This window comes from Micromonospora sp. MH99 (assembly GCF_021442385.1).
Classification (GTDB): Bacteria; Actinomycetota; Actinomycetes; order Mycobacteriales; family Micromonosporaceae; genus Micromonospora.
Genome location: NZ_MUZA01000006.1, coordinates 1 through 163,411, shown reverse-complemented (window position 1 = coordinate 163,411; position 163,411 = coordinate 1). Strand labels below are relative to the sequence as shown.

At 72.1% G+C, this 163,411-nt stretch carries 150 protein-coding genes, 1 tRNA gene and 3 pseudogenes; 67 read left to right on the top strand and 87 right to left on the bottom strand.

Going from position 1 to position 163,411, the window contains the following annotated elements; all coding sequences use genetic code 11:
- Both B0E54_RS05605 and B0E54_RS05600 read right to left on the bottom strand, forming a co-directional pair.
- The coding region (locus tag B0E54_RS05605; protein ID WP_234582161.1) for a hypothetical protein at window positions 1–383 on the bottom strand (383 nt) is incomplete at its 3' end.
- 225 nt (window positions 384–608) lie between these two features.
- A complete protein-coding gene (locus tag B0E54_RS05600; RefSeq protein WP_234582160.1) occupies window positions 609–1,235 on the bottom strand; it encodes a disulfide bond formation protein DsbA in 627 nt (208 codons plus the stop codon).
- Window positions 1,236–1,456: 221 nt separating this feature from the next.
- Between B0E54_RS05600 and pepN the strand changes: the two genes are divergently transcribed.
- Complete coding sequence (pepN, locus tag B0E54_RS05595) at window positions 1,457–4,006, top strand: aminopeptidase N (RefSeq protein ID WP_234582159.1); 2,550 nt, start codon at window positions 1,457–1,459, stop codon at window positions 4,004–4,006.
- A 145-nt stretch (window positions 4,007–4,151) separates the two neighbouring features.
- Here the strand turns inward: pepN and B0E54_RS05590 are convergent, their stop codons facing one another.
- From B0E54_RS05590 to B0E54_RS05525, 14 genes are all read right to left on the bottom strand, one after another.
- Window positions 4,152–4,559 carry a DUF5130 family protein gene (locus B0E54_RS05590; protein WP_234582158.1) on the bottom strand — a complete coding sequence of 136 codons (408 nt, stop codon included), beginning with the start codon at window positions 4,557–4,559 and terminating at the stop codon, window positions 4,152–4,154.
- The gene (locus B0E54_RS05585; RefSeq protein WP_112584149.1) at window positions 4,546–4,842 is read right to left on the bottom strand and encodes a hypothetical protein; all 297 of its coding nucleotides are present in this window, start codon (window positions 4,840–4,842) and stop codon (window positions 4,546–4,548) included. The genes B0E54_RS05590 and B0E54_RS05585 overlap by 14 nt, the downstream gene beginning before the upstream one ends.
- A gap of 72 nt (window positions 4,843–4,914) precedes the next feature.
- Window positions 4,915–6,378, bottom strand: coding sequence for an amidase (locus B0E54_RS05580; RefSeq protein WP_234582157.1), 1,464 nt, complete (start codon window positions 6,376–6,378; stop codon window positions 4,915–4,917).
- A 239-nt stretch (window positions 6,379–6,617) separates the two neighbouring features.
- Window positions 6,618–7,625, bottom strand: coding sequence for an amidohydrolase family protein (locus tag B0E54_RS05575; protein ID WP_234582156.1), 1,008 nt, complete (start codon window positions 7,623–7,625; stop codon window positions 6,618–6,620).
- On the bottom strand, window positions 7,625–8,149 hold the full coding sequence (locus B0E54_RS05570) for a 3-hydroxyanthranilate 3,4-dioxygenase (protein ID WP_234582155.1): 525 nt from the start codon (window positions 8,147–8,149) through the stop codon (window positions 7,625–7,627). Before B0E54_RS05570 ends, B0E54_RS05575 begins: the two co-directional genes overlap by 1 nt.
- Window positions 8,146–8,568, bottom strand: coding sequence for a RidA family protein (locus B0E54_RS05565; protein WP_234582154.1), 423 nt, complete (start codon window positions 8,566–8,568; stop codon window positions 8,146–8,148). Before B0E54_RS05565 ends, B0E54_RS05570 begins: the two co-directional genes overlap by 4 nt.
- Window positions 8,565–9,338 carry a 2-keto-4-pentenoate hydratase gene (locus B0E54_RS05560; RefSeq protein WP_234582153.1) on the bottom strand — a complete coding sequence of 258 codons (774 nt, stop codon included), beginning with the start codon at window positions 9,336–9,338 and terminating at the stop codon, window positions 8,565–8,567. The genes B0E54_RS05565 and B0E54_RS05560 overlap by 4 nt, the downstream gene beginning before the upstream one ends.
- Window positions 9,335–10,459: a 4-hydroxy-2-oxovalerate aldolase gene (dmpG, locus tag B0E54_RS05555; protein ID WP_234582152.1), complete on the bottom strand. Its 1,125-nt coding sequence runs from the start codon at window positions 10,457–10,459 to the stop codon at window positions 9,335–9,337. Before dmpG ends, B0E54_RS05560 begins: the two co-directional genes overlap by 4 nt.
- Window positions 10,456–11,388 (bottom strand): acetaldehyde dehydrogenase (acetylating), encoded by a 933-nt coding sequence (locus B0E54_RS05550; protein WP_234582151.1) that lies wholly within the window; start codon window positions 11,386–11,388, stop codon window positions 10,456–10,458. The genes dmpG and B0E54_RS05550 overlap by 4 nt, the downstream gene beginning before the upstream one ends.
- Window positions 11,385–12,182: a 2-keto-4-pentenoate hydratase gene (locus tag B0E54_RS05545; RefSeq protein ID WP_234582150.1), complete on the bottom strand. Its 798-nt coding sequence runs from the start codon at window positions 12,180–12,182 to the stop codon at window positions 11,385–11,387. The genes B0E54_RS05550 and B0E54_RS05545 overlap by 4 nt, the downstream gene beginning before the upstream one ends.
- A 20-nt stretch (window positions 12,183–12,202) precedes the next feature.
- On the bottom strand, window positions 12,203–13,684 hold the full coding sequence (locus B0E54_RS05540) for a 2-hydroxymuconic semialdehyde dehydrogenase (RefSeq protein ID WP_234582176.1): 1,482 nt from the start codon (window positions 13,682–13,684) through the stop codon (window positions 12,203–12,205).
- A gap of 23 nt (window positions 13,685–13,707) precedes the next feature.
- Window positions 13,708–15,045 carry an NAD(P)/FAD-dependent oxidoreductase gene (locus B0E54_RS05535; RefSeq protein WP_234582149.1) on the bottom strand — a complete coding sequence of 446 codons (1,338 nt, stop codon included), beginning with the start codon at window positions 15,043–15,045 and terminating at the stop codon, window positions 13,708–13,710.
- Window positions 15,042–16,322, bottom strand: coding sequence for a kynureninase (gene kynU / locus B0E54_RS05530; RefSeq protein ID WP_234582148.1), 1,281 nt, complete (start codon window positions 16,320–16,322; stop codon window positions 15,042–15,044). The genes B0E54_RS05535 and kynU overlap by 4 nt, the downstream gene beginning before the upstream one ends.
- A gap of 14 nt (window positions 16,323–16,336) precedes the next feature.
- Window positions 16,337–17,239 (bottom strand): tryptophan 2,3-dioxygenase, encoded by a 903-nt coding sequence (locus B0E54_RS05525; RefSeq protein ID WP_234582147.1) that lies wholly within the window; start codon window positions 17,237–17,239, stop codon window positions 16,337–16,339.
- Window positions 17,240–17,387: 148 nt separating this feature from the next.
- Here B0E54_RS05525 and B0E54_RS05520 point away from each other — a divergent pair, with 148 nt between their 5' ends.
- From B0E54_RS05520 to B0E54_RS05510, 3 genes are all read left to right on the top strand, one after another.
- Complete coding sequence (locus B0E54_RS05520) at window positions 17,388–17,831, top strand: Lrp/AsnC family transcriptional regulator (protein WP_234582146.1); 444 nt, start codon at window positions 17,388–17,390, stop codon at window positions 17,829–17,831.
- 306 nt (window positions 17,832–18,137) lie between these two features.
- Window positions 18,138–18,659: a hypothetical protein gene (locus tag B0E54_RS05515; RefSeq protein WP_374109245.1), complete on the top strand. Its 522-nt coding sequence runs from the start codon at window positions 18,138–18,140 to the stop codon at window positions 18,657–18,659.
- A 75-nt stretch (window positions 18,660–18,734) separates the two neighbouring features.
- The gene (locus B0E54_RS05510) at window positions 18,735–19,508 is read left to right on the top strand and encodes a class F sortase (RefSeq protein WP_234582174.1); all 774 of its coding nucleotides are present in this window, start codon (window positions 18,735–18,737) and stop codon (window positions 19,506–19,508) included.
- On the opposite strand, the gene B0E54_RS05505 is transcribed toward B0E54_RS05510, so the two are convergent.
- Window positions 19,454–20,233 carry a TioE family transcriptional regulator gene (locus tag B0E54_RS05505; protein WP_234582145.1) on the bottom strand — a complete coding sequence of 260 codons (780 nt, stop codon included), beginning with the start codon at window positions 20,231–20,233 and terminating at the stop codon, window positions 19,454–19,456. The two genes, B0E54_RS05510 and B0E54_RS05505, sit on opposite strands and share 55 nt — an antisense overlap.
- A gap of 55 nt (window positions 20,234–20,288) precedes the next feature.
- Here B0E54_RS05505 and B0E54_RS05500 point away from each other — a divergent pair, with 55 nt between their 5' ends.
- Complete coding sequence (locus B0E54_RS05500; RefSeq protein ID WP_234582144.1) at window positions 20,289–21,875, top strand: DUF6194 family protein; 1,587 nt, start codon at window positions 20,289–20,291, stop codon at window positions 21,873–21,875.
- A 185-nt stretch (window positions 21,876–22,060) separates the two neighbouring features.
- On the opposite strand, the gene B0E54_RS05495 is transcribed toward B0E54_RS05500, so the two are convergent.
- Window positions 22,061–22,597: an HNH endonuclease gene (locus tag B0E54_RS05495; RefSeq protein ID WP_074313833.1), complete on the bottom strand. Its 537-nt coding sequence runs from the start codon at window positions 22,595–22,597 to the stop codon at window positions 22,061–22,063.
- Between the two features lie 266 nt (window positions 22,598–22,863).
- Here B0E54_RS05495 and B0E54_RS05490 point away from each other — a divergent pair, with 266 nt between their 5' ends.
- The 3 genes from B0E54_RS05490 (at window position 22,864) to B0E54_RS05480 (ending at window position 26,034) form a co-directional block, all read left to right on the top strand.
- The gene (locus B0E54_RS05490) at window positions 22,864–23,922 is read left to right on the top strand and encodes a mechanosensitive ion channel family protein (protein WP_374109246.1); all 1,059 of its coding nucleotides are present in this window, start codon (window positions 22,864–22,866) and stop codon (window positions 23,920–23,922) included.
- 234 nt (window positions 23,923–24,156) lie between these two features.
- Window positions 24,157–25,536 (top strand): MFS transporter, encoded by a 1,380-nt coding sequence (locus B0E54_RS05485; RefSeq protein WP_234582142.1) that lies wholly within the window; start codon window positions 24,157–24,159, stop codon window positions 25,534–25,536.
- A 108-nt stretch (window positions 25,537–25,644) separates the two neighbouring features.
- Window positions 25,645–26,034, top strand: coding sequence for a globin (locus B0E54_RS05480; protein ID WP_234582141.1), 390 nt, complete (start codon window positions 25,645–25,647; stop codon window positions 26,032–26,034).
- Window positions 26,035–26,067: 33 nt separating this feature from the next.
- On the opposite strand, the gene B0E54_RS05475 is transcribed toward B0E54_RS05480, so the two are convergent.
- The 4 genes from B0E54_RS05475 to ettA form a co-directional block, all read right to left on the bottom strand.
- Window positions 26,068–26,652 carry a YbjN domain-containing protein gene (locus B0E54_RS05475; protein WP_234582140.1) on the bottom strand — a complete coding sequence of 195 codons (585 nt, stop codon included), beginning with the start codon at window positions 26,650–26,652 and terminating at the stop codon, window positions 26,068–26,070.
- A 132-nt stretch (window positions 26,653–26,784) separates the two neighbouring features.
- Window positions 26,785–27,516: a hypothetical protein gene (locus tag B0E54_RS05470; RefSeq protein WP_234582139.1), complete on the bottom strand. Its 732-nt coding sequence runs from the start codon at window positions 27,514–27,516 to the stop codon at window positions 26,785–26,787.
- Entirely contained in the window at window positions 27,513–27,959 is a 447-nt protein-coding gene (locus tag B0E54_RS05465) for a thioesterase family protein (RefSeq protein WP_234582138.1), read from the bottom strand. Before B0E54_RS05465 ends, B0E54_RS05470 begins: the two co-directional genes overlap by 4 nt.
- Window positions 27,959–29,635, bottom strand: a complete 1,677-nt coding sequence (gene ettA, locus B0E54_RS05460; RefSeq protein WP_234582137.1) for an energy-dependent translational throttle protein EttA — start codon at window positions 29,633–29,635, stop codon at window positions 27,959–27,961. The genes B0E54_RS05465 and ettA overlap by 1 nt, the downstream gene beginning before the upstream one ends.
- A gap of 308 nt (window positions 29,636–29,943) precedes the next feature.
- Between ettA and B0E54_RS05455 the strand changes: the two genes are divergently transcribed.
- Entirely contained in the window at window positions 29,944–31,344 is a 1,401-nt protein-coding gene (locus B0E54_RS05455) for a trehalose-6-phosphate synthase (protein WP_030488230.1), read from the top strand.
- A gap of 41 nt (window positions 31,345–31,385) precedes the next feature.
- Window positions 31,386–33,947 carry a trehalose-phosphatase gene (gene otsB, locus B0E54_RS05450; protein WP_234582173.1) on the top strand — a complete coding sequence of 854 codons (2,562 nt, stop codon included), beginning with the start codon at window positions 31,386–31,388 and terminating at the stop codon, window positions 33,945–33,947.
- A 326-nt stretch (window positions 33,948–34,273) separates the two neighbouring features.
- On the opposite strand, the gene cobA is transcribed toward otsB, so the two are convergent.
- The 3 genes from cobA to cobC are packed head-to-tail and all read right to left on the bottom strand — an operon-like array spanning window position 34,274 to window position 37,699.
- Window positions 34,274–35,506, bottom strand: a complete 1,233-nt coding sequence (gene cobA / locus B0E54_RS05445; RefSeq protein ID WP_234582136.1) for a uroporphyrinogen-III C-methyltransferase — start codon at window positions 35,504–35,506, stop codon at window positions 34,274–34,276.
- Between the two features lie 31 nt (window positions 35,507–35,537).
- Window positions 35,538–36,617 carry a nicotinate-nucleotide--dimethylbenzimidazole phosphoribosyltransferase gene (gene cobT, locus B0E54_RS05440; protein ID WP_234582135.1) on the bottom strand — a complete coding sequence of 360 codons (1,080 nt, stop codon included), beginning with the start codon at window positions 36,615–36,617 and terminating at the stop codon, window positions 35,538–35,540.
- Window positions 36,617–37,699: an Rv2231c family pyridoxal phosphate-dependent protein CobC gene (gene cobC, locus B0E54_RS05435; protein ID WP_234582134.1), complete on the bottom strand. Its 1,083-nt coding sequence runs from the start codon at window positions 37,697–37,699 to the stop codon at window positions 36,617–36,619. The genes cobT and cobC overlap by 1 nt, the downstream gene beginning before the upstream one ends.
- Window positions 37,700–37,821: 122 nt before the next feature.
- Here cobC and B0E54_RS05430 point away from each other — a divergent pair, with 122 nt between their 5' ends.
- Window positions 37,822–39,951, top strand: coding sequence for a transglycosylase domain-containing protein (locus tag B0E54_RS05430; protein ID WP_234582133.1), 2,130 nt, complete (start codon window positions 37,822–37,824; stop codon window positions 39,949–39,951).
- Between the two features lie 9 nt (window positions 39,952–39,960).
- Here B0E54_RS05430 and B0E54_RS05425 read toward each other — a convergent pair whose 3' ends face one another.
- Window positions 39,961–40,530, bottom strand: coding sequence for a GNAT family N-acetyltransferase (locus B0E54_RS05425; RefSeq protein ID WP_234582132.1), 570 nt, complete (start codon window positions 40,528–40,530; stop codon window positions 39,961–39,963).
- Window positions 40,527–41,773: pseudogene (locus B0E54_RS05420) on the bottom strand (cobyrinic acid a,c-diamide synthase). Before B0E54_RS05420 ends, B0E54_RS05425 begins: the two are co-directional and overlap by 4 nt.
- Before the next feature lie 173 nt (window positions 41,774–41,946).
- Between B0E54_RS05420 and B0E54_RS05415 the strand changes: the two are divergent.
- Window positions 41,947–42,768, top strand: a complete 822-nt coding sequence (locus B0E54_RS05415; RefSeq protein ID WP_234582131.1) for an SURF1 family protein — start codon at window positions 41,947–41,949, stop codon at window positions 42,766–42,768.
- 31 nt (window positions 42,769–42,799) lie between these two features.
- Here B0E54_RS05415 and B0E54_RS05410 read toward each other — a convergent pair whose 3' ends face one another.
- From B0E54_RS05410 to B0E54_RS05390, 5 genes are all read right to left on the bottom strand, one after another.
- The gene (locus tag B0E54_RS05410) at window positions 42,800–44,392 is read right to left on the bottom strand and encodes an ATP-dependent DNA ligase (RefSeq protein ID WP_234582172.1); all 1,593 of its coding nucleotides are present in this window, start codon (window positions 44,390–44,392) and stop codon (window positions 42,800–42,802) included.
- 87 nt (window positions 44,393–44,479) lie between these two features.
- The gene (locus B0E54_RS05405) at window positions 44,480–44,686 is read right to left on the bottom strand and encodes a hypothetical protein (protein WP_007464240.1); all 207 of its coding nucleotides are present in this window, start codon (window positions 44,684–44,686) and stop codon (window positions 44,480–44,482) included.
- Between the two features lie 71 nt (window positions 44,687–44,757).
- A complete protein-coding gene (locus B0E54_RS05400; protein WP_234582171.1) occupies window positions 44,758–46,101 on the bottom strand; it encodes a dipeptidase in 1,344 nt (447 codons plus the stop codon).
- 36 nt (window positions 46,102–46,137) lie between these two features.
- On the bottom strand, window positions 46,138–47,283 hold the full coding sequence (locus B0E54_RS05395) for a M48 family metallopeptidase (protein WP_234582130.1): 1,146 nt from the start codon (window positions 47,281–47,283) through the stop codon (window positions 46,138–46,140).
- A 66-nt stretch (window positions 47,284–47,349) separates the two neighbouring features.
- Window positions 47,350–48,012 (bottom strand): uridine kinase, encoded by a 663-nt coding sequence (locus B0E54_RS05390; protein WP_234582170.1) that lies wholly within the window; start codon window positions 48,010–48,012, stop codon window positions 47,350–47,352.
- A 414-nt stretch (window positions 48,013–48,426) separates the two neighbouring features.
- Between B0E54_RS05390 and B0E54_RS05385 the strand changes: the two genes are divergently transcribed.
- The gene (locus B0E54_RS05385; protein WP_039908933.1) at window positions 48,427–48,828 is read left to right on the top strand and encodes a rhodanese-like domain-containing protein; all 402 of its coding nucleotides are present in this window, start codon (window positions 48,427–48,429) and stop codon (window positions 48,826–48,828) included.
- Window positions 48,829–49,113: 285 nt separating this feature from the next.
- On the opposite strand, the gene B0E54_RS05380 is transcribed toward B0E54_RS05385, so the two are convergent.
- The 3 genes from B0E54_RS05380 to B0E54_RS05370 form a co-directional block, all read right to left on the bottom strand.
- On the bottom strand, window positions 49,114–50,655 hold the full coding sequence (locus tag B0E54_RS05380; RefSeq protein ID WP_234582129.1) for a cobyric acid synthase: 1,542 nt from the start codon (window positions 50,653–50,655) through the stop codon (window positions 49,114–49,116).
- Window positions 50,652–51,728 carry a cobalamin biosynthesis protein gene (locus B0E54_RS05375; protein WP_234582128.1) on the bottom strand — a complete coding sequence of 359 codons (1,077 nt, stop codon included), beginning with the start codon at window positions 51,726–51,728 and terminating at the stop codon, window positions 50,652–50,654. Before B0E54_RS05375 ends, B0E54_RS05380 begins: the two co-directional genes overlap by 4 nt.
- A gap of 207 nt (window positions 51,729–51,935) precedes the next feature.
- Complete coding sequence (locus B0E54_RS05370; RefSeq protein ID WP_234582127.1) at window positions 51,936–52,712, bottom strand: single-stranded DNA-binding protein; 777 nt, start codon at window positions 52,710–52,712, stop codon at window positions 51,936–51,938.
- A 305-nt stretch (window positions 52,713–53,017) separates the two neighbouring features.
- Between B0E54_RS05370 and B0E54_RS05365 the strand changes: the two genes are divergently transcribed.
- Both B0E54_RS05365 and B0E54_RS05360 read left to right on the top strand, forming a co-directional pair.
- Window positions 53,018–53,434, top strand: coding sequence for an HPF/RaiA family ribosome-associated protein (locus tag B0E54_RS05365; protein ID WP_234582126.1), 417 nt, complete (start codon window positions 53,018–53,020; stop codon window positions 53,432–53,434).
- A 143-nt stretch (window positions 53,435–53,577) separates the two neighbouring features.
- Complete coding sequence (locus B0E54_RS05360; protein ID WP_234582125.1) at window positions 53,578–54,639, top strand: alpha/beta hydrolase; 1,062 nt, start codon at window positions 53,578–53,580, stop codon at window positions 54,637–54,639.
- Between the two features lie 7 nt (window positions 54,640–54,646).
- Here the strand turns inward: B0E54_RS05360 and B0E54_RS05355 are convergent, their stop codons facing one another.
- Window positions 54,647–55,342, bottom strand: a complete 696-nt coding sequence (locus tag B0E54_RS05355; protein ID WP_234582124.1) for a hypothetical protein — start codon at window positions 55,340–55,342, stop codon at window positions 54,647–54,649.
- A 158-nt stretch (window positions 55,343–55,500) separates the two neighbouring features.
- Here B0E54_RS05355 and B0E54_RS05350 point away from each other — a divergent pair.
- From B0E54_RS05350 to B0E54_RS05340, 3 genes are all read left to right on the top strand, one after another.
- Window positions 55,501–55,573 (top strand) — tRNA-Arg (locus tag B0E54_RS05350).
- Between the two features lie 72 nt (window positions 55,574–55,645).
- Window positions 55,646–56,530, top strand: coding sequence for a class I SAM-dependent methyltransferase (locus B0E54_RS05345; protein WP_234582123.1), 885 nt, complete (start codon window positions 55,646–55,648; stop codon window positions 56,528–56,530).
- Window positions 56,531–56,716: 186 nt separating this feature from the next.
- Window positions 56,717–57,097, top strand: a complete 381-nt coding sequence (locus tag B0E54_RS05340; protein ID WP_234582169.1) for a glyoxalase/bleomycin resistance/extradiol dioxygenase family protein — start codon at window positions 56,717–56,719, stop codon at window positions 57,095–57,097.
- A 35-nt stretch (window positions 57,098–57,132) separates the two neighbouring features.
- Here the strand turns inward: B0E54_RS05340 and B0E54_RS05335 are convergent, their stop codons facing one another.
- Entirely contained in the window at window positions 57,133–57,393 is a 261-nt protein-coding gene (locus tag B0E54_RS05335) for a hypothetical protein (RefSeq protein WP_234582122.1), read from the bottom strand.
- A gap of 276 nt (window positions 57,394–57,669) precedes the next feature.
- Between B0E54_RS05335 and B0E54_RS05330 the strand changes: the two genes are divergently transcribed.
- The 3 genes from B0E54_RS05330 to B0E54_RS05320 all read left to right on the top strand — a co-directional run bounded on the left by B0E54_RS05330 (window position 57,670) and on the right by B0E54_RS05320 (window position 59,725).
- Complete coding sequence (locus B0E54_RS05330; RefSeq protein ID WP_234582121.1) at window positions 57,670–58,149, top strand: hypothetical protein; 480 nt, start codon at window positions 57,670–57,672, stop codon at window positions 58,147–58,149.
- A gap of 77 nt (window positions 58,150–58,226) precedes the next feature.
- Window positions 58,227–58,739 carry a DUF3592 domain-containing protein gene (locus B0E54_RS05325; RefSeq protein WP_234582120.1) on the top strand — a complete coding sequence of 171 codons (513 nt, stop codon included), beginning with the start codon at window positions 58,227–58,229 and terminating at the stop codon, window positions 58,737–58,739.
- A 92-nt stretch (window positions 58,740–58,831) separates the two neighbouring features.
- Entirely contained in the window at window positions 58,832–59,725 is an 894-nt protein-coding gene (locus tag B0E54_RS05320; protein ID WP_234582119.1) for a septum formation family protein, read from the top strand.
- A gap of 6 nt (window positions 59,726–59,731) precedes the next feature.
- Here the strand turns inward: B0E54_RS05320 and B0E54_RS05315 are convergent, their stop codons facing one another.
- Window positions 59,732–60,751 carry a hypothetical protein gene (locus B0E54_RS05315; protein ID WP_234582118.1) on the bottom strand — a complete coding sequence of 340 codons (1,020 nt, stop codon included), beginning with the start codon at window positions 60,749–60,751 and terminating at the stop codon, window positions 59,732–59,734.
- 277 nt (window positions 60,752–61,028) lie between these two features.
- Between B0E54_RS05315 and B0E54_RS05310 the strand changes: the two genes are divergently transcribed.
- The 6 genes from B0E54_RS05310 (at window position 61,029) to B0E54_RS05285 (ending at window position 65,878) form a co-directional block, all read left to right on the top strand.
- A complete protein-coding gene (locus tag B0E54_RS05310; RefSeq protein WP_234582117.1) occupies window positions 61,029–61,412 on the top strand; it encodes a hypothetical protein in 384 nt (127 codons plus the stop codon).
- Between the two features lie 98 nt (window positions 61,413–61,510).
- A complete protein-coding gene (locus B0E54_RS05305; RefSeq protein ID WP_234582116.1) occupies window positions 61,511–61,906 on the top strand; it encodes a VOC family protein in 396 nt (131 codons plus the stop codon).
- A gap of 118 nt (window positions 61,907–62,024) precedes the next feature.
- Window positions 62,025–63,203, top strand: a complete 1,179-nt coding sequence (locus B0E54_RS05300) for a sensor histidine kinase (protein ID WP_234582115.1) — start codon at window positions 62,025–62,027, stop codon at window positions 63,201–63,203.
- A 43-nt stretch (window positions 63,204–63,246) separates the two neighbouring features.
- On the top strand, window positions 63,247–64,407 hold the full coding sequence (locus tag B0E54_RS05295; RefSeq protein WP_234582168.1) for a hypothetical protein: 1,161 nt from the start codon (window positions 63,247–63,249) through the stop codon (window positions 64,405–64,407).
- On the top strand, window positions 64,380–65,093 hold the full coding sequence (locus tag B0E54_RS05290; protein WP_234582114.1) for a response regulator transcription factor: 714 nt from the start codon (window positions 64,380–64,382) through the stop codon (window positions 65,091–65,093). Before B0E54_RS05295 ends, B0E54_RS05290 begins: the two co-directional genes overlap by 28 nt.
- Before the next feature lie 71 nt (window positions 65,094–65,164).
- Window positions 65,165–65,878 carry a hypothetical protein gene (locus B0E54_RS05285; protein ID WP_234582113.1) on the top strand — a complete coding sequence of 238 codons (714 nt, stop codon included), beginning with the start codon at window positions 65,165–65,167 and terminating at the stop codon, window positions 65,876–65,878.
- A gap of 30 nt (window positions 65,879–65,908) precedes the next feature.
- On the opposite strand, the gene B0E54_RS05280 is transcribed toward B0E54_RS05285, so the two are convergent.
- From B0E54_RS05280 to B0E54_RS05265, 4 genes are all read right to left on the bottom strand, one after another.
- On the bottom strand, window positions 65,909–66,661 hold the full coding sequence (locus B0E54_RS05280) for a 1-acyl-sn-glycerol-3-phosphate acyltransferase (protein WP_234582112.1): 753 nt from the start codon (window positions 66,659–66,661) through the stop codon (window positions 65,909–65,911).
- Window positions 66,662–66,754: 93 nt separating this feature from the next.
- Complete coding sequence (locus tag B0E54_RS05275) at window positions 66,755–68,815, bottom strand: glycogen debranching N-terminal domain-containing protein (protein ID WP_234582111.1); 2,061 nt, start codon at window positions 68,813–68,815, stop codon at window positions 66,755–66,757.
- Window positions 68,815–69,186: an SCP2 sterol-binding domain-containing protein gene (locus tag B0E54_RS05270; RefSeq protein ID WP_234582110.1), complete on the bottom strand. Its 372-nt coding sequence runs from the start codon at window positions 69,184–69,186 to the stop codon at window positions 68,815–68,817. The genes B0E54_RS05275 and B0E54_RS05270 overlap by 1 nt, the downstream gene beginning before the upstream one ends.
- Before the next feature lie 340 nt (window positions 69,187–69,526).
- Entirely contained in the window at window positions 69,527–69,943 is a 417-nt protein-coding gene (locus B0E54_RS05265; RefSeq protein ID WP_234582109.1) for a CBS domain-containing protein, read from the bottom strand.
- A gap of 226 nt (window positions 69,944–70,169) precedes the next feature.
- Here B0E54_RS05265 and B0E54_RS05260 point away from each other — a divergent pair, with 226 nt between their 5' ends.
- Entirely contained in the window at window positions 70,170–70,751 is a 582-nt protein-coding gene (locus B0E54_RS05260) for a nucleotidyltransferase family protein (protein WP_234582108.1), read from the top strand.
- Between the two features lie 74 nt (window positions 70,752–70,825).
- Here B0E54_RS05260 and B0E54_RS05255 read toward each other — a convergent pair whose 3' ends face one another.
- From B0E54_RS05255 to B0E54_RS05240, 4 genes are all read right to left on the bottom strand, one after another.
- Entirely contained in the window at window positions 70,826–71,266 is a 441-nt protein-coding gene (locus B0E54_RS05255) for a PPOX class F420-dependent oxidoreductase (RefSeq protein WP_308195337.1), read from the bottom strand.
- Between the two features lie 137 nt (window positions 71,267–71,403).
- Entirely contained in the window at window positions 71,404–72,429 is a 1,026-nt protein-coding gene (locus B0E54_RS05250) for an aspartate-semialdehyde dehydrogenase (protein ID WP_234582107.1), read from the bottom strand.
- 157 nt (window positions 72,430–72,586) lie between these two features.
- Window positions 72,587–73,924 carry a pitrilysin family protein gene (locus B0E54_RS05245; RefSeq protein WP_234582106.1) on the bottom strand — a complete coding sequence of 446 codons (1,338 nt, stop codon included), beginning with the start codon at window positions 73,922–73,924 and terminating at the stop codon, window positions 72,587–72,589.
- Window positions 73,921–75,213 (bottom strand): pitrilysin family protein, encoded by a 1,293-nt coding sequence (locus B0E54_RS05240; protein ID WP_234582105.1) that lies wholly within the window; start codon window positions 75,211–75,213, stop codon window positions 73,921–73,923. The genes B0E54_RS05245 and B0E54_RS05240 overlap by 4 nt, the downstream gene beginning before the upstream one ends.
- Before the next feature lie 93 nt (window positions 75,214–75,306).
- Between B0E54_RS05240 and B0E54_RS05235 the strand changes: the two genes are divergently transcribed.
- Window positions 75,307–76,068, top strand: a complete 762-nt coding sequence (locus tag B0E54_RS05235; RefSeq protein ID WP_234582104.1) for a phosphodiesterase — start codon at window positions 75,307–75,309, stop codon at window positions 76,066–76,068.
- On the opposite strand, the gene B0E54_RS05230 is transcribed toward B0E54_RS05235, so the two are convergent.
- Complete coding sequence (locus B0E54_RS05230; RefSeq protein WP_234582103.1) at window positions 76,035–76,253, bottom strand: hypothetical protein; 219 nt, start codon at window positions 76,251–76,253, stop codon at window positions 76,035–76,037. The genes B0E54_RS05235 and B0E54_RS05230 overlap by 34 nt on opposite strands.
- Window positions 76,254–76,527: 274 nt before the next feature.
- Here B0E54_RS05230 and B0E54_RS05225 point away from each other — a divergent pair, with 274 nt between their 5' ends.
- From B0E54_RS05225 to B0E54_RS05215, 3 genes are all read left to right on the top strand, one after another.
- On the top strand, window positions 76,528–77,622 hold the full coding sequence (locus B0E54_RS05225; protein ID WP_234582102.1) for a 3-deoxy-7-phosphoheptulonate synthase: 1,095 nt from the start codon (window positions 76,528–76,530) through the stop codon (window positions 77,620–77,622).
- A 304-nt stretch (window positions 77,623–77,926) separates the two neighbouring features.
- The gene (locus B0E54_RS05220) at window positions 77,927–78,160 is read left to right on the top strand and encodes a hypothetical protein (protein WP_255786514.1); all 234 of its coding nucleotides are present in this window, start codon (window positions 77,927–77,929) and stop codon (window positions 78,158–78,160) included.
- Between the two features lie 48 nt (window positions 78,161–78,208).
- Window positions 78,209–78,403, top strand: coding sequence for a hypothetical protein (locus B0E54_RS05215; protein WP_007464327.1), 195 nt, complete (start codon window positions 78,209–78,211; stop codon window positions 78,401–78,403).
- Between the two features lie 64 nt (window positions 78,404–78,467).
- Here the strand turns inward: B0E54_RS05215 and B0E54_RS05210 are convergent, their stop codons facing one another.
- The 3 genes from B0E54_RS05210 to B0E54_RS05200 are packed head-to-tail and all read right to left on the bottom strand — an operon-like array spanning window position 78,468 to window position 79,725.
- On the bottom strand, window positions 78,468–79,010 hold the full coding sequence (locus B0E54_RS05210; RefSeq protein WP_234582100.1) for a DUF1360 domain-containing protein: 543 nt from the start codon (window positions 79,008–79,010) through the stop codon (window positions 78,468–78,470).
- Between the two features lie 50 nt (window positions 79,011–79,060).
- A complete protein-coding gene (locus tag B0E54_RS05205) occupies window positions 79,061–79,387 on the bottom strand; it encodes a hypothetical protein (RefSeq protein WP_234582099.1) in 327 nt (108 codons plus the stop codon).
- On the bottom strand, window positions 79,387–79,725 hold the full coding sequence (locus B0E54_RS05200; protein ID WP_234582098.1) for a DUF6158 family protein: 339 nt from the start codon (window positions 79,723–79,725) through the stop codon (window positions 79,387–79,389). Before B0E54_RS05200 ends, B0E54_RS05205 begins: the two co-directional genes overlap by 1 nt.
- A 130-nt stretch (window positions 79,726–79,855) precedes the next feature.
- On the opposite strand from B0E54_RS05200, the gene B0E54_RS05195 reads away from it, so the two are divergent.
- Together B0E54_RS05195 and B0E54_RS05190 are read left to right on the top strand one after the other, a co-directional pair.
- Window positions 79,856–80,278: a hypothetical protein gene (locus tag B0E54_RS05195; RefSeq protein ID WP_234582097.1), complete on the top strand. Its 423-nt coding sequence runs from the start codon at window positions 79,856–79,858 to the stop codon at window positions 80,276–80,278.
- A gap of 26 nt (window positions 80,279–80,304) precedes the next feature.
- On the top strand, window positions 80,305–80,631 hold the full coding sequence (locus tag B0E54_RS05190) for a DUF3817 domain-containing protein (protein ID WP_234582096.1): 327 nt from the start codon (window positions 80,305–80,307) through the stop codon (window positions 80,629–80,631).
- Between the two features lie 49 nt (window positions 80,632–80,680).
- Here B0E54_RS05190 and B0E54_RS05185 read toward each other — a convergent pair whose 3' ends face one another.
- Complete coding sequence (locus B0E54_RS05185; RefSeq protein WP_234582095.1) at window positions 80,681–81,163, bottom strand: DUF6232 family protein; 483 nt, start codon at window positions 81,161–81,163, stop codon at window positions 80,681–80,683.
- 538 nt (window positions 81,164–81,701) lie between these two features.
- On the opposite strand from B0E54_RS05185, the gene B0E54_RS05180 reads away from it, so the two are divergent.
- The gene (locus B0E54_RS05180) at window positions 81,702–82,679 is read left to right on the top strand and encodes an NlpC/P60 family protein (RefSeq protein ID WP_374109244.1); all 978 of its coding nucleotides are present in this window, start codon (window positions 81,702–81,704) and stop codon (window positions 82,677–82,679) included.
- Between the two features lie 72 nt (window positions 82,680–82,751).
- Here the strand turns inward: B0E54_RS05180 and B0E54_RS05175 are convergent, their stop codons facing one another.
- From B0E54_RS05175 to B0E54_RS05160, 4 genes are all read right to left on the bottom strand, one after another.
- A complete protein-coding gene (locus tag B0E54_RS05175; protein ID WP_083915936.1) occupies window positions 82,752–83,741 on the bottom strand; it encodes an RNA polymerase sigma factor RpoD/SigA in 990 nt (329 codons plus the stop codon).
- A gap of 400 nt (window positions 83,742–84,141) precedes the next feature.
- Window positions 84,142–85,098: an N-acetylmuramic acid 6-phosphate etherase gene (gene murQ, locus B0E54_RS05170; protein ID WP_374109243.1), complete on the bottom strand. Its 957-nt coding sequence runs from the start codon at window positions 85,096–85,098 to the stop codon at window positions 84,142–84,144.
- The gene (locus tag B0E54_RS05165; protein WP_234582093.1) at window positions 85,095–86,009 is read right to left on the bottom strand and encodes a MurR/RpiR family transcriptional regulator; all 915 of its coding nucleotides are present in this window, start codon (window positions 86,007–86,009) and stop codon (window positions 85,095–85,097) included. The genes murQ and B0E54_RS05165 overlap by 4 nt, the downstream gene beginning before the upstream one ends.
- A gap of 75 nt (window positions 86,010–86,084) precedes the next feature.
- Window positions 86,085–87,101, bottom strand: a complete 1,017-nt coding sequence (locus tag B0E54_RS05160) for an NAD-dependent epimerase/dehydratase family protein (protein ID WP_234582092.1) — start codon at window positions 87,099–87,101, stop codon at window positions 86,085–86,087.
- Window positions 87,102–87,194: 93 nt separating this feature from the next.
- Here B0E54_RS05160 and B0E54_RS05155 point away from each other — a divergent pair, with 93 nt between their 5' ends.
- Window positions 87,195–87,887, top strand: a complete 693-nt coding sequence (locus B0E54_RS05155; protein ID WP_234582091.1) for an SDR family NAD(P)-dependent oxidoreductase — start codon at window positions 87,195–87,197, stop codon at window positions 87,885–87,887.
- Here B0E54_RS05155 and B0E54_RS05150 read toward each other — a convergent pair.
- Window positions 87,872–88,678, bottom strand: a complete 807-nt coding sequence (locus tag B0E54_RS05150; protein ID WP_374109242.1) for a dTMP kinase — start codon at window positions 88,676–88,678, stop codon at window positions 87,872–87,874. The genes B0E54_RS05155 and B0E54_RS05150 overlap by 16 nt on opposite strands.
- A gap of 101 nt (window positions 88,679–88,779) precedes the next feature.
- Here B0E54_RS05150 and B0E54_RS05145 point away from each other — a divergent pair, with 101 nt between their 5' ends.
- The 5 genes from B0E54_RS05145 (at window position 88,780) to B0E54_RS05125 (ending at window position 91,266) form a co-directional block, all read left to right on the top strand.
- Entirely contained in the window at window positions 88,780–89,427 is a 648-nt protein-coding gene (locus B0E54_RS05145) for a nucleotidyltransferase family protein (RefSeq protein ID WP_255786510.1), read from the top strand.
- Window positions 89,424–89,699 carry a hypothetical protein gene (locus B0E54_RS05140; RefSeq protein ID WP_234582088.1) on the top strand — a complete coding sequence of 92 codons (276 nt, stop codon included), beginning with the start codon at window positions 89,424–89,426 and terminating at the stop codon, window positions 89,697–89,699. Before B0E54_RS05145 ends, B0E54_RS05140 begins: the two co-directional genes overlap by 4 nt.
- Window positions 89,700–89,709: 10 nt before the next feature.
- Window positions 89,710–90,486 (top strand): metallophosphoesterase, encoded by a 777-nt coding sequence (locus B0E54_RS05135; protein ID WP_234582087.1) that lies wholly within the window; start codon window positions 89,710–89,712, stop codon window positions 90,484–90,486.
- Window positions 90,477–90,620, top strand: a complete 144-nt coding sequence (locus B0E54_RS05130) for a GPGG-motif small membrane protein (protein WP_007464364.1) — start codon at window positions 90,477–90,479, stop codon at window positions 90,618–90,620. The genes B0E54_RS05135 and B0E54_RS05130 overlap by 10 nt, the downstream gene beginning before the upstream one ends.
- Window positions 90,621–90,771: 151 nt before the next feature.
- Window positions 90,772–91,266, top strand: coding sequence for a TspO/MBR family protein (locus B0E54_RS05125; protein ID WP_234582086.1), 495 nt, complete (start codon window positions 90,772–90,774; stop codon window positions 91,264–91,266).
- 54 nt (window positions 91,267–91,320) lie between these two features.
- Here the strand turns inward: B0E54_RS05125 and B0E54_RS05120 are convergent, their stop codons facing one another.
- Window positions 91,321–92,094: a M23 family metallopeptidase gene (locus B0E54_RS05120; protein ID WP_234582085.1), complete on the bottom strand. Its 774-nt coding sequence runs from the start codon at window positions 92,092–92,094 to the stop codon at window positions 91,321–91,323.
- 250 nt (window positions 92,095–92,344) lie between these two features.
- Here B0E54_RS05120 and B0E54_RS05115 point away from each other — a divergent pair, with 250 nt between their 5' ends.
- The 5 genes from B0E54_RS05115 to B0E54_RS05095 all read left to right on the top strand — a co-directional run bounded on the left by B0E54_RS05115 (window position 92,345) and on the right by B0E54_RS05095 (window position 98,582).
- A complete protein-coding gene (locus B0E54_RS05115; protein ID WP_234582084.1) occupies window positions 92,345–93,691 on the top strand; it encodes an ABC transporter substrate-binding protein in 1,347 nt (448 codons plus the stop codon).
- Window positions 93,692–93,761: 70 nt separating this feature from the next.
- The gene (locus B0E54_RS05110; protein ID WP_234582083.1) at window positions 93,762–94,811 is read left to right on the top strand and encodes a carbohydrate ABC transporter permease; all 1,050 of its coding nucleotides are present in this window, start codon (window positions 93,762–93,764) and stop codon (window positions 94,809–94,811) included.
- On the top strand, window positions 94,808–95,776 hold the full coding sequence (locus B0E54_RS05105) for a carbohydrate ABC transporter permease (RefSeq protein WP_234582082.1): 969 nt from the start codon (window positions 94,808–94,810) through the stop codon (window positions 95,774–95,776). The genes B0E54_RS05110 and B0E54_RS05105 overlap by 4 nt, the downstream gene beginning before the upstream one ends.
- 67 nt (window positions 95,777–95,843) lie before the next feature.
- Entirely contained in the window at window positions 95,844–96,890 is a 1,047-nt protein-coding gene (locus tag B0E54_RS05100) for a LacI family DNA-binding transcriptional regulator (RefSeq protein WP_234582081.1), read from the top strand.
- A 33-nt stretch (window positions 96,891–96,923) separates the two neighbouring features.
- A complete protein-coding gene (locus B0E54_RS05095) occupies window positions 96,924–98,582 on the top strand; it encodes a glycoside hydrolase family 13 protein (RefSeq protein WP_234582165.1) in 1,659 nt (552 codons plus the stop codon).
- A 317-nt stretch (window positions 98,583–98,899) separates the two neighbouring features.
- Here B0E54_RS05095 and B0E54_RS05090 read toward each other — a convergent pair whose 3' ends face one another.
- The 3 genes from B0E54_RS05090 to xylA form a co-directional block, all read right to left on the bottom strand.
- The gene (locus B0E54_RS05090) at window positions 98,900–100,333 is read right to left on the bottom strand and encodes an MFS transporter (protein ID WP_234582080.1); all 1,434 of its coding nucleotides are present in this window, start codon (window positions 100,331–100,333) and stop codon (window positions 98,900–98,902) included.
- Between the two features lie 84 nt (window positions 100,334–100,417).
- Complete coding sequence (gene xylB, locus B0E54_RS05085) at window positions 100,418–101,842, bottom strand: xylulokinase (RefSeq protein WP_234582079.1); 1,425 nt, start codon at window positions 101,840–101,842, stop codon at window positions 100,418–100,420.
- Window positions 101,843–101,851: 9 nt separating this feature from the next.
- Window positions 101,852–103,039, bottom strand: coding sequence for a xylose isomerase (xylA, locus tag B0E54_RS05080; protein ID WP_234582078.1), 1,188 nt, complete (start codon window positions 103,037–103,039; stop codon window positions 101,852–101,854).
- A gap of 78 nt (window positions 103,040–103,117) precedes the next feature.
- Between xylA and B0E54_RS05075 the strand changes: the two genes are divergently transcribed.
- Together B0E54_RS05075 and B0E54_RS05070 are read left to right on the top strand one after the other, a co-directional pair.
- Window positions 103,118–104,356, top strand: a complete 1,239-nt coding sequence (locus B0E54_RS05075) for an ROK family transcriptional regulator (RefSeq protein WP_234582077.1) — start codon at window positions 103,118–103,120, stop codon at window positions 104,354–104,356.
- Between the two features lie 117 nt (window positions 104,357–104,473).
- Window positions 104,474–106,147 (top strand): SpoIIE family protein phosphatase, encoded by a 1,674-nt coding sequence (locus B0E54_RS05070; RefSeq protein WP_234582076.1) that lies wholly within the window; start codon window positions 104,474–104,476, stop codon window positions 106,145–106,147.
- Between the two features lies 1 nt (window position 106,148).
- On the opposite strand, the gene B0E54_RS05065 is transcribed toward B0E54_RS05070, so the two are convergent.
- Window positions 106,149–106,790 (bottom strand): MarR family winged helix-turn-helix transcriptional regulator, encoded by a 642-nt coding sequence (locus tag B0E54_RS05065; RefSeq protein ID WP_234582075.1) that lies wholly within the window; start codon window positions 106,788–106,790, stop codon window positions 106,149–106,151.
- 96 nt (window positions 106,791–106,886) lie between these two features.
- Here B0E54_RS05065 and B0E54_RS05060 point away from each other — a divergent pair, with 96 nt between their 5' ends.
- Window positions 106,887–108,017 carry a PP2C family protein-serine/threonine phosphatase gene (locus B0E54_RS05060; protein ID WP_234582074.1) on the top strand — a complete coding sequence of 377 codons (1,131 nt, stop codon included), beginning with the start codon at window positions 106,887–106,889 and terminating at the stop codon, window positions 108,015–108,017.
- Window positions 108,018–108,027: 10 nt separating this feature from the next.
- On the opposite strand, the gene B0E54_RS05055 is transcribed toward B0E54_RS05060, so the two are convergent.
- From B0E54_RS05055 to B0E54_RS05020, 8 genes and pseudogenes are all read right to left on the bottom strand, one after another.
- Entirely contained in the window at window positions 108,028–109,512 is a 1,485-nt protein-coding gene (locus B0E54_RS05055) for a sugar transferase (protein ID WP_234582073.1), read from the bottom strand.
- A 213-nt stretch (window positions 109,513–109,725) separates the two neighbouring features.
- Window positions 109,726–111,480: a substrate-binding domain-containing protein gene (locus B0E54_RS05050; protein WP_234582072.1), complete on the bottom strand. Its 1,755-nt coding sequence runs from the start codon at window positions 111,478–111,480 to the stop codon at window positions 109,726–109,728.
- Between the two features lie 165 nt (window positions 111,481–111,645).
- Window positions 111,646–112,683 carry a lactonase family protein gene (locus B0E54_RS05045; protein ID WP_234582071.1) on the bottom strand — a complete coding sequence of 346 codons (1,038 nt, stop codon included), beginning with the start codon at window positions 112,681–112,683 and terminating at the stop codon, window positions 111,646–111,648.
- A 151-nt stretch (window positions 112,684–112,834) separates the two neighbouring features.
- Window positions 112,835–113,437 (bottom strand): ATP/GTP-binding protein, encoded by a 603-nt coding sequence (locus B0E54_RS05040; protein ID WP_234582070.1) that lies wholly within the window; start codon window positions 113,435–113,437, stop codon window positions 112,835–112,837.
- The gene (locus B0E54_RS05035; protein ID WP_234582164.1) at window positions 113,418–113,807 is read right to left on the bottom strand and encodes a DUF742 domain-containing protein; all 390 of its coding nucleotides are present in this window, start codon (window positions 113,805–113,807) and stop codon (window positions 113,418–113,420) included. Before B0E54_RS05035 ends, B0E54_RS05040 begins: the two co-directional genes overlap by 20 nt.
- The gene (locus tag B0E54_RS05030) at window positions 113,797–114,219 is read right to left on the bottom strand and encodes a roadblock/LC7 domain-containing protein (RefSeq protein WP_234582163.1); all 423 of its coding nucleotides are present in this window, start codon (window positions 114,217–114,219) and stop codon (window positions 113,797–113,799) included. Before B0E54_RS05030 ends, B0E54_RS05035 begins: the two co-directional genes overlap by 11 nt.
- A gap of 556 nt (window positions 114,220–114,775) precedes the next feature.
- A pseudogene (locus tag B0E54_RS05025) lies at window positions 114,776–116,578 on the bottom strand (nitrate- and nitrite sensing domain-containing protein); the annotation flags it as partial.
- A 243-nt stretch (window positions 116,579–116,821) separates the two neighbouring features.
- Window positions 116,822–118,312 (bottom strand): catalase, encoded by a 1,491-nt coding sequence (locus B0E54_RS05020; protein WP_234582069.1) that lies wholly within the window; start codon window positions 118,310–118,312, stop codon window positions 116,822–116,824.
- Between the two features lie 230 nt (window positions 118,313–118,542).
- Here B0E54_RS05020 and B0E54_RS05015 point away from each other — a divergent pair, with 230 nt between their 5' ends.
- From B0E54_RS05015 to B0E54_RS04995, 5 genes are all read left to right on the top strand, one after another.
- Entirely contained in the window at window positions 118,543–119,142 is a 600-nt protein-coding gene (locus B0E54_RS05015; protein WP_234582068.1) for a hypothetical protein, read from the top strand.
- 11 nt (window positions 119,143–119,153) lie between these two features.
- Window positions 119,154–120,326, top strand: coding sequence for a hypothetical protein (locus B0E54_RS32885; protein ID WP_234582067.1), 1,173 nt, complete (start codon window positions 119,154–119,156; stop codon window positions 120,324–120,326).
- Between the two features lie 221 nt (window positions 120,327–120,547).
- Window positions 120,548–122,206 carry a sodium:solute symporter family protein gene (locus B0E54_RS05005; RefSeq protein ID WP_234582066.1) on the top strand — a complete coding sequence of 553 codons (1,659 nt, stop codon included), beginning with the start codon at window positions 120,548–120,550 and terminating at the stop codon, window positions 122,204–122,206.
- 16 nt (window positions 122,207–122,222) lie between these two features.
- Window positions 122,223–122,531 (top strand): hypothetical protein, encoded by a 309-nt coding sequence (locus B0E54_RS05000; RefSeq protein WP_234582065.1) that lies wholly within the window; start codon window positions 122,223–122,225, stop codon window positions 122,529–122,531.
- 117 nt (window positions 122,532–122,648) lie between these two features.
- Window positions 122,649–123,035 carry a hypothetical protein gene (locus B0E54_RS04995; protein ID WP_234582064.1) on the top strand — a complete coding sequence of 129 codons (387 nt, stop codon included), beginning with the start codon at window positions 122,649–122,651 and terminating at the stop codon, window positions 123,033–123,035.
- Between the two features lie 122 nt (window positions 123,036–123,157).
- Here the strand turns inward: B0E54_RS04995 and B0E54_RS04990 are convergent, their stop codons facing one another.
- Window positions 123,158–124,963 carry a glycoside hydrolase family 6 protein gene (locus B0E54_RS04990; RefSeq protein ID WP_234582063.1) on the bottom strand — a complete coding sequence of 602 codons (1,806 nt, stop codon included), beginning with the start codon at window positions 124,961–124,963 and terminating at the stop codon, window positions 123,158–123,160.
- Between the two features lie 586 nt (window positions 124,964–125,549).
- Here B0E54_RS04990 and B0E54_RS04985 point away from each other — a divergent pair.
- The gene (locus B0E54_RS04985) at window positions 125,550–126,932 is read left to right on the top strand and encodes a hypothetical protein (RefSeq protein WP_234582062.1); all 1,383 of its coding nucleotides are present in this window, start codon (window positions 125,550–125,552) and stop codon (window positions 126,930–126,932) included.
- Window position 126,933: 1 nt separating this feature from the next.
- A complete protein-coding gene (locus B0E54_RS04980) occupies window positions 126,934–127,641 on the top strand; it encodes a class F sortase (RefSeq protein ID WP_234582061.1) in 708 nt (235 codons plus the stop codon).
- A 72-nt stretch (window positions 127,642–127,713) separates the two neighbouring features.
- Here the strand turns inward: B0E54_RS04980 and B0E54_RS04975 are convergent, their stop codons facing one another.
- Complete coding sequence (locus B0E54_RS04975; protein WP_234582060.1) at window positions 127,714–132,795, bottom strand: NAD-glutamate dehydrogenase; 5,082 nt, start codon at window positions 132,793–132,795, stop codon at window positions 127,714–127,716.
- 286 nt (window positions 132,796–133,081) lie between these two features.
- Here B0E54_RS04975 and B0E54_RS04970 point away from each other — a divergent pair, with 286 nt between their 5' ends.
- Complete coding sequence (locus B0E54_RS04970) at window positions 133,082–135,046, top strand: penicillin-binding transpeptidase domain-containing protein (RefSeq protein WP_234582059.1); 1,965 nt, start codon at window positions 133,082–133,084, stop codon at window positions 135,044–135,046.
- A 134-nt stretch (window positions 135,047–135,180) separates the two neighbouring features.
- Here B0E54_RS04970 and B0E54_RS04965 read toward each other — a convergent pair whose 3' ends face one another.
- From B0E54_RS04965 to B0E54_RS04945, 5 genes are all read right to left on the bottom strand, one after another.
- On the bottom strand, window positions 135,181–136,566 hold the full coding sequence (locus tag B0E54_RS04965) for an arginase family protein (protein WP_308195336.1): 1,386 nt from the start codon (window positions 136,564–136,566) through the stop codon (window positions 135,181–135,183).
- 85 nt (window positions 136,567–136,651) lie between these two features.
- Complete coding sequence (locus B0E54_RS04960; protein ID WP_234582058.1) at window positions 136,652–137,575, bottom strand: tetratricopeptide repeat protein; 924 nt, start codon at window positions 137,573–137,575, stop codon at window positions 136,652–136,654.
- A gap of 161 nt (window positions 137,576–137,736) precedes the next feature.
- The gene (locus tag B0E54_RS04955; protein ID WP_234582057.1) at window positions 137,737–139,425 is read right to left on the bottom strand and encodes a methylmalonyl-CoA mutase; all 1,689 of its coding nucleotides are present in this window, start codon (window positions 139,423–139,425) and stop codon (window positions 137,737–137,739) included.
- 198 nt (window positions 139,426–139,623) lie between these two features.
- Window positions 139,624–139,770, bottom strand: coding sequence for a hypothetical protein (locus tag B0E54_RS04950; protein ID WP_234582056.1), 147 nt, complete (start codon window positions 139,768–139,770; stop codon window positions 139,624–139,626).
- 248 nt (window positions 139,771–140,018) lie between these two features.
- Window positions 140,019–140,429, bottom strand: a complete 411-nt coding sequence (locus tag B0E54_RS04945; protein WP_234582055.1) for an Asp23/Gls24 family envelope stress response protein — start codon at window positions 140,427–140,429, stop codon at window positions 140,019–140,021.
- Between the two features lie 156 nt (window positions 140,430–140,585).
- Here B0E54_RS04945 and B0E54_RS04940 point away from each other — a divergent pair, with 156 nt between their 5' ends.
- Both B0E54_RS04940 and B0E54_RS04935 read left to right on the top strand, forming a co-directional pair.
- On the top strand, window positions 140,586–141,152 hold the full coding sequence (locus B0E54_RS04940) for a LemA family protein (RefSeq protein WP_234582054.1): 567 nt from the start codon (window positions 140,586–140,588) through the stop codon (window positions 141,150–141,152).
- A gap of 3 nt (window positions 141,153–141,155) precedes the next feature.
- Window positions 141,156–142,859: a DUF2207 domain-containing protein gene (locus B0E54_RS04935; RefSeq protein ID WP_234582053.1), complete on the top strand. Its 1,704-nt coding sequence runs from the start codon at window positions 141,156–141,158 to the stop codon at window positions 142,857–142,859.
- Window positions 142,860–142,892: 33 nt separating this feature from the next.
- Here the strand turns inward: B0E54_RS04935 and meaB are convergent, their stop codons facing one another.
- Window positions 142,893–143,897 carry a methylmalonyl Co-A mutase-associated GTPase MeaB gene (meaB, locus tag B0E54_RS04930; RefSeq protein WP_234582052.1) on the bottom strand — a complete coding sequence of 335 codons (1,005 nt, stop codon included), beginning with the start codon at window positions 143,895–143,897 and terminating at the stop codon, window positions 142,893–142,895.
- A complete protein-coding gene (locus B0E54_RS04925) occupies window positions 143,894–145,093 on the bottom strand; it encodes an acetyl-CoA C-acetyltransferase (protein ID WP_234582051.1) in 1,200 nt (399 codons plus the stop codon). Before B0E54_RS04925 ends, meaB begins: the two co-directional genes overlap by 4 nt.
- Window positions 145,094–145,155: 62 nt before the next feature.
- On the opposite strand from B0E54_RS04925, the gene mce reads away from it, so the two are divergent.
- From mce to B0E54_RS04900, 5 genes are all read left to right on the top strand, one after another.
- Complete coding sequence (mce, locus tag B0E54_RS04920) at window positions 145,156–145,629, top strand: methylmalonyl-CoA epimerase (protein ID WP_234582050.1); 474 nt, start codon at window positions 145,156–145,158, stop codon at window positions 145,627–145,629.
- Between the two features lie 481 nt (window positions 145,630–146,110).
- Complete coding sequence (ccrA, locus tag B0E54_RS04915; RefSeq protein ID WP_234582049.1) at window positions 146,111–147,466, top strand: crotonyl-CoA carboxylase/reductase; 1,356 nt, start codon at window positions 146,111–146,113, stop codon at window positions 147,464–147,466.
- Between the two features lie 285 nt (window positions 147,467–147,751).
- Entirely contained in the window at window positions 147,752–149,014 is a 1,263-nt protein-coding gene (locus B0E54_RS04910; RefSeq protein WP_234582048.1) for a cell division protein DivIVA, read from the top strand.
- 177 nt (window positions 149,015–149,191) lie between these two features.
- The gene (locus tag B0E54_RS04905; protein ID WP_234582047.1) at window positions 149,192–151,276 is read left to right on the top strand and encodes a hypothetical protein; all 2,085 of its coding nucleotides are present in this window, start codon (window positions 149,192–149,194) and stop codon (window positions 151,274–151,276) included.
- Window positions 151,277–151,654: 378 nt separating this feature from the next.
- Window positions 151,655–152,749, top strand: a complete 1,095-nt coding sequence (locus B0E54_RS04900; protein ID WP_234582162.1) for an AI-2E family transporter — start codon at window positions 151,655–151,657, stop codon at window positions 152,747–152,749.
- A 3-nt stretch (window positions 152,750–152,752) separates the two neighbouring features.
- Here the strand turns inward: B0E54_RS04900 and B0E54_RS04895 are convergent, their stop codons facing one another.
- From B0E54_RS04895 to B0E54_RS04865, 7 genes are all read right to left on the bottom strand, one after another.
- On the bottom strand, window positions 152,753–153,550 hold the full coding sequence (locus B0E54_RS04895; protein ID WP_234582046.1) for an alpha/beta hydrolase: 798 nt from the start codon (window positions 153,548–153,550) through the stop codon (window positions 152,753–152,755).
- 70 nt (window positions 153,551–153,620) lie between these two features.
- Window positions 153,621–153,950, bottom strand: a complete 330-nt coding sequence (locus B0E54_RS04890) for a hypothetical protein (protein ID WP_053658704.1) — start codon at window positions 153,948–153,950, stop codon at window positions 153,621–153,623.
- A 38-nt stretch (window positions 153,951–153,988) separates the two neighbouring features.
- Window positions 153,989–155,044, bottom strand: coding sequence for a hypothetical protein (locus tag B0E54_RS04885; RefSeq protein WP_234582045.1), 1,056 nt, complete (start codon window positions 155,042–155,044; stop codon window positions 153,989–153,991).
- Complete coding sequence (locus tag B0E54_RS04880; protein WP_234582044.1) at window positions 155,041–155,535, bottom strand: SigE family RNA polymerase sigma factor; 495 nt, start codon at window positions 155,533–155,535, stop codon at window positions 155,041–155,043. The genes B0E54_RS04885 and B0E54_RS04880 overlap by 4 nt, the downstream gene beginning before the upstream one ends.
- Window positions 155,536–155,575: 40 nt before the next feature.
- A complete protein-coding gene (locus B0E54_RS04875) occupies window positions 155,576–157,366 on the bottom strand; it encodes a 3-hydroxyacyl-CoA dehydrogenase family protein (RefSeq protein ID WP_234582043.1) in 1,791 nt (596 codons plus the stop codon).
- A 125-nt stretch (window positions 157,367–157,491) separates the two neighbouring features.
- Complete coding sequence (locus B0E54_RS04870) at window positions 157,492–158,589, bottom strand: alpha/beta fold hydrolase (protein WP_374109241.1); 1,098 nt, start codon at window positions 158,587–158,589, stop codon at window positions 157,492–157,494.
- Between the two features lie 124 nt (window positions 158,590–158,713).
- Window positions 158,714–159,130 carry an FHA domain-containing protein gene (locus B0E54_RS04865; RefSeq protein WP_234582041.1) on the bottom strand — a complete coding sequence of 139 codons (417 nt, stop codon included), beginning with the start codon at window positions 159,128–159,130 and terminating at the stop codon, window positions 158,714–158,716.
- Window positions 159,131–159,386: 256 nt separating this feature from the next.
- Between B0E54_RS04865 and B0E54_RS04860 the strand changes: the two genes are divergently transcribed.
- On the top strand, window positions 159,387–160,883 hold the full coding sequence (locus tag B0E54_RS04860; protein ID WP_234582040.1) for an aldehyde dehydrogenase family protein: 1,497 nt from the start codon (window positions 159,387–159,389) through the stop codon (window positions 160,881–160,883).
- Between the two features lie 79 nt (window positions 160,884–160,962).
- Entirely contained in the window at window positions 160,963–161,622 is a 660-nt protein-coding gene (locus B0E54_RS04855) for a class I SAM-dependent methyltransferase (RefSeq protein WP_234582039.1), read from the top strand.
- A 4-nt stretch (window positions 161,623–161,626) separates the two neighbouring features.
- Here the strand turns inward: B0E54_RS04855 and nucS are convergent, their stop codons facing one another.
- Window positions 161,627–162,286 carry an endonuclease NucS gene (gene nucS / locus B0E54_RS04850; protein WP_234582038.1) on the bottom strand — a complete coding sequence of 220 codons (660 nt, stop codon included), beginning with the start codon at window positions 162,284–162,286 and terminating at the stop codon, window positions 161,627–161,629.
- Between the two features lie 71 nt (window positions 162,287–162,357).
- Here nucS and B0E54_RS04845 point away from each other — a divergent pair, with 71 nt between their 5' ends.
- Window positions 162,358–162,975, top strand: coding sequence for a DUF4126 domain-containing protein (locus B0E54_RS04845; RefSeq protein WP_234582037.1), 618 nt, complete (start codon window positions 162,358–162,360; stop codon window positions 162,973–162,975).
- 202 nt (window positions 162,976–163,177) lie between these two features.
- Here B0E54_RS04845 and B0E54_RS04840 read toward each other — a convergent pair.
- A pseudogene (locus B0E54_RS04840) lies at window positions 163,178–163,411 on the bottom strand (hypothetical protein); the annotation flags it as partial.

The window sequence follows — 163,411 nt, the reverse complement described above, 5'->3', positions numbered from 1 at the left end:
AGCGGCGGCGTCGGCACCGGCCGCGGGGCGGTGGGCGCCGGCGGGGGCGGGGCGGGCTCGGCCGGCGCGGCCGCCACCACCACCGGTTCCACGGCCGACGGTACGACCGGCTCCAGCGCCGCCGGCGTCGACACCACAGGTGTCGCCGGTGCGGGCGTGACAGGTGCCGGCGTGACAGGTGCGGGCGTCAGCCGCGAGGTGACCGGCACCCGGGCCACGCCGACCACGATGGGCGGCGCGAGCAGGTCCACCACGTCTGCGGGAAGGTCGGGGCGGACCGTCGGCCAGCGGGAGTCGTCGACCGACCAGTAGGCCGCGCCGGGAGTCTCGATCACCCCCTGTCGGGTCAGCTGATCGTCACCGGACGCACGGTGCTTGGCCATCGGGATTGCCTCCACGAGCTGCGGGGTGCGGCCCTGCGGGTCGCTGCGGCGGACACCGAGGGAAACGACGCCGCCCGCCCAGCGGTGACGCTGTGACAGTTCCCGACCCCGCGCAGCCGCACCCCGGGTCCGGCGCGAGACACCCTCGCCCGGACCGCGTCCGGCGCGACGCGCCCCCGCCCGGACACCCGACGGAGTCCGGACGGGGGCGCGTGGCGGTAGTGGTCAGTCGAAGATCGGGGACTGCTCACGGGTGCGCTTGAGCTCGTAGAAGCCCGGGGTGCCGGCGACCAGGAGGACGCCGTCCCAGAGCCGTCCGGCGGCCTCGCCCTTGGGGCGCGGCGTGATCACCGGGCCGAAGAACGCGACCGGGCTGCCGTCCGGGCCGGGCGCGTGGACGACAGGGGTGCCGACGTCCTGCCCGACCGGGCGCATGCCGGCCTCGTGGCTGGCCCGCAGCGCCTCGTCGTACTCGGTGCTGTCGGCGGCGGCGGCCAACGCCGGGTCCAGGCCGGCCTCGGTCAGCGCGGCCACGTAGAGCTCCTGACCCCGCTCTTCCTTACCGAGGTGGATGCGGGTGCCGAGCGCCGTGTAGAGCTTGCCCAGCACGTCGTTGCCGTAGCGCTGCTCGGCGGCGATGCAGATCCGTACCGGGCCCCAGGCGGTGCTCAGCAGAGCCTTGTACTCCTCGGGCAGCTCGTCCCGGCCCTCGTTGAGCACGGACAGGCTCATGACGTGGAAGCGGATGTCCACGTCACGGACCTGCTCGACCTCCAGCAGCCAGCGGGACGTGATCCACGCCCATGGGCAAATCGGGTCGAACCACATGTCGGCGGTGACACGATCGGTCACGGTGAGGTCCCTTCGCGACGGGTGGCGCCGGCAGTCCGGCGTCTCACCTCGATCCTCACCCCACGGCGCATCGACCGGCACCCGAATGAGAGCGTGACCTCGCCCACCGCCGGGTGCCCGTACGTGGAAGACTCGGATCGGGCCGGACGTCACGAGCGGTCGGCAGACGGGCGCCGCCGGGCGTACGGCGAGACGTGGGATGGAGACGAACAGTGCCGGGAGTGCGTAACCTGACGCAGGTCGAGGCGACCGAGCGGGCCCGCCTGCTCGAGGTGACCGGGTACGACATCAGTCTGGACCTGTCGACCGCCGTGCTGGCGGCCGACGGCCGCACGTTCTCCTCGACGACCGAGGTCCGGTTCCGCTGCGGCGAACCGGGAGCGAGCACGTTCATCGAGCTGGCCGCCGAGACGGTGCGGTCCGCCACCCTGAACGGCGCCCCGGTGGACCTGTCCGACTGGTCGGCCGAGAAGGGCCTGACCCTCACCGGGCTGGCCGCCGAGAACACCCTTGTCGTCGATGCGGACTTCGCCTACTCCAACAGTGGGCAGGGTCTGCACCGCACGGTCGACCCGGTGGACGGCGAGACCTACCTCTACAGCCAGTTCGAGACTGCCGACGCGCAGCGGGTGTTCGCCTGCTTCGACCAGCCCGACCTGAAGAGCGTCTACACCTGGCACGCCACGGTGCCGGCGCACTGGCGGGTCGTGTCCAACATGCCGGTGCAGCGCGAGGAGCCGGCCGGCGAGGGGCTCAAGACCCTCCACTTCACCGAGTCGGCCCGGATGAGCACCTACATCACGGCGCTGTGCGCGGGTCCGTACCACGAGGTGCGGGACAGCCACGACGGCATCGACCTGGGCGTGTTCTCCCGGGCGTCGATGGCTCAGTACCTGGACTCCGACAACCTGTTCCTCATCACCAAGCAGGGCTTCGACTTCTTCCACGAGAAGTTCGGCGTGCGCTACCCGCTGCCCAAGTACGACCAGCTGTGGGTGCCCGACTTCAACGCCGGCGCGATGGAGAACTTCGGCTGCGTCACGCACGCCGAGTCGCACTACCTGTTCCGCTCGCAGGTCACCGACTTCGAGTACGAGCAGCGGGCCAACACGATCCTGCACGAGATGGCCCACATGTGGTTCGGTGACCTGGTCACCATGCGCTGGTGGAACGACCTGTGGCTCAACGAGTCGTTCGCCGAGTGGGCCAGCCACTGGTGCAACACCCACGCCACCCGGTTCACCGAGGCGTGGACGACGTTCCTGTCGATCCGCAAGAACTGGGGCTACCGGCAGGACCAGCTCTCCTCCACCCACCCGGTCTACACCGAGATGCCGGACATGGAGGCCGTCGAGGTCAACTTCGACGGCATCACCTACGCCAAGGGCGCGAGCGTGCTCAAGCAGCTCGTCGCGTACGTGGGTGAGGAGCCGTTCGTGGCCGGGCTGCGGGCGTACTTCGGCAAGCACGCCTGGGGCAACGCCACCTTCGACGACCTGCTCACCGAGCTGGAGGCGGCCTCGGGCCGGGAACTGCGCAAGTTCGCCGCGCAGTGGCTGGAGACCGCGCAGGTCAACACGCTGCGCCCGGAGGTGACGATCGCCGCCGACGGCACGTACGAGCAGGTGGTCGTGCGGCAGGAGGCGCCGACGGCGTACCCGACGCTGCGCACCCACCGGATCGGCGTGGGCCTGTACGACCTGACCGACGGGCAGCTGGTCCGCCGCGAACGCCACGAGGTGGACGTGACCGGCGAGCGGACCGACCTCGCCGACCTGCGTGGCGTCCGAGCCGCCGACGTGCTGCTGCTCAACGACGACGACCTGAGCTACACCAAGCTGCGTCTCGACGACCGGTCGATGGCCACTGTGGTACAGCACATCGGCGGCTTCGACTCGTCGCTGGCCCGCGCCCTCTGCTGGACGGCCGCGTGGGACATGACCCGGGACGCCGAGCTGGCGACCCGCGACTACGTGGCGCTGGTGCTGGCCGGGCTCTCCGCGGAGACCGACATCAACCTGGTGACCGCCACCCTGCGCCAGGCCACCACCGCGCTCACCCTCTACGCCGACCCGGAGTGGGCGCCCACCGGCTGGGCGGGGCTGGCTCGCTCGGCGAAGGACGCGCTGGCCTCCGCCGAGCCGGGCAGCGGTTTCCAGCTGGCCTGGGCGCGGGCGTACACCTCGGCCGCCCGGTCCGAAGAGGACCTGGCCACGCTACGGGGCTGGCTGGACGGCACCGGCGTGCCGGCCGGGCTGACCGTGGACACCGAGCTGCGCTGGACGGTGCTCGGGGCGCTGGTGGCCAACGGCGCGGCAGGTGCCGCCGAGATCGAGGCCGAGCTGGCCGGCGACCGTACCGCCAGCGGCGAGCGGGAGGCCGCGTACGCGCACGCGCTGGTGCCGACGGCGGAGAACAAGGCGGCCGTGTGGGCGCTGCTGACCGGCCCGGACGCGCTGCCGAACTGGCGGCACCGGGCGCTGTTGCAGGGCTTCGCCCACCCGGCGCAGGTGGAGCTGGTCGCCCCGTACCGGGAGAAGTACTTCGCGGCGATCGGCCAGGTGTGGGCCACGCGGGACAGCGAGCCGGCGCAGGAGTTCGCCCAGTTGGCGTACCCGACCTACCTGGTGGACGACGACACGGTGGCGGCGACCGACACGTGGCTGGCCGGTGAGGGCAACCCCGGCCCGCTGCGTCGACTGGTCGCCGAGGGCCGCGACGGTGTGGTGCGGGCCCTCAAGGCCCGCGCGAAGGACGCCCAGCAGCACTGACATCGCCGACATGGGGGTGGCCGCCCGCGCGGCCACCCCCATGTCGCTGACCTGAAGCAGGGGCAGCGCGCTGACCTGGCGCGGCGTAACGCGACGAAGCCCGACCTGCCGTGCGGCGGGTCGGGCTTCGACGTACGAGAAGGGCTCAGCCCTTGCCGGCGTGGCTGGCCAACTGGTCGAGGCCGTTGATGATGCCGCCGGCCAGGTCGCCGCCGCTGAACGCGCCGACCATGGAGAGCGCGGCCAGCTTGGCGTACGTGTCGGGGATGCGCTTGCGGGCGTGCCGCCCGGTGACGATCTCCAACTGGCGCTGGTTGGGCGACACGGCGATCAGCACCGACTTGTCGGGCTCGGCGAGCTGGCGGTGCAGCCGCTGGGCGTGCTCACGGATCGGCTCGTCCAGGCCGCCGACGAACACCGAGAAGACCAGGCCGGTGCCCCTGTCGGCCAGGCGCAGGGCCTCGTCGATGCGCAGCAGCTGGCGGGTCGAGAACGGCCCGTCCAGCACCTCGGGCGGGTTGTCCGTCCCGGCCTGCTTCTCACCAACGGTCACTTGCGCCTCCGGTTCCACCGGCCGGCGCCTCGACGCTGGCCTGCTCTAGCTTGTGGCTGGTCAGCGCGGGCGCCTGCGCCCCCGCGGTCAGCGCGGTGCCGGCCGAGTCGGCCAGCTGCTCCGGGCGGCCCAGGAACCAGACCGGAGTGAAGTCGAAGGGCCGGCCCGGCCGGTAGCGCTTGGCGCCACCGCCACCGCCGGTGGCACCACCACGGCTACCGGCGTACGACAGGCCGGCGATGACCAGCACCGCGGCCAACGGGATGCCGACGAAGACCAGCAACGTCTCGGTAACAGACAATCCCAACGCCCCCAGGCGGAAGAAGGACCTCGAACAATCGGGTCGGATGGACGATCATGATGGCGACCGGCCAACTCCGTCGCCATTCACGTTAGCGGAGTCGACGGCCCGCCAGATTGCGGGGTGCCGATCCCATCCGTCACTGGCGTGCTCCAGTTGCGCAGCGGTCGCGATGAGCCGCGCGTCGTCGCCGTACCGGCCGGTGAGGAGCACCCCGACGGGCAGGCCGTCGGCCGTGGCGCCCACCGGCAGGGACACCGAGGGATCGCCTGTCACGTTGAAGATCGCGCAGTAGGGCGAGAAGCGGCGTTGCCTGTCGAAATCGGCCGCCGGGTCGCCGTCGGCGGTGAACCAGCCGACGGGTGCCTGCGGGGCGGCCAGGGTGGGGCAGAGCAGCAGGTCACAGCCGGCGGTACGGGCGGCGCCGAGACGTACCTGCGACTGCAACTCCCCCAGGGTGGCCGCGAGCGTGCCGGCGCTGATCGCGGCGCCCCGGGCACGCATCAGCCGGGTCAACGGCAGCAGTTCCGCCTCCCGTTGCGGCGGCACCGGGGCGAGCGCCAACACGTACCAGAGGATCTCGAACAGTGGCCACACCGCGGGCGTGAGCGGCGGCGGCACCTCGACCACCTCGTGGCCGGCGCTGGTGAGCAGCGCGGCGGCCCGGTCGACGGCGGCCACGCAGTCGGGGTGCACCGGCTCGTCGGCGAGCATCGGTGTGGTGAACCGGCCGATCCGCAACCGGCCGGGCTCGGCCCGGCGGGCCGCGGCCAGGTATCCACCGGGCGGCGCGGGCGGCGGCAGGTAGGGCTCGCCCGGCACCGGCACGGCCATGACGTCGAGCAGTGCGGCGATGTCGGCGACGGTCCGCCCGAGCGGGCCGCTGGTGGGCAGCCCGAAGGCGCCCGAGCCGAGCGGCCCGCCGGAGACCAGGCCGCGGCTGGGCTTGTAGCCGATCAGGCCGCAGAGCGACGCCGGGATGCGGAGGGAGCCGCCCCCGTCGGACCCCTGGGCGATCGGCACGAGGCCGGCCGCGACCGCCGCCGCCGCGCCGCCACTGGAACCACCGGCGGTGTACGCGAGCTGCCACGGGTTGCGGGCCGGCGGCGCGACGCGGCCCTCCGAGTAGAGCGAGCAGCCCAGCTCGGAGGTGGTCGTCTTGCCGAGGCTGACGAGGCCGGCGGCCTTGATGAACCGGACCACGTCGGCGTCGACGGGCGGGACGAAGTCGGCGAACGCCGCCGAGCCGAAGGTGGTGCGCACCCCCGCGGTGAGCGTCAGGTCCTTGATGGCGGTCGGCACGCCGTGCAGCGGGCCACGCGCCTCGCTCGGGGCGGCGTCGGCGGCGCGGGCGGCCTGTCGGGCGAGGTCCTCGGTGACGGTGACGAACGCGCCCACGGTGTCGCCGAGCGCCGCCACCCGGCTCAGGTGGTGCTCGACCAGCTCGACGCTGGAGAGCTCGCCGCGGGCGATGGCGGCGGCCTGCTCCAGCGCCGTCAGGTCGTGCGGCTCGGCCATGTCCTCATCCTGCCCGCTGGGAGCGGCTGCCAGCGGACCGACACGGCGTCGGCGTCGGACTGCGGTCGACCGCACCACCCTGCCGGCGTCCTTTGCTCTGCTTCAACAGAGGAAACAGTCGATGTCCGATTATCGGACACGTGGTGTTGCCTGGATTGAAGCAGAGCAAAGGCAACGGAACAGGTCCGTCGACCCGTCGCAGCCGTCCGTCGTCCGAGAGCGCTACCAGGGGTACGCCGTCAGCGCTGCCCGTACAGGAAGCGCAGCGCGTTGGTGGATCGGAGCTTGTCGCGCTGGGCGTCGGTGAGGAAGTCGGCCCCCTCGACGACCGCACCGGCCGGTCGCTCGCCCAGCGGGTACGGGTAGTCGCTGCCGACCAGCACCCGGTCCTCCCCCATCGTGTCGACAAGCAGCCGCAGCGCGGGCGGCGCGAAGACCACCGAGTCGACGCTGAACCGGTCGACGTAGCTGCTGGGCGGGGCGACGGACGCGCCACGGACCAGGTCACCACGGCGGTGCCAGGCGTTGTCGGCGCGGCCGAGCCAGAACGGGAAGCTGCCGCCGCCGTGCGCGAAGCAGATCCGCAGCGTCTCGGGTACCCGGTCGAAGACGCCGCCCAGGATCATCGCCAGCACCGACAGGTGCGTCTCGGCGGGCATCCCGGTGAGCCAGCGGGCCATCCAGCGGTCCAGACGCGGGCCGTTCGGCATGTCCCACGGGTGGACGAAGACGGGCGCACCCACCTCGGCGCAGTGCGTGAGGAAGGTGACCACCCCGGCGTCGTCCAGGTCCCGGTCGCCGACGTGGTTGCCGATCTCCACGCCGACGTGCCCGGCGGCCAGACTGCGGTCCAACTCCGCGCAGGCCGCGTCCGGGTCCTGAAGGGGCACCTGACAGAACGGCACCAGCCGGTCGCCACCGGCAGCGGTGACCTTCAGGGTGAGGTCGTTGAAGATCCGGGCGACCTTCACCGCCTGGTCGGCCGGACGGTCGTAGCTGAAGAAGACGGGCGTCGGCGACACCACCTGCACGGCCACGCCGTCGGCGTCCATGTCGGCCAGCCGCGTCGAGGCGTCCCAGCACTCGGCGCCGACCGGACGGAACTCCGTCTCCCCCACCATGATCATGGCGGCGCGCTCGGAGTCGACCCGCAACCAGGGCCAGCCGGACCCGCCGCACGCCGCGCCGAGGTCCGGCCACCCCTTGGGTACGACGTGCGTGTGCACGTCGACGACACCTGCGGGCATCAGCCCTTGCCCGGGTGCAGGGTGCCGCAGTTGGCGCAGGTGCGCGCCTTCTCATCCGCGTAGAACGCCTGAAACACCGGTGGCAGGTCGGCCGCGATGTCGCGGACCTGCAACTCCACCTCGTGCACCTTGTTGCCGCAGCCGGGGCAGTACCACTGGAACGTCTCCAGCGTGCCCTCCTCACGCACCCGCTCGACGACCACGCCGATCGAGCCGGCCTCGGGGCGCTGCGGCGAGTGCGGGGTGTTGCGCGGCAGCATCCACATCTGACCCTCGCGCACGTGCACCGTACGCGGACCCTCCGGGGTCATCAGGTTGATGTGCATGTTGCCCTTGACCTGGTAGAAGAACTCCTCGTACGGGTCCACGTGGAAGTCGGTGCGCTGGTTGGGCCCGCCCACCACCATCACGATGAAGTCGTCGCCGCCGGGGAACATCTCCTTGTTGCCCACCGGTGGCTTCAACAGGTGCTGGTTGTCGGCGATCCAGCCCGGAAAGCTGAACGGCTCGGCGATCTCACTCACGACTGACCTCCCGAGGGAAGAAGGGCCACGGCCTGGATCTCGATGAGCAGGTGCGGGTGCGGCAGCTGGTGCACCGCCACAGTGGTGCGGGTCGGCCCGGACGCGTCGAAGAACTCCGCCCACACCTCGTTGTAACCGCCGAAGTCGTTCATGTTGACCAGATACGTGGTCACCTGGACGAGGTCGGTGAGGTCCGCGCCGACCGAGCGCAGCAGGTCGCCGATGTTCTCGATCACGGCCCGCGTCTGCACCCGGATGTCGAGGTTCGTCGTGCCGAACTCGTCGACCTCGACACCGGCGAAGCTGTTGTCCGGGCATCGCGACGACGTACCGGAGACGAAGACGAACCCACCGGCGACCTTGACGTGCGGAAATGCTCCGCGAGGGACGGCCTTGCCGGCGACGACGACCCCGCTCATGACGACGCCCGCAGGGACGCCGTGCCGAGCTTCTCGACGACCGCGCGGATGTGCGCGCCGGGACGCAGCGGCACCGCGGCGGTGGCCGCACCGGCCAGGAAGACCCAGCCGGACTGCAACCGCACCCCGTGCCGGCCGGCCAGCCGGATGCCCTCGTCGAGCGCCCGACGCGGATCGCCGAGGATCGCCGCCGTCGAACCGACCTGGGCCACCCGACCGTCGACCTCCAGCAGCACGCCCAGGTTGTCCAGCCCCGACGGCACCGGCGACCACGGACCGATCACGAACGCGGCGGCCGAGGTGTTGTCGGCGACGACGTCCGGCAGCGAGAAGCGGAAATCCGCGTACCGGGAGTCGATCAGCTCGATGGCCGGCGCGACCGCGCGGACCGCAGTGGTGAAGTCGCCGACCGGCTCGCCCGGCTCCGGCAGCCGATCCAGCAGGAACGCCACCTCCGGCTCGACCCGGGGATGGATGTACGCGGCCGGGTCGACCGTGCCGCCGTCGGGCACCCGCATCGCGTCGGTGAGCCGCCCCCAGATCACCTCGTCCACGCCGACCTGGGCCATCTTCGCCCGGCTGGTCAGCCCCATCTTCAGCCCGACCAGCCGCTCGCCGCGTTCCAGTCGGCGCTGCACCAGGGCGGCCTGCACGCCGTACGCGGTGTCCACGTCGAGACCGGTCTCGGCGGCGAGCTGACCGATCGCGGTGGCCGTGTCGGCCGCCGCGCCGAGCTTGTCGGCGATCCCGGTGATGTCCACGCCGATCATGCTGCGTCACCTTCCGTTCGCGACTGCGGGGCTCGCAAACCCGGCTCACTCCTCGCGCTCACAGCCTGCTCCTTGCCGGCCAGGTCGAGTGCCACGTCGACGATCATGTCCTCCTGGCCGCCGACCATCCGACGGCGACCCAGCTCGACCAGGATCGACCGGACGTCGACGCCGTAGCGGTCCGAGGCCCGCTCGGCGTGCCGCAGGAAGCTGGAGTAGACCCCCGCGTACCCCAGGGAGAGCGTCTCCCGGTCCACCTGGACCGGCCGGTCCTGCAACGGGCGGACGATGTCGTCGGCGGCGTCCATCAGCGCGAACACGTCGCAGCCGTGCTTCCAGCCGTGCAGCTCGGCGACCGCCACGAAGACCTCCAGCGGTGCGTTCCCGGCGCCCGCGCCCATTCCGGCGAGGGAGGCGTCCACGCGGACCGTCCGGCCGTGGGCCGCGTCGGTACCGGCCGGCGCGGACCCGGTGATCCGGCCGTGCTCGACCGCCAGCACGCTGTTGGCGACGCCGAGCGACAGGTTGTGGTGGGCGTGGATGCCGATCTGCGTCGCCGGGTCGAGGACCTGCCGGTACGCGTCGACCCGCTGCGCCACGTCCGACATCAGCAGCCGGCCGCCGGAGTCGGTGACGTAGACGCAGTGCGCCCCGTACGACTCCATGAGCTTGGCCTGCCCGGCGAGCCCGGCCGGATCGTTCATGTGCGACATCATCAGGAAGCCCGACACGTCCATGCCGTTCTCCCGCGCCCAGGAGATGTGCTGGGCGGAGATGTCGGCCTCGGTGCAGTGGGTGGCGATGCGGACGCTCGTCACCCCGAGCGCCTTCGCCGCCTTCAGGTCGGCGATCGTGCCGATGCCGGGCAGCAGCAGGGTGGTGAGCTTCGCGTTCGTCATCACCTCGGCGGCGGCGGAGATCCACTCGGCGTCGCTGGCCGCGCCGTGGCCGTAGTTGACGCTGGACCCGGCGAGCCCGTCGCCGTGCGCCACCTCGATCGCGGCCACCCCGGCGGCGTCCAGGGCGGCGGCGATGGTGCGTACCTGGTCGACCGTGTACCGGTGGGCGATGGCGTGCATGCCGTCGCGCAGCGTCACGTCCTGGATGTACAGGTCGGTCATGCCACCGCTCCCGTCGAACGCCTGGCGACCAGCCGCTCCGCGGTGCGCAGCGCGGCGGAGGTCATGATGTCCAGGTTCCCGGCGTACGCGGGCAGGTAGTGGCCCGCCCCGGAGACCTCCAGGTAGACCGACACCTGCAACGCGGTGAGCTGCCGCCCGAGCGTCGGCACGTACGCCTCGACGCGGTCGAACTGCACGTCCTGCTTGAGCCGGTAGCCGGGGACGTACTCCTGGACCGTCGCCACCATCTCGGCGACCGAGGCGGCGATGGCTGCGGTGTCGGCGTCGACGTCCGGGCAGAGGCAGTAGACGGTGTCGCGCATGAGCAGCGGCGGGTCCGCCGGGTTCAACACGATGATCGCCTTGCCCCGCTCCGCCCCGCCGACCACCTCGATGGCGCGAGCGGTGGTCTCGGTGAACTCGTCGATGTTGGCCCGGGTGCCCGGCCCGGCCGACTTCGACGCGATCGACGCGACGATCTCCCCGTACGCCACCGGGGTGATCCGGCGGACGGCGGCGACGATCGGCACTGTCGCCTGCCCGCCGCAGGTCACCATGTTGACGTTCGGCTCGTGCAGGTGCTCGTCGAGGTTGACCGGCGGCACCACGTACGGGCCGAGCGCGGCCGGGGTCAGGTCGACAAGCGTCCTGCCGTGCGCGCGCAGCACCTCGTCGTGGCGTCGGTGCGCGCCCGCCGAGGTCGCGTCGAAGACCAGTTCGACGTCGGCGAACTCGGGCATCGCGACCAGCCCGTCGACGCCGTCGGCGGTGGTGGCCACGCCGAGTCGGCGGGCCCGGGCCAGGCCGTCGGAGGCCGGGTCGATGCCGGCCATCGCCACCATCCGCAGGCTGTCACTGAGCCGGAGAACTTTGATCATCAGGTCGGTGCCGATGTTTCCGGAACCGAGCACCGCCACGCCGACGCTCACGCTGACTCCCCTCGGGTGAAGGCCGTACGCACCGAGCCGAGCCCGGAGATCCGTGCCTCGTACGCAGCCCCCGGGGTAACCGGCACCATCGGGCCGAGCGCCCCGGAGAGGACCACGTCCCCGGCGCGCAGCGGGTCACCGGCGCGGGCGAGGGTGCCGGCCAGCCAGTGCAGGGCGTGCAGCGGGTTGCCCAGGCAGGCCGCGCCCGCGCCGACCGAGACCGGCTCGCCGGCATGCTCCAGCACCATTCCGCACAGCCGCAGGTCGACGTCGGCGAGGCGGCGCGGCGTGGTGCCGAGCACGAAGAGCCCGCTGGAGGCGTTGTCGGCGACGGTGTCCACGATGGAGATGTCCCAGCCGGCGATGCGCGAGTCGACGATCTCGATCGCCGGCAGCACGTGGTCGACGGCGCGGATCAGGTCGACAGTCGTGATCTGCGGATCCGCGAGATCCTTGTCGAGCACGAACGCGATCTCCGCCTCGACCCGCGGCTGGAGCAGCCGGTCGATCGGCACCTCGACCCCGTCGCCGACCGCCATGGCGTCGGTGAGCATCCCGAAGTCCGGCTGGAACACCCCGAAGGTCTCCTGCACCGCCCGCGAGGTCAACCCGATCTTCGCGCCCACGCGGCGCTCGCCGCGACCCTGCCAGGCCCGCGTCTGGAGCTGCTGCACGCGGTACGCGGACTCGACGTCGCCCTCCGGCAGCAGCCGACCGCGCAGCGGCGGGCAGGGCTTGCCGGTGCTGCGGGCGTCGGCCAGCTCCCGGTTGGCGGCCTCGATGTCGGCTTCCATGCCCGCTCCCTCGCTACGGCTCACGACAGGTCCACGCAGACGTTGGTGAGTTCGGAGTAGAAGTTCAACGAGTGCACGCCGCCCTCGCGACCGATCCCGGAGGCCTTCACCCCACCGAACGGCGTGCGCAGGTCCCGCAGGAACCAGGTGTTGACCCAGACGATGCCCGCGTCCAGTCGGACTCCGGCCCGGTGTGCGACGCCCACGTCCCGGGTCCACACGGTCGCCGCCAGGCCGTACTCGGTGCCGTTGGCCAGGGCGTACGCCTCGTCCTCGGTGTCGAACGGCGCCACGTGCACGACCGGGCCGAAGATCTCCTCCCGGTTGGTGCGGGCGGCCGGGCCGAGGCCGGTGAGCACCGTCGGCTGCACGTACGACCCGCCGTCGCGGGCGTCACCGAAAGTGGGCGTGCCGCCGCCGGTGAGCACCTCGGCGCCCTCGGCGCGGGCCAGCTCGTACGCGCCGAGCACCTTCGCCCGGTGCTGCGGGGAGATCAGCGGCATGGTGGCGGTGGCCTCGTCGGTCGGCCAGCCGTACGCCAGCTCGCCGGCCCGCTTCGCCAGCCGGGCGGTGAACTCCTCGAAGACCGGCCGCTGCACGTAGATGCGCTCGGTGCACAGGCACACCTGGCCGCCGTTGGTGAAGCTGGAGCGCATCGAGCCGGCCACCGCCGCGTCCAGGTCGGCGTCGGCGAAGACCAGGCCGGCGTTCTTGCCGCCCAGCTCGAAGCTCACCGCCTTCACGCCGTCGGCGGCGGCCCGCATGATCGCGCCGCCGGTGGCCGACTCGCCGGTGAAGGTGATCGCGTCGACGCCGGGGTGGCGGGTGAGGAACTCGCCGGCCGAGTCCGGCCCGAAGCCGTGCACCAGGTTGAACACCCCGTCCGGTACGCCGGCGGCGGCCATCACCTCGGCGAGCAACGTCGCCGAGGCGGGCGTCTCCTCGCTGGGCTTGACCACCACGGCGTTGCCGCAGGCGAGCGCCGGGGCGACCTTCCAGGTGAGCAGCAGCAGCGGCAGGTTCCACGGCACGATGACCGCGACCACGCCGACCGGCTTGCGGACGGCGTAGTTCAGCGCCCGGCCGCCGGTCGGGGTGACAGTGGTGAACGACTCGGTGGGCGCGGTCGCGACGATCTCCGCGAACGCCCGGAAGTTCGCCGCGCCACGCGGGATGTCCAGCGTGCGGGCCTGGGCGATGGACTTGCCGGTGTCGGCGACCTCGGCGGTGACCAGATCGTCGAAGCGACGTTCCAGCTCGTCCGCGACACGGCGCAGCACCTCGGCGCGCTCGCGCTCCCCCATCCGGCCCCACGGCCCACGCAACGCCGCGCGGGCTGCCGCAACCGCGTCGTCCACGGTGGACCGCGCCGCCTCGACGACCTCGAAGACCGGCTCGCCGGTCACCGGGCTCACCTTGGTGAACGTCGACCCGCCGTCGACGAACTCGCCGCCGACGAAGTTGCGCAGCCGCGACGGCCCGGCCGGCGCGCGGCCGGTCATCAGCGTGGCGTCCCAGGTGCCGGTCATCTGCGCCTCCCTCGGCTGAGCCCCGCCGTGATCGCGCCCACCAGCAGCAGCGCGGCCCCACCCGCGACCGCGCCGAGCACCCGGTGCTGCCGGCGGACCCGGCGGCGCACCTCGGCGTACGGGGTGGTGGAGAAGGACACCAGCTCGTACTGGGAAACGTACCGGCCGGGCAGTGCCCGTTCCAGGGCGTGCTCCACCCGCCGGCGGGTCTGGAACACCGGCGAGGCGACCTTGTCGCGCATCTCCACGAAGTTGGTAAGCGCCATCTGCGCGATGGCCTCGGCGTTCTCCTGCCGGCGGCGCTGGAACAGCGGCAACGCTGCCGACCACTCGTCGGCACACTCGTCGAGGCAGCGGTCCAGCTCGACGACATCCTCGAAGGCGCAGTTGGCGCCCTGGCCGTAGAACGGCACGATGGCGTGGGCCGCGTCGCCGAGCAGGCCGACACTGCCGTTGACCTGCCAGGGGGTGCTGCGCACCGTGCCGAGCACGCCCACCGGGTTGTGCTGGTAGTCGTCGACCAGGTTCGGGGCGAGCGGGACCACATCCGGGTACTGCTCGGCGAAGTGCGCCCTGATCGCGGCCGGGTTGTCCAGGGCCGCGAAACTGCCGACGCCCTCGTTGGGCCAGAACAGCGTGCAGGTGAAGGAACGGTCCGGGTTCGGCAACGCGATCATCATCGAGGTGCCGCGCGGCCAGATGTGCAGCGCGTCCGGATCCAGGGCGAAGTCGCCGCCGAGCGGCGGAATCGTCAGCTCCTTGTAGCCGTAGTCGAGGAAGTCCACGCTCTCGCGCAGCAGCCCGTACGCCAGCAGTTGTCCGCGTACCGCGGAGCCGGCGCCGTCGGCGCCCAACACGACCGACGCCTTCGCACCGACCGTGCCCTGCGGGGTGTCGAAGCTCAGGGTGCGGTCGGCCGGGTCGAGCCCGACGAGCCGGTGGTCGAAGACGATCCGGACCCCGGGCAGCGCGGCGGCGGCGTCCAGCAGGGCGTTGTTGAGCGCTCCCCGGCTGATCGAGTTGATCGCCCGGTCACCGGCCGCGCTGTACGACTGGAACTGCTGCTCCCCCTCGACCGGGTGGATCATCCGGCCGCGCATCGGCAGCGCGTCGGTCATCACCTGCTCGGCCAGCCCGATCCGGCGCAGCGCGTCCAACCCGCGCTCGGAGAGGGCCAGGTTGATCGAGCGTCCCCGCTCGGCCGCGCCGGCACGCGGGTCCGGCCGACGCTCGTAGAGGGCCACCGGGTAGCCGCGCCGGGCCAGGAAGCAGGCGGCCAGACAGCCGGCCAGGCCGGCGCCGATGATCGCGATCTCGTCGCGCCGGGCGGTCATGGGTTCACCTGCCCCACGGTCGCGGCCAGCGCCGCGGCGGCCCGCCAGCAGTCCAGGTACGTGGAGTAGAGCGGCACCGGGGCGAAGCGGACGATGTCCGGCTCCCGGGCATCGGCGATGACGCCGTGCTCGTGCCGCAGCCGCTTGGTCAGCTCGGCGGCGTTGCCGGCGCCGACGCGTACCGACAGCTGGCAGCCCCGGCGGGCCGGATCACGCGGGGTGACCACGCGCAGCGGCCGGTCGGCGGTGACCTCGTCGAGCAGTGCCTCCAGCCAGCCGGTGAGTCGCAAACTGCGGGCGCGCAACGCCGGCATGCCTACCGTGTCGAACAGCTCCAGCGAGGTACGCACCGGACCCATCGCGAAGATCGGCGGGTTGGAGATCTGCCAGGCCTCCACCGTGGACGGTGGCCGGGACACCGGCGTCATCTCGAACCGGGTGGCCGCCGCGGTGCTCCACCACCCCTCGAAGCGCGGCAGGTCGGGATCGCCGAGGTGCCGCTCGTGCACGAAGACGCCGGCCAGCGCGCCCGGCCCCGAGTTCAGGTACTTGTAGGAGCACCAGGCGGCGAAGTCGACGTCCCAGTCGTGCAGGCGCAGGGGCACGTTGCCCGCCGCGTGGGCCAGGTCCCAGCCGACCACCGCGCCGGCCGCCCGCCCGGCGGCCGTGATCGCCGGGATGTCCAGCAGCTCGCCGGTGAGGTAGTTGACGCCACCCAGCAGCACCAGCGCCACCCGGTCACCCTCGGCGGCCAGGTAGTCGGTGACGTCCTCGGTGCGCATTGCATCCTCGCCGGGACGCGGGCGCAGCCGGACCACCGTGTCGTCCGGGTCCAGCCCGTGGAAGCGGGCCTGGCTGCGCACCGCATAGCTGTCCGAGGGGAACGCGCTGTCCTCGATGACGATGCGGGTGCGCGCGCCGGCCGGGCGGTAGAAGCTGACCATCAGCAGGTGCAGGTTGACCGTGAGCGAGTTCATCACCACGGTCTCCGCGGGGAGGGCGCCGACCAGTCGGGCGGCCGGCGCGGTCAACAGCTCGTGGTACGGCAGCCAGGCGCGCTCGGCCTCCAGGTGCCCCTCGACGCCGAGCCGCCCCCAGGCGTCCAGGTCGGCCAGGAGTTCGTCGCGGGTGGCCCGGGGTTGCAGGCCGAGCGAGTTGCCGGCGAGGTACGCCGACTCGGGGTGGTCGCCGCCGTCGGCGGGCGGCACGTGGAAGAGGTGTCGGTGGCCCGGGTCGGCCTGGTCGAGGCGGTGGGCCTCGCTCTGTGGGGTGTGCATGTCTCGCTCTCCGGTCACATCGCGGTGCGGGCCGACCACAGCTCCGGGAAGACCACCCGGGCCATGCTGCGCTGCAACCACGCCAGCCCGGCGGAGCCGCCGCTGCCGACCTTGGCGCCCATTGTCCGCTGCACCGCCTTGACGTGGTTCCACCGCCAGTCGCCGAACTCCTCGGCGACGCCGCTGAGCGCCTCGCCGAGCAGCCGCAGGTGGTTGTCCGGCCCGCCGTCGGCGTAGATCCGCACCCAGGCCGCCTCGACCGCCGGCTGCGGGTCGTGCTCGACCGCCACGTCCCGGTTCAGCAGGTCGGCGGGGATGTCGAAGCCGCGCCGGGCGAGCAGCGCGACCACGTCGTCCCAGAGGCTCGGCGCGGCCAGCGCGGCGCTGAGCGCGCCATGCACCTCGCTCTGCCGGCGGAACGGCCGGATCAGCGCGGGGTCGCGCAGCCCGAGCAGGAACTCGAGGTGCCGGTACATCGCCGACTGGAAGCCGGAGCCCTCGCCGAGCAGGTTGCGGAACCTGTTGAAGTCGGCCGGGGTCATCCAGCGCAGGCCCTGCCAGGCGGCGTTGAGCCCTTCCAGGTGCAGGGTGGCGCGGCGCAGCGGGGCCAGCGCGTCCCAGATCCGGTCGGCGCGCACCAGACGCTGGGTCTCGCGCAACTCGTGGCAGGTCAGCCCGAAGTACAACTCCATGATCTGACTGACCATGAGGAAGGACATCTCGCCGGGGTCGTCGCTCAGGGGCTGCTGCAACTGGTGCAGGGCGCTGGCCCGCACGTACGCGTCGTAGGGCACCAGCTCGGCGAACTCCAGCGTCGGCTCGCCGCCGTTGCGCGCCGCACGGGCCGCCCGCTGGCGCGGGGTCACCGGTCGTACCGTGGCGACGCGCTTCGGCGCCCGCCGGTCCGTCTGATCCACCAGTCGTCTCCCTTCCCCCGAAGCTGCCGACGTCATGATCTCGCGGTTGGATCGGGCTGCGGAATGCCGCATCAACGGCACTTGCCGGCCTGACTTGACGAACCGAAGGCAGCTGGGCGAATCCAGTTCACGAAAGTAAGGTTCGGGCGTGGACGACATGGACTGGGCGCTGCTGCGCGAGTTGCAGGCCGACGCCCGGCTCTCCTTCAGCGAGTTGTCCCGCCGGGTGCACCTGTCCCCACCAGCGGTGGCCGAGCGGGTCCGCCGGCTGGAGGAAGCCGGGGTGATCACCGGTTACCACGCCCACGTGGACCTGACCCGGGCCGGCCGTACGGTGGTCGCCCTGATCCGGATGTCCTGTTACGGCGCGCGGTGCATCCTGCACGACCCCGACGTGTCCGACTGGCCGGAGATCCTGGAGATCCACCGGATCACCGGTGACGCGTGCAGCATGCTCAAGGTGGCCGCCGGCTCGATCGGAGACTTCGAGCGGGTGATCGACCGCCTGGCCCCGTACGGCCAGCCGTCCAGCACCATGGTCCTGTCCACCCCCCTCCCCTACAACCCCATAACCCCCCAACCCCTCCCCTAAGACCCCCGCCCCGCCCCCGCCTGCGCGATCTTGCACTTCCTGTCGCCGAAGTGCGAGGAATGCCCGCTATGCCGCGACAGTAAGTGCAAGATCGCGGCAGCCCCGGCCCACCCCCGGTCGATCATGGAGTCGTGGTGGGTAGATGAGGGCGATATGCACCTTTTGCGGAGCGCCACAACTCCATGATCGACGCCGGCTGGGGCGGGGCGCGGGGGGCGGGGGTGGGGTTTGTCGGTGGGGTGGGGGGAACTCAGCGCGCGTGCCCAGGGGAGGGTTCCGGCGGTCGTCGCCGGTTGGGGGGAAATCATGCAGGGACTTCGCACGATCAACCGCGCACTCTCGTCCGCACTGACACTGGTGGGGCTCATCGGGGCGTTCGTCCTGTTGTCGGTCGCACCGGCGCGTGCCGGTGAGAACACCTTCGTCGAGGTGACGCCGAACAGCGTCCCGGCGGGCAGCCGCGTCACGATCCGCGCGAGCTGCGACAACAACAACGATCGACAGGCCAACGTGCAATCCGACGCGTTCGGGCACGTGATGCTCCGACCGGACAACGGCTTCCTCAAGGGGGAGGTCACCGTTCCGGGCAACAAGGAACCCGGCGACTACCAGGTCGACCTGCGCTGCCAGAACAACCAGACGGCCCAGACGATGCTGACCGTGCTCAACATGGCCTCGCCCAGCAAGGGACCGGCGACGGGCGGCGGCGGCACGGCGGGCGGCCGGGGCACCGGCTCGGTCCTGGTCCTCGGCGGCGTGGCCCTGGTGGCCGCCGCGGTCGCGCTCGGCATGGCGGGCGGTCGGCGTCGGACCGGAGCCGGCTCCTGAGCCGGAGCTGCCATGACCCGCAGATCCGCGCGTGCGCGGTCGGACCACCGTGCCCGCCTCCGGGCCGCGGCGGCCCTGCGCGCCACCGGACGGCTGGTGGCCCGGGCCTCGGTCCGGCTGCGCCGGGTCGCCGGGCAGGCGGTGTCCGCAAGCGTCGCCACCACTGATCCGGACGCCAGCCCGCTGCCGCCGAGCCGTCCCGTCGGGTCGCCACTGACCCGGCGTCGGCTCGGCACCGGGCCGGGACTGCCGGTCCTGGCCGTGGCCACGCTGATGGTGCTCATCGTGGCGATGCTGGGCATCGAGCAGGTGACCGGGGTCAGTCTGCTGCCGGACCGGATCAGCGCGGGCCTGCGACCGCCGCCGAAGAAGTTCCCGGTGCTGCCGGCCAGCCGCCCGACCGCTCTCTCGATCAGCAAGATCGACCTGCGGGCGCCGCTGCACGACGTGGGCATCGCCCCGGACGGCACCATCGCCGTGCCCGACGTGGGCCGCGCCCAGGAGGCCGGCTGGTACGACCAGGGCCCCACCCCCGGCCAGTACGGGCCGGCGGTGATCGTCGGACACGTGGACACCACGACCGGCCCGGCCGTCTTTCACCAGCTCCGGGAACTGCGCGCGGGAGACCAGATCGAGGTCACCCGCTCCGACGGCCGGGTCGCGGTCTTCGAGGTCGACTCGGTGGAGCGGTTCGACAAGGACCGACTGCCGGTGGACGAGGTGTACGGCGACTTCAGCCGCCCCAGTCTGCGGCTGATCACCTGCGGCGGCCGGTGGGTGGGCGGCGAGCGGGGCTACTCGGACAACCTGGTGGTGTTCGCCTCGCTGGTCAAGGCCCGTGGTGGTTGATCGCCGGCGCCGGCGTCGAGGTACTCGGCGAGCCGGGCGGCCCCGGTGAGCATGGCCCGGCCGCGCTCGGTGAGCCGTCGGCGCCACTGACCGAGCGACGCGGCGAGCGGTTCGGCGCCACCTGCGTCGCGGACCCGACGCAGCACGTCGGCGATGTGGTCGAGCCGGTATCCGCCCCGACGCAGCAGGTGGGCGAGTTGGGCGTCCCGGACGTCGTCGGGCGAGTAGACGCGGTGGCGGGTCACCCGATCGCGCTCCGGGCGCAGAATGCCTGCCGACTCCCACTTGCGCAGGGTCGCGGGTCGTACGCCGAGCCGGTGGGCGAGCACACTGATCGGCACGGCTTTCCGGCCCTGCGGCGCGGGCTCCGACGCGGTGAGGGTCGTGACCGCCGCCTCGACCGCGTCCAGGGTCTCCCGGTCGCGTTGCAGCAGCGCGTGACCGCTGTCGATCGTGCGCAACGCCGTGTCGATCTCACCCCGGTTGACGGCCCGCATGATGTCGCCGCTGGCCGCGTGGCCGTGCCCGACGATGAGCGCGAGGTAGGCGCTCAGTGCGGCGGCGTGCACCTCGGTGAACCGGCGGTACCCGGTCGCGGTGCGCTCGGCGGGTGGCAGCACGCCGTCCCGTTCGTAGTTGCGGACGGCCTGCGCCGACAGCCCGTGCCGGCGCGCGAGGTCGACCGGTCGGCGTACCCCCGGGTTTGAGGGTTTTGTGGTTGTCACCCGCACTCCCTCGCTCTGAAGTCTCCACCGCTGGTGCAACGATACGGTTGATGCAATGACCACTCTTGTTGACCTGCTTGCCGGCTCGCCGGCGCTGCTCGCGCTCGGTGAGCCGACGCACGGTGAATCCGCGTTCCTCCAGATCCGCAACGACGCCTTCCTGACGCTGGCCGAGCACGGGTACCGGTCGATCGCCCTGGAGAGCGACCGGGCCGCGGGACTGCTCGCCGACGCGTTCGTGCAGGGCGCGGCCGTGCCGCTCGACCGCGTGCTCGCCGAGGGTTTCAGCCACGGGTTCGGCGCCCCGCCGGCCAACCGTGACCTGCTGCTGCGGATGCGCGAGTGGAACGACGGACGGCCCGCCGCCGAGCGCCTGAGTTTTCACGGCTTCGACGCCCCGCTGGAGATCGAGGGCGCCCCGAGCCCCCGGCGTCACCTGGTGCGGGTGTGCGAATTCCTCGACCTGGACCGGTCGGCCGAGATCGACGACCTCGTCGGGGACGAGGCCCGCTGGAGCGACACGGCCGCGATCTGGGAGCCGGGCCGCTCGGTCGGACGCTCGTCCGACGCCCAGCGGCTGCGGGTGCTCGCCGACGACCTGCTGACCGAGTTGTACCTGCGGGCACACCTACGGCCCGAGGGCTGGCAGGCAGCCTTCGTCCACGCCACGTCGGCGGTAGCGGTGCTGCGCTACCACGCGGCGGCCGCGGCGCCACTGGTCCAGGAGGAACGCTTCGCCCGCCTGGCCGCCGTCCGGGACGCGCTGATGGCCGAGAACCTGCTCGCGATCCGGGCGGTCGAGGCACACCGTGGACCCACGCTGGTCTTCGCGCACAACACGCACCTCCAGCGCCACCCGAGCACGATGACGATCGGCGCGACAGAGGTGTCGTGGGCCGGGGCCGGCGCGATCGTCGGAGCGTTGCTGGGCGAGCGCTACGCGGTGATCGTCGGCAGCCTCGGCGCGAGCCCCGCGCTCGGCATCGACGTACCCGCCGCGACGACCTACGAGGGCCGGCTCTCACAGAAGCTCACCCTCCCCGGGTACGTGCGGGCGGCCGAGATCGAGCCGGCCGAGCGGAGGACGCACGACTACCGCTACTTTCCGCTGGACCAGGCCGCCATCGACCACGCCGACGCGGTACTGCACATCCCGACCGGCCTCGACGCGACAGTGCTCGCCGACCGGATCAGCGCGCTGCCCGACGTCGAGCAGGTGGTGGCGAGCGAGGAGGACGGCTCACCCGAGGGCGCCTGGGGCGACCGGTTCTTCCACGTCGGCCCGGACCGCCGCCAGCCGTTCGCCACCATCGTCGAGCACGACGTGCCCGGCTTCGACGAAGCCGGGCAGCTGGACCGCCCCGGCGTCTTCCGCCTCAACCTGGACCTGGGCCGGGCCGAGTTCGAGCGGATGTTCGGCTTCCCACCGAAGGCGTTCGAGGAGCACCGGGGGGCCTTCGACTTCGCCCGGCTGGACACTGTCACGCCGCATCCGGGGTACGCGCTGTACGGCTTCGCCAGCATCGTGATGCCGGGGCCGCAGATGCTGCCCGAGATCGACCGCCTACTCGCGATCGCGCACGCCCGGGCGGTGGACCGGCACGAGCGCGCGACCCGTCGAGCGACCGACCAGCGGGACTGAGCCCGACGACGCTCCCGAGCTGGCGGCCGCCGCGGCCCCGGTCGGGCCAGGCGGCCGCCGCCCAGCGCAGGTCGGATCAGGCCAGCGCAGGTCGGATCAGGCCAGCGCAGGTCGGGTCGGGCGGCCGCCTCGGGTCAGCGCAGGAGGTCAGGTCGCGCGGCCGCGTCGGGGCCGCGCAGGTGCGGTCAGGCGGCTGCCTCGGGCTCGCGCAGGTCGAGCCAGTCGGCCCAGCGCGGGTCGGGAGCGCGGTGCCCGAGGACCCGCCAGGCGGTGCCCTTCGGGGCGGCCGGCAATGCGTGCAGCCGCCAGCCCAGCTCGGCCGGGGTCTTGTCGCCCTTGGTGTGGTTGCACCGGGCGCACGCGGCGACCACGTTCTCCCAGGCGTGCCGCCCACCCCGGCTGCGCGGGAAGACGTGGTCGATGGTCTCGGCCGGCCCTCGGCAGTAGGCGCACCGCCAGCCGTCCCGGGCGAAGATCGCTCGCCGGGACAGCCCCACGTGGGTGCGGTAGGGCACCCGGACGAAGCGGGTCAGGCGCACCACCGACGGCACGGGCAGCGCGTCGCGGGCGCTGTGCAGGATGCCGTCGCCATCGGCGACGCAGACGGCCTTGGCGGAGAGGACGAGGATCGCGGCGCGACGCACCGACACGACACACAGGGGCTCGTAGGTGGCGTTGAGGACCAGCGCGCCGGAGCCCACCGTGGGTCGTATGTCAGGCATCGCGCTCACCCTCCCGGTTCAGCGGCTGCTGCGAAACGCCGCCGACCGGGGCCGGGCACGAGGGCCCGCACCGTCGACGCCCGTTCGATCACCGACGTCCGTTGCGCCAATAGTCCCTGATCGGACCCCGGATTGCACGTACTAATCCGGGGTCGGACATGAAGCTCTTTCCCGCACCTGTCACGATGGCCGGTTCGCCCCGGTCCGACCCGCCGCTCGGGCGCATCTCACCCGGCCGGTGGGTCGGCGGCGACCGGTCCGGGGCGTTGCGGTACGAAGACAGGGTGAGTGCCGCCAGCGGAACGCCCCTTGCCCTGCCCGACGCCGTGTCGGTGAACTGTCAGGGCAGCACCTCCTGCGAGTGGATCTACGGGATCACCAGGTCGGAATGGTTCGCGGAGGGCAGCTACTGGATCCTGCTCAAGCCGCTGCGGGTGCTGTTGATACTGGCGCTGGCGATGGTGGCCCGCTGGGCGCTGCACCGGACGATCGACCGACTGGTCCGCACGACCACCGACGGCGCGGTGCCGACCATGCTGCGGCCGCTGCGCGAGCGGGTGCCCACGGCAGCTGTCGACCCGGCCGAGTTCGTGCCCGAGCGCCGCCGGCAACGGGCCGAGGCGATCGGCTCGGTGCTGCGCAGCCTGACCACCGCGTTCGTCTTCGGCATCGCGCTGCTGATGATCCTGCGCGAGTTCAGCTTCGACCTCGCCCCGTTGCTGGCCAGCGCCGGGATCGCCGGCGTTGCCCTGGGCTTCGGCGCGCAGAGCCTGGTCAAGGACCTGATCGCCGGGCTCTTCATGCTCATCGAGGACCAGTACGGCGTGGGCGACAACGTCGACCTGGGCGAGGCGACAGGTGTCGTGGAGTCGGTCGGGCTGCGGGTCACCACGGTCCGGGACGGACGCGGCGTGCTCTGGTACATCCGCAACGGCGAGATCATCCGGGTGGGCAACAAGAGCCAGGGCTGGGCGCTGGTGGTCGTGGACCTGCCGATCGGCTTCAGCGGCACGGAGGAGGCCACCGCCGTGCTGCGGACGGCCGCCGCCTCGGTGGCGCTGGACCCGGAGCTGTCGCCGGAGATCGTGGAGGCCCCGGAGGTGCTGGGCGTCGAGCAGGTGACTGTGGATGGCGCCGTGATCCGTACGGTGGTGAAGACGACTGCCGACGGCCAGTTCGCGGTGAGCCGGGAGCTGCGCCGCAGGCTGGCGGAGGCGCTGGAGAACTCGGGGATCACCGCGCAGATCGCCGCCGCCCGCATCTATCCCGGTCTGTCGAGCCGGCCGTTGCCCGAGGGTGAGACCGGCCAGGGCGGCGCCACCTGACCCCGGCGAGACTGGCCGGCAATACAGGGGTCGCGAGCCGCCCGGCCCCTGGAGTATCGTCCGTTCGTTCAGTCGGGGATGCGACGAACGATCCGTTCGCCCTAGCTAGTTGTCAGACGATCGGGCAGAATCCGGAGCACGCGTTCCCGCCGGAGCGTGGTCACATCCTCGCTGATCCGTAGATCTGACGAGTGTTCCCGGCCCGGCCGCCACGAGCTGTCGTTCTGGGAGCCGATGGAGGCGACGGTGCCTGACGAGCGACCTTCCGCGGAAGGCCCGGCCACTTTTCGCGAAGTGTTCGCCCAGCGCGAGTTCCGCGTTGTCTTCACGGCCGGGGCTCTGTCCTGGGTCGGTGACTACGTCGCCAAGGCCGCCGTCACCCTGCTCGTCTATCAGCAGACCAGATCCGTCGCGCTCTCCGCCGCCGCGTTCGCGGTCAGCTACCTGCCGTGGCTGCTGGGTGGCCCGCTGCTCGCCGCCCTTGCCGAGCGGCACCCGTACCGCCGGGTGATGGTGGCGTGCGACGTGATCCGGATGGCGCTGATGCTGCTCATCGCCGTCCCCAACCTGCCGGTTCCGGCGCTGCTGGTGCTCATCTTCGCCGCCACGTTGGCCAATCCGCCGAGCCAGGCCGCGAAGTCCGCGCTGATGCCGCAGATCCTCGCCGGGGACCGGCTGGTGGTCGGGTTGTCGCTGAACGCCAGCATCGGTCAGGCGGCCCAGGTCGTCGGCTACCTGCTCGGCGCCGCCGTCGCCTCGATCAACCCGACTGTCGCGCTGCTGTTCAACGCGGCCACGTTCGGCCTCTCGGCGCTGCTGGTCCGCGTCGGCGTACGGAACCGGCCGGCGACGATGACCATCGCGCACCGCTCCCACCTGCTTCGGGAGACCGCTCAGGGGTTCCAGATCGTGTTCGGCACCCCGGTGCTGCGGGCCATCGCGGTGCTGGTGTTCAGCGCGCTGCTGTTCTCGATCATCCCGGAGGGGCTGGCCGCCGCCTGGGCCAACAAGGGCTCCCACGGTGGCATGGACGCGGGCACCGCGCAGGCGGTGATCATGGTCGCCAACCCGGTGGGCTACGTCCTGGGTGGGCTGCTGGTGAGCCGGCTGTTCGGCCCGACCCGCCGCCTGAGCCTGATGCGTCCCCTCGCGGTGTTCTCCCCGCTGGTGCTGGTGCCGGCGCTGTTCGATCCGCCACCGCTGGTGGTGGCGTTGCTGGCCGCCCTGTGCGGGTTCGCGGTCGCCGGGATGATGCCGATGGCCAACGGGCTCTTCGTCCAGGCGCTGCCGGACGGGTTCCGGGCCCGCGCGTTCGGTGTGATGGCCACCGGCGTCCAGGTCATCCAGGGTTTCGCGGTGCTGGTCACCGGGCTGCTCGCCGAGCGGTTCTCCATCCCGGTGGTGGTCGGGGTCTGGAGCGCCGCTGGAGTGGTGCTGATGACGATCGTCGCCCTGCGCTGGCCGGACAAGCAGACGGTGGACGACGCCATAGCCAGGGCCGCCGCGGCCAACGCCGACCCGAGCCCCGGTCGGGGCGCCACCGTCGCCGACGGCACGCCGGCCGGCGCCGACCTCCGGCCCGCCGACGGCCACCGCCGGCACGCGGTCACCTGATCCACGGCGTGAGCCGGCGCACGGCCTCCGGGTCGGGTCGGCGGCCGAGGCACCTGGCAGGATGGAACGGTGAACCCCGCAGGTGAATCCGACAGTCCCGAAGCGTCGATGACCCTCTTCGAGGCGGTCGGCGGCGAACCCACCTTCCGCCGGCTGGTGGACGAGTTCTATGTCGGCGTCGCCACCGATCCGCTGCTGCGACCCATGTATCCGGAGGAGGACCTGGGGCCGGCGGCCGACCGGTTGACCCTGTTCCTGATGCAGTACTGGGGCGGGCCGAACACGTACTCCGCACAGCGCGGGCACCCACGGCTGCGCATGCGGCACGCGCCGTTCCGGATCGGCGTGGCCGAGCGGGACGCCTGGCTGCGGCACATGCGCCAGGCGGTCGACCGGCTCGACCTGGAGCCGCAGCTCGCCGTCGCCCTCTGGGACTATCTGGAGCGGGCCGCGTACTTCATGGTCAACGTCATGGAGGACCCGGCCGAGCGCGCCTGACGGCGCGTTCCGGCACGGACGCCGCGGGGCGCCTCAGAGCAGGGCGCCCTCGTCGTGCAGCCAGTCCACGAAGCTGGCGGCCACCGCCGCGCCGCAGTCGAGCATCTCGACCAGCAGAGCGTCGTGGGTGCCGGCGCCCAGCGGCACCTGCAACTCGGCGTAGATCGGCAGCTGCCCGCGCTCGGTCGGGTCGCCGATGTACGCCTTGCAGAAGCGGCGGGTGTGGTTCCACTCGTTGACCACCCGGTAAGCCCGGTCGGCCCAGTCCGGCGGAACCGTGGCGTGCGGGCGGGCCCGCATCACCAGGATCTCGTCCTCGGGGCCTTCGAGGGTCACCAGCACGGCGTGCCGCTCCCACATGGCCAGCAGGTTGCCGTCGCCGTCGGCCAGGTAGCGCACGTCGAGCAGGTCGAGTGCGTCACAGACACGGCGCAGGCTCACCGGCTCGATTGTCGCCGGCATCTCGGTCAGGACGGGACGGTCGCTGCCGGGGCAGTCGTCCCCCGGTTGGCGAGGACTCGGCGGGCCGACCCGGACCGCGCTCTCCACTGTGATCCCGCTTCGGGTTTCCGGATCGCCGCCGTCGGCGGGACCGGGGCGCCATGACCACCACGGCATCGCTCGTCGCACCTCACTCCCCAGCGGATCCAGCCGCCTACGGTGCGTTGGATCCGAGGATGGACGGTACCCGGACAGCCGGGTTGAAGCACCCCCCCAACGACCGCACCGGCCCAGAAGAATGAGCAGGGGTCAGCCGTTCGGACGAGTAGCGAGGGGTGTCACGGCAAGGTCGGTGGCCTTCTGCAACCAGGCCGCTCCGTATGGTCCCACCAGGCCCACCCAACGGCCCGCCACCCGCACCTGGACCTCGGAGCGCCCGCCAGGCCCGGCCGGCTCGTCGACCGCGCCGAGGAAGCCCATCCGGACCAGCCCCTGCACGAGCCGCTGCGACACCTCGACGGCGGGGCCCGGCGGGTCGTCCGGCGTGACCAGCACGGCCACGTGGTCGAGCAGCGCGTCGCGCAGCGCGCGCTGACCCACCGCGCGGCCCGCCACCCCCTGCTCGCTCGCGGTGCGCAGGGTGCCCGCCGCCGCGTCGGCGATCCGCCGCACCTCGACGGCCGGCAGCACCTCCACCGGCTCGCTGCGCGCCGGTGGCAGCGGCCAGCGCCACTGGGCGTCGCGGCGGGCCGGCAGCGTCGCCCCACCGCGTTCCAGTTCGGCCAGCAGGTCGGCGGCGCCCACTGTGACGTCACCGGCGGCCGCACCGGCGACCGTCCGGGACACCAGCACCTGCCAGGGCAGCCGGGCGAACAGCGCGACCCGGCCGGGAGCGCCGGCCGGCCGCAGCCGGACCGGCGCCGTCGGGTCCAGCCGGACCAGCCGGGCCAGGAACGCACCAGCGTCGGCCACGCCGGTCAGGCCGTGCCCGGACGGTGACGCCGCGACCCGGTCCGGGCCGGCGGTGCCCGGCCGAGTCACGCGCCGCCGCCCTGCGGGGCGTACGTGAGCAGGAAGTCCCGCTCCTCGGTGGTGATCCGCCGGGGCACCTGGCGGGTCAGGTCGAACGGCACCAGCACCGAGCGGGCCCGGCTGGCGAGCACGTCGCCGTCGTACAGCTCGTACGCGACGGTGAACCGCGATGCCCTGATCTCCTCCACCCACAGCTCGATGCGGACGGTGGGCGCGGCCTCCGCGGTGGCCCGACCCAGCGCGTAGTCGACCGGGCGCAGGTAGTCGACCTCGTGCCGACGGATCACGACGCCGTCGGCGAACGAGCCCACTCCCCAGGCCCGGCCGCCGGCGAACATCAACGCCACCCGCGCCTCCTCGTAGAGCGTGAGGAAACGCGAGTTGTTGACGTGGCCGTACGCGTCCAGGTCGGACCAGCGCAACGTGCAGTGGTAGACGAACCGGTCGGACATCAGTCGCGGGTCAGCTTGCGGTAGGTCACCCGGTGCGGCCGGGCAGCCTCCGCGCCGAGGCGGTCGATCTTGTTCTTCTCGTACGCCTCGAAGTTGCCCTCGAACCAGAACCACTTGGCCGGGTCCTGGTCGTCGCCCTCCCAGGCCAGGATGTGCGTGGCGACCCGGTCCAGGAACATCCGGTCGTGGGAGATGACCACGGCGCAGCCGGGGAACTCCAGCAGGGCGTTCTCCAGGCTGGAGAGCGTCTCCACGTCCAGGTCGTTGGTCGGCTCGTCGAGCAGGATGACGTTGCCGCCGATCTTCAGGGTCAGCGCCAGGTTGAGCCGGTTGCGCTCGCCGCCGGAGAGCACCTTGGTCGGCTTCTGCTGGTCCGGGCCCTTGAAGCCGAACGCGGCGATGTACGCCCGCGACGGCATCTCGACCTTGCCCACCATCAGGTAGTCCAGCCCGTCGGAGACGACCTCCCAGACGGTCTTGTCGCCGTCGAGGCCCTGCCGGTTCTGGTCGACGTACGACAGTGAGACGGTGGGGCCGACCCGGACCTCGCCGCCGGTCGGCTCCTCGAGCCCGACGATGGTCTTGAACAGCGTGGTCTTGCCGACGCCGTTCGGGCCGATGATGCCGACGATGCCGTTGCGGGGCAGCGAGAACGACAGGTTGTCGATCAGCAGCCGGTCGCCGAAGCCCTTGCTGAGGCCGTTCGCCTCGATGACCGTGCTGCCCAGGCGCGGGCCCGGCGGGATCTGGATCTCCTCGAAGTCCAGCTTGCGGGTCTTCTCCGCCTCGGTGGCCATCTCGTCGTACCGGTCCAGGCGGGCCTTGGACTTGGTCTGGCGGGCCTTGGCGTTGGAGCGGACCCACTCCAGTTCCTCGGTGAGGCGCTTCTTCATCTTGGCGTCGCGGCGACCCTCGACGGCGAGCCGGGCGGCCTTCTTCTCCAGGTAGGTGGAGTAGTTGCCCTCGTACCCGATGGCCCGGCCGCGGTCCAGCTCCAGGATCCAACCGGCGACCTTGTCCAGGAAGTACCGGTCGTGGGTGATCGCCATGACGGTGCCGGCGTACTTCGCCAGGTGCTGCTCCAGCCAGGAGACGCTCTCCGCGTCCAGGTGGTTGGTGGGCTCGTCGAGCAGCAGCAGGTCGGGCGCCTCCAGCAGCAGCTTGCAGAGCGCGACGCGGCGGCGCTCGCCACCGGAGAGCTGGGTCACGTCGGCGTCCGGCGGCGGGCAGCGCAGGGCGTCCATGGCGAGTTCGAGCTTGGAGTCGATGTCCCACGCGTCGGCGTGGTCCAGCTCCTCCTGGAGCCGGCCCATCTCCTCCATCAGCTCGTCGGAGTAGTCGGTAGCCATCTGCTCGGCGATCTTGTTGAACCGCTCCAGCTTGGCCTTGGTCTCGGCCACCGCCTCCTCGACGTTGCCGAGGACGGTCTTGGCGTCGTTGAGCGGGGGTTCCTGGGCGAGCATGCCGACGGTGTAGCCGGGCATCAGCCGGGCCTCGCCGTTGCTCGGCTTGTCCAGCCCTGCCATGATCTTGAGGAGGCTGGACTTACCGGCGCCGTTCGGGCCGACCACACCGATCTTGGCGCCCGGCAGGAAGCTCAGCGTCACGTTGTCGAGCACGACCTTGTCGCCGTGCGCCTTGCGCGCCTTTTCCAGGACGTAGATGTACTGGGCCACGGTGCGGGCTACCTCCGTCGGTTTGCTGTCGCCTGAGTCGGCGGCGCGGCGCGGGCTGGGACCTGCACCCGCCGCCGCCGGCCGGGAGCCGGCCGCGCGCACGCCATCGTCAATCCTGACAGGTACGGCGCGCTTCGCCCACATCACCCCGCCCGAGGAGTACGACGGCGGCGGCTGTCGACAAGATCACCGTTAGGATTCGGCGCTGGCGAGGCGGGTAGGAGACTCCGGCACGGGGCACAAGACGCCGCAGCTACGCTCAGTACGCTCATCGCGGTGGACCCGTCAGCACCCGGAGGTGGCCGATCGTGACCGTCCGTAGCTCCTTTGTCGTAGTGGCGAACCGTCTGCCGGTCGACGAGGTGAGCACACCCGAGGGACGGCAGTGGCGACGCAGCCCCGGCGGGCTGGTGACCGCACTGCATCCCGTGCTCGCCGAACACCAGGGCACCTGGGTCGGCTGGGCCGGCGGCACCGGCGCCGCCCCCGAGCCGTTCGACCTGGAGGGCATCCGGCTGCACCCGGTCCCGCTCAGCGCCGAGGAGTTGGAGCGCTACTACGAGGGCCAGTCGAACGCGACGATCTGGCCGCTCTACCACGACGCGGTGGAGACGCCCGCGTACAAGCGGCGCTGGCGGGAGGCGTACCGCCTGGTCAACGCCCGGTTCGCGGAGGCCGCCGCGGACGTGGCGGCCGAGGGCGCGACGGTCTGGGTGCAGGACTACCAACTTCAGCTGGTCCCGGCGATGCTCCGCGAGCTGCGTCCGGACCTGCGGATCGGTTTCTTCCTGCACATCCCGTTCCCGCCGATCGAGTTGTTCATGCAGATGCCGTTCCGCACCGAGATCCTGCGGGGTCTGCTCGGCGCGGACCTGGTGGGCTTCCAGCAGCGGCTGGCGGCGCAGAACTTCGTTCGGCTGGCCCGGCACCTGCTCGGTCTGCGCTACGAGGGGCAGATGATCCAGGTCGACGGTCGACAGGTGAAGGCCGGCGCCTTCCCGATCTCCATCGACACGCAGGAGATGGAACGGATGGCCGCCGACCCGGCGATCCAGGCGCGAGCCAAGCAGATCCGCGCCGAGCTGGGCGACCCGAAGACGATCATCCTGGGCGTGGACCGGCTGGATTACACCAAGGGCATCGAGTTGCGGCTCAAGGCCTTCCGCGAACTGCTCGCTGACGGAAAGTTGACAGTTCCGGACGCCGTTATGGTGCAGGTGGCCACGCCGAGCCGCGAGCGCGTCGAGCACTACCAGGCACTACGGGTCAAGGTAGAGCGCGAAGTTGGTCGGATTAATGGCGAATTCGGCCGAGTCGGCGTGCCGGCCGTGCATTACCTCCATCAGTCGTACAGTCGCAGTGAACTGGCCGCGATGTACGTTGCTGCGGACGTGATGATGGTGACCCCGCTGCGAGACGGTATGAATCTGGTAGCCAAGGAGTACGTCGCATCACGCGCCGACCAGGGCGGTGCGCTCGTGCTCAGCGAGTTCGCTGGCGCCGCAACGGAGCTGCGCCAGGCTTTCCTGTGTAACCCGCACGACCCGGACGCGGTCAAGGACGCCCTGCTCCGGGCCGTGCACGTGGAGAAAACCGAGGCACGCCGCCGGATGCGGACAATGCAACGTCACCTGCGTACCCACGACGTGGGGCACTGGGCCAAGTCTTTCCTCTCCGAACTCGGAGTTCCCGAGGCGGAGGCCGAGTGAACACGTCCGTCAACGACGGAGCAGCGATCACCACCGGGGTGATGGACCCTGAGCTGCGCTCCGCCATCGGCCGGATCGCCCGGGTTCCGCAGCTCCTGATCGCCTGCGACTACGACGGCACGCTCGCGCCGATCGTGGAGGACCCGAGCACCGCCGTACCGCTGCCCGAGTCGGTGGCGGCGATCCGTGCGCTCGCCGCGCTGCCGCAGACGAGCGTGGCAGTGGTCTCCGGCCGGGCCCTGCGGGACCTGGCCGCGCTCTCCCGGCTGCCCAGCGAGGTGCACCTCGTCGGCAGTCACGGCTCCGAGTTCGACATCGGCTTCGTCGAGCGCCTGTCCCCCGAACTGGTCGCGGTGCGTCAGCAGGTGCGCAACGCGCTGCGGGAGATCGCCGCCGACCACCCCGGCATCCGGCTCGAACGCAAGCCGGCCAGCGTCGCGGTACACACCCGGGGCGTCGACCCGCAGGTCGCCGCCGCGGCCATCGAGGCGGTCCGCAACGGCCCGGCCACCTTCGACGGCGTCACGGTGACGCAGGGCAAGGAGGTCATCGAGCTGTCCGTGGTGGCCACCCACAAGGGCACCGCAGTCGACCAGCTCCGGACCCAGCTCTCGGCCAGCGCGGTGCTCTTCATCGGTGACGACGTCACCGACGAGAACGCCTTCGGCAACCTGCACGGGCCGGACCTGGGCATCAAGATCGGCCCCGGCGAGACCAAGGCCGGCTTCCGGGTGGCCGAGCCCATCGAGGCCGCCCGCGCGCTCGGGCTGCTGCTGGAGACCCGCCGCCACTGGCTCTTCGGCGAGCGGGCGGTGCCTATCGAGCGGCACTCCATGCTCGCCAACGGTCGTACGGTCGCGCTGCTCACGCCCGAGGCGAAGGTCAGCTGGCTCTGCCACCCCAAGCCGGACTCGGCGGCGATCTTCGCCGACCTGGTCGGCGGCAGCCCGGCCGGCCACTTCAGCGTCGCCCCGGAGCGTGGAGGCATCCCGCTGGGCCAGCGCTACCGCTCGGGCACGATGACCGTCGAGACCCGGTGGTCGGGGCTCACCGTCACCGACTGGCTGGACAAGCCGGCCCGCGAGACGACCCCCGACGGCCCGGCGGTGGTCACCGGCGACTCGACCCTGGTCCGGGTGCTCACCGGCAGCGGTCGGGTCCGGGTGGAGTTCGCCCCGCGCCCCGAGTTCGGTCAGGTCGCCGTGCAGTTGCAGCCGCTCGGCGACGGCCTGCTGGTGCTCGGCTCCAACGAGCCGGTCGCCCTCTACTCCCCCGGGGTCGAGTGGCAGGTCAACAACGACGGCGGATACGAGACCGCCAAGGCGATCGTCGACCTGTCGGCCGCCGGCGGGCAGGTCGTGCTGGAGCTGCGCTTCGGCACGCACAGCCTGGAGCACCACCGGGTGCCGATCCACGAGCGGCAGGCCGCGGCCGAGCAGCCGTGGAAGGACTGGGTGGCCTCGCTGCGGCTGCCGTCCACCTCCCGCGACCTGGTGGCCCGCAGCGCGCTCACCCTGCGCGGCCTCTGCCACGAGACGACCGGCTCGATCCTGGCCGCAGCGACCACCTCTCTCCCCGAGGAGCTGGGCGGCGTCCGCAACTGGGACTACCGCTACTGCTGGCTGCGCGACGCCGCGCTGACCGCCCGCGCGCTTGTCGACCTCGGGTCCATCGACGAGGCCGAGGCGTTCCTGCGCTGGGTCGACGGCTGCATCGAGCGCACCGGCGGTCACCCGGAGCGGCTGCACCCGCTCTACACGATCGACGGGTACGAGCTGGGCGCCGAGGCGGTCATCGACACGCTGCCCGGGTACGCCGGCTCCCGGCCGGTCCGGGTCGGCAACCTCGCCAACCACCAGCTCCAACTCGACGTGTTCGGCCCGATCGCCGACCTGATCGCAGCGGTCGCCGACGCGCGCGGCTCGGTCCGCGACGACGAGTGGCGGGTCCTGGAGAACATGGTCGAGGCGGTCCGCCGCCGTTGGCACGAGCCCGACCACGGCATCTGGGAGGCGCGGCTGCCACCCCGGCACCACGTCTTCTCCAAGGTGATGTGCTGGATGACAGTCGACCGGGCGCTGCACGTGATGCGCCAGCACGGCGGCGAGGACCGGCCGGAGTGGAAGGACCTGCGCGACCGCATCGGCGCCAACGTGCTGGAGCACGGCTGGCACGACGACGTCGAGGCGTACAGCGTCGCGTACGGGGACGAGGACATGGACGCCTCGTCGCTCTGGATCGGCCTCTCCGGCCTGCTCCCGGGTGACGACCCGCGCTTCCTGTCCACCGTCCTGAAGATCGAGGCGGACCTGCGCAGCGGCCCGGTCGTCTACCGCTACCACTGGGACGACGGCCTGCCCGGGCGTGAGGGCGGTTTCCACATCTGCACGGCGTGGCTGATCGAGGCGTATCTGCGCACCGGCCGCCGCACCGACGCCGAGGAGCTGTTCGCGCAGATGGTGCTCACCGCCGGCCCGACCGGCCTGCTCCCCGAGCAGTACGACCCGCTCGCCGAGCGCGGGCTGGGCAACCACCCGCAGGCGTACAGCCACCTCGGGCTGATCCGCTGCGCCCTGCTGCTGGACAACATGCTCAAGCAGTAACTGTTTTTCACCACGACGATGGGCCGGAGCAGCGCTGCTCCGGCCCATCGTCGATGTGGCCGGTGCCGCGCCTCGGTCTGACCGCATCGACGGGCGCCGGTCACCCGAGCGCCGCCGTCACCAGCCTCGCGCCCGCCACCCCCTGCGCGTCCTTTGCTCTGCTTCACTCCAGGCAACACAAACGCCTTCTCCGTGTTGCCTCGGTTGAAGCAGAGCAAAGGACGCGCGGGGACCAGTCGGTCCCTGCCGCCCGCAGCATCCGAAGGGCCCGCTGCGCGCCCGCTCCACCCGGGGCCGCGAAGCACCTGCGTGGAGCGTGCCGCCGGTCACCCGTCGAGGGCACCCACCACGTCGCCGACCACCACGACGGCCGGCGGACGGAGGTCGGCCGCCAGCGTGTCGGCGGCGACCGTCGCGAGGGTCGCGCGGAGCACGCGCTGGGCGCCCGTCGTGCCCTCCTGGACGACGGCGGCCGGTGTCTGCGGCGGTCGGCCGTGCGCGATCAGGGTCGCCGTGATGGCGGCCAGGTTCTTCAGCCCCATCAGGATTACCAGGGTGCCGCGCAGGCCCGCGAGGGCGTCCCAGCGCACCAGCGAGGCCGGCGAGTCGGGTGCCACGTGCCCGGAGACGACGGTGAACTCGTGCGCCACCCCCCGGTGGGTGACCGGGATCCCGGCCGCCGCCGGAGCGGCGATCGAGCTGGTCACTCCCGGAACGACGGTCACCGGCACGCCGGCCTCCGCACACGCGAGCAGCTCCTCGCCGCCGCGGCCAAAGACGTACGGGTCACCGCCCTTGAGCCGGACCACCACCGCGCCGGCCAGGGCACGGTCGACCAGGATCCGGTTGATCTCCTCCTGGGCCCGGGACGGGCCGTAGGGGACCTTCGAGGCGTCCACCAGCTCGACGTCGGCGCGGAGTTCGTCCAGGAGCAGACCGGGCACCAACCGGTCGGCGACCACCACGTCGGCCTCGGTGAGCAACCGCCAGCCCCGCACGGTGATCAGCTCCGGGTCCCCCGGCCCCGCCCCGACCAGCGCCACCCGCCCGGTTGTCGCACCGGTAGTCGCCTCGACGTCGGGCCGGACCCGGGTGGGCGCGGTGTCGCGCACGGCGAGCAGGTCGCGGATGGCATCGCGGACGGTCATCGCGCGGCGGGGGTCTCCGCCACCGAGCACCGCCACGGTGACCGGGCCGTGTCGGGTCACGGCCGGCGTCCAGGCCGTGGCGGCGGTCCGGTCGTCGGCCCGGACGCAGAAGATCCGCCGCTCGGCGGCGACGGCGCTCACCGCAGCCGCCGCCATCGGATCGTCGATGGCCACCTGGACCAGCCAGGCCCCGTCCAGGTCCTCGGGCACGAACCGGCGCGGCACCCAGTGCAGCCGGCCCGCGTCCACCCGGGCCCGTAGCGCCGGGGTCAGCTCCGGGGCCACCAGCAGGACGTCCGCGCCGGCATCCAGCAGCGCCGGCACCCGCCGGGTGGCGACCGCGCCGCCGCCCACCACGACCACGCGCCGTCCGTCGAGCCGCAGACCAAGGGGGTACGGGCTGGCGCTCATCCGGCGCCACCCGACCGACCGCCGAACGTGGTCACTTCTCGGCCACCCCGGCGGAGTCGAAGGTGGCCACGTCGTGCAGCACGCGGACCGCCCCGGTGACCACGGGCAGCGCCAGCAGCGCGCCGGTGCCCTCGCCGAGGCGCAGTCCCAGGTCGATCAGCGGGTCGAGGCCGAGGTGGCGCAGCGCCACCGTGGCGCCCGGCTCGGCCGAGCGGTGCCCGGCGACCATGGCCCCGACCGCGTCCGGTGCGAACGCGGCGGCGGCGAGCGCCGCCGACACCGCGATCACACCATCCAGCAGGACCGGCGTACGGCGGGCTGCGGCGCCCAGGATCAGCCCGGCCAGCGCGGCGTGCTCCAGGCCACCGACGGCGGCGAGCACGCCCAGGGGATCGGCCGGGTCGGGCGTGTGCCGGGCCAGCGCGGCCCGCACGACTGCCACCTTGTGGGCGTACGTCGGGTCGTCGATCCCGGTGCCCCGGCCGGTGGAGTCGAGCGCGTCGACGCCGGTGAACGCGGCGATCAGCGCGGCGGCCGGGGTGGTATTGCCGATGCCCATGTCCCCGGTGAGCAGGATGCCCGCCCCGGCGTCGATCAGCTCGTCGGCGATCCGGATGCCTGTCGACACCGCGGCCAACGCCTCGTCCCGGGTGAGCGCGGCGGTCACCGTGAGGTCCCGGGTGCCCCGGCGCACGGAGGCGGCGACCAGTCGGGGCACGGACGCGTCGACCGCGCCGGGAGCCTCGGGGACGGGCAGCGGGTTGGCCACCCCGACGTCGACAACCGTGACCGAGGCGCCGGCCTGGCGGGCGAACGCGTTGACGACCGCGCCGCCGGCCAGGAAGTTGCCGATCATCTGCGCCGTGACCTCCTGCGGCCACGGGCTGACCCCCTGGGCGTGCACCCCGTGGTCGCCCGCGAAGATCGCCACGGCCGCCGGCTCGGGCACCGGCGGCGGGCAGGCCCCGGCCAGCCCGGCGAGGCGTACCGACAGATCCTCCAGCAGGCCCAGCGAGCCCGCCGGCTTGGTCAGCCGGCCGTGCAGCTCGCGGGCGGCGGCCATCGCCGCCTCGTCGAGTGGCCGGATGGCCGAAATCGTGGTCTCCAGCATCATGCCTCCATGGTCTCGCGCAGCACCTCGATGAACGCGTCGGTGGTGTTTCGGTCGCGTACCGCGACGCGCAGCCAGTCCGGGCCGAGCCCGGGGAAGGTGTCGCCCCGGCGTACCGCCCAGCCCCGATCGCGCAGGCCCTCCCGGACCCGCTTCGCGTCGGGCAGGTGCAGCAGGACGAACGCGCTGGCCGGACGCCCCGCGACGCGTACGCCGGGCAGGTCGGCCAGGCGCGCGACCAGGTGGTCGCGGTCGGCGGCGAGGTCGGCGGCGATCGCGCGTTCGGCCTCGACCGCGACTGCGGAGGCGCAGGCCGCGGCGGCGGCCAGCGCGGGCGTGGAGACGGCCCACAGCGGCTGCACGGCGGCCAGGCGGGCCAGCAGCTCCGGGGCGCCGAGCAGGTAGCCGATCCGCAGGCCGGCCAGGCCCCACGTCTTGGTGAGGCTGCGCAGGACGAGCAGGCCGGGCAGATCCCGCCGCTGGGCCAGCGACTCCGGCTCGCCGGAGTGCGCACCGCCGGTGGTGTCGGCGAACGCCTCATCGACCACCAGCACCCGACCCGGGCGGGCCAGCGCGGCCACCGTGCGCGCGGGGTGCAGCACCGAGGTGGGATTCGTCGGGTTGCCGATCATCACCAGGTCGGCGTCGTCGGGCACCAGGGACGGATCGAGCCGGAACCCGTCGGCCGGGTCCAGCAACACCCGCTCGACCGGATGGCCGGCGGCCCGTAGCGCCGCCTCCGGCTCGGTGAACTGCGGGTGCACCACCACGGGTCGGCGGATGCCCCGCAACGCCTGGGCGATCAGCACGAAGCCCTCGGCGGCGCCGGCGGTGAGCAGTACCTCGTCCGGGTGACGCCGGTGCCGGGCGGCGACGGCGGCGCGGGCCGGCGCCGGGTCGGGGTAGCGGGCCAGGTCGGTGAGGGTGGCGGCGATCGGATCGGCCAGCCAGGCCGGCGGCGGCGCCTGGCGGACGTTGACGGCGAGGTCGATCAGACCGGCGCCCACCTCGGCGTCGCCGTGGTGCGCGAGGTCCGGCTCGGCCCCGGTGGGCGGGGCGACGGCCTCGAACTGATCACGCATGTCCGCGATCCTGCCGGGAAGGTGGCCGGCGGGACAGTCACTGTCGGCGTAAGCCATGTCACCACCTCACGGGTTTATGAGTTCTTCTCATGTACGAATCGGAAATGTCATAACTTGGCCACGTGAGCACCCGACCCCTTGCTGCCGCTGGTCGACTCGTCCCTCTTCTCCGCGCCGGGCTCATCGCCGGCATCGTGATCGCCGCCGTCGCGTACCCGGTGGTCGCCTTCACCGGGCTCGGCGCGAAGGCCACCGCGCACGCCACGGAGCAGAAGACCAGACTGCTGACCACCGCCCTGCCCGCCGAGACCTCCTACCTCTACGCCCCGGACGGCAAGACCGTGCTGACCATGTTCTACGAGGAGTACCGGCAGTACACGAAGCTGTCGGACATGTCGCCGAACATCCAGCAGGCGATCGTCGCCGCCGAGGACAACCGCTTCTACCAGCACCACGGCGTCGACCCGAAGGGCGTGGCCCGCGCCTTCGTGTCCAACGCCCGCTCCGGCGGCTCCCAGGGCGCCTCGACGCTGACCATGCAGTACGTCCGGATGGCCCTGCGGGACAGCGCGACCACCCCCAAGGAGGTCCAGGAGGCCACCCAGCAGACCAGCCTGCGCAAGGTCAAGGAGATGCGCATGGCGCTGGACCTGGAGAAGGAGATGAGCAAGGAGCAGATCCTCGAGCGCTACCTGAACTCCGCGTACTTCGGCCACCGGGCGTACGGCATCTACGCCGCCAGCGAGATCTTCTTCTCCAAGACCCCGAAGGACCTCACCCCGGTCGAGGCGGCCACCCTCGCCGGGCTGGTCAAGTCCCCCTCCGAGTACGACCCGGCCGACACCGACCAGAAGGACGCCACCGGGCGGCGCAACTACGTGCTGGACCGAATGAGTCAGCTCGGCTACCTCTCCCCCGACTCGGCCGCCGCCGCGAAGACCGAGCCGATCCGGCTGAAGCTCACCACCCCGCCGAGCGACTGCGCCTCGCTCATCGAGAAGTACCGGAGCTGGGGCTTCGCCTGCGACTACCTGAAGAACTGGTGGAGCTCGCAGCCCGCGTTCGGGGCCAACCGGCTGGAACGGATGGACAAGCTGCGTCGGGGCGGCTACCGCATCGTGCTCAGCCTCGACCCCAAGATCCAGGAGGCGGCGGAGAAGAACGTCGGCGCCAAGGAGGGCACCGGCAGCCCGTTCGCCAACGGGATCGTGGTCTCCGAGCCGGGGACCGGGCGCGTGAAGGCGATGGCGGTGAACCGGAACTACTCCCTGGACCTGGCCGACAACCCACCCAGCTCCAACCCCGAGGCCGGACCCAAGGTGAAGGCCAACTATCCGAACACCGTGGCGCCGCTGCTCGGCGGCGGCGACCTGCCGGGCTACCAGGCCGGGTCGACGTTCAAGATGTTCCCGATGCTGGCCGCGCTGGACTCGGGGATGACGCTGTCCACCTCGTTCAACGCCCCGTACCGCTACAAGTCGTCGGTCTACGACGGCTGGGCGCCCTCCAACGCCAGCGGCGCGATGACCGGACAGCAGACCATGTGGTCCGGCTTCGGCAAGTCCGTCAACACGTACTTCGTGTGGCTGGAGGAGAAGGTCGGCGCGGACCGGGCGGTCCGGCTGGCCGAACAGCTCGGGCTGCGCTGGCGCACCGACGTCGACCGGGAACAGGCGTCCCCGGGCAAGGCCAAGAAGTGGGGCGCGTTCACCCTGGGCGTCTCCGACGCCACACCGCTGGAGATGGCGAACGCCTACGCCGCAGTGGCGGCCGACGGCCGCTACTGCGAGGCGATCCCGGTACAGGCGATCATGAACCGGGACGGCACCCCGGCCACGTACGCCACCCCGGGCGGTCTGCACCGCGAGGTCGCCAAGCCGCGCTGCCGGCAGGTGGTCAGCGCCGACGCGGCGAGGGCGGCCACCGACGCCGCCCGCTGCCCGACCGGGGACACTCCGGCACGCGGCGGCTGCGGCGGCTGGTCAACCGCCGACAGCGTCCGGGGCACGGTCGGCCGCCCGGTCGCCGGCAAGACCGGCACCACCGACAGCACCCGGTCCGCCTGGTTCGTCGGCTACACCCCGGAGCTGGCCGCGGCGAGCTTCATCTCCGACCCGGACAACCCGTTCAACGCCGTCGGTGACGGGCAGTCCCAGATCCCGATCGCGGCGGTGGCCGAGACACTGCGCGACGGCCTGAAGGGCACACCGACCCGACAGTTCACGCCACCGTCGGACGCCATCGTCGGATGACGGCGCGGATCAGCGCAGATCCGCCGCCACGAACGACCACAGTTCGAGGTCGACCCGGCCACCGCCGACGAAACCGGCGTTGCGCAGCAGCCCCTCGTAGCTGAAGCCGGCCTTCTCGGCGACCCGGCGGGACGCCAGGTTGCCCGGCGCCACCCGCAGCTCGACCCGCTGGAAGCCGTGCTCCAGGATCAACGCGATGGCCACCGCGTCCACCGCCTCGGCGGCCAGGCCGAAGCCCCGCGCGTGGGGGGCCATCGCGTAGGAGATCTCGGTGAGCCGGGCGCCCCAGTCGGTGCGCCGTGTCCAGAGGGAGCCGACCACCTGGTCGTCCTCCCGGCGGACCACCGCGTAGTGGTCGCCCTCGCCGCTGTCGCGTCGCTGCCGGGCCAGATCCGTGCACCAGGCGTGCCCGTCGATCGGGCCGGAGTCGTCGGCTAGCGGCAGCCACCGGCGGGTCAACTTGTCGGCGAAGATCTCCCCGGCCGCCGACGCGTCCGCCGCCGTGAGCCGACGCACCTCGGTGCGCGGGGTGGAGACGGTCAACGCCGGAAACCGGCGGACCGCCAACTCACCGATCACGCGGGCACCACGGGAGTCTGCGCGGGCACCGCCTCGACAGCCGGCTCGCTGGCCGCCGCCACCACCCGGGCGGCGGTCGCCGGGTGCCCCGCCCAGTGCAGGGTGAGCTGCGAGGCGTGCACGTTGCGCCACACGAAACCCTCCGGCGTGCCGCCATCCCAGCTCCAGGCCGGCCGCTGACCGGCGCGCGGGGTGAGGACCGCCCGGTGCTCCTTGTGCCCGACGACGACAGTGCCGCTCGCGGCGACCACGCTGTCGGTCTGTGCGGTCGCCTCCCGGTAGCCCACCACGAGGCCGTCGCGGCTCACGCCCACCGCGTCCAGCACACCGCACATCGGCAGTCCGTCCAGCTCCCGGGCCAGCCACAGCAGGCCGGCGCCCTCGGCGACCACCGGCCGCCCGGTGCGGGCCAGCTCGGCCACCGCGATGCAGAGCCGCCGGTTGGCCGACAACTGCTCGGCGTACGACTCGGGCAGCGCACCCCCGACGACCAGCGCGCGGGTGCCCACCGGCAGCGCCTCGTCGCGCAGCGGATCGACAGCGGCGGGGCGGAACGGGCCAGGCCGAGCAGCCGCTCCAGGTCGACAGTGGCGGCGACCGCCTCGCCCAGCCGGCGCACCGCACGGCCCGCGTCGGCCGAGGAGTCGACCACCGGCGCCACCCCGTGCCGGCGTGACGGCAGCACGGCCGGCAGGTCCTGGCGACGCAACGCGCCGTAGACCGGCACGCCGACGTCGTCCAGCGCCTCCCGCAGCATCGCCTCGTGCCGCGACGACGCCACCCGGTTGAGGATCACCCCGCCCAGCCACAACTGCTCGTCGTACGAGCGGAAACCGTGCACCAGGGCGGCCACCGACTGGCCCATCGCGGCCACGTCGACCACCAGCACCACCGGACTGCGCAGCGCGGTGGCCGCGGCGGCCGTGGACTCCTGCTCCGGGCGGCCACCGACGGAGTCGTACAGGCCCATGCTGCCCTGCACCACGGCGAGCGCGGCGCCCGCGGCGCCGTGTGCGACGAGCGGGGCGAGCCGGTCGACGCCGACCAGCCGGGGATCGATCACCCGACCGGGCCGACCGGCGGCGAGACCGAGGTACGCGGCGTCGACATGGTCCGGGCCGAGCTTGAACCCGGCGACGTCGACACCCCGCTCGGCCAGTGCGGCGAGCAGCCCGATCGCCAGCGCGTTCTTTCCGTGCCCGGAGGACGGTGCGCTGAGCACCAGGCGCGGCACGACGGTCATCATCGACTCCTCGCGGGCGGCGGCGGGTACGCGACGGACAACCGGAAAGGTCGATCCGTCGGCGTGACGATACCCGTCCGATCCGGCGGGCGAGCACCGCCAACCGGGGGTCGGCGGACCGTCCCGGCCCGGTCGCGGTGAGTGGCCCCGGTCATACGGGTAGCCTCGGTGCCGTGTACCGGTTCCTGCTGAGCCCACGCTGGTTGGGCGCCCTCGCGCTGACCCTGGTCGCCGCCGCCGTCATGGTGTGGCTGGGCAACTGGCAGCTGGACCGCTACCGGGGCCGCACCGAGATCAACGAGCGGATCGACGCGGGCGAGCGGATGGCCCCGGGGCCTCTGGCCGACGCGTTCCGCGCGCCCACCGACGGTCCGGGGACCGCCGGCCCGGCTCCCGCGAAGGACAAGGTCTGGACCCGGATCACCGCCACCGGCCGGTACGACACGTCGAACACCGTCCTGGTCCGCGGTCGGACTGTCGACAGCCGGGTCGGCTTCGAGGTGCTCACCCCGCTGGTGCTCGCCGACGGCAGCGCGCTGCTGGTGGACCGGGGCTGGATCCCGCCCGCGCCGGGCGGGGCGACCGCCCAGCCGTCGGTGCCCACCCCGCCGGGCGGCGACGTGACGGTCAGCGGCCGGGTGCACGAGACCGAGAGCGGCGGCGGCGCGGTGGACCGCCGCGACGGCCGGCTGGAGACGCGGCGGATCGCCGTACCGCGGCTGGCCCGCGAGCTGCCCTACCCGGTCTACGGCGGCTACCTGCTGCTGGACGACCAGACCCCGGCCGCCGACCCGGTGTTCAAGGCCGTGCCGGTCGGGCACACCAACAACTGGCAGAACTTCGGTTACGTCGTGCAGTGGTGGCTCTTCGCCGCGATGGCGATCTTCGGCTACGGCTGGGTGGCCCGACGCGAGGCACGGCGGGCCGCCGGGCTCGGCAGCACGAGCGCCCCACTGGACCGGGCGGCCGAGCCGACGCCGAGCGCGTCCGCCTGACCGGGCGGCCGGCCCGGGTCGGCGTGGCCCGTCACCCGCCGGGGCGGCCGGCGTGGATGGCGCGGACCGCGTCGATCGTGTCCGCCTCGGCGGCGGACTTGTCGTCCCGGTAGCGCACCACCCGAGCGAAGCGCAGGGCCATCCCACCCGGGTAACGGGTGCTCGTCTGCACCCCGTCGAAAGCGATCTCCACCACCTGCTCCGGGCGGACCCGGACCACCCAGTCGCCGCGTTCCACGGCAAGGTCGAGGAACCGCTCGGTCTGCCAGCGCAGCAGCTCGTCGGTGAGCCCCTTGAACGTCTTGCCGAGCATCACGAAGTCGCCGGTGCCCGGGTCGCGGGCGCCCAGATGCAGGTTGGACAACCAGCCCTTGCGCCGGCCGCTGCCCCACTCGACGGCGAGCACCACCAGGTCGAGGGTGTGCCGCGGTTTGACCTTGACCCAGGCGGCCCCGCGCCGGCCAGCGTCGTAGGGGGCGTCCGGGTCCTTGACCACCACGCCCTCCTGGCCGGCGTCGAGCGCGGCGGCGAACGCCGCGCCGGCCTGCTCCGGACCGTCGACCTCCATGCGCCCCACCAGCAGTGACGCGTCCACCGCGCCGGCGAGCGCGGCCCACCGCTCCCGACCGGGCAGGTCGATCAGATCCTCACCGTCGAGGTGCAGCAGGTCGAAGAAGTACGGGGTGAGCACCGTCGCGCCGGTGCTGGCGGCGGCCGCGAGCACCGCCGGGGCGACCGGAGTGCGCCCGGTGGTGCTCGGGGTGGTGCGCCGGGCAGCCCGGCTGGAGGTCTGCTGGAACGGCAACGGGCGGCCCGTCTCGTCCAGGCCGATCGCCTCGCCGTCGAGCACCAACTCCCGGCCGGGCAGGGCGCGGACCGCCGCGACCACCTCGGGCACCCGGCGGGTGATCTCGTCGAGGCTGCGGGTGAACACGGCGATGTCGGCGCCGGAGCGGTGCACCTGGATGCGGATGCCGTCGAGTTTCACGTCCACCACCGCCGGCGTGCCGGTCGCGGCCAGCGCCTCGTCGACCGAGGGGGCGCTCTGCGCGAGCATCGGCGCCAGCGGCCGGCCGACCTGCAGGCCGAACCCGGCCAGCTCGGCCTCGCCGCCGGCCAGCGCAGCCACCGCCACGGCACGCAGGTCACCGGCGAGCAGCAGGGCCCGACGGACGGTGGCCACCGGCACCTCAGCGGCCCGGGCCACGGCGTCGGCGAGCAGCCCGGCCTGGGCGCCCTGGCGCAGCTCACCGCCGAACAGGCCGGTGAGCAGCCGTTGCTCGTCGGCGGTGGCCGCCGCGTAGAGGCTGCCGAGCAGAGCCCGGCGGCGGGCCTGCGACCCGGCGCCCTGCACGGCGGCGATCTGCGCGATGGCCGCGTCGACGGCTGCCACGGTCAGCGTCGGCTCGGTCGCCGGTGGCGGCAGGTCACGCAGGCTCGCGTAGCCCACGCCGGTCTGTCGCTGGCGCAGCTCACCGGCGAGATAGCCGGCGCCGGGCTCCACCTCGGCCGGGTCGAGCCGGCGCAGCGCGTCGGCGAGCAGCTCCACCTTGGCCCGCCGGCCGCTGGTGGCGCCCACGGCGGCGGAGGTGGCCGCCAAGTCGATGAACCGCACGAAGCCCATCCTGCCAGCCACCTCCGACACCGCCCGGGCATTGCCGTGCCCGGGCGGTGTCGGCGCGGTGCCGCAGCCCACGGGGGGCGGCGGGAATCAGGCGGAGACGGGTTCCTCGATGCGCAACCCTCGGGCGCGGACCTCGCCGGCGACCCGGGAGAGCACCGAGTCGAGGGCGACCAGGGCGGCGGACAGCTCACCGAGCTGGTCGTTGAGCGTGTCCTCGGACCACGCGGAGACGTCGACGTCCCCCAGTGCGCTGACGGCGGCCCCCAACCGGGCCATCACCTCGTTCGTACTCATGTTCGAAAGCCTATAGCAATCCCAACGGCGACACGCCGCATACGGGCAGATCAGACGCAAACTCTCCGTTGTCAGGCGGCGGCAGCCGCCACCTTGCCCAGCAGCAGCGCCTCGGCGAGGCAGACCCGGGCGAACTCCCCGAGGTGCAGGCTCTCGTTCGGGCCGTGCGCGCGGGCGTGCGGATCCTCGACGCCGGTCACCAGGATCGCCGCCTGCGGGAACATCTCCTGGAACGTGGCGATGAACGGGATCGACCCGCCGATGCCGACGTCCACCGGATCGGTGCCGTCCCAGGCGGCCCGGAACGCCGACCGCGCGGCGTCGAACATCGGCCCGGACGCGTCGATCACACACGGGTCGCCGTCGTGCTCGAAGCTGACCGTCACCTGCGCGCCCCACGGCGCGTGCTTCTCCAGGTGCGCGCGCACCGCCTCGTACGCCCGCTTGGGGTCGTCACCCGGGGCGAGGCGGACGCTGAGCTTCGCCTTCGCGGCCGGGACCAGGGCGTTCGGCGCCTCGCCGGTGGACGGCGCGTCCACGCCGAGCACGGCCAGCGCCGGCTTGGTCCAGATCCGGTCGGTGATCCGGCCGGTGCCGATCAACCGCACGCCCTCGGCCAGCCCTGCCTCGGCCCGGAACCGGTCCTCCGGGTAGTCGACGGTGGCGCCCACCCGGCCAATCAGCCCGTCGACCGCCACGTCACCGGCGTCGTCGTGCAGCGTGGCCAGCAGCCGCACCAGCGTGGTGAGCGCGTCCGGGACCGCCCCGCCGAACATGCCGCTGTGCACGGCGTGGTCCAGCGTGCGCACCTCGACGAAGCAGTTCACGATGCCGCGCAGCGAGGTCGTCAACGCCGGTACGCCGATGTCCCAGTTCGCGGAGTCGGCGATCACGATGACATCCGAGGCGATCTCGTCGCGGTGCTCGACGAGCAGCCGCTCCAGCGAGTCGGAGCCGTACTCCTCCTCGCCCTCGATGAACAGCACCACACCGACCGGCAGCGCGTCCCCGTACGCCCGCAGTGCCGCGACGTGCGCCATGATGCCGGCCTTGTCGTCGGCCGCGCCCCGGGCGTACAGGCGGCCGTCGCGCTCGACCGGCTCGAACGGGTCGGACTCCCACAGCGACCGGTCACCGACCGGCTGCACGTCGTGGTGGGCGTAGAGCAGCACGGTGGGCGCACCGGGTGGGGCCGCCCGACGGCCGATCACGGCGGGCTGCCCGCCGGAGCGCACGATGTCGACGTCCAGGCCGCAGCCGCGCAGCAGTTCGGCGACCGCCTCGGCGGAACGCTCCACGTGTGAGTGGTCGAAGCCCTCGAAGGCGATGCCGGGGATGCGGACGAGGCGTTCCAGGTCAGCGCGGACGCCGGGCATCTCCCGCTCGACGGCGGCCCGTACCTCGGACTCGGACATGATCGGTGAGGTCATGACCGGAATCGTATGCTGGCCTTACTCAGGCATGCGGGCCGAGCCCGTACCGTCACCGCCGCTCGCTGGGCCGGAGCCCGCCCGCGCGCCCGGGGCGGCCCGGCCGGCGCGGTGCGCGCGGGCGGCCGCGTCGGTGGCGGCATCCATCCAGGAGCGGGCCCGGCCGGCCGTGCCGCCCACCCACTCGCCGACGTCGCTGGCCCCGTCGCCGAGGCGGCGCAGCAACCCGACCAGCGGGTCGGTGGAACTGCTGAACTCCTCCCGGTACGACTCGGCGGCAGCCTTGATCTCCTCCGAGACGCTTGTCGAGGCGTCGTCGTCGCGGCGCGGATAGTCCCCGGCCAGCACCCGCCCGTACGCCCCGGAGTCGATCCACTGCCGCAACTGCGCGGCCCGCGCCACGGGCGTGGGGTGGGTGCTCCACGCCGTCATCCGGATCTTGTGCAGGCTGTCGCGCAGGTCGCCGCCGCCGGCGTACTCGGCGGCCTGCTCCAGGAAGGCTGTCGTGTCGATCTGCGACAGGTCGCCGCCGCCCGCGAGCTTCATCAGCAGCCGCAGCGCGGCGGCCGGGTCCTGCCCGGCGAGCAGGCCGGCCCGGTCGGCGGACAGCTCCGCCTTGCGCCACCACTCCAGCATCGCCGCGATGATCGCCCGCAGCGCGAACGCGCCCACCGGCAACCAGCTCAGGTTGGCCGCCCACCGGGTGAGGATCATGAGCATGGTCTTGTAGACCGCGTGCCCGCTGCCCACGTGCCCCAACTCGTGGCCGAGCAGGCAGCGCAGCTCGTCCTCGTCGAGCTGTTGCACGCACGCCGAGTTCAGCACGATGAACGGCCGGTCCAGACCGACCGCCTCGGCGCCCAGCCAGGGCGACTGCGTCACGTACAGCTCGGGCAGCTCGGCGACGTCCAGCGCCGCCGCAGCCTCGGTGTAGCGCTGCCACACCGCCGGATACTGCCGGTGATCGACGCGGATGCCGGACGCCAGCACGGACAGCCGGAAACCCCGCTCGTTCCACATGCCGAAGAACGCCCGCACCACGTCGTCGAAACCACGCAACTCGCGCAACGCGACCAGGGCGCCCCGGTCGGCCGGATGCTCCCAGGCCCGCGAGCTGATGCCGGTGAGGGTGATCCGGCGCCGCGCTGGCGCGTCCGCTGCCGTCATGATGGGTCCCCGTTCGCCGTGAGTCCTCGCATCGTGCCCCAGCGGGTGGCCGACGTCCATGCCCGTTCAGCGAACCCGCACGTAGTAGCGGGACGCGTCCAGCGGCACCGTCGGCGCACCGTCGACCACCAGGTCGACGCGGGTGACGGTGTCGTCGGCGGCGAAGTGCGCCCGCTCCCCGGCATGCCAGCGGCGCAGCTCGGGCAGGATCTCCGGCCCGTCCCGCTCGACCGCCCGGGCCAGCCGCAGCGGCGCGGGCGCGGTGACGAAGACGGCGAGGGTCAGCTCCGGCCGGACGACGGCACGTGCCGCGCTGACCCCCTCCACGATCAGCACCGGCGTCACCGGCACCGGCACCGGGCGGGGCAGGAAGCACCGCCGCACCCAGCTGTAGCGCCGGTAGGACCCCGGCTCCCCCTGGCGCAACGGGGCCAGCACCTCGCTGTCGAGACGAGGCCAGAAGGTGAGCTGATCGTCCCAGCCGTCGAGCAGGTCGTCGGTGTGCACCACCGGGGGACGCCCGCCGGGCAGCGCCGCCAGGGCGTCCGCGAGGTGCGCGGCGAACCGGCTCTTGCCCGCGCCGCTCGGCCCGTCGACCGCGACGAGCCGGGTCCGCCCCAACCGCGCCGGGCCCGCGAGCACCCGACGCGCCAATTCGGCGTACGCCTCGACGACCACCACCGGCGGCACCTGCCCGGCGGATCGCCCGGTCGGCCCGCCGACGTCCACGCCCCCGTGCCCGTCCTCGTTTCCGCCCTGCGACCCGCCCTCGCCCACGCCCTCATCCCCGTTCCGGCCCGTGCCGTCGGGGCTGCGCCGCTGTGGGCCCCTGCGGGCAGGCTCCCTGGTGACGAGTCCGTGCACGACCGAAGTATGCCTCGCGCAAGCCCCCGCGCCGGCGGTTCACCGCCCAGATCAACTCGGCATCATTGATGTCGGGGTATCCCGTCGGCCAGGACACCCCGACATCACGGAAACCGAGTCGATCACCCCGGTTTCGCCAGCCTGACACGTCCGGCTGACGGCCCTGGACCGGTCACTCTCACGACCGGGGGAATTGGGGCGGCGACGGGTGACGGGCGGCCCGTTCGGCGCGCGGCTTGGTACCCGAGTCGGCATGATCGGGTGGTGCTCCGAGACGTGATGAGCCCCGGCATTGACGCCCTGCTCGAACAGGCCCGCGCCGGGCTGCACCGATTGACTCCACAGCAGACCGTCGAGGCGGTCCGCGGTGGCGCCCTGCTGGTCGACACCCGCACCGACACCCAGCGCCGCGAACAGGGCGACCTGCCCGGGGCGGTCGTCATCGACCGCACGGTGCTGGAGTGGCGGCTCGATCCGGCAAGCGCCTGGCGCATCCCGGAGGCCACCGCGTACGACCGGGAGATCGTGGTGGTGTGCCGCCAGGGCTACAGCTCCAGCCTGGCCGCCGCCAGTCTCCAGACCCTCGGCCTGCGCCGGGCCACCGACATGATCGGCGGCGTCGACGCGTGGCTGGCCGCCGGCCTGCCCACCACTGACCGCCCCGCCGACATCCGGCCCTGAACCGCGCCCGCGCCGCGTCCACCACGCCCGCGTCGGCCCCGCCCGCGCCACGTCGGCCCCGCCCGCGCCACGTCGGCCCCGCCCGCGCCACGTCGGCCGCGCCCGCGCCGCTGGAGGCGGCCCTGGGACCGCGGGCCTGCACGACACCGTCCGCCCCCGCCGCTGAAGATCGCGCTGGAACATGGATGTAGTGGCATGCCGGCGTCGTCGACACCACTACTTCATGGATCGAGCACGATCTTGCGGCGCCCGGGTGGGCTCAGGTCGGCCGGCGCTGGGTCGGGCTCAGCTCGCCGGGGCGCCGGGTGGGATGAAGGGGAGGTCGGCGGGTGCGCCGTTCTCGATGAGGCGCCAGAGGGCGTCGGTGTCCAGGTGCTCCTCGACGAGGTCGCCGAGCAGGTCGAGCGAGCCTTCCCGGGCTGCGGCGAAGCTGGTGCCGGGCGCGACCCGGAACCCGGTACGCCCTGCCAGCCGGGCGGCCTCGGTGAGGAACCAGCGGCGGAATCCGTCGGACTCGAACGCCCCGTGCCAGTGCGTGCCGTGCACCGCGCCGAGCACCGCGCCCTCACCGCTGCCGTCGGCTCCGGTCAGCAACGGAGTCAGGGCGGGGTCGGTCTGCGAGACGTACCCGTGGTGGATCTCGTAGCCGCGGACCGCCACGTCGCCGGGGCCGGTGCCTACCGACTGCCGGACGGTCTTGCGCGGATCGAAGGTGATCTCGATGGGCAGCAGACCGAGCCCGGGCACGCTGCCCTGCCGGCTCTCGACCGGGTCGTGGATGGCCCGACCGAGCATCTGGAAGCCGCCACAGAGGCCGAGCACCGGCTTGCCGGCTGCCACGTGTCTGGTCACCGCGTCGGCGAGGCCGGTCTCGCGTAGCCAGGTGAGGTCCGCGACTGTCGACTTCGAGCCGGGCAGGACGATCAGGTCGGCGGCGGCCAGTTCGGCCGGTTCGACGGTCAGGCGTACGCGCACGCCCGGTTCGGTGGCGAGCGCTTCCACGTCGGTGGCGTTGCTGATCCGGGGTAGCCGGACGACTGCCACGTCCAGCCAGTCGGTGCCGTGCGGAGCGGCGGGGCGGCCGAGCACCCGGCCGTAGGCGAGCGAGTCCTCCGCGTCCAGCCAGAGGTCGAGCGACCAGGGCAGCACCCCGTACGTGGGACGGCCGGTCACCTGACCCAGCATGTCCAGCCCGGGCTGGAGCAGGCCGAGGTCGCCACGGAACTTGTTGATCACGAAGCCGGCGATGAGCGCCTGGTCCGCCGGGTCGAGCAGGGCCACCGTGCCGAACATCGAGGCGAAGACGCCGCCCCGGTCGATGTCGCCGACCACGATGGCGGGCAGGTTGGCGTGCCGCGCGAGGCCCATGTTCACGTAGTCCCCGGCCCGCAGGTTGATCTCCGCCGGGCTCCCGGCGCCCTCACAGATCACCACGTCGTACGCGGCCCGCAGCTCGGCCAGCGCCGCGTACGCGGTCTCGGCGAGCCGGGGCCGCAACTGTCGGAAGGTGCCGGCGGTGATCGTGTCGACAGCCGTGCCGAGGAGAACCACCTGGCTGGCCAGGTCGCTACCGGGCTTGAGCAGAACGGGGTTGAAGCGCAGGTCCGGGGCGAGGCCGCAGGCGGCGGCCTGCATGGCCTGTGCGCGGCCGATCTCGCCGCCGCGCCCGTCCGGCCCGACCACGACGGCCGAGTTGTTCGACATGTTCTGCGCCTTGAACGGCGCCACCTTCACGCCCTGCCGGTGCAGCCATCGGCAGATGCCGGCGGTGAGCACGCTCTTGCCAGCGTCCGAGGTGGTGCCGGCGACCAGCAACCCGCCGGTCACCGCCCGCTCACCCGCCGCGCCGTACCGCGGAACAGGCCGCGCTCCGACCCGACCCCGTCGGACAGCAGGCCGCTCCCGGGCCTGGCTCCGACGGCTCGCAGGCTCCGACGAGCGACCACGCCGGCCAGGCGGCCGACGGTCACCGGGTACAGGGCCGCCAGCCCGAGCGCGGCAAGGCCGACGGCGCCGGAGATGCGGGCTGCCCGCTTGAGGTGTCGTGCCTCGGGACGGGGTCCGTCGCCCAGGAACGGGCGGACCTCGGAGCGCCCGAAGTACATGTTGCGGCCACCGAGGCGGACGCCGAGCGCGCCGGCCATCGCCGCTTCGCACTGGCCGGCGTTGGGGCTCGGGTGATCGTTGCGGTCCCGTCGCCACACCCGCCAGGCCCGCTCCCGGTCACCGTTCGCGACCGGCGCGACGGCGATGGTGAGGAGCCCGGTCAGCCGGGACGGCACCAGGTTGAGCAGGTCGTCCAGCCGGGCGGCCGGGGTGCCGAACCGCGCGTAGCGCTCCGATCGGTGCCCGACCATGGCGTCGAGGGTGTTGGCGGCGCGGTAGCCCAGCAGCCCGGGCAGGCCGGCGACCGCGCCCCAGAGCAGCGGGGCCACCACCGCGTCGGAGGTGTTCTCCGCGACCGACTCGACTGTGGCCCGGGCCAGCTCCGACTCGTCCAGCGTCGAGGGGTCCCGGCCGCAGAGGTTGCCGAGGCGCTGTCGGGCGGCGGGCAGGTCACCGTCACGAAGCGTTCGGCCCATGACGGCGGCCTCGTGTCGGAGCGTACGGCCGCCCAGCACGGTCCAGGTGCCGGCGGCGACGAGCACCGCGCGGCTCACCGGGCGGTGCCGGGTGGCCGCCGCGGCGACCGCCCCGAGCACCACGGGCCCGCCGACGGCCAGTGCCGTGAACACCGCGCCGGCCGTCCGGTCCGGTCGGTGCAGGCGACTCTCCAGAGCGCCCGCCACCTGCCCGAACCCGGCGACCGGATGCCACCGGCGAGGGTCGCCGAACAGCCTGTCCAGCGCGTAACCGGCCACCAGGCCCACCGCGTTCGCCACCGGCGCTGTCCGTCGCACGCGTACCACCCCCCGGCCGGCCAGCCTAGACGAGCACGCCGTGCGCCAGCCGCGGCCGCCGCGCTCCATCGAACCCCACTTCCGTCACGCGGGGTGACGACGCCGATCGCGTCGCCACCCCGCCCCCGTCGTGCCACCGGCGCGCACCGTCGTCGACACCGGCCTCAGGCGGCCTGGCCGTACGGTGAAGGCGCCGGACGCGGTCCGTCACGCCGGCTGCGGAACCCGCCCCCGGCCCCGCCGGCCCCGACCGGACGGCGGAACCTCCGGCCGGCCCTCCTCCGGCACCGGCCCCAACTCGTCGTCGGGGTCGACCTCCGGGTCGGAGTCGCCCGCGCCCACCGCGAGGGCCAGCTCGTCGTCGAGGGCCGCGCGCCCATCGCCGCCGCCCGGGAAGCCGTCGTCGAAAGAGTCGCCATCGCCGAGGGAGACGTCGTCGAGCGCGCCGTGGCGCAGCGGACTGGTGCGCGGCGAGCCGTACTCGGGCAACTCGAAGTCGTCGTCGAGCGGGCGGTCGTCGCGCAGCACCGGCGCCTGCTCGTCGGGCACCGGCTCGGTGGGCTCGCCGTGCACGCGGCTCTCGGCGGCCGCGTCCTCGACGGTGCTGGTGGTCATGGTCGGCCGGTTGCGCAGGAAGCGGGCCCGCCCCCGGGACAGGTCGTGGCCGACGGCGACCGCCTCCAGCTCGTAGAGGGTGCGGTGGTTGCCCGCGTCGTCGGTCCAGTCGCGGGTGTAGAGCCGGCCGCACACCACCACGGGGTCGCCGACCATCACCGAGGCGGCCACGCCCTCGGCGAGCTTGCGCCAGCAGTTGACGCGGACGCGCAGTGAGTTGCCGTCGACCCACCGACCGCTGTCGCGGTCGAGCCGGCGGGCGGTGGAGGCGACCTTGAAGTTGGCCACCAGGGTGTTGCTCTGGGTCGTACGCCGCCACTCGGGCGCCGTCAGAATGTTGCCGACAATCGTCACGTACGTGTCGAACATCGTCCCTCCAGGGGGATCCGGGGTTTGCCAGCGAGTCGACTCGGCACCGAGCCTGTGCGTTCTCGTCGGCCGCCGCCAGCGCCACCACCCCGACCTGTGGATGACGAGGCCACCTGTGGACAACGCCCTGATCACACCCCCGGTGTGGTACGCCCGACCCATCTGTCCGGGCGCCGACGGTTCCGGAGCCGCCCGAACTGGGTATGGATTTGATCAACGCACCACCGACAAGCTCCACGTCGACGAGAGGTCAGCGCCATGATGATCACTACTTTCGGCTCCGCAACCGTCTCCGAGGTGCGGCGATGAGCGCCGTGGCGAACCCGGCGACCGTGGGCGAGTGCCTGCGGGTGGGTGCGGGGTTCTCCCAGGGCGACCGCAACTGGATCGCCGAGCAGTTCGCCACCCTCGACGCCCGGCTGGCCGGTTTCCACGCCGACGCCACCGAGCTTGAGGTTTCGGTGAAGGACCGGGAGGCCCGGGGCCAGAAGGTCACCCTGGAGTGCTGGATCGCCGGCCGTCAGAAGATCGTCACCACCTCCTCGGAGGAGGACCTGCACGCCGCCCTCAACGACGTCCGCGACGACCTGCGCCGGCGGCTCAACGACGCCAAGACCCGCCAGGAGCCCCGACACAACAAGCACCTGCGGGACATCCCCCAGCCGCAGGGCGAGGTCGACGAGTCCGAGGACCCGGCCCGCGTCGACGCGGAAACGGCATAGCCCACGCCCCGCCCCCGCGATCTTGCACTTTCGGACGGCGAATCGAGGCTGTTGCCCAGTTCTGTCGGGGCAGAAAGGGCAAGATCGCGGGGAAGAGGGCGGGGGCTACCGCCGGGTAGGTCGGTCGGCGTAGCGTCGCGTTCGTGGAACCGGACGTGTTGGGGCCGCCGTACGAGCGGCAGACGATCGACCTGGGCACCGACGACGAAGGCCCCGTTGTCGCGACACTGGTCCGGCGGCGGGCCGAGCGCCCGACCGGGCGGGCGGTGCTCTACGTGCACGGCTTCGTCGACTACTTCTTCCAGACCCACCTGGCCGACTTCTTCGCTGAGCGCGGTTGGGACTTCTACGCGCTCGACCTGCGTAAATACGGTCGTAGCCTGCTCGCGCACCAGACGCCGAACTTCTGCCGCGACATCAGCGACTACTTCCCCGATCTGGACGCCGCTGCCGAGATCATCCGCTCCGACGACGGGCACGACACCCTGCTGGTGATGGGCCACTCCACCGGCGGCCTGATCATCTCGCTCTGGGCGGACGCCCGCCGCGACACCGGCGTCGTCGACGGCCTGGTCCTCAACAGCCCCTTCTTCGACATCAACGCCCCCTGGGCGGTCCGTCGACCCCTCGCGGCCGCCGTCTCCCGGCTGGGCCGCAGGACGCCGCACCGCATCCTGCCGTTCGGCCTGGGCACGGTGTACGGCGAGAGCCTGCACGCCGACCACCGCGGCGAGTGGACCTACGACCTGGCGTGGAAGCCGCTGGCCGGGTTCCCGGTGCGGGCCGGCTGGCTGAACGCGATCCGCACCGGTCAACGCCGGCTGCGCGCCGGCCTGGACATCCCGGTCCCGGTGCTGCTGGCCTGCTCGACCCGCTCCTTCCGGGGCACCAGGTGGCACGACAACGCGACAGTGGCCGACGCCGTGCTGGACGTCGAACACATGGTGCGGTACGCGCCCCGCCTCGGCCGGCACGTCACAGTGGCCCGCTTCGACGGCGGGTTGCACGATCTCACGCTCTCCGGCCCCGCCGTACGCGCCAAGGTCTTCGACGAGGTCGGCCGCTGGGCCGAGGCGTTCCTGGCCGCCGGCCCCACCGCCCCGGCCACCGACCCCACCGCCGACGATCCCGCCGATGCACCCACGCTGCCGCAGAGCCGACGCCCGTCGACCGGTCACGCCGAGACGACGGCGATCGGCGACTGACCCGGGTTCAGGCGTCGCCGGGCGTGGCCGGGAGGACGGCCCGGATCCGGTCGAAGGTCGCCACCGGGTGACCGTCGACGCCGGGCAGCACCAGGCCCAGGCAGTACAGCGAGACGTCGCCGGTGGCGTCGGCCTGCACGACGAAGACGGGCGCACCGACGTACCCCGACGGCAGTTCCGTGGTGATCCGCACGTCGTCCCCGTCGCGGACCACGCGCTCGATCCCCACCTCCAGGGGGCGCGAGGCGTCCTCGCGTACCCCATGGGCCAGCACGAAAGCGGAACTGCCGTCGGCGCCGAGGCGGGCGACGGCCTCGGGCCCGGCGGCGATCCCCGCCGGCACCGGCTGCACGCGCCACCGCCAGCCGCCGTCGCCGGCGTACCGGTGCAGGCCAGCGGTCGGCAGCACCGCGACGCCGTCGCTCGGAAAGCGCGCCCAACCGGGCACGATCGCGCCCTCCGCGATGACGTCCGGGGCGACGCCGGCCGGCTCGGTGACGCTTCCCCGCAGGCCCAGCTCCCCGCCCGCAGGGCCGACGAGGTCGGCCGCCGTCAGCAGCGCCTCCCCCACCGGGTCGTCGCCGTCCTGGAAGAAGAAGGCGGTGCCGTAGGCGTCGGCCGTCCGGTACGGCAGGATGGCGCGGCCGACGACCTGGCACAGCTCGTAGGCGACGCCGCTCTCGGCGTCGGGGTCCAGCAACACCAGCCGAGGGTACGGGCCGACGCATGGCCATTCGGCGGGAACCCGGATGCCAGGCGGGGAGGCTCCGTGAGACCCTGCTCGGCAACGTGGACGCGGGCACCCTTTTCGTCGTCGGGCAGCCGGACGGCGGTACCCTCTGGGCGCGACATCCACACCGCGCGCCCGTAGCTCAGCGGATAGAGCAGGGGACTTCTAATCCCAAGGCCGCAGGTTCGAATCCTGCCGGGCGCACCCTTACCACCACAGGTCAGCGGCTCGCCTGCGCCGATCGGGCCACAATGCATCGGGGGTTACGCTGACCCGGTGGCGAGGGACAAGTGGGCCCAGTGGCTCTTGACCCGCCGGGACGGCGACAGCGCAGGCCTGCGCGCCCGCAACGCCCTGGATCTGGCGGCGTTCCGGGACGGCGTCCTTGAGGGAGCTGGCCTGGCGGCCGACGACGTGGTCCTCGACGTGGGCTGCGGGACGGGGCTGATCGGTTTCGGCGCGCTGGATCGGCTCGGCCCGGACGGTCACGTCATCTTCAGCGATGTCTCGCTGGATGTGCTCGACGAGTGCCGGCGTACCGCCGGTGGGGACGGGCGGTGCAGCTTCGTGGTCGCGTCGGCCGATGATCTCGTCGGAATCGCTGACGCCTCTGTCGACGTCGTGACCCTTCGGTCGGTGCTCATCTACTCCGATCGCAAGGCCGCCGCCTTCGCGGAGTTCTTCCGGGTCCTGCGGCCGGGCGGACGGATCTCCCTGTTCGAGCCGATCAACGGCTTCGCGGAGCGGCTCCGGCCCGATGATCTGTTCGGCTTGGGCGACTCGCCCGTCAACGACGTGGTCGCCAAGGTCAGCGATTTCCACCGGAGCACCACCGCGGAAACCACCCGACCGATGATGGACTTCGACGAGCGGAATCTCGTCGACTGGGCGTTGGCGGCCGGCTTCGAGGCGGTGGAACTGGACTACCGCGCCCAGGTCGACGTGCCCGCCGACCCGATCGGGGACTGGGAAACACTCAAGCGCGTGGCGCCCAACCCGCTGGTCCCCACGTACGGCGAAGCGATCGCCGCCGCCCTGACCGACGACGAACGCGAGCGTCTCGACACGTACATGACCGCTCTGGCTGCGGCCGGCACGCCAACGCGGCGCACGATGGCCACGGCGTTCCTTCGCGCACGGCGTCCGCACATGACGCGCTGAGGACGTACGGCGCTGCCACCGAGAACGACGGGGTGAAGTCACGAATGCAGCGGTTTCACCTTCCGATATGCGATCCGCCACCCCTGCGGCGTCGCGGTACCGACTGGCTGATCTGCTCGACCCGACCAGGACGGGGCGCTGACGCGGATCGGCCGAAACCCACGCTGATAGCGTCGTCGCGTGTCGATGTTCCGGACTCCGCAGGTGATCCTCTTCAGCGAGGACGTCCCTCGCGCCGCCGAATTCTACGCCGGCCTCGGTTTCACCGAGACCTTCCGGGTGCCGACCGAGGGCGAGCCGATCCACATCGACCTGGCGCTCGACGGCTACAAGATCGGTATCGCCTCGGTGGCCTCCACTCGCGACGATCACGGACTCGACCCCGTACCACAGGGGCAGCGGGCCGCGGTGATCCTCTGGACCGACGACACCGCTGGCGCGTACGCGGCCCTCACGGCGAACGGCGCCCCCGCCCTGGCCGCACCGCACCGGTGGCTCGACCGCCTGCTGATCGCGTGGACGGCCGACCCGGACGGCAACCCGATCCAGATCGTCCAGCAGCTCTGACGACTCCGTTCGTCTGCGGCGAAAGGCGTAGCGGCCTACTCGTAGAAGCATCCAGCGTGCAGGGCGTCCGCGAGGAGTTGCCAGGTCGGTTGCGCCGGGAGAGGTTGGCCGGCACGCTTCTGCAGGCGGCTTCGGTCCTGGAGGTACGCCGCGCAGGCCTCCAGGTAGCGGTCTGTGGTCATGTTCTCGACCGTGTCCGGATCGCGAGCGACATCGTCAGCTATCCACCGCAGCCAGGTAACCAGGTCGTCCAGGCTGTCGACCCGCTTCAGCGGGCGGTTGTCGTCCTCGGTCATTGCCGCCCCTCCTGCATGCCGCACCACCATCCGCGATGTCCTTCTCATGACAACGCCGCAGGTTCGAATCCTGCCGGGCGCACCCGAGCCATCATGCTGCCCGTGGTCTTGGTGGGTTCGGACGATGGGCCGTTCAGGTCACGTCCGGCGAGCGATGTGGTCTTCAGCGCGGGGCGGCAGCGTCGACTCGGTCAGTCGGCACATTGGCGTAGCCCGCGTGTACGTTCTCCCGGTCGCCCCACAGATGGTGACGTGTCAGCCGATCGGGAGGCGTTCGTGGGTGTGCTGTACGACTACTTCCGCGCTTCTGACGACGAGGCCGTCGCGAAGCTGATGGCCGTCACCGACGGCGGCCCGGTGGTGTGCGAGGGAGATTCTTCCGTCGAGGATGCGGTGGACGGCAAGGGGATCGATCCGCCCGTCGTCCTCGGCCAGGTCGTCTCGTTCGCCCTCGACGTGCCGTGGGAGCCCAACCTTGTCGGGGAGCGGCTCATCTGGCCGAGCGGTGCTGCCGAGGACCGTGAGTACGAAGGACCGTGGGTCGTCGCGTTGAGCGATCGCACCCGGGACGTGCTTGCGGAGATTCCGGATGACCGCTTGCCGAGCCTGGCCGAGCAGTGGTCACGCATCGAGGAGCTGTCCCACTACAGCGACACGGGACCGGAGGTCATGCTGTCGCGCTTGCGGGAGTTCGTTGGACTGGCCCGACGAGCGCGCACGAACGGGAAGCACCTCTACTGCTGGATCTGCCTGTAGCAGCGGCCGACAGGCGACGTCGACCACCCCGACTCCTGGAGACGTCGACTGTTGCGCGTGCGATGGACGATGGCCGGATGACCAGACGACGGCGTCAGTCGCCGCCACCCGCTCCGACCGGTCTGCGTCCGCGCACGCGCGTGCTGCTGACCGCGCTGCCCGTGCTGCTAGTAGGTGTGGGCCTCGTTGTCGGCGCGGTCGCCTACCGCTGGCGCGTGTCGTCGGAGGCGGACCGTCTGCGGGCCGAGGGCGTTCGGGTCACGGCCTACGTCTCCGATCGGGCCGGCGGCCAGGGACGGGGCAGCGGTGTCGACCGGATCGAGGTCTCCTACCTCTACGAGTCGAGGTCGTACAGCACCTGGATCCCCTGCGCAGGCGGCACCGGCTGCCACCGGACTCCCGGTCCGAGGATGGACGTGTGGGTGGACCCGGACGCACCTGGCACGTTCGTGGCGGCAAACGGGCACACCGATGGCTCGCTGTCGTTCCTGATGTCCTGGACGATCCCTCCGGTCGGGCTCCTCCTCGCCGCCGTCGGCACCATCCTGCTGGTGCTTGTCGTCCGCACGAGGGACGAACAGTGGCGATAAGGCCGGCTCGGCCCCACCGGAAGCGGGTGCGGACCCGTCGCGCCGGTGCCATATGCTGCGCGCGTCCACACGGGGGCCACGGGGAGAATCACATGCGACGGTACGGCACGGCAGCGCTCACGGCTGCGTTCCTCACTGTGGCGCTGGCGGGCTGCGGCACGCCGGCCGGCACGGACGGTGACCTGTCCGACGACTGGCGACCGATGGCTGCGGCGCAGCAGTTCACCCCGAAGGCCGACGAGTGCCACGTGATCGACGAGGCCACGTCGTACCTGAGCAGCTACTCCCCCGTCAACTGCGTCCAGACCCACAAGGTGGAAACCTTCTACGTCGGCACCTTCACCGGAGCTCTGGCCGCCCGGACCGCGCCGCCCAAGACGGAGTCGGCGTCGATGCGGTCGACCTTTGCCGACTGTGACAGCCGCGCCAAGAAGTTCGTGGGCGGCGAATGGCGCGATGCCCGACTATCGGTGCAGGTCGCGCCGACGTCGCCAGCCGCCTGGGCGGGTGGCGCGCGCTGGTACCGGTGCGACATCTTCGAGTTGGACGAGATCAACGGCCCGAACGGCGAGAGCGATGCGGCGATCCAGCGGTCCGGCTCGCTACGCAACGCCCTGGCCAGCAGTTCCCCGCTGCACTACGGGTGCATGAACGAGGACAAGTGGGGGATGCTGCGTCCGGTCGCGTGCACTGCCGGGCATCAGTTCGAGTACGCCGGCGCCTGGACCGCGCCGGATCGCTCCTGGGCGGACGCGACCCGGGACGAAGCCTCCATCCACTCGGCATGCCGGACGGTCATCGCCCGGTACGCGAAGGTGCCCGTGGACAGCAACCTGCAATACCGCACCGGGACCTCGTACCGCTTCCCGAACCGCCTGCTGTGGGAACGCGGTGATCGTGGCGTGCGCTGCTACTACTGGTCCGGCGGCCCCATGATCAAGCGTTCGATCGCCGGCGGCGGCACGAAGGCGCTGCCGATCCGCTGAGGCGGGTCAGATCGGTCCCAGCAGCGCCGCCAACGTGGCGTCACCCTGCGCGAGTTGCGTTCCACCGGGTGAGGCCACGACCAAAAAGCGCCGGCAGGCGTCGAGCTCGACGTACCACTCGGGCCCACCCCCGTCCAGGGACCGGAGCACCGCGAAGCGGGACGCCGGGGTGGCACAGTCGGCCGCCGGTCGAGTCGTGGCCAGCGCTTGGAGCGCCTTCGCCTGCCGCTGCGGTGGCAGCGGCCCGCCGTACACGAAGTCACCTGCCGGTTTGCCGCCGCCGCGCTCGGACGGGGGCACCTCGTAGACGCAGAGGCGCAGCGGCCCGGCCGTCGGACTCGCGCCGGGCACGACACGTCCGGGACGTCCGAGGTGGGTCTCCACCCACACCATGTCGGACCACCGCTGCTCGCAGCCGGCGGTCTCGGCCGCCGACGATTCGACAAGCCCGACCGTACGGGTGTCGACAGTGGTCAGGCGCAGCCCGTCCAACGCCGCACGCACCTGGGGGCGCGGCTTGCCGCACGAGTCCGTCGGCAGGTACGGCCGCAGCCAGCGGCCCCGGTCGTCGAGCAGCGCCAGCCAGGGTGGGATGAGCAGGTCGAGGGTGCAGGCGACCTCCCCTCGACCCCGGCCCTGGTCGGGCAGGCGCAGCGCGGTCACCAGCGCTCCGATCTCGTCGGCGCGGCGCTCGGTGGCCACCTGTTCCCGGCCGCCACCGGCACGTGGCCGGACCTCGCGACCGCAGAGCACCGCGGCGACCGGAACGAACGCGGCGTCGATCCGCCCGATCTTTGGCTCGGTCCCGGCGGGCGTCGGCGCCGCGGGTCCGCCCGACCCCGGCGGTACAGGCAGCACGACGCCGGCCTGCGGCGCGACCTCGGCGCAGGAGGTCCACTTCCCGACGATCTCGGCCGGGCCGGGATCGTTGGGCGTGTTGACCGGGCCCGCGCAGCCGCTCAGTACCAGGCCGCACAGCCCCACGCCGAGCAGCGCCGCCGCAAGTGTCGTTCCGCCCGAGCGCATCCGGCTCACCACCTCTCGCCAGGAGATGAGACGGCCGGTGCCGCTCCCCGGTTCCGGCCGTCGAGACGACCGGCGCGATGCTCACCCCGACGGGCGAGTCCGACCCCTCCGGGAACGCGTGCCGGTCCTGCCGCGTCGCATGGGAATGGATGCGAAGACCCTCGCCCGGATGGTCGCTCTCACCGTTGCGCCGCTGCTGGCCGCGGCAGGCTGCGCAGGGTTCGCCACGTCAACGAACCCGCCTCCCCCGGTGCCGCGCAGCGCAACGCCAGGGTCCGTGGTCTCGCACCCGCCGCCCAGCGCGACACCAGCCGCCATCCGCCTCGTCGACGAGGACTCGGCCGACCTGCACCTGTGGGTGAGCAATCAGTCGTTCGAGGACGACCGGGTCACCGTCGTGGTCAGCATCGACGGCACCCGGCTCGTCGATCAGCCCTTCGACGTGCAGAGCCAGCACAACTGGATCCTGTTCCCCATCAAGCTCCCGCCGGGCAGCCACGAGGTGACCGCCACCTCGCCGACGGGCGCCGAGACACACCAGCGGCTCACCGTGCCCGAGCAGGGACGCCGGTACGCCGTGCTCAGCTACTGGACCGAGCCGGGCCGAGACAATCGTCAGCTGAGTTGGCTCGTCCAGTCCCACCCGGTCGCCTTCCAGTAGACGTGCCAGCCATGCCCGCCGAGCTGGCCGAGAGTGATGTCGCCGACCCTGGGCGGCGCCGCCGGTCGGACCACCTCGCCCGTCGGCATGATGGCCCGATGGCACATCTGGGACTGGTCGCGGTACTGGTACGCGAGTACGACGAGGCGATCGACTTCTACGTGGGCGGCCTCGGCTTCGATCTGGTGGAGGACACGGCCCGCCCGGACGGCTCGCGCTGGGTGGTGGTGCGGCCCCCGGGGGCTCGGGAGACGGCGCTGCTGCTGGCCCGGCCGAGCAGCGCCGAGCAGCAGGCGCGGGTGGGTGACCAGACCGGCGGCCGGGTCGGCCTGTTCCTGCACACCGAGGACTTCGCCCGGGACCACGCCCGGATGGTCGCGGCCGGGGTGCGGTTCCTGGAGGAGCCCCGGCACGAGGCGTACGGCTCGGTGGCGGTATTCGTCGACCTGTACGGCAATCGGTGGGACCTGATCCAGCCTCGCAGCGCAGAGTGACGACAAGGCGACACCATGCGTACGGTGGGTGAACGCTCACCGTACGCCATGCTATTCTCCGATGTCGATCTCTGCAGCGCGGACCCGGACCGGGTCGTTGTCGGAAGGACAGCTCCCGATGCCGGCGACTGCCGCCCCGACCGTGCCACCGCCCGTCCTGGACAGTCCGGCCGGCGGGGCGTTCAGCCTCATCTTCACCACGCTGCCGGCGCTGCTGCGGCTGACGTGCGGGCTGGTCGGCGCCGCGGTGGCGCTGTCGGTGCGTACCCCGCCGGTCGAACCGGTCCTGCTGTGGCCCGGCGTGGCCGCGCTCACCGGATGGTCGCTCTGGTATGCCGGCCGCGCGCTGCGCCACGGGATCACCCCGGCACTGGTCGCCGGTGACGTCGGGATCACCGCTCTGGCCTGCCTGCTCATCCCTCGCCTGGTGGCGCCCGAGGTGCTGCCCGGCGAGGGCAGTTGGATCGCGGTGCTCGCCAGCACCACGGTGATCAACGCGCAGGCCACCGCCCCGGCCCGCTGGTCGGTCCCGGCCGGGCTGCTGGTCACCGCGACGTACGTGGTCGGCGCGCAGGCGGCCGGCAACCCCGCTGAATCCCGGGCGCACGCCGCCACCCTGCTGGTGCAGACGGCCTGCACCGCGATGATGACGGGGGTGATGCGCCGCCGGATCGGGCGGGCCGACCGGGCATTCGCCGAGCACCAGCGGTTGAGCCGGGAGGCGTTGGTCGCCCGCGCCGCCCGGGAGGCGGAGCGCCAGCAGAATCGGGACCTGCACGACACAGTGCTCGGGACGCTCACCATGGTGGGGCTCGGCGCGGTGGCTGGCCCGTCGGCCGCGTTCCGCGATCGCTGCGCCACTGACCTGCGTACTCTCGTCGCGTTGACCGACCTGGGTCCGGCGCCCGGCGACGGCCCGGTTCCTCTCGACGCTCGGTTGCGGACGGTGCCCGACCGGCTGCCCGAACTGTCGGTGGGCCTGGAGCTGGCCTCCTGCGCGGTGCCCGCCGGGGTGGCCGACGCGATCACCGAGAGCGCCTACGCGGCACTGTCCAACGTGGTCCGGCACGCGCCGGGCGCGCAGGCCACCGTGCGGCTGACCCGCGACGCGGTCGCCGTCGTGGTCGAGGTGGTCGACGACGGCCCCGGGTTCGACCCGGGCACCGTCCCGGCGCACCGGTACGGGCTGCGGGAGTCGATCCGCGGGCGGATGGCTGCGGTCGGCGGGCGGGCCGAGGTGCGCTCCGCGCCCGGTGCGGGCACCCGGATCCGACTGGAGTGGCCCGGTGTCGGCTGACCTCGGCGCCTCGGCGGAGCGCATCCGCACCCGCAAGGTACGCATTCCGGGGCCGCCCGGCCCGGCCGACGGGTCCACGCCGCCCGAGCCCGCGGTGCTCGCCGCGCCGGCCGCGGTGGCGCACGCCTCCGACCGGGGGGCCCGGATCGTCGCCGTCGCCATCGCGCTGGCCTGGCATGTCGCGATCGGACTGCCGGCGGTGCTGGCGATGCGGACGCAGTTCACCGCGCCGACGGTGGTGCTCGGCGGTTGGATCCTGGTCGCCGTGACCGGCGCGGTGGCCGGCGTCCGGCTGCTGCGGGGAGCGCCGCTGCCGCCCTGGCCGCTCGCCGGGCTGCTGCTCGCCGTCGACGCGGCCGTCTTCGCGGCGGTCGGCGAACGGCAGCTCTTCGCCGCCGCGAACTGGGTGTGGGGCACGCTCGGCTGGTTCTTCGTGCTGGCGCTGTGGGGTCGGCGGGTCAGCGGTCTGGTCGCGCTGCTGACCACGCACGCGCTGATCGCGCTCGCCGCCGTCCTCGCGCACGGCCCCGGCGCGGCCGACCTGGCCCGCTACACCATGTACGTCTACGGCACCTTCTCGCTGCCGGTGGCGGTCTTCGTCGGCAGCGCGGTGATCGTCGGCCTGGCCCGGGAGCGGGCCGCCGCGGCTGCCGCGATGCACACGCTCGCCGCCGAGCGGGCGGCCGCCGAGCGGAGCCGGCAGGAACGCCGGGACCGGCTCGCTCTGGTCGGCGCGGCGGCCGGACGGGTGCTCGGCGAGCTGGCCGCCGGCGAGGTCGACCCGGACGACCCGGAGGCGCAGCGCCGCTGCGTGCTGGCCGCGGCTCGGCTGCGTCGCCTGATCGCCGAGTCCGACGACGTGCCCGACCCGTTGCTGCACGAGCTGCGGGCCGCCGCCGACTTGGCCGAACGCAACGGACTGCCGATCGACCTGATCGCCATCGGCACCCCACCGCCGCTGCCGGTGCAGATCCGCCGCCGGCTGGCCGACCCGCTCACCGGCCTGCTCGCCGACGCCCGGGGGTGGGCGCGTCTGACCGTGGTGTCCGGTCCCGACGAGGTGGTGGTCAGTCTGGTCACGCCGGACCGGGAGGGACCGGACGCGACCGGCCCTCCACCCGGGGAGCACGACGACGGGCCGGTGCAGCACCTCTACGAACGGGACGGGGACATCAGATGGGCGCAGACCCGGTGGTTGGGGTGACCGGTGACCGGCTGGTCGGGGTGGCGATCGTCGACGACCACCCGGTGGTCGTCGAGGGGGTGCGCGCCTGGCTCGCCAGCGAGCCACGACTGACCGTGCTGGCCACCGGGGACGACCCGGACGAGGTGCTGCGCGCGGCACCGGACGCCGACGTCGTCCTGCTCGACCTGCGGCTGCACGGCCGGATGGCGCTGGACAAGCTGGCCGAGTTGAGCGCCACCGGGCGGCGGGTGGTGGTCTACTCGGAGCACACCGACCCGGGGACGATGCTCGCCGCGCTGGACGCCGGAGCCGTTGCCTTCCTGGCCAAGCACGAAGGTCGGGAGCACTGCGTGGCGACCGTGTTGGCGGCGGCGAGCGACCGCCCGTACGTGCCACCGGCGCTGGCCGGCGCGATGGTCGGCGATCCGAGGCCGGACCGGCCGATGCTGTCCGACAAGGAGCGTGAGGCGCTGCTGCTGTGGTTCCAGTCGATGTCCAAGGCGTCGGTGGCCCGTCGCATGCGGATCAGCGAGCACACGGTGAAGCAGTATGTGGACCGTGCGCGGATCAAGTACACCCGGGCGGGGCGGCCGGCAGCCACAAAGGCGGCGCTGCTCGCCCGTGCGATCGAGGACGGGCTCGTCCGCCCGGAGGAGATCGGCATCTACCGGTCACAGGCGACGCACGACCGGCCGACCCCCTAACGGGCGTCATGACAGTGGCCGGCGGATCGGCGAGGCTCAACCCACAGCCAGCTGACCGGGAGGTCGTGACGATGCACGCCGACGCGTCCCCCTTTTTCATCGGCCCACACCGGTTCGACGCGCCGGACGACGATGTGGGCCCGACCCTCGACCGGCGTTACGACATGCGCCCGCTGCCCGGCGAGAAGGTGCTCGGCAGACACCGGCTGCTCGTCGCGGGCTACCTGCTCGGGCCGACCGAGACACGACGCGGCTGGCAGCTTCCGGGGCCGGTCTCGGTGACCGTCACCGACCAGCGGATCTGCTGGGTGGGCACCGGCTCGCAGTTGTCCCTGGTCGCCGACGACGCGCCGCGGCCCCGGCCGGCGGGACGGTTGACCGGGCTGATGACCGGCCAGATCCGCTGGCAGTGGCCGTCCCGGCTGGAGCTTCCCCCCACCGATCCGGCACAGCTGATGATCGTCTGTGACGCGTTGCGGACCATTCAGCAGCCGGCGCTGGCCCTCGGCGGGTCACCTGGTGAAATCATCGCCCTGGCCCGGCAGGTGCGCCGGGCGGTGGCCATGTTCCGGCTCACCCGCCCGCAACTCGTGGACCTCTCCGCGCAGGAGCGCGACGTTCTGCTGCTGCGGGCCGGTCCCGCGCTGCCCGCCGGGGAAACCCGGATCACCCTGCCCGGCTCGCTGCCGGTGGAATTCCGCTCCCGCGACGACTACTACCGCTCGGGACCGGAGCCGACCTCCTGGGACGGTTTCGCAGGCGGCGCGGCGTCCGGGCGTTGGTGAGGCCGCGCCCCACGACAGGTCTGATCGTCCTCAGACGCTCGGGGTGCGCTCCTCGCCGACGGCGTCCAGCGCGGCGGCCTCCTCCGGCGTCGGCGCGGTGCCACCGAGGTGCGCCGGAAGCCACCAGGTGTCCTCCGGGCCGGCCGGCGCGTCCGGGTAGTCGCGCTGGGCCCGCTCGACGAGCGCGCTCAACCGGGTGGTCAGCTCGGCGGCCAGCAGGTTCGGGTCCGGGAAGTCCGCCGGCTGGATCGGCTCGCCGATCAGGATGGTGATGGGCGTGTGCCGACGGGTGAGGGTGCGGGGCCGGCCCTTGGTCCAGAGCCGCTGGGTGCCCCACAGCGCGACCGGCAGCACCGGCACCTTCGCCGAACGGGCCATCCGCACGGTGCCGCTCTTGAGTTCCTTGACCGTGAACGACCGGCTGATCGTGGCCTCCGGGAAGACGCCCACCACCTCGCCGCGCTTGAGCGCGGCGACGGCCGAGCGGAACGAGGCGGCGCCGGCCTCCCGGTCCACCGGGATGTGGCGCATGCCGCGCATCAGCGGGCCGGAGATCCGGTGCGTGAAGACCGACTGCTTGGCCATGAACCGCACCAGCCGACCCGACGCGTTGGCACCCAGTCCGGCGAAGATGAAGTCGAGGTAGCTGACGTGGTTGCTGGCCAACACCGCCCCGCCGGTGCGGGGTACGTGGTGGGCGCCCTCGATGGTGATCTTCAGGTCGAGGACCCGGAACATCGTCTTGGCGGCGGCGATAACGGGCGGGTACACGAGCTCCGGCATCCGCAGAATCTACCCTGCCCGGCTGGGGATCGCCTGGGTGGCGGCCCGGCGGCGACGCGGATGGCGCCCCGCCGCCGGTACGCCGGCAATGGCTCAGTCGGCGAGACTGTTCAGATCGAGCCGACCCCGGGCGAAGGCGTCCACCCGGCCCCAGCGGCCCGGGATGTCCAGCACCTCGATCCGGCCCATCCCGACCGGCAACCGCGGTTCCACCGCCAGGTGCCCCTCGTGCGGTTCGAGGCCGAGCATGGTGCGCAGCAACAGCAGGGGTGTGCCCGTCGACCAGGCCTGCGGGCTGCACGCCGTCGGATACTCCACCGGGAACTTCGTCAGCTCCCGCGGGTAGCCGCCGAACGCCTCAGGTAGCCGCCCGTCGAAGTAGGTGGCCGCGTCCAGGATGCCGTTGGCGAGGGTGGCGGCCTCCTCGGCGAAGCCGTACCGGCGCAGGCCCCAGGCGATGAAGGAGTTGTCGAACGGCCAGATCGTGCCGTTGTGGTAGCCGATCGGGTTGTACCGCGTCTCCCCCTCGGCGAGGGTCCGCACCCCCCAGCCGGAGAACAGTCGCGGCCCGACCAGGTGCGCCGCCAGCTTCTCCGCGCGCTCGGGCAGGACGATCCCACTCCAGAGCAGGTGGCCGATGTTGGAGCTGAGAACGTCGCACTGCCGGCCGTCCGGGTCGAGGGCCAGCGCGTAGTACTCGCCGTCGGCAACCCACCAGTCCCGGTTGAACCGCTCCTTCAGCTCCGCCGCCTCCCGCTCCAACTGGTCGGCGAACTCCGGGTCACCCCAGAACTCGCGGGCCATCCGCGCCGCGCGGACCTTCGCGTCGTACGCGTAGCCCTGCACCTCGCAGGTCGCCCGCGGGAAGGGCGGCAGGGTGCCGTCGGAGTAGGAGATCGAGTCCCAGGAGTCCTTCCAGCACTGGTTCTCCAGGCCGGTCTCGGTGTTGCGCCGCTCGTACCAGATGTAGCCGTTGCCGACCAGGTCGGCATAGCTGTCGATCCACTTCAGCGCGGCCCGGGACTCCTGCTCCAACTCCTTGACCAGCGCGACGTCCCCGGTCCACCGCTCGTACTCGTCGAGCAGCACGACGAACAGCGGCGTGGCGTCCACCGACCCGTAGTACGGCGAGTGCGGCTGCTCCTCGAACGCGGCGGTCTCGCCGTAGCGCATCTCATGCAGGATCCGCCCCGGGTCCTCGTCCCGGAAGTCGTCGAACCGGCTGCCCTGCAGCGACGCCAGGATGCGCAGGGTCGTCTTCGACAACTGCGGGGTGAACGGCAGCGTCTGCAGGCAGGTGAGGATGCTGTCCCGGCCGAACATGGTCATGAACCAGGGCAGGCCGGCGGCGGGCAGCGTGGCGCCACCGAGCGAGAGGGGCGAGAAGCGCAGCGCCGCCAGGTCGATCAGGCTGCGCCGGTACGTGCTGGCCACCCGGCCGTGCTCGCTGTTGACCTTCGGCGCGTCCGCGATCCACTGCTCCAGGTCGTGTTGCAGGGCCAGCCGCTCACCGCCGTGCACCCGCAGCCCCATCCGCAGGTCCCGGTCGCCGGGCCCGACCGCGCGCGTCTGCACGTCGATCGCCGCCTCCCACTGCTCGTTCGGCTCCAGGTGCACGGTGTACGCGAAGCCCCGACTGTCGTACCGGGCCGCCATCGACGAGGAGATGATCGTCTCGCGCCGGAAGTTGCCCCGGCGGTAGCCCAGACGCAGTTTGTCGGCCTCGACCTCGGTGTAGATCTCGCCCTTCTTGTTCAGGATCTCGTCCTTGACCTGGAACAGGTCGGCGAAGTCGGACGCCGCGTCCATCCGTATTTCCAGGTCGACAGCCTTCTCGTCGTGGTTCAGGATGGTGAGCTGCTCCCGGAAGCTGCCGCCGACCGCACGCTCCCGGATGATCGACAACTTCGCGTCCACGTAGTGCGTGGCCATTCCCGGCACCAGGAAGAACCGCGACTCGAAGTACTGCAGGTCGTCGTACGACAGCGAGTTGAGTCGTTCACCGTTCACGCTCAGGACCCACGTGGACAGGAACCGGGTGTCGATGGAGAAGAGGCCGGTCGGCTCACTCGGTGTCGCCTCGATGTCACCGGTGTCCTCACAGACGACGAACGTGTTGCCGTCCAGGATCCGGATCGTGTTGCTCTGGCCCATCAGCGCACCTCCCCCGCGAAACGGCGACGCGGCCCACGGGCGTCCGGCGACCCGGGGAAGATCCGCTCCACCAGCACCACCAGCCGAGCGTCGCCGGACACCGTCATGTCCCCGCGCAACAGGGCGGCCAGACCGTGCTCACGGCCGGCCGCGATCTCGTCGAACAGCATTGGGCTGGCGCCGATCACCGTGTCGGCCTCCCGGTCCTCCTGACTGACGTTGAGTCGCCCGTGGTCGATCGCGAGCAGCCAGTGCCGGGTCTGCGCCCCCTCGTGCAGGTCGATCCGCAGTGTCCCGGAGGTCTTCGCCAGCAGAGGCTCGTACCCCCGCCGGTCCAGGTCCTCAAAGAACCTCGTGGTCGCGTCCACCATCGGGTCACTCCTCCCAGTTGGCCGGGCCCGGGATCCCACCCGGCGCGCTCGCGTCGCGCGCACGGCCGGCGTTGCACGTCCCCGCACGGGTCCCCGAGCCGCGCACGCCCAACCTCGCCCACATCGGGTGACCCCACCCCCGCCCCGCTCCGCCCCGCTCCGCCCCGCTCCGCCCCGTTCCGGTGATCAAGAGGTTTGCGTCACCGCTCCCGGCGTGTCGTGACGCGAACCTCTTGATCACCGAGGCAAGGCGAGGTGGGGCGGGGCGCCGAGGGCTGGGGGCAGGGCGGCGCCGGCCCTCCCCCCGAAGGGAGAGGGCCGGCGTGTGGGCTGCGGGTCGTCAGTTGTTCGGATCGTCCGCGCTGATGTCGGCCAGCACCGACTGCGGTTCGCGCTCGACCGCGAGGTCGCCCATCGAGACGAGGCCGACCAGGCGCCCGTCGTCGATCACCGGCAGCCGGCGTACGGCGTACGTGCGCATCAGGTCCGCGGCGGACACCGCGTCGTCGTACTGGCTCACGGTGATCACGTCGCGGCTGGTGATCTCGTTCAGCCGGGTCGAGCCCGGGTCCATGTTCTCCGCGACACCACGGACCGTGATGTCCCGGTCCGTGACGATACCGACGACACTGTCGCCATCGGTCACCACCACGTCACCTATCGCGCTGTCGCGCATCTCCTGCGCGGCGGCGATGAGCGTGTCGTTGCCGTCCATCGTCACCAACCGGGTCGTCATGAACTCTCCGACCGTTGTCATGGTGCTCCCCTCTCGGTGTCGGCACGCCCCGTCTACCCGCCGCCCGGGAGGGGGTAACGCCGACGGCCGCGCCGGCGGCGGTGCGGTGCGGTGCGGGCCGCCATCCGCGTGGGGCGGCGGGAAGAACCCTCGCGACCCGCCCGATCGACAACCGTTGTGACGCCGGGCGAGTTAGTGGCACAGACCCCACCAACTCGCCGAGGGCGGCACCGCCTAGCGTGGTGGGGTGCTGACGGGCGAGCGGGAGCTGAGGGACCTCGTCGGCGGCAACGCCTGGCTGACCCGGGCGCTGACCGTGGTCCGCGACTCCGGCCTGCCGGACGCCTGGATCGGCGCGGGCGCCCTCCGCGACCTGGTGTGGGGCGAGCGGTACGGCGACGGGTTCGACCCGGCGACGGTCCGCGACGTGGACGTGGTCTTCTTCGACCCGACGAGACTGTCCCGCGACGACGACCGCCGGGCCACCGCCCGACTGGCCGCGGCGTGGGCGGTGCCGCCGTGGGAGGCACGGAACCAGGCGGCGGTGCACACCTGGTACGCGTCGAAGTTCGGCGGCGATCCCATCGCCCCGTACCGCAGCGTCGCCGAGGCGGTGGCTACCTGGCCGGAGTACGCGACAGCCGTGGCCGTGCGGCTGCGCCCGAGCGGTGGGCTGGAGGTGTGCGCCCCGTACGGCCTGGCGGATCTGCTGGGCGGAGTGTGGCGGCACAACCCGGCCCGGGTCGGCGTCCCGCTGTCCCGGCAGCGACTGGCTCGCCACCGGCCCGCGCAACGCTGGCCCGGCGTGACAGTGATCGAGCCCGGCTGAGCCGGGCGGGGGCGGTCGTCAGTCGCGAAGCGCGGTCTGCGGCCGCTCAGGCACGGGCGTGGTTCCCGACCCTCTCAGGCGCGGGGCGGGATCCCGTAGACGCGCTCCACGTGCAGGCGCAGCACCAGCCGCCGTTCGGCGACCATCGCGTTGCGGTATTCGGCCCAGTCCGGGTGCTCGCCCCGGAGCACTCGGTAGAGCCCCACCAGCTCCTCGACCGTGGCGTCGTCGACGCCGGCTGCCGGAGCGGTCAGCTCGGCCCGAGCCTCGACCACCGCGTACGCCCAACCGTCCTCGCTGCTGACGTGGAAGCTGGCCCGCGGGTCCCGGCGAAGGTTGGCGGTCTTGGCCCGGCCGTCGGTGACGGACACCCGGATCAGGCCGGCCGCCCGGTCGAACGAGTAGACCACTGTGGACAGCTGGGGTCGCCCGTCGCGTTTGACTGTGGCCAGCACGCCCATCGAGCGGCTGGCGATCAGGTCGGTCAACGCCTGCTGGGTGGGGTCCTCCGGCACGGCTTCCTCCAGGTGGCACGGTTGGCTACGTCCATCCAAACATGACCGGCGTGCTCCCGCCCCCGATGAGCCGCCGCCCGCCACGGACTGCGGGCCCCCCACCGAGACCGGCCGGGAGCCCGCAGTTGTCGCAACTGTCAGCGTCGCTCGGCGGCCACCAGCTCGGCGAGCTGTACGGCGTTGAGGGCGGCGCCCTTGCGCAGGTTGTCGTTGGAGCAGAAGAGCGCCAGCCCGTACTCGACGGTCTCGTCGGCGCGGATGCGGCCCACGTAGGTCGGGTCCTGCCCGGCGGCCTGCAGCGGCGTCGGCACTGCGGTAAGCGCGACCCCGGGCGCGTCGGCGAGCAGCTCGTGGGCCCGCTGCGGGGTGAGCGGGCGGGCGAAGCGGGCGTTGATCTGGAGCGAGTGGCCGGTGAAGACCGGCACCCGGACGCAGGTGCCGGAGACCTTGAGGTCGGGGATCTCCAGGATCTTGCGGCTCTCGTTGCGGAGCTTCTGCTCCTCGTCGGTCTCGAACGAGCCGTCGTCGACGATCGAGCCGGCCAGCGGCAGCACGTTGAAGGCGATCGGCTCGGCGAACGAGCGCGGCGCGGGGAACTCCACCGCCGACCCGTCGAAGGCGAGGCCGGCGGCGTGCTCGGCGACCTTGCGGACCTGCTCGTCCAGCTCGGCGACGCCGGCCAGACCGGCGCCGGAGACCGCCTGGTACGTCGAGACGACCAGCCCGACCAGCCCAGCCTCGGCGTGCAGCGGGCGCAGCACCGGCATCGCGGCCATCGTGGTGCAGTTGGGGTTGGCGATGATGCCCTTCGGGCGATCGGCGGCGGCGTGCGGGTTGACCTCGGCGACCACCAGCGGCACCAGCGGGTCCATCCGGAACGCCGACGAGTTGTCGATCACCACTGCGCCGGCCTCGGCGACCCGGGGCGCCAACTCCCGGGCGGTGCCCTTACCCGCCGAGAAGAGCACGATGTCCAGCCCGGAGTAGTCAGCGGTCGCGGCGTCCTCGACGGTCACCTCGCCGTCGCGCCACGGCAGCGTCCGCCCGGCGGACCGCGCCGAGGCGAACAACCGCACCTGCTCTGCCGGGAACTCCCGCTCCGCCAGCACCTGCCGCATCACGCCACCGACCTGGCCGGTGGCCCCCACAATGCCGATCCTCATGCCCGGAGGCTACCCACCCCACCCCCGAAACCGGGACCCCTTTCCCACCCCCCGGGTCCCACCTCACACCCGACCCCCTCCCCCGTCGATCATGAAGTTGTTGCCGCGACACGCCGTGACGAGTGACAACAACTTCATGATCAACAGCGACTGGGGGTCAGGGGAGGAGGTCTCCCAGGGCGGCGGCTTCCAGGTCGTTGCGGATTACCGCGGCGTCGCCTTCGATGACCAGGGTCAGCGCTTCCGGGTGCAGGTGGGTGGCCGCCGCCGCGGAGACCTGGTCCACGTCGGCGGTGAGCAGTTCCTCGCGCAGCCGGGCGTGGTAGTCGTCCGGCAGGTCGTGCACCACGAGCGTGGTCAGCGCGGACGCGATCGCCCGGGGGCTCTGCAACTCGACCGACAGCTGCCCGGCCCGCCAGGAACGGGCCACCGCCAGCTCGTCCTCGGTCACGCCGCCCGCCTGCGTACGGGTGATCTCGCCCACCGCCTCGACCAGGGCCGGCGCGGTGACGGCGGTCTGCACGCCCGAGCTGACCGCGAACCGCCCGAACCGGCGGGACGAGGCGAATTCGCCCCGGATGCCGTACGTGTAGCCGCGCACCTCACGGATCAGGTGGTTGAGCCGGGAGGTGAACGCCCCACCGAGCACCGTGCCCGCGAGCGTCATCGGCACGTGGTCGGGGTGCGCCCGGTGCGGCGACGGGTGGCCCAGCCGCAGCGTGGACTGCACCGAGCCGGGCCGGTCCACCAGGATGATCCGGCGGTTGGTGTGCAGCGGGACCTCGATCGGGCCGCCCCGCTCGGCCGGACCGCCGCCGGTGCCGGCGAACGCCGCGCCGGCCAACGCGTCCAGGTCGATCCGGTCCAGGTCACCGGCGACGATCAGCGTGCCGGGGCGCAGGAACCACTCGGAGTGAAAGACGGTGATGTCCTCCACGTCCAGGGCGGCCACCGAGTCCGGATCGCCGTACATGGGTCGGCCCCAGCGGGTGTCGGCGCCGAACAGGTCCGCGCGCAGCGCGGCATCGGCGCGCGGGCCGGGGTTGGCCCAGTCCATCCGCAACGCGGTGGCCTCGTCGTCGCGGACGCGCCGGACGTCGGCCGGGTCCAGCCGGGGCGTCCGGACGGCCTCGGCGAGGAGCTGCACCGCGGCGGTCAGCCGGTCCACCGGGACCTGGACGCTGATCTGGAACGAGTCCCAGTCCAGCCCGGTCACCAGCTCGGTGCCCAGCGCCTCGATGGCCAGCGCGTACGCCGTGGCGTCCCGCTGCGCGGTGCCCTCCTCCAGGGCCTTGGCGAGCACGCCGCCCAGCCCTTCCTTGCCGGTCAGTTCCCGGCCGGCGCCGGCGTCGAGCAGCAGCAGCGCGACGGCGAGGTTCTGCCCGGGCAGGTGCGCGGCGACCACCTGGCCGCCACCCGCCGCGCGGCGGACCACCGGCGGGAACCGGTACGGGCGAGCGGCGCCCGGGCCGGGACGGTCGGCGATCAGCGTCATGCGGTCTCCTCGGGCAGGTAGGTCAGGGTCACCCGGTCGGCGGCGCCGAGCACCTCGGCGGCGGTCTCGGCGATCTGCTCGGCGGTCACCGCGAGCCAGGCGGGCAGCCGGTCGGCGGCCCGGGCCGGGTCGCCGAACTGGGTGGTGTACCGGCCGAGCGTGTCCGCGCGGCCGTCCACTGTCGACATCTGCCGCCACCACGCGGTGCTCAGCAACGCCTTCGCCCGGTCCAGCTCGGCGGCGGTCACCGGCACGGTGGCCAGTTCGTCGACGACCTCGGCCAGCCCTTCGGCCAGCCGCTCGCCGCTGATGCCGGGGCGGGCGGTGGCGGTGGCGATCAGCGGCGCCGGGGCGTGCGCGAGGTCCACCCCGTACGCGCCGACCAGGTCGGGTTGCGCGATCCGCTCGCCGTCGGCGAGCCGCTGGTAGAGCCGGCTGCCCCGGCCGCTGCCGAGCACGGTGGCGAGCACGGTGAGCACGTCGTAGCCGGGGCTGCCGAACGGGTGGCCCCGGTGGGCGATGTAGACGCGGGGCGCCGGCACGTCGGCGGTCACGATCTCCACGGCGGGCTCACCGGTCGCCGGGACGCTGCGGCCGTCCGGCGCTGGCGGGATGTCGTCGCGGGCGGGCAACGCCCCGAAGTACTTCTCGGCCAGCGCGAACACCTCGGCTGCCGGGGCGTCGCCGACGACGGTGAGCACCGCGTTGTTCGGCGCGTAGTACGTCTCGTGGAACGCCTGGAAGGTGGCGAGGTCGGCGGCGTTCAGGTCGGCCATCGAGCCGATCGTCGAGTGATGGTACGGGTGCCCCGGCGGGTAGAGCAGCGGAAGCAACCGCAGCCAGGCGTCCCCGTACGGGACGTTCTCGTAGCGCTGCCGCCGCTCGTTCTTCACCACGTCGCGCTGGTTGTCGAGCGTCTCCTGGGTGAGCGCCGGGACCAGCCCACCCATCCGGTCGGCCTCCAGCCAGAGCGCCAGCTCCAGGTGCTCGGCCGGGACCGTCTCGAAGTAGTTCGTCCGGTCCGGGTTGGTGGTGGCGTTGAGCGAGCCGCCGGAGCCCTGGATCAGCTTCATGTGCTCGGTCTTCGCCACGTTCACCGAGCCCTCGAACATCAGGTGCTCGAAGAGGTGTGCGAAACCGGTCTGCCCGGCCGGCTCGTGCCGGGATCCGACGTCGTACCAGAGATTGACGGCCACCGCGGGTGCGGTGCGGTCCTCGCTCACCACCACGCGCAGGCCGTTGTCCAGTCGGGACGTCTCGATGGGCCAGGGGTAACCACTGTCGGGCATGGCACGACGCTATCCGATCTCGTGGGCGGAAAGGTGACGTGCCGCCGGTCGGCGAGCCGGCATCGACGCCGCCGGTCGGGGTACCGCAGAGCAATGACCCCACCGACCCCCGCCCCGCCCGCGCGCCGCACCGTCGGACAGGCGGCCAGGGCCGTCGAACGCGCCACCGCCGCGCTCGGCCGGCTGCGCCACGGCCGGCGGCTGCTGCATCCGGCCGGCCTGTCGTTCGCCGGCGAGGTGACGATCTGGGGTACGCCCGGACCGCCCACCGGGGTCGCCCTGCTGGACGACCCCGGCCGGTACGCGGCCACGGTCCGGTTCTCCAGGGGTACGCCCACGCCGGGCGGTTGGCCGGACGTGCTGGGCCTGGCGGTGCGCGTGCACTCCCGGACCGACCGCCCGTTCGACCTGCTGGTCAGCTCCAGCGGCGCCGCTCCGGTGCTGCGGAACCTGCCGCTGCCCCGCCGCGGCTTCACCGGGACGTACAGCACGATCATGTGTTACCGCGTGGGCCGGCGTCGTCTCTGGCTGGCCGCGTTGGCCGACCCGGACTCGGTGGACCTCGGCCGCACGCTGGCCTCCGTCGCCGCCGCGGCCCGGGCGGACGCGCCGCGCGTGGTGCTCGCGGTCGCGTCCGCCGTCGGGCCGTGGCGGCCGGTCGGCCAGGTCAGCATCGGTGCCCCGCTCGACCCCGGGGAGGACGCCGCGCTCGCGTTCGACCCGGTGGGCAACCTGCCACCCGAACTGCGGGCGGCCGGCCCACTCACCTGGCTGCGCGAGCAGACCTACCGGGGGTCACGCCGGGCCCGCGGCGCGCGGGCTCAGTCCGGCGGTTCGACGGCGACGACCGTCTGATCCGAGGTACGACGTTCCAGCACCGTGTCCGGGGCCGCGTTCTGGTCCTCCTCGCGGATGTCCGACTCGGCGAGGATGGCCTCCGCCTGCGCCTGGGGGTCGTCGCTGCCCACGGCCGCCTCCTCGGGAAGGAGGTGGTGCGCGCGGGACTCCACCCGCTCCTGATCGCTCTGCTCATGATTCATGGCACAGCTGTTACCCCGGGCCCGGCCTCGGCACGCGATGTTCACCCCGCATCTTGGGACGATGCCCCGGGCATCCCCGCCCGGTCGGGTACGCTGGCCCCCGTGACGCGTTCCTATCGATGGTTTAGGCAGCCGGCTCCCACGCCGGTGACTTCACCATGAACTGACGTCACCACGGACCGAGCCGGCTGGGCAGGAGCTGTCGTTCCTGCCCTTTTGCGTACGAGCAGCCGGCTCGTCCCGGGCACCGGCCCCGGGCACGGTCGGCGGAAGGATGCCCACCGTGACGACCCCGGAGACCGATCGGGTCAGCGATCAGCGGATCGACCGTGTCGTGCCGCTGACCACACCCGCCCTCCTGCACCACGAGCTGCCCCTGGACGCCCCGCTCGCCGCCGCCGTGCTGACCGGCCGACGCGCGGTGGGCCGCGTGCTGGACCGCGAGGACGACCGCCTGCTGGTGGTGGTCGGCCCGTGCTCGGTGCACGACCCGGCCGCCGCCCTCGACTACGCCGAGCGTCTGCGCGCCGCCGCCGACCGGGTCTCCGACGACCTGCTGATCGTCATGCGGGTCTACTTCGAGAAGCCGCGCTCCACCGTGGGGTGGAAGGGCCTGATCAACGACCCGGGGCTGGACGGCAGCGGCGACGTCAACACCGGCCTGCGCCGGGCACGGGCGCTGCTGCTCGACGTCCTGCGCCTCGGCCTCCCGGTGGGCTGCGAGTTCCTCGACCCGATCACCCCGCAGTACATCGCGGACACGGTGGCCTGGGGTGCGATCGGCGCCCGCACCGTGGAGAGCCAGGTGCACCGGCAGCTCGCCTCCGGCCTGTCGATGCCGATCGGCATGAAGAACCGCCCCGACGGCAGCATCGGCACCGCCGTGGACGCGATCCGCGCCGCCGGAGTGCCGCACGTCTTCCCGGGCATCGACTTCTCCGGCACGCCGGCGATCATGCACACCCGCGGCAACACCGACGGGCACCTGGTGCTGCGCGGCGGTGGCGGTCGGCCCAACTACGACGCGGAGTCGGTGGCGGGCGCACTCGACCTGCTCCGGGCGGCCGGGTTGCCGGAGCGCCTGGTGATCGACGCCAGCCACGCCAACAGCGGCAAGGACCACCGCAACCAGCCGCTGGTCGCCGCGGACGTGGCGGCGCAGATGGCCGCCGGCCAGCGCGGGATCACCGGTGTGATGCTGGAGTCGTTCCTGCTGCCCGGCCGGCAGGACCTCGACCCGACCCGTGAGCTGGTGTACGGCCGTTCGGTCACCGACGCCTGCCTCGGGTGGGACGACACCGCCGAGGTGCTCGACCACCTGGCCACCGCCGTACGGGCCCGCCGGGCCACGCTGCCGACGCGGGCGTGACTGTGTGACCGTCGGCACTGCGGTGCGCGGAACACGGAACGGCGGGGCCTGGTTAACTGAGGTGTCGGTGTGCTCAGTGTCCCCGGGCCTCACCTAAATAGCCCTCGCGGAATACCGTTCGGCTGGAGCCGCGTCGCGCCACTCGCCGAGAGGCGACCTACACACCGACACCAGCGCCGCCCCCGGCCCACAAGGCTCGGGGGCGGCGCTGTCTGTTGCGGTGCCGCTGCCCGGAGCGCGGGCTGTGCCGCTGCCCGGAACGCGGGCCACCGGCGCGACGTTTGACCGATTCCGCCCCGGGTAGCTGATCGGCGTGACCGACGACGCATCTGTGGCCGACGAGCCGGACACCCGCGCCCTCGACGACCTGCTCGACGACATCTTCCGAGGTCAGGAGCGGGTCACCCAGGCGGACATCTATCGCCGGGCGGTGGCCGCCGATCTTCCCGCGGAGCTGCTCGCGCGCATCGACGCGCTGCCCGAGGGCGAGTACGCGGTGGACGAGGCCAGCGACCTGCTGGGCGGCACCGTCGCCTGAGCCGCGCCAGCGCAACAAGCGAAGCCAGCGACCCGAAGGGACACCACCATGACGCACCACGAGGACCATGACGAGAAGGTCCCGGCGCTGGGTCAGCCGCCGAAGGGCCGGGACACCACGCCCGAGCCGGACTTCGCCAACGAGCACGACCGCACGGCGGTGGACCGGGACATCATCACCGGCGAGGACGAGGACGAACGGGAGCCGGAGTCGCCGCACGGCTGGTCCGGCATGCAGCGCTGACGCGTACGACAGCGGGGGCCGGCGAATCCGCCGGCCCCCGCTGTGCTGCGCTCGTCAGGTCGGTTCAGTCCTCGTCGTCGTGCCCACCCTCGGCGGCCTGCTGCGCCGTGGCGTACGCCATCTGGAGGAAATCCGACGCGGCCACCGCCGTCAGCGCGGTGGCCACCAGACGCGTGAGCCGGGGGGCGAGCACCAGGCCCCCGGTCAGCCCCGTGGCGACCCAGACCGCCAGGCAGAACGGGCAGCTGAGCAGCTCGCCGATGGCGTGCCGGGTGGAGCTGCCCGAGTCGCGGACCTGCTCCATCACCTCACCGCTGCCGATCGGCCGGTCATAGCGGGTGAACGGTGCCCGCAGCGGGCTGGTGACCGCGTCCTTGGACAGCAGCCGGCTGAGCTTGTGCGTGGCGATGGAGAGCAACACGACGTCGGCGGCTGCGGGACGTTCGGGCACCGGGCGGCCGGTCACCTTGACCAGGCCGGCCAGCGCCCCGGTCACCCCGGCGTAGGTGCCCATCGCCACCAGGTAGCCGCCGAGCGGCCGGTGCTCGTGCGGCGCGTACGCCCGGCGCAGCCGCGCCGCCTTCTGTCGCAGGCCAGTGTCGCTCACCGTTCTCCTCACATGTCGTCGTGGTGCGAAAGCGGCCGTCGGTGCCGGTGTCAGCCGGCCTGGAGGTTGTCGGCGACCTCGCGGGCGAGGTTGGTCAGCGCCTCGTCGGCCAACTGGTCCGGGTCGGCGTCCGAGCCGTCGGTCAGGTCGAGCTGGACCCGGGCGCCACCGGAGTCGGCCGGAGCCACCCGGATCTCGGCGGCCCAGTCGGCGTCGCCCCAGCGGGCCCGCATTTCCTCGCCGCTGATCTCGGCGGGTGGGCTCCCGTCGGAGCGCAGTGGCGCCGGCAACCAGGCCGAGGCCCGAGCCGGGTCGGTGGCCGTGTTGAAGACCACCTCGGGTGGCGCGGACACGCCGCGCACGGCTCGCGCCGGCATCAGGCGTCCCGCAGGCGGCTCGGGTCGACCTCCCGGCCCGGGTGACGGGCGAGGTACTCGGTCTCCAGCTCGGCAGTGCGCCGCAGGTGGTTGGCGAGCGCGGAGTCCGCCGCGTGCCGGAGGGTGTCCAGCCGGGTGCGGTGCAGGCTGTGCATCTCGCGGATCAGATCGTCGTCGGTCAGCTCCGTCGGGTCGACGCCGAGCGCGTCGCCGTCGAGATCGGCGCCACCGGAGTCGGCGAGGTGGTCGCCGCCCCACTCGGGCACCCGCTGCTCCGGGCTCATCTCCGTGCTGCCGCTGGACCCAAAGCCGTCCTCGCGTACCGATCCGGTCATCATCGCCCCCCTGGTCTCGTTTGGGCTGGCGTCTAGACGGATGCCCACACCGGGTGACGCCAAACCATCGGACCCGCGTGGCACCTACGACACCGTGTCGGAGACCGCAGTCGTTCCCGGTACCCTCGACGCCATGAGGAGGCTCTGGACCCCGGCGTGGATCGCACGTCACGTGGCCATGGTCATGCTGGTCGTGGGCTTCCTCGGGCTGGGCTGGTGGCAGATCAGCCGGGCCACGGCCGGCAACAACCTCAGCTGGGGGTACGCCGTCGAGTGGCCGATCTTCGCCGGCTTCGTGGTGTACGTCTGGTGGCGGGAGGTGCGGCTGGCCCGCCGCGCCGCGCACGGGGCCGACGAGCCGCCGGCAGACCCCGCCGCCGAGGCGCCGCCGGCGACGACCGTCGGCTCCCGCCCGGCGGTACGCCGACCGGTGCGGGTGGCCAGGGTGCCGGCCGTCTCGACGCCTGGTGACGACGCCGACCTGGCCGCCTACAACGACTACCTGTCATGGTTGAACGCCAATCCGGGCGCCCGGCCCGGTGACTATCCCGGCTGAGCCGGGGCTCGGAAGGACGGACGAAGGTGGGCGCAGCCCTTACCCGGTACCGCGTGATCGCCTGGATCGTGGGCGTGGTGCTGATCCTGCTGGTGGTTGTCGGCATGCCACTGAAGTACGCGTTCGACAACCCGGTGGTGGTGGAGACGGTCGGGCCGGCGCACGGCTTCCTCTACATGATCTACCTGGTGGCCGCGTTCGACCTGAGCCGCCGGGCCGACTGGCCGCTGAAGCGGATGCTCCTGGTGATGCTCGCCGGCACCGTGCCGTTCGTCTCGTTCTACGCCGAGCGTCGCGTCACCGCCTGGCTGGACCGGCCCGCGACCCGTACGCCGGAGCCGGTCGCCAGCTGACCGGCCGGCGGGAGCCGAGCAGGGCCAGGCACACCACCGGCGGGTCTGGTCAGCGGTTCGGCCGCCAGGGGTCGGTTGAGGCGAGCGGGTCCACCCAGCCGCCGTACCGGTTGACCTCCCGGGCGCGCAGCAGAGCCCGGGTGACCTGGCCGAACTGCCTCTCGTCGTCCGCGGTGAACAGCAGCACCTCGGCGCCCCGATGCCATCCCCACAGCTCGTACGGCGGCGGGCGCCAGCGGTCGCCGACCAGGGCGAGTGCCGCCGGCAGCAGGAGCACCGCCCCGAGGATGAGGTACGCCTCGGCGGTCAACCGTTGCAGGCCGCCGCTGAAGCCGAGGAGCAGGCCGACCACGCCGATCATGGATGCGGTGATCACGACGGCCCGGACGGCGATGCGGTCGTGCGGGCCCCGGGTGGTGCGTAGGTGGGTCAGGTCGACGATGCGATAGCTGGTGCGGCCGACGGTGAACCGGTCGACGGTGACGATGATGCCGGGTCGCGCGTACAGCAGCGTGGACCTGGCTCCGGGCACCGTTCGTTGCGGTCGCGTCTTTGCGCCTTCACGATTCACGGTTCCTCCCGTGGGGCGGTCTGCCGGGTTCGGTCCGTGGCCGGGCATCGCTGCCCGGGGACGGGATTCCCGGCTGCGGCTCCATTGTGTTGGGGCACCGCCACTCCACCTGGGCATTTACGATTCCGACCTGCTCACCCGACCGGGGGACATCGTCGCGAAACAGCATCCATTTCAGCTTTTATCGGATATTGGCGGAGGTCATCCGACGGCATACGCCCGGAACGACGAAAGTCAGATATCGGTCAGTGAATGCGAAAAGGGACTCGCGACGATCCCCCCGTTCCGCGTCAGCAGCCCCGCTGGTGTCACCGACAGCAGCGGCACTTCCCGCCACTTCGCCAACATTCGCCCCTGCTTCAACTGCGCGGCACAACCGTCCCGGGTTAGGTTGGGCGAGCCGGTCCGGCCCAGTGCCGTCCACCCGGGTGGCCCCGGCCGGTGTCGCCGAGGGCGTCAGCAGCCCCGTCGGCGACCGTGGGAGAGGGGCCCTTCGCTCTTGTCATCCCTGAGAACCCTGCTGCGTACCGCGGTGCTGGCCGGCATGTCGGCCGCACTGATCGCCCCGACGGCGGTGGCCCACGCCGAGCCGTCCCCCGCCGACCTGACCCACCGGATCGAGACCTCCTCGGCCGAGTTGGAACGGATCGTGGAGTCCTACAACAAGCTCACCGAGGACATCAAGGTCAACAAGACCGCGGTGGCCCGATTACAGGCCCGCATCGGCCCTCTGGAACAGCAGGCCGAGCAGAGCCGCGCCGACGTCGCGGCACTCGCCAACACCGCGTACAAGAGCGGTGGCCTGAGTACGGCGGACGCGCTGCTGCGTCCCGGCGGCTCCGTCGCTCTGCTCGACCGGCTCGGCACCCTCGATCAGCTGACCCGCCAGCGCCAGGAGCGCATCTCCGGCTTCACCGCGAACCAGCGGCGGCTGCTCGACGAGAAGACACGCCTGGACGCCACGCTGGCCCGGCAGGCCGCCCAGGCCCGCGAGCTGGCGGCGGGCAAGAAGCGCATCGAGAGTGACCTGGCCGACCTGTACGAGCTGCGCCGGCAGGCGTACGGGGCCGCCACCGAGCGACCCGCGCCCAAGGCGGCGGAGGCCGAGGCCAGGAACGTGCCGGCAGTGGCCGGCGACGCCGGCGCGGCGGTGCGCTACGCCTTCGGGGCGATCGGCAAGCCATACGTCTGGGCCGGCGACGGGCCGAACGGCTACGACTGTTCCGGGCTGACCCTCGCGGCCTGGCGGGCGGCCGGCAGGTCGCTGCCGCACAGCGCCCGGCTGCAGTGGGGAGCGGTCGCCCACATCGGTCGGGGTGACCTGCGGCCGGGAGACCTGATCTTCTACAGCGGGCTCGGGCACGTCGCTCTGTACGTGGGCGACGGTCAGGTCATCGACGCGCCGAGCGCCGGTCGCAACGTGCTCAAACGCGGCATGAACATGATGTCCATCCACGGCTACGGCCGGGTCCGCTAGCCCGACCCAGTGACGGCGAACGGCCGGCGTCCCCCTATCGGACGCCGGCCGTTCGCCGTCATTACTACCAGGTCAGGCTGCCTGCAGCCCCTCTGCCCGGGCCAGCTCGCGGAGCCGGCCGAGGGCCTGGATCTCCAGCTGCCGGATCCGCTCGCGGGACAGCGAGAAGCGGGACGCGACCTCGGTCAGCGAGTGCTCGCGGCCGTCCTCCAGCCCGTAGCGGGCCCGCATGATGCCCGCGGACCGGTCGTCGAGGTGGTTGAGCAACCCCTCGATGCGCTGCCGCTCCAGCCCGCTGAGGACGATGTCCTCCGGCGACGGCGCGTCGCTGTCGGCGACCAGGTCGCCGAGGTTCGTGTCGCCGTCGTCGCCCACCGGGGTGTCCAGCGAGACGGTGTCCTGCGACCAGCGGCGCAACTCGTTGACCCGCTCGACGGTGACGCCGAGCGACGCCGCGATCTGCTCCGGCTCCGGGTCGCTGCCCAGCTCACGGGTGAGCTGCCGGGTCACGTTGCGCATCCGGTTGACGTCCTCCACCAGGTGCACCGGCAGACGGACGGTGCGCTCCTGCTGGGCGATCGCCCGGCTGATGGCCTGGCGGATCCACCAGGTGGCGTAGGTGGAGAACTTGTAGCCACGCTCGTAGTCGAACTTCTCGACCGCCCGGACGAGGCCGGTGTTGCCCTCCTGGATCAGGTCCAGCATGGGCATGCCCGAGCGCACGTAACGACGCGCGATCGACACGACCAGCCGCAGGTTGGCGCGGATGAAGAGGTCCTTCGCGCGCTCACCCTCGACGACCAGCCGCTCCAGGTCGGCCCGGTCGACACCGTCGGGGACGGCGTCCTCGCCGAGCAGGTGCTCCGCGTAGAGGCCGGCCTCGATCGCCTTGGAGAGATCGACCTCCTTGGCGGCGTCCAGCAGTGGCGTCCGGGAGATCTCGTGCAGGTAGACGCCGACCAGGTCGCGCTCCTCGGCAACCTCGTCGGTGCGCATGCCGATGTTCTTGTCCACGTTGCCCACGGTCCCCTCGCTCGCGCCGGTTGCCCGGTTCCTTGCCATTCCCCACGTCCGGTCAGCCCCTGGTAACTTCTGCTGTGCCCACCGTCGCTGACACCTACACAACAGATGAGACGTGTCGGGGATTCCATGTCGTGAGTCGAAAGTGTCACGAATGCCTGAGTAGTTGCTGAGAGCACGGTCCATGTTTGCTGTCAGCACCCGTCGGGTGGCTCGCCGCTGGGCACCTCGAACGGGTTGGTGGGTCGACGAATCGCCGATCGCCCGCACCATGGCAACACCGCCCGCTGTGCCCGCACAGCGACCCGGGTCACCTCCGTGCTGCGATCCTGGTCACTGCCAGATACGCAGCGATGGAGCCGTCGGTTCATCCACGGGGGTGTTATTACCCCCCGCCCCGATGAACAATCCGGAGCCCCGTTCGCTTCCCGGGCGGTACGGGCTAGGAGGCGAGCAGGGCGAGAGCCCCGCGAACCTGGTCGGCGGAGCGCGCCAGGGCGGCTCGGGCGGCCGCCACCTCGGCTCCGGAGACCAGTGAGACCAGCGCCGTCTTCAGGTCGCCGTCGGCCTCGTTGAGGGCCCGCCGGGAGACCTCTTCCGAGCAGCCGGTCGCCTCGACCAGGATCGAGATCATTCGTCCCCGGAGCTTCGCGTTGGTGGCCACCATATCGATCATGAGGTTCGAGTAGACCCGACCCAGGCGCACCATGACGGCGGTCGAGAACGTGTTCAGCACCAGTTTCTGCGCGGTGCCCGCCTTCATCCGGGTCGACCCGGTGACCACCTCGGGTCCGGTGTCCACCCCGATGAACACGTCGACCGACCGGGCGGCCTCCGCCTCCGGATTGGCGCAGAGCAGCACCGTCGAGGCGCCCGCGGCGCGGGACGCGGCGAGCGCCCCGAGGACGTACGGGGTGCGTCCGCTGGCCGCCAGACCGACCACCAGGTCACCGGCGCGCACACAACCGGCAGCCTCGTCCGCCCCGTTCCGGTCGTCGTCCTCGGCGTCCTCCACGGCCCGCCACATGGCGTCCGGGCCGCCGGCCAGATGGGCACAGAACCAGTGCCGGGGCGAGTTGAAGGTGGGAGCCAGCTCGGCCGCGTCGAGCACGCCCAGCCGGCCGGAGGTGCCGGCCCCGAAGTAGTGCACCCGGTGCCCGCCACGCAACGCCGCCACCGCCAGGTCGACTGTGGTGGCGATCTCGTCGAGCACCGCGGCGACAGCCGCTGGCACCCGCCGGTCGGCCTCGTTGATCACGGTGAGCACGTCCCGGGTCGACATCAGGTCGAGGTCCGCGCTGAGGGGATTGCGCCGTTCGGTGGGTGCGCCCACCCGGACCGTCGGGCGGGCTGGCGGTGCTGACATGTCTTCGTCCGGCTCCACCGAACCGGGCGTCATGCCCGCCTCCGACTGGCACCCACCCGGTGCGACTGAACCGCCTCGGCGGTCGCCTCCAGGGCCTTGCGGGCCCGGGACCGGTTGCGGGCGGCCACCCCGACGAAGAGGCAGTCGACGACGGTGAGCTGGGCGAGCCGGCTGGCCGTCGCTCCGGAGCGGTAGGTGGTCTCGCGGGCCGCGGTGGTCAGCACGAAGTCCGCGACCTCGGTGATCGGCGAGCGCGGGAAGTTGGTGAGCGCCACGGTGACCGCGCCCCGCGTCCGGGCCTGCTCCAGCACCTCGATGACGTCGGAGGTGCTGCCGGTGTGCGAGATGCCGACCGCGACGTCACCGCGGCCGAGCAGGGCGGCCGATGTCAACGCGGTGTGCACGTCCGGGAAGTAGAAGGCGATCCGACCGATGCGGTGCAGCTTCTGCTGGAAGTCGGAGGCGACGAAGCCGCTGGCGCCGGCGCCGTAGATGTCGATCCGGCCCGCGCCCGCGATCGCCTCGACCACCTGCTCGCAGACGGCCGGGTCGAGCTGCTCGGCGGTCTCCTCGACGGCTCGGGCGTCATTGAACGCGATGGTGGCGATGATCTGGGCGAGGTCCGCGCCGGGCGGGATGTCACCGCCGACGACCCGGGCGTCCGGCGGCTCGATGCGGCGGGCGGCCTCGGCTGCCAGCCGGATCCGCAGCTGTGGATAGCCGTCCATGCCCACCGACCGGCAGAACCGGATGACTGTCGCCTCCGACGTCTCCGCTGCGGTGGCGAGGTCGGTGATGGTCCGCCGGGCGGCAGCGGCCGGATCGGACACGACCAACCGGGCGACCCGCTGCTCGGCGGGCGACAGCGACGGCAACAGCCCGCTGATGTGGACGATCAGTCCACCGGGCTCGTGACTCGCAGAAATCTTCGGACTCTTCGCCACGGGTGAAACTTACTTTCACAGGGCGTGAGCGTCAACCATGGCCACATGTGGTGGGAAAAGTGTCGACGAGCCGGATCACGCGTTTCGTACAGCCTGCCACTCCTTCAGGAGCGCCGCCTCATCCGCCGGGTCCAGTCCACCCTGCCGTACGTCGTCGGGTCGCGCTGTCATCCAGGACGCGGTCGCCCGAACGGTGTCGGACAACTGACGGACCGTCAGACCCGCGTCCAGCGCCGGGCGGGCGTCCCGGTCCATCAGACCGGCCCACTCCGGCAGTCGCACCCAGAGCGGCAACGCCCGCTCCCCCGACCACTCGCGTACGTCGTGGGCCGACAGGAAGTCCTGATCGATCCAGGTGAGGCGCGCGTCGGTGGCACCGAGACCGGCCGCCACACCGGTCAGCAGATCGGCGCGGGACATCGCCGGGCCGATGCCGTCGTACGTGCCGGCGAGGCGGGAGTCGGCGGCGTGCAGCAGCCAGTCGGCCAGGTCGGCGACGTCCACGAACTGCACCCGGTCGGTCGGCCGTCCGGGCGCGAGAACCTCCCCGCCGCGCGCCAACCGGCGCACCCAGTACGGGAAGCGGTCGCTCGGGTCCTCCGCGCCGACGATCAGCCCCGCTCGGCAGATGAACGACGGCCGCGCGCCCCTCAGTTCGCGGACCAGCCGCTCGATGCTGACCTTGCACTCGCCGTACCAGCGGTGGTCCGGGCCGACCGGAGCGTCCACGTCCGGCGGGGCGGGCGACAGCAGCGGCGCGTCAGCAGCGGTCTGACCCGGGGTGGTGTTGTCCGCGTACACCGAGATCGTGGACACGAACGACCAGTGGCCGACGTGGTCGGCAAGCGCGGCGAGCGCGTGCCGGGCATGGCTGACCTGGCGGGTCACGTCCACCACCGCGTCGAACCCGGCGCTGGCGAACGGCACCAGCGCCTCGGGGTCGTCGCGGTCGACCGGCACGAACCGGGCACCGGTCGGCACGACACCTGACACGCCCCGAGCCGCGCAGGTCACGTCGTGGCCCTGCGCCACGGCGAGCCGGGCCACCGCCCGGCCGAGAAACCGGGTGCCACCGAGAATCAGGATCCGCATCCGCCGATCCTGCGCCGAGGCCGACCAGAAAGACCAACCCCTCTGCTCTCGGCAGACAGCACCCCGCTCGGTGGACGCGTTAGCGTGTGGCGCATGGCGGAGCGCAGCGTGGTGGTGACCGGAGGCACGGGTGGGCTCGGCGGGGCGGTCGTCGCCTCGTTCGTCGAGGCGGGCTGGCGGGTGGTCGTACCGCGGCGGGCCGCTCGGCCCGGGTCGGAGCCGGCGGCGGACGGGGTGGTCCCGCTCGTCGCGGACCTGACCGATCCGGCCGGCGCGGCCCGCGTCGTCGAGGCCGCCGTCGGCGACCCCGCGGCGCCGCTGCGGGCGGTGGTCAACCTCGTCGGCGGGTACGCGAGCGGTGGCCTGGTGCACGAGACACCTGTCGAGGAGTTCGAGCGGATGCTCACCGTCAACCTGCGACCCACCTACCTGGTCACCCAGGCCGCGCTGCCGCACCTGGTCGCGGCCGGCGGCGGCGCGGTGGTGTGCGTCTCGGCCCGTGCGGCCCTCACCCCGTTCGCCGGAGCGGCCGGCTACGTCACGGCCAAGGCGGCGGTGCTGGCGTTCGCCAACGCGGTGGCGGTCGAGTACCGCTCCCGCAACGTGCGCTGCAACACCGTGCTGCCCAGCGTCATCGACACCCCGGCGAACCGGGCCGCGCAGCCCGACGCCGACCACTCCCGCTGGGTCACGCCCGCCGAGATCGCGCCGGTGATCCGCTTCCTCGCCTCGACGGACTCCGCGCCGACCACCGGGGCCAGCGTTCCGGTCTACGGACGCGCCTGAACGAGCAGGGACGCGACCTCGCCGCGCCCGGTGCGCTCCTGCGGCGGCGCGGCCGGCGGGGGTGCCGGCTGCGCCGACGCGGGCGGGGGCGCCGGGTGCGGCTCGTCGGGGGGCCGCGGTCCCTCCGCCGCTGCACCTGTGGGATCCGGGCGGACGTCCGAGCGCAGCCAGGTCGCCAGGTGCGCCTGGATCTGCTCGGTCACCTCCTCGGTCGAACGGCCGGCGTCGACGAGGACGAAGCTCGGGTACTCGGGCAGGGTCCGATAGGCGGTGTCCGCCGCCGTGAGCCAACCCATCGACTCGTGGTCGGTGCCGCGCTCCTCGATGCGTTGGTACGCCACGGCCGGGTCGACGGCGAGCAGGAAGGTCACCTGGGGCGTCGGAAACAGCCGGTAGCCGGCCCGGGCCAGACGCTCCCAGCGGTGCCCGCCGTGCGCGCGGATGCTGGCGTACTGGCAGGCCGAGTAGCGGTCCATCACCGCCGTGCGGCCGGTGAGCAGGCAACTGAGCAGGGCCACGGCGATGGCGAGCCAGCGCAGCACGGACTCCACCGCGAGCACGCCGTCGCGCCCGACGAGCCGCTGGGCGTCCGGGAGGCCGAGCCGGTGCGCGACGCGGCCGAGCCAGCGACGCCCGCTGGCGTTGCGGCGGTACGTCGCGGGGCGGCCGGCGGCGGTCAGCGCGTCGGCCAGCCGGTGTGCCTGCGTGGTCTTGCCCGAACCGTCGATGCCGATCAGGGCGACGGTGCGCAATCGGGCTCGGCCGTGTCGCTTCCCCGATGATCTGGCCACCCTCGACAGAATATCCGACCGATGCTTGCGCGCCGCGCTGTTTGTAGCCATTTGTCCCCGTTGGCACCCGAGCGCGACGACAGCAGGTGTGGGCGACCGGAATGCCGGGTACGGGAGTTCGAATCCAACCGCCTGTCCACCAACACGACCGACGGGAGATCCAGATGGCTGAGCGCGGGGACGAGAGTCTGGTGCACACCCTCAAGAAGGTCGCCGCCGTGCTCAAGCAGTCCGAGATCCCGTTCGCCCTGGGCGGCAGCTTCGCCGTCTACGCCCACGGTGGCCACTCGAGCGACCACGACGTCGACTTCCTGATCCGCGAGGCCGACGTCGAGCGGTCCCTGGAGGCGCTCGTGGCAGCGGGCTTCCGCGCCGAGCGGCCGCCGGAGGACTGGCTGGTCAAGGTCTTCGACGACGGGCGGATGGTGGATCTGATCCACCGGCCGATCGAGACGCCGGTGACCGAGGAGACGTTCGCCGACACCGTCGTGCGGCCGGTGGACGCCATCCACATGCCGGTCCTCTCCGCCACCCAGCTCATGGTGCACAAGCTGCTGAGCTTCTCCCAGCACTACTGCGACTTCGCCCGCGGCCTGCCACTGGCCCGATCGCTGCGGGAGCAGATCGACTGGGAACGGGTACGCAAGGAGACGCAGCACTCGCCGTACGCCGAGGCGTTCCTGGTGCTGCTGGACCGGCTGGAGGTGGTGCCGGAGCCCGGCACCACGGCAGGAGAGGAGACACCGTGACGAGCGATCAGGCCGGTGGCGCGGCGCCACCCGACGAGTACGTCGAAGCGGAGATCCAACGGCTGCTCACCGAGGATCCGGCTGTCGCCGAACAGGGGATCACCGTCATCCGCCGGGAGGACACCCTCGTGCTGTACGGCGAGGTGGAGAGTGCGCACCGGCGGGAGGAGATCCTGCGCCGGGTGGCGGAGCGCTTCCCGGACGTGCCGATCTCCAGCGACATCGGTGTGATCCGCGCCCAGGCGCCCACGGAGATCGAGCAACTGCCCTGAGGGAGGTTTCATGGTGATCCGGATCGCCGCCGTGGGCGACGTGCATCTGGACGAGGACGTGGTCGGCCGGTTCCGCCCGGCACTGGAGGAGCTGCCGGAGTGCGCCGACGTGCTGCTGCTGGCCGGCGACCTGACCCGGCACGGCACCGAGGCCGAGGCGCGCTGCGTGGCGCAGGAGTTCGGCGGGTTGGCCGTGCCGGTGGTGACCGTGCTGGGCAACCACGACCACCAGTGTGACCAGGTGCCGCAGGTAGTGAAGGTGCTCGAGGACGCGGGCATCACAGTGCTGGAGGGCGACGGCGTGGTGCTGGACTGCGCGGGCGGCCGGCTCGGCATCGCCGGCGTGAAGGGCTTCGGCGGAGGGTTCGCCGGCCGGTGCGCGAGCGACTTCGGCGAGCCGGAGATGAAGTCGTTCGTCCGGACCACCAACGAGAGCGCGGAGCGCCTCGGTGCGGCCCTGCGCTCGCTGGACTGCGACATGCTCGTCGCGCTGACCCACTATTCGCCAGTCCCGGACACGTTGGTCGGCGAGCCGCTGGAGATCTACCCGTTCCTGGGGTCGTACCAGCTCGGGCAGGCGATCGACTCGGCGCCCACGGCGCTGGCCGTGCACGGGCACGCCCACGCCGGCACCGAGCGCGGCACCACCCCCGGAGGCGTACGCGTCCGCAATGTGGCGCACCCGGTGATCAAGCAGGCGTACAGCGTCTTTCATGTCGGGGATCAACTCGACACCGACCAGGTTTCCCCGATCGGAGGGTCGGGTAGTCAGAGGTCATGGAGCTGATTCTCTGGATTCTCGCAGTCGTACTCGTGGTCGCCGGCATCCTCGCGCTGTTCCGCCGGCAGATCCTGTGGGGCATCGTCCTCATCGTCGTCGGGCTGTTGGTCGGCCCGGGTGGTGTCAGCATCTTCAATTGACGTTCGCACCCTCTGACAACTCATCGGAACACCGGGACCCGTCGGGGTCGCCGCGACCGGAGCTTCGTCCTCCCGACAGAAGCACCGGCCGCGGCGGCCCCGGCGCTGCTTTGTGGGTTTGACCCGACGGCCGAGCGGCAATATCTCGACCATGGAGACATCTCGCGAGGCACGGCCCACGTCCGGCCGACGGTCGCGCTGGGCGCTCGCCGGCTTCGCGACGGCGGTCTTCGTCGCGGCCGCGATCGGCGGACTGGGTGTGCAGGGCACCACCGACGAGTACGCGAGCCTGCGACAGCCGGGCTGGGCACCGCCGTCCTGGCTCTTCGGCCCGGTCTGGACGGTGCTCTACGCGCTGATCGCCCTGGCCGGCTGGCTGGTGTGGCGTCGGGTCGGCTTCTCCCCCGCGCTCTGGGCGTGGACCGCGCAACTCGTCCTGAACGCCATCTGGACGCCGCTGTTCTTCGGCGCGGGGCGGTACGGGCTGGCGTTCGCCGAGATCGTGGTGATGTGGCTGGCGATCGGCCTCACCGTGGCGCTCTTCGCCCGGGTGTCCCGGGTCGCGACCGCGCTGCTGCTGCCGTACTGGGCGTGGGTCACGTTCGCCGCCGCGCTCAACCTGGCGATCTGGCGGCTGAACACCTGACCGGCGAGGCCCCCGGCAGGCGCGTGCCTACCGGGGACCACCGTGCGCCTCCGCTCAGCAGCGGGGGATGCCCGGGATGTAGCCGTCGTAACCGGTGTAGACGTACGCGTCGGCGATGAAGCGCCCGCTGCCGATGCGGTCCCAGATCGAGCTGGTGCCGTACGTGCCGGTGACCGTGGTGCCGCTGGTCTGGCAGGCGATGGTCACCCGGGTGCCGTCGGCGACGGTGCCGACCGAGGCGTAGCCCGTGCCCGGGCCGGAGCGGACGGTCAGCGGCGTGCCACTGGTGTCGACCGTGGCGTTGCCGGTGCCCGACGAGCAGCCGTTGTTGCTGGTGTAGGTCTTGGTGCCCCAGTACAGGGCCAGGGTGCCGTTGAACCTGACCTTGATGTCGCTGCCGTTGAGGCGCTGCTCGTAGTGCAGGTGCGGGCCGGTGGACCCGCCGGTGCTGCCCACCCAGCCGATCACCTTGCCGTAGCCGACGGTCTGCCCCACCGAGACGTTGAAGCCCTGGAGGTGGGCGTAGTAGGTCGTGTAGCCGCCACCGTGGTCGATCCGGACGTACTTGCCGTAACTGGTGCCACCGAGGTCGGTCACCCGATCGACCGTGCCGGGGGCGCTGGCCACCACCGGGTCGCCGACATCGTCGGTGCGGTTGAAGTCGACCGCGTTCGCCGGGCTGTGATCCGACCGGGTCTGCCCCGACCAGGACTGGCCGCACGGGAACGGCACCTTGAAGGTCGGCGCGGCCAGCGCCGGGCTCGCCGGCGCGAGGACTCCCCCGACGAGCAGGCCCGTCACCAGCAGGCTGATCCACCGCTTACGCATCCAGCTCCTCCTATGTTCAAAACCTTCGATGAGGTGGCCTCAGCCTGACAGATATCGCCAATCTTCGAAAGAGGCGGGATTCCCGACTGGGAGCGCGCCCAACCAGCGGCCACGAGGTTTCGGGATTGTTACTCGCTCGTGTCTGACAGGGGGTGGACCAGACCGGATGCAAGCGCTTACATGTGTGCACGCCCAATCGGACCGGCGAGGGTCACCAGCGGAGACCACGCCGGCTAGGAAGGAGGACGGCATGGCGGTCTTTACCAGACCACGCCAGGCCTTCGTGATCGCCGGTGTGCTCGGGCTGGCGCTCAGCGCCACCGCTTGCGGTACCGGTGACGACAAGAAGAGCGACAAGGCGGGCTCCGCGGAGTGCGCCCCATACGAGAAGTACCAGGGCAACGACGGCAAGAAGGTCTCCATCTACGCGTCCATCCGTGACGCCGAGGCCGACCTGCTCGAGCGCTCGTGGTCGCAGTTCACCGACTGCACCGGCATCGAGATCGCGTACGAGGGCAGCGGCGAGTTCGAGGCCCAGCTCCCCGTGCGGGTCGACGGCGGCAACGCGCCCGACATCGCCTTCGTGCCCCAGCCGGGCCTCGTGAAGCGGTTCGCGGACGCCGGCAAGCTGAAGTCCCTCGGCGCCGACACCAAGGCCCTGGCCGAGCAGAACATGCCGGCCGACTGGCTGAAGTACGGCACCGTGAACGGGACGCTCTACGGCGTGCCGCTCGGCGCCAACGTCAAGTCCTTCGTCTGGTACTCGCCCAAGACGTTCAAGGAGAAGGGCTGGGAGGTTCCGACCACCTGGGACCAGCTCATCGCCCTGAGCGACAAGATCGCCGCAAGTGGCATGAAGCCGTGGTGCGCGGGCGTCGAGTCCGGCGACGCCACCGGCTGGCCGGCCACCGACTGGATCGAGGACGTCCTCCTGCGTACGGCGGGCGCCGAGGTCTACGACCAGTGGACCACCCACCAGATCCCGTTCAACGACCCGAAGATCGTCGACGCGGTCGACCGCGCCGGCAGCATCCTCAAGAACGAGAAGTACGTCAACGGCGGCTTCGGCGGCGTCAAGAGCATCACCACCACCGCCTTCCAGGAGGCGGGCCTGCCGGTGACCACCGGCAAGTGCGCGATGCACCGACAGGCGTCGTTCTACGCCAACCAGTTCCCTGAGGGCACCAAGGTGGCCGAGGACGGCGACGCGTTCGCCTTCTACTTCCCGGCCATCGACGCGGCCAAGGGCAAGCCGGTGCTGGGCGCGGGCGAGTTCGTCGTCGCCTACGCCGACCGTCCCGAGGTGCAGGCGGTGCAGACCTACCTGGCCTCCGCCGAGTACGTGAACAGCCGCGCGAAGCTCGGCAACTGGGTCACGGCGAACAACAAGCTGGACATCGCCAACGTCGCCAGCCCGATCGACAAGCTCTCCGTCCAGCTCCTGCAGGACAAGACCGGCGTCTTCCGCTTCGACGGATCCGACCTGATGCCGGCCGCCGTCGGCGCGGGAACGTTCTGGAAGGGCATGGTCGACTGGCTGAACGGCAAGGCGACCGCCCCGGTGCTCCAGGGCATCGAGAGCAGCTGGCCTAAGTGATCCCGGCGGTGGCCCGGTCCGCGAGCGCGGGCCGGGCCACCGGCCGAGGTGGACCCGGAAGGGAGGGTTGATGGAGTTCGACTTCGCCGACGAGCAGCCGAAGCTCCTCATGCTGATGTACGGGCTGGTCGCCTTCGTGCTGGTGGTGGGTGGTCTACTCCTGCTGCTCGACGCGGTGCCGGCCTGGTTCGCCCGGCGACGGGAGGCGCAGCTCGTCGCCGCCTCGGCGAGTGGAGCTCCCCTCCCCCGCCGAACGCGGCCACGGGAAGGAATCTTCGCGTTCTTCTTCCTGCTGCCCACGCTGTTGCTGCTCACCATCGGCCTGGTCGTGCCGGCCATCCGCACTCTGCTGCTCTCCCTGATGAACAGGACCAGCACGGAGTGGGTGGGGCTGGACAACTTCGGCTGGATGTTCTCCGACGACTCGATCGTCCGAGTCCTGATCAACACCCTGGTCTGGGTGCTCCTGGTCCCCCTGGTGGCGACCGGGTTCGGCCTGATCTACGCCGTGCTGGTGGACAAGGCCCGGTTCGAGGCCGTGGCCAAGTCGCTGATCTTCCTGCCGATGGCCATCTCCTTCGTCGGCGCGAGCATCATCTGGAAGTTCATCTACGCGTACCGCGGCGACGGCGACCAGATCGGCCTGCTCAACCAGATCGTCGTCAGCCTCGGTGGTGAGCCCAAGCAGTGGCTGCTCGAATCACCCCTGAACACGCTGCTGCTGATCGTCATCATGATCTGGATCCAGGCCGGCTTCGCCATGGTGGTGCTCTCCGCCGCGATCAAGGCCATCCCCGGCGACATCGTCGAAGCCGCCCGGCTGGACGGGGTCAGCCCGTGGCAGATGTTCTGGCAGATCACCCTGCCGAGCATCCGGCCGGCGCTGATCGTCGTGGTGGTGACCCTCACGATCGCCACGCTCAAGGTCTTCGACATCGTCCGGACCTCGACGAACGGCAACTACGACACGAGTGTGATCGCCAACGAGATGTACAACCAGGCGTTCCGGTACGGCGAGAACGGGCGAGGTTCCGCGCTCGCGGTCTTCCTCTTCATCCTGGTCATCCCGGTCGTGATCTACCAGATCCGTAACCTCCGTCAACAGCGGGAGGGCAGATGACCACCGCAACGCCCACCGTCGCCGTCGGCACACAGCAGACCGAGGGCACTCCGACCACCACTGCCGGCCGGGTCCGCAAGCGCCTGAACAGCCGCACCGCGACGCTCGTCTCGATCGTCATCGCGTTGGTCTGGACCATCCCGACCTTCGGTCTGTTCGTCTCCTCCCTCCGCCCGGAGGACGAGATCAAGACGACCGGCTGGTGGACGGCGTTCACCAACCCGCAGTTCACCTTCGAGAACTACCAGCAGGTCCTGTTCGGGCGGTCCTCGTCGTCGGGGCAGCTCGCCAGCTACTTCATCAACTCGCTGGCGATCACCATCCCGTCGGTGCTGTTCCCCCTGGCCTTCGCATCCCTGGCCGCGTACGCGCTGGCGTGGATCAACTTCCGCGGACGGGACTGGCTCTACATCGGGATCTTCGCGTTGCAGATCGTCCCGCTGCAGATGGCCCTGGTGCCGTTGCTGAAGTTCTTCTCCACAGGCGTCACCCTCGGCGGCGTCACCCTGATGCCGGCCTGGGACCTGGTCGACGAACAGAAGTTCGCCCAGGTGTGGTTCGCGCACACCTGCTTCGCGCTTCCGTTCGCGGTCTTCCTGCTGCACAACTTCATCTCGCAACTCCCCGGAGACCTGATGGAGGCGGCCCGGGTCGACGGGGCCACCCACCCGAAGATCTTCCGGACCATCGTGCTGCCGCTGATCACCCCGGCCCTGGCCGCGTTCGGCATCTTCCAGTTCCTCTGGGTCTGGAACGACCTGCTGGTCGCGCTGATCTTCGCCGGTGGCGGCAATGAGACCGCCCCGCTCACGGTCCGGCTGGCCGAGATGGCCGGTACGCGGGGCAACGAGTGGCAGCGACTGACCGCCGGAGCGTTCGTCTCGATCGTTGTTCCGCTCGTCGTATTCCTGTCCCTGCAGCGCTTCTTCGTGCGAGGTCTGCTCGCCGGCAGCGTCAAGGGCTGACCCGTCTGCCCGCCGCCGCCCGGCCCCTGAAGGCGGCGGCGGGCGAGGGGTATCGAGCGGGGGAACCGTGACGAAGATTGATGATGTGGCTCGGTTGGCCGGGGTCTCCACGGCCACCGTCTCGCGGGCCCTACGCGGGCTGCCGACGGTCTCGGCCGCCACCCGGCGCAGAGTCCTCGCCGCCGCCGAGCAGCTCGACTACGCGGTGTCGCCGAGCGCGTCCCGGCTCGCCGGTGGCCGCACCGGCACGGTCGCGGTGGTCGTACCCCGGATCACCCGCTGGTTCTTCAGCACGGTCGTCGAGGCCGTCGAGGAGTATCTGCACCACTCCGGCTACGACCTGCTGCTCTACAACCTGGGCGGTCGGGAGCAGATCCGCCAGCGGGTGCTGCGCACCGCCAACCTGCACAAGCGGGTCGACGCCATGATGCTTGTCGCCACACCGCTGCGCCCGGCGGACCTGACCGCGCTGGCCACCCTGGACCTGCCCGGCGTGACCATCAGCTCGGGTAGCCGGGTGCCCAACTGGCCGTGCGTACGGATCGACGACGTGGCCGCCGCGCGGATGGCCACCCGCCACCTGCTCGACCTCGGCCACCGGCGGATCGCGCACATCTCCGGGGATCCCGACGACGAGCTGGCCTTCACCACCCACCTCGACCGGCGCCGGGGCTACCAGGCGGAGCTGCGGGCCGCCGGCCTGCGACCCGATCCGAGCCTGGACGTCGAGTCGTCGTTCACCATCGACGGCGGCAACCGGGCCGCCGCCGAACTGCTGGCCCGTGGTGTTCCGCCGACCGCGATCGTCGCCGCCTGCGACGAGATGGCGATGGGCGCGATGACCGCCCTGCGCGACGCCGGGCTGCGCGTACCGCAGGACGTCAGCGTGGTCGGCATCGACGACCACGACCTCGCCGGCGTGCTCGGGCTCAGCACCGTCGCCCAGCCCGCCGCCGAACAGGGCCGGCTGGCCGCCCGGATGCTGCTCGACCCGCTCGGCGCCCGCAACCTGAGCCCGATCATCGGTCAACGGACCGCCGACGGCGACACGCCGGTGATCCTGCCCACTCGGCTGGTGGTCCGCGAGTCCACCGCGCCGCCGCGGGCACACTGACACATCAACCACAGCACGACACAGGAGACGACCCTGAACACCGACCCGACTCAGCAGACCACCACCGGCTGGTGGACCGAGGCCGCCATCTACCAGATCTACCCGCGCTCGTTCGCCGACTCCGACGGCGACGGCATCGGTGACCTGCCGGGCATCACCGCCCGCCTCGACCACCTCGTCGAGCTGGGCGTGGACGCGGTGTGGCTCTCCCCGTTCTATCCGTCGCCGCAGGCCGACGCCGGCTACGACGTGGCCGACTACCGGGACGTCGACCCGCTGTTCGGCACGCTCGCCGACGCGGACAAGCTGATCACCGAGGCCCGCTCCCGCGGCCTGCGGGTGATCGTCGACCTGGTGCCGAACCACACCTCGTCGGCGCACCGCTGGTTCCAGGCCGCGCTGACCGCCGCGCCGGGCAGCCCGGAACGGTCCCGGTACATCTTCCGCGACGGCCTCGGCCCGGCCGGCGACCAGCCGCCGAACGACTGGCAGAGCGTCTTCGGCGGGCCGGCCTGGACCCGGACGGTCGACCCGGACGGCCGACCCGGCCAGTGGTACCTGCACCTGTTCGACACCGGCCAGCCGGACCTCAACTGGGACAACCCGGAGGTGCACCAGGAGTTCCTGGACGTGCTGCGGTTCTGGCTGGACCGCGGGGTGGACGGCTTCCGCGTTGACGTGGCCCACGGCCTCGTCAAGCAGGCCGACCTGGCCGACTGGCAGGAGCCCCAGGAGATCCTCTCCGGCAACGAGGTGGACAAGCCGCGCCCGCCGATGTGGGACCAGGAGGGCGTCCACGAGATCTACCGGCAGTGGCGGCGGGTCCTGGACAGCTACCCCGGCGAGCGGGTGCTGGTCGCGGAGGCGTGGGTGGAGCCGGCCGAGCGGCTGGCCCGCTACGTCCGCCCGGACGAGATGCACCAGGCGTTCAACTTCGAGTACCTGCTCGCCTCCTGGACCGCGCCGGCCCAGTACGCGGTGATCACCCGCTCCCTGGAGGCGACCGACTCGGTGGGGGCGCCGACGACCTGGGTGCTGTCCAACCACGACGTGGTACGCCACGCCTCCCGACTCGGCCTGGCCATCGGCGCCGGACGGCCCAACGGCATCGGCATCGGCGACCCGCAGCCGGACGCCGCGCTCGGCCTGCGCCGGGCCCGGGCGGCCACCCTGCTGATGCTCGCCCTGCCCGGCTCGGCGTACCTCTACCAGGGCGAGGAGCTGGGCCTGCCCGAGCACACCACGATGCCCGACGAGGCCCGGCAGGACCCGACCTGGGCGCGCAGCGGGCACACCCAGCGGGGTCGCGACGGCTGCCGGGTGCCGATCCCGTGGGAGGCCGACGCCCCGTCGTACGGCTTCGGGCCCACCGACGCCAGCTGGCTGCCGCAACCGCCGTCCTGGGCGGAGTACGCGCTGGACCGGCAGCGCGACGTGCCCGGCTCGACGTACGAGCTGTACCGCTCGGCCCTGCGGCTGCGCCGCGCGCACGGCCTGGGCCGGGGCACGTTGGAGTGGCTGTCCTCCAACGACGAGGTGCTGACCTTCCGCAACGGCGAGCTGACGGTCCTGACCAACTTCGGCGACACGCCGGTGCCGGTTCCGGCCGGCGCCGAGGTGCTCGCCTCCAGCGCACCCCTGGACGAACAGTCCGCGATCCCGACCGACGTGACGGTCTGGCTGCGCGACTGACCTTCCCGATCGGCCGCTGCACCGCGGCACCGCCCCGCCGCTCCGACCCCCCCGGCGACCGCCCCGACCCCCCACCGCTTTCAGCGCCGGGTCGGTGGGGCGGTCGCCGGGGGCGCGCGTGTGTGCATCACGCCCTTTGCTCTGCTTCAACCCAGGCAACACGTAAGGCCGCCGACTGTCGCCTGGGTTGAAGCAGAGCAAAGGTGGCGCTGGCACTACGCGGACCTGGAGGGTGCCCGATGGTCGGGTGACGAGGAGGAGGTCCAAGCCCTCCGGACAACCGGCCAGCGAGCCGGCGCGGGCACGCGGCGGCGGCTTCAGAGGCGGTTGGCGCGGGTGTGGAGCAGGTTGTGGACGTTGTCGATGTCCCGTGGTGAGGTTCGCGAGGCGAGCCAGTACATGACGCCGGTGGGAATGAAGAAGAGCTGGAACGCGGCCAGCCCGACGGCGAAGTTCAGCGGTGGCGGGAAGGCCGCGCGCAGTCCCTGGAACGCCACGCCGACCAGCCCGTTGCCGGCCGCCCGGCCGACCCCGTTGACCAGGTTGCCGAGGCTGTAGACGGTCCCCCGGTGCTCGGGTGGGTTCACGTCGGCGATCAGCGCGAACCAGTTCGGCGAGTTGGCCGAGGTCAACGCGAGCGCCACCACGGCGGTGAGCAGGCTGAGGCCGACCGACGGCTCGGTGGCCACGCTGGACAGCACCGCGCCGATCACCGCGCCGGCGCTGCCACCGTCGGGCACGTCGATGGTCACCGGCACGAAGAACAACACCAGGTAGAACGGCAGTGCCGCGAGGATGCCGACCGCCGCGACCAGGGCCCGCCCCCGGGGGGTACGCCGCTGCACCGCGTCACCGACCAGCCCACCCACGATGGAGAGCACACCACCGAGCTGGAACAGCGTGGCGAAGACGCTGCCCACCACCACTGCTGTCGACTCCGAGTAGCCCTGGGCCTCGGCCCGTTCGGCGAACAGCACCGGCAGCCAGACCAGCGAGCCGAACGCCGCCTGCGCGGTCAGGCCCTGCAGGATCAGCCACCGGTTCGTCCGCCGGGCCAGGATTCTCGGCACGTCGGCCCGGCTGATCCGGTAGTCGTAGTCCGCGCCGGCGTCCAGCGCGTCGGCCAACTCCGGTTCGCTCTGGCCGCGCCGGACGTCGTAGGTGAACAGGTACGCCACGGTGGCGGCCAGGCCCACCCCGGTCAGCAGCAGGAACGGCCGCCGCCAGTCCGCCGCGCCGAGCAGGCCGCCGACCAGCGTGCCGGCGAGCGTGCCGACGCCCTGGGAGAGCCCCCAGAAGCTCATCACCAGCCCGCGCCGGGCCGGCGAGATCAGGTCGGTGACCACCGAGAAGCCCACCGAGCCGACCGCGCCGAGACCTACCGCCGCGACGAGTTGGGCGGCCAGGAACGTGAGGTACCCGCCGGCGAACGCGCTGCCGCCGGTGCCCGCCGCCCAGAGCAGTGTGCCCACCATGAGCAGCGGTTTGCGGTTGCTCCGGTCCCCGACGTACGCCCAGCCGACCGCGGCCACCGCGCTGACCAGGAAGCTGACGGCGGTGACCAGCCCGAGCAGCCGCCCCGACACGTCGAACGCGCCGGCGATCGGCTTGTAGAGCGGTGGGACGAGCCCGATCGCCACATTGTCGAGCGAGGCGAGCAGCACGAACACCGCGACGCTGTACAGCCGGTGCGCCCGGCCGCCGCCCCGGCCCGGCCGGCGCTGGCCGGGCCCGCCACTGGTCACGCTCATGACGGGCAGCCAACCAGACTCCGGTACGCACGTCGCGACGCGGGTGGGTGCCGGTCGGCTCCCACCCGCGTCGACTCCGACGGATCAGCGGCGGTCGAGGACCAGTCCGCGGGCCGCGGCGTACTGGTCGCGGACGGCGGGGACGGGCTCCGCCGCGTACTCCTCGGTGCCCTTGATCTCCCACTGCGGCGGCGTCGGACCGCCGAGGGCCACCCAGGCGGCCTGGCGGGCGGCACCGTCGGCCACGTACTCCCCCGCGGGCGGGACGACCACCGGGCAGCCGAAGACCTGCGGTGCGATCCGGCGGACCGCGGCCGAGCGTGCCCCGCCGCCGACGAGGATGACCCGGCGGACGGTGGCGCCCTGCGCGGTCAGCGCGTCCAGGCCGTCGGCGAGCGCGCAGAGCATGCCCTCCACCGCGGCCCGGGCCAGGTGCGCGGGGGTCGACGTGCGCAGGGTCAGCCCGTGCACCGCGCCGGTGGCGAGCGGTCGGTTGGGCGTCCGCTCACCCTCCAGGTAGGGCACCATGACCAGCCCGTCCGCGCCGGCCGGCGCGGAGAGCGCCAGCTCGGCCAGCTCGTCCAGACCGACGCCCAGCATCGTGGCGGCGGCGTCCAGCACCCGGGCGGCGTTGAGCGTGCAGACCAGCGGCAGGAAGCGGCCCGACGCGTCGGCGAAGCCGGCCACCGCGCCGCTCTCGTCGGCGGCCGGCACGTCGGCCACGCTGAACACCGTGCCGGAGGTGCCGATCGAGACGACCACGTCACCGGGGCCCGCGCCGACGCCGAACGCGGCGGCGGCGTTGTCGCCGGTGCCCGCGCCGAGCAGCGCGCCACCCCCACCCAGCTCGTCGGCCAGCGTGCCGGCCGACTCCGCCGGGCCCAGCACCTCGGGCACCACGAGCTGCCGGCCGAAGGCCCGTTCCAGCAGGTCCAGACGATAGGAACCGGTGGACGGGGACCAGTAGCCGGTGCCGCTGGCGTCCCCCCGGTCGGTCCGCAGCCCCGCCAGCCCCGGCGCACCCGCGAGCCGCCAGGTCAACCAGTCGTGCGGCAGGCAGACGGCCGCCACCCGGGCAGCCAGATCCGGCTCGTGCCGGGCCAGCCAGCGCAGCTTGGTGATGGTGAAGCTCGCCACCGGCACGCTGCCGGTGGCCTCGGCCCAGAACCGCCGCCCGGCCGAGCCGCCGCCGGCCTCCTCGATGAGGTCGGCGGCGGCGTCGGCGGAGCGGGTGTCGTTCCACAGCAGGGCCGGGCGGACCACCCGGCCCGCCTCGTCGAGGCAGACCATGCCGTGCTGCTGGCCGCCGACGGAGACCGCCGCGACGTCGGTCAGCCCACCGGCCTCGTCGGCGGCGCTGCGCAGCGCCTGCCACCAGGCTTCCGGGTCGACCTCGGTGCCGTCCGGGTGCGGTGCCCGGCCCTGCCGGAGCAGAGCGCCGGTCTCCGCATCCCGGATGACCACCTTGCAGGACTGGGTGGACGAGTCAACGCCTGCGACCAACGGCATGGCGGGGCCTCAGCGAGCGCCGAGCAGGTGCTCGACGGCGAGCTGGTTGAGCCGGACGAAGGCGAAGCCCCGCGCGGCCACCGCGTCCACGTCGACGTCCTCGAACGCGGACCGGTCGGCCAGGAACTCCTCGTAGCCCTCGCCGTCGCCAAGCGTCGGCGTGCTCAGCTCGCCGACCTTGCTGGCGGCGAGCGCCTCGATGACCTCGGGGTCGGCACGGAACGCCGCGGCGCGCTCCTTGAGCAGCAGGTAGGTGCTCATGTTGGCCGCGGCCGACGCCCACACCCCGTCCATGTCCTCGGTGCGCGACGGCTTGTAGTCGAAGTGCCGGGGCCCGTCGTAGGCCGGCCCGCCGTTCGGACCGCCGTTCTCTAGGAGGTCCACCAGGGCGAACGCGTTCATCAGGTCACCGTGGCCGAAGACCAGGTCCTGGTCGTACTTGATGCCCCGCTGGCCGTTGAGGTCCAGGTGGAACAGCTTGCCCTGCCAGAGCGCCTGGGCGATGCCGTGCGCGTAGTTGAGCCCGGCCATCTGCTCGTGCCCGACCTCCGGGTTGAGGCCGACCAGCTCCGGGTGCTCCAACTGGGAGATGAAGCCGAGCGCGTGCCCGATGGTGGGCAGCAGGATGTCGCCGCGCGGCTCGTTGGGCTTGGGCTCCAGGGCGAACCGCAGGTTGTAGCCCTTGTCGATCGAGTACTGGGTGAGCAGGTTGACGGCCTCGCGGTAGCGGTCCAGGGCGGCCTGGACGTCCTTGGCGAGGTCGTACTCGGAGCCCTCCCGGCCACCCCACATGACGAAGGTGCTCGCGCCCAGCTCGGCGGCCAGGTCGAGCTGGCGCAGCACCTTGCGCAGCGCGTAGCGGCGAACGTCGCGGTCGTTGCTGGTGAAGCCGCCGTCCTTGAAGATCGGGTGGGTGAAGAGGTTGGTGGTCACCATCGGCACCACGAGGCCGGTCTCGTCGAGCGCCTTGCGGAACCGCGCGATGTGCTGATCGCGGGTCGCGGCGTCGGCCCCGAACGGGATCAGGTCGTCGTCGTGGAAGGTGATGCCGTACGCGCCCAGCTCGGCGAGCCGGTGCACTGCCTCGACCGCGTCGAGCTCGGGACGGGTCGCGTCGCCGAACGGGTCGCGGGCCTGCCAGCCCACGGTCCAGAGCCCGAAGGAGAACTTGTCGGCGGGGGTGGGACGGGGTGCCATGAGGGACCTCCGGGGTGGTGATGTCAGGTATTTGTTCAGCGATTGAATTATTTGCCCGCCCTATGGCACTGTCAAGGGGTGAGCCCCACCCACGCCCCGGCCGGCGCAGCCCGTCAGGGCAGCCTCCGCGAGCTCAACCTCGCCCTGGTTCTCGGCCGGATCGCCGCCGCCGACCGTCCCCCGTCCCGGGCCGACCTGGCCACCGCCACCGGCCTGACCCGAGCCACCGTCTCGGCGGTGGTCGAGGACCTGCTCGCGGGCCAACTGGTCAGCGAGGCCGACCCGGCGCCCCGGGCGGGTGCCGGACGGCCGGCCCGGGGGCTGGTCCTGGCCGACCAGGGCCCGGCCGGGCTCGGCCTGGAGGTCAACGTCGACTACCTGACGGTATGCGTCGTCGACCTCGCCGGCCAGGTCCGGCACCGCACCGTGCACCGGGCCGACCTGCGCCCGGTCGCCCCCGCCGACGCGCTGGCCCGCCTCGTCCACCTGGCCGGGGAGGCTCGCGCCGACGCGGCCCGCCAGGGCCTCACCCTGGCCGGAGCCGCGCTCGCCGTACCCGGCCTGGTGGACGACGCCGGCCTGGTCCGGCTCGCGCCGAACCTCGGTTGGCGCGACGTCGCGGTTCCCGAACTGCTCAGCGGGCACCCGCCCCTGACCGATCAGGTGCCCGGCGTACCGGCCCTGGTGGTGGACAACGAGGCCAACCTCGCGGCGCTCGGCGAGCTGCACTCCCGACCGCCCGGCCCGGCGAGCTTCCTGCACATCTCCGGCGAGGTCGGCATCGGCGCGGGGATCGTCCTGGACGGCGCGCTGTTCCGCGGCGTACGCGGCTGGAGCGGCGAGATCGGCCACCTCCCGGTCCACCCCGAGGGCCGTCCGTGCCGCTGCGGAGGGCAGGGTTGCCTGGAGCAGTACGCCGGCCAGGAGGCGATCGTGGCCGGCGCCGGGCTGGTACGCGCGGAGCTTCCCGCGGACACCGCGACGGCGCGGCTGGCCGAGTTGGCCGAGGCCGGTGACCCGGCCGCGCTGCGGGCGCTGCACGACGCCGGTACGGCACTCGGGGTGGCGGTGGCCGGCGTGGTCAACCTGCTGGACCTGGACACCGTGGTGCTCGGCGGTGGGTACGCCCCGTTGGCGCCCTGGCTGTGCCCGCCGGTGCTCGCCGAGATCGCGGCCCGGGTGCTCACCGCCGCTTGGTCACCCGTCACGGTCCGGCCCTCGACCCTCGGTCCGGAGGCCGCAGCCGTGGGCGCGGCCGGCTCGGTGGTACGGCGGATCGTCGCCCGCCCCGCAGGCTGGCTGAACCGCTCCGCCTGACGCGCTCTGGGCGTGCGCCGGTACGGCTCGGTACGCTTGCCGTCGAGCAACGATCGGCAGGCGAGGAGCCGGGAGCAGCATGCGTACAGGTCGTCGGACACCCGGCGGCGTCGGGCCGTGACCACGACCCGACGGGGCGGCATCGCCGGTCCGGTCGACGGCGACGGGCAGGCGTCGCACCGACCGACCCGCCAATCCGGCGGCGGTACGCTGCCGGCCGACTCGCCGCTGGCCCGCGAACTGCTCGACGGGCTCGCCGAGGCCGTGCTGACGACCGACGAGACCGGCCGGGTCACCCTCGTCAACGCCCGGGCCGCCCACCTGCTCCCGGAGATCGTCGCGGGTGTCGAGCTGTCCGAGTGTCAGGTGGCGGCACTGGCCCGGGCCGTCCGGGACGGCGCCGAGAGCTTTGACGCCGAGCACCACGGCCGGCACCTGCGGGGTGGTCGACGGCAGCTCGCCGGCAGCCGGTACGCCTGGTACGTCCGGGACGTCACCGAGGAACACGCCCGCACCGACGCCCTGCTGGCCGAACGCTCCCGTACGGCGTTCCTCGCCCAGGCCGGCAGCCGGCTCGGGCTGTCCCTGCACCGGGACCAGACGCTCCGCACCACCGCCGCCCTCGCCGTGCCGTACCTGGCCGACGCGGCGGTGGCGGTGCTCCGGCCGCCCGCGCCGGCCGAGCCGCACCCGCGCTGGACGCGGTACGCCGACGGTGACCCCGCGCCGGTCACCGGGGTCGCCGGCCCGGAGCTGGCCGACGCCGTCCCCGGCCTCAGCGAGGCGCTCGACGGCGTACCCACCGAGCCGAGCCCTCGGCGGGACGCCGAGGACGCGGACCTGAGCGCCGTGCTTCCACAGGGGTTCGGCCGGCCGGGCGCGGTGCTGGTCAGCCCGATGCCCGGTTCCGGGGGGTCGGCCGGCGCGCTGGTGCTGGTCCGCCGTGCCGGGCGGGCCGGCTTCGACCCACGCGACGTCGAGCTGGCCCGCGAGTTCGCCGCACGGGCCGGCGCGGCGCTGGCCGCCGCCGAGCTGTACGGCGAGCAGGCCCACCTGGCCCGGGTGTTGCAGACCAGCCTGCTCCCGCCGGAGCTGCCGGCGGTGCCCGGGGTGCGCATGGCCGGCGGCTACCGGGCCGCCGGGGACACGCTGCGCATCGGCGGCGACTTCTACGAGGTCTTCCCGCACGCGCGGGGCGCGCTGTTCGCGTTGGGCGACGTGTCCGGCAAGGGCGTCGGTGCGGCAGTGCTCACCGGCCGGGTCCGCCAGTCGCTGCAGACCCTGCGACTGGTCGAGCAGCGACCGCTGGAGCTGATCCACCTGCTCAACCGCACCCTGTTCGACGCGCCCGACGCCGCACGGCGCAGCCAGCTCACCACCCTGCTGCTCGGGTCACTGGAGCGCGGGCCGGCGGGGGTGGACATCCGGATCGCCGGCGGCGGCCACCCCGCGCCGCTGCTGGTCACCGCCGCCGGTTCGGTGGTCCCGGTTCCGGTGGGTGGAATGCCGGTCGGCGCGCTGGCCGACGCCCGGTTCGCCGAGGCCCGGGTGCACCTCGACCCGGGCGACCTGCTCCTCGCGTACACCGACGGGGTGACCGAGGCGAACGGCGGACCGATCCACGCCGAGAAGTTCGGTGCGCAGCGGCTGCGCGCCGCGCTCGCCGCCGCGGCCGGGCTGCCTCCGGCCGCGCTTGTCGACAGGCTGCTCCAGGTGGTGGACGAATGGCTGGACGGGCAGGCGCACGACGACATCGCCATGCTGGCGGTGTGCGCGTCGACGCCGGCCTGAGTCAGGCGGTCCGGGCCACCGGCGGCTCACCGGTGGGCCATTCGCGGGCCGGGCCCACCGCCCGCTCGGGGCCGCTCTGCCACACCGCTCGGGTCGACGGCTCCGGGTGCTCCGACGAGTCCCTCGCCGGCCTGGTGGGCCGGTCCGGGTCCCGCGGGTCCGCGTCGTCCGGCCAGTCGTCCCGCCCCGGCGGCCGGTCCCCGTCATCCGGCGCCGAGCCGCTGCGCGCCTGCTGCCGACGGGCCGCGTCGTCGAACTCCCGCATCCCGCTCACCAGGGCGGCCCGGCCTGCCGGCGTCATCGCCGCCAGCACGGCGGAAATCCGCTTCTGGCGGTCCGCGCGCAGCTCGGTGAGGAGTCGACGGGCCTCCGGGGTGAGATGCAGGGAGATCTCCCGCCGGTCGAAGCGGCCCGGCTCGCGCTCCAGCATGCCGGCCGCCACCAGGCGGTCGCAGAGCCGGCTGGCGGAACTGAGCAACATGTCCAGGCGGGTGGCGAGCCGGCGTAGGTTGATCCCGTCGTGTTGCTCGACCACCATCACAGCCCGTAGTTGGGCTCCGGAGACCCGGCTGGCGGTCGCCTCCCGGGCGGAGTCCCATACGCCCAGCAGGGCACCCGCCGCCGCGTCCAATGCGGCAGCCATACTCGTCGCAGGGTCCGGTGGACCGTGTTCTTCGGCCATGGTGGCCCGAGACTACTCCGAAGCCACTGGTCGTCGAGCTTTGATCAAGGAGGCCTGATGAGCGAACCGGTCAATCGGGCACGACGTACCCTGAACGAGACACCTGTCGACCGTCTGGTGGGCGGCATCGCGGGAATTCTCGACGAGGCGTACGGGATCACCGAAGCGGAGCTCTACCAGGTCGACTACCGCCTCTCGGAGCTGCTGCCACTCACCGAGGGTGACCCCCTCCGGGGCGCCGGGCACCCCGCCTGGCGGGCCTTCGACCACCAGGCGCCCCTGCTGGTCGAGGGCACCGCCTGGGTGCCGGTCAGCATGCGCGGCGAGCGGCGGGGCGTCCTGCGCCTGGCGCCGGTGGCCGACGACCCGGCCGTGCTCGGTGAGCTGGCCGACATCGCCACCGCGCTCGCGCACGAGCTGGCGGCGGTCTCCCCCGGCACCGACGTCTACAGCGTCGCGCGGCGCAGCCAGCGACTCACGCTGGCCGCCGAGATGCAGTGGGACCTGCTCCCCGGCCGCAGCCGGATCCGCCCCTCGTTCAGCCTGGCCGGGCAGCTGGAGCCGGCGTACGCCGTGCGGGGGGACAGCTTCGACTGGTCCGACGACGGGCAGAAGCTCTGGCTCTCCACGGTCAACGGAACGGGTGAGGGCGTCGCGGCGTCCCTGCTCACGTCGCTGGCCACCCACGCGCTGCGCAACGCCCGCCGGGCCGGCCTCGGTCTGGGTGATCAGGCCGCCCTCGCCGACCAGGCCATCTACGACGAGTACCGGGGCAAGCGGCACCTCTCCGTGCTGTTGATGGAGCTGGACCTGCGCTCCGGGACGATGACAGTGGTGGACGCCGGCTCGCCACGGCTCGTCCTGCTGCGGCACGGGGAGGTCACCGAGCAACCGCTGGAGGCGCAGTTCCCGCTCGGCATGTTCGAGGCGACCGACTACCACGAGCAGACGTTCACGCTGGAACGCGGCGACCGGCTCTTCGTGGTCAGCGACGGCGTGGTGGAGGCCACCGGGCAGAGCGTGCGCTACGGCGAGACGGCACTGGACCGGTTCCTGCGCCGGACGGGCCCGATGGAGCCGCTGGACGCCGTACGGTCGCTGATCGGTGACCTGCGCGCGTTCGTGGCCGGCGACCTCGTCGACGACGCCGTGGTGGTCTGCCTGGACTGGACCGGCCCGCAGGAGTGAACGGCGGCGGTCAGTACGCGCCGCGGCTGTTCAGCACCGCGCCGGCGGTCTTCCAGAGGATGGTGAGGTCGGCGGCGAGCGACCAGTTCTCCACGTAGTAGAGATCGAGTCGGATGCCGTCCTCCCAGCTCAGGTCGGACCGGCCGCTGACCTGCCACAGCCCGGTCATGCCGGGCTTGACCAGCAGCCGCCGGGCCACGTCACCGTCGTAGCGGGCGACCTCCGAGGGCAGCGGTGGACGCGGCCCGACCAGGCTCATCTGGCCCAGCAGCACGTTGACCAGCTGCGGCAGCTCGTCGAGCGACCACTTGCGCAGCAGCCGGCCGACCCGGGTCACCCGGGGGTCGTCGCGCATCTTGAACATCAGGCCGTCGGTCTCGTTGCGGGTCGCCAGCTCGGCGAGCAGCGCGTCGGCGTTGACCACCATCGTCCGGAACTTGAACACGCCGAACTCCTGCCCGCCCCGACCCACCCGGACCTGGCGGAAGAGCACCGGACCCCGGCTGTCCAGTTTGATGGCCACCGCGATGACCGCGATCAGCGGCAGCAGCAACGCCAACGCCAGCGACGACGCGGACCTGTCGACGAACCCCTTGACCAGCTTGCGGGCACCGCGGAACTCGGGCGCCTCGACGTGGATCAGCGGGAGCCCGGCGACCGGACGGGTGTGGATGCGCGGGCCGGCCACGTCGGTAAGCGCGGGTGCCACGACGAGGTCGACGCCGGTCCCCTCCAACTGCCAACCGAGCCGACGCAGTCGGGCCGCCGTCAGCTCACCGGAGGCGGTCACCGCGACCGTGTCCGCCCCGATCGCGGTGGCGGCCTCCGGGATGCCCCGGAACGAACCCACCACCGGCACGTCACCGAGCCGCTGGGCCACCGGAGCGAGCAGCGCGTCGGGGATGCACGCGCCGACCACCTGATAGCCGGCGTACGGCTCCCGGCGCAGGGTGTGCACCAACTCCAGGACGTGTGCGGTGTCGCCGACCACGAGCACCTTGCGCGACCAGCCGGCGCCCTTCGAGCGGGCCCGGTGCAGGCGTTTGCGCGCGACGAACCGGGTCACCTCCAGCCCGAGGGTGCCGACCGCGAACGAGATGCCGAGGAAACCCCGGGAGACGCCGACGTCGGCGATGTAGCCAGCGATGGCGATCGCGCCGGCCAGCCGCAGGCTCGCCGAGCTGACCCGCCGGTACTCGTCCGCCCCGTAGCCGACGACCCGGTCGTCGTAGCAGCCGAGCGCCTTGAGGGAGATCAGCCAGGCCAGGACCAACCCCGGCGCCACCAGCACGTACGGGATCTTGGAGCCGACCGGCTCCTCGTCCCCGAACCGGCCGACGTACCCGACGAGCAGCGCGATGATGAGGATGGTGGTGTCCAGCACGACCAGGACCCGGACGTAGGACCGTTCGTCGGAGCGGGCCACCAGCCCGTTCGGCGGGCCTTCCGGAGTCGCCGAGGTGCTGGCAGGGGTCAACAGGGTCGCCGCGGTCACCGGCCCTCCCACTCTGCTCAGGACGGCCCCGGCCGACGAGTCGGACCGGAGGCGGACGGACGATGCCGGGACACGTCGACATCCTGCCCTGATAACTATGACTGCCGATTGCTTCCGACGTATTGCCGTCACTTTTCTTCAACCCTGCGGCCATAAAAGGAACCCGCCGTACCGCTGACGCGGTACGGCGGGTTTCTCCTGCTGTGCGGCCGGTCAGCGCGGCGCCGGGGGGCGGCGCGCGATGGCGGTGAGGAAGATGCTGCCGATCTCGTTCGGGTCCTTGGTGACGAACACGTCGCCGCCGGTCACCTTGGTGATCGACTCCAACTCGGTCTTGCTGACGCCCTCGCCGATACCGATCATGATGACCTGCACGGGCCGCTCCGGGTCGGCGATCTGCTTGAGCTTGGCGAGCAGTTGCGCCTGGTTGAGACCGTTGTCGTCCTCGTTCTTGCCGTCGGTGAACAGCACGATCGAGTTGACCCGGCCGGGCTGCCAGTCCTCCTGCACCGCCTGGTACGCGGCCAGCATGGTGTCGTAGAGGCCGGTGTCACCGCTGGACGGCTTGATCGTGGCCAGCGCCCCCTCCAACTGCGTCCGCTGGCCGGAGAGCGGCCCGATCGGGACCAGTTCCCGGTAGTCCCGGTTGCCGACCAACTTCGTGGAGAAGGTCCACAGGCCGATGGACCAGGAGTCGTCGAAGAGGCCCAGGCCGCGGCGGGCCGCGTCCACGGTGACCTCCTCGCGGCTGCGGTTGTTGGCGCTGGGCACCTGGTCCTTCATCGAGCCGGAGACGTCGATGACGGCGAGCATCCGGCCGGACTGGGTGGCGATCGACCAGCTGGAGACGACACGCTGTATCGCGGCCGGGTCCAGGCCGCCCGCCGCGGTGCCGCCGGCCGCCGGTGCGGTCGACGCGCCGCCGGCCGGGCTCGGGGCGCCCTGCGGCGCGTTGAAGCCGGCGCCCCAGTTGCCGTCCGGACCGCGCAGCGACTGCGCCGCCAGCCGGTCGCGGAACTTCGGGGCGGTGAGCAGCTCGAACAGCACCTTCGCCGCGGCCGCCTTGGTCGGCTCGATGCCGGGCAGCACCGCGTACGGGTAGTCCAGCGGCATCGGGGCCGGCTCCATGTAGAGCGCGGCGAGCGGCACCGGGGGCTTCTTGCTGTTGTAGGCGATCACGTCTTCTTCGGAGAGCGCCGCCGCTCCGAGCGCGCTCGCGATGGACGTCGGGTCCGTGGCGGTCGGGAAGCGGGCCAGCAGGTCGTTGCGGAGCGAGGAGCGACCCGTGGCCAGCGCCCGCAGCGCGCCGACGGTTTTGCGCTGCGCGTCCCCGCCGGAGCCGCTGGCGGCCGTGGTCAGCGAGAGCAGGCCGGACAGGCCGGCCGCGTCCCGGGTCGGCTCGACGATGCCGGTACGCAGCGGCTTGCTGCTGTTGACCTGCTTGAGCAGATCGGTCCAGGTGAACTTGGCGTTGGGCCAGCCCAGCCGCGTGGCCACCGGCTCGGGCATCGCCACGACGACGGGGCTGCGCGCGATGGAGGCGCCGTTGGTCGGCGCGAACGCGGTGGCGTCCTTCTTCAGTCGCAGCAGCCAGGTCGACGAGTCCGGCACCCAGACGTCCGGGGTGACAGCCGTTCCGCTGGCCTGACCGACGCCGGCCAGCACGGCACCGTGCTTCGCGGCCACCACGGCGGCCACGTCGACCGGGTCGGACGCCGAGACGTCCACCCGGATGCAGGTGGGGCCGACCGCGGCGCCGTCCTTGACCCACTGGGACGCGGCGGCGTCCACCGCGGGCGCCAGCTCGGAGGCGACCGCGACGGCGAGTCGAATCTCTCCTGAACAGCTGGGCTGGATCAGCTCCTTATAGCCGAACCAGACGCCGGTGGTGACGACGAGAACCGTCGCCGTCGCGGCGGCGGCTGCTAGATGGAGTTTCGAACGCATGCGATGGCGGCCTGCTGACACGCTGACCATCTTGCGTATTAGGTGCCGTCTCTGCCACATCCGTTCGGACTAAAGTTACGCAGGAGAAACAGTTGATCACTTTTTAGCAACAGAGTGTGACGAGATGGCCCCACGCCGTTGCCAAACCGGTTTCTCTCTCACGTCCGGTCCCGCCGCCCGACCAACTCACGGCAGCACGCAGGTCGGGCTCGCCACCGCGACGGGCTCGCCGACCGGAGCCGGGATGCCGGTGCTCGCGTCCCGCCGGAAGGCCCGCACCATGTCCGCCCGCTCGTCGGCGACGTACAGGTGCTCCCCGATGAGGGCGAAGTGCCGCGGCCACTCACCGCCGGTGTCCACTTCGGCCACCAGCTCGGGCAGCTCACCGGCCAGGTCGAAGACGGCGATGGTGCCGACCCCGCGGTTGGCGACGTAGAGGAAACGGCCGTCCGGGTCGACCGCGACCTCCGACGGCTGGACGTGGCCCGCCCGCTCACTCGCCTCGACCCGGCCACGCTGGTGCAGCGCCCCGTCGTCGGTCAACTCGTACGCGGTGACCGAGGCGTCCAGCTCGCCGACCAGATAGCAGCGCCGGCCGTCGGGATGGCGGGCCAGGTGCCGGGGCCCGGTGCCGGGCGCCGTCCGCATCCGCGGACCGCGCGGGACCAGCCGCCCGCTCGCGCCGTCCAGGTCGTACCGGTAGACCGAGTCGGTGCCGAGATCCACCGCCAGCAGCGGCCCCCGACCCCGGCCCGGGGAGACCATGTGGGCGTGCGCCCGGTCCTGGCGTTCCGGGTCGGGGCCGTGCCCCTCGTGCACCACCAGATCGGTGCGCTCGCCGGGAACGCCCTGCGCGTCGAGCGGGAAGACCGCGACGCTGCCGCCGCCGTAGTTGGCCGCCGCCAGATGGTCACCGTCGGGCAGCACCGCCAGGTGACAGGGCTCGGCGCCGCCGGTCGAGAAGCTGCCGAGCGCGTCCAGCGCGCCGTCCGGACCGACCTGCCAGGCGCTGATCGCCCCGTCGGTCAGCTCATTGACCGCGTAGAGCACCGGACGGGTGGGATGCCGCACGAGGAACGACGGCGACGGCGTGACCGCCACCGTGCCGAGGGAGGTCAGCACCCCGGTTGCCGGGTCCCGGTGAGCGGCGACGATGCCGCTGCCCCGCCCTCCGCTCTGCGCGGTGTAACCCCCGATGTGGACGATCCCGCCCTGACCAGTCACGCTGCACCCCTTTGCCGGCATCCTGGAGTAGATCCAACCAGAGCTGCCCACGGAGCCGACCCGCTAACCGGCTTTCCGGGGACCGGATCGGCCCGCCGATCCCGCGTCGGCGGGCCGGCGCCAGGTCGCCCGCCCGCACGGCGGGGCCGGGTCAGGCGGCCGGCACCGGCTCACCGCGCTGCCGGGCGACGTGCTCGACCAGGGAGATCAACACCAGCTTGCCGGACTGCCGGTCCCGTGCGTCGCAGAGCACCATCGGCACGTCCGGATCCAGGTCGAGCGCCCGGCGTACGGTTTCCAGCTCGAACCGACGGGTGTCCTCGAAGCAGTTCACGCCCACCACGAACGGGATGCCCCGCTGCTCGAAGTAGTCGATCGAGGGGAAGCAGTCGGCCAGCCGCCGCGTGTCGGCGAGCACCACCGCGCCGAGGGCGCCGAAGGCCAGCTCGTCCCAGAGGAACCAGAACCGGTCCTGGCCGGGGGTGCCGAACAGGTACACCTGAAGGTCGTCGTTGATGGTGATCCGGCCGAAGTCCATCGCCACCGTGGTGGTCGACTTGCCCTCCACCCCGGAGATGTCGTCGGTGCCGACGCCGGCGTCGGTCAGCACCTCCTCGGTCTGCAACGGTCGAACCTCGCTCAACGCGCTCACCAGCGTCGTCTTGCCGGCACCGAAGCCCCCGGCGATGAGGATCTTCAGTGCCAGCGGGACGGTGACCGAGGTGCCCGCCTGGTCATAGCGCACGGAGTCCACTGACCACCGCCTTGAGGATGTCGTCGTCGGGAAGGTCGCTGCCGGCCGGCGGCTCGTGCACCGCGACCAGCCCCTGAGCGAGGAGGTCACCGAGCAGCACCCGGATCACCCCGACCGCGAGGTCCAGCTCGGCCGCCAGCTCGGCCACCGACACCGGACGCCCGGCCAACGTGACCAGCCGCCGGTGCTCCGGCGGCAGCTGCGGGTGGGCCGCCAGGTCGAGGTCCGAGGCGGCCAGCACGAACGCGACCAGGTCGAACCCGTCGACGGCCGAGCGCACCCGGCCGCCGGTGAGCGTGTACGGGCGGACCACCGGGCCCGCGTCGCCGTCCAGCCACTCGTGCTGGGGGCCGGGCGGCTCAGCCCGCATCACCGGCATCCGTCGATCCTCGGGCGGCGGCGGTGAGGTTCTCCCCCACGCGGATGACGAGCATCGCCATCTCGTACGCGACCAGGCCGATGTCCGCGTCGGCGTCGCTCACCACGGCCAGGCAGGCACCCTGCCCGGCGGCGGTGACGAAGAGGTACGCCGACTCCATCTCGACCACCGTCTGCCGGACCGGACCGCCGTCCACGTGCCGGCTCGCACCCCGGGCCAGGCTGGAGAACCCGGCGGCGAGCGCGCAGAGATGCTCGGCGTCGGAGCGCTCCAGCTCGGCCGAGGCGCCGAGCAGCAGCCCGTCGGCGGAGAGCACCACCGCCTCGCGGGCGGCGGGCACCCGTTGCACCAACTCGTCGAGCAACCAGTCGAGGCTGGCGCTCTGCTTCGTCGTCTGCCGCACTAGGCGTCCCTCTCAGTCGCGGTCGGAGGTTCGGAGGCCGTCGGAGGCGCCGGTGTCGGGCCTGCCGCAGCCGGGGTCGCATCCGCGCGGTTCGCCGGAGCGGTGGTGCCGGGCGCACCGCCCCGAGCGGTCGAGCCCGGGGCGACGACTGTGGCCCGGCCGCGTGCGGTGCCGGCGGCCGCCCCGGGCGGGACCGCCCCGCGAGGCCGTGGGGCGCCCGGGGGGAGGACGACCCGCCGTTGACGTCCGGCGCGTCCGCGCCCGTCCCACCGGCGCCCGATCCGTCGGCGGACGGTCCGTCGGGCGTCGGGCCGGTGGGAAGGGCCAGGGTGGGCAGGTCGTCGGCGGCGGTCGCGGCCACGGCCGTGCGGCCACGGCCGGCGCGGGGCCGGGGCACCGCGCCTCGGCGCACCGGTCGGGCCAGCCGCCGGTCGCCCGTGGTGGCGTCCAGCGTGGCCGGGTCGGGGCCGGCCGGCGGCTCGGTGGTGATCAGGTCGGCGGGGACCAGCACCACGGCGGTGACGCCGCTCGCCGCGGAGGACCGCAGCTGTACGCGGACAGCGTGCCGGGCCGCCAGCCGGGCCACCACGAACAGGCCGAGTCGGGCACTCTGCGCCGGGTCGAACTCGGGCGAGCTGGCCAGCCGGGTGTTGGCGCTCTCCAGCGCGGCGGCGGACATTCCCAGCCCCTGGTCGGTGACCTCCAGGACGTACCCGTTGGCGACCTGCTCGCCGCTGATGGTCACCCGGGTGTCCGGCGGTGAGAAGGCGGTGGCGTTCTCGACCAGCTCGGCGAGCAGGTGGATGATGTCGCCGACCGCCCGACCCAGCACGCCGACCGGCTGCACGGTGGTGATGTCCACCCGGTCGTACGCCTCGACCTCGCTGATCGCGCCGCGGACCAGGTCGACCATCGCGACCGGGTTGCGCCACCCTCGGCCCGGCGCGGAGCCGGCGAGAATGACCAGGTCCTCGGCGTGCCGGCGGAGTCGGGTGGCCAGGTGGTCCACCTGGAACAGTTCGGCGAGCTCGTCCGGGTCCTCGGCGCGACGTTCCATCCGGTCCAGCAGGTGCAGCTGCCGGTGCACCAGGCCCTGGCTGCGCCGGGCGATGTTGAGGAACACCTCGTTGAGCCCCCGGCGCAGGGTGACCTCGTCCACGGCGGCCTGGACGGCGGTGCGCTGCACCTCGGTGAAGGCCCGCCCGACCTCGCCGATCTCGTCGTTGCCGTACTCCAGGGGTGGCGCCTCCCGGGCGACGTCGACCTGCTCGCCGCGGCGCAGTCGGGTCACCACGTCCGGCAGTCGGTGCTCGGCCAGCTCCAGGGCGGCGGTACGGACCCCGCTGAGTCGCCGGACCAGCGTGCGGCCGACCCGCAGCGACACCAGCACCGAGACCACCACGGCGGCGAGTCCGAGCACACCGGCGGCGGCCAGCCGGACCAGGATCCAGACGGCCATCGGCACCGAACGGTCGGTGAGCGCGTCGGCCTCGGACAGTTCGAAGTCACGCAACTGCTGCTGTACGGCGTCGTGGCTGGTCTGCCACGACGCCGCGTCCACAGGTGGCCGCCCGGACCGGTTGGCCCCGATCAACGCGTCCTGCATCGCGCGCAGGCTGGTGAACTCCGGGCTCTCGGTCAGTCGCTGGTACGCGGTGCGCCCGGCCTCGGGCAGGTCGGCCACCGCGCTCTCGGTGAGCCACCGCTGGTTGCCGATGGCCTGCACGAGCAGGGCGTGCTCCCCCTCGGCGAACGTGCCGGCGGTCAGCACGCCGGCCAGCATGGCGTCGGTCTGGCCGAGCAGCTCCCGGGAACGGCCCAGCGAGGTGAGGGCCAGCGCCTGTCGGTTGATTGCCGGATCGCTCAGATTCGCCATCGCGGAGAACGCCTGGAAGGCTGCCGTGACCATGCCGCTGTAGAGGCCGAGAGCCCCGGCGCGGTCCATCATGCCGTCGTCGATGAAGTCGCGTCCGGTCGGCAACGCCGCCAGGGCGGTGACCAGCCGGTCGACCCGGTCCTCCAACAGCTCGTCGGCGGCGTCGCGCAACGCCTCGCCGTCGACCCGGCGGCGCAGCTCGGCGATCGCCCGATCCGTACGCTGGCGCTGCTCGGCCAGGGCGGGCAGCTCGGTGGTGCCGGCGAGCTGCACCACCGACAGTCGACGCTCGCGTTGCAGCTCGGTGACGACCGCCTCGCCGGGACGGCCCAGGTCGTACAGCAGGGTGCGCGCGGAGAGCAGGTTGAGGGCGGGGCCGAACGTCAACGTCGTCGCGAAGATCCACAGCGCGAGGAGCGCGGTCACCGGAGCGACGACCAACGCGGTCAGCTTCGAGCGGATCGGCCAGTCGCGGGTTCTCATCAGACCTCGCCCGTCAAGGGGTGGCAGGAGGGGCGCCGGCACCGCCGGGCAACGCGCTCGCCGGTCGCGCTCCCGGTCGTCAGGCCGGGCACCGGCGCGGGCGCCTTGGGCAGGATACGTAATCGCGCCCGGTTGCACTACCGCCCGTCGCACCGACATCGACGCTGCGGAACGCGCCTGCCTCCCGGTACGACGAGCGCCCCACCGGTGACCGGTGGGGCGCTCGTGCCGGCGCGGTACGGATCAGACGTTGTCGGCGAGGCCGAGCCCTTCGGCGACGCGGCGGCCGTAGCTGGCGTCGCACTGGCTGAAGTGCCAGACCATCTTCTGCTGGATGTGCTTGTCACACTGGGCCAGCAGCGTGGTCAGGTTGTGCACCAGGTCGTCGCGCTCGGCGTCGGTCATCTCGCGGAAGCGGCGGCCGGCCTGCGCGTAGTTGTTCTGCCGCTCGATCGGGGCCTTCATGACGTGCCCGGAGACGAAGGGCCGGTACTCCCGGTAGGACTCGTCGGCCTCCTGGAGACCGGCCACCGAGGACGGCTCGAAGTTGATGTGCGGGTTGCCGCCACGGTTGTCCACCCCGTACGACATCTGACCACCGCCCTGGTTGGTGCTGACCTGGACGTCCTCGCGCGGACGGTTCACCGGGAGTTGGAGGTAGTTCGGGCCGACCCGGTAGCGCTGGGTGTCCGAGTAGGAGAAGGTCCGCCCGACGAGCATCTTGTCGTCGGAGAAGTCGATCCCGTCGACGAGCACGCCGGTGCCGAAGGCGATCTGCTCGTTCTCGTTGTGGTGGTCGGTGATGTTGCGGTTGAGCGTCATCATGCCGACCGGCAGGTAGGGGAACTGCTCCTCCGGCCAGATCTTGGTGTCGTCGAGCGGGTCGAAGTCCAGCTCGGGGTGCTCGTCGTCGCTCATGATCTGCACGTTGAGCTCCCACTGCGGGTACTCGCCACGCTCGATCGCCTCGTACAGGTCCTTCGAGGCGTGGCCCAGCTCGGTGGCCTGGATGGCGTCCGCCTCGGCCTGGGTCAGGTTGTGCTCGCCCTGCTGGGTCAGCCAGTGGAACTTGACCAGCACGCCCTCGCCCTGCGCGTTCACGAGGCGGTAGGTGTTCACGCCGGACCCGCGCATGGTGCGGTAGTTGCGCGGGATGCCGTACGGGGAGAAGAGCCAGGTCAGCATGTGCATCGACTCGGGCGTGTTGGACATGAAGTCGAAGATGCGGTTCGGCTCCTGTCGGAAGGTCACCGGATCGGGCTTCAGCGAGTGGATCACGTCGGGGAACTTGATCGCGTCGCGGATGAAGAAGACCTGAAGGTTGTTGCCGACCAGGTCCCAGTTGCCGTCCTGGGTGCGGAACTTCACCGCGAAGCCGCGCGGGTCGCGGGCGGCCTCGGAGGAGTCCCGGCCGCCGATGACCGTGGAGAAGCGGATGGTGACCGGGGTCTTCGCGCCCCTGGTCTGGAACAGCTTGGCCCGGGTGTACGTGGCGGCCGGCTTGTCGCCGATCGTCCCGTACGCCTCGAACTCGCCGTGCGCGACGAAGCCGCGCGCGTGCACCACCCGCTCCGGGATGCGCTCCCGGTCGAAGTGGCTGATCTTCTCCAGGAAGTGGTAGTTCTCCAGCGTGGCAGGCCCGCGTGAGCCGACCGTCCGCTGCTGCTGGTTGTTGTGCACGGGGTGACCCTGGCGGGTGGTGAGGGTCGGCCTGTCGGCCTGCGGGTCGCTCATCGGTCTCCTCCGGATGCGTGGTGCGGCGTGCCTGACCGGTCCCAGAGTCGGTCGGGCGGGTCGCTCGCGGGCGTACGGCGGGCACCACCCACCCAAGCGCGTTATCTGGAATGAGTCAAGTTTTTGCGCCGAAATGTGGCGACCCCGGCCGAGACCAGCGAGGAAAGTGCCTCGGATCGGGATTGGCGATCAGTACGCGGAGGGAATACGAGAGGACGAAGGAGGAGCCCATGTCGCCCACGCAGATAATCGTCATCGTGCTCGTCGTGCTGGTGATCGTCGCGGCGATCGCCGTGGCCGTCCGGACGGTCGGCCGTCGCCGCGCGCTGCGCAGCCGGTTCGGGCCGGAGTACGACCGGGTGGTGCAGGAGCAGGACAGCCGGTCCGCCGCGGAGCGCGAGCTGCGCGACCGGGAACGCCGGCACTCCGAGCTCACGCTCACCCCGCTCAGCCCGGAGTCGCGGGCCCGTTACGCCGCCGCCTGGGAAGAGCTCCAGATCCGCTTCATCGACTCGCCGGGCGAGACCGTGGGTGACGCCGACGAACTGGTCACCCGGCTCATCGAGGAGCAGGGCTATCCGACCGGGGACTTCTCCGACCAGATCGCCCACCTCTCCGTCGAGCACGCCCGCACGCTGACCAACTACCGGGACGCGCACGAGATCCACCTCCGCAACTCGCGGGGCGAGGCGAGCACCGAGGAGCTGCGCCAGGCGGTCGTGCACTACCGGGCCCTCTTCGCCGACCTGCTCGGCGAGGAGCCGGTCGGTCAGCGCACGCCCGAACAGGGTTCCCACCCGGACACTCCGCACGACGCCACGAGCCGCTGAGGAGGCCACCGATGCGCCACGAAGAGCAGCAGGTGAGCAACGACCATCCGGAGGCCGTCCGGTCCGCACCGGTGCCGGTGCCGCCGACCGACGACCGGGCCGCCCGCTCGGACGTACCCGAGGACGCCCTGGACGACCGGGGAACCTTCGACGATCCGACCACCGACCACGACCGGGCCACCGACCCCGACCCGGCGGACGAGCACGAGCGGGCCAACGGCACCGACCCGGGAGCCTTCCGGGACCGGACCGGCGACGACCGGACCGACGACGAGCTGACCACCGACCGGACCGCCGACGACCGGACCGACGAGTGGGCCGACGACCAGCGGGCCGAGGACACCGACCGCCGGAGCCGGCCCGACGACGAGGGTGGCTTCCACGAGCCGGGGCCGCTGCCGACCGCCTTCGGCGCCACCACGGTGGCCGACGCGGTGGCGGCGTCCGCACTGGCGAGCCCGTACCCGCAGGACCAGCCGGACCCGCGGGCCGAGCGAACCGCCCAACCGGGCGACGGCGCCGAGGACGGCGAGCGGGAGGGTCTGCGCGCCGACCCCACCGCCGAGCTGCACCGCCGCGACGGAGTCCCGGAGACCGACCTGGACGCCGCAGCGACGACCGACGAGGACACCGACGAGGACACCGACCTGGACGCCGAGGGCCGGCGCTCGGACACCGAAACCTCCACCCGCACCGTCGTCGCGGCCGACAGCACGGACGGTGCGGCCGAGCGGCGCGGCGACCTGACCGACTGGGCCGGCGATCCCGACGCGGCGGGCGCGGCCGGCTACGGCAGCGCGTCGCCGGAGATGGTGGACCCGGACGCCGACGCCGAACCGGTCACCGCCGTGGCGGCCGGCGGCTCCCTGGAATCCGCCGGGACGTCGCGTCCCGCCGGCTCGACAGTCGCCGTCGAACCGGCCACGCTCCTCGACGGGGACACCGCCCAGGGATTCCGGGACCGCTGGCGGGACGTGCAGCTGCGTTTCGTCGACGATCCGCACGCCGCCGCCGGCGAGGCTCAGGCCCTGGTGGAGGAGGCCATCCAGGCTCTCGCCTCGGCACTGGCCGCGCAGAAGAACACCCTCGGCGGGTGGCAGGACGCCGGCTCGGCGGACACCGAGCAGCTGCGGATGGCCGTCCGCAACTACCGGGACTTCCTGGACCGCGTACTGGGTCGCTGAGGCGACTCGATCGAAAAGGGGCGCTCCGGCCGACCGGCCGGGGCGCCCCTTCGGCGTCCCCCGAGGCGAATGCCGAGAACGGCCAGTCGTACGCCGAGGGGCGAGCCGCCCGAGCAGGCCCGAACGCACCGGAGGGTACGCGCAGGCGTGAAACCTCGCGTAGTGGGTAATAGGGCGCGCGCATCAAATCCGGTGCCAACGTCGGGACGAGGGGTGACGGGATGGACGGCGGCGGTCTGCGGCTCAACATGAACGGGCTGGACTACCTGATTCTTGCGCTGTACTTCGTCACCGTCCTCGGAGTGGGCTTCGCCGCCCGGCGGGCGATCCGGACCAGCGTCGACTTCTTCCTCTCCGGTCGTTCCCTGCCGGCCTGGGTGACCGGCCTCGCGTTCGTCTCCGCGAACCTGGGTGCGCTGGAGATCATCGGTATGGCGGCGAACGGCGCCCAGTACGGCGTCATGACGGTCCACTACTACTGGATCGGCGCCGTGCCGGCGATGGTCTTCCTGGGCATCGTGATGATGCCCTTCTACTACGGGTCCAAGGTCCGCAGCGTGCCCGAGTACCTGCGGCTGCGCTTCAACCGACCGACCCACCTGCTGAACGCGCTCAGCTTCGCCGTCGCCCAGGTGCTGATCGCCGGGGTGAACCTCTACGCGCTGGCCCTGGTCATGCAGGCGCTGCTCGGCTGGCCGCTCTGGACGGCGATCGTGGTCGGCGCGGCGATCGTGCTCGCGTACATCACCATCGGCGGCCTGTCCGGGGCAATCTACAACGAGGTGCTCCAGTTCTTCGTCATCCTGGCGGGCCTCATCCCGGTCACCGTGATCGGCCTGGTCAAGGTCGGCGGAGTGAGCGGGCTGATGGACGCGGTCCGCGACTCGAAGCTCGGCGAGGCGGGTCTGCACGCGTGGCAGGACACCGCCAGCACCGACAACCCGCTCGGCGCGCAGTGGATCGGCATCGTGTTCGGCCTCGGTTTCGTGCTCTCGTTCGGCTACTGGACGACGAACTTCGCCGAGGTGCAGCGCGCGCTGTCGGCGAAGAACATGAGCGCCGCCCGGCGTACGCCGATCATCGCCGCGTACCCGAAGCTGTTCATTCCCCTGGTCACGATCATCCCCGGCCTGGTGGCCCTCGTGACGGTGAAGGGGCTCGGCGCGGACAGCGGCGACCTGCAGTACAACAACGCGATTCCGCTGCTCATGCGGGACCTGCTGCCCAACGGCGTGCTCGGGGTGGCGGTCACCGGCCTGCTCGCGTCGTTCATGGCCGGCATGGCGGCCAACGTGAGCGGCTTCAACACCGTCTTCACCTACGACATCTGGCAGGCGTACGTGCGCCGCGGCCGGTCCGACGAGTACTACCTGCGCATCGGTCGGTGGGCGACTGTCGGCGCCGTGGTGATCGGCATCGGGACGGCGTTCATCGCGTCCGGGTTCAGCAACATCATGAACTACATCCAGGCGCTCTTCTCGCTGTTCAACGCGCCGCTGTTCGCCACGTTCATCATCGGCATGTTCTGGAAGCGGATGAGCGCGCTTGCCGGTTTCTGGTCGCTGCTGCTCGGCACGCTGGCGTCGCTGGCGACCTACCTGCTCTACAAGGGCGGCGTGATCGACTTCAACTCCGACCTGGAGGAGAGCTTCTGGGGCGCCGGCATCGCGTTCGTCACCGTGGCGGTGGTCGCCGCGATCCTCACCCCGCTCACGGCGGCCAAGCGCGACGAGGAGCTGCGCGGGCTGGTCTACGGCATGGGCGGTGTCGACCTGAAGGGCGACGTGCTCGCCGGGGACGCCGTCTGGTACCGCTCCCCCGTGCTGCTGGGCGTGATCGCGGTCGCGCTCGCCGCCCTCTTCTACATCCCGGTCTTCTAGGAAAGGAGTCGGCCAGATGAGCAACGACGGCCAGCCGGCGCAGGACCCGTTGATCGACGAGACGCAGGCCGAGGAGCGCCGCTCCGCCGCCGCCCGACTGTTCGACATCCGTCGGGTGATCGGTGGCCTCTTCGTGGCGTACGGGATCATCGTGACGCTGATCGGCGTCTTCGACAGCCGGGCCGAGATCGACAAGGCCGAGGGTGTCCGCATCAACCTGTGGGCCGGGCTCGTGATGCTCGCGTTCGGCCTGATCATGCTGCTCTGGCAGTGGCTGCGCCCGGCGGAGGCGCCGTCCCCGAACGAGCAACAGCCCGACAGCTGACCTCATGCCCGCCGCGCCGGCGCCGTCCACACGGACGGCGCCGGCGTCGCGCATGGGCTTCCCCGCACCGGGTACGCGAGGGGGGATCAGGCACCGTGTCGGACACAGGAGGGCACCATGACCGATCGCGACCGCCGACCCCCGCTGGAGGAGAGCCCGGAAACGGCAGCTGCCGTGGACGACGACAGCACCGTCGGGCAGCTGCGGACCGGAGGCGGGCCCGACCGTGACACGCCGACCTTCACCGAGCCCCGCGACCGGCCGGAGGACCTCGCTCCGGACATCGACGACCTCATCGGCGATCCGTACGCCGCCGGCACCGGCGCCACCGGAACGGGCACCGGCGCGGGCGGCGACAACATCCGTACCGGGGCCGAGCAGCCCTGGGAACCGGAGGACCTGGTGATGGCCCGCGGGCAGGACCTCACCCCGGAGAACCTGGAGAAGGCCCGTCGCGACCTGGCCGAACACGGGCGCGCGGCGATCGAGCGCACCGTGCCCTGACGTGGGCGGACAAGGGGGGTCCCCGGCCCGACCGTACTGGTCGGACCGGGGACCCCGGGGAAACCTGCCGCCGGCAGTGCCTCACCTACTGCCGGCAGCGGGTTGGCGCGTGAGCTACCCGATCAGAGAGCCGGGTACGCGTTCTGCATCAGCTCCCGGAACTGGGCGGAGAACCACGCACCGGAGATCGGCGCGTTCGGCAGGGCACCGGTCGGGTTGTTGCCGTTGCGGGCGTTGCCGCCGTACGTCGGGTCGCACATCCGGTCGAAGCCCTTGCCCTCGTTGTTCGGGATCTCCGAGCTGGAGCCGTCCGACTCACCCGGGGGCTTCACCCAGACGTAGGCGTCGATGCCCGGCGCCGGGTTCGCCTGCGGTCGCTCGCCGAGACCGGCACCTGCCTGGTTGCACCAGTTGCCGGCGTGGGCCCGACGGTCGATCCGGCCACCGTTGACGTACGTGTCCACGCTGGTGGTCGCGCCCGGTCCGGTGGGCCGGTTGGCGCCGCCCCAGCCGTTGCGGGACGTGTCGATCAGCATGCCGATGTTGGAGTTGAAGCCGACCGAGATCAGCTTGGTACGGAACGCCTGGGCGAAGGACAGCTCGTCGACGTAGAAGTTCCAGTCGACCCACTTGGACTGCCGCACCGTCTGGCCGTTCACGTTGTCGGTGACCTTGAAGTACGGCTCCGTGAGCGCCGAGTAGTTGGCGGTGTTGGTGATGAAGCCGTGCACGTTGTTGACAGTGCTGCCGGAGGCGACAGCTGCGGTCTTCAGGATGTCGGCGGTCGGGCCGAAGTTGCTGTCCCAACCGAGCCAGCCGTGGTGCCCGGCGTCGATGTAGTTGTAGACGTTGCCGATCGCGCCCAGCTTGGCGAGGGCGTAGCCGACACCGTTCACGTACGCGCCGTTGGCCTTGACCGTGTCACACATGACCGTGCCGCCGGCCTGGCCGGACGTGTTGGTCACCAGGTTCGGCAGCGAGTCGATCTCGATGACGTTGATGATCCGGATGTTCCGGTACTTCGAGTCGCTCTGGATCGCGGCGATCGGGTCGATGTACTCGGCCTTGTACCGGGGCAGTTCGTCCGGACCCAGCTCACCGTTGGAGGCGAGCGCCGAGCAGTCCCGGCCGGGCAGGTTGTAGATCACGAACTGGATGTAGCCGGCGCCCTGACGCAGCGCCTCGTCCAGGTGCTCCCGCACCCCGAACGCGCCGTTCGAGCTGCTGTTCGGAGTGCCGTTGATGGCGGCGATCCGGTCCAGCCAGACGGCGGTGGGGTTGTTCGAGACCCGGCTTCCGCCCGGCTCGGCGTCCGCCTTGGCCTTCCACTCCGGGTTCACGTATCCGCGCACACCGGCGTACGGGTTGTCGACCTTGGTCCCGGGGGGCGGGGTGGTCGGCGGCGGCGTCGTGGGCGGAGGGGTCGTGGGCGGAGGCGTGGTGGGCGGGGGCGTGGTCGGCGGGGGCGTGGTGGGCGGCGGGGTGGTCGGGTTACCGGTGCCACCGTTGCAGACCACACCGTTCAGGGTGAACGAGGTCGGCTTCGGGTTGCTGCCGCTCCACGCGCCGTTGAACCCGAGGGTCGTCGAGGCGCCGGTCGCCAGCGTGCCGTTGTAGGACATGCTGCGGGCGGTGACCTGGCTGCCGGACTGGGTGAACTCCGCCGACCAGCCCTGCTGCACCCGCTGGCTCGAGTTGGGGAAGGTCCAGCCGAGCGTCCAACCGTTGACCGGGTCGCCGAGGTTCTTGATGGTGATGTTGGCGGTGAAGCCGCCCTGCCAGTCATTGGTCGTGTACGCGATGTCGCACTGCGTCGCGGCCTGCGCCGCGGTGACCGGGATCGTCACCAGCCCGCCGGCGACCAGAACGCCCGCGCCGGCGAGCGCGAGGGTCCGGCGTGGGCCGGACAGCCTTCTCCACACATTCATGCCACTGATCTCCTTGGGCGAGACCGGGCGCGCGTTCGGCCCGGCGAGACGGCCCGGTGGGCGTCCTGCACGGACGGCCTCCGGCGCCACGGGATTCATTGGGGGGTGCCCGACCCGGACGGGCGGTGGTGGTGGTGATTGGCCGGCGCGGGGCCGACCGTTCGGCGGCCGGTTGTCGCCCGGCGAACCGGATGCCCTCGACGACCTGCCTGCGCGGTGTGGCTCCCCGAACCGCGTGCGCCGATTCTTGCATGGGAGCGCTTCCATGGCAATGGCTCGATGCGCGGCCTGCCCTCAACTCGGACGATACCCCCGAGCAGCGCGAGCGGCACCTGTCGCCTCTTACCGGGATGACCGCTGCGGGTCGCGTACTGGGGGGCGGTAACAGCGCGGGCCGCACGCAAGGCCGCGCGGGTTCCGAGACGGCACTGCGAGCCGGGAAAGCCGCGTAGCACCCCTTAGCCGCTTACCACCAGCAAAGGTCAAAACGCGAATCTTTCACTTCATAAGTCATGAAACGGTCTAACGTCGGTCTTAGCTCGGTTGTCGCCGAGCTCAGGACAACAGGGATGGAGTGACGCAGGTCATGGCTAAGAAGATGCTCGGGAAGGTCGTTGCGGGCGCCGCGCTCGGCGGCGCGTCGCTCCTGGTGTTCGCGCCGGGGATCGCGTTCGCCGACGGGCACCACGACGATGACGGCAAGGTCTACGCCAAGCCGCACGTCGTGAAGGCCGGCGACGAGGTCAAGCTCCTCGAGATCTGCCCGGATCGGCAGGAGCACGCGTACGTGTGGTCCAAGGTCACCGGCAAGGTCAAGCTCAAGCCGGCGCGGGAAGACCGGGGCGAGGACCGCGGCGAGTGGAGCGAGGAGGAGGACTCCTACGACCACGACGACAAGGGCAAGGACGAACAGGGCAAGGACGAGCACGGCAAGGACGAGCACGGCAAGGACGACAAGGGCAAGGACGAGCACGGCAAGGACGAACAGGGCAAGGACGAGCACGGCAAGGACGAGCAGGGCAAGGGCCACGAGGGCAAGGACGAGAACGGCAAGGGCGAGAACGGCGACGACAAGTCGCAGCCGCCCGCCGACGACGCCCAGCCTGGTGGCCAGGGCGGCGGCGCTGCCGCCGACGCCTACGGCGACGAGGACAGCAAGGACTGGAAGGGCGAGGAGCACGGCCAGGACGCGGACGACAGCCGCGACCAGAAGGACTGGGACTCCAAGGACGAAGGCAAGAAGGACTGGGAGTCCAAGGACGAAGGCAAGAAGGACTGGGAGTCCAAGGACGAAGGCAAGAAGGACTGGGAGTCCAAGGACGAAGGCAAGAAGGACTGGGAGTCCAAGGACGAAGGCAAGAAGGACTGGGAGTCCAAGGACGAAGGCAAGAAGGACTGGGAGTCCAAGGACGAAGGCAAGAAGGACTGGGAGTCCAAGGACGAGGACAAGAAGGACTGGGACTCCAAGGGCCACGAGTACGGCTCGGACGACGAGTACGGCTCGGACAAGGAGTACGGCTCGGACAAGGGCTGGGAGTCCAAGGGCCACGAGTACGGCTCGGACGACGAGTACGGCTCGGACAAGGGCCGCGAGTCCGAGGGCCGCGAGTCCAAGGGCCACGAGTACGGCTCCGACGACGAGTACGGCTCGGACAAGGAGTACGGCTCGGACGAGTACGGCGACCACGGCAAGGGCGAGAACGGCCGGGAGCACGAGCGCGAGTTCGTGTACTACGGCGAGGCCAAGGTCGACAAGGACGCCAAGCCGGGCCGCTACGAGCTCAAGGGCTCGTGCGGCGAGGGCGAACTGGTCGTGCTGCCCCACGGTGGGGTCGACGGTGGTGACGGTGGCGTCAGCGCCGGCACCGACCGTGGCCTGGCCACCGGTGGCGCGAGCCTGCTCGGCGCTGCCGCGCTGGGCGGGATCGTTCTGATGCGTCGTCGGCGGACCGATGGTTCCCTCGTCTGACGTGACGGCGACACGGGCCGGCGGCCGTCACGGGAGACCGTGGCGTGCCGCCGGCGCGGCCGTCGTCGTCACCCTGGCCATGATCGGCGCCGGCATGATCGGCGCCTCGTTGCAGACCGGGCCCGCTCCCCGCCCTCCGCAGCCGCAAGCCCAGGCCGGCCCCGAGGTCCCCGGGCCAACGGCCACCGGGGACGACGCCACGAATCCGGGCGACGGCGAGCACGCCGCGCAGGGCGACGTTCCCGTCGGGCTGGACCGGGCTGCCCCGACCACCATCGAGATCCCCCGCATCGGCGTCAACGCGACGATCATGTCGCTCGGCACCAACCCGGACGGCACCGTCCAGGTCCCCCCGTTGGAGCAGGCCGACCAGGCTGGCTGGTACGAGCCGGGCGCGAGCCCCGGTGAGACCGGCAACGCGGTAATCGTCGGGCACGTGGATTCGGCGAAGCTCGGCCCGGCCGTGTTCTTCAACCTCGGTTCCCTCGTGCCCGGCGACACGATCACGGTGCAGCGGGCGGACGGCCAGCCGGCGACGTTCCGGGTCGACTCGGTGAAGTCGTACCCGAAGACGTCGTTTCCCACCGAGCTGGTGTACGGACCGAACGACCGGCCCGGGCTGCGGGTGGTCACCTGCGGCGGCCAGTTCGACGAGGCGGTTCGGAGCTACCGGGACAACGTGGTCGTCTTCGCCACCCTGGCGGCGTGAGGCGGACGTACACAAAAGCGGTCCGGCCGGTCGGGTCACCCCGACCGGCCGGACCGCGTCCGGCGTACCGAATCAGGCCGCGCCAGAGGTCCGCACCAGCGTGCGGATCTGTCGCAGCAGCACGGACAGGGCCGCGAGGTCCGCCCGCGACTCGTCGAACTCCCCCATCGCCCGGCGGGCCCGGTGGATCGACGTGGCGTTCGACTGCTCCCACTGCTGCACCCGCTCGTGCGGCGGCTGATCCTCCGGGGTGGAGTCGAGCACCTCCGCCGTGAGCGCGGCCAGCGCGGCGTACAGGTCGTAGCGCAGCGCCATCCGTGCGAGAGTCTGCCAGCGGTCCTCGCGCGGCAGCAGGGAGATCTTCGACAGCAGCGAGTCCACCCGGAACAGGTCGGAGAGCACGAAGTAGACCGAGGCCACCTCGCTGACGTCCCGTCCGCTGCGGGTCGCGGTCTCCACCACGTCCAGCAGGCCGAAGCTGTACATCAGCCGCGTCGCCCGCTCGGCGAGCTCGCGGGGCAGTCCCCGCTCGGTCATCGAGTCGATGTGCGCCTCGATGGCCTGCCGCTCGCCGCCGTAGAACAGTTCCTCGAGCCCGGGCAGCAGCCGGGCCACCCCGTCCCGCAGCCGGTTGATCTCGGTCGGTACGTCGATCGGCGAGCGCCGGTTGGTGACCAGCCAGCGCACCGCGCGGTCGAGCAGCCGACGGGTGTCGAGGTAGACGCTCGTCTGCAGCTCCGGGGAGACCTTGTTGTCCAGCGCCTCCACCGTGTCCCACAGCTCACGCAGCCCGAAGACCTCGCGGACCACCACGTACGCCCGGATCACGTCGGCGGCGCTGGCCGCCGTCTCCTCGACGACCCGGAAGACGAACGAGATGCCGCCCCGGTTGATCGCCTCGTTGACCAGCACCGTGGTGACGATGTCCCGACGGAGCCGGTGCCGGCCCATCCGGTCGGCGAACCGCTCACGCATCGGCGTCGGGAAGTAGTTGACCAGGACGTCGGTCGTCCACTCCTCGTCGGCCAACCCCTCGGTGAGGATCTCCCGTTCCAGGACGATCTTCACGTACGCGAGCAGCACCGCGAACTCCGGCGCGGTCAGCCCGGACTCGCTGCGCACCGCCAGCTCCTCGTCCGGCGGCAGCGCCTCCAGCGACCTGTCGAGCGCGCCGGAGCGCTCCAGCTCGTTGATCATCCGGCGGTGCACCGGGAGCAGCGAGGCGGCCTGGGCCTGGGCGTTGTTGATCGCCCGGGCCTGGTCGTAGTTGTCCCGCAGCACCAGCTCGGCGACCTCGTCGGTCATCCCGGCCAGCAGCTCGTCCCGCTCGGCTGTGGTCAGTTCGCCGTCGGCCACCGCCGTGTTGAGCAGGATCTTGATGTTCACCTCGTGGTCGGAGGTGTCCACACCTGCCGCGTTGTCGATGAAGTCGGTGTAGATCCGGCCACCGGTCAACGCGTACTCGATCCGGCCGAGCTGGGTCCAGCCCAGGTTGCCGCCCTCGCCCGCCACCCGGCAGCGCAGGCTGCGCCCGTCCACCCGGATCGCGTCGTTGGACTTGTCGCCCACCTCCGCGTTGGTCTGGGTGGACGCCTTGACGTACGTGCCGATGCCGCCGTTCCAGAACAGATCCACCGGAGCGGTGACGATCGCCTTCATCAGCTCCTGCGGCGACAGCTGCGTGACGTCGTCGTCGAGGCCGATCGCCGCCCGGACCTGCGGCGTGAGCGGGATCGACTTCGCGGTACGCGGGAAGATGCCGCCCCCGGCCGAGATCAACTCGGGGTTGTAGTCCTCCCAGGAGGAGCGGGGCAGCTCGAACAGCCGTCGACGCTCCGCGTACGAGGTGGCGGCGTCCGGGTCGGGGTCGAGGAAGATGTGCCGGTGGTCGAACGCGGCCACCAGCCGGATGTGCTCGGAGAGCAGCATCCCGTTGCCGAAGACGTCGCCGGACATGTCGCCGACGCCCACCACCGTGAAGTCCTGGGTCTGGGTGTCCAGGCCCAACTCGCGGAAGTGCCGCTTGACCGACTCCCACGCCCCGCGGGCGGTGATGCCCATCTTTTTGTGGTCGTACCCGGCCGAACCGCCGGAGGCGAACGCGTCGCCCATCCAGAAGTTGTGCGCCTGGGAGATCTCGTTGGCGATGTCGGAGAACGTGGCGGTGCCCTTGTCCGCCGCCACCACCAGGTACGGGTCGTCGCCGTCGTGCCGCACCACGTCGTCGGGCGGCACGATCTGCCCGCTGACGATGTTGTCGGTGACGTCCAGCATCGCGCCGACGAACTCCTGGTAGCAGGCGACCGCCTCGTCCCGGTCGCCCGGCTTCTGCTTCAGCACGAAGCCGCCCTTGGCGCCCACCGGCACGATCACGGTGTTCTTCACCATCTGCGCCTTGACCAGGCCCAGCACCTCGGTGCGGAAGTCCTCGCGACGGTCGGACCAGCGCAACCCGCCCCGGGCCACCGGCCCGAACCGCAGGTGCACGCCCTCGAACCGCGGCGAGTACACGAAGATCTCGAACTTCGGCCGGGGCGCCGGCAGGTCCGGGATGGCCTGCGGGTCGAGCTTGAACGCCACGTACGCCTTCGGCCGCCCGCCGACCGGCTTCTGGTAGAAGCTCGTCCGCAGCGTCGCCTCGATGAGCGTGAGGTACGAGCGCAGGATCCGGTCCTGATCGAGGCTCGCCACGTCGTCCAGCGCGCCCCGGATCGTCTCCACCAGCTCGCCGCTGCGCTGCTGCCGCTGCTCGGCGGTGAACTCGCCCGGCGCGAACCGGGTCTCGAACAGCTCCACCAACAGGCTGGCGAGCTTCGGGTACGCGATGAAGGTCTGCTCCATGTAGTCCTGCGAGAAGACCGTGCCGGCCTGCCGCAGGTACTTCGCGTACGCCCGCAGCACCACCACCTGCCGCCAGGTCAGCCCGGCGCGCAGCACCAGTTCGTTGAACCGGTCCACCTCGGCCTCGCCGCGCCACGCCGCCGCGAACGCGTTCTCCACGTGCGGGCGTACCTCGGACAGCTCGTGGTGCCCCTCGGGCAGCATGAGGCCGAAGTCGTACAGGTAGACCCGACCGTCGATCCGGTCCACCTCGTACGGGTGCTCGTCGACCACGCGGACGCCGAGCGAGTGCAGCACCGGCAGCACCGCGGAGAGCATCATCGGCTCGCCGTACCGGTAGACCTTGAACCGCACGTTCGTCGTGTCGGCGAGGTCCGCACCGGGGACCCGGGTGCCCGGCCGGGGCGCGAGCTGCTTGCGGAACAGGTGCATCTCCAGTTGGCCGGGCTCCTCCAGCAGCTCCAGCTTGGCCAGGTCCTTCATCGCCTCGTACGGCGTGTGCCCGTCCTTGTAGCCCTCCGGGAACGCGTCGGCGTACCGCGTGAACAGGTGCTTGGCCTGCTCGTCGCCGAGCTTGCGTTCCAACACCAGCCGGTAGTCGTCGTCCCAGAGCCGTGTCGCGTCGGCCAGCTCCTCGGCCAGCAGGTCGGCGTCGATGTCGCCGGGTGGCCGGGTCGGGTCGGTGCGGACGATGAAGTGGATCCGGGCGAGCATCGACTCGGTGACCCGGGTCGTGTAGTCCACCCCGACGCCGTTCAGCTCACGCAGCAGGATGTCCTGCATGCGCAGCCGGTTCTGGGTGGTGAACCGGTCCCGGGGAAGGTAGATCAGGCAGGAGATGAACCGCCCGTACGCGTCCCGGCGCAGGAACACCCGCAGCTGCCGGCGGCCCGCCATCCGCAGCACACCGATCACCGCGTGGTACAGGTCGTCGGTCTTGATCTGGAACAGCTCGTCGCGCGGGTAGGTCTCCAGGATCTGGAGCAGATCCTTGCCGGAGTGGCTGCGCCGGCTCAGGCCGGAGCGGTCGAGCACCTCCGCGACCTTACGACGCACCACCGGCAGCTCCCGGACGCTGGTCCGGTACGCGGCGGTGGAGAACAGGCCCAGGAAGCGCCGCTCCCCGATGACCTCGCCGTCGGAGTTGAAGATCTTGAAGCCGATGTAGTCCAGGTACGCCGAGCGGTGCACGGTGGCCCGCGAGTTGGCCTTGGTGATGATGAGCAGGCGCTTCTCCAGCACCTTCTCGTGTGCCTCGTGCGTCATCGACGACAGCGACCGGGCCTCCGGGGAGTCCGAGCGCAGGATGCCCAGGCCGGTGCCGAGCACCGCCTCCAGCGCCTTGCCGTCGACCGGGTCGGCGGTGTTCCCGTCGGGAGCGTCCACCAGGCGGTACTCGCGGTAGCCGAGGAACGTGAAGTGGTCGTGCGCCAGCCAGCGCAGCAGCTCCACCGAGTCGGTGATGTCCTTCTCCGGCACCGGCGGACGGTTGTCCGAGGTGCGGGCCGAGGCCAGCTCGTCGGCGAGCGCGAGGGCACGCTGACGCATCTTCGGCCAGTCCTCCACGGCCTCCCGCACGTCGGTGAGCACCCGTTGCAGCTCACGGCGCAGCCGGTCGCGTTCGGCGGCGTCCCGGACCGGGTCGATCTCGATCCGCATCCAGCTCTCGATGATGTCGCCGGCGATCGCGTCGTCCGGCTCCACGTCCGCCGAGACCTCGGTGAGGCGGCCCAGCGGTTCGCGCCGGACCACCACGAGCGGATGCACCAGCAGGTGCACGTCCAGGTGGTACGAGTTGAGCAGCGCGGTCACGGAGTCGACCAGGAACGGCATGTCGTCGGTGACGATCTCGACGACGGTGTGGTGCTGGTCGGCGTGCGGCTCGTGGATGCGCAGCTTCAACTCGCCGGGCACCCGCTGCTGCGCGAGGTCCCGGTGTGCCCGGGCCGCGTCGAGCATCTCCTCCGCCGTGAAACCGACCAGTTCCTCGTCCGGGGCGAACCGCCAGAAGCGGCCGACCAGGGTCGCCGCGTCGTGGTCGTCCCCTGCGAGCGCGACAGCCTGGGCCACCAGACGCTCCGCGTTGGGGACCGGTTCGTCGAGCTCGGCGTCCTCCACGTCATCGGCCAACGCCTCGGTCGGCAGGCCCAGATCGTAGATGGTGTCGATGCTCGACCCGGTCAGCCCCGTGACGCCCGTGTCGAGCCGGCCGTAGCCGTCCCCGTCGGTCGCCGAATCGAAGCTGTCATCGTCCCGGCCGGAGTCATCCTGCCGGAGGTCGGGTTCCGGTTTGATCGCCGGACGCCGGTCCATCGGTGCCACTCCCCTCGACCCACCGCGTTGTGGGTCACTCTGCCGCCCAGCGTAAGCCTGTCGTGTCCCGCCTTGGTCGGCGGACCACTGGCCGGACGTCCGGATCGGGACTTTGTCCTTTCACCCGTTGCGGGTCCGAGGTTGGCCGGTTGCGGGATACCCCGCCCCGCGATGTTCATCACACCGGCCCGGCCCGTCTTTCCGCACGTCGAGCCCCACACGGGACGTTGGGGACACCCTTCGCGTACTACCGTGCAGAGCAGCCCGAGACCGGAAGGACCGCTTCATGACCTTGTCCTACCCCCGGCCCCACCGGCCGAACCGCACCCGGCGGATCGCCGCTCTCACGGCGACTCTGCTCACCGCTGGCGTCCTGGCGGCGTGTTCCGGCGACGACGGGCCGGAGCGCAGCGCCGACGCCTTCCTCGCCGGCTGGCGCAGCGGCGACCTGCAGGCGGTCGCGATGGTCGACACGACCGGCGCCAAGGTGCCGGCGGCCGAGGTGACCAAGGAGATCAAGGAGCTGTCCGGCGAGTTGGCGGCCACCCCGCCCGCCCTGGCCCGCCAGGGTGAGCCGAAGATCACCAAGAACATCGCGACCACGACGATCCGGATCGACTGGTCCCTGCCGGGCCAGGCGCACTGGACGTACGACCGGGAGCTGCGGCTCGTCAAGGGCGACGACGACCAGTGGCAGGTGATGTGGGAGCCGCGGGTGCTCCACGAGCAGCTCGCCAAGGGCGACCGGCTGGGGCTGCGCCGCGACACCGGCCCCCGGGCGGGGCTGCTGGACGCGGCCGGCACGCCGATCGTCGCGCCCCGTCCGGTGGTGCGGGTGGGTGTGCAGCCGAACCAGGTCACCGACATCAAGAAGCTGGTCAAGGATCTTGACGCCGCCTTCAAGGCGATCCGTCCGGCCCTGGTCCCCGCCGTCGACCTGGGCGACCTGCCGAAGCGGGTAGCCGAGGCGGATCCGGGCGCCTTCGTCGAGGTGGTGACCCTGCGTGAGGACGCGTACAAGCAGATCAAACCCCGGATCTACGATCTGCCCGGCACCAAGTTCATCTCCGACAAGCTCGACCTGGCGCCGACCCGGGAGTTCGCCCGCGCGCTGCTCGGCTCGGTCGACCAGGCGCAGGCCGACGACCTCGCCGCCCACCCGGACCGGTACGTCGTCGGTGACCTGGTCGGGCACGGCGGGTTGCAGGGCCGCTACGACGAGCGGCTGCGCGGCGCCCCCGGCCTGACGGTGGTTGTCGAGCGGCCCGCCGAGGACGGCAAGCTGGCACCCACCGGCGCCGAGCTGTTCCGCCGCGAGCCGCAGCCCGGTCAGGCGCTGAAGACCACCCTGGACGTGGCCACCCAGAACGCGGCCGACGCCGCCCTGCGCGCCGAGCCGCGCCGGTCCGCCCTGGTGGCGGTACGCGTCAGCGACGGCGCGGTGCTCGCCGCCGCCAACGGTCCCGGGCCGGCCGGCGAGAACCTGGCCTTCACCGCCCAGGTGCCGCCGGGCTCCACGTTCAAGATGGTCAGCGCGCTGGGCCTGCTGGATCGGGGTGCGGTCACCCTGGACGGGCCGGTGGAGTGCAAGAAGACCTTCACCGTCGACGGCCGGTCCTTCAAGAACTCGGACAACTTCGAGTTGGGCTCGGTGCCGTTCCGCACCGACTTCGCCAAGTCCTGCAACACGGCTTTCGCCTCGCTGGCTCCGAAGCTCGGCGGTGACGGGCTGGCCGCCGCCGGCCGCTCGCTGGGCCTGGAGGGGCAGTGGGATCTCGGGGTGGACGCCTTCACCGGCAAGGTGTCGACCGGCGGCAGCCCGGCCGAGCAGGCCGCCGCGTCGTTCGGCCAGGGCACCACGCTGGTCAGCCCCCTGGCCATGGCCGGCGCCACGGCGGCCGTCGCCCGGGGCGCGTTCATCCAGCCGAAGCTGCTGGTCGACCCTGCGCCGGCCAAGCCGGCCGTGACCGACGGACCGCTCAAGCCGCAGTCGATCGAGCCGCTGCGCACGATGATGCGCGAGGTCGTCACCGCCGGCACCGGCAGCGCCCTCAAGGACGTTCCGGGCGGCGAGGTGTACGGCAAGACCGGCACCGCCGAGTACGACGACAACCCGGCCCACACCCACGCCTGGTTCGTCGGCTGGCGGGGTGACGTCGCATTCGCCGTGTTCGTGGAGAAGGGCGGGGCCAGCACCGCCTCGGCCGTCCCGATCGCCGAGCGCTTCCTCCGGGCCGTGCCCGCCACCTGACCCGCCGTACGCCGCTGATCGCCACCCGCGCCCAGCGGTGATCCACCCGGTGGTGCGGCGAACCGGGGTGTCCGGGCCGTCCGGGCACCCCGGTTCCGCTCATTGCGGGGTGGAGCGCGGCGCGGTGGACCGGGTCAGGCGGAGTCGGCCTCGTGCCGGTCCGGCGGGGTCTCGGCCGGCGGCGCGGGCCGGCGGAGCAGACCCGGGCCGGCCGAGGCAGGCGGGCCGACCGGTTCGCGATCGACAGTGGCCGCGATCTGGGCCGCGAGGCCGGTTGGCTCGGCTGGGGGCCGCCCGCCCGCGCCGTTCGGCTCCGCCGCGGGCGCGACGGCGTCGGTCACCTCGTCGTCAGCCACCGCGTCGGCCGACGAACGGACGCCGGCGGACCCGACGCCGGCGGGGTGGTTGCCGGAGGCGTCGCCGTCGGGGAGATCGTCGCCGCCACGCTCATCGACCCGATCGGGGCCGTCGCGCCCGGCGAGGCGCGCGGCACGATCGAGCCCGTCACGCCCCGCGAGGCGCTCGGCGGCTGTCGCGCCCCGCCCGTTGCCGCGCCGTGGGGAGGGCGTGGGCCGGGGCGACAGCAGTCGGGGTGGCACCGCCTCCGGCGCGGTGACCGGGGCCAGGCCGGCGACCACCGTGTTGACGATCTCGGCGGCGTACGAGCCGTCCGGGTCGTAGTCGGGGTCGAAGACGGTCAGCTCGACGCCGAGGCAGTGCGGGGTGTCGACCAGACCGGCGAGCAGGATCTCCAGCTCGGCGAAGGCGATGCCACCGGGGTCGGGGGCGTCCACGGCCGGCATCACCGCCGGGTCGAGCACGTCGACGTCGATGTGCACCCAGTAGCCCGCGCAGTCGGCGAGCTGCTCGTGCGCCCACTGGGCCGTCCGGGCGGCGCCTTCGGCGCGCAGCGCCGGCACCGGCCGGGTGGTGATGCCCGCGGCCTGGAGGTCGAGGCGGTACTCGTCCTGCGCCCGGATGCCGAGCACCACCACGTCGATGTCGCGGAAGTAGGGCCGACGGCCCTCCAGCGCGGCCAGGTCGGCCTGCCCGCGCCCGGTGACGAGGGCCAGGTCCTCGCCGGCGGCCGCGCCGACGTAGGAGGCGTTGCCGGGGTGCCGGAAGTCGGAGTGCCCGTCGACGAAGACCAGCCCGATCCGCCCGCCTACCGCCTCGCCGAGGCGGTGCATGGCCAGGGCGGAGCCGAGCAGCACGGAGCAGTCGCCGCCCAGCACCACCGGGAACTCGCCCCGGTCGATGATCGAGCCGATCCGCTCGGCGAGGGCGAGGGAGTAGTCGGCGATCTCCCGGGCGTGGCACACGCCGTCACCGGGCCGCCAGTCGCCCGGGTCGTACCGGGGTGGGGTGACGCAGCCGGCGTCGCGGGCCCGCAGCCGGGCCAGCAGGTCGTGGTCACGCAACGCGCCGGGCGCCTTGGCGCAGCCCGGCACGGAGGTGGACGTCGGCGGTCGCAGGCCGAGATTTGTCGGCGCGTCGAGGACGGCGATCCGGCGCATCATGAGCTCCCGTCCTCGGTGGTCGGGCGGGCCGGCGAAACGCCGGCCCGCGCTGGCGTACTACGAACTCACGATCCGTGCGGCTGACTCAGAACAGGGCGCTGGCCAGGGCCCGCCGGGCCGAGGCGACCGCCGGGTCGTCCGGGCCGGCGATGGAGAACAGCGACACCAGGTGCTGGCGGACCGTCTCGCGGTCCTCACCGGCGGTGCGTCGGACCAGGCCGACGAGCCGGGCGTACGCCTGCTCGGCCAGGCCGCTGAGCACCTCGATGTCGGCGGCCAGCAGCTGGGCCGCGACGTCGTCGGGGGCGCTCTCGGCGGCGGCCAGCGCGGCGGCCGGGTCGGCGCCCGCGACCCGGCGGGCCACGCCGACCTGGGCCAGACCCGCAGTGGCGGCGGCGTCCGCCGGTGCGTCCGCGAGGATCTTGCGGTACGCCTGCTCGGCGGCGTCCAGGTCGCCGCTCATGAGCGCGTCGTCCGCCTCGTCGAGGCGCGGGTCCTCCGGTTCGGCGACTGCCACGCCACCGGCCTTGAGCACCGCCTGGATCCACTGGCGGAGCTGGGCCTCGGGCACCACGCCGGAGAAGGCGTCGATCGGCTGGCCGCCGACGACCGCGTAAACCATGGGGATGCCCTGGACCCGGAACATCTGGGCGATCCGCGGGTTTTCCTGCACGTCGACCCGGGCGAGCACCCAGGCGCCGGCGCCCTCGGCGGCCAGCCGCTCCAGCACCGGGGCGAACTCGTCGCTCTCCGGGAAGCCGGCCGCACCGAAGAAGACGATGACGGGCATGGCCATCGACCGTTCGAGCACATCGGCCTGGATGGTGGCCTCGGTGACGTCGACGATGCCGGCGTTGCCGTCGGCGGTCTGCGCGCCGGGCACGCCGGCGGACGGGCCGCCCTGCGGGGGTGTGCCGGGGCGGGTACTGGCTGGTGCGGGGCCGCGCAGCGTGCTGAGGTCGACCGCGCCGCGGGTGAAGATCGACGAGGTGATCCGTGGGTCGCTCATGGTTACCTAGTCTCGCACGCGAGCCCGGATTCCCGGCTCACCCACAACTCCGACGTTGCAACTCTCACGCCCCAATCCCACGTCCGCGATCTTGCACTTTCTGTCGCCGAAACGGGGCATTGACCCCGTTCGCCGGGACAGAAAGTGCAAGATCGACGGGGTTAGAAGCGGGCGGGTTCGCGGTAGGTGCCCCACTCGGCCCGGAGGGCGTCGCAGATCTCACCAAGGGTCGCTTCGGCGCGGACCGCGTCGAGCATGGCGGGGATCATGTTCTCGTCGGTGCGGCTGGCGTCGACCATGCGGGCGACAGCCGCGCGGACCGCCGGCTCGTCGCGTCCGGTCTTGCGCTCGGCGAGCACCCGGCGCTGCTCCAGCTCCACCTCGTGCGAGATGCGCAGGATCTCCAGCTCCTTGGCCACCGTGCCGGTATGGCAGTTGACCCCGACGATCTTCTTGTCGCCCTTCTCCAGGGCCTGCTGGTAGACGAAGGCCGACTCGGCGATGTGCCCGGTAAACCAGCCGTCCTCGATGCCGCGCAGGATGCCGGAGGTCATCGGGCCGATCTGGTGCGGCCCGTCCCCGCCGAGTTGCCGGATGCGGGCGAAGATCTCCTCCGCCTCGGCCTCGATCTTGTCGGTCAGCGCCTCGACGTACCAGGAGCCGCCGAGCGGGTCGGCCACGTTGACCACACCGGTCTCCTCCATCAGCACCTGCTGGGTACGCAGGGCGATCTCGGCGGACTCGTCGGTGGGCAGCGCCAGGGTCTCGTCCAGCGCGTTGGTGTGCAGCGAGTTCGTGCCGCCCAGCACCGCCGCGAGCGCCTCGACGGCGGTGCGTACGACGTTGTTGACCGGCTGCTGAGCGGTCAGCGACACTCCGGCGGTCTGCGTGTGGAACCGCAGCCACAGGGCCTTCTCGCTGGTCGCGCCGTAGACGTCGCGCAGCCAGCGGGCCCAGATCCGACGGGCGGCCCGGAACTTGGCGATCTCCTCGAAGAAGTCGAGGTGCGAGTCGAAGAAGAAGCTCAGCCCCGGCGCGAAGACGTTCACGTCCAGCCCACGCGAGAGGCCCAGCTCCACGTAGCCGAAGCCGTCGGCCAGGGTGTACGCCAGCTCCTGCGCGGCGGTCGAACCTGCCTCGCGGATGTGGTAGCCGGAGACCGACAGCGGCTTGTAGCGCGGGATCTCCGCCGCGCAGTACTCCATCAGGTCGCCGATCAGGCGCAGGTGCGGCTCGGGGTCGAAGAGCCACTCCTTCTGCGCGATGTACTCCTTGAAGATGTCGGTCTGCAGCGTGCCGTCCAGCTTGGACAGGTCGGCGCCCTGCCGCTCCGCGGCGACCAGGTACATGCAGAACACCGGCACGGCCGGACCGGAGATGGTCATCGAGGTGGTGACGTCGGCCAGGTCGATGCCGTCGAAGAGCGCCTGCATGTCGGTGGCGGTGTCGATGGCGACCCCGCAGTGCCCGACCTCGCCGAGTGCCTGCGGGTCGTCCGAGTCGCGGCCCATCAGCGTCGGCATGTCGAACGCGACCGAGAGCCCGCCGCCGCCGGCGCCGAGGATCATCTTGTACCGCTCGTTGGTCTGCTGCGCGTTGCCGAAGCCCGCGAACTGCCGGATCGTCCAGGTCCGCCCGCGGTAGCCGGTCGGATGAAGGCCCCGGGTGTACGGGTACTCGCCCGGCCAGCCGATCCGCTCGAAGCCCGGGTACGCGCTGCCCTCCGGCGGCCCGTAGACCGGCTCCACAGGCATCCCGGAGAGCGTGGTGAAGTCGGCGTCCCGCTTGCGCGCGGAGTCGTACCGGGCCTGCCAGCGCGCCCGTCCGGCGTCGATCTCGTCGGCGTCCATGCGCAGGGCTCCTCCTCGGTTCCTCGATTGCACATCGAGTGTAGAGCCCTGGCCTGAACGATCGCTAAGTCACGTCGTACCCGTGGGTAACGTGAGGTGCGGGAATCCCAGGTCGGGAGGCGGGCCGAGGTGTCGACCACGCGACGGGCGCGGGTGATCAACGACCACCCGCGCCCGCAGCCGAGCCAGATCGCTGATCTAGTAGTTGCGGGTCTTCACCAGGAACGCGTAGCCGACCACCGTGGTGCCGTTCCAGTTGTACATCGGGTAGCACTGCTGCGGCGACGTCCACGTGGAGACGTAGGTCGGCCGTGCCGCCTTGCACGCCGCCATCGTCGGGTACATCGGACTGTTGTAATCCGCAAGAGCCGGCGAAGCAGTGCCCAGCACCAGGCCGCCAGCCAGAGCGACAGCGGCGATGACGTTACGAGAGCGGGGGCGGCGCGAAATTTTCGCCATCTACAGTCCATTCCTGACGAGTTGGTCCATCAAGGTCCCTGACGCCAGGAGCCTAGTGGCACCCAAGATCGTCGAAGCGACGGCCCGACATGCGTGCAGCCGACCAGGCCGCCGGCCGATCCGGCCCGTCGAGGTCAGACCGTGGGAGTCGCGGGTCCGCCCATCGCCACGTCGTCGACCCGGATGTTGACCTCGTCGACCCGCAGCCCGTACGCCTCGACCGCCTCGGTGACCCGGGCCCGCACCTGCCCGGTGATCTCCGGGACCGGCTGACCGGCCTGGATCACCAGCACCAGGTTGACCACTGCCGCGTCCCCGGTGACGTGGGCCGAACAACCCCGCCGGGCGTCGCCGACCTGGTCCAGCCCGACGCGATCGAGGACCGCGTTGAAGAACCGCGCGACGTCCCCGCCCATCTCGGCCACACCGGGCACCGAGCTGGCGGCCGCGACGGCGATCTTCTCGATCACCTCGTCGGAGACCTTCGTCGTCCCGCCGGCCACCGCCGGCACCGTGCCCAGCTCGCGCGTCGCCTCGTCACTCACGTCCCGCTCCCCTGCCGTCGTCCCGCACCGACCCCGCCCGGGGCCCGCGCGAGCGGTGCCCGCGCGAGCGCGAGCCTACTGCCTCCCGGAGCCCGCACACCGTCCGCTGTGAACGCGAGGGGGCACCGCCGGCGCCGGTTCGCTATCTTGCCCCCCATGGCATGGATTCTTGCCGCCGCGCTGGCGGGCTCGGCGGTCGTCCTCCTGGTCGCGGTGTGGCTGGTTCGGCTCTACAACAGGCTGGTCCGGATGCGTAACCAGGTGGATGCGTCCTGGTCTCAGATCGACGTGCAGCTCAAGCGACGCCACGACCTGATCCCGAACCTGGTGGAGACCGTCAAGGGGTACGCGTCGCACGAGCGCGACACCCTGGCCGCCGTGCTGGCCGCGCGCGGCGAGGCCAGCACGCACACCGCCGGCGACCCGGGGAGGGCCGAAGCCGAGAACGCGCTGAGTCAGGCTCTGGGTCGGCTCGTCGCGCTCGCCGAGGCGTACCCGCAGTTACGGGCGAGCGAGAACTTCGCGGCGTTGCAGGGCGACCTGGCCACCACCGAGGACAAGATCGCCTACTCCCGGCAGTTCCTGACGTACGCGGTACAGCAGTACAACACGGCGATCCAGAGCTTCCCCGCGAACCTGGTCGCCGGCCCGCTCGGCTTCCAGCGGCGCGAGCTGTTCGCCGCCACGGACTCCGACCGTGGCGTGATCGCGGTCGGTCTCTGAGCGGTGACGGACCTCCTCCTCGCCGGCGCCGCCGTCGGGCTCTGGCTCCTCGCGTACGGAGCCTGCCGGGTCGCCACCCGACCGGCGCCACCGGCGGCCCGACCGGCCACCATGGACCTCGGCTCGGAACCACCCGCCGTGGTGAGCATGCTGGTCAACGGCGGGTCGACGCGCGCGGGTGCGGCGGAGTCGATCCTTCTCGACCTCGCCGCAGCCGGCTACTACGAGCTGCGGCAGCCGGACGCCGACCCCTATCGCACCACCATCCATCTCGCCGGGGGCCGTCCGGACGACAGCGGCCTGCGGCCGTACGAGCGGCAGGTCCTGGCGCGGGTTCGTGGGCTCGCCGTCGACGGGGTGGTGCCGCTGACCGCGCTGGCCCTGCGCGACGAGGACGAGGCCAAGAACTGGAACAGCCAGCTGCGCGCCGCCGTGGTCGCCGACGCCCGGGCGGCCGGGCTGTCCCGGCGCCGGTTCGGGCAGACGATGATGACCGCGCTCTACGTCGGCGCGGCCGCGGTGGGCGTGGTCTGCGGCCTCGTGGCGGTGCACCGCACGCACCTGAGGTGGACGTTCCTGTTCTCCCTCACCGTCGCCCTGGTGCTCGCGGGCCTGGTGCAGCGCGTCGGCGAGCGAGCGACCCCGGCGGGGCTGGAAGCCACCTCCCGGTGGCTCGCGGTGGGCGCCTGGTTGCGCAGCCACGAGCAGTTCGCCGAGCTGCCACCCTCGGCGGTGGCGATCTGGGACCGTTACCTGGCGTACGGCGCCGCGCTGGGCGTGACCCGCCGCGCCAGTTACCTGCTCGGCCTCGACGTCGGCACCCAGCGCGACCTCTGGTCGTCCTACCGTGGCGGCTGGCACCGGATCCGGGTGCGCTATCCGCGCGGCCGGCCCGGGTACGGCAGCTCCACGCCCACCCTGCTCTGGCAGGCGGTGCTGGCGGTCGTGTCGGGACGACTGGTGCTGACCGTCACCGGCTACACCACCTGGTACTCGCTGCCGGCGTATCCGCTGCTCGCCGGCGGCGCCTACCTGCTGATCGGCGCGCTGGTGGACCGGGTGCGGTCGGTGACCGTCACCGGGCAGGTGCTGGCGCTGCGCCCGCACCAGCGGGACAGCCGCCACCTGGTCCACCTGGTGCTCGACGACGGGACCGCCGACCGGACCACCGCCTGGGCGACGCCCGGCGGCCGGGCCGACCGCTGCCGGCCGGGCGACGTCGTGACGATCACCGCCCGGCCGTGGAGCCGCCGGGTCGACACCCTCACCCGACGCTCGCCGGCACGCCCGGACACCGCGCGAACCGAGCCGCTGGTCACGGACGTCTTCGGCGAGGTACGTCAGGTGCCGGCCGGGCCGCTCCCGATCTCCGTCGAGGACGTCGCGCGGGTCGTCGGCCATCCCGTACGCGTGGTACGCGGGCCGCGGCGCGTCGACTTCCGCTCCGAGCGCGACGACAGCACCGTGCTGCGCGCCGCCTGGGCGGACGGTACGGCGGGACAGATCGCGTGGCGGGCCAACGCTCGTGGCGTCGCCACCCCGCTACCGGGCGTCGGCGACGAGGCGTACGCCAGCGGCAACAAGGTGGTGCTGCGCGTCGGCGACATCACGCTGGTGCTCACCGCGCTCGGCAGCGGGCGGCTCGGGACGCCGCACCTTCCGTGGCTGCTCACCAGATGTGCGCGCGAAGCCCTCACGGGTGCCTGACCCACCGCTGGGGTGGGCTGTCGGGCGGGCGGCTCAGGAGCCGAGCTGATCGAGCAGCTCGTCGGCCGCCGCGTACGGGTCGAGGCCACCCTCGGCCACCGAGGCGGCGAGCGTGCTCAGCTGCGTACCGTCGCGCAGCGAACCGATCTTGGCGCGGAGGGTGCCGAGCGCGATGGCCTCGATCTCGGCGGCGGCCCGCGCCTCCTGGCGGCGGCGCAGCTCGCCGTGCTCGACCAGCCAGCCCCGGTGCTTGTCGATGGCGGCGGCGATGTCGTCGATGCCCTCGCCCCGGGCCGCGACAGCCCGTACCACCTGCGGTCGCCACTGCCCCGGCCCGCGCTCACCGAGGGCGATCATGCCCTGGATGTCGCGGACTGTGGCGTCGACGCCGTCCCGGTCGGCCTTGTTGACCACGAACACGTCGGCGATCTCCAGGATGCCGGCCTTCACCGCCTGGATCGCGTCACCCATGCCGGGGGCGAGCAGCACGAGTGTGGTGTCGGCAAGCGAGGCGACCTCCACCTCGGCCTGCCCGACGCCGACGGTCTCCACCAGCACCACGTCACAGCCGGCGCCCTCCAGCACGCGGACCGCCTGCGGTGTCGCCGCCGCCAGCCCGCCGAGGTGCCCCCGGCTGGACATCGACCGGATGTAGACGCCCGGATCGGTGGCGTGATCCTGCATGCGCACCCGGTCGCCGAGGATCGCGCCGCCGGTGAACGGGCTGGACGGGTCGACCGCCAGCACGCCGACCCGGTGCCCACGTGCCCGCAGCGCGCGGACCAGCTCGTTGGTGGTGGTGGACTTGCCCACCCCCGGCGAGCCGGTGAGCCCGACGACCTGGGCCTGCCCGGCGTACGGCGCCAACGTGGCGGCGACTGCCGGCAGCAGTTCGTCGCCGTTCTCCACCAGCGTGATCAGCCGGGCCACCGCGCGGGGGTCACCCGCGCGGGCCCGTTCGACCAGCAGGGGTACGTCCCGGCTGCGGCGCACGGACGTGGTGGCCGCCGCCGGGACGCCCTCGATCGCATCGCTCACTGTGCAGCCGCTGCGCTTCCCGGCACGTGGATGATCAGCGCGTCGCCCTGGCCGCCACCGCCGCAGAGAGCCGCCGCGCCCGTGCCGCCGCCACGCCGCTTCAACTCGAGGGCGAGGGTGAGGACGAGACGAGCACCGGACATGCCGATCGGGTGACCCAGCGCGATCGCGCCGCCGTTGACGTTGACCTTGTCGGAGCTGACGCCCAGGTCGCGGGCGGACTGGATGCCGACCTGCGCGAACGCCTCGTTGATCTCGATGAGGTCCAGGTCCTCCACGCTCAGGCCGCCCTTCTTCAGGGCGTGGTTGATCGCGTTGGACGGCTGGGAGTGCAGGGAGTTGTCCGGGCCCGCCACGTTGCCGTGCGCACCGATCTCGGCCAGCCAGGTCAGGCCCAGCTCGTTGGCCTTGGCCTTGCTCATGACGACAACTGCCGCCGCGCCGTCGGAGATCGGCGAGGAGCTGCCGGCGGTGATGGTGCCGTCCTTGGTGAACGCGGGGCGCAGCTTGGCCAGCGACTCGGCGGTCGTGTCCGGGCGGATGCCCTCGTCGTCGCTGATCACCAGCGGGTCACCCTTGCGCTGCGGGATCAGCACCGGGGTGATCTCCTCGGCGAAGTGGCCGTTCTTCTGCGCGGCGGCGGCCCGCTGGTGACTGGCCGCGGCGAACGCGTCCTGCTCCTCGCGGGAGATGCCGTGCTTCGTGCCGAGACGCTCGGTCGACTCGCCCATCGAGCAGCAGTCCCAGGCGTCGCTGAGCCCGTCGTGCGCCATGTGGTCCTTGACCACCACGTCGCCGTACTTGTAGCCGGAGCGCTGGCCCATCAGCAGGTGCGGGGCGTTGGTCATCGACTCCATGCCGCCGGCCACCACGATGTCGAACTCGCCAGCCCGGATGAGCTGGTCGGCCAGGGCGATCGCGTCCAGCCCGGAGAGGCAGACCTTGTTGATCGTCAGCGCCGGAACCGACATCGGCACGCCGGCCTCGACGGCCGCCTGCCGGGCCGGGATCTGCCCGGCGCCCGCCTGGAGCACCTGGCCCATGATCACGTACTGGACCTGGTCCGGGCTGACCCCGGCCCGCTCCAGCGCTGCCTTGATGGCGATCCCGCCGAGCTTGGTGGCGGGAAGGTCCTTGAGGTTGCCCAGCAGCCGCCCCATCGGGGTCCGCGCGCCGCTGACGATCACCGAAGCCATGCCTGCCTCCGAGGGGGGTGCCGAGCTGTACGCCTTAACGATTGTTCGGCCAGACTAGCGCCATGGCTGAGAACTCCCCCGTCGAGCCCGGTGCGGACTACGTCACAGACATCGGGCTTCGCAAGATTGACCACGTCGGCATCGCCGTCGCCGACCTGGATGCCGCGATCGACTTCTACCAGCGGACCTTCGGGATGCGCTGCGTACACGTCGAGACCAACGCCGAGCAGGGCGTACGGGAAGCGATGCTGGCCGTCGGGCCCACCGCGGAGGGCGGCTGCGTGCAACTGCTGGCCCCACTCACCCCGGAGTCGACGATCGCGAAGTTCCTCGACCGCAACGGGCCGGGCGTGCAGCAGGTCGCGTACACGGTGGCGGACATCGACGTGGCCTGCGCGGCGCTGCGCGAGCGGGGGGTGCGACTGCTCTACGACGCCCCGCGCCGCGGCACCGCCGACAGCCGCATCAACTTCGTCCACCCCAAGGACGCCGGAGGCGTCCTGATCGAACTGGTCGAACCCGCCCCCACCCACTAACCCCACCCAGCCCGACCCCGCACGCACTCCCGGCCTCGCTCCCCGCGCCCGGCGCCCGCTCTCGCGCCCGGCCCCGCGCCCGCTCCCGGCCTCGCGCCCGCGCCCGGTGATCAAGAGGTTTGCGTCAATCCGTGCCCCGCAGGTGACGCAAACCTCTTGATCACCGGGGGTCGGGCGGGGGTCCGGGGGTCGGGCGGGGGTGAGGCATGGGGGTCGGCCGGGGGGCGGGCGTGGGGGTCGGCCGGGGGTTGGCGCGCACTTCTGTGCGTGGTTCGCGGGGTGGCCGGGCACCTTCACGCATCGGTCGATGCAGTTTTTCACAGAGGACTTCCCGCCCTAGCTACCGTTCAGTAACGTCCCGGCCCACAGGAGCCCGACCGGGGCCGGATGTGTCGAATGCCGACATGGTGGTCGTGCTCACCGGCGCCGACGATGGCAGCACCCGGGCCCGTGCGGGTGCGGGGACGAACCGGAGGTCACCGTGCAGGACATCCTCGAAGCGATCATGGCGGCGGAGGAATCGAACGACCCGGACCGCGAGCTGGCGGGTGTTGCCGGACTGCCCGTGCCGGAGAGTTACCGAGGCGTGGTCGTCCGCGCCGAGGAGTCCCGGATGTTCGACGGCATGGCCACCCGGGACAAGGACCCCCGCAAGGCGCTGCACGTGCAGGAGGTGCCGACGCCGGAGCTGGCGCCGGGCGAGGCGCTGATCGCGGTGATGGCCAGCGCGATCAACTACAACACCGTGTGGACCAGCATCTTCGAGCCGGTGTCCACCTTCAAGTTCCTCGAACGCTACGGCCGGGTCTCCGAGCTGACCCGCCGGCACGACCTGCCGTACCACGTGGTCGGCTCGGACGCGGCAGGCGTGGTGCTGCGTACCGGCCCGGGGGTGACCCGGTGGGCGGCCGGCGACGAGGTCGTCGCGCACTGCCTCTCGGTCGAGCTGGAGGACGCCGCCGGCCACGACGACACGATGCTCGACCCGCAGCAGCGGATCTGGGGCTTCGAGACCAACTTCGGCGGCCTGGCCGAGCTGGCCATCGTCAAGGCCAACCAGCTGATGCCCAAGCCGCGGCACCTGAGCTGGGAGGAGGCGGCCAGCCCGGGGCTGGTCAACTCCACCGCGTACCGGCAGCTCGTCTCGCACCACGGCGCCAACATGAAGCAGGGTGACGTGGTGCTGATCTGGGGCGCCTCCGGCGGCCTCGGCGGGTACGCCACCCAGATGGCCCTCAACGGCGGCGCGATCCCGGTCTGCGTCGTCTCCTCGCCGGAGAAGGCCGAGCTGTGCCGCCGGATGGGCGCGGACCTGGTCATCGACCGGGCAGCCGAGGGCTTCCGGTTCTGGAAGGACGAGGAGACCCAGGATCAGAGCGAGTGGCGGCGCTTCGGCGAGCGGATCCGTGAGCTGACCGGTGGCGAGGACCCGGACATCGTCTTCGAGCACCCGGGCCGGGAGACGTTCGGCGCGAGCGTCTACGTGGCCCGCCGTGGCGGCACCATCGTCACCTGCGCGTCCACGAGCGGGTTCCAGCACCAGTACGACAACCGCTACCTGTGGATGCACCTGAAGCGGATCGTGGGCAGCCACTTCGCCAACTACCACGAGGCGTGGCAGGCCAACCGTCTGGTCGCGCTCGGCAAGGTGCACCCGACGGTGTCGCGTACCTACCCGTTGGAGCAGACCGGTCAGGCCGCGTACGAGGTGCACCGCAACGCGCACCAGGGCAAGGTCGGGGTGCGCTGCCTCGCCCCGGCCGACGGGTTGGGCGTCCGTGACGGGGAGTTGCGGGCCCGGCACGAGGAAGCGATCAACCGGTTCCGGGGGCACTGAGCGGGCCACCGGCCGGACGGATGAGCGGCAGATGGCCAATGCGGTGATCGGCCATTGTTCTTCCAACCCCATTAGCCGGAACCCAACCGGATCGAACAAAGGGCCACGGGTCGCACCCGTGGCCCTTTTTCGCGTCACGCTGCGTGGCGTCCGTCCCGCCCGGGACCTGCCAAGATCGCCGATTGGTCCGGCCTCGTCGGCCAGGTCAGTTGACCATGTAATGAGGACACGAAAGCTCCGTACCGCTCTTGCGAAGCACCCTGGGGCGTCTGCCAGTATGTCCCAATGCCCCAGCAGCAGTCCTCCCCTCTCGCGTTCTTCGATAACGCGAACTCGCAGCCAGATTTCACCGTTGGCCTGCGCGGATACAACACTCACCAGGTCGATGACTTCATCGGCCGGATGACCGCCGCGCTGACCCAGTCCGAGCAGGCCCGTGCCGAGGCTGAGCAGCGGATGAACGACGCCCAGCGTCGCCTCCGCCAGGCCGAGCAGCGCATGAGTGCGCTGGAGCAGAAGCTCACCGACACGAACAAGCAGCTCGAAGAGAACAGCCGGCCCACCCTCTCGGGGCTCGGCACCCGCGTCGAGCAGATCCTCCGGCTCGCCGAGGAGCAGGCCAACGACCACCGCAACGAGGCCAAGCGCGAGTCGGAGGGCATCCTCTCCGCCGCCCGCCTCGAGGCCCGGGAGATCACGGACAAGGCCCGCGCCGAGGCCGCCGCGATGAAGGCGAGCGCCGAGCGCGAGGCCGGCAACCTGCGCACCGCCGCCGAGCGTGAGGCCGCCGAGGTCCGGGTGCAGGCCCGCCGCGAGGCCGACACGCTGCGCGCCGACGCCGACCGCGAGACCAAGCAGCTGCGTACGGTGACCGCGCACGAGGTGGCCGAGCTGAAGTCGACTGTCGAGCGTGAGGTGGCCACCCTCCGGGCCACCGCCGAGCGGGAGATCACCCAGCAGCGGGCCAAGGCCGCCCGTGAGGCCGAGGAGAAGCGCGCCGAGGCCACCAAGCTGCTCACCGACGCGCGGGACAAGCGCGACAAGGACCTCCAGGCCCTGGAGCTGCAGCTGGCCGAGCGGCGCGAGAAGGCCGAGCGCGAGGAGTCCGAGCGGCACGCCGCCCAGGTCGCGCAGACCCAGAAGCTGGTGAGCGAGGCCGAGCAGCGTGCCCGGGCCGCGCAGGAGCGCGCCAAGGAGATCGAGCAGCGCGCCGAGGCCCGCCGGGTCGAGTCGGAGCGCCACGCCAACGAGACGATCGACAAGGCCAAGGCGCACTCCGAGAAGACGCTCAACGAGGCCAAGGCCGAGTCGCAGCGCCTGCTCACCGAGGCGCGCACCGAGGCCGAGCTGACCACGCAGGCCGCCCGCCGCGAGGTCGAGGACCTCACCCGGCAGAAGGACGCGGTCACCTCGCAGCTCGGTCAGATGCTCTCCGGGCTCGCCGGCATCGTGCCCGGCGTGCCGGCGGCGGCTGCCCCGGCGGCCAAGCCGGAGGCGAAGAAGACCGACGGCGGACAGGAGCGGGTGACCGCGGAGACCGCCGGCTGACCCGAGGCGTCAGGTTGGGGCATCGACGGCGCGAGGTGACACCGGGTGACCGGTGTGGCCTCGCGCCGTGTGCGTTTCCCAACCGTTGGTGTGGTGCCCTCGCCACGGAGTGAAGTAGGTCCCACAAGGGGCGTCCGTATCGCCCCAGCAGGGGGCGATGCGTGTGAGGATGGGGGCATGTCGCACGGCGAGGAACTGTTCGCTCTCGGCGGGGACGTGACCACGGAGCCCAGCTTCGAGTCCGCTCTGCGGGGGTACGAGAAGAAACAGGTTGACCGGTACGTCGCGCGTGCCGAGCACGAGATCGCGACCCTCGCCGCCGAACGGGAACAGGCCTATACACAGATCCACAAGCTCGCTGGCCAGGTCGAGGTTCTGCAACGGGATCTGACCCAGGTCCGCAAGCAGATGAACGTGGTGGACCGGGCCTCCTTCCGGCACCTGGGCCCCCGCGTCGAGTCGATCCTCACCCTCGCCGAGGAGCAGGCCGAGCAGATCCTGTCGGCGGCCAACGAGGAGATCGACGCCCGTCGCGCCACCGCCGAGCACATCATCGAGGAGGCCCGCGAGCAGGCCGCGCGGGCGTTGAAGGACTTCGAGATCGCGCTCGCCGCCCGACGCCAGGAGGAGGAGCGGCACAGCGCCTCCCGCCGCGCGGAGGCGGACGCGACCCTGCGGTCGGCCAAGGACGAGTCGGCGAAGCTGCGCAAGGCGGCGCAGGACGAGTTGGCCAAGGCCCAGCAGGAGGCCACCCAGCTGCGGGACACCGCCAAGGAGATCCACACCCGGGCGCAGCAGGAGGCCACCAAGCTGCGCGAGGCGGCCCGCGAGGCGCTGACCACCGCCCGGCAGGAGGCCGGCGAGCTGCGTGAGGCTGCCAAGGAGGTGCACGCCAAGGCCCAGCAGGAGGCCAAGCGGCTCACCGACACGGCGACCGAGGCGGGCCGGGCGACCCACGCCAAGGCACAGCAGGAGGCCAAGCAGATCATCGACGACGCGTCGATGGCCGGTCGGGCCACCCGCGCCAAGGCCCAGCAGGAGGCCGAGCGGCTCACCACGCAGGCGTCCGAGTCGGCCAAGCGCAGCCGGGCCGAGACCGAGGCGTACGTGCAGCGGATGCGCAGCGAGACCGAGGCGTACGTCCAGCAGTCCCGGGCGCAGACCCAGCAGGAGCTGGGCACCTGGCGGGCCGGCGTGGAGCAGGAGGTCAACTCGCGGCGCGAGGCGGCCGATCGCGAGCTGGCCCAGCGACGGTCCACCGCCGAGCAGGAGTTCGCCAAGCGACGCGACGAGCTGGACAAGCAGCACGAGTCCCGCCAGCAGGAGCTGGAGTCGGGTTGGGCCGCGCGCAGCGCCGAGCTGGAGACCGAGTACACGGCACGCCGCGACGAGCTGGAGACCGGTTACACGACCCGCCGCGACGAGCTGGAGACCGAGTACACGACCCGCAAGAACGAGATCGAGCAGGGCGCCGATGCGATCCGCCTGGCGGCCGAGCAGGACGCGTCGACCCTGCGCCAGCGCGCCGAGACGGAGGCGGCCGAGCTGTTGAGCCGCGCCGAGACCGAGGCGGGCGACAAGCGCCGCAAGGCCGACGAGCACGTCGCGGCCTCGCGCCGCCAGTTCGAGGAGTACGCGGCCACGACCCAGCAGCACCTGGCGACCACGCAGCAGCACCTTGCGGCGACGCAGCAGGAGGCCGCCGCGGGCCGGCAGCAGCTCGCCCAGGTGATGTTGGAGATCGCGCAGGCCCAGCAGCAGCTCGCCGACCTGCGGCAGGAGACCTGGAAGGCGCGGCAGGAGTCCGACGAGCTTGAGCGGCAGATGGCCGAGGTGCGCCTGCGCAGCACCACCGGCCCGATCGACGGCCCGACCGCACCCGCCACGGACGACAGCCCCGTCGCGACGGCCGTGACCGGGTCGGGTGACGACGACGCCGGGGCACCCGTCGCCGCCGGCACCGCGAACGGCCTCAAGCCCGAGCCCGACGACGCCCGGCAGCCGGCGAACGCCGCCGCGGGCGGCGAGTCCGGGCAGTCCACGACCCGTCCGGTGGCCGAGCCGGTGACCACTGTCGACGGTGGCGCGGCCAGCGCCGGGGTGGACGGCGAACCGACCGTGGCGGCCGTTCCGGGCGAGGGTGGCCGGGGCGCCAAGCCGACGAAGATCACCAGCACCGGCGAGAACGGCAAGCGTCCCAGCAAGCCGACCACCGACGAGCGCAGCGCCAAGCCCAGCAAGGTCACGATCGAAAAGGACTGACGGTACGCCCCCGAGCTTCGAGATCTTGGACAGTTTCCGTTAACAGCTAACGGAAACTGTCCAAGATCTGCGGGTGGACCGGGCGGTGCGGGGGCTGGTGGCGGATGACGGGCTCGTGGTGGACTGCGAGTGTGGGGTGGCTACGCTCCTGGCGTCCCACGGACTGACCCGGAGGTTCTGGTGCCGCAGCATGACCCGTCGGCCGACGACCCGGACGCCGCGCCCCCGCAAGCCGACGCCGACGACCCGGACGCCGCGCCCCCGCGAGCCGACGCCGCCGCACCCTCGCGAGCCGACGCCGCGACGACACCCACCGCGGCCGAGACGAGATTGACCGAGCCCGCAACGCCACCGGTCGCGACGCCGCCTCCCGTACCGGTGCCGGCACCGGGGATCGACCCGGAGGAGCCGCCGGCCGTGCCGTCGGGCAAGTTCGGCACGCCGGGTCGGCCCCTGCGACGCAGCAGCTTCCTGATCGGCTTCACGGGCGCGCTGGGCGTGCTGCTGGCGTACACCCTCTATCTGGGGATCCGCAATGCCGGCGGCATCCTCGTGCTGGTGGTGATCGCGCTCTTTCTCGCGGTGGGCCTCAACCCGGCGGTGGTGCGGCTGCGCGCCTGGGGCGTGCCCCACGGCCTGGCGGTGACGGTCGTGGCGTTGACAGTGGTGCTGCTGCTCTGCGGGGGCGTGGTGGCGCTGGTCCCGCCGATCGTGACGCAGTCCGGTCAGTTCATCGACCAGATCCCGAGCCTGCTCGACGAGTTGCGCCGCAATCCGACGGTCAATGACCTGGTGGAGCGGTACGACGTGGTGGAGCGGGTGCAGGGCGCGGCCAACGCGGAGACCATCGGCCGGGCGCTCGGCGGGGTGCTCGGCGGCGCCCAACTGATCTTCGGCACGGTGTTCCGGACGTTGACCGTGCTGGTGCTGACCATCTACTTCCTGGCCTACTTCAACCGGCTGCGCTCGCTGGGCTACTCGTTGGTGCCCCGGTCGCGGCGGGAGCGGGTGCAGCTGATCGGCGACGAGATCCTGGCGAAGGTCGGCGCGTACATGGTGGGCGCGTTGAGCATCGCCGTGCTGGCCGGCGCGACCACCTTCGTCTTCGCGCTGATCGTCGATCTGCCGTACCCGTTCGCGCTGGCCGTGGTCGTCGCGGTGACCGACCTGATCCCGCAGATCGGCGCGACCCTGGGCGCGGTGATCGTGAGCCTTGTCGGTTTCGCCGCCGACCTGCCCACCGGCATCGCCTGCGCGGTCTTCTTCCTGATCTACCAGCAGGTCGAGAACTACCTCATCTACCCGAAGGTGATGCGGCGATCGGTGGAGGTCAACGAGGTGGCCGCCCTGCTGGCCGCGCTGCTCGGGGTGGCGCTGCTGGGCGTGGTGGGCGCGCTGATCGCCATCCCCACGGTGGCCGCGCTGCAACTGATCCTGCGCGAGGTGGTGCTCCCCCGCCAGGAGCGGAGTTGACTGTCAGTCGGCCGGCCCGGGGACGGGCGTGTCCGCGAAGGCGGCCACGGTCCGGTCGGCGTACGCGCTGACGTCGCCGGCCTCCATCGGGCCGTCCCAGGTCGTCGGTAGCGGCACCTCGACGGCGGGGTTGACCCGCTTGACGATCTCGTCGAGCACCGTCTCGGCGTCGCCGACCCAGAGGTGCTTCGCGCCGGGCACCCCGACCACCTCGGCCTGCGGCACCGCGGCGAACCGCTCCCGCGCCTCGGCCGGGCGCAGGTAGTCGTCGAACTCCGGCACCAGCGCCACCAGCGGCCGACCCGAGTCGGCCCAGGTGGCCAGGTCCTCGGGGGCCGAGAAGCGCAGCGGCGGGGAGAGCAGGATCGCCCCGGCGACCGCCGGGTCGCAGCCGTACTTCAGGGCCAGGTCGGTGCCGAACGACCAGCCGACCAGCCAGATGTCGGGCAGCTCGGCGAACTCCGCGTACTCGATGGCGGCAGCCACGTCGTAGCGCTCGCCCACCGCGCCGTCGAAGGCCCCCTCGCTGGTGCCGCGCACACTGCTCGTGCCCCGGGTGTTGAACCGCAGCACGGCCAGGTCGGCCAGCGCGGGCAGCCGCCACGCCGCTTTGCGGAACACGTGGCTGTCCATCATCCCGCCGTGGGTGGGCAGCGGGTGCAGGCAGACGAGGGTGGCCACCGGGGGCCGGTCGGCCGGCAGGGCCAACTCGCCGACCAGCCGCAGACCGTCGGCGGTGTGCAGCTCGATGTCCTCCCGGCGGCCGGGCAGGATCGACGACGCGCGGATCGCTGTGCTCACCGGTCAAGTCTGTCGCGAACTCGCCGCCGCCGCCCGCCCAGGCACGAACAGGGTGATCCAGGTCGCTCGCTCAGTAGCGCGGCGTGCCCCGCCCGCGCTGCACCGCCGGGCCGCGCCGCTCCCGGGCACGCCAGCACCCGCTGTGCCAGTGCCGGCGGTCGGTCAGGTCACCCAGGCCGTCGGCGGGCCAGGCCACGAGGTGCGCCACCCCGGGTCGGATCTCCTGGTCACAGCCGGGGCAGCGGTACGTCTTGACCGACGCGCCCGCCCCGATGCCGCGTACCTGCCAGGCGCCGTCGGTCCACTGCTGCACCGAGGCGACACCCTGCCGGACGCGATCGGCGTCCAGGTTGGCGTTCTCGTCCCGACGAGGGCGGTTGCGACGGGGGCTCACAGTCACCAAGCGTACGGTCCGCCGCGCGGGAGGGCCCGGGGCGGTCACCAGGTCGTGGGCCGGTCCAGGTGCTCGGCCACCTGCGCCCCGCTCAGCACCGTGGTCGCGTCCGCCTCGGTGTACCCCTGCGCCGGCCAGCCGAAGTTGGCGGTCAGGTGGGCCTTGGGGAAGCCGAGCAGCTCAAGCTCCCCGCTCCGATCGACATGCGCTATTTTGCCGTTTATTTCGCGGTTTCCCGTGGTACGGCTTCCGGCGATGCCGACCGCGTACTGCAACTCGACCTGGATGCCTCCCGGGCTGCTCCCGGTGACCGTCAGCTGCACGCCGAACGCGGCCGGGAACGGCGCCACCGTCACCTCGCACCTCGTCACCTTCGCCCCCGCCGGCAGCGTCGTGAGCCGCAGTGGCCCACCGCAGCGGTGCGCCTGGTCGAGCCGCAACGCGCTGGCCGCCTCGAACAGATCCCGCTCGTCGTCGGCGATGGCGGTGGCCCGGGCGTACACCCCGGGGGCCGGTTGCCAGTGCCGCAACCAGACCGTGACGCCGTACGGCCCCGCAGCGTGCGACACCGACCCGTCGAAGACACCCTCGGTGATCAGCTCCGGTACCAACGCCGGCAGCCCCGGGGCGCGCATCGGCAGTGCCTCGCGGGACGCGGCCAGCTCCAGCGTGACCGTGTGGCCGTCGACGTCGAGCCGCGCCATCTCCACGCCCCTCTGCACGGACCAGGAGAGGTAGCGGAACCCGTCCGAGGCGAACCCGAAGTGCAGCAACTGCGGGTCGGCGCCGAGCAGATCCGGTCGGGCGGCCGCGCCCGGCACGTCGTCGGCGCGCGGGGGCACCACGGCCACCACGGCATCCGCCGGCAGACCGGGACCCGGCGGCACGTCCGGGCCGGAGTCGACCAGGCCCACCGGGTCCGTCACCACGCCCAGACCCAGGATCGCCACCACGCCGAGCGCGAGACCGGTGGCGGTACGCCGACGGCGTACCCGGCCCCGTCCCCGCACCACGGCGGCGGCCAGCAGCCGGTCGGTGTCCACGCTGCCCTCGGCGCGCTCGCGCAGCGTCTGGTTGATCCGCTCGTCGAGGTCGGTCACGGTCGGCTCCCGTTCGTCGTCGGGACGCCGCAACGCTCCCGGAGGTTGGCGAGGGCCCGCATCGCGTGGGTGCGGACGGTGACCGGCGAGCAGTCCAGGATCTGGGCGATCGTCGCATCGTCGAGGTCCTCGTAGTAGCGCAGCACCAGCACCGCCCGCTGACGGTCGGGCAGCGCGAGGATCAGCCGCCACATCTCGTCCCGGTCGGCCGCCTCGCCGCCGACGTCGCCACGGTGCGGTCGGTCGCCGACGGCGTCGATGACCACTTCCCGGTTCGACCGACGTCGCCACCAGGAGTTGTTGGCGTTGACGAGCATCCGGCGCACGTACACGTCGGGCCGGTCGGCGCGGGAGATCCGACGCCAGTGCACGTACGCCTGGGACAGCACCTCCTGGGTGAGGTCCTCGGCCCGGTGCTCGTCACCGGTGAGCAGTCGGGCCAGCCGGACCAGGGCCGGGCCGCGGCTGCCGACGTACTCCTCGAAGGTCACATCCTGTAGACGCGGCCGGGGCCCTCCGGCGTTGACGCGCTCAGCGGTGCGAGTGGTCGCGGAAGCCGCGGCGGGTCTTGCGGCCCAGATAGCCGGCGGTGACCAGGTGCTCCAGCAGCGGCGCGGGCGCGAAGCCCGGCTCGCGCAGTTCCAGGTACAGCTCCCGCTGGATGGCCAGCGAGACGTCCAGCCCCACCACGTCGAGCAGCTCGAACGGGCCCATCGGGTAGCCGCAGCCCAGCTTCATGGCGTGGTCGATGTCGTCGGCGGTGGAGTAGCTGGCCTCCAGCATCTTCACCGCGTCGTTCAGGTACGGGAAGAGCAGCGCGTTGACGATGAACCCGGACCGGTCGCCGCAGACCACGCCGGTCTTGCCCAGCGCGGCGCAGACGGCCCGTGCGGTGGCGGTGGCCTCCGGGGAGGTACGGATGGTCTGGACGACCTCGACCAGCGGCATGACCGGCGCCGGGTTGAAGAAGTGCAGGCCCACCACGTCGGCCGGCCGCTGGGTGGCCATCGCCACGTCGATCACCGGCAGGGACGAGGTGGTGGTGGCCAGCACCACGCCCGGCTTGCAGATCTCGTCCAGGCTGGCGAAGAGCGCCTTCTTCACGCTCAGCTCCTCGACGACCGCCTCGACCACCAGGTCGACGTCGGCGAGGTGGTCGAGCGTGGCCGACCAGCTGATCCGGCCGAGCGCGGCGTCCCGGTCGGTCTCGGTGAGCTTGCCTCGCACCACGCCCTTGTTCAGCGAGGTCTTCACCGCCTCGCAGACCGCCGCGGACTTCTCCGCGCCCCGGGTCACCGAGACGACCTCGTAGCCGGCCTTCGCGAACACCTCGATGATCCCGGTGGCCATGGTCCCGGAGCCCACGACGCCGACCTTCGTGATGGCCCGCGCGCCGTCGGCGAGCGCGGCGTCCGTCGCCGGCGGCGTCGCCTCGTCGGGTACGACGACCGGGGAGCCCGGCCGCTGGTAGGTGTAGAAACCCCGGCCGGACTTCCGGCCGAGCAGCCCCGCCGTCACCATCTGCTTGAGCAGCGGCACGGGGGCGTGCCGGCGGTCCCGCCCGCCGCGCCGGTACATCGTGTCCAGGATCTCGTACGCGGTGTCCAGGCCGATCAGGTCCATCAGCGCCAGCGGGCCCATCGGCAGGCCGCAGCCGAGCTTCATGGCCGCGTCGATGTCCTCCCGGGTCGCGTAGTGCGCCTCGAACATGCCGACGGCGTGGTTGAGGTAGCCGAAGAGCAGCGCGTTGGCGATGAAACCGGCCCGGTCGTTGATGGTGACGTCGACCTTGCCCAGCCGGGCGCACAGCGCCTCGACGTCGGCGACCACCTCGGGTGCGGTGACGACGGTGCGGACAACCTCGACCAGCTTCATCACCGGTGCCGGGTTGAAGAAGTGGATGCCGATCACCTGGATGGGCCGGGTGGTGGCGACCGAGATCTCGGTGACGCTCAACGACGAGGTGTTGGTGGCGAGGATGGTGTCCGGCCGGCAGACCCGGTCCAGCTCCGCGAAGATCCGCTGCTTGAGGTCCAGGTGCTCGGGCACGGCCTCGATCACCAGGTCCACGGAGTGCAGGGCGTCCAGCCCCACCGCAAAGTGCACCCGCTCGTGCAGCGCGTCCCGGTCCGCCTCGGCGAGCTTGCCCTTGGCCACGGCGCGATCGGTGGAGCCGGTGAGAGTGGCCCGGCCGCGCTCCAGCGCCGCCTCGGAGATCTCGACCGCGAGCACGTCGATGCCGTTGCGGGCGAAGACCTCGACGATGCCGGCACCCATGGTGCCCAGCCCCACCACACCCACGGTGCTGAACTCGCGCGCCACGAACGGCCTCCCCAGACACTCCGCACGGCCACTGAACGGCCGCTAAGGTTATGCGCGCGAGTCTGCCACGTGACGCTCGGTTGTCGAGACGCCGTGGGATATTTCACCCACGGCGCCAGGGGCCCTCAGACGGCCGGCACGCCGGTCAGCGCGAGCAGTTCCGCGACGAACTCCGCCGGGTGTTCCAGGTGCGGGCTGTGCCCGCAACCGGGCAACACCACCTCGCGGTACGCGCCGCCGGCCGCCGCGTACCGCTGGAGCACCGCTCGGGTCTGGCCGATCATCGGCTGCGGCGGGCAGGACTCCTCACCCGGCCAGCCGGGCACGACACCCAGCGAACCCAGGTACGCCAGGTCGAACAGCGACGTGTCCGAGACGATCACGTCGGCGTCCCCGCGTACCCAGGTGACCGGCGGTTTGGGTGCGACGGCCACCAGCTCGTCGGCGAGCCGGAACCAGGTCGGGGCGAGCGCGTTGAGCACGCCGCGCTCCCCCGGCGCGGTACCAGGCCAGTTCGCCGACGGCACCGCCGTACCGGGGTAGTTGTCGTCGCCGGTCGCCGTGGACAGGACGCTGTCCAGCAGCAGTTCCTCGTCGGTGCCCAGCACGGCCGGATCGGCCACGTAGGTGGCCCGCAGCACCGCGCGCGGGCTGGCCGGCGCGTCGGCGCCGCGATCACCTGCGGCGAGCCGCGCGACGAAGTCGGCGTTTGCCGTCCCGGCACCGGTGCCGGCGAAGTCGGGGGTGGTAGGCGTGCCGGTCAGGTCGCGGGTTCCACCGAAGCCGTACGGCGACACCGGCGCGGCCAGCAGCAGCGCGCCCACCCGGTGCGGATGGTCGACCAGCAACCGCATCGCCACTCCCCCGCCCAGGGAGTGCCCGACCACCACGGGCCGGCCGCCGCCGTGACCGGTGGCGCTGCCGCTCGCGCTGGCGAAGAGCGTCGGGTCGTCCAGCAGGGCGGCGATGTCGTCGGCGAAGTCCCGCAGGCCCCGCGTGGCGTCCACGGGGGCGGTCGCCGAGTCGCCGTACCCCCGTAGGTCGGGAGCGACGACCCGCAGCGTCGGTGGCAGCCGCCGGAGCAACGGCTCCCAGAACAGCGAGGACGAGCAGTTGCCGTGGATCAGCAGCACCGGAGTGCCGTCCGGCGGGCCGGCCACCCGTACCGCCTGGGTGGTGCCGTTCGCCGTCACGACCCGCTGCTCGCTCTGCATCCGCGGCATGTTGCCAGGCCGTTCTCCGCCGGTCCAGGTGCGGGACAGCCATCCCGCGGCACCGCCGGAGTGTGGCGCACCACCAGTCGTGGCCCCGGCCGCCCACACACCGGCGGGCGGCCGTCGCCGTGGGTCAGCGGCGGGCGCTGGGCGGCGTGGCCAACGGCAGGGGCAGGGTCGGTCGGATGTCCCGCCGGGACACCCCGAAGCTGAGCCCGACCGGATCCGTGTGGGCGACCCCCGGGTCGAACAGGCGCAACTCGGTGCGGCCGAGCCGGATCACGTCGCCGTCGGCGAGTCGTTCCACCTCGGTGATCCGGCGGTCGTTGAGCCAGGTGCCGTTGGTCGAGCCCAGATCACGCAGCGACGCGCCCTCCGGGGCCAGCCACACCTCGGCGTGCCGGCGGCTCAGGTGCGGGTCGTTGATGACCACGTGGCCGGTCGGCGCCCGACCGATCACCTGCGGCTCGGCCCGAAGGCGAAAGCTCGCTCCGCGCATCGGCCCACCAGCGACCGTCAACAACGGCAGCAGTTCCGGATGTTCCTCCATGGACAGTCAGCCCTCCACCCCACACCGTTACTCCGCGCGTCAGCCTGCCATCAGACGGTAATCGTCAATACCGACCAGCCGGTCAGCTCCTCGTCACCTCCCGGCCACCCACCGTTCGACGGTTCGGGCGGCCAGCTTCCGGCACCCGACCCCTGACCTGCACTGATCAACGAGTGGACGGCCCGGGGCGACTTCCGTCCCCTCGATCCGAATTCGTGCCCTACCGGTGAGTAATCTTCGGGTCTAGACTTCCGCCATGACGGCTGTGCATGCCCCCGGCACCCCTCTCATCGAGGCGGACGAGCTCGTCTCCACCAGTCCGGCCACCGGCGCCGAGGCGGGTCGCCTCCCGGTCGCCACCGACGCCGACGTACGCCAGGCCGTCGATGAGGCCCGCGCCGCCAGCGAGTGGTGGGCCGGCCTGGGCTTCAGCGGCCGCCGGCAACGGCTGCTGCGCTGGCGCGCACTGCTCGCCCAGCGGATCGAGCAGCTCGCCGAGCTGGTGCACGTCGAGGGCGGCAAGCCGGTCCCCGACGCCATCGTCGAGATCGTCACCGCGATCGAGCACGTCGACTGGGCAGCGCGCAACGCCCAGCGGGTGCTCGGCCCCCGCCGGGTCCGGTCGCGGCTCATCCTCGCCGAGTTCTCCGGGCACCTGGAATACCAGCCGTTCGGCGTGATTGGTGTGATCGGCCCGTGGAACTATCCGGTCTTCACCCCGATCGGCTCCGCCGCGTACGCCCTGGCCGCCGGCAACGCCGTCGTGCTCAAGCCCAGCGAGTACACGCCCGCCGTCGGCCAGTGGCTGGTGGACACCTTCGCCGAGGTGGTGCCCGAGCAGCCGGTGTTCACCGCCGTGCACGGCCTCGGTGACGTGGGCGCGGCGCTGTGCCGCTCCGGGGTCGACAAGGTGGCCTTCACCGGCTCCACGGCGACCGCCCGCAAGGTGATGGCGGCCTGCGCCGAGACGCTGACCCCCGTGCTGATCGAGGGCGGCGGCAAGGACGCCATGATCGTCGACAGCGACGCCAACCTGGACGCCGCCGCCGAGGCGTGCGTCTGGGGCGCCATGACCAACGCCGGCCAGACCTGCATCGGTATCGAGCGGGTCTACGCCGTCGATGAGGTCTTCGACGCCTTCGTCGACAAGGTCGTCGCCCGCGCCGGCCGGCTGACCGTGGGCCCGGAGGGCAGCGACATCGGCCCGATCACCATGCCCGGCCAGATCGAGGTGATCCGCCGGCACATCGACGCCGCGGTCAGCTCCGGCGGTCGCGCCGTGCTCGGCGGCCCGGATGCGGTGCGACCTCCGTACGTGCACCCGACCGTGCTGGTGGACGTTCCGGAGGAGTCGGCCGCCGTCCGCGAGGAGACCTTCGGCCCGACACTGACCATCAGCCGGGTCCGCGACGCCGACGAGGCCGTCGCCCGCGCCAACGCCCTGTCGTACGGTCTCGGGGGTTCGGTCTTCGGCCGGCGGCGTGCGGTGGCCATCGCGCGGCGCCTGCGCTCGGGGATGGCTTCGATCAACTCCACCCTGACCTTCGCCGGGATGTCCACGCTGCCGTTCGGCGGAGTCGGTGACTCCGGCTTCGGGCGGATCCACGGCGAGGACGGCCTGCGCGAATTCGGCCGCGCCAAGGCCATCACCCGGCGTCGGGCACGATCGCTGCTGCCGTCGATGACCTTCGAACGCACCCCGACCGACGTGGCACGTCTCATCAAGGCCATCAAGGTGATGTACGGCAGATGAGTGTCGGATAACCGATCTCGACGCTGATCGGCGTATCCACATGTTTATTGGTTGTGCCCGCGGCGGTACATTGCGTTAAATGGGCCACAATCGATTGCGCCACCGCCTTGTCGACAGTGACCAGTCGTGGAGCGCCCGGCAGCGGCGTCGTCGTTCGGACTGGCTGGCGCGCACCTTCCCCGACATCGGCGACATGCACGTCGTCGACCTCGGCGGCCGGCTCGGCACCTGGCACCGCGCCACCGTCCGACCGGCCCGGGTCACAGTGGTCAACCTGGAACAGCCGCCCGCCGCGGTGCCGGAATGGGCCCACGTCGAACAGGCCGACGCCTGCGACCTGCCACCCCACGTCGCCAACGGCGCATACGACCTGGTCTTCTCCAACTCGGTGCTGGAGCACGTCGGCGGGCACGAACGCCGGCTGCGGTTCGCCGCCGCGGCCCGGTCACTTGCCGATCGCCACTGGGTGCAGACGCCCTACCGCTATTTCCCCATCGAGCCGCACTGGATCGCGCCGGGCATGCAGTTCCTGCCGATCCGACTGCGCACCGCGCTCGCCCGCCGCTGGCCCCTCGGGCACAAACCGACCCGCAGCCACGAAGCCGCGATTCACCAGGTGCTCTGGACCGAACTGCTGGACCGCTCGCAGATGCGCCACTACTTCCCCGACTCGCGGATGCTCGTCGAGCGGGTGGCCGGCCTGCCGAAGTCGCTGATCGCCGTCAAGACCGGGGCGTGAACGGTCAGAAGAGGGTCAGCTCGTCCTTCTCGATGCCGCGCAGCCGGTCGTAGTTGACGACCACGCACCGGATGCCCCGGTCGGCGGCGAGCACCCGGGCCTGCGGCTTGATCTCCTGGGCGGCGAAGACCCCGGTGACCGGGCTGAGCAGCGGGTCACGGTTCATCAGTTCGAGGTAGCGGGTCAACTGCTCCACCCCGTCGATCTCGCCACGCCGCTTGATCTCGACGGCGACGGCGCCGGAGTTGGCGTCCCGGCACAGCAGATCCACCGGGCCGATCGCCGTCATGTACTCACGGCGCACCAGCGTGTACCCCTCACCGAGCACACCCGGGTTGGCCGCCAGCAACTCCTGAAGGTGCGCCTCGACGCCGTCCTTGCGCAGGCCGGGATCCACACCCAGCTCGTACGAGGTGTCCTGGAAGACCTCCTCCAGGGTGATCCGCAGCTCCTCGCCGGCCTTGTTGACCACCCGCCACACGCCGGGGGCCTCCTCCAGCCGACACGGCGGGCTCATCCAGTTCAGCGGCTTGTACGCACGATCGTCGGCATGGATGGACACCGACCCGTCCGCCTTCACCATCAACAGCCGGGTGGCCAGCGGCAGGTGAGCCGAGAGCCGTCCGACGTAGTCCACCGAGCACTTCGCAATGACCAACCGCACCCGACGAGGGTAGCCGAGCACCCGGCGACCACCACCGAGCGGCACTGGCGCGTCGGTGCGATGCTGAGACGGTGTTCGAAGTCCTCACCGGCACCGGCCTCGCCGCCTCAGCGGGGCTGAACGCCTACATACCCCTGCTCATCCTCGGCCTACTCGGTCGTTACACCAACCTGATCGACCTGCCCAGCGGTTGGACGTGGCTCGGCAACGGCTGGGTCATCGTCATCCTGGCCGTCCTGCTCGCCGTCGAGATGGTGGCGGACAAGGTGCCGGTGGTCGACCACATCAACGACGTGGTGCAGACAGTCGTCCGACCCACCGCCGGCGGCCTCGCCTTCGGGGCCGGTTCGTCCTCGGAGACCGTGACCGTCAGCGACCCGGGGAGTTTCTTCACCTCCCACCAGTGGGTGCCGGTGGCCACCGGCGTCCTGCTCGCCTTCGGCGTGCACCTGCTCAAGTCCGCCGCGCGGCCAGTCGTGAACGCGACCACCGCCGGGTTCGGCGCACCGGTCGCCAGCACCGCCGAGGACGCGACAAGCGTGGTCGTCTCGCTGATCGCGATCATCCTGCCGGTGCTGGTGCTCGCCTTCCTGGTGGGCCTGGTCGTCTTCATCTACTGGTTCTTCCGTCGACGATCCGAACGCCGTCGCGAACGCGAGGCGGCCCGCGCCGCCGGCTTCCGCGTCTGACCGGGGGCCTTCCTCGCGGCGAGCACCGGCTTCGCGGCGCTGGCGCCTTCAGATCTTGGACAGTTTCCGTCAGCTGGTGACGGAAACTGTCCAAGATCTCTCTCGGGCACGACGATGGCCGGCACCCCGGTTTCGGGGTGCCGGCCGGGTATGCCGATGGCCGGCGCCCGTTGTCGGGTGCCGGCCATCGGTCGGTTCGGGGTCAGCTGTTCCAGTGCTGGGCGACCAGGTCGGTGGCCTGCTGCTCCCACTGGGCGTACGCGTCCGGGTAGGCCGAGACCTGCACGGTCTGCGCGGCGTCGGTCAGCGGCACGTCCTGCCAGCCGTCAACCTGGCGCAGGCCCTTGAGGAACGCGGTGGTGGAGTACTCCGGGTTGGTGATCTGCTCCGGCGTGCCCCAACCACTGGTCGGGCGCTGCTGGAACAGGCCCAGCGA

What these genes read in the sequence shown, in the direction of transcription:
- B0E54_RS05155 (WP_234582091.1), top strand. Translation starts at nt 87,195, where the DNA reads ATGGCGGAGCGCAGCGTGGTGGTGACCGGAGGCACGGGTGGGCTCGGC.
- B0E54_RS05200 (WP_234582098.1), bottom strand. Translation starts at nt 79,725, where the DNA reads ATGATGACCGGATCGGTACGCGAGGACGGCTTTGGGTCCAGCGGCAGC.
- B0E54_RS05090 (WP_234582080.1), bottom strand. Translation starts at nt 100,333, where the DNA reads ATGAGCGTGACCAGTGGCGGGCCCGGCCAGCGCCGGCCGGGCCGGGGC.
- B0E54_RS04865 (WP_234582041.1), bottom strand. Translation starts at nt 159,130, where the DNA reads ATGGAGGAACATCCGGAACTGCTGCCGTTGTTGACGGTCGCTGGTGGG.
- B0E54_RS05325 (WP_234582120.1), top strand. Translation starts at nt 58,227, where the DNA reads ATGACCAGACGACGGCGTCAGTCGCCGCCACCCGCTCCGACCGGTCTG.
- B0E54_RS05465 (WP_234582138.1), bottom strand. Translation starts at nt 27,959, where the DNA reads ATGTCCGACCGGTTCGTCTACCACTGCACGTTGCGCTGGTCCGACCTG.
- B0E54_RS05060 (WP_234582074.1), top strand. Translation starts at nt 106,887, where the DNA reads ATGAGCGAACCGGTCAATCGGGCACGACGTACCCTGAACGAGACACCT.
- B0E54_RS05115 (WP_234582084.1), top strand. Translation starts at nt 92,345, where the DNA reads ATGGCGGTCTTTACCAGACCACGCCAGGCCTTCGTGATCGCCGGTGTG.
- B0E54_RS05315 (WP_234582118.1), bottom strand. Translation starts at nt 60,751, where the DNA reads ATGCGCTCGGGCGGAACGACACTTGCGGCGGCGCTGCTCGGCGTGGGG.
- B0E54_RS05485 (WP_234582142.1), top strand. Translation starts at nt 24,157, where the DNA reads ATGGAGGCGACGGTGCCTGACGAGCGACCTTCCGCGGAAGGCCCGGCC.
- B0E54_RS05565 (WP_234582154.1), bottom strand. Translation starts at nt 8,568, where the DNA reads ATGAGCGGGGTCGTCGTCGCCGGCAAGGCCGTCCCTCGCGGAGCATTT.
- B0E54_RS05500 (WP_234582144.1), top strand. Translation starts at nt 20,289, where the DNA reads ATGACCACTCTTGTTGACCTGCTTGCCGGCTCGCCGGCGCTGCTCGCG.
- mce (WP_234582050.1), top strand. Translation starts at nt 145,156, where the DNA reads ATGGCTGAGAACTCCCCCGTCGAGCCCGGTGCGGACTACGTCACAGAC.
- B0E54_RS05160 (WP_234582092.1), bottom strand. Translation starts at nt 87,101, where the DNA reads ATGCGGATCCTGATTCTCGGTGGCACCCGGTTTCTCGGCCGGGCGGTG.
- B0E54_RS05120 (WP_234582085.1), bottom strand. Translation starts at nt 92,094, where the DNA reads ATGCGTAAGCGGTGGATCAGCCTGCTGGTGACGGGCCTGCTCGTCGGG.
- B0E54_RS05480 (WP_234582141.1), top strand. Translation starts at nt 25,645, where the DNA reads ATGACCCTCTTCGAGGCGGTCGGCGGCGAACCCACCTTCCGCCGGCTG.
- B0E54_RS05005 (WP_234582066.1), top strand. Translation starts at nt 120,548, where the DNA reads ATGGACGGCGGCGGTCTGCGGCTCAACATGAACGGGCTGGACTACCTG.
- B0E54_RS05130 (WP_007464364.1), top strand. Translation starts at nt 90,477, where the DNA reads ATGGAGCTGATTCTCTGGATTCTCGCAGTCGTACTCGTGGTCGCCGGC.
- B0E54_RS04860 (WP_234582040.1), top strand. Translation starts at nt 159,387, where the DNA reads ATGACGGCTGTGCATGCCCCCGGCACCCCTCTCATCGAGGCGGACGAG.
- B0E54_RS32885 (WP_234582067.1), top strand. Translation starts at nt 119,154, where the DNA reads ATGCGCCACGAAGAGCAGCAGGTGAGCAACGACCATCCGGAGGCCGTC.
- B0E54_RS04925 (WP_234582051.1), bottom strand. Translation starts at nt 145,093, where the DNA reads ATGGCTTCGGTGATCGTCAGCGGCGCGCGGACCCCGATGGGGCGGCTG.
- B0E54_RS05035 (WP_234582164.1), bottom strand. Translation starts at nt 113,807, where the DNA reads ATGCGGGCTGAGCCGCCCGGCCCCCAGCACGAGTGGCTGGACGGCGAC.
- B0E54_RS04995 (WP_234582064.1), top strand. Translation starts at nt 122,649, where the DNA reads ATGACCGATCGCGACCGCCGACCCCCGCTGGAGGAGAGCCCGGAAACG.
- B0E54_RS05545 (WP_234582150.1), bottom strand. Translation starts at nt 12,182, where the DNA reads ATGGAAGCCGACATCGAGGCCGCCAACCGGGAGCTGGCCGACGCCCGC.
- B0E54_RS05400 (WP_234582171.1), bottom strand. Translation starts at nt 46,101, where the DNA reads ATGTCCGAGTCCGAGGTACGGGCCGCCGTCGAGCGGGAGATGCCCGGC.
- B0E54_RS05135 (WP_234582087.1), top strand. Translation starts at nt 89,710, where the DNA reads ATGGTGATCCGGATCGCCGCCGTGGGCGACGTGCATCTGGACGAGGAC.
- B0E54_RS05195 (WP_234582097.1), top strand. Translation starts at nt 79,856, where the DNA reads ATGAGGAGGCTCTGGACCCCGGCGTGGATCGCACGTCACGTGGCCATG.
- B0E54_RS04950 (WP_234582056.1), bottom strand. Translation starts at nt 139,770, where the DNA reads ATGTACCCGACGATGGCGGCGTGCAAGGCGGCACGGCCGACCTACGTC.
- B0E54_RS04855 (WP_234582039.1), top strand. Translation starts at nt 160,963, where the DNA reads ATGGGCCACAATCGATTGCGCCACCGCCTTGTCGACAGTGACCAGTCG.
- B0E54_RS05000 (WP_234582065.1), top strand. Translation starts at nt 122,223, where the DNA reads ATGAGCAACGACGGCCAGCCGGCGCAGGACCCGTTGATCGACGAGACG.
- B0E54_RS05300 (WP_234582115.1), top strand. Translation starts at nt 62,025, where the DNA reads ATGCCGGCGACTGCCGCCCCGACCGTGCCACCGCCCGTCCTGGACAGT.
- B0E54_RS05265 (WP_234582109.1), bottom strand. Translation starts at nt 69,943, where the DNA reads ATGACAACGGTCGGAGAGTTCATGACGACCCGGTTGGTGACGATGGAC.
- B0E54_RS04970 (WP_234582059.1), top strand. Translation starts at nt 133,082, where the DNA reads ATGACCTTGTCCTACCCCCGGCCCCACCGGCCGAACCGCACCCGGCGG.
- B0E54_RS05495 (WP_074313833.1), bottom strand. Translation starts at nt 22,597, where the DNA reads ATGCCTGACATACGACCCACGGTGGGCTCCGGCGCGCTGGTCCTCAAC.
- B0E54_RS04985 (WP_234582062.1), top strand. Translation starts at nt 125,550, where the DNA reads ATGGCTAAGAAGATGCTCGGGAAGGTCGTTGCGGGCGCCGCGCTCGGC.
- B0E54_RS04910 (WP_234582048.1), top strand. Translation starts at nt 147,752, where the DNA reads ATGCCCCAGCAGCAGTCCTCCCCTCTCGCGTTCTTCGATAACGCGAAC.
- B0E54_RS05365 (WP_234582126.1), top strand. Translation starts at nt 53,018, where the DNA reads ATGAGCGCCGTGGCGAACCCGGCGACCGTGGGCGAGTGCCTGCGGGTG.
- B0E54_RS04905 (WP_234582047.1), top strand. Translation starts at nt 149,192, where the DNA reads ATGTCGCACGGCGAGGAACTGTTCGCTCTCGGCGGGGACGTGACCACG.
- B0E54_RS05235 (WP_234582104.1), top strand. Translation starts at nt 75,307, where the DNA reads ATGACCCCACCGACCCCCGCCCCGCCCGCGCGCCGCACCGTCGGACAG.
- B0E54_RS05340 (WP_234582169.1), top strand. Translation starts at nt 56,717, where the DNA reads ATGTTCCGGACTCCGCAGGTGATCCTCTTCAGCGAGGACGTCCCTCGC.
- B0E54_RS05280 (WP_234582112.1), bottom strand. Translation starts at nt 66,661, where the DNA reads ATGCCGGAGCTCGTGTACCCGCCCGTTATCGCCGCCGCCAAGACGATG.
- B0E54_RS04975 (WP_234582060.1), bottom strand. Translation starts at nt 132,795, where the DNA reads ATGGACCGGCGTCCGGCGATCAAACCGGAACCCGACCTCCGGCAGGAT.
- B0E54_RS05405 (WP_007464240.1), bottom strand. Translation starts at nt 44,686, where the DNA reads ATGAGTACGAACGAGGTGATGGCCCGGTTGGGGGCCGCCGTCAGCGCA.
- B0E54_RS04940 (WP_234582054.1), top strand. Translation starts at nt 140,586, where the DNA reads ATGGCATGGATTCTTGCCGCCGCGCTGGCGGGCTCGGCGGTCGTCCTC.
- cobA (WP_234582136.1), bottom strand. Translation starts at nt 35,506, where the DNA reads ATGAGCGCCAGCCCGTACCCCCTTGGTCTGCGGCTCGACGGACGGCGC.
- B0E54_RS05015 (WP_234582068.1), top strand. Translation starts at nt 118,543, where the DNA reads ATGTCGCCCACGCAGATAATCGTCATCGTGCTCGTCGTGCTGGTGATC.
- B0E54_RS05215 (WP_007464327.1), top strand. Translation starts at nt 78,209, where the DNA reads ATGACGCACCACGAGGACCATGACGAGAAGGTCCCGGCGCTGGGTCAG.
- B0E54_RS05515 (WP_374109245.1), top strand. Translation starts at nt 18,138, where the DNA reads ATGCAGGGACTTCGCACGATCAACCGCGCACTCTCGTCCGCACTGACA.
- dmpG (WP_234582152.1), bottom strand. Translation starts at nt 10,459, where the DNA reads ATGACCGACCTGTACATCCAGGACGTGACGCTGCGCGACGGCATGCAC.
- B0E54_RS05335 (WP_234582122.1), bottom strand. Translation starts at nt 57,393, where the DNA reads ATGACCGAGGACGACAACCGCCCGCTGAAGCGGGTCGACAGCCTGGAC.
- B0E54_RS05245 (WP_234582106.1), bottom strand. Translation starts at nt 73,924, where the DNA reads ATGACGCTGATCGCCGACCGTCCCGGCCCGGGCGCCGCTCGCCCGTAC.
- B0E54_RS05175 (WP_083915936.1), bottom strand. Translation starts at nt 83,741, where the DNA reads ATGGCAAGGAACCGGGCAACCGGCGCGAGCGAGGGGACCGTGGGCAAC.
- B0E54_RS05580 (WP_234582157.1), bottom strand. Translation starts at nt 6,378, where the DNA reads ATGGCCGAGCCGCACGACCTGACGGCGCTGGAGCAGGCCGCCGCCATC.
- B0E54_RS05535 (WP_234582149.1), bottom strand. Translation starts at nt 15,045, where the DNA reads ATGACCGCCCGGCGCGACGAGATCGCGATCATCGGCGCCGGCCTGGCC.
- B0E54_RS05320 (WP_234582119.1), top strand. Translation starts at nt 58,832, where the DNA reads ATGCGACGGTACGGCACGGCAGCGCTCACGGCTGCGTTCCTCACTGTG.
- B0E54_RS05230 (WP_234582103.1), bottom strand. Translation starts at nt 76,253, where the DNA reads ATGAATCATGAGCAGAGCGATCAGGAGCGGGTGGAGTCCCGCGCGCAC.
- B0E54_RS05145 (WP_255786510.1), top strand. Translation starts at nt 88,780, where the DNA reads ATGCCGGGTACGGGAGTTCGAATCCAACCGCCTGTCCACCAACACGAC.
- B0E54_RS04870 (WP_374109241.1), bottom strand. Translation starts at nt 158,589, where the DNA reads ATGCCGCGGATGCAGAGCGAGCAGCGGGTCGTGACGGCGAACGGCACC.
- B0E54_RS05540 (WP_234582176.1), bottom strand. Translation starts at nt 13,684, where the DNA reads ATGACCGGCCGCGCGCCGGCCGGGCCGTCGCGGCTGCGCAACTTCGTC.
- B0E54_RS05105 (WP_234582082.1), top strand. Translation starts at nt 94,808, where the DNA reads ATGACCACCGCAACGCCCACCGTCGCCGTCGGCACACAGCAGACCGAG.
- B0E54_RS05250 (WP_234582107.1), bottom strand. Translation starts at nt 72,429, where the DNA reads ATGAGGATCGGCATTGTGGGGGCCACCGGCCAGGTCGGTGGCGTGATG.
- xylA (WP_234582078.1), bottom strand. Translation starts at nt 103,039, where the DNA reads ATGGCACCCCGTCCCACCCCCGCCGACAAGTTCTCCTTCGGGCTCTGG.
- B0E54_RS05205 (WP_234582099.1), bottom strand. Translation starts at nt 79,387, where the DNA reads ATGCCGGCGCGAGCCGTGCGCGGCGTGTCCGCGCCACCCGAGGTGGTC.
- B0E54_RS05285 (WP_234582113.1), top strand. Translation starts at nt 65,165, where the DNA reads ATGCACGCCGACGCGTCCCCCTTTTTCATCGGCCCACACCGGTTCGAC.
- B0E54_RS05305 (WP_234582116.1), top strand. Translation starts at nt 61,511, where the DNA reads ATGGCACATCTGGGACTGGTCGCGGTACTGGTACGCGAGTACGACGAG.
- B0E54_RS04990 (WP_234582063.1), bottom strand. Translation starts at nt 124,963, where the DNA reads ATGAATGTGTGGAGAAGGCTGTCCGGCCCACGCCGGACCCTCGCGCTC.
- otsB (WP_234582173.1), top strand. Translation starts at nt 31,386, where the DNA reads ATGGACCCTGAGCTGCGCTCCGCCATCGGCCGGATCGCCCGGGTTCCG.
- B0E54_RS05225 (WP_234582102.1), top strand. Translation starts at nt 76,528, where the DNA reads ATGCCCACCGTGACGACCCCGGAGACCGATCGGGTCAGCGATCAGCGG.
- B0E54_RS05370 (WP_234582127.1), bottom strand. Translation starts at nt 52,712, where the DNA reads ATGTTCGACACGTACGTGACGATTGTCGGCAACATTCTGACGGCGCCC.
- B0E54_RS04960 (WP_234582058.1), bottom strand. Translation starts at nt 137,575, where the DNA reads ATGAGCGACCCACGGATCACCTCGTCGATCTTCACCCGCGGCGCGGTC.
- B0E54_RS04965 (WP_308195336.1), bottom strand. Translation starts at nt 136,566, where the DNA reads ATGATGCGCCGGATCGCCGTCCTCGACGCGCCGACAAATCTCGGCCTG.
- kynU (WP_234582148.1), bottom strand. Translation starts at nt 16,322, where the DNA reads ATGCACACCCCACAGAGCGAGGCCCACCGCCTCGACCAGGCCGACCCG.
- B0E54_RS05575 (WP_234582156.1), bottom strand. Translation starts at nt 7,625, where the DNA reads ATGCCCGCAGGTGTCGTCGACGTGCACACGCACGTCGTACCCAAGGGG.
- B0E54_RS05270 (WP_234582110.1), bottom strand. Translation starts at nt 69,186, where the DNA reads ATGGTGGACGCGACCACGAGGTTCTTTGAGGACCTGGACCGGCGGGGG.
- B0E54_RS05125 (WP_234582086.1), top strand. Translation starts at nt 90,772, where the DNA reads ATGGAGACATCTCGCGAGGCACGGCCCACGTCCGGCCGACGGTCGCGC.
- B0E54_RS05290 (WP_234582114.1), top strand. Translation starts at nt 64,380, where the DNA reads ATGGGCGCAGACCCGGTGGTTGGGGTGACCGGTGACCGGCTGGTCGGG.
- xylB (WP_234582079.1), bottom strand. Translation starts at nt 101,842, where the DNA reads ATGCCGTTGGTCGCAGGCGTTGACTCGTCCACCCAGTCCTGCAAGGTG.
- B0E54_RS05560 (WP_234582153.1), bottom strand. Translation starts at nt 9,338, where the DNA reads ATGATCGGCGTGGACATCACCGGGATCGCCGACAAGCTCGGCGCGGCG.
- B0E54_RS04955 (WP_234582057.1), bottom strand. Translation starts at nt 139,425, where the DNA reads ATGGACGCCGACGAGATCGACGCCGGACGGGCGCGCTGGCAGGCCCGG.
- B0E54_RS05275 (WP_234582111.1), bottom strand. Translation starts at nt 68,815, where the DNA reads ATGGGCCAGAGCAACACGATCCGGATCCTGGACGGCAACACGTTCGTC.
- B0E54_RS05065 (WP_234582075.1), bottom strand. Translation starts at nt 106,790, where the DNA reads ATGGCTGCCGCATTGGACGCGGCGGCGGGTGCCCTGCTGGGCGTATGG.
- B0E54_RS05240 (WP_234582105.1), bottom strand. Translation starts at nt 75,213, where the DNA reads ATGCCCGACAGTGGTTACCCCTGGCCCATCGAGACGTCCCGACTGGAC.
- B0E54_RS05475 (WP_234582140.1), bottom strand. Translation starts at nt 26,652, where the DNA reads ATGCCGTGGTGGTCATGGCGCCCCGGTCCCGCCGACGGCGGCGATCCG.
- cobC (WP_234582134.1), bottom strand. Translation starts at nt 37,699, where the DNA reads ATGCGTGATCAGTTCGAGGCCGTCGCCCCGCCCACCGGGGCCGAGCCG.
- B0E54_RS05020 (WP_234582069.1), bottom strand. Translation starts at nt 118,312, where the DNA reads ATGAGCGACCCGCAGGCCGACAGGCCGACCCTCACCACCCGCCAGGGT.
- B0E54_RS05410 (WP_234582172.1), bottom strand. Translation starts at nt 44,392, where the DNA reads ATGGGCTTCGTGCGGTTCATCGACTTGGCGGCCACCTCCGCCGCCGTG.
- B0E54_RS05110 (WP_234582083.1), top strand. Translation starts at nt 93,762, where the DNA reads ATGGAGTTCGACTTCGCCGACGAGCAGCCGAAGCTCCTCATGCTGATG.
- murQ (WP_374109243.1), bottom strand. Translation starts at nt 85,098, where the DNA reads ATGACGCCCGGTTCGGTGGAGCCGGACGAAGACATGTCAGCACCGCCA.
- B0E54_RS05385 (WP_039908933.1), top strand. Translation starts at nt 48,427, where the DNA reads ATGAGCCCCGGCATTGACGCCCTGCTCGAACAGGCCCGCGCCGGGCTG.
- cobT (WP_234582135.1), bottom strand. Translation starts at nt 36,617, where the DNA reads ATGCTGGAGACCACGATTTCGGCCATCCGGCCACTCGACGAGGCGGCG.
- B0E54_RS05395 (WP_234582130.1), bottom strand. Translation starts at nt 47,283, where the DNA reads ATGACGGCAGCGGACGCGCCAGCGCGGCGCCGGATCACCCTCACCGGC.